The sequence below is a fragment of the Pseudoduganella rivuli genome (genome assembly GCF_009674485.1).
Classification (GTDB): domain Bacteria; phylum Pseudomonadota; class Gammaproteobacteria; order Burkholderiales; family Burkholderiaceae_D; genus Rugamonas; species Rugamonas rivuli_B.
On sequence record NZ_WKJJ01000010.1, the window covers coordinates 1 to 230,686 of the forward strand.

A 230,686-nucleotide genomic window follows, 5' to 3' on the forward strand; every position below is an offset into this window, starting at 1 on the left:
CGCGGCCGCCATTGCCGGCGCGGCGGCCCAGCTGGCGGCCGGCAACAGCGACCTGGCGGCGCGCACGGCGCAGCAGGCCGGCGCGCTGGAAGAAACCGCCTCCGCACTCAAACAACTGGTTTCGACCGTCGGCGAGACCGCGGCCCAGGTGCGCCATGCCGCCACCCTGGCGCAAGGGGCGGTCGGCGCCGCCGGCGATGGCGGCGCGGTGGTGCGGAGGATGACCGAACGCATGGCCCACATCGACGCGTCGTCGCGCCGCATCGGTGAAATCCTGGGCGTGATCGATAGCCTGGCATTCCAGACCAACTTGCTGGCGCTGAACGCCGCGGTGGAAGCGGCCCGCGCCGGCGAGCATGGTCGCGGTTTTGCCGTGGTGGCGGCCGAAGTGCGGCAACTGGCGCAGCGCTCGTCCGCCGCCGCGCGCGACATCCAGGTCTTGATCGACACGTCGGTGAAAGAAGTCGCGCAAGGCACGCGGCTGGCGGGCGACGCCGTGCACGCGATGGACGGCATCATCGGCGGCATCGGCCGGATGGAAGCCATGCTGGCCGATATCGCGCGCGCAAGCGGCGAACAGGCCGCAGGCCTGGGCCAGGTCAGCGCGGCGGTCAGCCAGATGGATGGATTGACCCAGCAAAACGCCGCGCTGGTGGAACAGGCGGCCGGCGCCATGGCTGCGCTCAGCGACCAGGCCGCCGCGCTGGCGCAGGATGCCGCCGTGTTCCGGCTGGCCGATGACGCCGCGCCACCCGATACCACGATGCTGCCAATACCCGCGCCGCGCCGGCCGCGCGCTGCCGCGCCAGACGCTGCCAACGCAGGCACGCCGCTGCGCGGCGCCACCCGGCTCAGCGCCTGACGACGCCTGCCTCCGGCACGCGCGTTTGCACGGTACAGGTTGTCGATACATTTCGACATTTTTACAGCGTTGCAGCGTGCTAATCTCGGATTTTTCTTGCCCTCTTGAAAGATCCGCCATGACGCCGTTGCCCCGCCTTGCCACCGCCCTGACCACCGCCCTGCTGGCGTCCACTGCCGCGCTGGCGGCGCCCGTCACCCTGGTGCAAGCCGGCAAGCTGCTGGACAAGCCGGGCCAGGCGCCGCGCGGCGCGTCCACCGTGGTGATTGAAAACGGCAAGGTCAGCGCCGTGCTGGATGGCCACGTGGGGACCGACCGATACCCGGGAGCGCAAATCGTGGATTTGCGCGCTAGCTTCGTGCTGCCGGGCCTGATCGACAGCCACGTGCACCTGGTGTCGGACCGCGCCGGCGCGGAAGGGGCGCTGGCCAACGTCAACACCAATGCCGCCGCGTGGGCTTATGAAGCGGAACAGAATGCCCGCAAGACGCTGAACGCCGGCTTCACCACGGTGCGCAACCTGGGCGACGGTCCGGACGGCATCACCCTGGCGCTGCGCGACGCCATCAACAAGGGCTGGGTGCAGGGCCCGCGCATCCTCGATGCGGGCATGCCGATTTCCACCACGTCCGGCCACATGGATGGCCGCCTCGGTTACGCCGACTGGGTACAGCATGGCATCACCGAGGACAACCTGTGCGACAGCGCGGAGAGCTGCCGCCGCGCCGTGCGCAAGCAGATCGGCCGTGGCGTGGACGTGATCAAGATCGCCACCACGGGCGGCGTCAACAGCCGCGTGGGCGCGGGTGTGGCGAAACAAATGTTCGACGATGAAGCGAAGGCGCTGGTCGACACGGCGCACCTGTATGGCAAGAAGGTGGCCGTACACGCGCACGGCGAAGGCGGCATCAACCTGGCGCTGGCGGCCGGCGCCGATTCCATCGAACACGGCACCCTGCTCGACGACGAAGGCATCCGGCTGTTCCTGAAATCCGGCGCCTATTACGTGCCGACGCTATCCACCATCAATGGCTACAAGGAGCGCATCGCCGCCAACCCGAACGCGTATGAACCGGACGTGCGCGCCAAGATCGACTGGCGCATCGGCATCACGGGCAAGGCGCTCAAGGTGGCGCATGCCAAAGGCGTGAAAATCGCATTCGGCACCGATGCGGGCGTATCCAAGCATGGCCGCAATGCCGATGAATTCGAGCTGATGGTGCAGTACGGGATGTCGCCGATGGAAGCCATCAAGGCGGCCACGGTCAACGCGGCGGATTTGCTGGGGGTATCAAGCGTGGCGGGTACGCTGGAGGCGGGCAAGGCGGCCGACCTGATTGCGGTGGCGGCTGATCCGCTGAAGGATGTGACGGAACTGAAACGCGTGAAATTCGTGATGGCGGGCGGCCAGGTGGTGAAAGCGGAGCGCTGACAGGGCTGCAATGAAAAAAGCCCGCAGCAAGGCGGGCTTCGTTTCCACTGGCTGCCGGACGCCCATGCTATCTGCATGGTGCGGCCGCATTCAGCAAAATGCTTAGAGCTTAGATCGGGTTGATCTGGGTGGCCTTGTCACCCTTCGGGCCGGTGCCGCGCACGAAATTCACACGCTGGTTTTCCTGCAGGCTCTTGAAGCCATTGGATTGGATGTCCTGGAAGTGCGCGAACAGGTCGGCGCCACCCGCGTCAGGCGTAATAAAGCCGAAGCCTTTGGAATCGTTGAACCATTTAACGGTGCCGGTCTGGGTAGTCATGTGTGTTTTCCTCAAGTTTTAATGGGGCAAAAAGCCCAGGCACACTTCAAATCAAGAAGCGGATGTAACAGAGGAATCAGACAGGAATTGTCCTTGTACAAGGACCAGACAGGAAGGAGGCCAACAATTATTACGTCTTACCGAAGTGCCCACGCAATATACATGGCTTTGCGCCGATTACCTAACGATTTATTCGCGCGCAAAAAATAAGTTGCGGCCGGGAAGGCAAAGCGCGCCACGAAAAGCCGATCTGATTTACGCTGGTGGTTCCACTCGCGGCATTCTCCACCACCCAGGCATGGCGATCCGATGAATATTGCGAAATTTATCCTGAGTCACATGGAGCCCATCCTGACCGAGTGGGAAGCGTTTGCGGCCACGTTTGGCGCTGCGGCGGAAAAAATGTCCACCCTGGAATTACGTGATCATGCGAAGCAGATTCTCGAATTTGTCGCGCTGGAAATCGAGCAAGCAGAGAGTCCCGCGCAACGGGAAGCAAAATCGCACGGACTCGGTCCCCATTCAGACCTGGCTGACAGCGCATCAACGATTCATGGCAAGCTGCGTTTTGAATCCGGTTTCACCCTTCTTCAGCTGATTGCCGAGTATCGTGCGCTGCGGGCCAGCGTGCTGAAATTGTGGGGAGAAACCAATCGCTCGACAACGCCGGATACGGTGGAACAAATCATGCGGTTTAACGAGGCCATCGATCAATCGATTGCGGATGCCGCGGTGGCCTATTTTGACAAAGTCAATGAAACCCGGGATATCTTCCTGGCGATACTGGGACACGACCTTCGCAGTCCGTTAGCGGCCACATCCACAGCGGGTTCTTACCTGACCAGGAGCGGCGCGTTCGACGAGCGGGTGCAACAGATCGGCGTGAGAATCAAACGCAGTGCAGCCACGATGACGGCCATGGTCAATGATTTGCTGAGCCTGGCGAGAACCCAGTTGGGCGATGGCATTCACATCGAACGGCGCGAATGTGACCTGCTGGAAATGTGTCAATGGGCGATCGAAGACGCCAGCGCCGCCCACCCCCGGGCGAATTTTGACCTGCGCGCGTCGGGAGAGCTGATGGGCTTGTTTGATCAGGCCCGCCTCCAGCAACTCTTGACCAACCTTGCGAATAATGCGGCCCAGTATGGCGCTGCGGGAAAACCCATCATGATAGAAATTGAGGGCCAGGAAACGCGCATATTGCTGACCGTCGCGAATCAGGGCGCCGTCATTCCGGAAGAGCTATTGCCGACGCTGTTCGACTCGCTGGTGCAATTACCGGAAAAAAAAGGCGATTCACGGCCCGCCAGCAGTCTGGGGTTAGGCCTGTTCATCGCAAAGAAAATCGCCGTTGCGCATGGCGGGGAGATCAGCGTGGTTTCAAACGACGTCGCCGGCACAGTTTTTACTGTCGAGATACCTCGACAGTAAATGTTGAAAATCCGGCGATGGCCGGCCGGATTTTCCATCACATGCTTTATTTGCGGCCAATACCGATCAGGAAGTTCTGCATTGACGCTTCCGCCACCGACGCCCACAGGTTCTGCTCGTGGCGGAATTTCTTCCACGGTTCGTAAATCTTCTTGAACTTGGCGTTCTTCGCGGCTTCCTCTTCCATCAATTCAGTCGAGAACTTGTACGCCGTGTCCATGATCTCTTTCGAGAACGTGTGCACCTTGGCGCCGTTCTTTTGCAGGCGGGCCAGTGCTTTCGGGTTGCGGGCGTCGTATTCGGCCTGCATGACCGCGTGGCACTCATAGCTGGCCGCCTCGATCGCCGCCTGGTATTCCTTGGGCAGCTTTTCCCACTCCTTGATGTTCACGTAGAACGACAGTTGCGGCCCCGCTTCCCACCAGCCCGGCGCGTAGTAGTGCGGCGCGACCTTGGCCAGGCCCAGTTTTTCATCGTCGTACGGACCGACCCACTCGGCCGCATCGATCGTGCCCTTTTCCAGCGCCGAATACACGTCGCTGGCGGCAATCTGCTGCGGCACGGCGCCCATGCGCTCCATCACGCGGCCCGCGAAGCCGGCAATGCGGATTTTCAGCCCCTTGATGTCGGCCACGCTCTTGATTTCCTTGCGATACCAGCCGCCCATTTGCGTGCCCGTGTTACCGCCAAAGAAATTGATGATGCCATAGCCTTTGTAGAACTCGCGCAACAGTTCGCGGCCGCCGCCCTGGTCGCACCACGACGTTTGCTGGCGCGACGTCAGGCCGAACGGCACGGCGCAATCGAAGCAGAACGTCGGATCCTTGCCGAAGTAGTAATACGCGGGCGTGTGGCCCATTTCCACCGTGCCGGCCTGCACCGCATCCATCACTTGCAGGCCCGGCACCACTTCGCCGGCGGCGAACTGGCGGATCTGGAAGCGGCCGCCCGTCAATTCCGCCACGCGTTTGACAAAGCGCTCGGCGGAGCCATAGATCGTGTCCAGTGTTTTCGGGAAGCTCGACGCCAGGCGCCATGTGATGGCCGGGCCCTGGGCCAGCGCAGGGGCGGCAACGACGGCCGTGGCGGTGGCGCCCACCGTGGCTTGTTTCAGGAAGGAACGACGCTGCATCAAGGTCTCCTGGTTGGATGGTATTGGTAATGAGAAAGCAGTTTATGTCTGAAATGACAAGCTTGCAATCCCAGCGTCTATATGACGCCGATCAAAGCGGTTATCATATCGGCCACGCTTCTTTTTCAACCAGGATTTCCATGCCTATCAAAATCAGCCACCAATTCGATGCTGGCGCCATCGAGGTTCTGCGCGCGGATGACCCGTCCGCGATCGATCTGAACATCCGCAAGGATTCCGCCGCTGACATCATCCAGTGGTTCTATTTCCGCGTACAGGGCGCCAGGGCGACGCCGCTGACGATGAATTTCAAGAATGCCGGCCAAGCCGCTTACCCGGACGGCTGGAAAGATTACCAGGCCGTGGCCAGCTATGACCGCACCAGCTGGTTCCGCGTACCGACCACCTTCGATGGCCAGGTCATGACCATCGAGCATACGCCGGAATTCGACAGCGTGTACTACGCGTACTTCGAGCCGTATTCGTGGGAACGCCACCTGGCGCTGCTGGACAGCGCGCAATTGTCGCCGCATGTGCGCATGGAAGACCTGGGCTCGACGCTGGATGGCCACGACATGAACTTGCTGGTGGTCGGCGAACCGGCTGAAGGCAAAAAGAAAGTGTGGGTCATCGCGCGCCAGCACCCGGGTGAAACCATGGCCGAATGGTTCGTCGAAGGCATGCTCGATGCGCTGCTGGACGACGCCAACCCGCACGGCCGCCAGTTGCTGAAGGAATCCGTGTTTTACGTGGTGCCGAACATGAACCCGGACGGTTCCGTGCGCGGCAACCTGCGCACCAACGCGGCCGGCGCCAACCTGAACCGCGAATGGATGAACCCGACCATGGAGCGCAGCCCGGAAGTGTTCCTGGTGCTGAACAAGATGAAGCAGACCGGCTGCGACCTGTTCCTCGACATCCACGGCGACGAAGGCTTGCCGTACGTGTTCGTGGCGGGTTCCGAATCGCTGGAAACGTTCGGCGACAAGGAACGCGCGGCGCAGCAGCGCTTCGTCGACGACTTCAAGATCGCCAGCCCGGACTTCCAGGACGTGCACGGCTATGGTGTGACGCCGTTCACGCCGGAAACGCTGACCATGGGTTCGCCGCACATCACGCACGCCTTCGGCTGCCTGTCGCTGACCCTGGAAATGCCGTTCAAGGACAACGCCAACGATCCCGACCCTGCTGTCGGCTGGGATGGCGCCCGCAGCGCCCGCCTTGGTGCGGATATCCTGCAAGCTGTATTACAATCGCTGCGCGCCTGATCATTCGGCGCCCATGATCAAGCCCCGCACGGCGGGGCTTTTTTGTGCCTGCAAATGTGTTAAATCCCAGTCCAGACAACAATGAAACCAACCGTCCGCCCTTGTCCAACTTTGCTGCGCCTGCTCGCGGCCGCGCCCGCCCTGCTGGGCGCCGTCCATGCCCACGCGGCAGAGGACCAGCACAAGAAAATAGAAGAAAAAGTCCAGCAAGTGGAAATCAAGGGCGCGGCCACCGCCTATGACGCGCGCCGCAACGATACCGCCACCAAGATCGTCGTGACGCAGGAAGAAATCCTGAAAAACGGCGATACCACGGTGGGCGAAGTGCTCAAGCGCTTGCCCGGCGTGACCGTCGGCGGCGTGCAGGGGCGCGGCGGCGATATCCGCATGCGCGGCCTGGGGGCCGGCTATACGCAAATCCTGCTCAATGGCGAACCGGCGCCGCCGGGCTTTTCGCTGGACTCGATTTCGCCGGACATGATCGAACGCATCGAAGTGATGCGCGCGGCCACGGCCGAATATTCCACGCAAGCGATTGCGGGCGGCATCAACATCGTGCTGAAACGCGCCGTGCAAACAGCCCAGCGCGAACTGAAGGTCGGCCTGCAGGATGACAACGGCAAGATCGGCACCAACACGAATTTCCAGCTGTCGGACAAGAGCGGCATCATGTCGTATGCCATCGGCGGCAATATCACGTACGCCAAATTCGACCGCCCGTCCGAACTGGTGCAGGAAGAATTCGACCTGTCCGGCAAGCGCACGCAGTTGCGCCACGCGGACCAGACCAACCGTGGCACCTTCAAGGCGCTGGGCCTGTCGCCGCGCGTGAACTTCAACCTGGGCCCGGGCGACATCGTCACGTGGCAAAGCTTCATCAATGCCAACCAGGCCCGCTTCAACACCACGGAGCGCTTCACCCAGGTTGAAGGCAACCGGCTGGCGCAATACGTCGGCACCGATGTCGGCGTGCGCACCGATTTCATCATGGCGCGCAGCGACGTCACGTGGATGCGCAAGCTGAATGCCGGCGCCAAGCTGGAAATCAAGGGCGGCGTCAATTACAACAACCGCGACACGGACGCCCCCAGCCTGCAATACGCGCCCGGCATGAAGCCTGCACTGGACCGTCTCGTCACGTCGTCGCAGACGGAAAAAGGGTTCACCACCACCGGCAAGTATTCGACGCCGCTCATTGAACACCACGCGCTGGCGATGGGCTGGGATATGGGCTTCAGCACGCGCGATGAAGACCGCATCCAGCGTGAAACCGCGCTGCTGCCGCCGCCACCACTGCCGCCGCTGCCGGGCATGCCCCAGCCGCGCCCGCCGGAAAACCTGGACCAGGTCTTCAATGCCGATATCAAGCGCCTGGCCATGTATGCGCAGGACGAGTGGCAAGTCACGGACCGCTGGTCGGTTTACATAGGCTTGCGATGGGAAGGCATCCAGACCACCAGCGAAGGGTCCGATTACGCGGCCGTGGACAGCAAGTCCAGCGTCTTCAGTCCCCTGCTCCAGACCTTGTGGAAACTGCCGGACACCAAGAACGACCAGGTGCGCCTGGGCCTGACCCGCACCTACAAGGCGCCCGGCGTCAACCAGTTGATCCCGCGCCGCTTCGCGTCGAACAATAACTCGGAGACGCAGCCGGACCAGTCGGGCAATCCTCAGCTGAAAGCCGAACTGGCCTGGGGCCTGGACCTGGCGTATGAACACTATCTGCCGGCCGGCGGCCTGCTGACAGCCAGCACGTACCTGCGCCGCATCGACAACAGCATCCGCAACCGTGTCGACCTGATCGACGGCCTGTGGATTTCCCGCCCCGTCAATGCCGGCACGGCCAATACGCACGGCATCGAACTGGAAGCCAAGCTGCCATTGCGTTCGCTGTACCCGGCATCGCCGGCCATTGAAATCCGCGCCAACGTGGCGCGCAACTGGTCCCGCCTCGACACGGTGCCAGGCCCGAACAACCGCCTGGACGGGCAGACGCCGGTCAGCGGCACCGTCGGCTTCGATTACAAGATGGACACCTTGCCGGTGACGACGGGGGCCAGCTTCAGCTTCCAGTCGGGCGGCCCGGTGCGGGTGTCGGACAGGCAGTTCGCGTGGTCGGCGCCGAAGCGCACGCTGGACTGGTATGGCGTGATGAAATTCAGCCCGAAAACGCAATTGCGCGTGTCGGTATCGAACCTGCTGCATCAGACCAACGTCCAGCAGAATTCCTTCCTGAACCGCAATGTGCCCAATGTGCCGGACGGGTTGAAAGCGGACACCACGCTGACGCCAACGACGGCGATTGTGCGGGCTTTGGTGGAAATGAAGTTCTGACGTAAAACGGGCCGGTGTACACCGGCCCGTTTTTCTTATTTGCCGCCGCGGACGGTGGAAATCAGGAAGTTCTGCATCGACGATTCCGCCACCGATGCCCACAGGTTCTGCTCCTTGCGGAACTGTTTCCATGGTTCGTAGATCTTCGCGAATTTCGCATTCTTCGCCGCTTCCTCGTTCATCACATCGGTGGCCGCCTTGTAGCTGGCTTCCAGGATGTCTTTCGGGAAGGCGCGCAGTTTGACGCCTTTCTTTTGCAGGCTGGCCAGCGCGGTTGGATTGCGCGCATCATATTCGGCCTGCATCACCACGTGCGCTTCATACGATGCGACTTCGATCGCCGCCTGGTATTCCTTCGGCAGCTTTTCCCATTCCTTCAAGCCCACGTAGAACGAGAACGACGCGCCGGCTTCCCACCAGCCCGGGTAGTAGTAGTACGGGGCGACCTTGTAGAAGCCGAATTTTTCATCGTCGTACGGGCCGACCCATTCCGCCGCGTCGATGGTGCCTTTTTCCAGCGCGGGATAGATGTCGCCGCCCGCCAGCTGTTGCGGCACCAGGCCCAGGCGCTCCAGCACTTTGCCGGCGAAGCCCCCGATCCGCATCTTGGTCCCTTTCAGGTCCGCCACGGATTTGATCTCCTTGCGGAACCAGCCGCCCATCTGCGTGCCCGAGTTACCACCCAGGAAGTTGATGACGCCGTAGCCCTTGAAGAATTCGCGGGTCAGTTCGCGGCCGCCGCCCTGCTCATACCACGCGGTATGCTGGCGCGACGTCAGGCCGAACGGCACGGCGCAATCGAAGGCGAATGTCGGATCTTTACCGAAGTAATAGTACGACGCGCTGTGGCCGCACTCGACGGTGCCCGCCTGGACGGCGTCCAGCACTTGCAGGCCCGGGACGATTTCGCCGCCGGCGAACACGCGGATGTTGAATTTACCGCCCGTCAGCTGGGAGACGCGCTTGACGAAGGTGTCCGCGGCGCCATAAATGGTGTCCAGCGTTTTCGGGAAACTGGACGCCAGGCGCCAGTTAATGGTGGGAAGCGATTGCGCCAGCGCCGGCGTTACAACAGCGCCTGCGGAGGCGCCTACTGCTGCCTTTTTTATAAAGGAACGGCGTTCCATACTGTGGTCTCCTCGGTGGTGTTATTGCCCGAGACAGTGTATGGAAACAACTATAAGGTTGCAATGAAAATATGATGCCGCCGCGCAGCATATCGCAGGCGGCATATATTGCCTAAATATTAATTTCCAGCCACAACCATTTTTTCAATCAGGATCGAGCCGGTCTGCTTGGTGCCCCGCACCAGCACGTCCGCACCGACAGCCACGATATCCTGGAACATGTCCTTCATGTTGCCGGCAATGGTGATTTCTTCGACCGGGTATTGAATCACGCCGTTTTCCACCCAGTAACCGGATGCGCCGCGCGAATAATCGCCCGTCACGTAGTTGGTGCCCTGCCCCATCAATTCCGTCACCAGCAAGCCCGTGCCCATTTTCTTCAGCATGGCCACGAAATCGTCGTTCTTTTTCGTGCGGCTGGACGTCAGCGACAGGTTGTGCGAACCGCCCGCGTTGCCCGTGGTTTTCATGCCCAGCTTGCGGGCCGAATACGTCGACAGGAAATAGCCTTGCAGCACGCCATCCTTGACCACGTCGCGCGCCGTCGTGCGCACGCCCTCTTCATCAAACGGGGCCGAACCGATGGCGCCGATCACGTGCGGGTCTTCGCTGACCTGGATGTGCGACGGGAAAATCGCCTTGCCCAGCGTATCGAGCAGGAACGTGGATTTACGGTACAGCGCGCCACCGGACGTGGCCTGCACCAGCGCGCCCACCAGCCCGGCAGCCAGCGGTGCTTCAAACAGCACCGGGCAGGTGCGGGTATCGAGTTTGCGGGCGTTCAGGCGCGCCAGTGCGCGTTCCGCCGCATACCGGCCGATGGCTTCCGGCTGCGCGAGTTTTTTCGCGTCGCGCACCGAGCTGTACCAGTCGTCGCGCTGCATTTTCGCGCCCTTGCCGGCAATCGGCGCCACGGAAATCGTGTGGCGCGAATAGGGATAACCGCCGATGAAGCCGCGCGAGTTGGCCGCCACGAAATGCGATTGCTGCACGTGCACGCCGGCGCCTTCGCTGTTCGTCACGCGGGGATCGACGGCAAACGCCGCGCTTTCCGCCCGCTGCGCCAGCACGACGGCTTCTTCCGTGCTGATATCCCACGGGTAAAACAGTTGCAGATCCTGCGGGTTCTTTTCCAGCATGTCGTCGTCGGCCAGGCCGGCGCAATCGTCGTCCGCCGTGAAGCGCGCGATGTTGCAGGCCGCTTCCACCGTGGCGCGCAGCGATGCGGGCGAAAAGTCCGACGTGCTGGCATTGCCCCGTTTCTGGCCGATGAACACCGTCACGCCCAGGCCCTTGTCCTTGTTTTGCTCGATGGTTTCGATCTTGCTCTTGCGCACCGAAACGGACAAACCGCTGCCTTCGCTGATCTCCACCGCCGCATCGGTGCCGCCCTTCTCGCGCGCATATTGCAATACATCGCGTGCAAGCTGTTTCAACTGGTCCTGGCTGTGGGTGAAGAAGGAATCGCTCATGAGGTGGCTTTTTTCAGGGGTAACGTGTAAAGGAGGTATCATAGCAGCCGTTTACTGTTTTTACAGGTCAGGTACGCCTGGCCTTTTGTCATTATGCCAAATGCTAATCGGGGCGCCGTCGGTTTCAATTCTTCCGAATTCGAAGAAAAGTACGAGCGTCCGTCCAAAACCGAAATGAAACGCCTGTCCGATGCGCTGCAAGAACTGGGCACGGAACTGGTCAATGCGCCGCGCGACCGCGTCAAACGCGTGCCGATGCCGGAAGACGTCAAGGAAGTGATCCTGGAAACCCAGAACATCAAGGACCACGAAGGCCGCCGCCGCGCGCTGCAATTCGTCGGCAAGAAGATGCGCTCCCTGGACGACGAGGAAATCGCCGTGATCCGCCGCACCATCGAGGGCTGGAAAGGCGCATCCAAGGCCGATACCGCCGCGCTGCACGCGCTGGAACGCCGCCGCGACAAGCTGCTGGCCGACGATAACGCGCTGACCGTGCTGCTGTCCGAGCACCCGGAACTGGACGTGCAGCACTTGCGCGCGCTGATCCGCAATGCCCGCAAGGAGCAGGCGGAGAGCAAGCCGCCGAAGGCGTACCGCGAAATCTTCCAGATCCTGAAAGACCTGGCGGCGAAAAACGCCAAGGCCGCGGCAGCTGACGAAGACGGCGAAGACGAAGGCGAAGAAGATGACGAGTAATACGCCGGCTGCGGTGGAGCCGGAGCTGGTCATTGGTTTAGTGTCGATTTCCGACCGCGCCAGCGGCGGTGTCTACCAGGATCAGGGCATCCCGGCGCTGCAGGACTGGCTGGCCGCGTGCCTCACCACGCCGTTCCGCATCGAGACCCGCCTGATCCCCGACGAGCGTCCGCAAATCGAAGCGACGCTGGTGGAACTGGTGGACAGCGCGCGCTGTCACCTGGTGCTGACCACGGGCGGCACCGGCCCGTCGCGCCGCGACGTGACGCCGGAAGCCACGCTGGCCATCGGCACCAAGGAAATGCCGGGCTTCGGCGAACAGATGCGCCAGGTCAGCCTGGCGTTCGTGCCGACCGCGATCCTGTCGCGCCAGGTCGCCGTGATCCGCGAAATACCGGACCATGCTGCTTTGATCATCAACCTGCCCGGCCAGCCGAAAGCCATCAAGGAAACCCTTGAAGGCTTGAAGGATGCCGACGGCAAGCAACTGGTCGGCGGCGTGTTTGCCGCCGTGCCGTATTGCGTGGACTTGATCGGCGGCCCGTACATGGAAACCAACCCGGCGGTGTGCAAGGCATTCCGCCCGAAATCCGCTATCCGTAATAAGGACAATGCCTGACATGACGACTGTTCTGGACTCGATTGAAATCAACACGTCGGCCAACCCCGAGCTGGCCGTGATCTGGATGCACGGCCTGGGCGACAGCGGCGAAGGCTGGGCGCCGATCGTCAATGAACTGGACCTGGCGGGTTTGCCGGGCATCCGCTTTGTTTTCCCGCACGCGAACATGATGCCGGTCACCATCAATGGCGGCTACACCATGCGTTCGTGGTACGACATCGTGCACACGGACCTGGGCCGCCAGGAAGACGAAAAAGGCTTGCGCGAGTCGCAGGTACTGGTGGAAGCGCTGATCGCCCGCGAAATCGCGCGCGGCATCCCCGCCAGCCGCATCGTGCTGGGCGGCTTTTCGCAAGGCTGCGCCATGACGTTGCAGACCGGCTTGCGCTATCCTGAAAAACTGGCCGGCCTGATGTGCCTGTCCGGCTACGTGCCGATGGCCGACAAGGTCGCGGCCGAACGCAGCGCCGCCAACCAGGACACGCCGATCTTCATGGTGCACGGCACGATGGACCCGGTGATCCCGATCAGCCGCGCCACCGCATCGCGCGACTTGCTGGCCCAACTGGGCTACAAGATCGAGTGGCACGACTACCCGATGCAGCACTCGGCGTGCGCGGAAGAAGTCCAGCACATCTCCGCCTGGCTGAAGAAAGTGTTCAAGTAAGTATTGAAGTAAGCGGCAGATCTGGCGGCATCAAATCAGCTTGTCTGCCGTAATCGGCAAATCCCGCACCCGCTTGCCCGTCGCGTGATACACGGCATTGGCAATCGCCGCCGCCACGCCGGTAATGCCGATCTCACCGATCCCCCGCGCACCCAGCGCATTGATATGGGGGTCCGCCCCGTCGAGCACCGTCACATCGATCGCACCGATATCCGCGTTGACGGGCACGTGGTAATCCGCCAGGTTGGCGTTGACCGCGCGTCCCACGCGCCAGTCCATTTCCGTCTTTTCCGTCAGCGCCATGCCCAGCCCCCACACGATGCCGCCCATCAGCTGGCTATGGCCCGTCTTGCGGTTCAACAGACGCCCCACGTCGTAGACACCGACGATGCGGGGTACGCGCACGGTGCCCAGGTCGGCATCGACGTGCACTTCCACGAACACGGCGCCAAACGAATGCAGCGACACCTGCTTCTTCTCGTCACCCGGTTTCGCTTCGCTGTCCGCCGTCACCGGTGCGCCGCCGTTGCGGGCAATCAGCGCCGCGGCCGGCTCGCGCCGGTCCGGTTGCGACTTGCGCAGCAGCCAGCCGTTTTCCACCAGCACGTCGTCCGCAGCGGCGCCGTGCACAGGCGACATCGCATCGCCGGTTGCCAGCGCCACCAACTTCGCCCGCACTGCGGTGGCGGCGGCCTGCACTGCCGGGGCGACGCTGGCCGCCGTCATCGACCCGCCCGATACCGGCGCCTGCGGCATGGCCGTGTCGCCCAGTTCGAACGTGACCTTGCCCACCGGCCAGCCCAGCGCATCGGCCGCCACCTGCGTCATGATGGTGTACGTGCCCGTGCCCAGGTCATGCGTCCCGCTGCGCACCAGCACGGTGCCATCGGGACGGATCATGGCCGACGCCTTGGCCGGCATCCGGTTGGCGGGATAGGTGGCGGTCGCCATGCCGTAACCGATCAGCGTGCGCCCTTCCCGCATCGAACCCGGCTGTGCCGTGCGGCGCGCCCAGCCAAAGCGTTCTGCCCCCACGCGGTAGCATTCGCGCAGCGCCTTGGATGACCAGGGCAAATCCTTTTCCGGATCGCGCTCGGCGTCATTGCGCAGGCGCAGCGCCACCGGGTCCATCTGCAATGCGATGGCCAGTTCATCCAGCGCGCACTCCAGCGCAAAACTGCCCGGCGCTTCACCCGGCGCCCGCATGTACGTCGGCACGCCGAGATTCAACGTGGCGAGCCGCTGCGTGGTGCGCAGCGCGGTGCTGGCGTACAGCATGCGGGTGGGCGACGTGCACGGTTCCGTGAAGTCGTCGACAAACGACGTATGCGAAATCGTGTCGTGCATCACCGATTGCAGGCCGCCGTCGCGCTGTGCTCCCAGCCGCAAGCGCTGTTCCGTCATCGGCCGCGCGCCGACCGGGCCATACATGTGCGTGCGCTCCAGCGCCAGCTTGACGGGACGCCCGACCTGCCTGGCTGCCATGGCTGCCAGCACCACGTGCGACCACGTGGAACCCTTGCACCCAAAGCCGCCGCCGACGAACGGGCAAATCACGCGCACCTGTTCCGGGGCAATGCCCAGGCTCCTCGCCACTGCCTTGCGCACGCCGGACACGTTTTGCGTCGCGTCGTGCAGGGTCAGGCTGCCGCCGTCCCAGGCGGCAATGGTGGCGTGCGGCTCCATGGGGTTGTGGTTTTCCATCGGCGTCGTGTAGACCGTATCGATGCGGGTGGCGGCGCGCGCCAGTTCGGCTTCCGCATCGCCCCGGGCCGTGTCGGACGGGCGGTCCGGCTGCGGTTTCGGCGTGCGGGGCGCGCGCTTGGCCGCCTGGAAATCCAGCACGGCTGGTTGCGGCGCATAGCGTACCTTGACGCGGCGCGCGGCATCCTGCGCATGCTCCAGCGTGTCGGCCACCACCACGGCAACCGGCTGGCCGTTGTACTGCACCTCGTCGTTTTGCAGCAGACTGAGTTTCGGATTGGGCGGCTGCTCATCCTTGCCGGGCGGTTTCGGTGCCGGCAGTTTCGGCGCATTCCTGTGCGTCATGACCAACAGCACACCCCGCATGGCGCTCGCTTGCGCCGTATCGATGGCGATGATTTTCCCTTTCGGAATCGTGCTCTGCACCAGCACCGCGTACGCCATGCGGGCCAGCGGGTGTTCCGAGGAAAAGCGCGCCGCGCCCGTGACCTTGGCGACGCCGTCGGTGCGGTCCAGCGGTTGTCCTGTGACCGGTGTAGGTGTCGGTGTCATGCGCCCTCCCTGCTTTCCGCCGCGTTGCGCAAGGCGCGCACCACGGCGCGCTGCGCCAGTTCCAGCTTGAACTGGTTATCCGGATACGCGCTGGCGCCGGCCAGCAGGTTGGCGGCCACCTGGCGGCCGACTTCGTCGGTCAACTGCACGCCCGCCAGCAGCGCTTCCGCTTCCGGCACACGCCACGGCTTGTGCGCCACGCCCCCCAGCGCGATACGGGCGGCGCGTATCGTGCCGCCATCCATTTGCAGCAGCACCGCCACCGAGACCAGCGCGAACGCATAGCTGGCGCGGTCGCGCAGCTTCAGGTAGTGACAACGGTTGAAGCGGGGCGGCGGCAATTCCACACCCGTGATCAACTCGCCGGGCTGCAGTGCCGTCTCGACCTGCGGTGTCTTGCCCGGCAAGCGGTGAAAGTCCGCCATGGGAATACGGCGCTCGCCACCCGCTGCGGCCACCACCACCACCGCTTCCAGCGCGGCCAGCGCCACATTCATATCGGACGGATTGACGGCGATGCACGCGTCGCTGGCGCCCAGGATCGCGTGCATGCGGTGCCAGCCGTCACGCGCGCCACAGCCGGAGCCGGGCATGCGCTTGTTGCAGCGGTCGAACGCCGTGTCCGTGAAATACGGGCAGCGTGTGCGCTGCAGCAAGTTGCCGGCCGTTGTGGCCATGTTGCGCAGCTGGGGCGAAGCGCCGGACAGCAAGGCTTGCGTCAGCAGCGGATACCGCTCGCGCACCAGCGGATGGTTGGCCGCGTCGCTGTTGCGGGCCGTGGCGCCGATACGCAATGCGCCGCCCGGCTGTTCATACACCTGGTCCATGCCGGCATGGGTGACATCGACCAATTTCACGGGATGTTCGACGTCGCCCTTCATCAAGTCGAGCAGATTGGTGCCGCCGGCGATAAAGCGCGCCCCCGGCTGGCTGCCCAGTTGCAGCGCATGCGCGATGTCGCGCGCCCGCTCGTAATAGACCGATTGCATGGCGCCTCCTTACGACTGTTTGAGCGCAACGCTGCGCACTGCCGCGACAATATTGGGATAGGCGCCGCAACGGCACAGGTTGCCGCTCATCCGCTCGCGGATTTCGTCATCGGTCCATGCCTGCATCGCCGTGCGCACGTCGGGCGAGACGGCGCTGGCCTCGCCGGCCCGCACTTCGGCCAGCAGCGCCGTGGCGGAACACAGCTGTCCCGGCGTGCAATAGCCGCACTGGAACGCATCGTGTTCGATGAATGCGGCCTGCAACGGCGACAACTCGCCCTGGTACGCCAATCCTTCGACGGTGACGAGCTCGTCGCCCTCGTGCATGACCGCCAGCGACAGGCAACTGTTGATGCGGCGCCCATTGGCCAGCACCGTGCAGGCGCCGCACTGGCCCCGGTCGCAGCCTTTCTTGGTGCCCATCAGGCCCAGCGACTCGCGCAGCGCATCGAGCAAGGTGACGCGCGGCTCCAGCATCAGGTTGTGTTCTTGCCCGTTGACGGACAGCTTGACGGGAATCGCAGGGGCTTCCGGCCCAGCCGGGGCAGGCCTGGGTGCGGCGGCCACCGGTGCAACCTTGCCAGCCGCGACTGCGGCCAGTGCGGATTGCAGGAAGCCGCGCCGTGTCAGGCATGCTTGCTCATCATTATCCATGGCGCCTCCGAAGAATGCGCCAATCTATCCGGACACACGGCAGTGCGTCGGTACGCTGGCGCACGCAGCGCCGCGCACTTTATCCGGGCGGCAAATCCGGCAATGGCGCCACGGCCGACGGCGGCGCCACCGTCCGCGCGCCATTCATGACCATGGCCAGCAACGTGTAATAACCGTTCACGCCCATCAGGTCGACCACGCCCTGCTCGCCAAACCGCGCCACCGCCGCGCCATACGTCGCATCGGACACGCGCTTGCCGCGCTGCAGTTCGACGCAAAAGTCGTGCACCAACGCCTCATCTTCCGTCATCCCATCCGCCATGCCATCCGGCCTGCGCCCGTGCGCAATCGCATCGATCACGCCGGCGGCAATCCCCTCCTGCGCCGCGATCGGCGCATGGATGGCCCACTCGACCTGCTGGTCCCAGTGCCGCGCCGTGACCAAAATCGCCAGTTCCGACAGGCGCGTACCGATCGCGCTGCGGTAGCGCAGGTACTCGCCCATGCGCTGCGCATGCTCCATCAATTCCGGGCTGCGCAACAGCGGAACGAACGGTCCATACAGCGCGCCGCGCGGGCCGTCGATGATGGCTTGCGCCGCCTGCTGTTGTAGCGGCGTCAGTTGATCGGGGGGAATGGGGCCGAGGCGTTCAGTCATCGGCGCATATTCGCACACGATTGGATAAAAATCAAAAGATGGCAAGATCGCGCGGGCTATCGTCCGAATTTCCTACCAACAATAAGAGGACGCACATGAGCCACATTATCCACCGCAGCCTGCGCCGCACGCCGCCCGTCGCCGTCAGCGGCGAAGGCATCATCCTGCGCGACAGCAAGGGCAACAGCTACCTCGACGCCAGCGGCGGCGCCGCCGTGTCGTCGCTCGGTCATGGCCACCCCGACGTCGTCGACGCCATGCATGCGCAAATCGACCGCCTCGCCTATGCGCACACGGCTTTTTTCACCACCGACGTGGCGGAAGAACTGGCGGCGCGCATCGCCTACGACGCGCCCGGCGACCTCGATCACGTGTACCTGGTGTCCGGCGGTTCGGAAGCCATGGAAACCGCACTGAAGCTGGCCCGCCAGTACGTGGTCGAATGCGGTCAGCCACAGCGCCACCTGTTCATTGCGCGCCGCCAGAGTTACCACGGCAATACGCTGGGCGCGCTGGCCCTCGGCGGCAATGCGTTCCGACGCAAGCCGTATGCGCCGCTGCTGATGGACGTCGCGCGCGTGGCGCCCTGCTATGAATACCGCGACCGCGCCGACGGCCAAAGCGTGGCCGATTACACGGCAAGCCTGATCGCTGAACTGGAAGTGGCGATCGTGGCGGCCGGCCCGGAAAACGTCATCGGCTTTTGCGCGGAACCCGTGGTGGGCGCGACGGGCGGCGCGATTCCGCCCACGCCGGGCTACTTCAAGGGCGTGCGGGCGCTGTGCGACAAGTACGGCATTTTATTCATTGCCGATGAAGTCATGTGCGGCATGGGCCGGACTGGCACCCTGTATGCGGTGGAACAGGAAAACGTGCTGCCCGACCTGGTGGCGCTGGGCAAGGGATTGGGCGCCGGCTACCAGCCGATCGGCGCCGTGGTGGCGCGCGATCCCATCGTGCAGCGGCTGCGCAACGGCAGTGGCGTGTTCCAGCATGGGCACACGTACGTCGGCCACCCGGTGGCGGCGGCCGCCGCGCTGGCCGTGCAGCGCGTGATCCAGCGCGACTGTTTACTGGGGGCGGTGACGGTGCGCGGCGCCTCGCTGCGCCGCCTGTTGCGCGACGCCTTCGGCGCGCATCCGCACGTGGGCGATATCCGGGGACGGGGCTTGCTGTGGGCGCTGGAACTGGTGCGCGACCGGGACACGAAAGAACCGTTCGCACCATCGCTGAAACTGCATGAAGCGGTGCGCACGCAGGCGATGGCGTGCGGGTTGATCGTCTATCCGATGGGCGGCACCATCGATGGCGAACGAGGCGACCATATCCTGCTGGCGCCGCCGTTCGTCGCCACCGAGGCGGACCTGGTGGAAATCGTCGCGCGCCTGCAGGAAGCGCTGGAACGTGCGCTGCTCAGCGCCGGCGTTGCGTCACATGCTTACGCCGGCAAACGTGCGGCGTAACTTCGTAGGGCGGTAATCCGCAGGATTGCCGCCGTGCCGGCGCTGCCGTTGCGTTACATGTCGCTGACACGCATGCATGGCGGTTTCCGCCAACGATAGAACCGCACAATCAATACTGCTGGAACGCGATCACGTCCTGCTGCTGCTCGCCCAGGCCGGCAATCCCCAGACGCATGAAGTCGCCCTTCTTCAGGAAGCGCTTCGGCTTGCGGCCATTGCCCACGCCTGGCGGCGTGCCGGTGGCGATCACGTCGCCCGGTTCCAAGGTCATGAATTGCGACAGATAGCTGATGATTTGCGGCACGGAGAAAATCATGTTGTCCGTGCAGCCGGACTGCATGCGCTTGCCGTTGACTTCCAGGTACAGGTCCAGCTTGTCCGGAAAATACACTTCGTCGCGCGTCACCAGCCACGGGCCGACCGGGCCGAACGTGTCGCAGCCCTTGCCCTTGTCCCACTGCGAACCGCGTTCGAACTGGAATTCGCGTTCCGAGATATCGTTGACCACGCAATAGCCGGCAATGTAGTTGTCCGCATCCTTGACGCTGACGTGGCGCGCCCGGGCGCCGATGATGACGCCCAGCTCCACTTCCCAGTCGGTCTTTTTCGAGCCTTTCGGCAGCATGACGGGATCGTCCGGGCCGGACAGGCAGCTGATCGCTTTCATGAACACGATCGGCTCTTCCGGAATCGGCAATTCCATTTCCGCCGCGTGGTCGTAATAGTTCAGGCCAATGCCGATGAACTTGCCGACTTTCGATACCGGCACGCCGAAACGGGGATTGCCACGCACCAGCGGCAAGTCTTCGTGCGGGATCTTGGCCAGCTTGCGCAACACCTTGTCCGACAGCTGTTCCGGACCGATATCATCGATCACGCCGGACAGGTCGCGCAGTTTGCCCTCATCATCAATCAGGCCGGGTTTTTCTTTGCCGGGACGGCCGTAACGAACCAGTTTCATACAATTCCTTCACTTAAGGGCGTCATTGTAACGGATGCCGCGCATCCGCTCCGCGCAGCGCATCAGCGCGGCGCGGTGGCGCCATCCGAACACCAGCAATCCGGGCAATTGCAGCAACACCAGCACGCCAAACGCGGCCTGGTAGGCAATGGCCGGATAGCGCTGCAGCGCGTCCGGTTGCCACAGTCCGACCACCAGGCCAAAGCCCGCCTGTACGCAAAATGCGGCCAGGAAAATGAACAGGTTCAGGCAAGTCGATGCGCGCCCCGTCAGCGCGGGCGGCATCGCTTGCGCCACGATGGCGTAATCGATGCCCGTGATGGTGCCGGTCAGCGTGAACAGCACGGCCAGTTGCGCATAGCCGGGCCGCCAGTCCAGCACGAAACCCAGTTGCACCGCGACGAACAGCGTGATGCCGCAAGCAGCAAGTGACAACGGCGCGATGCCGCGCCTGGCCGCCCACTCGGTGAGCATGCCGGTGGCGATCGCCCCGAACACCACGGCCGCCATCCCCAGGTACAGCAGCCACGCGATGGCCGCCGGCGCAAACCGGCCCACGTCCTGCAGCCAGCGGGCGATCCACAAGCCCTGCACGCCAAAGAAGACGGCATGGGGCAACAGCATCAGGGCGGCCGTCGAGCGGAACACGGGGTGCGTGCAAATGTCGGCAAACATGCGCCGGTTGAACGGTTTCGGCGGCGTGGCGGGCGGCGTCGGCGTCAGCAGCCAGATCAGCAGCGCGATGACGGCGCAGCCTGCGCCCAGCATGACGAACAGCCAGCGCCAGTCCATGTAATGCAATGCCAGCCGCACGGGCAAGGTGGCGCTGGCCGCGCCCAGCCCGCCCACGGCAATCAGGTAGCCCTGCACGGACGGCAGCTTGGCGGGGGAGATCCAGGTCGACACGGCTTTCACGGCGGCCATGAAGCAGCCCGCCAGCCCGATCCCCATGACAGCGCGCGCCGCCACCAGTTGATTGAATTCCCGGCTGCCGGCAAACACCACCGCGCCCAGCGCCGCCACCCACAGCATGGCAAATTGCACGCGGCGGGGACCGAAGCGGTCCAGCGCCATGCCGACCGGCAGTTGCGCCAGCGCGAACGTGAAGAAGTAGGCGCTGGTCAGCAAGCCCAGTTGCGCCGGCGTCAAGGCCAGCGCCGCCACCAGTTGCGGGGCCAGGATCGCGTTCACATTGCGCAGCAGGCTGGACATGAAGTGCCCCAGCGCGAACGGCAGGAACACGAGGCAAAACATCGACGCGGGAGACAGGGTGCCGGGAATGCGCACGCGGCCGACAAAGGCGGGGACGCCGAATTCCAGCCAGTGCGGTTGCGCAACCTGCGCAGCCGGGTGGCTGCCGGCGGCTGCGGGAGAGGCGCAGGCGCCGGCGATGGGCAAGGCGGGCCCCTGGGCGGCGGCCGTGCCGCCGTGGTGGTGGTCGTCCATGGCGCGTTCCTCATGCGGCGTTGCTCTGCACTACCGTATCGTTGGCGCCGCATGCACCGCCCCCATGCGCCGCTTCCCCGCGCACCGCCGCCAGCGGGATCACCTTGCGCGGCATCGGTTCGTCTTCCTCGAAGAAGAAGCGTTCCTTGCCGAAGGCCGGCACCAGGTCGTCCATCCACGTGGCGTTGGGATCGAACTTCGCGTAGAACGGGCGGCGCACCCAGTCAGGATTGCGCGCCTGCAGGAACTGCAAGGCAAACACTTTTTCACCGCCGATGTTGGCCACGCCGTCGATCACCACCTTGCCGGGGAAGGCGCTCATCGACGGTCCACGCACGGTGCGCGACAGGCCGGAGACCATCTGGTACGCCTGCCGGAATATCTCGTGCGCACGCGCCAGCGGCAGCTGGAAGTAATCGCGCGGCCCCGTGTCCCGCTCTACGAACATGTAATACGGGATCGCCCCCAGGCGCACGCCGGTGGTCCACAACTCGGCCCAGCTGCGCGGGTCTTCATTGATGTGGCGGATCAGTGGTCCCTGCATGCGCAACGTGGCGCCGGTGCCGACAATGCGCTTGACGGCTTGCTGCGCCACGTCCTGCCGCAATTCCACCGCGTGGTTGTAATGGCCCATGATGGCCATGTTCTTGCCGCTGGCGACGACGCGCTCGAACAGCCTTAATAAATCGTCCGCATCGCGGTCGCTGACGAAGCGCTGCGGCCAGTACGACACCGACTTGGTGCCGATGCGGATGTTCTGGATGTGCGCCAGCTCCGGCGCCAGCAACGGTTCGATGAATTCCGCCAGCGAGCGGGTATTCATGATCATGGGATCGCCGCCTGTGATCAGCACATCCGTCACATCCGGATGCGTGCGCAGGTACGACACCAGCTGCGTGGTTTCCCGCGCATCGAACTTCATGTCGTCCATGCCGACGAATTGCGGCCAGCGGAAGCAGAACGTGCAATACGCGTGGCAAGTCTGCCCCGCGCTGGGGAAGAACAGTACGGTTTCCTTGTACTTGTGCTGCAAGCCTTTCAACGGCGCGTCATTCACGCGCGGCACGTTGTGCGTCATCTGCCCGGCCGGATGGGGGTTCATGCGCATGCGGATGCCATGCACCAGTTGCGCGATCGCCGTGTCGTCGCGCGTGTCCGCCAGCACCAGGTCGCGCAACTGCGCGTATTCGTGCGCCGGCAGCATGTCGCGGTGGGGGAATACCAGCCGGTAAATGGGATCGTCCGGGATATTGTCCCAGTCGATTAAACGATCCAGGACATATTCGTTGACCCGGAATGGCAGCACATGCGACACCACTTGCACGGCTTCCTGCAACTCGTGCGGAATCCACGCCCACTGGCGGGCCTGGCGGATGGTTTGGCGGGTGAAGGGTTTGAACTTGGCGGATTCGGTTTGCATGGCAGGTTCTCCTGGTGGGTGGGCCGGATTTCATCGTAGGCGGCGCTTCCCATATCGAATTGCCAAACATCAATATCCACATGGAAATTCTCACAGATTCCCACATTGCTTGACGAAAGCTTGGGGCCGCTGTGCACATTTCCACGCAGCACGCACTGCGCTTGCGGAAGCGCAATTTTTCCTACAAGCACGGGGCGTACATTACCTCTGCGCAATTCACACAGGAGCCCACCATGAACCGCTTGCTGACTGCCACCCTGCTGTCCTTCACTGCCTTGCATGTCTACGCCGCCGAACCCAACGAGAAAGACGCCATCGCCATGGCGGAACGGGGCGCCTCCTACATGAAGGCGCACGGCAAGGATGAAATGATGAAAAAGATTTCAGCCAAGGACCCGGACTTCGTGCAGGGTTCGCTGTACGTCGACATGCGCGACTTGCACACGGGCATTGTGCTGGCGCACCCCATCAACCCCTCCATCGTGGGCAAGGATTTGACGGACGTGCCGGATGCCAGCGGCAAGAAATACCGCCGCGAAATCATCGAACTGGCCGCCGCCAAAGGCAAAGGCTGGGTCGACTACATGTACAAGAATCCCGTCACGGGCAAGATCGAACCGAAAACCACCTACATCCTGCGGGTTGGCGACGTGGTGCTGGAAGCCGGCATCTATAAAAAGTGAGGCTCCCATGCTGAACAGACTGCGTATCGCGCCCAAGCTGCTGCTGGCGCCGGCGCTGGCGGTGCTGCTGCTGATGGCGACAGCCGGTGGCGCGTATTACGGCCTGGTGCGCCAGAACGCCACCATGGAAAACCTGGTGCAGGTGCGCGCCGCGCGCCTGCAGGCGGCAGCCGCCATCACAGGCGAAGCACGCTACGCGCACGCCCACATTTACCAGTTGCTGGCATGGATCAATGGCAGCTTTGCGCAGGCGCGGCTCGACGCCCTGTCCGCGCAAATCCGCGCGCGGCATGCGGCCGTCGAACAGCAACTGGCGCAACTGGCGGGCGTCGCGGAACCGGCCGAACTGGCCATCGTCCAGGCATCGGTGCGGGCGCTGGCATCGTACCGCAAGGCCGTGCAGGACACGATGGAAATCGCGGCGGTCGACCAGTCGATCGCAACCAATTCCATGGCCAAAGCCGAGCACCAGTTCGAAGCGCTGAACGGGGAATTGAGCAAGCTGGCCGCGCTGGAGCAATCCCTGAGCACGCAGGCGCATGGACAGGCGCAGGACGAATTTCACGCGCTGGGCGCCGCCATGGCGGGCATGGTGCTGTTGTCGGCCGCGCTGTCGCTGGTCGTCACCTTGTTCCTGCGGCGCGCCATGCTGCACGGTATCCACGGCATCGCGGACGTGGTGCGCAACCTGGCGGCGGGACGGCTGGTGCAAGGCAGGACCGCCGCCGGACGCGATGAAATCGCGGAAACGGGCCGCCTGCTGGACCAGACCATGGACCAGTTGAACGCCACCGTGCGCGCCATCCTCGATGCCGTCAGCGCGATCGATACCGCATCGCGTGAAATTGCCAGCGGCAATATGGACTTATCGAACCGCACCGAGCGCCAGGCCGCGTCGCTGGAAGAAACCGCCAGCGCCATCCACAGCCTGACGCAGGCCGTGCGCAGCAATGCCGACCATGCGCGCGCCGCGTGCGAACTGGCGGCGCGCGCCAGCAGCCTGGCGGGACGGGGCGGCGAGTCCGTCACACAGGCGGTGGCCAGCATGGAATCGATACGGGCCAGCTCGCGCCGCATCGTGGAAATCATCGGCGTCATCGACGGCATCGCGTTCCAGACCAATATCCTCGCGCTGAACGCGGCCGTGGAAGCGGCGCGCGCCGGCGAGGCGGGACGGGGCTTTGCCGTGGTTGCCGCCGAAGTGCGCACGCTGGCGCAGCGCTCCGCCGCCGCCGCCAAGGAAATCAAGGCCCTGATCGGCGCCTCGGTCGCCACCATCGACAGCGGCAGCGCCTGCGTCAATGCGGCCGGCGCCAGCATGGGCGACATCGTTGATTCGGTCCGCCAGGTGAACAGTGTGATTGAACACATCAGCCAGGCCAGCACCCAGCAGGCCCAGGGCATCGAAGAAGTCAACCACGCGGTCTCCCAGATTGACGATGTGACGCAGCAAAATGCGGCGCTGGTGGAGCAGGCGGCCGCGGCGGCGGCCAGCTTGCAGGAACAGGCCGTGAATTTGACGCGGGCCGTGGGCGTGTTTCAATTGGTGGACGATGAGGCGCCGGCCGTGGCGGACGAGCGTCCGGTCCGCGAGCGGCGCGCGCCGGGCAGCCCGATGCGGGCGCTGGGCGGCGGCGTGCAGCGGCAGGTACGGACGGCGTGAGCGGGCGGCCCGCCCGCCTTATTTGAAGGCGCTGTCTGCAACTTTCGTGGAACTCTGCTTTTCGTTCCCGGTCCAAGCAATATCATCCCGGGACTGGAGGCAGATCATGGAAACGCAGGCATTCGCATCGCTGTTGGCGCAACTGGCGTTACTGACTTCACGGCAATGCGCCCAGTTGCAGGTCCGGCTGGGGCAGGCCGACGCCAGGCAGCACGTGGGCAGGCTGCTGGACCAGGCGGCGCAGGAAAAACTGTACTGTCCGCGTTGCGCCGGCACCCGCTGGTACCGGCACGGCCGCGAAAGCGGCCTGCAGCGCTACCGCTGCCGCACGTGCGGCAAAACCTTCAATACGCTGACCGGCACGCCGCTGGCCAGGCTCCACTATAAGGAACGCTGGCTGGCCTACCTCGAAGGCATGTTGGCGTCGCACTCGCTGCGCCATGCCGCCAGCCGCCTCGGCGTGCACCGCAATACCACGTTCCGCTGGCGCCACCGCTTCCTGGCGCTGCCCCGCACCGACCGCGCACCGCTGCTGCATGGCATTGCCGAGGCCGACGAGATGTTCTTGCTGGAGTCGCAGAAGGGATCACGCCACCTGGACCGGCCGCCGCGCCGCCGGGGCGGGCACGCACGCCGGCGCGGGATTTCACACGAGCAGGTGTGCATCCTGGTGGCGCGCGACCGCAATGGCCGCACGCTCGACTTCGTCACCGGGCGCGGCGCGCTCACCCGCACCGCCCTGCACCAGTGCCTGCAGCCGGCGCTCGATCCCGACATCCTGCTGGTGACCGACGCCAACGCGGCTTACCGCGCCTTTGCCCGCGAGAGCGGGATCACCCATGAAGCGGTCAACCTGCGCGCCGGTGTGCGCACGCGCGGCGCGCTGCATGTCCAAAACGTCAACGCCTACCACAGCCGTTTCCGGGCCTGGCTGCACCGTTTCCACGGCGTCGCCACGCGCTACCTGCCGAATTACCTGGGCTGGCGCTGCATCCTTGATGCACATCGCATCGATACCGCGGAATGTCTGCTCAAAGCGGCAATTGGACACTTTCCACGGTTTGCGGGGACATAGCCTATTTGAACGGCCGGCTGACGAAGCGGGAGCCGGCTTCGCCAAACCGCCACGGCACATCGACAGCTTTCGAAATGCCGATGCGCGGACCGATCGCGACGTTCGGTTCCGCGTCCCGCGCTATCAGTTGAAATGGCGGCGCCGCCAGCGACAAGCCGTTATAGGCGCGCGTGACGGCCAGCGCCTGGCACAGTTTTCCCGGGCCGGAACACAGCATGCGGTCATCCATCTGCCTGCGCCGCACGCGCATCGCTTCCAGCCCGTGCAGCGGTTCCAGCGCGCGGATCAGGACACCGGCGCCATGCCCCGCTTCCATGCAGACAAAGTTCAGGCACCAGTGGATGCCGTGCGACAGGTAGACATATGCATGGCCCGGCGGCCCGAACATGGCGCCATTGCGTTCGGTCGGGCCATTGTAGGTATGCGAAGCAGGATCGTCGCGGTCGTAGGCCTCCACTTCCACGATGCGGCCGCCGACGCCATTGACCAGCACTGTCACGCCGATCAACTGCGGCGCAACCAGCGCGGACGGCTGGGAAAAATCGATGTTGGCAAGAATGGAAGACGCTGTCATGGCGTCTATCATAACGAACAATGTGTGACCAAAGCGCCATCATTGCCTGTCACAATTACGTCAATTTCATCGTATTTGCTGGAATTTTCAAATTTAATTTGCACTATAGAAACGCGGATCGGGCGATAATCTGCATTCGCACGTCCGGCAGCCGCTGCCGTAGTAGGCTATAGTTCTTTTAACGGACGAGATACAAATCATCATCAGCTTGCCAACATGACCACAGTAGCAGCCCCAGCCCCGGTAATTGAAACGACGGTGGAAGACGCCTTGCTGCGCTCCATTCGCATCCCGCCGCGTCCCAGCCTGCTGGTGGACCTGCAACAGGAACTGGCGCTGCCGGATCCGTCCCCCCGCAAGATCGCCCGCATTATCGGCAACGACGTCGGCATGTCGGGCGCGCTGCTGAAACTGGCCAATTCACCGTTCTTTGGCGCCGCCCGCAAGGCCAAATCCGTCGAGCAGGCCATCAACTTCCTCGGCATTAATCATTGTGCGGCTTTGCTGACGGGCTTGCTGGCGCGGGAAGCCATTGGCGGCAATGACAGCGCGCTGAATGCCTTCTGGGAAATCTCGGCCCGCCGTGCGCAAGCCGTGGTATTCGCCTCGCGCAAGCTGCGCATCGCGCCGCCCGACATCGCCCACACCTTCGGCCTGTTCTGCGATATCGGCGTGCCGCTGCTGATGGACCGTTTCCCCGACTATAAAGACACGTACGCGCAAGCGCAGCAAGACCCGGTGGGCAAGATCACCGCGCATGAGGATGCGCGCCATGCCACCAACCATGCCGCCATCGGTTGCCTGCTGGCGCGCAACTGGGGCTTGTCTCCCGACGTGTCGTGGGCCATCCTGCACCATCACGATTACGACGTGATGGAAGACGAAGCCACCGATGACGCCGTGCGTTCGCTGGTGGCGCTGTCCGTCATCGCGGAAAAAGGCATCCGCCGCTATCACGGCTATGCCGATTCGCTGGAGTGGGACAAGGGCGGCGAAGCCGCTTGCGCCCACCTGGGCCTGAACGACGATGAAGTCGCCGACTTGCTGGACGAACTGCACGACACTTTCCATATCGAACATTCATAAACACACTACCCAAGCGCCCATGCAAAACAAGAAGCGCCCTGCCCCCCGCAAAAACAATTCGCCCCCCGAAGACCAGGATGATGTGCTGAGCGACGCGCTGTGCGCGCTGGCGTTGGAACTGGCCGAACAGGAAGACGCGGAAACCGAAGGCGCCGAACTGCGCCGCAAACACAACGACTTCGTGCGCCTGGTGCGCAAATACGTGCAGCAGCAAAAGGATGAGCTGCTGTATACGGCCGTCATGCAGGCGCGCGACGAAGACGTGGCCGCGTGGCGCATGCTGCGCGAAACCGTGGAGGAGGCCGCCGGCACCATCCACGTGCGCCGCGACAATGCGCCCGACATGGAAATCAATGCATTCGCGATTCCCGTGTTCGTGCACAGCACGGGCGGCCTGGTGCAAGACCAGGAATTCCAGGACGATGCCGCCTATGACGCGCTGCTGGCGTCGTTTACACAGGCGGGCCTGGAAGCGCCCAAGGCGCGCGTGGTGCTGGTGCGCCATGCCTACGACCTGGGTGAAATGAGCCGCATCCGCTACGGCCACCTGAATGCGATGGTGCGCGAAGCGGCCAGCGCCATGATGGACAAGAAAGTGTCGGCCGCGCCGGCGCTGGACCGCAGCATCGGCGGCTGGCCGAAAAACGACTTCGGTCCGGACGACAGCGCGGTGGAATTGCGCTTCCTGCTGGGCTTTGCGCTGAAGCGCGCGGACGACCCGTTCTATGCCGCGCCGGCCGACGAAGCGGCGCAGGATGACTACTACGCCGCCCGCATGGAACGCTACCGGCAGTGGACCGTCGACATGGCGCCGCTGGTGGCGCGCTGCCTGGCCGGCGAACGTTCCGTGCAGTTGAATTTCCTGTACCAGGACTTGTTCTACGGTGCGCTGGAACAGGGCCGCCTGGAATTCGCGATGCTGGAAATGCTGGCGCAGCTGCGCGCCGTGCTGGACGGCGGCGTGGCGCCCGCCCGCATCGTCATCGCCCCCGCGGAAGCGCGCAACGAGACGGTGCTGCGCGTCGTGCTGTATGGCGCCGATGGCAGCCGCCTGGTCGCATGCGACAAGCCGGTGGACCCGGATTGCGACATCGACGTGGAAGTGGACGACGTGGCCGACGCGCTGTCGACGCTGGGCATTGCGCCTGAAGCAATCGAACTGGCGGCCGGCTATGACAACCTGGGGCGCCCGATGGACGCCCGCCCGCTGGGACACTAGCATCCTGACAACGCCCCGGCACGGCTTTGCTGCGGTGCCGCATAACATCTTTTGACAGCGGCAAAGCAGGGGCAGATACTGGTTTCATCGGAGAGGTGCCCCATGAAACGATATCTTCTGCTGCTGTTGTCCGCCCTGTCGCTGCAACTGTTGACGGGATGCGCCACCACCACGGCGCTGCCTGCGCCCTCCGCCCAGTTATTCAAGGACCAGTTGTTCGGTAAACCGTCGCAGGATACGTCCACGGCGCAAATCTTTGCCGTGACGCCGGAGATGGTCAAATATGCCACCGATATCCTGCGCGGCCACGAAAAGAAAGAGCCGCAGGTGGTCCTGTTCGATGCGCTGTACAAGAAAGACAAGCTGCAACTGGACTACGACGCCACCATGACGCGCAATGCCGCGCAAACCTTCGCGGCGCGCAAAGGCAATTGCCTGTCGCTGGTGATCATGACGGCCGCGCTGGCGCGCGAAATGGGCATGACGACGCAATTCCAGGCCGTCACGGTGGAGGAAACCTGGAGCCGCACCGACAACCTGTATTTTTCCAGCGGCCATGTGAATATCGTGCTGGGCAGGATCCGCAACATGGCGGAAGATTCGCGCAGCTTTGAGCGCAACAAATTCATGGTGATCGACTTCCAGCCGCCGGAAGAAATCGCCAACCTCGTCACGGTGCCGATCGAAGAACGCACGGTCGTGGCCATGTACATGAATAACCGCGCCGCCGAATCGCTGGTGCAGCGCGACCTCGATTCCGCCTATGCGTTCGTGCGCAAGGCCATCGAAGCCGACCCGGGCTTCGTCAATTCGTACAACACGCTGGGCGTGATTTACCAGCACCACGACAACCTGCCGGAAGCGGAAGCGGCGCTACGCTATGCGTATACGATACAGCCGAACAGCACCATCGCCATGTTCAACCTGGCCCAGGTGCTGGATACGCAAGGCAAGAATAAAGAAGCATCGGCGCTGCGCGAACAACTGGCGCGGCTGGAACCCCACCCGCCATTCCATTATTTCAACCTTGGCCAGAAAGCCATGCAGGAAGGCGATTTCCGCCGCGCCCGCAGCCTGTTCGCGCGCGAAGTGGACCGTGCCCCGTATTACCATGAATTCCACTTCTGGCTGGCGGTGGCGGCGTACAAGCTGGGCGACATGAAAACCGCCGACAAGCACATGGAACTGGCGCTGGAAAACAGCACCACCACGCGCGAACACGACCTGTATGCGGCCAAGCTGGACAAGCTGAAAGGGTTGGAGCGTAAACGCAACGTCTACTCCACCAATTGACCATCGGCGCACTGTTCCGGAAAACCACGGACAATTGCCCCTCCCTCCATGTATCCGCTTTGGCATGTCGGGCTCCCGCCGGCCCGTGATCTGGCACGCCCATGACATCCGGCAACTGAATCGCCGGTAATACGCGGCCTCAGGCGGCCTTGGCTATAATCAATCAGGCAAGTCTCTGTCTTTTTTACAGCCAGTCCGTCACTCTTCACCGGAGCCGCCGATGACCGCTATCCTGGGACGTTTGCTACTGTGGCAAAAATTCGCCGTGCTGGGCGTCATCAGCGCCCTGATCGCCATCGTGCCGCTGGCGCTGTTCATCCAGGCATCGATGCGCGTGGTCGATACCGTGGCGCTGGAAGTGGGCGGCTTGCCGCCGATCCGCGCCGCGCTGGCGCTGACGGCCGACCTGCAGCGCCACCGGGGCTTGTCGGCGATCGTGCTCGGCGGCAATGCCGGCGCCGCGGACCAGCGCAGCGCCAAGCGGCGCGACGTCGACCAGGGCGTCGCCGCATTCGACACCACGATCAAGGCGCTGGCGCTACCCGAGATTGGTACGCGCTGGGACCAGGCCAGGTCCGGCTGGACCGAACTGGCGGCCCAGGTCGACCAGGGCGCGCTGAAACCCGCCGACAGCTTCCAGCGCCACACGGCACTGATCGGCCAATTGCTGAAAATCGCCGAATTGCTGGTCGACCATTACAAGCTCAACCTGGACCCGGAAGCCGACAGCTATAACCTGATCTACGCTTCACTGATGCAATCTCCACAATTGACGGAAGCGCTGGCCCGCCTGCGCGGGCGCGGCGCCGGCCTGCTGGCGGCGCATACCTTGACCCAGAACGACCGCGTCGCCATCGCCACCATGCAGGAAAGCGCGACGTACTTTTCCGGGCTGTTTGCCAATTCCATCGGCAAGGCATTCCGTGCCAATCCCGCCCTGCAGGGTGAATTGCAGGGCGTGGTGCAAAGCGCCCGCGACCAGGGCGCGCACGTGCTGGACCTGGCGAAGCAGCAACTGCTGCAGGCCGAGCAGCCCGACTATCCCGCCACCGAATACTTCGCCCAGTTCACCAAAGCCATCGATGCGCAGCAGGCCGCCAGCGGCAAGGCGATGGAAGCGCTCGAGCACTTGCTGGCCGCGCGCAAGGACCGCGTGCAGCGCGCCGAATGGATGACGGTGGCGGCCGTGGCCGCGCTGTTCATACTGGCGGCCTGGCTCAGCTACCTGATCGTGCAAGCCGTGATCCGCCCGTTGCAACAGGCGGTGCAGGCGGCGCGCCGCATCAGCGAAGGCGACCTGACCACCGTGATCGACGTGCAAGGCCGCGATGAATCGGCGCAGTTGCTCAGCGCACTGCACGGCATGAACCATGGCCTGGTACGCATCGTACGCGAGGTGCGCAACGGCACGGCGTCGATTGCCACCGCGTCCCAGCAAATCGCCAGCGGCAACAGCAACTTGTCGGCCCGCACCGAACAGCAGGCCAGCGCGCTGGAAGAGACCGCATCGTCGATGGAACAATTAACGGCCACCGTGCAGCAAAGCGCCAGCCATGCGCAGCAAGCCAACCAACTTGCCGGCGACGCGTCGGCGGTGGCGGCGCGCGGCGGCGGCGCGGTGGGCGAAATGGTCGACACCATGGGCGCCATCAGCCAGGCGGCCAACAAGATCGTCGATATCATCGGCGTCATCGACGGCATCGCCTTCCAGACCAATATCCTGGCGCTCAATGCCGCCGTGGAAGCGGCGCGGGCCGGCGAACAGGGGCGCGGCTTCGCCGTGGTGGCGTCCGAAGTACGGACCCTGGCGCAGCGCTCGGCCAGTGCGGCCCGGGAAATCAAGGGATTGATCACGGAAGCGGTGAGCAGCGTGGAGACCGGCAACCGCCTGGCCGGCAGCACGGGCGGCGCCATGCAGGAAGTGCTGGGCAGTATCGGCCGCGTGACGTCCGTGGTGGCCGAAATCACGCAGGCGAGCGCCGAACAATCGGACGGCATCGCGCAAATCAACCAGGCCATCGTGCAGATGGATGACGTGACCCAGCAAAATGCCGCGCTGGTGGAACAGGCCGCCGCGGCGGCCGCCGCGCTGCAACAACAGTGCGCGGGGCTGCTGGACGTGGTCAGCGTGTTCCGGCTGGCCGACGGTGAGGATGGCTACGCCACCTAACGCGCCTCCTGGCACAGCCAGACGCGCATCAGCGAAAACAGTTTATCCAGGTCGACCGGCTTCGCAATGTAGTCGCTGGCGCCGGCGTCCAGGCACAGTTTCTGGTCGCCCGGCATGGCCTTCGCCGACAGGGCGATGATGGGCAACCCGCGCCACTGCGCCTGCGCGCGGATGCGGCGCATCGCTTCATAGCCATCCATGTTCGGCATCATGATATCCATCAGCACGATGCTGATTTCGGGATGGGCCTGCAATTGCGCCAGCGCTTCGACGCCATCGCCCGCCTCCACCACATTCATGCCCTTGCCGATCAGCGCCGACGACAGTGAAAACACGTTGCGGATATCGTCGTCGACCAGCAGCACGGTGCGTTGCTCGAACATGGCTTCCGTGTCCAGCGCGCGCCGTATCATTTGCTGCTTGTCGGGCGGCAGCGCGCTTTCCACCATGTGCAGGAACAGGCTGACTTCGGCCAGCAAGCGTTCAGGGCTGCGCGCGCCCTTGATGATGATGCTGTCGGCGTAACGCAGCAGCCGGGCCTCGTCCGCTTCCGACATGCTGCGGCCCGAATGCACCACCACCGGCATCGGCCTCGTACCCGGCGCGCGCGGCATCTTGTCCAGCAGATCGTAGCCGGACATGCCGTCCAGCCCCAGGTCCAGCACCATGCAATCGAACGGTCCCTGTTCCAGCAGCCGCAGCGCCTCCTCGCCGCTGTGCGCCAGCACGATCTCCAGCCCGCCGCCGCCCAGCAATTCGGCGATGCTGCGTGCTTCCGCCTCATTGTCTTCCACCACCAGCAAGCGCTTGCCGCTGCGGTCCAGCGTGGACGCCAGCGTGGCGAACATTTGCTCGATCTGTTCCACATCGGCCGGCTTGCCGGTATAACCGATCGCCCCCATGGCCAGCGCCCGGTGCTGCTGGTCCAGGCACGAAATGAAGTGCACCGGGATATGGCGCGTCTTCGGATTGTCTTTCAGCGCCCGCATCACGCCCCAGCCATCGATGTGCGGCAGGCACACGTCCAGCAACAGCGCCTGCGGCACGAAGTGGGTGGCCAGCGCCAGCCCGTCTTCGCCATCGGTCGCCACCAGCGCCCGGAAGCCGTGCGCCCGCACCGCGTCGCGCAGCACGGCGGCGAAGGCTTGGTCATCTTCCACCACCAGTACGGCGCGCTGTCCGGTACCGGACTGGTCGCGGTCATCGTCGATCACCATGGCGGGCAAGGCCGCCCCGCCCGGCTGCGCGGCGGATGGCACGCCGGGCGCGGCGACAGGTGGACTGGACCCGGTTGTTGCCGACGGAGGGACGCCGGCGGGCCCGGACCGGGAGACTGCCGCCGGCGCGCCCTCCTCGCTATCCGCACTGGCGCGCAGCGGCAAATGCAGCGTGAAGGCGCTGCCGCAGCCCGGTGCGCTGCTGACGCTGACGTCGCCGCCCAGCTTGCGCGCCAGCAGCCGCGAAATCGACAGGCCAAGGCCGGAGCCGCCATATTTGCGGCTGGTGGTGCCATCGGCCTGCTGGAACGCGTGGAAAATACGCTCCAGCTGGTCCGGCGCGATGCCGATGCCGCTGTCGCGCACCGTGAACGCCAGGCCATCGTGCCGCGGCGCGATGGTCACCCGCACTTCTCCCGCCTGCGTGAATTTCATGGCGTTGGCCATCAGGTTTTTCAGGATTTGCATGACGCGCTGTTCATCGCTGACGAAGAACGCGGGCATGCCGGGCGCCACGTCGAACGCCAGCGCCAGCCCCTTGTGTTCCGCGACCGGCTGGAACATGGCGCGCAAGGTACCCACGATATCTTCCGCGCGCACGTCGGACAATTGGATGTCCATCTGGCCCGCTTCGATTTTCGACAAGTCGAGGATATCGTTGATCAGGTTGAGCAAGTCTTTGCCGGCATTGTGGATGGTGGCCGCATAGGTGACTTGCTTGTCGTCCAGCCGGCCTTCCTTGTTTTGCTGCAGCAGGCTCGACAAAATCAGCATGCTGTTCAGCGGTGTCCGCAATTCATGCGACATATTGGCCAGGAATTCGGATTTATACGCGCTGACCTGCTCCAGCTGTTCCGCCTTCGCCAGCAGCGCACGCGCCGCCGCTTCGCTTTCCTGGCTCTTTTGCCGGATCACTTCGCGCTGTTGCTGCAGCAATTCGGCCCGTTCTTCCAGTTCTTCATTCGATTGCTGCAACTGTTCCTGCTGGACGCGCAATTCCTCGGTCTGGCCCTGGGTCTGCTCCAGCAATTCATTGACGCGCTGGCGCGCATCGTCCACATCGACGGCGATCGCCAGCGCTTCGGCGGCCTGCGCCAGCCATTCCTGGTGGCGCGGCTCGAAGGGCTGGAACGACGATAATTCCAGCAAGCCTTGCAGGCGGCCGTCATGCAGCAGCGGCAGCGCCAGCACGGCTGCCGGCGCCGCCGCGCCGCTGGCCGATGCCAGCTGCAGGTAGCCGTCCGGCACGCGCTCCAGCACGATGGGGTGGCGCTCCTGCGCCGCCGTGCCGGCCACGCCCTGCCCCAGCGGGATACGGGCCGGCGGGCCTTTCAGCGCATGGGACGCCTGCAGGCTCAGCACGTCCTGGGCGGGATCATAGCGGTACAGCGCACCGCCCACCGCTCCCACGTGGCTGACCACGAAGCCAAGCAGCGGCTGCGCCATCGCCGCCAATGTGCGGTCCCCCCGCAACCGGATGGCGACTTCGGCCAGCCCGCTCTTGTGCCAGTCCTGCAAGCGTTCTTCCTGCTGGTGGCGGCGCAGCGTTTGCGCCATGCGCGCGCAGCCTGCGCCCAGGCGCTGCTGCGATTCGGCCATGCGGTACAGCGCCAGCGCCAGGTCGCCGACTTCGTCGTGGCGGGCCTGGCTGGGCGGCGCATCGAGCACCAGCGCCGGCTGGACTTCGCGCCCCAGGTCGCCGCTGGCGATGGCTTCCACCAGCTCGGCCCGGCCGGCGCTGTCGGCCACCATCGCGCGCAGGCTGTCCAGCACTTGGCGGATCTGCCCGGTCAGCGCCAGGTAGGCGCCCATGGCCAGGTAGGCATACAGCAGCAAGCCTGCCGCGCCCACGGCCGCCACCACCGCCAGGCGCTGCCGCGCCGCCTGCAATTTCGCCTCGATCAGCGCATGCAGCGCCGGCGCCAGCACTTCGTCGCCGCCGGCATAGCACTGGTCGATCAGGGCCGTCATGCGCTGGAAGTATTGCAGCGGCGCCGTTTCCATTTTGGCGCCCAGGATGTCGCGCCGGATCATGTGCAGCGCATCCTGCAGGCTGGCCTCGAAGCGCCGGTCGGCTTGCGCCAGCACGGGCTGCAAGTGCGGCGCATACAGCATGATTTTCCCCAGGTTGATTTGCTGTAGCGCGCGCGTGGTTTGCACATGGCCCAGCAAGCCCGCCATTTCCAGCCGCTCGGTATCGCTGACGGCTGGCCTGGCCAGCATCGCCATGCCATAGGCGCGCGTTTGCCCCAACTGTTCCGCGTACTGCGGCAGTTTGATCAGCGTATCGAGCAGGTAATGGCCACCGAGGTCGCCCAGCAGCGACAGCGCCGTGGCGTCGCTGGCGTCAGTGCTCAGCACCAGCAACGTGCCGATCATTGCGGTATGCCGGTCGGTATTGGCGCGCGCAGCCCACTCCAGTCCATGTTCGCGGATGTCACGCCATTCCATGCTGGCGTCGCGCCAGCGCGTCCCGCTCCGCACTTGCGCCGGGAGCAGCGCGGCCAGCGCGGCAAACGCGCGTTCCACCTCGCCTCCCTTGGCCGCCACCGTGCCGGCCAGTGCCGCATTCCCGCTCAACAATCCGGACGACAGGCCGCGGTGCTGCTGCGCCAGCTGGATCAGGCGGTTGAACTGGCCGATCACGCGTACGCCATGCAACTCCTGGTATGACGCATCGATTTCGCCCTGCAGCCGCTGCAGCAAGTTCAGTTGCAGGAACAGGATGGCCGCCAGGCTGAGACAACCCAGCAGCATGAATTTGCGCGCATAGCGCAAGCGCCGCATCAGCTTGACCGCGGGCTGGAACAGCATACGCATGGGACCTCCAGAGAACGGAATTGCCGCGGCTATGCGTTGTCACCAACGCTGTCCTGAACAACGGCATCGTGACGAAAGGCGTTTCGCCCGCCGTTACAGGGCTTATGCAAAATTTAATGTAAGGATTAAGATTGTTTCGAGCAAGAAAAAATTACCCCAGTTCGCGTGGAAATTGCGCAGCGCCGGGCTTCCACGGCGCGCAACAGGCGCCGATGGCGCACGCCCCCTGGTTTCGTTGTGGAAGCCGCGCAACGATGCGTGCGGAGCGATGGCGAGATTTGGCCTTCGAACCTTCGTACAACGTACATTCGATCCGGCGTTCTTTACAATCGACTGAACATATCCGCATCCGAACGGAGGGAAAGTGGCGACATTATTGAACCGCATGAAAATGTGGCAGCGCTTCGTGCTGCTGGGCGCACTGGGCATACTATTGGTACTGCCGCCATTGATACTGTTCCTCGAAAGCACCAACAAGAATATCGATTTTTCGTTGACCGAACGCAGCGGCATCAAGCCTGGCGACACCACGCTGCACCTGCTGCAACGTATCCAGCAGCACCGCGGTCTCTCTGCCGCCTTTGTGACGACAGGCCAGCTGGCCGAACAGCGCAGCAGCAAGGCCGATGAAGTCAACCGGACCCTGGCCGAAGTGGAAACCCTGCTCAAGGGCGACAACCCCGCCACCAACAAGCTGCTGGCGCAAGTACGCAATGACTGGCAAGCCTTGCACAGCCGCGTGGCGGCGCGCAACCTGACCACGGCGGAGAGCTACAAGGGCCACACCGACCTGTGCGAACTGATGCTGCTGTTGCTGGAAGGCGTGGCGGACCGCTATGGACTCGCATTGGACCCGGATGCGGACAGCTATTACCTGATGCGGGGCGTCCTGTTCGACTTGCCGCAACTGACGGAATCCACCGGCCAGTTGCGCGCCAAGGGCGCCGGCTTCCTGGCGGCCAAACAAATCGACGCCGATGGCCGGGCCGCCATGTACGGCTTGCTGGCCAAGGAACGCTTATCGGTCGACAGCGCCACGCGCTCGTTCCAGAAAAGCTACCAGGGCAATGCCGCGCTCGAACGCAAGCTGGGCGCGAAAGTCGCGAAGGCCGTGCAAATGGCGCAAGAAGCCTCCGACCTGGCGCGCAACAAGGTGGCGACGGCGGCCGTCATCGAGTATCCGTCGCCGGACTACATTGCCTTCACCACCAGCGCCATCGATGCCCAGTTCGAAGCCATCTATGCGGGCATTGCGGAACTGGCCGGACTGGTCGACGAGCGCATAGCCGAGCAGCGCGGCGCACGCAACAAGATGGCGGCGCTGATGGCGGTCATCGCACTGATTACCGCCGTCTCCGGCTGGTACATCACGCGCCACCTGATCCGTCAGCTGGGCGGCGAACCGTCGTATGTGACGGAAGCGTTGCTGCGCGTGGCGAAAGGCGACCTGACCCAGGACATCGTGCTGGCCAAGGGCGATACGTCGAGCATGGCCTATTCCATGAAGCTGATGGTGGACAAGCTGGCTGATACCGTGGGACAGGTGCGGGAAACCGCCGACAGCATGCTGGCGGCCGCGCAGCAAACCTCCGACACGGCGCAATCGCTGTCGCAAAGCGCCAGCCAGCAAGCGGCCGGCGTGGAACAGACGTCGGCGTCGATCGAACAGATGAATGCATCGGTGCAGCAAAACACCAGCAATGCCAAGGTCACGGCGGACATCGCGTCCACCGCGGCCACGTCGGCCGAAGCGGGCGGCAGCGCCGTCAGGCAGACGGTGGAAGCCATGCAGCAAATCGCCAGGAAAATCATCATCATCGATGACATTGCATACCAGACCAACTTGCTGGCGCTGAACGCCGCGATCGAAGCGGCGCGCGCCGGCGAACATGGCAAGGGTTTTGCCGTGGTGGCGGCCGAAGTGCGCAAGCTGGCCGAACGCAGCCAGGTGGCGGCGGCGGAAATCAGTGAAGTGGCGGCCAGCAGCGTGGGCATGGCGGAAAAGGCCGGCGCGCTGTTGAACGACATCGTGCCGGCGATCCGCAAGACGTCGGAACTGATCCAGGAAATCTCCGCCGCGTCGGAAGAGCAAAGCCTGGGTATCGGCCAGATCAACGCGGCCATGGCGCACCTGAGCGACAGCACGCAAACCAATGCCGCGTCGTCGGAAGAACTGGCAGCCACCGCCGAGGAATTGAGCGGCCAGGCGTCGACGCTGCAAGACACCATGGAATTCTTCAGGGTGTGAATGCATGGCGGATGGGCAGGCCATCCGCCATGCAGCGCAACTTAAACGCCGACCGCCTGCTCCAGGTCGTCAAACGCTTGCGCGATATAGCCGCTCAGCGACGCCAGGTTCGGCAACTGGTCGGTGGCGATCAGGCCGAAATGCAGCAAGCCGCCATAGCTGAACAGCGTGATGTTCAGCAGGTTACTTGGCGGCAGCGTGGAAATCGGATGCATTTCCTCCAGCGGCGCCCCCTTCAGGTACATGCGCTGCTTCGGCCCCGGCACATTCGACACCAGCGTATTGCCCATCGGCGGCACCCGCTCCGACAGTTTCAGCATTTCCGCCAGCTGGCCGATCAGCGCCGTCACGATGGTGTACGTTTCAATCGCGGCCGGCGCCACGGAATCCACCATCACACGCACATTACGCAGCGAGAAACCGATATTGCGCAGGCGGACATACGGGTCGTCCGTCGGCGGCGACAGCTCGACCTGCACGATGCCGATCTTGTTGCCGGCCGATTTTTCCCCTTCCTTGCGCAGGTTGACGGGCATCTGGATCACGATCGGCTGCGCCAGTTCCACGCCCTGCTCTTCCAGGTAGCGGCGCAGCGCGCCGTCCAGGCACGTCAGCGCCACGTGGTTCAGGGTCGAACGGGTAGCGGCCTGGATGCGGGCCACGCGCTCCATCGGGATGGTAATGGCCGTGAATTCGCGGCCGGACGTCACCTGCCCCGTCAGCGGCGTATGGCGGCTGGCCATGAAGGGCAGCGAAATCGCATTCTTGGTCAATTTCATGCTTTCCAGCAGCAGCATGGCGGACAGCCTGCCGATGCCGAACAAACGCTGGCTGACACCCTTGGCGCCGCCGATGGCTTTCGACAGCGCGTTTTCCACCATGTCCTGCCCCAGCTTGCGGCGCAGGCGGCCTTCATTGCTGCTGTGGCGAACCGACCAGATCGGGTTCAGTTCATCCTCGTCGGGCGACTCCGACATGCTTTGCGCAAACCAGCGCGTCATCGTCATGCCATCCGCATAGGCGTGGTGCATTTTCTGGTACAGCGCAAAGCGCCCGCCTTCAAGGCCGTCGATGACGTGCATTTCCCACATCGGGCGCGAGCGGTCCAGCACCGGCGTGTGCAGTTCCGCCACGAACTTGTACAAGTCTTCGCGACGGTTGGCGTCTTTCGGCATCTTGTGGAAGAACACATGCTGTTCCATATCGATGTCCGCGCATTCGGCCCAGTGCGGCAGCGCCGTCAGCGAATACGCGAGGATGCGGTTGAACGGCGGCTCCAGGTGCGTGGCCGCCAGGTATTCTTCATACAGTTTTTTTGCAAACGTCGCACGCGCTCCGGACGGACGCTTAAAGATCAGCAAACCGGCGACGTGTTTGGGGCTGGCTTCCGATTCGGTGATCAGGAATCCGAGATCGAGGAGTGAGAGTTGGCTCATGGAAATTACTATAAATGTAATGAAAAACCAGTATCTCGCGCTGCCGGAATGACAGTCAAGGAAGGAATCCTCGGGTTTTACGTGCTGTGCGAAATTGCGACGGATTGCACCCGAAAACCTTCCACTCGCAAGCTTGACTTTCCGGATCGGCTGGCTCACCATATGATTAACAAATTAGTTAATTCAATAATGAGCAAAGAATTAGACAAGACATTCGAAGCGCTGGCTTCGCTGCCGCGCCGCAAGATCATGGCCTTGCTGTCGCATGCGGAACTGACCACGTCGGAGCTGGCGGAACACCTGGGCATCAGCGCCCCCGCCATATCCAGGCACTTGTCGGTGCTGGAGAACGCGGAACTGGTGGCCAGTGAACGCCGCGGGCAATTTGTCCACTACCGCCTGAACGCGGACAGCCTGGTCAACACCTTGTCCGGCTTCCTGTTCGAACTGTGTCCGACCGCCGGTCCATTGAAAAAGACGTCGAAGGCTTTAGCGAAAAAACGCGAATCCACCTAGGAGGCAGTCATGCACAGCGATCGCATCACGCATATCGATGAAGGCAATGTCTTGCGCGGGACGGTGCGCTGGTCTCCCGCCAAATCGCTGTGGATTACCGCAATGGCCATCACGTCCATCGTGGGCGGCTACCTGACCTTTTCCTGGTCCAACCTGCTGCTCTTTACCGGCGCGACGGCGTTCGTGCTGCTGTTTGGCCATACCCTGGGCAGCCACCGCAAACTCATACACGACAGTTACCAATGCCCCAAATGGCTGGAATATGCGCTGGTCTATGCCGGTGTCCAGGTGGGGCTGGCGGGCCCGCTGGGGCTACGCTTGCAGCACGACTTGCGCGACCACGCCCAGCGCCAGCCCGATTGCCATCCCTACTTGCGCCATGGCCAGCCGCTGCTGGCTGACGGCTGGTGGCAACTGCACTGCGAACTGGCGTTGGCGCAGCCGCCTGCCCTGACATTGCCGGACGCTGTCGCGCATGACCGTTTTTACCGTTTCCTCGAGCGCACGTGGATGCTGCAGCAATTGCCGCCCGCGCTGGCGCTGTATGCCTTCGGCGGCTGGCCGTTCGTGGTCTGGGGTGTCTGCGCGGGCATCACCGCCAGCGTGACGGGACACTGGCTGATCGGCTATTTCGCCCATAACCACGGCCCCATGCACAATGAAATCACCGGGGCCGCCGTGCAGGGACACAATGTACGGCTGGCATCGCTGATCACCTTGGGCGAATCGTGGCACAACAATCACCACGCGTTTCCCGGCTCCGCGCGGCTGGGCCTGTATCCGGGCGAATGGGATCCGGGCTGGTGGACGCTGGCGCTGCTGCGTCGCTGCGGGCTGGTGTGGGACATCATCCAGGCGCACGATTTGCCGGCGCGGCCCGAACGCCTGGCGCTGGATGCCGCCGTGTTGAATGCGCCGGAAGCACCCGTGCAATCCCTGCGGCAAACATTGCGCGACTGTTTTGCCATGGCACGCAGGCCCGTCGCATTACAACTCAGCAGCCCTTGCGCCACCTTGCCTGCCTGGGCACTGCGCCGATTAGCAGGCGACAATATTTCCATTCTTGCCACGCCGGGTCAGCGCCGCATGCAATTGCAGGGCGGTGGCGTCACACTGGTTGGCTTGCCCGCGCTTGCCATTGCCATGCTGCAATCCAGGCGCACCGTGGCCGCCAGCGCCGCGCTGGTGCTACTGCCGCTGGCATTGGCGGGCGAGGCGGTACGGGGCCGATTTGCGTAGCGCAAGCGGCGCAACCCGTTGTGCACAGCGCCTTTCTGTCGCATAATTCTGCCCCATGAACGATACTACCCGCCCAGAACTGCCGGACCATCTGTCGATCGATCCGCGCAGCAAATTCCACGTCCCTGCCGTGTTCGAACACGAAGTAGGCATTCATTTCAATGACAAAGAACGCACTGATGTCGAGGAATACTGCATCAGCGAAGGCTGGATCAAAGTGCCGGCCGGCAAAGCACTGGATCGCCGCGGCAATCCGATGCTGATCAAGCTGAAAGGCAAGGTCGACGTGTTCTACAAATAATCCCGCGCATCGCGCAGGACAGGATGGCTGGCGCCGGGCAACCGGGCCAGCCATTTTTCATGGCGTCGTCAACGCGCCGCTTCGTCGAACAGGCGCAGCGCCAGCAAGCCGTGGCCCACCGCCGCGCCGGCGCGCAGGGCTGACGCGATAAACACGGCTTCCGCGATTTCTTCCCGCGTGGCGCCCGCCGCCACGGCATTTTTTGCATGCGCGTCGATGCAGTAAGCACATTGCGTGGTGAGCGCCACCGCAATCGAGATCAGTTCGCGGTATTTGGCGGGAATGACGCCGTCGCTGCGTTCGGCGGCGGATTTCAGGGACAGGAAGGCTTGCGCTTCTTTCGGGGCAAGCTGGATGAGATCTTTGGCAAAGGCAAGATCTTCGGGACGCTGGTAGCCGGACATGATTTCCTTTCTGGTGCGTTGGTTGTGACCGCAGGCACTTGCCTGCGATGACCAAGAGGCACGCAACGCTGGAAAGGATTCGCGGATGCGAAAAAAAAATCAGGCCGGCGGCACTTCCGGCGTCAAGCGGCTTAACGGCGCCCGCGGAATGCGGGCCTGTTATGGGTCGGTGCACCGCGTTTTTCGATGTGGCGGAACGTGATGCGTCCCTTGCTGAGGTCGTATGGAGACAGTTCCAGGCTGACCGCGTCGCCGGCCAGGATGCGGATATGGTTCTTGCGCATTTTTCCGGACGTATAGGCGATCAGCTTGTGACCGTTGTCGCAGTCGATGCGGTAGCGGGAATCGGGTAATACTTCGGAGACGACCCCGTTCATTTCAATCAGTTCTTCTTTAGCCATGCGTGGACTCCGGTGAGGTAAAAGGCAGGCCACGGCAGCAGAGCCAAGCCCGACGGTGATAAAGCGGTGGAGATGGACGCATCGCTGGTGCCAGATGCGCTACGGAGTGAGCACTGGTGCCCATGTGGGAAGAAAAAAAGCCCGCATGCTGCGGGCCTCGTTCAATGTATCAAATTGCTTTAATCGCTGCACCTGCCCATGCTATCTGCATGGTGCGGCGCCCCGGACGCCCATGCTATCTGCATGGTGCCCCTTCGTGTAGACCGACCAACGTATTCGGATGACAACCCGCACTGCATCGTCGCGTGGCGGCGTTACACATGCCGCGCCGCGTGCCTCTGCGGGAACCGGCAAGTCACAAGAACTTCACCGATGAACAGAGTGTAACACGCTTCTTGTGCGACGCACAAAATACTTTCAACTATCTTGCAAGCGGCGCCAGTCCGCCAGCTTCTCCGCAAATGACAGCGCCGCGTACGCGGGTGACGTCGATGGCAGCACGACGGTTCGATAACCCTGTGCGGAAAACTGGGCGGCGAACTTGCCGGAAGTCTGGCCGTTGAAGCCGACGGTCTCCAGCACGGGGCACAGTTCACGCAAGCGCTCGAAGTCATTGGCGGCAGGCTTGCGGATGGCGGAATCCAGGCTGCCCTTGCGCTCGCAAGCCCCCAGCACATCCCACAAGCCGAAGCCATGCGCCAGCAGGCGCGGCAGGCGTTCAACATACGGGAGCGCTGCCAGCTGCTCGCCCGTCAGCGCCGACAGGATCGGCCATAGCGCATTGCGCGGGTGCGCATAATACTGTTGCGCCTTCAGCGACGCCTCCCCCGGGAAGCTGCCGAGGATCAAAATGCGGGTATGGCTATCGATGACCGGGGCCAGGCCGGTCAGGGGAATGGACGAACTCATGGCGGCATTTTAGCCCATGGTTCCAGTGTTAGAATCGGACGAAAGTTCCAAATTACAAGTACATCGGGAGATCCACCGTCATGAGCGAACCACGCCAAATTGACAGGCTGCTGGAACGATACAGCGAAAGCCACCGGCATCCCACAAACGAACTGATCCATTTCGTTTGCGTGCCGGCCATCGTCTTTTCCCTGCTGGGCCTGATCTGGCATGCCAATCCCATGGCGGCGGTGGGCGCCACCTTCCTTGCACTGGCGTATTACGTCACGCTGTCAATTCCGTTTGCCATCGGCATGCTGGTGATGTCGGGCGTCATGCTGGTGGTACTGGCGTCGCTGCAGCCGCCAGTCATCCTGCCCATGGCCGCGACCGTCTTCGTCGTGGCGTGGATCGGCCAGTTTATCGGCCATAAAATCGAAGGCAAGAAGCCGTCGTTTTTCGAGGATATCCGCTTCCTGCTGATCGGCCCCCTGTTTGTGCTGGGTTTCCTGTACCGCCGTCTGAATGTCGCTTACTAACGCGAAGTCGCTGGCAAGTGCTGCCAAATAGTCGACAAGCTGCCCGCCAGCAAGGTCGCGGGAATATGTCTATACTGGTCGGATGTTTTCCTCTCCCGCCCTGTTTTCCGCCGCCTGCCTGATCTGGGGTTCCACTTTCTGGGCCATCACCCTGCAACTGGGTCACGTCGCGCCGGCTGTTTCCATTATTTACCGTTTCGGCCTGGCTGCCACGGTCCTGTTCGGCTGGTGCCTGGTGCGCGGCGACAAGCTGCTGCTGCCGTGGAAGGTGCAGCGCTGGATGATGGCGCAAGGTTTCGCCACGTTTGCCGTCAGTTACCTGTGCACTTACACGTCGGAAGAACATTTGATTTCCGCGCTGGTGGCCGTACTGTTTGCCCTGATGGTGATCTGGACGCCGATTTGCAGCCGCATCATGTTCGGCACGCCGCTGACGTGGCGCACGTGGGGCGCGGCCTTGGTTGCCATCATCGGCGTCACCATGCTGTTCTACGACTCGATCCATGCATCCTGGAAAGAGATCATTGCGGGCGGCGCCGGCCACTTCCTGCTGGGCCTGGCGCTGGCGCTGACGGCCACCATTGCCGGCACGGTCGGCAACATGATGGTGGTGAAGGTGCGGGAACATTCGTCGAACGTCTTGCTGACGATGGCGTGGGCCATGCTGTGGGGCACCTTGTGCGTGACCGTGTTTGCGCTGGCGACCGGCGTGCAATTCACGTTGCCGGCCTCGGCCAGTTACTGGGGCGGCCTGGTGTATTTGTCGCTGGCCGGCTCCGTCATCGCCTTCGCCGCGTATTTCACGCTGATCCACCGCTGGGGTGCGCAAAAGGCCGTGTATATCGGCGTGGTCACGCCGGTGATTTCCGTGCTGCTGTCGATCCAGCTGGAAAATTACCGTCCAGGAATAGTTGAATGGCTGGGTATGGTATTGTGCTTATCCAGCGTGGCCTGGGTGTTGAAATCCCCGGCGCCAGCGGTGAAAAAACCTCAACCAGAAAATAATCCGATCCATGAGCCTGACCATACGTCCAGCCGAACCGCATGATGTGAACGCCATTTTTGGCATGATTTTCGAGCTGGCGGTATTTGAAAAACTCGAACACATTGTCGTTGCCGACGAAGCCAAGCTGCACGAAAGCCTGTTTGGCGCCCATCCCGCCGCCGAAGCGCTGGTCGGCGAGGAAGATGGCGAAGTCGTCACGTTCGCCCTGTTCTTCCATAACTTTTCCACCTTCCTGTGCCAGAAAGGCCTGTACCTGGAAGACTTGTACGTCAAGCAAAATGCGCGCGGCAAGGGCTATGGCAAGCAAATGCTGGTGGCGCTGGCGCAGCTGGCAGTGGAACGCCAGTGCGGCCGCTTCGAATGGTCGGTGCTGGACTGGAATGAAAACGCGATCAACTTCTACCAGGGCATGGGTGCGACCGTCATGCCGGACTGGCGCATTTGCCGCGTGACGGGCGATGCACTGACACAACTGGCGTCCGAATAAAAAAAAAAGCCGCACAGTCATCTGCGCGGCGGAACCCAGTGTCATTTGGGGAGGGGAGAATGGAGCGACGAGTTCAATATAGCCGCGCCCGCTGACCATTTCCCTGACGCTTACAAACTCTTACTCGGTTCAAATTTATCTTACATTTGTTTTCTGGAAAATTTCTCAACGATTTCAAATGCCCCCTGCACCAGCAACGCCAGCGCGGCGGACGGCAACGCGCCGGCCAGCAGCAGCGCGTGGTCGTTCAGCGCCAGCCCCGTGGTAATCCTCTCGCCATAGCCTCCCGCGCCGATCAACGCGGCAATCGTCGCCGTCCCCACGCTGATCACGGCGGCGGTTTTTACGCCGGCCAGCAGCACCGGCAGCGCCAGCGGCAATTCCACGTGTAGTAAACGCTGCCACGGCCGCAGGCCCAGCGCCTGCGCCGCCAGGCGCAAGCCATCCGGCACCTGGCACAGGCCGGCGCACGTATTGCGCACGATGGGCAGCAAGGCGTACACCACCAGCGCCACCAGCGCGGGCGCCGTGCCGATGGAACCCATCAATGGAATCAGCATGGCCAGCAAGGCCAGCGACGGCACGGTTTGCAGCATGCCCGCCAGCGCCATCACCGGCTGCCGTACCTTCGGGACAAACGCCGCCAGCACGCCCAGCGGAATACCCAGCAGGCAGGCCAACGCGACGGATAAAGCCACCAGCATCACGTGCTGGCGCGTCAGCGGCCAGAAGTCGTCCGCCAGCAGGCGGCTCATCACACCCTGACGGTTTGCCATACCGTCCTTGGCCGGAGCGCCCGGGACAACTTGCCCGCCCTGCCCCACCGCGTGCGCCGCCAGCCAATCCCGGGCAATCGCGGAAAAATCCTTGCCATCGATTTCCGCCGCCGCATTCATGGCGATCATGCTGTCGGCCGGAATGCGCCCCTGCAACTGGCGCAGCGCCTGCCACGCTGCGGGGAAGCGTTGCGCCGCGTCGAGCCGGTACAGCAGCACGGCGTCATAACGGGGGAAGTAGGCGCGGTCGTCGTCCAGCACGCGCAAACCGTACTTCACGATCTTGGCATCCGTCGAATAAATATCGATGACATCGACCTGGCGCTGTTGCAGCGCTTCGTAGGCGATGCCGTGATCGAGCCCGTGCGGCTGCTGCGCCAGGCCATAGCGCTGCGCCAGCCCCGGCCAGCCGTCGGACCGGCCAATGAATTCATGCGACAGGCCGAAGCGAAAGCCGCCGTGGCGCGTCAGGTCCCCCACCGTGCGCAGGCTAGCCATATCGCCGCGCACGGCCAGCGCATAGGTATTGTTGAAGCCCAGCGGCACATCGACACCCAGCCCCTGCGTAGCCAGTTCGCGCCGCAACTGGTCCAGCGGCGGCACGTGCTTCTGTTTCAGGATTTCCAGCGCAATGGTGCCGGTATATTCAGGGTAGACATCGATCTCGCCGGCCTTCAGCGCCGCCAGCAGGATGCCGGTATTGCCCAGGCCCTGCCTGTGTTCGGTGCGCGCGTAGGGCGCGGCGGCCTGCGCCAGCAACTCGCCAAGGACATAGGATTCCGTGAAGCGCTTGGAGCCGACGCGCAGCGTCTCGTCGGCCGCCGCAGGCGCGGCCGACGACAGCCACACCAGCAGCGCCGACAGGATGGCGGCGCCGCGCGGCAACTCAGAGACCCGTGCGCAGCATCGGCGCCTTCAGGGCCTGGCTCAGCGTTTCATAGCTTTCCGCCAGGTGCGCCTTGGCTTCCGGCGACAGGGCGCCATTGCCCATCGCGCGCTGTATATCGCGCTGCAATTCCTGCGCATGCAAGCGTTGCAGGCTGCGGCCATCGGCCCGCATGGCGGGCGACGTGCGCACCAGCGCCGCCGTCACGCGCTTCAGGTGCTCGCGCTGCAAATCGCGGCGCATGCCGGAGATATCTTTACCGCCTTTCAATTCGCTCCACACGGCCGATTGCAGTGTCGTGTACAGCTCATCGAGCGACAGCGCCAGTTTCGGGTTGTCGAGTTTTTCCTGCGAATCGCGCAAGCGTGCCGCCACGGCATCCGACAGCAACTGGTCCAGCACGATGGTCTGCAAATACAGCACCACCGTGTTGATGGAGATATCGGTGCGGTAGCTGAACATCATCTGGTTGCCGGACAAGCGGCTCAGCAGCGATGGTGCGAACTTGAAGCTGTCCGCCTTGAACAGGTTATTGGTCAACAACGCCAGCGCTTCACGCTGGCGCATGGCCGGCACCGGCTGGAACGGCGTGCGTCCCGATCCCGCGTGGTCGCGAACGTGGACCACGCCGCCCACGTACTTGACCACCACCGGCACCGAACGCGCAAACTGGTCGATGCCGTAAACGAAACTGCGGCGCAGCGCTTCATAGCTTTCGCCCGGCTTCAGCTGGCGCGCCTGGACCCGGTCCCACAATTCGCGGGAAATGGTCAGCCGCTTTTGCGCATAGGCCATCGGGTCGCTGCCCAGGTCGAACAAATTCACTTCCGGGTCGGACATGCCGTTATAGGCTTCATTGTCCGTGGCGAACGCCAGCAGCGGTTCGTTCGAGCGGCTGGCGATGCGCGCCAGTTCTTCCTTTTCCTGTTCCGGCGCAATCGGCTTATACGCGTATTCAATGGCCCAGTAATCATAGGGTCCCAGCCGGTCCATCACGTAGGCGCCCTGCTCTTCCCCCTTGATGGCCAGGTTGAACGGCGTGTAATCCATGACGGAACCGCTGATGCCATGCTTGTCCGTGAACGCCTTGTCGCGCAGCTGGAACAGGCTGTAGATGGTCGACGAGCGGAAATTGTGGCGCAGCCCAAGCGTGTGCCCCACTTCATGCATGATGACGGACTTCACATAGGCTTGCGCCAGCTCTTCCGCTTTCGGGCTGTCCATGTCGAAATCGCCACGCGCTTCCATCAAGTCCAGCGCGAAACCCATTTCCTGCGCGGATTCCATGCCGTAATCGCAGCGCGATTCGCGCGCCAGGGCGCCCTGCGGCCAGGTGCGCGACGGCAGCGCGGCCGGTTCCGCCCATGGCGGGACGGCGGCGCCGGGTTGTGCAACGTCCTGCGGCGCCGAACCAAATGACGACAAGGCCCCGGTCCAGCGCAAATCTTCGCTGGCCAGGCGGCGCGCGTTGCGGCCGAAGATGTCGGACATGGCGATGTCCGCGTCGAGGATTTCCCCGCTGCGGGGATCGACCTGGCGCGGGCCGATGGCAATGCCCGCGTCCGCGCCGACATACCAGCGCACGGACGCGTGGCGCACGTCCATGGTGTCGAAGCTGTCGTTCGGCCCCTGCTGCCTGACCACGATGGCGTTCTTGAAACCGATGCGTTCAAACGCATCGTTCCACGCCAGGATGCCCTGCTTGACGGACTCACGGTATTTTTCCGGGATATTGCGGTCCAGCCAATACACGATGGGCTGCTTCGGTTCCGACAGCGCCTGCGACGGATCCGCCTTTTCCAGCCGCCAGCGGTTCACCACGTGGGTGTACATCGACGGTTTGACGTCGTCCGTGTAATCGTAGGTGGTGCTGACGAAGTGCCCGATGCGGTCATCGGCCAGGCGGCCGTGCATCGCGTGTTCCGGCAGCGGCGCAAAGCTGTAGTACAGGCCCAGGAACAGGCTGCGCGGGTCCGGCACCGAATACGGCGGCGGCACATAGGTCGGCGTGTACGCCAGCGGCGGCGCCGGCACGCGCGGCACGAAATAATGGGCGTTGACGGCGAAGCCCGTCATGCTGTCATCGCTGCGGATGCCGGTAAAACTGCTGTTGCGCGCATCCATCGCGTATTGCATGCGGAAGGCCGCTTCCAGCTGCGTCGAATACGCCGGGATGTCGCCAAACAACAGGGCATTGGCTTCCACCAGCACGCCTTTCGATTGCGGATGCGCCGCACTGGCGACGGGCGCCACGGCCAGCAAGCTGTCTGAGAAGCCCTGCGACACGGCGGTGCCCAGCGGTGTGCCGGGTTTGGCGCGGAAATCCGTATTCAGCGCAATCAGTTGCACCAGGTTGCCCAGCTTGCGCAGCACCACCACTTCGCTGCGGCCCATCTGGCTGCCGTAGATGCCCCGCTCGCCCACGCCGCGCGTGGTGTTGACGGTCATGAAGAATGGCTTGTCGAAGTGTTCAGGGCGCAGCTCCAGCCACACTTTTTCATCTTTCTGGTACAGATGGAAAAAGCCGGCCAGGTGGTGCGCCCCCTTGATCACGTCCGCAAACGGCTTGGCGGCAGTGGGATCGGCGGCGCGGGCCGCCGCGGCAGCCGCTGCGGCGGCGGCCGCAATGGAGGCGGCCGACGGCGCGGCCGGCGCCACCGGTTGCGGCGTTGCCGGTCCTTCCGGGACAGGCGCGGGTGGCGTGGGAACCGGCGGCGTCGGGACCGGCGGAACCGGCGTATTCTGCCCCGCGGCATGGACACTCAGGGCTAACAGGAGGGCGGCGCTGACGGCCTTCAGGACTGGCTGACGCATGATGACTCTGACGCGGGTGCGGCGGTACGGTGATCTTCATACTGTACACGATCGCACGGGCGCTGCGCGGAATTAGTCCTCTAATTTGCCCCCGAACACCACGCCCTTGCATGGGTTGAAACCAAACGCATAGGACAAGTCCGCCGGCCGCGCGATGTTCCACAGTGCGAAATCGGCGCGCTTGCCCACTTCCAGCGTGCCGATATCGGCCTGGCGGCCCAGCGCGGCGGCGGCATGGACGGTGGCGCCGGCCAGCGCCTCCAGCGGCGTCAGGCGCCACAACGTGCACACCATGTTCAGCGCCAGCAGCAGCGACGCCATCGGCGACGTGCCCGGGTTGTTGTCGGTGGCCACCGCCATCGGCACGCCGGCCGCGCGCAAGGCCGCCACCGGCGGCGGCGTGGTGTCGCGCAGGAAGTAATAGGCGCCGGGCAGCAGCACGGCCACGGTGCCCGCCCTGGCCATGGCGTCGATGCCGTCCTGCGTCAAATGTTCCAGGTGGTCGGCCGACAGGCCGCCAAATTGCGCCACCAGTTGCGCGCCCTGCTGGTCTGACAATTGTTCCGCGTGCAATTTGACCGGCAAGCCGTGGCTGGCCGCCGCCTGGAACACTTTTTCCGTCTGCGCACGGGAAAAACCGATGCGTTCGCAAAATGCATCGACGGCGTCGACCAGCCCCTGATCGGCCAGCGGTGCGATCATGTTGCACACCTCGGTCACGTAATCATCGGCGCGGCCCGCGAATTCCGGCGGCAGCGCATGTGCTCCGAGGAAAGTGGTGGCCACGTTGACCGGCAATTCACGCCCGATGCGGCGCGCCACGCGCAGCATCTTGGCTTCCGACTCCAGCGACAAGCCATAGCCGGACTTGATTTCCAGCGTGGTCACGCCTTCGGCCAGCAATGAACGCACGCGGGGCAGGCTTTGCGCCAGCAATTCTTCGTCCGACGCCAGGCGGGTCGCGCGCACCGTGGACATGATGCCGCCGCCGGCGCGGGCGATATCTTCATAGGTCGCGCCGTTCAACCGCGCTTCGAATTCATCGCTCCGGTTGCCCGCGTGGACGATGTGGCTGTGGCAATCGATCAAGCCCGGCGTCAGCCAGCAGCTGCCACCGTCATGCACTTGCGCGGCCTGGGCGGGATCGGCGTCGGCCGCCTTGCCCAGCCAGGCGATGCGCCCGTCCCTGACCGCGATGGCGCCATCGCGCACTTCGCCATACCCGCCGACCATCGTTGCCAAATGAACGTTCGTTACCAGCAAATCCCACATTGCCATGCTATCCCGCCAAGTTGCTTAACTATTGTTTTCGATGATGTCGACGATGAATACCGTGGCCTGCCCGGCCTCCAGCGTCCACACATCTTCATCGTCCAGTATCACCGCGTCGTAGCGCACCATGGCGATGCGTTCCCTGGAACTGGACAAGTACAGGCTTTCGCCTTCGGCCAGGAACACGATGGTGACGTCGCTGCGCCGTTCCAGCGTGGAAAAGTCGCGCACGGCGCGCCGTTCCAGTTGGTGCCGGCAAGCGTCGCGCCGCGTCATAACGTTGAAGTCGGTCGTGGCGCCGGAAGATACAGTCGCCGCCACCTGGTCTTCGCCGGGGAACGCCACGGTGGGTTCCCGTTCGCTGAGCGCCACCTGGCGCTCGTTGCCCACGTCCAGCACCACGCCGGGACCGCTGACCAGGGTCAGCGTGCGGTCGATGCCGGCAAAGGTGGAAAACGGGCCGCTCTGCGAAATCGTGGCCAGGCTGATGCGCCAGTCGAAGTCGTCAAAGGTGGCGCCCTGCGGGGCAATGGCAATTTCCGTGGTGCTGCCGCCGCCGTTTTTCCACGGCGTGGCATGCAGGCTTGCGTACTGTATCAGCTTGCTCATCAGCGGTACTCCCTCAGCTCGGCCAAGGTCTGCTTGAAGCGCGCGGCGATGGCCTGTTGCGCCACGTGCTGCCGGCCGCGCACCACCCACTGGCCGCCGGCCATTACGTCTTTCACCAGGTTGTCGTTCCCGCTGAACACCAAACTGCCCAGCACTTCCTCGGCGGCGCGCCCGTACAGGTTCGGATGATCCGCATCCAGCACGATCAAATCCGCCCGCTTGCCGGCCGCCAGCGCGCCCACCGCACGCCCCGCCGCCTGCGCCCCGCCCTGCAACGCGCCCTGCCAAAGGAATTCGCCCACATGGCGCTGTCCTTCCGACACGGCGATATTGCGGCGCTGTTCGCGCAAGCGCTGGCCATATTCCAGCCAGCGCAATTCCTCCACCGGGCTTTGCGATACATGGCTGTCGCTGCCCACGCCAAACACCCCGCCCTGCGCCAGGAACGACTCGAACGGGAACAAGCCGTCGCCCAGGTTCGCTTCCGTGGTCGGGCAAATCCCCGCCACCGCGCGGCTGCGGGCAATCGCCGCCACTTCGGCATCGACCAGGTGGGTCGCATGCACCAGGCACCAGCGCGCGTCGACTTCCAGTTCATCATACAGGTATTCGACCGGACGGCGCTTACTGTAAGCAAGCGATTGCTGCACTTCCCCCTGCTGTTCCGCGATGTGGATGTGGACCGGGCGCGAACGTGGCAATGCCGCCACCACTTCGCGGATTTGCGCCACCGATGCCGCGCGCAGCGAATGCGGCGCCACGCCCACTTCCACCTGGCCGCTGCGCAGCGGTTCCAGCGCGCCGATGATAGCGAGAATATCGCCGACATCGGTCTTGAAGCGCTGCTGCTCCGCCTTCAGCGGCGCATCGCCGAAACCGGACCAGCTGTACAGCACGGGCAGCATCGTGATGCCGATGCCCGTGTTGCGCGCCGCGTCGATGACGCTTTCCGCCGTCTGCGCCACGCGCGGGTAAAGCGCGCCGTCCGGCGCGCGGTGCACGTAGTGAAATTCGCAGACCGACGTGTATCCATGGCGCAGGCATTCCGCATACAACTGGGCGGCGATGGCTTCCATCTGGCCTGGCGTGATATTGCGCGCAAAGCGGTACATCAAGTCGCGCCACGTCCAGAAACTGTCTTTCGTATCGCCGGCAATTTCCGTCAGCCCGGACAAGGCGCGCTGGAACGCATGCGAGTGCAGGTTGACCATGCCGGGCAACACATATTCCGCGCTTTCCACGCCGTCCGCCGGCATGGCGTCCGGCGTCACGGCCGACAGGTTGCCGCTGGCGTCCCACTGCAACAGCACGTCGCGCGCCCAGCCGGACGGCAGCAGCGCGTTGTTCGCAAACAGTGCGTTCATTTCGCCCCCACCCAGCCGGCGCAGGCTTGCACCAGTTCCTTCAGCAATGGCTGCACGGTACCCGCCAGGTCTGCGCGGTACGCAAAGGGCGCGGTTTCATCCATGTACGTGGACTGGCACATTTCCAGCTGGATCGCGTGCACGTTATCCGCCGGCTTGCCGTAATGGCGGGTGATGTGGCCGCCCTTGAAGCGGCCATTGACGGCCACCGTATATCCGCCATGGCGGCGCGCGACGGTCGCAATCGCATCCGTCATGCCGATATCGCATGACGCACCGTCTGCGGTACCGAAATTCAGGTCAGGCAGCTTGCCTTCGAAGAAACGGGGCACGTGCGACGCGATGGAATGGGCATCCCACAGCGCCACCTTGCCGTGGAGCGCTTTCAGGCGATCCAGCTCGCTGCGCAACTGGTGATGGTACGGCTGCCAGTACAGCCGCAGGCGGCGCTGCACTTCCGCTTCATCCGGCGTGCCGCCTTCCGGATACAGCGGCTCGCGGCTAAACGTGTCGACCGGGCACAGGCCCGTCGTATCCTGGCCCGGATACAGGTTCGTGTTTTCCGGCGGTCGGTTCAAGTCGATCACGTAGCGCGACCAGCGCGCCGACAGCACGGACACACCCATTTCCTGGAGGAAATCGTACAGCCGCACCAGGTGCCAGTCGGTGTCGGTCCTGACGCTGGCCGCCGGTGCGAACGTGGCCGCGATGTCGTCCGGGATGTCCGTGCCCACGTGGGGCATGGACACCAGCAGCGGAAGCTTGCCTTCCGAAAATTGGAAGTCCATAGTCATGGCAACCTCGCTCCTTACGGATGCAGCGACGCGAACAGGTTCTTGCAGGTGGCGCTCAATTCACCTTTCAGCACCAGTTGCTTGGCCGCTTCGATATCCGGCGCGAAGAAGCGGTCGGCATCGTAGAACGGCACGTGCTGGCGCAATTGCGCGTGCACGTGCTCCAGTTGCGGCGACGTTTTCAGCGGGCGGTGGAAATCGATGCCCTGCGCCGCCGCCAGCAATTCGATGGCGACGATGGCGGCCGTATTTTGCGCCATGTCTTCCAGGCGGCGCGCGGCGAAGGTCGCCATGCTGACGTGGTCTTCCTGGTTGGCCGAGGTCGGGATCGTGTCCACGCTGGCCGGGTGCGCAATCGACTTGTTTTCCGACGCCAGCGCGGCCGCCGTCACGTGGGCGATCATGAAACCGGAATTGACGCCCGGATCGCGCACCAGGAACGGCGGCAGGCCGGACAAGGTGGCGTCGATCAGCAGCGACACGCGGCGCTCGGAAATGCTGCCGATTTCCGCGATGGCCAGCGCCAGCGTATCGGCGGCAAACGCCACCGGTTCGGCGTGGAAGTTACCGCCGGAGACCACCACCGCTTCGCCGTCGTCGTTGGTGAACAGCAGCGGGTTGTCGGTCACGGCGTTGGCTTCGATCAGCAGCGTGCGGCCCGCGTTGGCGATCAAGTCCCAGCACGCGCCCATCACTTGCGGCTGGCAACGCAGGCAGTACGGGTCTTGCACGCGCTCGTCGCCCACCAGGTGCGACGCGCGGATGGCGCTATTGGCCACCAGTTGGCGGTAAATGCCGGCGGCGGCGATCTGGCCCGGCTGGCCGCGCACTTCGTGGATGCGGGCATCGAATGGCGAATCGGACCCCTTGGCGGCGTCCAGCGACAAGGCGCCCGTCACCATGCCCGCTTCCAGCAGGCGCTCGGCCATGAACAGGCCATGCAGCGCCAGCGCGGTGGAAGCCTGGGTGCCGTTGATCAGCGCCAGGCCTTCTTTCGCGGCCAGCACTACCGGCGCGATGCCGGCGGCTTTCAGCGCATCGGCCGCCTGCATCAATTCACCGTTGACGCGCACGTCGCCCACGCCCAGCATGGCCAGCGTCATGTGCGACAGCGGCGCCAGGTCGCCCGACGCGCCGACCGAGCCTTTGGCCGGAATGGCCGGCACGATGCCCGCGTTATACAGCGCGATCAAGGTATCGATGATCAGCGGACGCACGCCCGAGAAGCCGCGCGCCAGGCTGCCGATTTTCATCAGCATGATCAGGCGCACCACGGCGTCCGACATCAGCGCGCCGGTGCCGACCGAGTGCGACAGGATCAGGTTGCGCTGCAATTCTTCCAGCTTGTTGTCGGGAATACGGGTCTTGGCCAGCAAGCCGAAGCCCGTGTTGATGCCATAGGCAGCGTCGCCCTTGGCGACAATGGCTTCCACCACGGCGGCCGATGCCTTGATGACAGGATACGCTTCGGCCGACAGCGCGACCGGCGCATGCCCGGACCATGCGGCGCGCAATTCCGTCAGCGCGATCTTGCCCGGGTTCAGGGTCCAGCTGGTGTTGTTGTTGGTAGCAGTCATGGTGATTCCTTACTTGATCATGGGCAGGTTCAGTTTATTACGCTTGGCGCATTCGATGGCGGACTCGTAACCGGCGTCCGCATGGCGCATCACGCCCGAACCGCAATCGTTAACCAGCACGCGGGCCAGGCGCTTGGCAGCGGCATCGGTGCCGTCGGCCACGATCACCACGCCGGAGTGCTGGGAATAGCCCATGCCCACGCCGCCGCCATGGTGCAGCGATACCCACGTGGCGCCGCCCGCCGTGTTCAGCATGGCGTTCAGCAGCGGCCAGTCGGACACCGCGTCAGTGCCGTCTTTCATGGCTTCCGTTTCGCGGTTCGGGCTGGCCACGGAACCGGTGTCCAGGTGGTCGCGGCCGATCACGATGGGCGCCTTCAGTTCGCCGTTGCGCACCATTTCATTGAAGGCCAGGCCGGCGATGTGGCGCTCGCCCAGGCCCAGCCAGCAGATACGCGCCGGCAAGCCCTGGAACGCGATGCGGTCGCGCGCCATGTCCAGCCAGCGGTGCACATGGGCGTGGTGCGGGAACAGTTCCTTGATTTTCGCGTCGGTCTTGTAGATGTCTTCCGGGTCGCCGGACAACGCCACCCAGCGGAACGGGCCGCGGCCTTCGCAGAATTGCGGGCGGATGTAGGCGGGAACGAAGCCCGGGAAATCAAACGCGTTTTCCACACCCTGATCGAACGCCACCTGGCGGATGTTGTTGCCATAGTCGACCACCTTGGCGCCCAGTTGCTGGAACTCCAGCATGGCTTGCACGTGCGCCGCGCACGAATCGGCGGCGGCGGCCTTCAGGCGCTCGTGGCGCTCCGGGTCTTGCTGCGCGGCCTTCCAGTCGGCCACGCTCCAGCCGCGCGGCAGGTAGCCGTTGATCAGGTCGTGGGCGGACGTCTGGTCCGTCACCATGTCCGGCACCAGGCCGCCCGCCTTGGCGCGCTTGACCAGTTCCGGCAGGATTTCCGCGGCATTGCCGAGCAGGCCGATGGAAATCGCTTCCTTGCGTTCCGTGTGGTATTTCACCAGTTCCAGCGCTTCATCGATGGAAGCGGCCTGCTTGTCGAGGTAGCGGGTGCGCAGGCGGAAGTCGATCGACGTTTGCTGGCATTCGATGTTCAGCGACACGGCGCCGGCGAACGTCGCGGCCAGGGGCTGGGCGCCGCCCATGCCGCCCAGGCCTGCCGTCAGGATCCAGCGGCCCGCCATGTCGCCGCCGAAGTGCTGGCGGCCCGCTTCCGCGAAGGTTTCATAGGTGCCCTGCACGATGCCCTGGGTGCCGATGTAAATCCACGAACCGGCCGTCATCTGGCCGTACATGAACAAGCCCTTGCGGTCCAGTTCATTGAAATGCTCCCAGTTGCCCCATTTCGGCACCAGGTTCGAGTTGGCCAGCAGCACGCGCGGCGCATCCTCATGGGTCTGGAACACGCCGACCGGCTTGCCGGACTGGATCAGCAGCGTCTGGTCCGCTTCGAGTTCTTTCAGCGAAGCGAGGATCTGGTCAAAGCATTCCCAGTTGCGGGCCGCGCGGCCGATACCGCCGTACACCACCAGGTGCTGCGGGTTTTCCGCCACTTCCTTGTCCAGGTTGTTCTGCAGCATGCGGTAGGCCGCTTCCGCGCCCCAGGTCTTGCAAACGCGCTCGGGGCCGCGCGGCGCGCGGATGTCGCGGGTGGCGTCGAAACGCGGATCGTTGGCGAGGGAAGTGCTCATGTCGTCTCCTGGTGAACTGGTTGAAGCGGACAGGCGGTACAGGCGTGCGGGGTCCGCGGATGTTTCAAGGATAAGTTGTCTATACAACTAAGTCAAATGGTTTCTACAGTGCGTGCGCCGCCGCACCGTCCGGGCCGGGGGATTGGCTTAGCGTGGTCGGTCACAGGAGGTGCCTGCCATGACAAATTTGAAACCCGCCGCCGAGCTGGCGGCCGCCAACGCCAAACCCTATCCCAACGACAGCCCCGAATACCGCCGCGCGCGCGTCGCGCTGCTGGCCGAGGAAATCGAATTGCGCCGCCATATCGAGCGCGTGGCGGAACAGCGCCGCGCGTTGCCGCCCGGCGGCGAAGCGCGCGCCTATCATTTCCGGGATGAAAATGGGAACACGGTCACCCTGGCCGACCTGTTTGGCCGGCACGACACGCTGTGCACGTATTTCTGGATGTATGGCCCGCAGCGCGAACGGCCCTGCCCCATGTGCACGGCGCTGATCGGCGCACTCGATACGCCGGCGCGCGACCTTTCGCAGCGCATTGCGATGGCCGTCATCGGCCGCTCGCCGGTCGAGCGGCAACTGGCGTTTGCACGCGAGCGGGGCTGGCGCAACCTGAAGTTTTACGCCACCGTGGGCGATGATTTCGCCCGCGATGTGCACGGACTGGCGCCGGACGGCAACGAATGGCCGGCGCTGGACATCTGGACGCGGCAGGATGGCGTGGTGCGCCATTTCTGGGGCGGGGAACTGGGCGGCACGGAAGACCCCGGGCAGGATGCGCGCGGCGCGCCCGACCCGACGCCGCTGTGGAATATCCTCGACCTGACGCCTGGCGGACGGGGGACCGACTGGTATCCGAAGCTCGATTACCCGGATAGCCGCCAGGGCTGAATTAGGGCTTGGAGTACACCTGCCTGCCCGCCACCCACGTCTGCAACACCTGGATCTTGCCGATGTTCGCCGCAGGCACCTTGAACAAGTCCGCATCGGTGACGATAAAGTCCGCCCACTTGCCCTTCTCCAGCGACCCGATGGCTTTTTCCTGGTGCGCGGCGTAAGCCGCATCGAGCGTGAAGCAGCGGAAAGCCTGCTGCAACGTCATCGCCTCGTTCCTGTACCAGCCGCCGGTCGGCACGCCGGCGTTGTCCTGGCGCGTCACGGCCGCATGCAAGCCTTCGAACGGATTCGGCGATTCGATCGGGAAGTCCGAGCCGCACGCAATTGTTGAGCCTTGTTTCAGGAACGTCCGCCACGCATAGGCGCCCTTGATGCGCTGTGGACCGACACGCTGTTCCGCCATGTTCTGGTCGGACGTCGCATGGGTCGGCTGCATCGATGGGATGATGTTCAGCGCCTTGAACCTCGGGATATCGGCAGGCGCCACCACTTGCGCATGTTCGATGCGATGCCGCGCGCGCGCCGCCTGCGGGTAGCGCTTCAACAACGCCGCATAGCCATCGAGGATTTGCCGGTTGCCCGCGTCGCCGATCGCATGCACGTTGACCTGGTAGCCCGCCTTCATCGCCTTTTCCATCTTGGCGCGCATGTCCGCATCGTTGTAGAACAGCAGGCCGTGCGTGTGCGGCGCATCGCTGTAGGGCGCGATCAGCGCGGCGCCACGGCTGCCCAGTGCACCATCCGAATACAGCTTGACGGCAGCCAGCGCATACAGGTCGTTCGCATACGATGTCACGGGACCGCCCTGCGACAACTGGTCAAAGTCCGCCGTGGTGTCGCCGATCATCGCGTACACGCGCGCGGTCAGTTTTCCATTGTCCGCGTAACTGCGCATCAGGCGGTCCTCAGGCACGCCGATGCCGGCGTCGTGCACGCTGGTCAGGCCCACTTTCGCCAGTTCCGCCAGCGCGCCATCGAGCGAAGCGCGCGCTTCCGCTTCAGTGGGTTTCGGGATGGCCGCGCGCACCAGTTCCATGGCCGCGTCGACCAGGATGCCGGTGGCGTTGCCCTGCGCATCGCGCTCGATCTTGCCGCCTGCGGGATCCTTGGTGTCGTTCGTGATGCCGGCCAGTTGCAGCGCCCTGGTGTTGGCCCATACGGCGTGCCCGTCGACGCGCGTCATCACGGCGGGGCGTTCCGGTATCACGCTGTCCAGTTCCTGCGCGGTCGGGAAGCGGCCCAGTTTCCAGATTTCCTGGTTCCAGCCATTGCCCAGCACCCAGGCGCGCTGCGGATGGGCTTTGCTGAAATCCGCCACGGCTGTCAGGGCCGCGTCCAGCGATGGTGTGCCATACAGCAGCACGGCGGTGGAAATCTCGCCCAGCCCGAACACGTGGCCATGCGCATCGATCAATCCCGGCAACACGGTCTTGCCCTGCATATCGATGCGCTTTGCATTGGGCGCGCTTTTCGCCACCGCCCTGGCGCTGCCGACCGCAAGGATGCGGCCCGCATCGTCATAGGCAAGGGACGTAAAGCGCACCAGTTGGCCGGTGCTGTTGAGCGTGTAGCCGTTGGCGTTATCGATCAGGGTGGCGGCGTGGGCCGGCAGGGTGACTGCCATGGCCAGGGCAAGCGGGGTCAATCGCATGAAGTCTCCGGGTAGGATTCAAAAGCAAGATTGCAGAGTGTAGCGAAAATCCCGCAAGTCATGGAGCTTGCGTGTAGGGAAATCCTGAATCCAGCCACCTGAGAAATCACATTCCTCCGTACCGCTATCAATCGAAACAACCATTTCGATCACACCTCAATATTGAGTGAAAACAGGAATAATTTTGCGCAGAACGCAAATTATCATTATCCGTGTTGTTGAGCTCGTATAGGTGTGGGAAGCAGGATGCTACCTACGAATGAAGTCCGAAACACAATGCAGAGAGATCGCTAGATGAAAACAATGAAGATCCGCAGTTCCGGGGTGCGTGAGCATGGCCAACTGAAAATGACCCTGATGGCCGGCGCCTTGCTGCTGGCGCTCAGTCCGGCCCATGGCCAGCAAGCAGCGGAGGAGGAAGCCACGAACAAGGTGGTGCTGGTGGGTTCCCGCTCCACCGCCAAGACCGCGCTCGATACCGCCGCACCGGTCGGCCTGATCAACGTCAAAGACATGCAAAACGCCGGTCCGCTGGAACTGGGCAAATTGCTGCAAACGCTGGACCCGTCCTTCAATTTTTCCTCCACCTTTATCAGTGACGGCACCGACAGCATCCGCCCCGCCACCTTGCGCTCGCTGGGCCCGGACCAGTTGCTGGTGCTGGTGAACGGCAAACGGCGCCACCAGCAGGCGCTGCTCAACGTCCAGCAAACCATCGGCCGCGGCTCGGCCGGCACCGACATCAACGCCATTCCCCTGTCGGCCATCCACCACATCGAAGTGCTGCGCGACGGCGCCGCCGCCCAGTATGGCTCGGACGCCATTGCCGGCGTGATTAACATCGTGCTCAAGTCGCAAACTGCCGAAACCCAGTTTTCCGGCGAAGTCGGCCAAACCTCGGAAGGCGATGGCCGGGTCGTCTCGGGCAGCTTGAACCACGGCTGGAGCATCGGCGACGGCGGCTATATCAACGTATCGCTGGAAGCGCGCAAGCGCGGCGAGACCAACCGCGCCGGCCTCGACACGCTGCGCGTGAACCCGCCACGCGTGACCCAGCACATCGGCGACTCCAACACCAAGGATGGCTACCTGTGGTGGAACGCGGCGCTGCCGCTCGACCAGAACAGCGAACTGTACGCCTTCGGCGGCCTGTCCAAGCGCCGCGGCGATTCGTTCGGCTTCTTCCGTTCGGCCGGCGACGGACGCACCGTGCCGGCGCTGTATCCGAACGGCTTCCTGCCCAACATCGTCACCGACATCAAGGATGGCTCCTTTGCCGCCGGCTACCGGCGCGACCTGGCCGGCGACTGGAAATTCGACCTGTCGATCAACCATGGCGCCAGCCAGTTCGATTACAACGAAAAGAACACCGTCAACATCAGCTACTGGTACGAACCCAAGCCGGGCGGCGGCATCTATGCGGCATCGCCGCTGGAAGCGCACACGGGACGGCTGAAATTCGACCAGACCACCGTCAATGCCGACCTGCGCGGTCCGGTCACGCTGGGCGGCGCGAAATTCGCCTTCGCCACCGGCTTTGAATACCGTACCGACAATTACCGCATCGACGCGGGCGATCCGGTGTCGTACCAGTATGGCCGGACCAACAATCCCGCCGTCGTGATCCTGGACCAGAACGGCGGCCGTGCCGCCGCCGGCACCCAGGGCTTCCCCGGCTATACCCCGGCCACGGCCGTCAACGACGGCCGCCACAACATCGCGCTGTACGTGGATGCGGAACACAACCTGACGCAGCAATTGATGGTGGCGGCCGCCATGCGCCATGAACGCTATTCGGACTTTGGCAGCACCACCACCGGCAAGCTGTCGCTGCGCTACGATCCGATGCCGACACTGGGCCTGCGCGGCAGCTTCTCGACCGGTTTCCGCGCCCCCAGCGTACAGCAAGAGTTCTACAGTTCCGTCTCCACCAACCTGGACGGCGCCGGCAACCTGACGGAAACGCTGACGGCGCGCCAGGGCAGCGCGGTCACCCAGGCCTTCGGCATCGCCCCGCTCAAGCAGGAAACGTCCCGCAGCGGCAGCATGGGCCTGGTGCTGCGTCCGGCCAAGAACATGTCCATCACGACCGACTTGTACCGGGTCGACATCAAGGACCGCATCGTGTTTTCCAGCGAAATCACGCCGGAAGCGGCCGCCGGCTGCAACGCCACGCTGAGCAATTGCCCGATCCGCAGGATCCTGGCGCCGCTCGCCGTGGGCCAGGCGCAATTCTTCACCAATGCGGTCGACACCAGCACCACGGGCGTGGACATCGTGGCCGAGCACAGCAGCAAATTACCGGTGGGCAACCTGGTGCTGTCCGGCCAGCTGGGTTTTAACCGCACCAAGGTCACGTCGCGCCATTCGCAATCGCCGGTGCTGTCCGGCAACCAGCTGTTCGATGACATGCAAGTGCTGCTGATCGAGCACGGCCAGCCGCGCCAGCACCACGTGCTGGCCGCCGACCTGAATACGGGCGCGTGGAACCTCAACGCGCGCGCCAATTACTTCGGTGCGGTGAAAGCCGGCTACTTCACCAATCCGTATGTGCAGACGTGGGAACCGCGCTGGGTGGTCGACAGCTCGCTGCGCTACAACTTCAGCAAGAAGACCAGCGTGGCGTTCGGCGTGAACAACCTGTTCAATGTCTATCCGACCGAATGGGATAAAACCAAGGCCGCGCCCTTCCCGCAACTGGGCTTTACGCACTGCTGGGAAACCTGCCCGATCGGCATCAACGGCCGTTCGATGTACGTCCGTTACGACACGGCGTTCTGACAGGTAGCAGAAGGGGCCGCGCAAGCGCGGCCCGCACATTCCCGGGACGGCCGCGCCACGGCCGTCCCACCCCAGCCGGTTGGAGAATCGCAATGAGCCTGTTCCGCACTAAAAACCTCGACCACATGGTGGCGCAAAGCCGCGCCGCCGGTGGCCTGCACAAAGTACTGGGTCCGCTGGACCTGGTGTTGATGGGTATCGGCGCCATTGTCGGCACCGGCATTTTTGTCTTGACCGGCACCGGCGCGCTGACCGCCGGCCCGGCGCTTACGCTGTCGTTCGTCATCGCGGCGCTGGCCTGCGGCTTTGCCGCGCTGTGCTACGCAGAATTCGCCTCCACCGTCCCGGTGGCGGGCTCGATTTATACCTATTGCTACGCCACCATGGGAGAGCTGGTGGCGTGGATGATAGGCTGGGACTTGCTGCTCGAATACGGCCTGGCGACATCGGCCGTGTCGGTCGGCTGGTCCGGCTATTTCCAATCCCTGATGGCGGGTTTCGGGCTGCACTTGCCGGCCGCGCTGACGGCCGCCCCCGGCGCCCTACCCGGCGTGCAAACCTGGTTCAACTTACCGGCGCTGCTGGTCATGCTGTTATTGACGGCCATGCTGTCCTGGGGCGTACGCGAGTCGGCGCGCGTCAACAGCGTGATGGTGGCCGTCAAGATCGGCGTGGTGCTGCTGTTCATCGCGGTCGGCGCACGCCATGTGCAGCCCGCCAACTGGCAACCGTTCATGCCCTTCGGCATGCAGGGCACGATGGGCGCGGCGGCGCTGGTGTTTTTTGCCTTTATCGGTTTTGACGCGGTCACGTCGGCGGCCGAGGAAGTCAAGCGGCCCGAGCGCGACCTGCCGATCGGCATCATCGGTTCGCTGGCGGTGTGCACCGTGCTGTACGTGGTGGTGTCGGCCGTCATGACGGGCATCGTGCCGTTCCGCCAATTCGCCGGCGTGGACCATCCGGTGTCGCTGGCATTGCAGTTCGCACGCGAAAACTGGGTGGCGGGTTTCGTCGACCTCGGCGCCATCCTGGGGATGACCACCGTGATCCTGGTCATGACGTATGGCCAGACCCGCGTCATCTTCGCCATGTCGCGCGACGGCTTGCTGCCCCGGCGCCTGTCCGCGCTGCATCCCCGCTATGGCACGCCGTTTGTCGCGACATGGGCGGTGGGGCTGGTGTTCGGACTGGTCGCCGCCGTCATCCCGCTGGGCGTGCTGGCGGAATTGATCAACATCGGCACCTTGGCGGCATTTTGCCTGGTGTCGGTCGCCGTGCTGGTGCTGCGCCGGCGCCGTCCGGACTTGCCGCGCGCGTTCCGTTGCCCCGGCGTGCCCTGGATCCCCCTGATGGCGATCCTGTTTTGCATCGCCCTGATGACATTCCTGAGCGCCACCACGTGGATTGCCTTCGGCGTCTGGCTGGTGCTGGGACTGGCGGTGTACTTCGGCTATTCGCGCCGCCGTTCCAAGCTGCATCCGGCGGTGTGATCACCCGCCGCAGGCGTATGTTCCACCGTCAAAACGTACCTTGCAGCGACAATGACAGCAATTTGGAGTCGCCAAAGAAAGGATAGCTGTAATGCGACTTGTCCTTGCTGATGTCGTACTGCGCCTTGAGGGCCATGTTCTTGCGGAAGTCCCAGCGCAGTGACGCGTATTTCGTACTGCGCGCTTCAATCGGCTCGGCCACCGTCGTATAGCGTGAATACGTCAGCATCGGCGTGAATGCGCCCATCTGGTAGCCGACGCCGAACAGCGCGTATTTGTACACGCCGTTCAAGCCCTTGCCGGGGTCGACCTGTTCATAGCGGTCCACCTCGGTGCGCACCAGCCAATCCTGGTAATCCATATTGGCGGAAATACCCTTGATACGGGTGCGCTGGCGGTCAATCAGCATGACGGGGCCAGTCGCACCATCTTGCCACAGCGAGTCCTTGTACGTCATGAACATGCCGCGCACGTCGAAGATGCCGTTGTTGGCCGACACCGACAAACCCGTGATGTTCTTCCATTTTTCATGCGTGGGCGTGGTGTAGTAGATCAACGTGTCGTACGCATCGTTCTTTTGTTCGTAGCCGCCGGCCCAGCCATGCACGGTGGCGGCCCAACCGGATTCACCCAGTTGCATGCGATAGCTGGCATTGCCGCCCACGTAAGCGTAAATCGGCCAGCCATACACGTCGGGCGCCGGGCGCACCCATGGATAGGCGTAACCGATGTACAGGTAATCGCTGTAGTAGTACAAGGGAATTCGGAATTTGCCGGCCTGGAAGGTCCAGGCCGAATCGGCGTGCGGTTGCCACGTCGCATAGGCCCAGTCGACCGTTGGCGTTGAGTGGCGGTTGGGGTTGCGCGCCCGCATCACCAGCTGAGCCGTGGCCGACAGGGTCGGGCTGAACTCCTTCCGGATCTGGACACCCAGCAGCGATTCCTGGTCGAATTGCCAGCCCTCACCCTTTTCATAGACGGCGGCATATTCCCATGCCTGCATTGAGCACGGGCATTTCCATTCCTGGTATTGCCACGGCGCGCTGCTGCCCTGCGCCGATCCGCTCAGCACTTTGGCGGCGGTAATGCTGTAAAAGCCCGTCAGACGCAAGCTGCCGTCCTCACTCAAATTCATGGCGCCGGCACTGCCGGCAACCAGCATGGCCGCCAGGGCCCACAGGTGTTTTTTCATCAGTGTCTCCGTTATTCGGACCAGCAATCAGGGGATGGTGGCAATGACTTTGACGGTGTCATCCACGGCCGCCTTCTCGATATACCCGATGGCATTGACGTTCTCGCTGACGGTCTTCTTGACCTCGGCACTGGACTTGCACTCTTTCGGCGCCTTGATTTTGCCTGTAAACAACAATTTTGACCAAATCGCTTCGACCTGGGCCGGCGACTTTTCCAGCACCTTCTTGTAAAACTCGGCGCGGATGGCAGAATTTTCAGGTTGTTCCACAGGGGCGAATTGCACGGAACCGCCCAGGAAAAATTGCGCCGCCTGCGATGGGAACATGCGGGTCGCGGGGTTTTGCGGGTTGACTATGATGACCAGCTCGGCCGAGGCCGGCGCTGCCAGGACGGACAGCAGCACGGCCGGGACAAGCCGCTTCGACAGGCGTCTCATCTGTTCTCCCTATGATTGATAGCAATCCGGTGAGCCCAGTCTATCAAGACTCGCTGCATGCGCCGTAAAAAGTCGTGACGCACGCGACACAATGTGTTGTATCGTTCCCTCAAAACAACACACTAATCTCCGTCATGCAAGATGATCCCCAGCGTATGGCGTGCACCGGCGCGCAAGCGCGACACGCCATGCCGCATATTGACGCGGTACACGCCGCGCGTGCCGTTCACGGGCCGGTGGTGGACCGGGAAAATCACCATGCCGCCCTGCCCCAGCGGCACCACTTCCGCCCGCGATTGCATGCGGGGCCGCTGTTCCGTCAGCACGAATTCGCCGCCCGCAAAGTCCGTGCCCGGCGCGGACAGCAGCACGGCGGCCTGCAACGGAAACACGTGCTCGCCATACAGATCCTGGTGCAGGCAGTTGTAATCGCCCGCCTGGTATTGCAGCAGCAGCGGCGTGGGCCGCAACTGCCCCGCCGCATGGCAGCGGGTCAGGAAGTCCGCATGCGCCAAAGGGAAGCGGACGTCCAGACCCATGGCGTCGTGCCAGCGGTTGGCGATCCGCGCCAGCGGTGCATACAGCGCCGCGCGCAGCCTGGCGATGGGCGCCGGCAACGGATAGGCAAAGTACTGGTACTCGCCCTTGCCGAAACCGTGCCCCTCCATCACCACGCGGCTGCGGAAAAGTTCCGGCTTGGCATAGGCGGCGGCCAGCCGCGTGCATTCTTCCACGCTGAAGAAGCCGGGCACGACCGCGCAGCCCCACGCATCGAGGTCCGCGCCGATGCCATCCCAATCCAGTGCGGCGCAACGTTCCGCCATGCCGCCCCAGGCGGCTGCAGGATTGGGAGGCACATTCCGCACGGCATTCACTTGGCGCCCTCGCGCTCCAGCAATACCTGCTTGCGTTCCACGCCCCAGCGATAGCCGGACAGCGAACCATCGGTGCGCACCACGCGGTGGCAGGGAATTGCAATGGCAATCGCATTGGCGGCGCACGCGCTGGCCACCGCGCGGGCGCCGTTGGGCGCGCCCACCAATTCCGCCAGTTCCGTATAACTAACGGTCCGTCCCACGGGAATATTGCGCAACACTTGCCACACGCGCTGCTGGAACGCCGTGCCCCGCACGTCGAGCGGCAAGTCCAGGCCGATTTCCGGCGCTTCCACCATGCCGATCACGGCGGCCACCACTTGCTCGTAACCGGCTTCGGCGCCGATCAATTCCGCTTTCGGGAAGCGGTCCTGCAAGTCGCGCGCCAGTGCATCCGGGTCGTCGCCGATCAGGATCGCGCAGATGCCCTTGTCCGTGCTGGCCACGAGGATGGCGCCCAGCGAACACTGGGCAATGGCAAAGCGGATGGTCTCGCCATGGCCGCCCTTGCGGTACGTGCTGGGCTGCATGCCCAGCGCGCCATTCGACTGCGCATAAAAGCGCCCGCTGGAATTGAAACCCGCCGCGTAAATCGCATCGGTGACGTTGTTGCCATCGGCCAGCTGCGCCTGCATGCGGCGCTGGCGCACGCCCGCCGCATAAGCCTTCGGCGTCAACCCTGTCTGCGCCTTGAAGATGCGGTGGAAGTGGAAGCGGCTGACGCCGGACGCTTCGGCCAGGCTGGCCAGATCCGGTTCGGTTTCGGCTTCCTCGATCAGGCGGCACATTTGCGCCACCAGCGCCGCGTGGCGCTCGGCCAGCGGCGGCTGGTCCGGCTTGCAGCGCAGGCACGGGCGGAATCCCGCCTGTTCCGCTTCCTGCCGCGTTCCGTGAAAACTGATATTGGCGCGCTTGGCGTGGCGCGACGGACACGAGGGCCGGCAATACACGCCCGTGGTACGCACCGCGTAATAAAACTCGCCATCCGCCGCCGTATCGCGCTGCTGGATGGCGGCCCACCGTTCTTCGTCATTGACAAACATGTTGCACTCCCTGAGATTCAAAGTATGCCCCATGTTAGGCAGCGCCAGCCACCGCCACACTCCGCCCCTTGCTTTTGAATTTCCGGCATATACAACAGCAATGCATTGATGCGGCGCAGCAATGTTAGAATCCTGTCTTGCCCGCGCCGGCACAAGGCGCTGCCACGGAGACCAGGCTTTGGAACAGTTAGCAACAGACAATACCCCCATCTTCCAGCGCATCAAGGATTATTTGCTGGCCCAGATCGCCGCCGGCCTATGGAAGGAAGGCGACGTCATTCCTTCCGAACAGGCGCTGGTCAAACAATTCGGCGTATCCCGTATGACCGTCAACCGCGCGGTGCGCGAATTGACAGCGGAACAAGTGCTGACGCGGCGCCAGGGTTCCGGCACTTTCGTTGCCGCGCAGAAATTTCAAGCGACGTTGCTGGAAATCCGCAGCATTGCCGACGAAGTGCGGGCACGGGGCCACGCGCACCGCAGCAGCCTGCAATTGCTGGAACAAACCAAGGCCGGCGAACTGCTGGCCAAGCAGTTTGAGTTGCCATCTGGAACTATTTTATTTCACTCGGTGATCGTGCACTTTGAAAGCGGCGTCCCGATCCAGGTGGAAGACCGCTGGGTCAACCCGGCGTGTGCGCCCGACTACATGAGCCAGGACTTCGCGGCGATTACGCCGAATGAATACCTGGTGGCGGCCGCGCCGCTGGCCGGCGCCGTCTACAGTGTGGAAGCGCTGAGCCCGCCGCGCGACATCGCCGAGATGCTGGCCATCGATACGCGCCAGCCCTGCCTGGTGCTGAAGCGGCAAACCCGCTCGGCGGGCCAGGTTGCGTCGATCGCCACGATGTGGCATCCGGGCCACCGCTACCAGTTTACCGGCAGCTTTGCCTGAGGTTGCAGTGCGGTTTTCAGCGCGGACGCCATTCACTACCATCCTGAAAGTCCGATACTCCCCATAGAGTTTGCCGTCAGTAAATTCCGACACCGGGCTTGAGCTTCGATGCTATAGTTGATCGACATGAACGGGCTCGCTCCCGTTCCGACCAATCGAAAGGGAAGCTCCTTGCAGCACCGCCGTTCACTGTTCCTGCCGCGCCTGCGCCGCATCGCGGCCGCAGCAGCGCTTGCCTGCGCGGCAATGCCGGCCTGGGCAGTGGAGCACGTCACGCTGCAGCTGAAATGGCGCCACCAGTTCCAGTTCGCCGGCTATTACGCCGCACAAGACAAGGGGTATTACCGCGACGCGGGCCTGGAAGTGACATTACTTGAAGGCAAGCCTGACATCGATACCGTCCGCCCCGTGGTGGAAGGCCAGGCCCAGTATGGCGTCGGCAACAGTTCCTTGCTGCTGAAGCGGGCCGCAGGCGATCCTGTCGTGGTACTGGCGTCGATTTTCCAGCATTCGCCGGCCGTCCTGATTGCCCGTCGCGGCGACAAGGGGGAAGCGCTGAACCTGGCCGGCAAGCGCATCATGTTGTCACCCAGCAATGAGGAATTGCAGGCGTACCTGAACAATTTCGGCGTCACCAAGGACAAATACCAGCGCGTCCACCACAGCTACAACCTGGACGATCTCATCAGCGGCAAGGTCGACGCGATGTCGGCTTACCTGACGTCCGCGCCCTACGTGCTGGACCGCGGCAACCTGAAATACGACATCCTGTCGCCCCGCACCGCCGGCATCGATTTTTATGGCGACAACCTGTTCACCACGGAAAGCGAACTGCGCGAACATCCGCAGCGGGCAGCCGCCATGCGCGCCGCCACGTTGAAGGGATGGCAATATGCGATGGAACATCCCGGTGAAATTGCCGACCTGATCCGTGCGCGCTATCCGAGCAGCAATACGCGCGAACACTTGATGTACGAAGCGCAGCAGACCATTCCATTGCTGGAACAGCGCCTGATCGAGCTGGGCTACAGCAATCCGGAGCGGTGGCAAGCCATTGCGGCCACGTACGCCCAACTGGGCATGATGCCGGCCAACACCAGCCTGGACGGTTTCTTGTACCAGCCGCTGCCGGATTACCGCGCATGGCAATTCGGCGTCACGCTGGCGGTCATGGTGTTGTTGTTTGGCGGCATCGCATGGTGGCGTATCCACCGCATGCAACTGGCGCTCAATGAGGCCACCGAGCGCGCCGTCAAGGCGGAGCGCCTGACCACGTTTGCACTGGAAGGCTCCGGCGAAGGCGTGTGGGACTGGCAACCGGTGGCCGATATCCTGACCCTGTCGCCCCGCTATTGCGAAATCCTCGGCTACCAACCGCAGGAATTCAAGCCCACCGTGCAGCAATTGCTCGACATGGTGCACCCGGATGACCGCAGCCGCGTCGACCAGGAATTCATGGTGCAGGCCGAGCGTCCCACTGACGGCAAGATCGGCTTGTCGTGCGAATTCCGCATCCGCTGCAAGGACGGCAGCTGGAAATGGGTGCTGGGCCGGGGCATGGTCGTGACGCGCGGCGCCGATGGCCGCGCACTGCGCATGACCGGCACGCTGGGCGACATCAGCGACCGCGCGGCGGCCGAAGAAGCACGCGTGGCGGCGATCCTGGATGCGGCGCCGTCGGCCATGCTGGTGGCGGACCGCAATGGCATCGTGCGCCAGGCCAATCACGTCAGCGCGGAGTGCTTCGGCTACGACAGCATGGCGGGATTGTCGCTGGACTTGCTGGTGCCGGATACCATGCGCAGCACGCCGGGCCGTCCGCGCGAACTGATGTCGCGCCCAGGCTTGCCGGGCCGCGTGCTGACCGCACACCGCAGCAACGGCAACCAGTTCCCGGCCATGGTGCACATCGCGCCGATCCAGCTGGCTGGCCAGGGCTTGTCGATTGTCTCGCTGCGCGACGTCACGCAACGCCAGCGTGCCGAGGAAGCCATGCAGGCATCCACGGAACGCTACCGCCAGATCGTGCAGACGGCGGCCGAAGGCATCTGGATGACCGATGCCCAGGACCGCACCACCTTCGTCAATCCCACCATGGCCCGCATGCTGGGCTATGAAGTGGAAGAAATGATCGACTTGCCGATGGCGTCCTTCATGGATGACGACGGCCAGGCGTTGCTGCGCCAGCACCAGCGCCGCCGCCCGTCCGGCCAGGCCGAACAGGGCGATGTGCGTTTCTTCCGGAAAGACCACTCGACCTTGTGGGGCTTGCTGTCGACCACGCAGGTCAACGATGAAACGGGCGCCTACGCCGGCATGCTGGCCATGATCACGGACATCACGGACCGCCGCCTGGCCGACCTGGCGCTGCGCAATTCAAGCCGCCGCATGGCGTCCGTGTTCAATGCCGTCACCAATGGACTGGTGGTCTTGAATGGCGACGGGCTGATCCTCGAAAGCAATGCCGCCGCCACGCGCATGCTGGGCGCGGCCGCCCAGCCCGGTGCGGGATTGTGGCCGGGTGTGCATGAAGACGGCAGCATCTTTGCGCGCGACGAACACCCTGTCTACCTGGCGCTGGTATCGGGCCGCTCCGTACGTGACGTGGTGATGGGCGTGCACCAGCCCGACGGTACGCAATGCTGGCTGTCCGTCAATGCCGAGCCGATGAAGGATGAACTGGGCGACACGCCGATGGCGGTGGTGGGACTGACCGACATCAGCTACCGCAAGCGCAGTGAGGATGCGCTGCGCCAGGGCGAACAGCGGCTGCAGGAAATCATCAAGATCATGCCGATCGGCTTGTACATCAAGTCGCCGGACGGCCGGTTCCAGTTGATGAACCCCGCGTGCGAAGCGCAATTCGGCTTCCGCTTCCATGAATTGAACAGCGGCGACGACTCGCCGTTCCATTCGCCGGACGTGGTGGCCATGATCCGAGCGCGCGACCGCGACACGTTTGCCGGCGGCGTGCTGGTCGATTACGAAGAAACCGTGTGGAATCCGACCTTGCGCGAACAGCGCCACCTGCGTACGTTCAAGAAGCCCGTGCTGGACGACCAGGGCCAGCCCGCCTACCTGATCTGCATGTCGATCGACATCACGGACAGCAAGCGCGCCGAGCGCGAGTTGCGCGAATTGAACGAACACTTGGAAGAACGGGTGGCGCGCCGCACGGAACAGCTGGACCAGGCCAAGCAACTGGCCGAGGAAGCCAGCCAGGCCAAGGGCCAGTTCCTCGCCAACATGAGCCACGAAATCCGCACGCCGATGAACGGTGTGATCGGCATGGCCTACCTGGCGCTGAAAACCGACCTCGATCCGCGCCAGCGCGACTACCTGGAAAAGATCCGTTTCGCCGGCGAGCATTTGCTCGGCATCATTGACGACATCCTCGACATTTCCAAGATCGAAGCGGGCAAGCTGGAAATCGAGCACGTGGATTTCGCACTCGACCACGTGATCCAGACCTTGACCACGGTGGTGGCGCCGAAAGCCGCCGGCAAAGGCTTGAACCTGGTATTCGATATCGACCCGAAACTGCCGCCCGTGTTGCGCGGCGATCCGCTGCGGCTGGGCCAGGTCCTGATCAATTACACCAACAACGCCATCAAGTTCAGCGACCAGGGCAACATCGTCGTCAAGGTGATCAACGTGCTGTCGGACACCAGCCAATGCCAGGTGCGCTTCGAAGTGCGCGACCACGGCATCGGCTTGTCCGAGCAGGAAATCTCCAAATTGTTCCAGTCGTTCCAGCAAGCCGATACGTCCACCACGCGCGAGCATGGCGGCACGGGGCTGGGATTGGCCATCTGCAAGCAACTGGCGCAATTGATGGGCGGCGAAGTGGGCGTGACCAGTACGCCGGGCGAAGGCAGCACGTTCTGGTTCACGGCGCTGCTGGGCGTGTCGAGCCGCGCGGTGCCGGAAATTATCAGTTCCGTCAGCGATGCGGCGGCCGAACTGGTCGCCAGCGCCCGCACGGCGGCCGTCATGCAATCGCTGAAGCATGCCCGCATCCTGCTGGTGGAAGACAATACGTTCAACCAGCAAATCGCGCTGGAAATGCTGGAGGAAGCGGGCACCTCCGTCTGCCTGGCCAACAATGGCGAGGAAGCGCTGGAATTGCTGCGCCAGGCCAGCTTCGACTGCGTCCTGATGGATGTGCAAATGCCGCTGATGGACGGGCTGGAAGCGACCCGCCGCATCCGCGCCGATCCCCGGCTGGCGGACTTGCGCGTGCTGGCCATGACCGCCACCGCCACCAGCGAAGACCGGGTGCGCTGCCTCGATGCCGGCATGGATGACTTCATTTCCAAGCCGATCCAGCCCGCGCTGATGTACCAGACCATTGCCAACTGGCTGCCCGCGCAGCGCGTCGATGAAGCCGAAGCACGGGCCGCGCAGCGCCTCGGCGGCAGTTACAAGCCGACGCTGTCGGGCGACCCGGCCATTATCGATTTGTCCGTGCTGGCGCAGTTGCTGGGCTACCACCCGCAAAAGATCCGCAAGTTTGCGTTCAAGTTCCTGCACACCACCAAGGATGGCTTCGACGAAATCGATGCCTGCATGAAGGCAGGCAACCTGGACCGCGTGCGCGAACTGGGCCACCGCATCAAGTCGGCCGCCCGCACGGTTGGCGCGCTAGGCATGGCCGATCTGTGCGAAGATCTGGAGCACTTGCCCCACGAAGAAGCCGGCGCCATCCAGGCCCGCAACCTGATGGCCCGCTTGTGGCCGCTGCTGGACCTGGTCACGGAACAAATCATGACCAACACGACTTTTGCCAACGACGATTAATACTGATACCCGATCGATGCCACACTTGAACGACCGCGCCTCTGCCGCCGATCCCCTGCGCGTATTGCTGCTTGACGACGACCCATTCCAGCTGTCACTGCTGGAAGACATGTTGGAAGACCTGGGTGATTTCAATGTCGCCACCGCCAACCACTCGAAAGCCGCACTGGCGATGCTGCAAACGAACCCGCCCGATTTGATGGTGTGCGACTTGTCGATGCCGGACATGGATGGCATCGAATTCCTGCGCCACGTGGCGGAACACGGCTATACGGGCACCGTGGTGCTGTTGTCCGGCATGGAAAGCGGCGTCCTGAAAGCCGCGGAACGGCTGGCCATGGCGCAGGGCTTGACGATCCTGGGCGCCTGCGCCAAGCCGGTGGCGCTGGTGGAATTGAGCGACCTGGTCAACCTGGCCCGCATGCACCGCCGCCCCCGCCGCAGCGCATAAGTTTGTGGCAAGCTTGATATTAATCAATTTCCACGCGACAATTTGCGCAAAATCCGCACAGGCGGCAAAAATGCGTTATTATTTGAGCCATTCCCCGCCTGCTATCCGCTTGTCCACCACTTCCAGTCTGCCTTCCAAACCGTTGCACACTGTTGAATTCCTGGATACGGTCACCATTTGCAGCCTGTCATCCAGGCAGCCCCAGGACGGCATCCAGAAACAAATGGCATAATCATCCAGGCGACATTCCCATAACGTGAGAACAACATGAGCGAAAACATCAAACACATCACCGACGCATCCTTCGAAGCCGACGTACTGAAATCCGACCGCCCTGTGCTGGTCGACTTCTGGGCTGAATGGTGCGGTCCTTGCAAGAGCATTGCCCCGATCCTGGAAGAAGTGGCCAAGGAATACGATGGCAAGCTGACCATCGCCAAACTGGATGTGGATTCGAACCAGGCCGTGCCGGCCAAGTTCGGTATTCGCGGCATCCCGACCCTGATTCTGTTCAAGAACGGTGTCGCCGCTGCCCAGAAAGTCGGCGCAATGGCCAAGGGCCAGCTGACGTCTTTCATCGACAGCAATATTTGAGTAATATTGTGTAAAATACGGCGGCGTTGCGCCCGCAGCGCTGTCCTAGATTGCAGGGAAGCGGACCATACCGTTTCCCGTTTTGATCAACCCCACGCAGTTCCCTCCCCTACCTTTACTTTCCCGTCACGGGACACTCAGACAATATGCATCTATCTGAACTGAAGGCCTTACACGTCTCCCAGCTGTTGGAGATGGCGATCGGCCTGGATATCGACAACGCGGCGCGCTTGCGCAAACAGGAATTGATGTTTGCAATCCTGAAAAAGCGCGCGAAAGCCGGCGAACAGATTTTCGGCGACGGCGCCCTGGAAGTGTTGCCAGATGGCTTCGGCTTCCTGCGCTCGCCAGACGCCAGCTACATGGCATCGACTGACGACATTTATATTTCTCCGTCGCAGATCCGACGCTTCAACCTGCACACCGGCGATTCCATCGAAGGTGAAGTGCGCACGCCGAAAGACGGCGAGCGCTATTTCGCCCTGGTCAAGGTAGACAAGGTCAACGGCGAATCGCCGGAAGCCTCGAAACACCGCATCCTGTTTGAGAACCTGACGCCGCTGCACCCGAACGAGCCGCTGCGCCTGGAACGCGAAATGAACGGCGCGGAAAACATCACGGGCCGTATCATCGACCTGATCGCGCCGATCGGAAAAGGCCAGCGCGGCTTGCTGGTGGCGTCGCCGAAATCCGGTAAATCCGTGATGCTGCAGCACATTGCGCACGCCATCACGGCCAACCATCCGGATGTCACGCTGATCGTGCTGCTGATCGACGAACGTCCCGAGGAAGTCACGGAGATGCAACGCTCGGTGCGCGGTGAAGTGGTGGCATCGACCTTCGACGAACCGGCCACCCGCCACGTGCAGGTTGCGGAAATGGTGCTGGAAAAAGCCAAGCGCCTGGTGGAAATGAAGAAAGACGTGGTGATCCTGCTGGACTCGATCACCCGCCTGGCCCGCGCCTACAACACCGTCATCCCTGCCTCCGGCAAGGTGCTGACCGGTGGTGTCGACGCCAACGCGCTGCAGCGTCCGAAGCGCTTCTTCGGCGCCGCCCGTAACATCGAGGAAGGCGGTTCGCTGACCATCATCGCCACCGCGCTGATCGAAACCGGTTCGCGCATGGACGACGTGATTTACGAAGAATTCAAGGGTACCGGCAACATGGAGGTGCACCTGGAGCGCCGCCTGGCCGAGAAACGTACTTATCCGTCGATCAACCTGAACAAATCGGGCACGCGCCGCGAAGAGTTGCTGATCAAGGCCGACCAGCTGCAAAAGATCTGGATCCTGCGCAAGCTGCTGTACTCGATGGACGAGATCGAAGCGATGGAATTCATCCTCGACAAGATGAAGGCGACCAAGACCAACGTCGAGTTCTTCGACTTGATGCGCCGCGGCGGTTAAGCCTTTACGGGGGGCGTTTACGCTCCCCGGCAACCGTTGTATAATCGCAGGTTGTTTTTAACCCCAGGCAAGTGGGCGGCAATCGGGTCGAGATGCAGTAGTGACCGCCGAAGTGCTGTTTGGCTACCTACACTTAGAGAGAAGCACATGAAAGTCGATACCCATCCAGAATACCGCGAAATCCTGTTCCACGACGTGTCCTGCGATTTCAAATTCATCACCCGTTCGACCATCCAGACCCGTGAGACCATCACCCACGAAGGTAAAGAATACCCACTGGTGAAGATCGAGGTTTCGTCGGAATCGCACCCGTTCTACACCGGCCAGCACAAGATCGTCGACACCGCCGGTCGCGTGGAAAAATTCCGCCAGAAGTTCGGCAAAGTCGGTTCGAAAACCGCCGTTGCAGCAGGCTAATCAGCCTCGCAGCACGAAAAAAGGCAGCCTCGGCTGCCTTTTTTTTCACCCGCCATGCGTCACTGCGTCATACTCTTGTTTCTTCCTTAAGCCTTAGTTCCCGATGAAGCCAGTCCGTCTTCCCGCCGCCGCCACTCTTGCGCTGCCCCGCTGGGCGCTGTTCGCCCTGGGCATGCTGTATATCCTGCCGGGCCTGATCGGCCGCGAACCGTGGAAGAATGACGATGCCGCCAGTTTTGGCGTGATGTGGACGATGGCGCACGGCACGTGGCAAGATTGGCTGTGGCCCAACATTGCCGGCCTGTCCATCCCCGATGAAGGCCCGCTGGCGTTCTGGTTCGGCGCGCTGTGCATCAAGCTGTTCGGCTGGCTGCTGGGCGACGTGCTGGCAGCCCGCGTGGCCACCGTGGGCGTGTTCCTGCTGGGCACCCTGTCGCTGTGGTACGTGACGTTTGCGCTGGGCCGCCGCCAGGATGCCCAGCCATTGAAGCTGGCCTTTGGCGGCCAACCGGACCCCGATTCCTTTGGCCGCACGCTGGCCGACGCCGCCGTCCTGATTTACCTGGGTTGCCTGGGCTTGATGGTGCACAGCCACATGACCACGTCCGAGCCGCTGCAGGTATCGCTGCTGGCGCTGACCTTGTACCGCTCCGTGCGCTACATGGAATTGCCGTCGCTGCGCAACGCGGCGCTGATCGGCATGGCGCTGGGCCTGATGGCGCTGGCGCGTGGCTGGGTCGCTCCCGCCTTCTTTACGCTGGCGCTGCTGCTGTGCGGCGCTTTCCTGGAAAAACCGCTGGGCCGCACGATGCGCGACCTGGCCCTGGCCATCGCTGTCGCCGCGCTGCTGATCGCGCCGTGGGCCATCGCCTCGTCCATGGCGCAGCCGTATGGCGCGTCGCCGCTGCCGGGCTGGATGCAGTGGAATTATGCGCAACTGGCGCTGCTGTCCGGTAATTCCGTGCGCTATTTCTTCCGCGTGGGCATGTGGTTCTTCTGGCCGGCGTGGCCGTTTGCGGGCTGGGCCATTTATGCGTGGCGGCGCCAGAAGCGCGTGCTGCACATCGTGGTGCCGGTGACGTTCGTCAGCATGGCCGCGCTGCTGGCGCTGTTCCATCCCGCGCCCGAGCAAGGCCAGTTGCTGCTGTTGCTGCCGCCGCTGGCCATCATGGCGGCCTTTGGCTTGCTGACCATGAAACGGGGCGCCATCAACGCCATCGACTGGTTCTCCGTCATGGTGCTGACCCTGTGCGCCGCCACGTTGTGGCTGTTCTGGAACGCCAAGCTGAACGGCTGGCCCGCCAAGGCGTCGCATAACGCGCTGAAGCTGGTGCCGGGCTTCGTGCCGCAATTCGACACCATGGCCGTGCTGGTGGCCGTTTTGGCCACGACAGGCTGGTTCGTGCTGGTGCACTGGCGCCTGTCGCGCCGCCCGTCCGTGCTGTGGCGCGCTGTCGTGCTGTCGTCCGGCGGCGTGATCCTGGTCTGGATCCTGCTGATGACGCTGTTCCTGCCGGACATGAACTACAGCAAGAGCTACGCCACCGTGGCGCGCCAGGCGGCGTCCAGTTTGCCGGCCGATACCGATTGCATCGAATCCAATGCCGGTCCCGCGCAACGCGCGTCGTTCGCTTATTTCGGCCACTTGCCGTTTGTCGGCGTCAAGGGCGGGCGCTGCAACGTCTTGCTGCTGCAGGATAATTTGCGTGTGCCGGATGAGCAGGAAATCGTGCCGGCCTACCGCGCGCCGCACTGGACCCTGCTGTGGGAAGGTCGCCGCATTTCCGACCGCCAGGAACGGTTCCGCCTGTACCGTCGCGGCGCGCCGGAATAAGCACGGCCACACGATTCGTCTTGGCAACTTTCCCAGGGGCCATGCTATGCTGTTCTCACAATGAAAGCCTACCAGCGATTTTCCTGCGTGGCGTTGCTGACCGCGGCGCCCGCCGTGATGGCGGCCCCTCAGACGCCGCCGGAACCGCTGTTCATCGTCGCCGAACATTCACCGCCCGCCAGCATGAAGGAAGGCGAGGAAATCACCGGCCGCGAGACGGAAAAAATCCGCGACATGCTGGGCCGCTCCGCCATCGCTTACAAGATCGACATCCTGCCGTGGAAGCGCGCGTTCACCATGGCGCAGCAGCAAAAGAACACGTGCGTGTACTCGACGTCACGCACGCCGGAGCGGGAAAAACAATTCAAGTGGATCGGCCCCACCGACGAAGCGGAATGGGTGTTTGTCGGCCGCGCCGACCATAAATTCCAGCTGCGCACGCTGGACGACGCCCGCTCGCTGCGCATCGGCACCTATAACGGCGACGCCCGCGACGAATTCCTGCGGGCGCGCGGCTTCAACGTGGAACCGGCGCCCAACGATGCGTCCAACCCCAAGAAACTGTTGTTGAACCGGATCGACCTGTGGGCCGTGGGCTTGCGGGCCGGCGCCTCCGTGCCGGCCGAGCTGGCCGGTGAAAAAGGGGAAATCGTTCCCTTGCTGACATTCCACCGCGTGAAAGTATATTTGGCATGCAATCCCAGCGTGCCGGACGCGCTGGTTGAACGCATGAATACGACGCTGGACACCATGCGCCGCGATGGCACGTTTGCCAAACTGGAGCGCAAATACGCCGAGTTGGAAAAGCGCAAATAAAAGCCAACGGGCAATTCTTGTCATTCTGAAAAAATCTTTTGCAATCAAGGCATTGCAGCTTTTTCCACTGTGTTGCGGCGCACATTTTTTTCTCGTTCCCCATGCCCCCAAATGAGGCAAACGCCGCTATAGTCGCGTGTATATTCCATTGCCTCCCGGCATAGTCGCTGGCCACGCCCCGCTCCGCGCGCCAGCCGGACAAGCCGCGTCCCACAGCGCCCCAACGTCGCGCTGCGGCGTGGTCCCGTTTGTCACTGCTTTATTACTGCCATGTTCAATTTATATAAATTACAGCTCGCGCTGAAAAACACCTGGGTCCGTATTGCTTTGCTGGCCGGCATTGCGCTGGCCGTTGCGCTGGCGGTATGGAGCACGGATGTACCGCAAGACACCAGCCCGATCCAGCGCACGCAGGATATTTCCCGCATCACGGCGCTGGCGGCGCAAAAAGACTTGCTGGAATACCTGGTGGTGGCAAAACCGTTGTCGGAAGCGCCCCGCTATATTTATAAATTCAAGGACGCGCCTGTGCTGCACGTGGTCAAGGTGCCCAGCACGTCGCACCTGAGCCTGGAGCGAGAAGTGTTGCTGCGCAACGGCATTCCGTATGCGATTGCCCAGGATGCATGGCTGGCGTCGCACAAGGCTGTGCTGCAGGACGAAGGCGGCGCCATGGCGGGGGCCAGCGACTTCCTGCGCCGCCATGCATTCGACATCCTGGTGGTGGTGCTGTTGCTGTTCGTGTTGAAATTCGGCTTGCCCGGCATGAGCCCGAGCGCCACCGTGCTGTCGCCAGACCAGCTCAAAGGCAGCCTGGACGACCTGATCGGCATGGAGGACATCAAGCAGGAAGTACTGCACCTGGAAGACATGATCCGCAACCGCCGCGTGTACAAGTCGCACAACATTGACAAGCCGTTCAATGTGATGCTGACGGGCCCTGCGGGCACGGGTAAGACCAAGCTGGCCGGCTACCTGGCCAAGCGCCTCAATATTCCACTGATCCAGGCCTCCGGTTCCGCGCTGGAATCGGGTTATATCGGCGGCGGCTCCAAGGCGCTGAACGCGTTGTACCGCAAGGCTTGCGCGCGCGGCAACTGCATCATTTTCCTCGACGAAGCCCAGGCCCTGTTCATGCCCCGCGGCCGTGGCGAAAAGAAATGGGAAGACGATACGGCCAATACCCTGCTGGGCTTGCTCGATGGCGTGAAGAGCGAAGAAGGCGCCGGCGTGATCTGGGTAGTGGCGTCCAACTTCGACGACAACAATTCTCAGATGGATGAAGCGATGCTGCGCCGCTTTTCCGTGAAGATCAATTTCCGCCTGCCAAACAAGAGCGAGCGGAGCGCGCTGGTCGAATCGTTCCTGAAACGCAAGCAGGAAGGCTGCGTCAACTGGGACGACATGAACCTGGACCAAGTGGCGGAAATCACGGCCAACCTCAGCCCGGCCCTGCTGGAAACCGTGGTGGAACGGGCCAGCATGATTTCGATCCAGGAAGGCAAAGTCATCGATACCGACATGATGTTCCGCGCGTTCGAGCGCGCCACCATCGGCTTGACGGACCGCGCCACCACGGCGGAAAAAGACCGTCAGCGCGAACGCATCGCCTTGCACGAACTGGGCCACTTCTTCATGCAAATCGATCCGTACCTGCGCGCCGGCATGGCGTTGTCGGAAATCAAGGAAAAGTCGCACTTGCTGAAGATCAGCACGGAATCCGTGTCGAAGCTGGGCGCGCTGGGCTATGTGCTGTCGGCGGGCGACGACATGTCACTGCGCACGCTGGAAGAACTGGAACGCGACGTGATCCAGCTGTATGGCGGCGTGGCGGCGGAGGAATTGTTTTACGGCGCGCGCGGTATTTCCGTGGGCAGCCAGAACGATATCCAGAAGGCCACGTCGATGCTGGACACCATGGTCAACCGCTTGTCGATGTATTCGCGCTCGAAACTGGACTATAGCCAGTTCAAGCAGGACGCCAGCGGCGAACACACGCTGTTGCAAGTGGAAACCAAGGCCGACGAACTGTACAGCTACACCTTGCGCGCCATCGGCGATTACCGCGCCGCGATGGACGCCATCAAGGATGTGCTGCTGGAACGCTATGTGCTGTCGAAAGACGATATCTTCGCGCTGCTGGCGCAGCGCGAAGATATCCAGCCTGCGCTGAGCGCTTAACGTTTCGCCATCACGATGTCGCCAGCGGTCTGCTTGCCTTTGGCGGCGAGTTTTTCGTAATCGCGGATCGACACCGTATCGCCGTCATCACGGAACTGGATGCGGACGCCGTTGGCGGTCATGAAGACGCCCGGCGCCTGCGGCAGCATTTTCATGCGCGGCTCGCGGTCCAGTTGCACGTAATAATTGCCGATATGCTGCGTGAAACTGACGCGACGGCCATCTTCCAGCATGAACGGCTTTGCATAGTCATCGAACTCGCTGTTGCCCAGCTCATAGGTGCTGGTGACGGCGGCTGGCGCGGCATCTTTCTGTTCGCCGGCGCCTTGCGGTGCGGCCGATGCCGTCCCCATCAAAACTGCGCTGAAGATCACTGCGTGGATTGCGTTTTTCATAAATTTTCCTGGTATAGACGTCATGTGGGGGCGCGCACTGCGACAGGCAGGCGCGCGACTGCACCGCCGCGTACTGCGGCACAGTCATTTGTGTATTGTTAAAGGATGGGCCGCCCGGGGCTGCCCGTCAGCGGCTCGCGATATAGACGCGATCAGGCGAAACCGGCACCAGCCCTGTGTAGGGGATGCGGTCCAGGTGGGTCACGGCGATTGTGTCGCCTTCATCCATGAATTCAACTTTTGCTCCCAGCGCGGTAGTGAATTTACCGGGCGCCTGGGGCAACAGTTCAACGGGTGCTTCGTTATACATCTGCGTAAAGTACTGGCGGCGCCGCTGGAAAAAATGAATCACGATGCCGTTGTCGAGCAGGTACGGGCGGGCATAACTGTCAAATTCCTGCGGCGCCAGCCGGTAGGCCGGTTCTGCAGTCGCCCTGCTAATCTGTACCTGCGGTGTGGCGCCAGTTTCTGTAGCCTGCTGTGCCAGCGCGGTGCACCAGCACCCTGCCAGCAAGGCTGCAGCCATCGCGCCGATGGCCGTAGGTTTCATGCTTGCCTCCATTGATCAGCACACAGCAATGTCGCACCGGTAATGGGGCGACTTCTTCATACTAGCAGTCGGTTGCGCTAACAACAGAGCTGCCTCGGCTGATAATTTCTATGCAGGTTTGAGACCCCATAGCCTGCCAACACAGGCTATCCGGCGCAGTACCACGCAGTGTGGGAAAGAGGTGGGCTGAAGGCGACAGCGCAAAGCGCTGCGTTGAGCGAGTGGATCATGTACTTCTCCTGAAGGGTGGGCCTGGTTGTCCCCGGCACCTTCTGTAATGTGCGGGGACAAGGTCACGATAGCAAAGCGTCACAAGGCTTGCGCAAGACGCGCGACAAACGGCGTTTTTTGTGGGACAGAATGCAAGCAGAACGGACGAACTGCATGAGAAAAATCAAGTGATACAGCCTGTATTCGCGCGGCGAAAAAGCCGTAATATCCACGCCCTGGACTGACAAGCCCACGGGCCGGGGGTAAGATATGCCGATGCTGATCCGTACTTATCACCCCGGCGAAGAAGCGCAATTGCATGCGATTTTTCACGCCGCCGTCCATGGCCTGGCGCGCTGCGATTACTCGGCCGAGCAATTGCACGCATGGGCGCCGCAAGAGTATGACTGCGCGCTGTGGTCGCAGCGGATGCGCGCCAACCAGACGCTGGTGGCGGAACTCGATGGCCGTCCCGTGGCGTTTACGGACTTGCAGCCATCCGGTTACATCGACATGTTTTTTGTCGATCCGGCGTACGCGCGGCGCGGCGTGGGCAGCGCGCTGCTGCGCCATATCATGGCCATGGCAGGCACGCGCGCCATCGGCGTACTGCGCTCCGACGTCAGCCTGACGGCCGAACCGTTCTTTGCCCGCCACGGCTTCCTGGTCGAGACGCGCAACCGCGTGCAGGTGCGGGGCGTCACGCTGGATAACGCGACCATGAGCCGGATGCTGGCGCCGTTTTGAAAAGTACGCAGCCTGATCGGGCGGTAACATTCAAACTGAAGTGCCACATTTTTAGGGCCGGCCAGTGAACTGGTCACCGGAAAAACCAGCGGCCACGCAGCCGCCTACCCAACCGTCACGACCACCACCAGGTAATGCCAAGCTGAATACCCAGCGCATTGCCCATCTTGGTCGAACGCCGGTCAGCATCGAGGCCTGCCACGCCACGGTGTATGGTCAAAGCTACCATTTACTCTTGCACCCAACAGGCAGGAAGTGTTCCTCTGATTTTTCGGGATTTACTAAATCGTACGATCCCGTAATACCCCGCACGCTCTCATCCTATCTCGATCTGTCATCCAATCGGGAACAAAAAACCGCAACGATGGTCTAAGAAATTAGTAACCGTTATAGCGAACCCGCGCTGCTTCGTACAAGGTAGCAGCCGTTAGTAAACCTGCTTTTTCGAGGAGAGCCTCATGCTCCACGTGAACCGCACTATTTACATGCCAACCGACTTGCTACAGGCGTTCAGCAAGCACACCGGTCTTTCCTGGAGCAGTATTGAAATCGAAGGTGCGGTCTGCGACGCGATGGCGGAGGCGATGAAGCCCCGGTCTGAACAGGCGCCAGCGCCGCAGGCTGCCATGGTCGGAGGCTATCAGTGGAAGCAGCTATTCCTGCCAGTGGGTACGATGCTGCGCGCCAGTTTTGGACGCGACCCTTACTACGCTGTGGTGGATGGCAATGAGATCAAGTATGGGGAATTCAGCCTCTCGCCGTCGGCCTTCGCTAACCTGCAAGGCAGCGGCAACCGCAATGCGTGGAAAGCCGTCTGGCTGCGCTTTCCCGGGTTCCGTGACTGGGTCCGCGCCGATGAATGCCGGGCAATGCGGCAGGCTGCGACAGCGCGGATGTTCGAACCGTCCGAGCCATTCGAGCCATCCGATCCAGATCCTCAGCCCGCCCACAATGCCGGGGACTACCAGCGGGAATATACGGAGAATAAGCCTTCTGGAAGCGATGCCGTACCGCTGTCCAATTTCAGCGGACCCGGCACGCACGGCGCATAACCATACAGAACCTTGCCCGGATTACCGATGATGACTGACCGCTATGGCCCCTGTCAGACCTTCATCGGCAAAATCACCATCTGCAACCCTTCCAGGTGCAAGCGGCGCTGCACGGCCAGCGCCGCCTGGTTGTGCAGCAAACGGCTCATCCAGTTGTCGCTGGCAAAAATCAGCTTGCTGGTGAAGAAAATCGCGTTCGGGAATTCATTGCTGATCTCTTCGCACATGCGCGTGATTTCATCGACCGCGTCGGTGCCGAAGCCCAGGTACGACGACGACGCCATATTGTGGCTGTGGCAAAAGTCGACGAAATATTCCAGCGTGCTTTCCGCGTCGTGCCGCATCTGTTCCAGCGCGCCTTCGCCGCCGTACGCGTGCGAATCCACAGTACGGGCATTGACGAAGATAAAGTTCCTGAAGTGGCCGGGGAACATGCGCTGCACCCACAGCAGCGCGTGCAAGCCGCCGCCTTTCGACGAGCCGACGATGAACACGGCGGTCTGGTTGTCCGGGTCCGGTTCCACCGCGTCCGCGTTGGGGCCAAACGGCTGGCTGGCAAACACTTCGTCGACCGAATGGATGGCGCGCTTGGTTTCGCGGTAGTGGTTGCGCACCCAGACGCAGAGCGCGGCAATGCCGCCAATGATGACGGCAGCGGCCCAGCCGCCATCCATGAATTTTTCCACCAGCAGCACGCCGAGAATGCCCGCGCAAATCGTGAAGCCCACGGACGACAGCAGCAGGCGCGCCACCCATTTGCCGCCCGCGTCGCGGTTTCTCACCCAGTACAGGCACAGCCCGAACAGCGAAATGGCAAACGTCAGGAACACGGAAACCGAATACAGCACCACCAGCAACGTCACGCTGCCTTCGGTCCAGAACAGGATGGCCAGCGCCGCCACGCCCATCACGAGGATGCCGTTTTGCGTCACGAGGCGGGTCGACAGGTAGCGGAATTTGTGCGGCACCCACGAATCGCCCGCCATGTTCGACAGCACGGACGGGCCGCCCAGGAAACCGGTATTGGCTGCGACGAACAGCAGGCCGGCTTCGAATGCCAGCACCACGGCCAGCATCACCTGGTTGGCCACCGGCGAATCGGGATTGCCGTGGCTGATGATGCTGGCAAAGGTCGAGGCATTGAGCGTCTGGCCTTCGGTTGGCCGCGCATCCCACAGCAGGTACAGCATGATGATACCGCCCGCCGTGAATGCCAGCGACAGCGCCATGTACAGCATGGTCATCTTGCCGGTGCGCTCACGCGGCTCGGCCAGCAGGTTGACGTTGTTCGATACCGCTTCCAGGCCCGTATAGGTACCGCCGCCCTGCGAGTACGCCAGCAACAGCATGCTGGCGACGCCGGTCCAGCCAATGCTGCCGGCCAGGCTGACGGTTTCATTGACGGTGCCCGGCACCAGTCCCGGCAGGTTTTCCGCGTGCGCGTAGATGCCGTACACGATCAGGATCAGGTGCGTGATGACGAAGCCAATAAAGATCGGCAGCAGGATCTGGATCGCTTCCTTCAAGCCCCGCAGGTTCATCACGATCAGCAAGCCGATAAAGAAGGCTTCGGCCCATAATTTATAAGGCTGGAACCCGAGCGGCAGGAACGACGCCAGCGCATCGACGCCGGACGCGATGGAAATCGCGATGGTCAGCACATAGTCGAGCACCAGCGCGCAGCCGGAAATCAAACCCAGGTACGGTCCCACCAGCTTGGTGGCGACACGGTAGCCGCCGCCGCCCGTGGGGAACAGTTCGATCACCTGGTTGTAGGCCAGTGCAATGATGAAGACGGTGACGGCCGTGGCGATCGCCATGTACAGGCCGAGATGCGTGTGCGCACCCAGCGCCTTGAACGTTTCTTCGGGACCATACGCGGACGACGACAGCCCGTCGGCGCCCAGTCCCACCCAGGCCAGGAACGCCACCAGGGCCATCGAGTGGCGCGTTTCGCTTTTCATGGGGTCCAGGGCTTTGCCCAGGATGATTTCGCGGATCTTCTTATACTTCATGCGGATTGACGGCGTTCGGCAGGGGTAGCAATGATGACACAAATGCTAGTGACGGGCATCAATCCAAAATGCGCATTGCGCAATATTCGCGTACAGGCCATTACATTTTTGCCGCGAGTGCACTATAATGTGGCTCTTGCACGTACATACCTGCCTCGGTGGTGGAATTGGTAGACGCAGCGGACTCAAAATCCGCCGCCGCAAGGCGTGCCGGTTCGATTCCGGCCCGGGGCACCAAACACTTGCATCACACTCAAAACCCGCATTTCCTTCTGGTATGCGGGTTTTTTGTTACCTACGCTAATGACCGCACCCTACCCTCCGCTGGAACCCTACCGCCACGGCATGCTGCCGGTCGACGCGCTGCACACGATTTACTGGGAAGAATCCGGCAATCCCGATGGCGTTCCCGTGCTGGTGCTGCATGGCGGACCGGGTGCGGGCAGTTCGCCCCTGTGGCGGCAATTTTTCGATCCCGGCCATTACCGCATCGTGCAATTCGACCAGCGCGGCGCCGGCCGCTCGACGCCGGCCGGCGAATACCGCGCCAACACCACGCCGCTGCTGGTGGGCGATGTGGAAAAACTGCGCGAATTGCTGGGCATACAACAATGGCTGCTGTTTGGCGGATCGTGGGGCGCCACGCTGGCGCTGGCGTATGGCGAAGCGCATCCGGCCCACTGCCTCGGCTTTATCCTGCGCAGCCCGTTCCTCTGCACGCGCGAGGAAATCGCGTGGTTCTTCGAAGGCGCCCGCCTGTTCCACCCGGAAGCTTATGCGGAACTCGTGGGCGCGCTGCCGACGGAGGAACGGGGCGATTTGCTGGCGGCCTACGCGCGCCGCCTGCTGAGCAACGATGCGGCGCAATACCTGCCGGCCGCGCGGCGCTGGAGCCATTTTGAAATCCGGCGCGCATCGCTGCACGGCGTGCCGCCGGAAGGCTTGCCGCAATCCGATGCGCTCGATACCTGCCTGGCCCGCCTGGAAGTCCACTACTTCCGCCATGGCGGCTTTTTCGAAGACAACCAGCTGCTGCGCGACCTGCACCGCGTCGCTCACCTGCCCGCCATCATCATCCAGGGCCGGCATGACGTGCTGTGCCTGCCGCTGACAGCATTCCGCCTGGCCGGCGCCTGGCGCGGCTCTGTATTACGCATCATCGAAGCCGGCAGCCACACGGCATTCGAACCCGGGATGCAGCAAGCCTTGCTGGCGGCGGTAGAGTGCTTCAAACGGGATGGCGGTTTCAAAGCGTGGTAACGCTACATAGCAGCGGAGTGACGATAACGCTTTTCTATAGTGTGCGGATCAAGCGGAGCCAAACCATTCGACAGCAGCGCGAATTACGCTGCCTCGTTTTGCCTCGCACACACGCATGTCTCACGCCCGGAGAGCCCCTCTCCACGCGAATATTTGCGCAATTCTTCAACGAAGGGCGAGGCAATACGAGGCATTAGGAGTACGAACGAGGCATCCGCAAAGGGAGTGGAGTCCCACCTCCGCTACAGCCTGCGCTTACTTCTGCTCCAGCCCAGCTACCGCATTCCCAAGTTGCCTGGCACGCAGATAATTGAATTCAGCCACACACGCCAGCCGATAAATTTCATGCGTGTCTCCTGCCGCCCCGCCCCCCAGCGACGAGGCGAATGCGCATTGGCCATCGCGGCCTCGTTGGAATGCAAGGGTCGCAGTGAGTAGCCGTGACTTGGCCAGATTGACGTACTTCTTGTCCTCGTCCCACTTTGCCAACGCAGTCCTCAACCTATCCTCGGCTGCGATGAGAGCTTGCTCGCTTGCCGCCGCATGCTTCGCCAGGCATTCCCGCATCCCGGCCTGCGAGTACGCGCTGCACTCGTCACGCAACGATATCTCGTCGATAGGGCAAGGCGCGGCGCGTGACATAGAGGACAACGCCAGGATGAACGCCGGCGCGATAACTTTCATTGCTCGCATACTGCCTCCACCCTGCCGCGCATAACCTCCAGGGCGAAATCAAGCTTGCTGGCATAGTTTGGATCGCCGCCACCGTTATACCGTTTGGCAATAGTATCGGTGGAAAACCTGCGCCATCCGGCGATGACACGCTGTGAGCGCCGTTGTCTGTGGAATGCCCTCCCTCCGTGTTCGGGCTCGCTATCCGCCACGTGCCGGTATTCGAAGTTCGCCATGCGCATCAGCAGATAACCTATGCCGGCCCTGATATTGTGATTTGGGATGGTTCGCGCCGATCCGCTTGTCAGCCGCTTTTTCCACGTAGACGGCAAAATCAAATCCCCTCCTTCATTGCCTGACAACAGCGCTGCCAGCCCCGGATCACCAGCGACACCGATTTGCATCGGCTTTCTGGCCCACTCCCGATGCTCCGCGCCAGTTTCAGTCCACACCATCGCTTTAACCAGACGCCAGTCCAGCTCTGTGTAGCCCGGCGTATCCGCCAAATGTCGGTTGAATTCATTGACCGCGCTCCTGATCTCACAATCCCAGGAATCCCACTTCGCGTCACGCGCCGCCTTGCTGATGCCGTCCTGCCATTTTTGAAATCCCGTCTTCTGCGTTGCCATACCTGCCTCCATGTCGACAAAAACCCCGCTTCAATTGAAGCAGTCAACATGATTGCCCGTGGCCAACACCCTAAGCTTGGCCATGCTCAAACCAACGCAAAGCCAGGCCCGCAAACCTGGAAATTGCCGGTTCCACCGCCGATTCCTCTACAATGAGCGCCATTTCCGCCTTACGCGTACGTCAATGGTCTTCAGTTCCGTCACCTTCCTGTTTTACTTCCTGCCCGCCTTCCTGCTGCTGTACTACGTGCTGCCGTGGAAAAACAGCGTGCTGCTGGTTGCCAGCCTGCTGTTTTATGCGTGGGGCGAGCCCCGTTTCGTGCCGCTGCTGATGGCGTCCGCGCTGCTCAATTACGGCTTCGGCGTGGCGATTGCACGCGCGGGCGAGCGGCGCAAGCTGGTGCTGGGACTGGGCGTGACGGCCAACCTGGGCATGCTGGGCTATTACAAATATGCGGGCTTTTTCACGTCGATTGCAGGACAACTGACGGGCAATGATTTCGCCATCCCCGCCATCGTGCTGCCACTGGGGATTTCCTTCTTTGTCTTCCAGGGGATTTCCTACCTGGTCGACGTGTACCGGGGCGACGTCGATCCGCAAAAGAGTTTCTGGAACTTCGCCATGTACAAGGCCATGTTCCCGCAACTGATCGCGGGACCGATCGTGCGCTACCGCCAGATCGCGGCCGACGTCGACCACCGCGAAGTGACCGCGCAGCGCCTGTGGCAGGGCGTGCGCCAGTTCATGCTGGGCCTGGCGCAGAAAGTACTGGTGGCGAACACGGTGGCGCAGGCGGCCGACGCGCTGTGGCAGGCCGGTCCCGCCAACCTGTCGACCGCCGGCGCGTGGCTGGCCGTGGCGTGCTACACGATCCAGATCCTGTATGACTTCGCCGGTTATTCCAATATGGCGCTGGGCATCGGCCACATGATCGGTTTTACGTATCCGCCCAACTTCAACCGCCCTTACAGCGCCGTGTCCGTGACGGATTTCTGGCGGCGCTGGCACATCAGCCTGTCCAGCTGGTTCCGCGATTACCTGTACATCCCGCTGGGCGGCAACCGCCACGGCGCGCTGCGCACCTACGTCAACCTGGCGCTGGTATTCCTGCTGTGCGGCCTGTGGCACGGCGCGGCCTGGACCTTCGTGCTGTGGGGCGCCTGGCATGGTGCGCTGCTGGTGCTGGAACGCGGGTTCCTGGGCGCCTGGCTGGAGCGCCTGCCGCGCTCCGTGGCGCAGGCGTGGACCCTGCTGATGGTGATGCTGGGCTGGGTCTTGTTCCGCGCGCCGGACGTGCCCACCGCGCTGCAGATGCTGCACACGATGTTCATCCCCACCGCCGGCGGCGAACAGGTGCACCAGTGGCGCATCGACGTGGGCGCCGTGCAATGGACGGCGCTGGTGATTGGCGCCTTGCTGGCAGCCTGGCGCCTGCCGGATGCCACAGCGCCCGCCCAGCCGGCGCGCTGGAAACTGGCCGTGCAATTGCCGCTGGCGCTGGCCGCGTTCGTGCTGTGCAGCGCCAGCCTGGCGTCCGGCACTTATAACCCGTTCATTTATTTCCGATTCTGATGCAGTCCGTCCAACACAACAAAGCGCTGTCGGCGCTGGCAAAAGCGCTGCTGGTGCTGCTGCTGGCGACGCCCGCCATCGCCACCCTGAGCAGCAAGCAGCGCGAAGGGGAAAACCGCCGCATGGCGGAGCCGCCGCATCGCCCGACGTCCGTCGAAGAGGCATTGAAATACAGCGCATCGTTCGATGCGTGGGCCAATGACAACTTCAGCCTGCGCGCCGCGCTGGTGCGCCTCAATACCAAGGTGCGCTACAAGCTGTTTGGCCAGTATCCGACCGGCCAGGTGGTGCAGGGCCAGGAAGGCCGCACTTTCCTGACCACGTCGCACCCGGCCGCTCCCGCCTATGCCATGGTGTTTTCCGCGTGCGGCTACCAGACCGAGGTGACCGACCTTCTCGACGCGCACATCAAGCGTTTGCTGTCGCTGTCGCGCGAACACGGTATCGAAGCGAACTTGCTGGTGGTGCCTTCGTCGCCGGCCGTGCACGTCGACCAGTTGCCGCAGTGGGCCAGCGCGCTGTGCCACACGGCCACGCCGCCCATGCAGCGCTGGCTGGCGCAACCCGGCATCCCTGACGCCGTACGGCAGCACGTCGCCTACCCGTTGCAGCAAATGCGTGACGCCTCGCGCGAAACCGACCTGTTCCCCCGCACGTTCTTCCACTGGGGCGGCGCCGGTCCCCGCCTGACGGCCGAATGGACGCTGCGCCAGTTTTACGGTGTGCAGCCGTCCGAAGCCACGCCCTATGTCAGCCGCAAGGAGTGGCTGCCATCCGACATCGGCCACCTGTTCCCGGGCATCAAGCGGCCCAGCGAAGTGGACGTGATGGACATGGCCGCGTCGCATATCGACTTCTGCTACGGCGCCGCCTGTTTCGACAAGCCGCCGGCGATCCTGAAAGACTTCGAAGTGATCCGGCTGCGCAACCACAACGCGCCGCGCAAGCGCCTGGTGCTGATCACGGATTCCTTCGGCCCGCCTGCGGCGCCATGGTTTGCCCGCTATTACCAGGAAATCGTGCTGTTCAATGCCAACACGCTGTACCTGGTCAAGCAGGAAGCGGACATGGAACAGATCCGGCAATTCGTGTTTGCCGATGCCGCCAGGTCGGATGTCATCGTGCTGTACCACGACGCCACCGTGCACGCGGCCCGCATCAAGCAGGATTTCTCCAGGCTGTTACCGGGGTTCTGACAAAACGGCAACAACTTCGATATTTCCGTAAGGAAATGTGGTAGTGTATAAGTCCGATGGATACTCAAGCTCCTGCCATGCTGGCCGGTTTCGCCATAGCCTGCGCCTGCGCGGTTTTCGCGATGGCGGCCTATGGCTTGCTGCGCTACCGCCGCCTGTATTACCAACTGCGCCAGCGCGAAGGATGGATGCGCGCCCTGCTGACCACTACGGTCGACGGCGTCATCACGGTCGACGCCCATGGCGTCATCGTCGATTTCAACCGCTCGGCCGAGCGCATTTTCGGCTGGCCGCGCGCGGACATCATTGGTCGCAACGTGGCGGTGCTGATGGCGGACCCGGCCTCGTCCGAACGGGAAGGCTTGCTGTACCACCTGAAACGGGGCGATATCGGTTCCCTCAAGAGCGACCTCGAATCGATGGGCGTGCGCCGCGACGGCAGCCACGTGCCGATCCGCCGTGCGCTGGGCCACTCGCACAACCGTGGCCAGGATCTGTTCGTGCTGTTCATCACCGACATCAGCGAACGCCTGGCCATGACACAGGCGCTGCGCGAAAGCGAACAGCAATTCCGCTCGCTGATCAGCCATATTCCCGGCGTCTCCTTCCGCTGCCTGGCCCAACCGGGCTTCCCGCTGGTCTTCCTCAGCGATGGCGTGGAACTGGTGGCGGGCTATCCGGCGCGCGATTTCATGGGGGACCAGCCACGGCGCACGCTGACGGAACTGGTCGTCGCGGCCGATGCCCCACGCATGGCGATCGCGCTGGCGCACAGCATCGCCACCGAACAACCTTACCTGATCGAATACGCGTTGCAGCACGCGGACGGCAGCAAGCGCTGGATCTGGGAACATGGCGCCGTGGTGCGCGATGCCGGCGGCGCCGTGCGCTGGATCGATGGCGTGATGCTCGACATCACCGAGCGGCGCAGCATGGAACAGGAATTGCGCAGCGCGAAAGACAAGGCGGAACAGGCCGCCGCCGCGCGCGCCGCCTTCGTGGCCAACATGAGCCACGAAATCCGCACGCCGATGAATTCCATCCTGGGCTTTACCGACGTCTTGCTGGACAGCCCATTGCAGCCGGAACAGCGGCGCCACCTGGACACCATCCGCAACGCGGGCCGCTCGCTGCTGCGCCTGCTCAATGAAGTGCTGGACACGGCCAAGCTGGACAAGGGCGCCGTGGAACTGGAGCTGGCCGATTACAGCCTGCTGGCGCTGATCGATGAACTGGCGTCGACCGCCAGCGCCGCAGCACAGGCGAAAGGGTTGGCGCTGGAGATGCACTATGCGCCGGAGTTGCCGCGGCACGTGCATGGCGATGCGCTGCGCATGCGGCAAGTGTTGGGCAACCTGCTGGACAATGCATTGAAATTCACGGCGTCCGGCAGCGTCGCACTGCATGCGGGCGTGACGGACGGCCAGTTGCACCTGCAGGTACGCGATACCGGCATCGGCATCGCGGCGGAACGGCTGTCCGCCATTTTCGAACCGTTCACGCAGGCCGACGCGTCGATGACACGCCGTTATGGCGGCACCGGGCTGGGTACCACCATCAGCAAGCAACTGGTGGAATTGATGGGCGGGCAAATCCGCGTCGACAGTGTGCCGGGAGTGGGCACCTGTTTCCACGTGCTGTTGCCGCTGGCGCCGGCCAAGGGCGATGCGGCGGTTTCCACGGCGCGCTCCGGCTGCGGCCCGTGCGAATTGCCGCCGCTGCGCGTGCTGGCGGCCGACGACGTGGCGCAAAACCTGGAATTGCTGCGGGTATTGATGGAAAAACGGGGGCACGTGGTCACCACGGTGGCGGACGGCGCCGCCTGCGTGCAACTGGCAGCGCAGCGGGCCTTTGACGTGATCCTGATGGATGTGCAGATGCCGGTACTCGATGGTCTCGACGCCACGCGGGCGATCCGCGCCGCCGAAGCGGCGCTGGGCCGTGCCCGCACGCCCGTCATTGCCATGACGGCCAGCGTGCTGGAAGCGCACCGCCAGGCCAGCGTGGCGGCGGGCATGGATGGCTTTGCGTCGAAGCCGGTGGAGTGGAACGCGCTGTCCCATGAAATCGCACGGGTTCTGGCGACGCAGGATCTTCCCGCCGCAGCGCCCGCCGGCGCCATGGCGCCCCCGCCGGCCCCGGGCAGTGCGTTGCCTATCCTGGAGCACGCGGCAGGCGTGGCGCGCTGGGATGGCGACCTGACGGCGTGGCGCACGGCGCTGGGCCGCTGGGCCGCCGAATACCGCGATCTCGCGCGCCAGTTGCATGCGCTCGATGAAACCGGCGAGCATGGGGCCATTGCGGCGCTGGCGCACCGGGCGCGGGGCGTCGCCGCCAACCTGGGCTTCACGGCGCTGGCGCGCTTGCTGGGCCAGGCCGAACAGGCCGCCACGCGCGATGACGGCGCCGCCGCCGTCGCCCTGCATTCCGCGCTGGCGCAACTGGGTCCGGCGCTGGCCGACGCGCTCGACGCGGTGCGCGCCGAATGCAACGATGCGGATACCGTAACGCCGCCATCCACGGCGTTCGTTGCGGAGGAAGCGGCAGCGGCGGCCGCCGCGCTGGCGCACGGGCTGCGCCGCGGCGCACTGGAAGATGCCGCGCTGGCGCGGCTGCATCGCGCACTGCATGGCCATGTCCCGCCTGCGGCGCTGGACGCGCTGCACGCGGCGCTGGACGATTTCGATTTTTCCCTGGCACAGGCCCGGCTCGACGCCATGATGGCCGCCATCGCGCACGAACAAGCAGAGGTGCCGGCATGAATTCCCCACAGCAGCCGCTGATCCTGGCGGTCGACGATGAAGCCAATAACCTGCAATTGTTGCGCCATATCCTGCAAGACCATTACCGCCTGCTGTTTGCCAAGGATGGGGCGCGGGCGCTGGAACTGGCGCGACTGGAATCGCCGGACCTGATCCTGCTCGACGTGATGATGCCCGGCATGAGCGGCCACGACACGTGCCGCGCGTTGAAGGCCGATCCCGCCACCTGCGCGATTCCCGTGATCTTCGCCACTGCGCTCAGCGATCCGGAAGACGAAGTGGCGGGGTTTGACGCGGGCGCCGTCGATTACATTGCCAAACCGTTGAGCCCGCCCATTGTGCGGGCCCGCGTGCGCACGCATTTATCGCTGGTGCGCGCCGATGAATTGCGCGAGACCCGGCTGCAGATCGTGCAGCGCCTTGGCCTGGCGGCGGAATACAAGGATAACGAGACCGGCTTGCACGTGATCCGCATGAGCCATTACGCGCGCGTGCTGGGCCTGGCCGCCGGCCTGTCGGAAGCGGCGGCGGAAGACTTGCTGCACGCGGCGCCGATGCACGATGTCGGCAAGATCGGCATCCCGGACCGCATCCTGCAAAAGCCGGCCGCGCTGGACAAGGATGAATGGGCCGTGATGCAGTCGCATGCCGCCATCGGCGCGCACATCATCGGCGAACATCCGCACGGCATGCTGGCATTGGCCCGCAACATCGCGCTGACGCACCATGAAAAATGGGATGGTTCAGGCTATCCGCAAGGTTTGCGGGGACCGGATATTCCGCTGGAAGGCCGCATCGTGGCGATTGCCGACGTGTTCGACGCACTGACGTCGGCGCGGCCGTACAAGGCGGCATGGCCGGTGGAAGAAGCTGCCGACTACCTGCGCCAGCAAAAGGGACGTCACTTCGACCCGGAACTGGTCGACCTGTTCCTGGAGCGGCTGCCGGAAGTGCTGGCGATCAGGGAGAAATGGGCGGAGCAATAACCTGCCCGATGCCTTTGCCGGCCGCCAGTTTCAGTTCGCGGTACAGCTGCACATAGTTGTGCGCCATCTTTTCCGCCGTGAACAGGTCCCAGTAACGCTGTTCCGCGCGCGCACCCATTTCAGCCGCCAGTTGCGGGTTGTCCCACAGCGTGCGCATCGCCGCGCGGAATGCCAGCGGGTCGCTGGGAGGCACCACCAGGCCGGTGTCGCCATCGATGTTGATGTACGTGGTCCCGGTGCCGATCTCGCTGGAAATCATCGGCTTGCCATACATCGCCCCTTCCAGCAATGAAATGCCGAAGGCTTCCGAGCGGAGGTGCGACGGGAAGGCCAGCGCGTAGCACTGTTCCAGCAGCGCGACCTTGTCTTCCTCTTCCAGCGCGCCGACGAACATCACGTTCTTCAAGCCCAGCCGCTGTGCATGGTCTTTCAACTCCTGCTCGATCGGGCCGGCGCCCACGATCACCACCGGATATTCCGTGCCCGCCACGGCATCCAGCAGGATGTGCAAGCCCTTGTAATAGCGCAGCACGCCGACGAAAAGAAAGAACCGCTCGCCACAGCGCTCACGCCAGCGGGCCTTGATTTCATCGCTTGGGCGGGGATAAATCGCCTTGTCCAGGCCGATCGGAATCGCGCACGTCTTGTCCTTGTAGCGCGTCAGCACGGGCGACGACGCCAAATAATTGGGCGACGTGGCGACAATCGCGCTGACGCTTTTCAGGAAGCGGCGCTTGAGCGGCGTGTACACCTTCATCAGGGCTTTCTGGCGCACGATGTCCGAATGGTAGGTGACCACGCTGGGCTTGTTGACGCGCGCCATGAAGTGGGCCATGTCGGCGAACGGCCAGGGGAAGTGATAGTGGATCACGTCCGCTTCGCGCGCCAGCTGCGCCAGTTTGCGGATGGCCGGCAGCGACATCGCATTGGAGGCGATTTCAAAGTTCAGCGCAGCGCGATGCACCATGTGGCCTTCGAATTCCAGCTGCGCGGGGCCGCCATGGCGGGTCAGCGTCAGCACGTCATTGCTGACACCCAGGCGCCCGGTGCCCACGCAAATCTGGCGAATCACCTGCTCGATGCCGCCCCACGAGTCGGGATAATAAGTCTTGCAGAAATGGAGTACGCGCATAGGACAGGCAACCGTCAGGAAAGCAATTGGTGGTAAACCGCCGCCGTCTTGCGCGCGCAATCGGCCCACGTCAAGTCCAGCGCGCGCGCCTTGCCCGCGGCGACATAACGCGCCCGCAGCGCATCGTCGCGCGCCAGTTCCAGCATGGCGGCGCCAATTTCCGCGACCGACAGCGGATCCACTTCCAAGGCAGCCCCCAGGGTCACTTCCGGCAAGGACGTGGTGTTCGACGTGATCACCGGCACACCCGAGGCGAATGCTTCCGCCACCGGGATGCCGAATCCCTCATACAGGGATGGGAAGACGAACACGCCCGCTCCCGCATACACGTGGCGCAGCTGGTCATGGCTGGTCAGGTTGTCCAGCCAGATCACGTTTTCGCCATTTTGCTGTGCCGCGCGGATTTGCGCCTGCAGCGACTCGCTGCGCCAGCCCGGCTGCCCGACGATCACCAGCTGGCGCCGGGCGCGCAGCACGGGAGGCAGCGCCAGGTAGGCTTCCAGCACGCGCCCCATGTTCTTGCGCGGCTGCAGCGTGCCCACCGTCAGGTAATACCCCGGCTGCAAGCCATGCAGCGCCAGCGTGGCCTGCACGTCGGCCGGATCGGGCGCTTCCAGCCATTCCTCATCCATACCGCATGGCACCACGCTGATGTGGCGCTCGTCGACGCCAAAGCACTCGATCAGTTCGCGGATGGCGAAATGCGTATGCGCGATCACGTGGTTGGCCTTGCGGGCGGCTTTTGCCTGCAGCCAGTTCTTCACATTGCGCAGGCGCGGGCTGCACCATTCGGGGTGCTTGATCGTCAGCGCGTCATGCAAGGTGGCGACCACCATGCAATCCATGCGCACGATGCGGTAATCCGTTGCGTGGTACAAGTCGACGTCCGGCATTTTCAGTCTCACGGCGCCCGGCAGCATCAGGTCGCGCAAGGTCGCCAGCGCAAATGCGGCAGGCAGGCGCGCGCCCTCTTTCAGCGGCGTGCCGCCCGGTGCAAACGAATACGGCTGCACGGCGCAGCCCTGGCCCGGCAGACGGCGCAACAGCGCCCGGCTATAGACGCCGATGCCGTCCAGCCGGCCGCCAGTCAGCGCCGGTTCGATCGTCGTGGTGGAAATCCCGATCCGCAAGGTATCAAGCCTCGTACATCCAGCGCAGCGTCTGGGCCAAAGGCAGTGGCGCGATGGCGCCAACCACACTTGCCAGGCGGGTATTGTCCCCGACCAGGCGCACCACTTCATTGGCGCGCACAAACGCGGGATTGACGCGCACGTCGATGTCATAGCCGGCGATGCGGTTCATCATGGCCAGCGCCTCGCCCAGCGAATACGCGGTGCGCGAGCAGATATTGAAGGCCTGGCCGGCGGCGGCCGGCGCGTGGGCCAGCAAAGCGCGGTAGCTGGCGGCCACCATGCGCACATCGGAAAAGTCGCGCCACACGTGCAGGTTGCCCAGCTCGATGGCGGGCGCCTTGCGGCGGAAGTGCGCAACGATTTTCGGCAGCAGGAAGTTTTCATGCTGGCCCACGCCCGTGTAGTTGAACGGGCGCGTGATAATGATGGGCAGCTTGTCCATCCACAGCTTCGCCATGTATTCCATGGCCAGCTTGGAGACGGCGTAATCGTTGGCCGGCGCAGGCGGCGTCTGCTCGTCCAGCATCGGCAAGTCCGCGTTGCCATAGATATTGGCGCTGGAGGCCAGCAGCACGGCGGACGGCTTTTTGGCCTGGGCCGCCAGCGCTTCCAGCAGGTTGCGCGTGCCCATGACATTCACGTTGTAGAACTGGCTGATGTCGGCATGGGCGACAAAGGCAATTGCCGCCAGATGCACCACGACGTCCGGCTGCACTTGCGCCACCGCCGCCGCCACGGCGGCGCGGTCGGTCAGGTCGACCGCCAGCAAATCCTCGCCTGCGCCATGGCCGGGCATCGTGGTGCCGACCACGCGATAACCCGCTGCGCGCAATTCGTCGGCCACGTAGCGGCCCGTAAACCCCGCCAGGCCGGTCACCAGCGCGGTCTTGCCTTCGCCTTCGCGGCGCGGCGACAGCAATTGCAGCGTTGCGTCCATCAGAACGAGAAGCCGGCTTGGTTACGGCGCAGGTCTGCTTCCACCATCATCTGGCACAGTTCTTCCAGCGTGGTTTTCGGCTCCCAGCCCAGCTCCGCTTTGGCCTTGGCCGGATCGCCGATCAGCAACTCCACTTCGGCCGGACGATAGAACTTTGGCGACACGCGCACCAGCACTTTGCCGGTGTGCGCATCGTGGCCGGTTTCATTGTCGGCGCTGCCCTGCCATTCGATCGCGATACCGACCGCCTTGAACGCCATCGTCACGAAATCGCGCACGGTCTCTGTGCGGTTGGTGGCCAGCACGTAGGTGCCTGGCTGGTCGGCTTGCAGGATGCGCCACATGCCTTCCACGTATTCCTTGGCAAAGCCCCAGTCGCGCTTGGCGTCCAGGTTGCCCAGTTCCATGACTTCCAGTTTGCCCAGCTTGATCTTCGCCACGGAGTCGGTGATCTTGCGGGTCACGAATTCACGGCCGCGCAGCGGCGATTCGTGGTTGAACAAAATGCCGGACGAACCGAAGATGCCGTACGACTCGCGGTAGTTCACCGTCATCCAATGCGCATACAGCTTGGCCACGCCGTACGGGCTGCGCGGGTAGAACGGGGTGTCTTCCTTCTGCGGGATGGCTTGCACCTTGCCGAACATTTCGGAAGTCGATGCCTGGTAAAAGCGGATCTTCGGATTGACGATGCGGATCGCTTCCAGCAGGTTGACCACGCCGACACCGGTGATTTCCGCCGTGGTGACCGGCTGCTCGAACGACACGCCGACAAAGCTTTGCGCCGCCAGGTTATAGACTTCATCGAAACCGCCATTTTGCAGCAGGCGGATCGACGACGACAGGTCCGTCAAGTCGTATTCGACCAGTTTCAGGCTCGGGTGGTTTTGAATGCCCAGTTCTTCAATACGCCAGAAATTGACCGAGCTGGTGCGGCGATAGGTGCCGGTCACTTCGTAACCTTTACTCAACAGCAGTTCAGCGAGGTAAGCGCCGTCCTGGCCGGTGATGCCCGTAATGAGTGCTTTTTTGGTCTTTTGCATGGTATTGAATTAATGACAAACTGGGATAGCCGGATATTGTAACAGAGACCCCAACGCGTCCTGTTAGCACGCCTGACGCATTACAGAAATTACATATTGTTACAGGGAAAGAAAAAAACCCGGCACAGCGGCCGGGTTTTTTTGCAGCGCACCAGCACGTTACGCACCGTGCGCTGGCGGCAACGCCTTACGCCGCGCCGTTTTTACGCTGCGCCACAGCATCCACCACGCACAGCGCCGTCATGTTGACGATACGGCGCACGGTCGCGGACGGAGTCAGGATGTGCACCGGCGCCGCGCAGCCCAGCAGGATAGGACCGATGGCGATGCCGTTGCCGGCCGCGGTCTTCACCAGGTTGTAGGCAATGTTGGCGGCGTCGATGTTCGGCATCACCAGCAGGTTGGCGTCTTGCTGCAGGTACGAATCCGGCATGATCTTCTTGCGCAGTTTCGAATCCAGCGCGGTGTCGCCATGCATTTCGCCGTCGACTTCCAGGTCCGGCGCCTGTTCGCGCACCAGGCTCAGCGCCTTGCGCATTTTTTGCGCGGACTCGCTGTTGGACGAACCGAAGTTCGAATGCGACAGCAACGCGGCGCGCGGCACCATGCCGAAGCGGCGCATTTCCTCAGCCGCCATCACCGTCATTTCCGCCAGTTGCTCCGCCGTCGGGTTTTCATTGACGTGGGTGTCCAGCATGACCAGCTGGCGTTCCGGCAGCACCAGCACGTTCATCGCCGCGTAGACGTTGGCGCCCGGCTTCTTGCCCAGCACCTGGTCGATGTACTTCAAGTGCAGGTCGGTGGTGCCGAAGGTGCCGCAAATCATGCCGTCCGCATCGCCTTTCTTGATCATCATGGCGCCGATCAGCGAATGGCGGCGGCGCATTTCCAGGCGCGCGTATTCCGGCGTGACGCCCTTGCGGTTGGTCAGCTGGTGGTACGACTGCCAGTAATCGCGGTATCGCTCGTCGTAGTCCGGGTTGATGACGTCGTAATCGACGCCCTGGCGCAGGCGCAGGCCGAATTTCTGTACGCGCGATTCCAGCACGGCCGGACGGCCCACCAGGATCGGACGGGCCAGGCGTTCGTCGACCACCACTTGCACGGCGCGCAGCACGCGCTCTTCTTCGCCTTCCGCGTACACGATGCGTTTCAGCTCGGCCGGGGTCTGCTTGGCCACCGCGAACACCGGCTTCATGAAGGTGCCGGAGCGGTAGACGAATTGCTGCAGGTGGTCGGCGTAAGCGTCCAGGTCCTTGATCGGACGGGTCGCGACGCCGGAATCGAATGCCGCTTGCGCCACGGCCGGTGCGATCTTGGTCAGCAGGCGCGGATCGAACGGCATCGGGATCAGGTATTCCGGACCGAACGACAGGTTCTGGATGCCGTACGTGGTGGCCACGATGTCCGACTGTTCGGCATGCGCCAGGTCGGCAATCGCGTGCACCACGGCGATTTCCATTTCACGGGTGATCGTGGTGGCGCCGCAATCGAGCGCGCCACGGAAGATGTATGGGAAGCACAGCACGTTGTTGACCTGGTTCGGATAGTCCGAACGGCCGGTGCAGATGATGGCGTCGCCGCGCACGGCCTTCACGTCTTCCGGCAGGATTTCCGGATTCGGGTTGGCCAGCGCCAGGATGATCGGGTTCGGCGCCATTTGCTTGACCATGTCCTGCTTCAGCACGCCGCCGGCGGACAAGCCCAGGAAAATGTCGGCGCCGGCAATGCACTCGGCCAGCGTACGGGCGCTGGTTTCGCGCGCGAAGCGTTCCTTGTCCGGGTCCATCAGTTCGGTGCGGCCTTTGTAGACCACGCCCGCCAGGTCGGTCACCGTGATGTTTTCAATCGGGAAGCCCAGGTCGACCACCAGGTCCAGGCACGCCAGCGCCGCGGCGCCCGCGCCGGACACCACCAGCTTGCATTCCTTGATGTTCTTGCCGACAACCTTGATGCCGTTCAGGATGGCCGCGCCCACGATGATCGCGGTGCCGTGCTGGTCGTCATGGAAGACCGGGATCTTCATGCGGTCGCGCAACTGACGCTCAATATAGAAGCACTCCGGCGCCTTGATGTCTTCCAGGTTCACGCCGCCGAACGTCGGTTCCAGCGAGGCGATGATGTCGCACAGCTTGTCTGGATCCATTTCATTGATTTCGATGTCGAAAACATCGATGCCGGCGAACTTTTTGAATAGCACCCCCTTGCCTTCCATCACAGGCTTCGCCGCCAGCGGGCCGATATTGCCCAGGCCGAGCACAGCCGTACCATTGGTAATCACTGCTACCAGGTTGCCGCGGGAAGTGTACTTGTAGGAATTAGCGGGATCGACAACGATCTCTTCGCAAGGGGCTGCTACGCCGGGGGAGTAGGCCAGCGCAAGGTCGCGCTGATTGGTGAGTTGCTTGGTGGGGGTGACGCTGATCTTACCGGGTTTGGGACATTCGTGATACTCAAGTGCGGCTTGTCGCAATTGCTGACGAATTTCCTCTTTCTTATCAGATGACGAGTCCATGCTGATGTGGCCTTCCTATTTGTCTATCGGAAAGGCCAAATTCTAGCAGAGCACTACTTCTAATTCCCTAGGTATTTTCACGAACTCCGGGCGAAAAACTATTGACTTAAAGGTTATAATAGATTTTTTATATGATCCTGCATTCCTTAAGATAGTAAACACATATTTAATGCATTCTTATCGCGAATATTGCATTAATAAAATAAGTTGTTTCATATAGTTCGTCTGGAAAACAACGGGGATTTCACCGCGTTGTTCTTGCTGGACACTAAGTGGCGCCGGGACTAGACTGACATCATTGCCTTATTAGAAAGGGACACGATGAGCTACCAGTTCTGGCACCGCTGCTTCCGTTTCTCCCGCGTCGTTTTCCCCCTGACTTTCATCCTCCTGCTGTTCGCGCAACAAGGCACCGATACGGCCGCCATGCTGGCCGCCACGTCCGTCGCGTCGGCCATGCTGTGGCATTACAGCGCCCGCCGTCAACGTCTGCCCAACGTCAACTACGCGCCGCTGCAACGGGACGACGAACACCATGCGTAACGCCCCTGTGGCGGGCGTCGCTTTCAGCGCCACCCTGGCCGCCATCCTTGCGCTGGCGGTGCTGCCACTGGCCGGCGCCGCGTTCGTGGCCGTGCTGGCGGTGGCGGTCGTGGCATTGTTGGTCACCGTCTGGGCGTTGACCCGGCGCGATCACGGCTATGGCCGCGGTGGCGGCGGTTATGCGGAAAACCGCGGCACCCAGGACGACGACATGCCGCCGTATTACGCCAGCACCTTGTTCGACAATACGTCGGGCAGTACCCCGTTCAGCCCGGACGACGGCCAGCGCAGTTGCCGCTTTGACGCTTCCTCCGACAGCTCAATCGGTTACAGCGACAGCGGCAGTTCCGGCAGCGATTGCGGCGGCAGTTCCAGCGACAGTGGCGGCGGCAGTAGCAGCGACTAGTACGGCACCTAAGCAGCGGCGGCGTTTCGGTACAATGCCGCCATGCTCTCCGAATTCGACCTCATCACAGAATATTTCAACCGCCCCCGCCCCGGCGCCGCCGTGCTCGGGATCGGCGACGATTGCGCATTGCTGGCGCCCACGCCCGGCATGCAGACGGCCATTTCGTCCGACATGCTGGTCGAAGGCCGCCATTTCTTTGCCGGCGAAGACCCGCAGCGCCTGGGCCACAAGTGCCTGGCCGTCAACCTGTCCGACCTGGCGGCCATGGGAGCGAAGCCGGTGGCCTTTACGTTGGCGCTGGCGCTGCCATCGGCCGACCGCGCGTGGCTGCAAGGCTTTTCGCAGGGCTTGTTTGCGCTGGCCGATGCCCACGGCTGCGAGCTGATCGGCGGCGATACCACCAAGGGTCCTTTAAATATCTGCATCACCATCTTTGGCGAAGTGACGCCGGGCCAGGCGCTGCGGCGCGATGCGGCGCAACCGGGCGACGATATCTGGATTTCCGGCGCATTGGGCGATGCGCGCCTGGCGCTGGCCGGCTATAACAACGAACTGGCCTTGTCGGCGCAAGAGCAGGATGCCGCCGGCGCCCGCATGCACCTGCCCACGCCGCGTGTGGCGCTGGGCATGCTGCTGGCGTCGCAGCGCCTGGCCCGCGCGGCGCTCGATATTTCCGATGGCCTGGTGGGCGACCTGGGCCACATACTGAAAAAATCCGGCGTGGGCGCCACGCTGGACGTCGATGCGCTGCCTTGCGGTCCCGTGCTGGCCACCAAGGACCTCGACCTGCGGCGGCGCTTCATGGCGGCGGGGGGCGACGATTACGAATTGTGCTTTACGGCGCCCGTGTCGTCGCGCGCGGCGATCATCGCGGCGGGCGCGCAGTGCGGCACCGCCGTGACACGCGTCGGTGTAATTGAAACGGCGCCCGGGTTGCGGCTGGTCGATGGCAATGGCGTGGCGCTGGCGTTGCGGCTGCAAGGATTTGACCACTTTGCCGGCACGGCGGCCTCGTAGAGTCCGCCCTACTCCAGCGCCGTATGATCCTGGTCCGGGTCGCCCGCGCGGCGCCCCATGCCATGCATCAGCCAGTAATGGTGGAACGCCAGCCGGATATTGTCGCGCAGCTGCGTGTCGTCCCACGGCTTGGTATAAAAACGGTAAATCGCGCCCCGGTTGATGGAGTCCAGCACGGCTTCCACGCCGGTATAGCCGGACAGGATGATGCGTATCGTGTCCGGATACATTTCCTTGACCTTGCTGAGGAATTCCGTGCCGCTCATGATCGGCATGCGCTGGTCGCACAGGATCACTTGCACCGGGTAGAGCGCCAGCAGCTCGAACCCTTCCGCCGGAGACACGGCGGTCAGGATGCGGTAGCCATCGCGCCGGAACAGCCGGTGCAGCGATGACAGCACGTTGACGTCGTCGTCGACGATCAGCAGGGTTTGCGGCGGTTCCGCCGACTGGTTCGGGTCCGGCGGCAAGCCTTTGCCTGCCGCCACCAGTTGCCCCAGTTCGTCGGCCGGCAGCGGGCGGCTGAAGAAGTAGCCCTGGATTTCATCGCAGCGGTTGCGCCGCAGGTATTCCAGCTGCGCGCGCGCCTCCACCCCTTCGGCAATCACGCGCAATTTCAGGCTGTGCGCCATGCTGATGATGGCCACGGCGATGGCGGCATCATTCGGGTTGGTGGTGATATCGCGCACGAATGCAATGTCGATTTTCAGCTTGTCGATGGGGAAGCGCTGCAGGTACGCGAGGCTGGAATAGCCGGTGCCGAAATCGTCGATCGCGCACTTGACGCCCAGTTCCTTCAGCCGCGTCAGCACGCCGATGGTGCGCTCCGCATTCGACATCAGCGCGGTTTCCGTCAATTCCAGTTCCAGCAACTCCGCCGGCACCTTGTGACGCTCCAGCGCAGCCCGGACTTCCTCTTCGAGGTCGCCTTCGATGAACTGGCGGCTCGACACATTGACCGCCACGTGCACCGGTCCCGTCATGGAACGGTTCCAGGCGGCGATCTGGCGGCAGGCGGCATCGATGATCCATGCGCCGGCGCGGATGATCAGGCCCGTGTCTTCCAGCACCGCCACGAACTCGGACGGATACACCAGCCCGACGCCGGGGCGCTGCCAGCGGATCAGCGCTTCCACGCCGCTGATGCGGCCCGTGTTCAGGTTGATCTTGGGCTGGTAATGCAGCACGAATTCTTCCTCGTCCAGCGCGCGGCGCAACGCCATTTCCAGGTCCAGCCGCGCCAGCACCTGCACATTCATGCCGGCCGTGAAGAAGCGGTAGCCGTCGCGGCCCGCCTGCTTGGCGCGCTCCATCGCGGTATCGGCATATTTGACGAGGGTTTCCGGATCCGTCGCATCGTCCGGATACATGGCAATGCCGATCGAAGCGGTCAGCGCGGCAGCATGGCCGTGCAGGTCGAACGGCGCGCGCAGCGCTTCGCGCACTTCATTGGCGACCGCCACGGCGTCCTGCTGGTCGCGCGTCATGGTCAGGATCAGCGCAAATTCGTCGCCGCCCAGCCGGCCCACGGTATCGCGGATCCGCACGCACTGCACCAGGCGGCTGCTGAACTGGCGCAGCAATTCGTCGCCCGCACCCGATCCCAGGGTATCGTTGACGCCCTTGAAGCGGTCCAGCGCGATGAACAGCACGACGATGCGCCACTCCTTGTCGTGCGCCAGTTCGATGGCTTCCTGCAGCGTCTGGAAAAACAGCGTGCGGTTCGGCAGCCCGGTCAAGGTGTCGTAATGCGCGAGGTGGCGTAGCCGTTCTTCCGCCAGGCGCCGCTCGGAAATATCGCGCGCCACGCAAATCAAGGTGCTGCTGCCGCCATCCTCCGTATGGATTTGCCAGTACAGTTCCACCGGCACCGCCGTCAAATCATGGCGCGTCAAGTCCTGTTCAAACAGCGCGGGCGCGCGCGCGCCTTCGCCTGCGGCATCCCGCGCCTGGTCACAACGCTGCGCAAGCTCGTCGCGCGTGCCCAGGCCGATGCGGGCCAGCACGGGGGCTGCGGCGGATATCGACGCGCCATCCGGCGCCAGCAACTGTTCGCGCCGGAAGCCCAGCATGCGGCAGGCGCCGTCATTGACGTCGACCAGCGCCAGCGTGGCCGAATCGATCAGGAATATCGCATCGGCCGTGGCGTCCATCGCGCTACGGAAGCGCTGCAAGTCCGCCGTACGTTCCCGGACGGTCTGTTCCAGCAGCGCGTTATAGTTTTTTGCCTGGCGGTGCATCAGCCGCACTTCCAGCATGCTGCGGATGCGCGTCAATACTTCGATCGGATCGAACGGCTTGCTGACGAAGTCGCGCGCTCCCGCTTCCAGCGCCGCCAGCTTGTGGTCCGGCTGCGCCGTCACCACCAGCACCGGCAGGTAGGCATCCGTTTCCAGTGGCTTCAACGCCTCCATCACGGCAAAGCCATCCATGCCGGGCATTTGCAAGTCCAGGATGATCAGGTCATAGCGGTGCTGTTCGTGCCACGGCGCCACCACGCGCGGGTCGGTGGTGGAACTGACGGCCGTGTAGCCCGATGAAGTCAGCAGGTATTCCAGCAACTGGACATTGACCGCCTGATCATCAACTATCAATATGCTGGCGTTCAAGATGTCCGCTGGCGTAATCATGTTCCGACCTTGGTTGCCTTTCTTTCCGCCAGGTGCGCGATCGTGCTGTTGATGGCGTCGGTAAATTCATCAATGTTGATGGGTTTGATGAGGTAACGGAAGAATCCTGCCGCAATTCCTTTTTCGACGTCGCGCGGCATGGCATTGGCGGTCAGCGCGATCACCGGGATGTGGCTGGTGCGGGGGTCGGCTTTCAGCAACTTCAGAGCATCGATGCCGTTCACACCCGGCAAATTGATATCCATGAGGATGATGTCCGGCTGGTGTACGCGCGCCAGCTCGATGCCCAGGTGGCCATCGGGCGCCGACACCAGGTGCAAGTCGGGACGGAAGCTGATGATTTCCTGGACCAGCTTCAGGTTGGCCGGGTTGTCCTCGACATACAGTAAGGTGGTGGGGCGCGACTGCGTGGGCGCGTCGGCCGGCATCGCGTCGGCAATCGCCTGGCCCGCATCGGGCAACAGGCGCAGCGGCTCGGCCGCCCGCAGTTCGATCCAGAACATGCTGCCCACGCCCTGGCTGCTGGATACGCCGATCACGCCGCCCATCAACTCGACCAGCCGCTTGGTCACCACCAGGCCGATGCCGGTGCCTTCTTCCGCCCCGGTTTCCTGGCCCAGCCGGTTAAACGGCTGGAACAGCTGGGCGATCTGTTCCGGCTTCAAGCCCATGCCCGTGTCCTGCACGGACAAACGCGCCATGTCGGGCGCCTGCATCGAACAGTCGACCACCACGGCGCCGCCTTCGCGGTTGTACTTGATGGCGTTCGACAAAAGGTTCAGCAGGATTTGCTTCAGGCGTGTGCGGTCGGCCGCCACATTGATTTCGCAGCGGGGCGGGAACAGCAGGCGGATGCCGCGGTTGCCCGCCAGCGGCGCCGTCATGGTCTGGCATTCCTGCAGGATCTCGCCCAGGTCGACCGGCTCCATCGACAACGCCACGGCGCCCGATTCGATCTTGGCCAGGTCGAGGATTTCATTGATCAGGGTAAGCAGGTGCCGGCCCGATTTCAAAATATGGTTGGCAAATTCCTTTTTCTGCGCCAGGGTCGACGGCAGCTTGTCCGACGTGAGGATTTGCGCGAAACCGAGGATGGCGTTCAGCGGCGTGCGCAATTCATGGCTCATCGACGACAGGAACGCGGACTTGGCCTGGTTGGCGCTCTTGGCTTCTTCCATCGCCATCGCCAGTTCGCCATTGATGGCTTCGAGCTGCAACGTGCGCTCATGCACGCGCTCTTCCAGCGCTTCGTTCAGGCGCATGATTTCATGCTGGGCCTGGGCCCGCTGTTCCGCTTCGCGCGCCAGTTCCAGGTTGGACGATTCCAGCTCCTTGGCCCGCGCTTCGATTTCGCTCAGCATGGTGTTGAACGACTCCACCAGTTGCGCCACCTCGTCTTCGCTGGTGGGGGCCGCGCGGCGCGAATAGTCGCCGGTGGCGATCACGTCGCGCGCCACGTCGCGGATATCGAGGATGGGACGGGTGATGATGAAGTCCGTGCGGCTCATGATCAGGTAAGCGATCGCCATCGCCGGCAACATCACCAGCAACGCGATGGTGGCGTAATCGCCGATGCGGCCCACCATTTCATATTCGGCCCGCAGGTACACGGTGCCCAATGTTTCGCCATTGTCGACGATGCGGCGGAACAGCGTCAGCTTGCCATCCTCATAGTGCACCCCCTCTTCCTGAACGCCGGTGGGAAAATGCTCGTCCTGGCCCGGCGCCACGTAGCTGGCGAACAGTTTGCCTTTGGCGTTGAAGATGGCGCCCGCATTGACTTTCGGCCGCAGGCGCAGCAGCGCCAGCGTTTCCTTGGCCAGGCGCTGGTCGTCAAACGCCAGCGCGGCGGTGGACATGTGGCCGATCAATTCCGCCTGCGTGGCCATGTCGGACGTCACGCTCTGGTGGTACGCCCGCAAGTCATAGACCACGATGGTGGCCAGCGACACCAGCAGCGCCACCAGCGTGGACAGCATCACCACGCCCAGCAATTTTTGCCGCAAAGAGCGCAATGCAATCATGACGCCCCCGGATGAACGCGGTAAGCGGCCGACAGCATGCGCGCGCTGATGCGGATGCGCGCCGTTGCGGCGGGCTTCAGCGCGACTTCAAAACGCAGGCGATCGTCGGCCACGACGAAATTGATGATGCTGCCGTGCGCATACGCTTCCTCCGTATCGGACACGGTCAGCAACGGCTGGTTGCGGCTGGCGTTCATCACGTCGGCCAGCGCGGTTTTGTCCAGGGCACCGAGAAACAGGATGTGCACGCTGCCGGGTGCTTCCCCCTTCTTCAGCTTGCGCACCACCAGCGGACGTCCATTGGCGGTATGTCCCGCCACGGTACGCTCCAGTTGTTCGGCCAGCGCATCGGCCGCCATGACGCCGATGACGACAGGGCTGTCCGGCCGCACGAAACTGCCTTCCGGCCATTCGACAAAGCCGGCAAATTTATACAGGTAAGCGGCCTTGATCTGGCGCTCGACGGGCGTGGGAGATTCTGCATAGGCAAACGCGGGCACGCATACCAGCGCCAGCAACAGGCGCCAACAATAAAACAGGTAACGCGGGGGCAAATATGCCATGGATGCTCGGCCCAGGAAAAGGCAATCGGAATGTGCCCGGCAATGACGTGCCGCATCGTCTATTGTATCGCTCTGTCAGAGTTGTGTGCATCTGATCAGAAAGCTCTGCACATACCAGAGAGCAACATCCGGCTTGCAACCTGCACGTATCAAGGGTGCAGGCTAGAATGAGCGCGGTCCCATCATCCAACATACAGGGAGAACGCAGTGAACAAGGCAACGGAAGCGCTGGCGATCAGCGTCGGCGCGGCGCTACAGCGCAAAGGCTGGATGCTGGCCACGGCGGAATCCTGCACGGGGGGCGGCGTGGCGCAGGCGGTCACGGACATCGCCGGATCGTCGGCCTGGTTCGACCGTGGTTTCGTCACTTATTCCAATGACGCGAAAGCCGCCATGCTGGGCGTCCCGCCCGGCCTGATCGCGCAGCATGGCGCGGTCAGCGAAGAAGTCGCGGCGGCGATGGCGGCCGGCGCGCAGGCCAACAGCGGCGCGCAGGCGGCGCTGTCGACCACCGGCATCGCCGGACCGGGGGGCGCGGTGCCGGGCAAGCCGGTCGGCACCGTGTGGTTTGGCTGGTCGGTCGGCGGCGTGGTGCAGACCGAACGCAGGGTGTTCGACGGCGACCGCCAGGCCGTGCGCGAACAGGCGGTCGCGCACGCGCTGCAGGGTTTGTTGCGCAGGCTGGCGTGACGGCGCGCCTTTGGCCTGCGCGCTGGGGCTGGCTGGCGGCGCTGTGGTGCGCGGCGTGGCCGGCGCGCGCCGTTGTCCATGACGAAGGTCCCGTACGCGCCACCGTGTTTGCGGCCGGCGACATTGCCGATTGCCGCTACAGCCGCCCGCCCTATTCCGGCGCCGCGCGGACCGCCGCGCTGATCAACGCGGGCCCGGCCGACGCCACCGTGCTGTCGCTGGGCGACCACGTGTATCCCGTCGCCACGCCGGCCGCGCTACGGGGATGCTATGACGCCACGTGGGGAGCGTTCCGCGAGCGCACGCGGCCCGTGCCGGGCAACCATGACTTTGCCGGGGGCCGGGCCGACGCGTATTACCAGTACTTCGGCGCGCAGGCCGGGCCGCCCCGGCGCGGCTATTACAGTTTCGAACTGGGCGGCTGGCGCCTGTATGCGCTGAACAGTCATTTGAAAGGCGCCGAGCACGCGGTGCAGTTACAGTGGCTGAAAGAGGAACTGGCGCAGCATCCGGCCCGCTGCACGCTGGCGTACTGGCACGTGCCGCTCCACAGTTCCGGCGGCCATGCGGCCGATACCCACATGCGCGACGCGTGGCGCTTGCTGCAGGCAGCGGGGGCGGAACTGGTGCTGTCCGGCCACGACCACGATTACGAACGCTTCGAACCAATGGATGCGGATGGCCGAATCGACTTGCCGCGCGGCCTGCGCCAGTTCGTGATCGGCACCGGCGGCGCCTACCTGACGCCCTTCCTGTGGCCGCAAACGGGCAGCGCCATGCGGCTCAACGCCAGCCATGGCGTGCTGAAGCTGGAATTGCTGGACGGCGGCTACCGCTGGCAGTTCCTGCCCGCCGACCCCGACGGCCCCGCCCCGGACTACCCCGGCCCGCCACAGCAAGACAGCGGCAGCGCCCGCTGCCATTGATGCTGCTTGCCGCGACATATCAAAGTCGATATCGTGCGCCCGACTGCAAGCTCATGCTAGGGCGCCTGCTTCTTGAGCCGATCGACAAACCATCGTCCGGCAGGGCCCGGGGGATGCGCCATCAAATGCACCGCATGCATGGAGAATCCCTGCCCGACATTGGGTTGCATTTCCAGCTCCAGGCGAACCAGCTTTCCGGTACGCAGGTCTTCTTCGACCATATGCAAGGGCATGTATCCCCATCCCAAGCCGGCCCGCAAAAACGCATGCTTAGCTCCCATATCGGCCAGCCGCCAGGTCTTAGCCGACATGACGCCGAAATTGCGCCCGGCAGTCAACGCCGACCGATCCGACAGGACCAGCTGCACGTATTCACCTGCAACTGAACGCAGTACGGGCCCTGGCATCGCCGCCAGCGCGTGGGTGGGAGCCACTACAGCGACCGCGGCGACGCTGACAAGGAATTCGGATGCGCATCCGGCAGGTATTTCGGGGAGAGAGCCGATGATCGCTACCCTGCAGTCGCCGGCCAACAGTGGCTGCAATACCGCCCCCAGCGCCTCGACATAAAGACGTAATGGCGTCGCCGGGAATGCCTGGTGAAATGCCTGGACCGCGGAGGTCAGCTCCGCGATCGGAAACATGACGTCCACCGCCACGGCCAGCTCAGGTTCCAACCCCTCCGACAGCGTGCGTGCCTTTGCTTTAAAGGCGTCCATGCCCGCCACGGCGAGCCGGGCTTGTTCAAGCAAGGCACGCCCGGCTTCCGTTAACCGGGGAAAGCGCCCCGTACGTTCAAACAGCGGGAACCCCACTTGTAGTTCCAGGTTCGCCAGCGTCGCACTGACGACGGATTGCGCTCGCCTCAACTTGCGCCCGGCTGCGGAAAAACTGCCCTCATCAGCTGCCGCGATAAACGTGCGCAACTGGTCCATCGACATGCCATCAAGCATCCATCGCCTCTTTGGATATATAGCATCTAATTATATAGGCTATTCGGATGGATCGCTAACCAATATGCTTCCTCCATCCACTCAAACATTGGAGCGAACATGAAACACATTGCAACTCAACGCCAGGTCGCCTACCGCAGCAAGGGAAACACGCGCGGCGGTGTAGTCCGGCTGGTTAGCCCTGGCGACATCGGACAACTGATCAAGCCTTTCGTCTTCCTGGATCTGTTTCATCTGGAAGCGGCCGGCGGCAAGATGGGCATGCACCCGCACTCCGGCATTGCCACCGTCACCGTCGTGATGGATGGCGCACTGGAATATCGCGAAACAACGGGTAACCAAGGCGAACTGCCGACCGGCGGTGTCGAATGGATGAGCGCTGGCGGCGGTGTCTGGCACGAAGGCGGGGCCGCACCAGGCAAGCACGTAACCGGTTTTCAACTTTGGCTTGCGTTGCCGGCAGAAGATGAAAACGGCCCGGCAAACAGCCAATATGTGGCGCCGGAACAAGTGCCAAGCTTCGGTCCGGCACGCGTGATTATCGGTCGCTACGGCGATGTGCGCAGTCCCATCCGTCCCCGTGCCCCCATCAACTACCTGCACGTCAAACTCCGCGACGGTGAGCGCTGGACTTACGAAACACCTGCAGGCCATGACGTTGCCTGGGCGGCGGTCGCCACGGGCGCTTTGCAAACCGCTGACAGCCTGGTGCAAAACGAAATTGCGATCTTCAACGAGGGCACTGGCGCCATCGACTTCATCGCAAAAGGGCCGACCGAGTTCGTTCTGGGTTCTGCGGCGAAGCATCCTCACGAATTAGTCACCGGCTACTACTCCGTCCATACCAGTGCCGCGGCACTCGCGCAGGGCGAACATGAAATCCGTCGTATCGGGGCTCAGCTCCGCGCAGCAAACCTGATGTAACCACAGCAGTCCCTAACTACTACCACTTGAAAGGAAACACCATGAAAACCGCAAACACCAGCATTGCCCCGGCCATTGGCCGCATCCTGCTGGCAACGATCTTTATTTTTAGCGGTATCGGCAAGCTACTCGCGCCTGCTGCGACCATCGGCTACATCGCTTCGTCCGGTCTGCCTGCCGCACCGTTAGCGCTTGCCGGCGCAATTGCACTTGAGCTGGGCGGTGGCTTGATGCTCGCCATCGGCATCCGAACCCGCCTGGTTGCAGCGCTGCTGGCAGCGTTCTCCATCGTCACGGGCCTGGCGTTCCATCACGCGATCGGCGACCAGAACCAGCTGATTCACCTGCTGAAAAACATCGCAATGGCGGGCGGTCTGCTGCAAGTCGTGGCCTTCGGCGCCGGCGCCTTCAGCTTCGACAACCGCGCCCGTCCTGTCGCAAACGGCAAGCTGGCGTAACTCGCACAACCCTCATAAGGAGAGCAACATGAAAACGAATACCGTAGGCATCATCGGCGCCGGCGCGATCGGCCAGGCATTTGCGCAGCAACTGGTCAAAGCAGGCATCAATGTCATTCTCAGCAATAGCCGCGGCCCTGAAACGCTGGCGCCGGTAGTCGACAGCCTGGGAAGCAAAGCCACCGCCGGCACGGTACAGCAGGCAGCGCAAGCCGACATTGTATTTGTCAGCACCAACTGGTCCCGCACCCAGGACGCACTCAAGGACATTCCATGGGATAACCGCATCTTGATCGACGCGACCAATCCCGTGCTTTTGCCGGGCTACAAACTGGCCGAGTTGGGTGGCAAAAATTCCAGCCAGGTTCTCAGCACCTGGGCGCCCGGTGCGCGTGTGGTCAAGGCCTTCAACACCCTTCTCGCCGCAGTCCTGGCACAGGATCCCGCGCAATCCGGCGGGCGGCGCGTCGTCTTCGTCTCAGGCGACGACGCCGATGCAAAGGCCGAGGTGATCGCATTGACAGACTTGCTGGGCTTTGCCAGCATCGATCTGGGCAGCCTGGAAGTTGGAGGCTATTTGCAACAGTTCCCAGGCGGCCCGCTGCCAGCGGTTAATCTCGTCAAGCTAGGATGATCTGAAGTGCAGACCGGGCTCGAAGCCCGGTCTTTTTTTACTTGATGCACATCGCATCAATATCGCGGAATGCCAGTGCACGCCTGATCTTATTTTAGGGTAACATATGAATACCTATTCACATGTTGAATTTATGACAGCCTCCCCTGTTTCCGATGCCTCGGTGGCGCAATTGGCGGATTTGTTTCATTTGCTGGGCGACCCGACCCGCTTGCGCATCGTGCTGGCGTGCCTGAAGGAGCCGATTGCCGTGGGCGATATTGCCGCGTCGCTGCAATTGTCCGGCTCGCTGGTGTCGCACCACTTGCGCCTGCTGCGCGCGGCGCGCATCGTCAAATCGGAACGCCAGGGCAAGCAAGTCTTTTATTCCGCCGCCGATGCGCACATCAGCGGCGTCCTCCACGATATGCTCGAACACATCGCCGAACCGGACTGACACCATGGGCCACGACCACCACCACGCACACAGCCACGACCATGGCCACGATCACAGCCATGACCACAAAGGCTGCGGCCACGACCATGGACACCACCACGGGCACGGACATCATCACCATCACCACGGCGATCCGAACAGCCAGGGCCGCGCCTTCGCGATCGCCATTGCGCTGAACGCCATCTTTGTCGCGGTGGAGTTCACCTATGGCTTCCTGGCCAATTCCACCGCACTGATGGCCGATGCGGGCCACAACCTGTCCGACGTGCTGGGGCTGGCGCTAGCGTGGGGCGCGGCCATCCTCGGCAGGCTGGCCCCGAATGCACGCTATACCTATGGCTTGCGCAGCAGTTCCATGCTGGCGGCGCTGTTCAACGCCATGCTGCTGATGGCCGCATGCGGCGCCATCATGTGGGAAGCCGTGCTGCAATTGATGCATCCGACACCGGTGGCGGGCGCCACCGTGTCCGTGGTGGCCGCGATCGGCATTGCCGTCAATGGGTTCTCCGCGTGGCTGTTCATGTCCGGCAGCAAGGACGATATCAATATCCGCGGCGCTTACCTGCACCTGGCGGCGGATGCGGCGATTTCACTGGGCGTGCTGTTGTCCGGCCTGGCCGTGATGGCGACCGGCTGGACATGGCTGGACCCGGCCGTCAGCCTGGCCATCGTCGCCATCATCATGGTGAGCACGTGGTCGCTGCTGAAAGAGTCGCTGAAGATGGTGATGGCAGCCGTGCCGGACTCCGTCGATGCGGGCGCCATCGAGCAATTCCTGCGCGAACGGGATGGGGTGCAAGAGGTCCATGATTTGCACATCTGGGCCATGAGTACGACGGAAACCGCACTCACGGCCCACCTGGTGATGCCTGGCGGTTATCCGGGCGACCAGGCCATCGATGACATTACAGCGCGGCTGAAGGCGGAATTCTCCATCCATCACTGCACGTTACAGGTGGAACAGGGCACGACCGACCACGCGTGCTGCCTGCAGACACATCACGCTCATTAACCGGGCGGGTCAGCCAGGCCCGCATACAGCGCCGTGCTCAGGTAACGCTCGCCAAACGACGGGATGATCGTCACGATCAGCTTGCCTGCGTTTTCCGGGCGCCGGGCCACCTGCATGGCGGCCCACAGCGCGGCGCCGGATGAAATCCCCACCATCAGCCCTTCCAGCGACGCGGCCAGGCGCGCGGTTTCAAACGCGTCGTCGTTTTTCACGCAAATCACTTCGTCATAGACGCGCGTATTCAGCACCGCCGGCACAAAGCCGGCGCCGATGCCCTGGATCGGGTGTGGCCCCTTGGTCCCTTTCGACAGCATGGGCGACGCTTCCGGTTCCACGGCGATGCACTGGAATTCCGGCTTGCGCGCCTTGATGACTTCCCCCACGCCGGTAATCGTCCCACCCGTGCCGACACCGGCCACGAGGATGTCGGCGCGGCCTTCGGTATCGCGCCAGATTTCCTCGGCCGTCGTGCGGCGGTGCACGTCCGGATTGGCCGGGTTGTTAAACTGTTGCAGCATCAGGTAGCGCGGATCCGCTTCCGCCAGTTCTTCCGCCTTGCGGATCGCCCCCAGCATGCCTTCGCTGCCCGGCGTCAAAATCAGCTGGGCGCCATACGCGCGCAGCAGCATGCGCCGTTCGCGGCTCATGGTGTCCGGCATCACCAGCGTGCAGCGGTAGCCGCGCGCGGCGCACACCATGGCCAGCGCAATCCCGGTATTGCCGCTGGTGGGTTCGATGATGACGGAATCGGGACGAATTTGTCCGGCGGCCTCCGCCGCTTCGATCATGGACAAGCCGATGCGGTCCTTGACACTGTGGGCGGGGCTGTAGAATTCGAGCTTGGCCAGGATTTGCGCGGGGGCGCCGGCGGCCAACCGGTTGATGCGAACGAGCGGCGTATTGCCGATCAGTTCAGTGACGTCGTTGGCTATTTTCATAGACGGACTCCTAACGGGTGGCAGGAGTCCCTAGTCTACGCTTGTTTATCTACAATTGTTTATTTGACTTGAACCAGTTCAACGTCGAAGATCAGCGCGGAATTGGCGGGAATGTCGTTGCCCATCGCGCGCGAGCCGTACGCCAGTTCGGCGGGAATGATCAGCGTACGCTTGCCGCCCACCTTCATGCCCTGCACGCCCTGGTCCCAGCCCTTGATGACCATGCCCCGGCCCACGGTGAATTCCAGCGGTTCGCGGCCCACCGACGAATCGAACTTCTTGCCGCGTTGGTTCTTGGCCAGCGGACGGTACAGCCAGCCCGTGTAATTCACGCGCACGGTGCTGCCCGCCATGGCTTCCTTGCCGGTCCCGACTTTATGGTCCGTGATGATCAACTGGTCCGCCGCCGGGCCTGGCTGGGCGGAACCGGCCACGACGGGCGCATTGGCGGCTGCCGGCGCGGCTTCGGCCTGGGCCACGGGTTGCTCGGTCGGGGTTTGTGGCGCCTGGGCAAAAGCCTGGGTAGCGGCTGCCGCAGCGAAAACGAATGCAAACAAACTACGGGTCATAATGTCAGCGTTCCTTCAAATTAGGGTACATAAGGTGCGCGAATGATATCAAATGACTCACCCGCTGCCGTCAAACGCAAGCTTTTTTTCGCATTGTGGCCCGATCCTGCCACACGTGCCGCCCTGGCCTCGCTATTGCCGCTGGTGCAGGGCCGCCACATCCCGCCGGCCAAGCTGCACCTGACGCTGGCCTTCCTGGGCCAGCAGGAGGAATCGCGCCTGCCCATCCTGCTGGAGATCCTGCGGTGCTTGCCGGTGCCCGCCATGCGCCTGCAAATCGACTGCCTCGGTTATTTCGCCCGGCCCCATATTGCCTGGGCCGGCATGGCGCAGCCGCCGGAGGCGCTGCTGGACATGCAGGCGCAATTGATGGCGGCATTGACGGCGGCCGGCTTCGATCCGGCCACCCACGGCGCGTTCAAGCCCCACATCACGCTGGCGCGCGAGGCAAAGCAGGCGCCGGCGGAGACGGCTTTTGCGCCCGTATCGTGGAACGTGGCGCAAGTGGCGCTGGTGGAATCGGTCATGGCGACCGGCGACTATGTGCCGATCGCCTTCAATCCGTAGGAATCGTCGGGCCGCCCTGCCCGGTTTCAGCCGGTGGCGCCTGCGGCACCGCAGCCGGCGGCGCCACCTGCGCCGCCAGCTTGCGCAGCAAATGCCCGGCCGCCACCATGCCGAACGTGGCCGTCACCACCATCGATGAACCGAAGCCCGCGCAATTGAGTCCCGTGATGCCCGCGCCACGGTCATCGCCGTCGACCGAGCACACTTCGCCCGTCTCGGGATATTGCAGCGGCTCCATGGAAAACACGGCATCCACGTTGAACTTGTTTTTCATGCCGCGCGGGAACCCGTAATCGCTGCGCAAGCGGCGGCGCACTTTCTTCAGCAGCGGTTCCTGCTCCGTCTTGGACAAATCGCGCACTTCGATCTTGGTCGGATCGGTCTGGCCGCCCGCGCTGCCGATGATAATCAGCGGGATTTCTTTCTGGCGGCAATATGCGATCAGCGCCGTCTTGGCCTTGGCGCTGTCGATCGCATCGATCACGTAATCGTAGTTGTGCGCACCGATCATCTCGTCGAGGTTGTCCGGCGTGACGAAATCCTCGACTTGCGTGACACGGCAATACGGGTTGATTTGCGTAATGCGCTCGGCCAGCGCATGGATTTTCGCCTGGCCGATGGTGCCGGTCAGCGCCTGGATCTGGCGGTTGATATTCGATTCGGCCACGTTATCGAGGTCGATCAAGGTCAGGCGGCCGATGGCGCTGCGCGCCAGCGCTTCCACGATCCACGACCCGACGCCGCCGACGCCCACCACGCACACATGGGCGTCGCGGAAACGTTGCAGGGCCGCCTGGCCATACAGGCGGCCTATCCCGCCAAAACGGCGGTCGAAATCAATGTCTTCTGGGTTGGTTAATGCGTTCATCCCGACATTTTAACGGACGCATGCATGGACTATCTTTTAGAATCCGTTTATTACTGTTCCTTGCCATCCACTGCCACGCGAACCACACCACCATGACCACACCCTTGTTCGATACCGCCCCCGATTTCAGCCAGCCCATCGCCGTGCTCAAGCACTGCCACGACCGCATCCGCAAGCAGCTGGCGACCCTGCAAAAGCTGCTGGCGCACCTGCCCGCCCATGGCGCCGATACCGAAGCCCGCCAGGCGGCCCAGGCCGTGCTGAAGTATTTCAGCAACGCGGCGCACCTGCACCACATGGATGAAGAAGAAAACCTGTTACCGATGCTGCAAGCCACCGCGCAAGGCGGCGACGCCACGCTGCTGCACGAACTGGCGCCGCGCATCCTTGCTCAGCACCAGCAAATGGATGGCGATTGGCTTACAATAAAAGCACAGCTTGACAAAATTGCCACAGGAACAGACAGCGCATTGTCCGAAGCGGACGTGCGGCAATTTGTCGATGCCTATACGGCGCACATGGAAGTGGAAGAACAAAACATTGCGCCAATGGCGAAACGCTTGTTCAGCGCGGAACAAATGCGCATCCTGGGCGACGCCATGCAACGGCGGCGCGGCATCCAGCCGGCAACGGCGGTGGGCGGCGTCGATATCGCGGACTTGCGCCTCGATTACGGCCGCGCCAGTCTCGATGAAAGCGACGTGCTGGACCACCCGGTGGACCAGTTCGCCAAGTGGTTCGATGAAGCAATGAAGGCGGAAGTATTCGAAGCCAATACGATGAGCGTGGCAACGGTGGGCCACAACGGCAAACCCAGTTCGCGCATCGTGCTGATCAAGCAATACGATCACCGGGGCTTCACGTGGTACACCAATTACGACAGCCAGAAGGGTCGGCAACTGGCGGAAAACCCGAACGCGGCGCTGCTGTTTTTCTGGCGCGAGCTGGAACGCCAGGTGCGCATCGAAGGTCGCGTGGAAAAAACATCGACAGAGGACAGCGACAAGTATTTCTACAGCCGTCCCGTCAAAAGCCAGCTGGCGGCGGTCGCTTCGCAGCAAAGCGAACCGATTGCCAGCCGGGCGCAAATGGAGACGAATTTCGCGGCCGTGGAAGCGGCCAGCGGCGATCATCCGCAACGTCCGCCTCATTGGGGTGGCTACCGGCTGATCCCGGAGCGCGTGGAATTCTGGCAAGGCCGCGCCTCCCGCTTCCATGACCGCATCGTATTCACGTTGCAGCCGGACGGCAGCTGGACCAAGCAGCGGATTCAACCCTGATCCGCGCCAGCCCTTCCGGCGCCATGACGGAGGGGTGCCGTGTTCTTGCAATCCGTATTTCAATCCCGCATCCAGGCCTGGATGGCGCAAGTGCGGCGGCAAATGGCGCTGCCGCTGCGCATCGAATTGTGGAATGGCCAGCAACTGGATTTTTCCACCGAGGCGCCGCGCGTGACGATCCGCGTGCCGCAGCCATCGGCTGCCCGCTACCTGCTGACGCCGTCGCTGGCCAATCTGGGTTCCGCTTACGTGGAAGGCGCCATCGAAGTGCGGGGCGCGGCGCGCGACATGATTGCCGTCGTCAACGCGCTGGCCCGCACCACCCTGGCGCAGCCGGGCCGCGCCGCCAGCGTGGTGCGCAATTTCGTCCACAGCAAAACCCGCGATGCGGAAGCGATCCGCTACCACTACGACGTCTCCAACGAGTTTTACGCGCAATTCCTCGATCCCGCCATGGTGTACTCGTGCGCTTATTTCGAACGGGGCGATGAAGACCTGGCCACTGCGCAACAGCAGAAAATCGACCATATCCTCACCAAGATCCGCCTGCGGCCGGGCCAGACCCTGCTCGACATCGGCTGTGGCTGGGGCGCGCTGGCGATCCGCGCGGCGCAGCAGTATGGTGCGCGCTGCGTCGGCATCACGCTGTCGGAAAACCAGTATGCGCTGGCGCGGCAGCGGGTCGAACAGGCGGGGCTGGCGCACCTGGTGGAAATCCGCCTGCAGGATTACCGCGACGTGCGCGGCACGTTCGACCGCATCACCAGCGTCGGCATGTTTGAACATGTCGGCAAACGCCATTTGGCGGAATATTTCTCCGCCATGGCGCACCTGCTGGCCGAAGATGGCGTGGCCATGAACCACGGCATCACCAGCACGGACCACGACAACCGCGAAACGCCGTACGGCGGCGGCGAATTCATCGACAAATACGTGTTCCCGCAAGGTGAACTGGTGCACGTGGGCGAAGTATTGAAGGCCATGCAGCAGGGCGGGCTGGAAGCGTACGACATGGAAAACCTGCGCCGCCATTACGCCCGCACCTGTGCGATCTGGACCGACAATGCGGAAGCGCACGCGGACCGCATGCGCGCGCTGGGCGGCGACAAGCGCTACCGCATCTGGCACGTGTACCTGGCGGGATGCAGCTATGCGTTCGACCAGGACTGGATCAGCCTGTACCAGATCGTCTGCGGCAAGGCGGGACGGCATCCACAGGCGTTGCCGTGGTCGCGGCGGTACATGTATCAGCAGGCGTCCAGCCTGGACGAGAGTTCGCGGTAAACTTCCGCCAGCGCCAGTTCCAGCACATCGCTGCCCTCGCTGCCCGACGACAGCCGCTCGGCCGCCGCGATCGCCCGCTGCGCGCCGAAGTTCACCAGCACGCCTTTCAGGCTATGGATGGCGCGGGACGAGCGCTCATGCTCGCCCGCCGCCCGCGCATCGAGCACGTCGCGCCACAGTTGCGGGCCATCCTGCACGAACAGTGCAGCCAGTTCACGCAGTAAATCCTCGTCCCCGTCCAGCCGCAGCAGCGCAGCCTCCCAGTCCAGCACCGGCGCAGCCGGCTGCGCCACATACGGCGCCAGCGCCTGCCGCAAGCGGGCCAGGTCGATGGGTTTCGACAGGTAATCGTCCATGCCCGCTTCCAGGCAATGTTCGCGGTCGCCCGCCATGGCGCGCGCCGTCATGGCAATGATGGGAACGTGGCGCTTGCCGCCATGTTCCCACTGGCGGATATGGCGCGTGGCCGCCAGGCCGTCCAGCACCGGCATTTGCACATCCATCAGCACCACGTCATAGGCGGTACGGGTCGCCTCTTCCAGCGCGGCGACGCCGTTGTCGACCAGCGTGGCGCGGTGGCCCAGCTTTTCCAGCAGGCGCAGTGCGAGTCGCTGGTTGACCGGATTGTCTTCCGCCAGCAGCACGCGCAGGCTGCCGGGCGGCGCGGGTGTGTCCGCCTGCGCGCCGCCCGGCCCCGTCCCCCCCGCCGGCGCAGGCTGGCCCGCCACGTCGCCGCCCACGGCGGAATCCAGGTCGGCCGCCTGTACGCTGGCGGCTCGCAGCGGCGCCACCACCGCCAGGCCCGTATGCCGCAACGGCACCGTGAACGAAAACCGGCTGCGCCGGCCCGGCTCGCTGCTGACGTGCAATTCCCCGTGCATCAGGATCACCAGGCGGCGGCATATCGTCAGTCCCAGCCCGGTGCCGCCAAACTGGCGCGTGGTGGAGCCATCGACTTGTGCGAACGGTTCAAAGATCAATTGCTGCTTGGCCAACGGGATGCCGATGCCGGTGTCGCTCACCGTAAAACAGATGGCGCACTGTTCATCGCCATCCTGTTCCAGCGCCAACGCCACTTCGACATGGCCGCTGGCCGTGAACTTGATGGCGTTGCCGATCAAATTGATCAACACCTGGCGCAGCCGTCCCGGGTCGCCCCGCACATTGCGCGGCAGCGACGCGGGCAGCACGCAGCGCAGCTCCAGCCCTTTCTGGCGCGCCCGCAGCGCCATCACGCGCACCGCGTCGTCGACCATTTGCCGCAACTCGAACGGCACTTCCTCGATATCGAGCTTGCCCGCCTCCACCTTGGAAAAATCCAGGATGCCATCCACGATATTCATCAGCGCTTCGGCCGACGCCTTCACCAGCGCCAGGTCGGCGCGCTGCTCCGGGCTCAGGTCCGACTCCAGCACCAGCTCCGTCATGCCGATGATGCCATTCATCGGCGTGCGGATTTCGTGACTCATGTTGGCCAGGAATTCGCTTTTCGCGCGGCTGGCCGCCTCCGCGGACTCCACGGCGCGCTGCATCGCTTCGCGCGCGGCGCGCTGTTCGCTGATGTCGATGAAATAGCCCAGCATGTATTCATTGCCGCCGCTGCTGATGACACTGCGCGACACCATCACGTCGCGCGGCGGGTCAAAGCCCATCAGGCGCCGTTCGCTGTGCACGATCTGGCCCTGCCACGCCAGCGCATCTTCGCGCCGCGTCGCTTCGGCCCAGCGCGGCGAAGCGATATGTTCGATGGTGCGGCCCAGGATTTCCTCGCGCGTACGCTGCGTGTACTCCTCGAAGCGCTTGTTGAAGCGCAGGTAGTGGCCGGCGCGGTCCTTGAGGAAAATCGGGATCGGCAACTGGTCGAGGATTTGTTCCGTTAATTGCTGGTTATGCACGGCATCGTCTTCGCGGTGCAACTGCAAGTCCTGCAGCAAGGCGGCCAGGCGGCGCGCTTCTTCGCGGCCGCTGCGCGTGCCCAGCCCGTGGCGCGCCGCTTCCTGGTGCAGCAACAGGTTTTCCGCGCGCACCAGCGCCAGCTCCGCCTCCACTTCGCGCAGCCGCGGTTCCAGTCCGGGATCGGCCCGCTCGCCCTCCTGCAACAGCGCCACCAGGCCGTTCGCCAGCGACGTTTCGCCGATGGCCCGCAGCGACGCCAGGCGGTGCGCCATTTCTTCGTCATTGACGGCGCCCAGCGCGCGCCGTATCAGTTTCAGCAGGCGGAAATACTGCATGTCAGGCGCCGCCGGCGGCGTGTTCAGGATCTTCGTAGCGGGCGCGGATCGCCTGCACATCGTCCCAGCGCGCCAGCAAGGCTTCCACGCAGCGGGGATCGAAGTGGCTGCCGCTGTTGTCGAGCAGGTACTGGCGCGCCGCCTCCATGGTCCATGGGCGCTTGTACGGGCGGCGGCTGGTCAGCGCATCGAATACGTCGGCCACGGCGACGATGCGGCCCGCCAGTGGAATCGCGTCGCCCTGCAAGCGGTGCGGATAGCCGGCGCCGTCGTAGCGCTCGTGGTGCGTCAGCGCGATGGCGGCGGCCAGTTGCAGCATGCGCGCCTGGCTGCTTTTCAGGATGTCATAGCCGATTTGCGCGTGCTGGCGCATGACCGCCATTTCCTCGTCATTCAGGCGGCCCGGCTTCAGCAGGATCTGGTCGGGCGTGCCGACCTTGCCCACGTCGTGCATGGGCGCGGCATTGAAGATGTCTTCCTGCTCTTGCGGCGGCAATCCCAGCTGGTCGGCGATCAGGCGCGAATAATGGGCCATGCGCAGGATGTGGGCGCCCGTTTCCGGGTCGCGGTATTCCGATGCGCGCGCCAGCAGCATGATGGTTTCCTGTTCGCGGTCGCGCAATTCCACCGTGGCCTTGGCCACTTCGTCGGCCAGCCAGCTGGCGCGGTGCTGCAAGCCCACCGTGGCGCGCCGCAATTGCAGCATGTTGCGGGTGCGGGCCAGGAATTCGACCTTGTCGATCGGCTTGATCAGGAAATCGCTGGCGCCGTTTTCCAGCGCCCGGTGCCGCACTTCGACATCCATGCTGGCCGTCACCATCAGCACGGGCGGACGTTCGCGCGGATCCCCCTGCAAGCGGGCGATCAATTCCAGCCCGTTCATATCGGGCATCATGTAATCGATGATCAGCAAATCCCACGGGTGGCTGTTGCACCATTCCAGCGCCGGCTGCGCGGCCTGGAATGTCACGGTCTGCACGTCATCGAGCTTGCCGATCAGACGCGACATCAAAACCAGGTTGATGTGCGTGTCGTCGACGATTACGACGTTCATGTGTGGTTATTTGAGCCGGCTGCTGTGCATCTTACGGAACTTGGCGACTTTCGGCTCCACCACGAAAGCGCAATAACCCTGCAGCGGGTGCTGGGCAAAGTAATTCTGGTGATAGTCTTCCGCGCGGTAATACGGCTGCGGCGCCGACAATTCCGTGACGATCGGGGCATCCCACACCGCCGCCATTTCCGCCATCACCTGGCGCGCCGTGGCTTCCTGTTCCGGCGACTGGTAATAAATGACGGAGCGGTACTGGGTGCCGACATCGTTGCCCTGGCGGTTCAGGGTGGTGGGATCGTGGATCGTAAAGAAGATTTCCAGGATGTCGCGGTAGGTGATGACGGCCGGATCGAAGGCCAGTTTCACCACTTCGGCGTGGCCGGTGCCGCCGGTGCAAACCTGTTCATACGTGGGATTTGCCTGCTGCCCGCCCGTATAACCCGATTCCACGGCTGTGACGCCCCGCACCTCCAGGTATACCGCCTCAATACACCAAAAGCAGCCGCCCCCAAGGACAGCGGTTTCCGTGGTCATACAGCCCCCTGTGCAGAGATCACTTTCATAAAGGCTACTGTAACGCAAATGGGGCCAGACTGCATCCCTGCGTTCTTTGGCATAATGGCGGAAAGATACAGGCATTCCTATGAATATAAGCTCCCCCCGCGCCGAGTCGCGCGAATTCGATTCCCTGCATTTCCGGCAGGCGCTGTCGCAATTCGCCACCGGCGTCACAGTCATCACCACGCGCCTCGAAGACGGCAGTTTTCGCGGCTTGACGGCCAGTTCCTTCAATTCCGTATCGCTGGACCCGCCGCTGGTGCTGTGGAGCCTGGGAACGTCCGCCAACAGCCTGCCGATTTTCAGCGGCAATTCGCATTACGTCATCAATGTACTGAATGCGGAACAGGCTCACCTGGCGAAGCTGTTTTCGCGCCGCTCGGACGACCCGTGGGATGGCGTGGAATTTGAATTGTCGCGCACCGGCATGCCGATCCTGAAGGACGCCATCGCGTGGTTCGAATGCCACAACCGCAGCCGCTACCCGGAAGGCGACCACGTGATCTTTGTCGGCGAAGTCGAAGATTGCGCTTTTACGCCCCAATCCCCCCTCATCTTCCATGGCGGACAGTTCGGCAAGCTGAAATAGCCGGGCCGGCGTGTCAAAAACGGAAATTGGTGTCGCCATTTCAAAAGCAGCGCACCAGGCACCGTTCTAGAATGGCGGGATCATCCACCATAACGAGAGACCACTACGATGAGCCAAGCCCGCGCGCAATTCCACTGGGATGATCCCCTGTTGTTGAATAGCCAGCTGAGCGACGACGAGCGCATGGTGCGCGACGCCGCCGCGGCGTATTGCCAGGACAAACTGGCGCCCCGCATCCTGGAAGCCTTCCGCCACGAGCGCATGGATACCAGTATCTTCCGCGAAATGGGCGAACTGGGCCTGCTGGGCCCGACGATTCCGGAACAATATGGCGGTCCCGGCCTGAACTATGTCAGCTATGGCCTGATCGCGCGCGAAGTGGAGCGCGTCGATTCCGGCTACCGCTCGATGATGAGCGTGCAATCGTCGCTGGTCATGGTGCCGATCCATGAATTCGGCACGGAAGCGCAAAAACAGAAATACCTGCCGAAACTGGCCACCGGCGAATGGATCGGCTGCTTCGGCCTGACCGAACCCAACCACGGTTCCGACCCGGGTTCGATGGTGACCCGCGCCCGCAAGGTGGCGGGCGGCTACGAGCTGACCGGCTCGAAAATGTGGATCACCAATTCCCCGGTGGCGGACGTGTTCGTCGTGTGGGCCAAGGATGACGAAGGCGCGATCCGCGGCTTTATCCTGGATAAAGGCATGAAAGGCTTGAGCGCCCCTGCCATCCACGGCAAATTCGGCCTGCGCGCCTCGGTCACGGGCGAAATCGTCATGGATAGCGTGTTCTGCCCTGAAGAAAACGCATTCCCGGACGTGCGCGGCCTGAAAGGCCCGTTCACCTGCCTGAACTCGGCCCGCTACGGCATCGCGTGGGGCGCCATCGGTGCCGCCGAAGATTGCTGGCACACGGCGCGCCAGTACACGCTGGACCGCAGCCAGTTCGGCCGTCCGCTGGCCGCCAACCAGTTGGTGCAAAAGAAACTGGCCGACATGCAGACGGAAATCACGCTGGCACTGCAAGGCTGCCTGCGCCTGGGCCGCATGAAGGATGAAGGCACGGCTGCCGTGGAAATCACGTCGATCATGAAGCGCAATTCCTGCGGCAAGTCGCTGGACATCGCCCGCACTGCCCGCGATATGCTGGGTGGCAACGGCATCTCCGACGAATTCGGCATCGTGCGCCACATGGTGAACCTGGAAGTGGTCAACACGTACGAAGGCACGCACGACATCCACGCCCTGATCCTGGGCCGCGCCATCACGGGCATCCAGGCCTTCCAGTAATCCCGGACGCCTGAAATAAAACGCCGCAAGGGGCAACCCTGCGGCGTTTTTTCTACAGCAAAATCTACTCGACATTTCGGGGCCTGGCCCCAAAAGCACTATCGTTCTTGTTTCCGGTCCCGTCAAACCCGGGACCGGGATGGCTTATCACTTCCAGTTGAAGTGGTGGCCGATCGAGATGGCGACGGCGGTCGGGTCCAGGGCGGCAACCTGGGTCTGGCCCGTCGAATAGCTGACCGAGGTCTTCAGCTTGGTCTTGATCACGCACACGTCAACGAACCAGTCTTGTTTGAACGAAACGGTCGTGCCCAGCTTGTAGCTGAGCGCCACTTTGTCTTTCATCGCGAACGTGACGGGTTTGCCACCCGGGTCCAATACTGCCGTCAACTGGCCGGACCCCGTTTCATTGCGGAACATCGCATAGGTAATGCCCAGCCCCGCGTAAGGGCGGATCATGCTGTTCGGCTGGAATAAATGGTAGTTGATGAACGCCGTCGGCGGCAGCACTTCCGAGGTCGCCATCTTGCCCGCGCCTTCCAGTGCGCCGTCGCCATAAATCTTGTGCTTGTACGGCACGCCCAGATCCAGTTCGGCCGAAATGTTATCGGTCAGCATGCGGCTGAAGGTGACGATAGGCTGCATGTCGTCGCCAATATCGGCCTTACTGTTTGGCAATGCCGGTGCCGTGACAGCCCCACTCTTTACATCCGGCATGAGGTTGTTCAAGCCAACCTTGACCGTCCACTGGCCAGCCGACTGCGCCGATGCAGCGGACGCGGCGCCCAGCGCCGCAGCCAGCGCCAGTAATTTCACTGCGCTATTGATTTGTTTTTTCATTGTGTCTCCAGTATCCGATTGGTGCCGCGCGGCTTACAGCCAGCCCTTGACGATCATTTTTTCCGAAACGAAGCGCGCCAGCAGCCAGTAGTTAAACGGCGTCGGCAACGTCTCATCCGCGAAGGAATAGCGGCCCACATCGCCTGGTTTCAGGTTGTTGAGGTTGCAGGTCAGCGCAATGCCCAGCGGGTTTTTCGCCGGGCTCAGATCGCATGCCGTGTCCTTGACGTTGGTCAAGCCGTATGGCGCAGGATTGGTGGACTGATCGCGGCTGGACGTGAAGACGTCGACCAGCAATACCGTGTCGATACCCGACAAGCCTTTATCCAGTTCGTCATTGAACGCTTTGACCATGGCCACGATCAACGCCTGGTTGGCGCTGGACTGCGCCAGGCCCGATGGCGTGGTGGAGACGTCCGGCAAGTTATTCACGGCCACATATTTGGCGCCGTTCGACAACAATTGGTTCTTGACGATGGCAACCAGTTCCTTGGCAGCGGTGGCCATGGCCACCACTTGCTCCGCCGAATGCGCGGCAGCGTAATCGTTACCCGCCTTGGTGCCGGCCGCCGTCGCGTCGGCCTGGGCCTTGACCACCATCGGGCCATACACGGCCGGCGACGCCACCGCGGTATTGCCCGCCTTGACGGCTGCCGTTACCGCCGCAGCCACCACCGATGCGTCGGTCTTGCCGGGATTGGCCGACTCCGCCGCCATCGCCAGGCCGATCGCTTGCGCCGCCGTTTGCGGGTTGGTGGTGCCGGCAGCCAGTTGGCTGATCAGGCTGTTGGCAAAGGCGGTGGTGCCGGCCGAAGTGCCCGCGGCCGTTGCGGCAGCCGACAGTGCGCCCAGGTTAAACACCAGGTCACTGGCGCCCGCCATCACGAAGACGATTTCATCCCCCTTGAATTTGCCGCCAACGGCAGCCAGGTGGTTTTTCACTTGCTGGGCAACGGGCACCGTCAGCAAGCCCAGTGCGCTGCCTGTCAATTTATTGCCGGGGCCGACCGGATTGGAGACACGGGCGCCGCCCTGTCCATAACCGTAGCAACCCGCGTACGTGGTGACCGGCACTTTGAAGCCCTTGGCGGCATCGCCGTCCAGGCCCGTCATCGCGGCGCATGGCGCCGGCAAGCCAAATTGGGCAGCCATGTGTTCGAGCCAGATCTTGCCGGAGAATTCAGGGCCGGTGCCCGAGGTGCCATTGATGATGTATTTGCCGCCACCGAGCGCCTTGACGCCACCGACCGCATAGGTGCCGACGTCATTCAAGCTGTCGCCGAAGGAGACTTGCGATGCGAATTTGACTTTGAGGGTTTGATCACCGGCGCTGGGCTTGCCGCTGTTGCCGCTGCAACCGGCCAGAACGGCCGCCATGGCCATGACTGCGAACGCAATTTTCGTTTGTCGCATTGTGTCTCCTTTTGAGAATTATTCTACTAATCGAACGTACGTGCTATTAGGCAATCCGCGTAATATGCCAGCCGCTCCCGTCCTTGTATAGGGCAATTTTGTAAATTACCTAACTAACCGAGGGCGTATTCTAACGACTGGTTTACGTACACGGAAGCAATTCCGGACATGCAGACAAAACCACTCCAAATCCACGCCCGGGGGGATATGCAAATTGCTGCTTACCGGGCACGGAAGAAGTCCCGTGCCGCGCGCAGGCAAAACGGTGCAACCAATCCCGCGTGGTACGCGTCCCTGACCGCGGCATCACCGGAACCGCCGGTGACAGCGGCGTTGATCCTGACCGCGCTCTTGGCGGCCAGGAATCCCAGTTTGACCTGGGCGTAGTCATCGCCCAGGCCAGGTGTACTGTCGACATTGACCACGTGCAGCGCGGCGCCGGTCTTGTGGGCGCGGTAATAGTCACCGGCCGCCGTGGTGTTGTAAAACGGGACGACCGGATCGCTATCACCGCCGCACAGCAGCAGCGGCGCGGTCGGCCCATAGCTGCGCAAATCATTACGCAGCAGCCATTTGCGCAACGGTTGCACGGGCGCGCAGGCCAATGGCGCTTCCGCCGTGGCGTTGCACGGATTGTTGCGCATGTCGGCCGTGACGCTGTCGCGGTAAGCGGTGCGCACCAGGTTGTTATCGCCGAAGAATGATTCAAAGCCGGCCGTTTGCGGCACGGAATTGCCGGCAAACAGGGCCTTTTCAGGCAGGCGGCCGGACGACGCCAGTTCGCCCAGCGATTGCGTGCCCGGCAACAGGGTCTCAATGCCGTTGGCATAGCGGCTTTCATACATGTCCACCGAGCTCGCGTAGACACCCGCATTGGCGCGCTGGGCGGCCGTCGTCAGCATCGGCAGGAAGGCGGTGGCGCCCGTCGTCGGAGCGCCGCCAAACATGGTTTCGCCAAACTTCAGCAGCGCGTACGGGCCGGACAAACCGGCCGCCCCCGCCACGGAAAACTCCGTCGGATAGCGCAATTGCATGGCGCGCTGCGTCGCCACCGCCACGTGGCCGCCCTGCGAATAGCCGGTGACGTACAGTTTCGATGCGCCCAGTACTTGCGCATACGCCTTGCGCGCCGCACGCAGCCCGTCGATCATGTCGGCCGCCTGCTGTTCCGCATCGAGGTAAGCGTGGTACGGCAGCGACGAGCCGGCATAACCGGCGTAATTCGGCGCCACCACGATAAAGCCCTGCGCGGCAAAAATGCCCGCCACCAGGCGCGCTTCGGTGCCCGCCAGGTTGGCCATGTCATACGATTTCAAGGGCGACGTGCCGTGCGCATACAGCAGCACGGGACGGGAACCGGTGCAGGCGGGATCCGTGCCCGACGGCAGGTAGACGGCCGCCGACGCTTCCGTGGCTTCATAGGCGGAACCCACGGTGTTGTAGCGCACCGTCTGTACCGACACGGCGCACACCGGCGTACTGGTGATGCCGCTGGCGCCGTATTGGGCGCTGTCCAGCATTTGCTTGAATTGCTGCGGCTCCAGCGTGTTGACGGCGACACCATTGACCATGATCGGGACGGCGGCCGGGCTGCCGACGAGCGAACCGCGCTGCGGCGCCGGCGGTTCCGGCAAGATCACGACGCCGCCGCTGCTGGGTGTATTGTTACTGCCACCGCTGCCGCCACCGCAGGCCGTCAGCGCCAACGTGGCTAGCAACGTGAATGTGTACCGCATGTACTGCTCCCGATTAGACAATCGGGTCAGAATAGCAGACTAGGGGCTTGCAGAATTGAAAAAGTCGCGCGCAGTCATCAGGCAAAAGCTGGCGGCCAGCCGACTGTGGTAACGGTCAGACACCGCCTTGCCAGGATCATTACCCTTCTTGGCAGCATCCTGCGCCAGCACTTGCAATTCGTGGGCAAAACCCTGCTTTTGCGCGAGATAAGCGTCTTGCGGCTGGATGGTTTCCAGGTCGACCAGCACGGCACGCGCGCCATGGCCGTTGAAATACGCGGCGGCGCTTTCCGCGTTGGAAAACGGCACCACGGGATCGCGTGCGCCGCCGCACAGCAGCAGCGGGGTTTGTGGCACGTAACTGCGCAAGTCGTTTTTCACCATCCATTTGCGCAAGCCGTGTTCCGGCGCACAGGCCAGCGGTTCGGCCGCATCGCTGCGGCAGGGGTGCGCCGCCATGTCCTGCAGATACGCGTTGCGGTAACTGGTACGCACCAGGTTGCGGTCGGCAAAGAACGCGGATGCATCGGCTGCCTGGGGCTGCGAATCGTGGGCGAACAGCGCGCCTTTCGGCAACTTTCCCTTGTTGACCAGGTCGTCCAGTTTGATTTTGGTGGGCAACAGCGATTCGATGCCTTCCGCATAACGGGCTTCATATAAATCCTCCGGCGCCGCATACAGCGCGGCGCCTGCGCGCTGGCCGGACGTGGTCAGCAGCGGCAGGTACGACGTCACGCCCGTGCTGGGCCGGCCGCTGAAGATGTCGTCCGCCATCTGCGCCAATGCATAAGGGCCGGACAGCCCGGCCGCCGCCGTCACCTTGAATTCGTCGGCGTGGTATTGCTGGATCGCGCGCTGCGTGGCCAGCGCCACGAAGCCCCCTTGCGAATACCCCGTCAAAAACAGCCGCTGCGAGACCTCCAAGCCCAGCACGCCATACGCGGCGCGGGCGGCGCGCAGCGCGTCGACCATGTCGGCCGATTGCTGGTCCGCGTTCAGGTAGGGGTGATACGGCAGCGACGACACGCCATACCCGGCGTAGTCCGGCGCCACCACGACATAACCCTGCGCGACAAACATGGCGGCCACCAGCCGCGCTTCGCCATTCAGGCGCGCCATGCTGAAGGTTTTGTCCAGCACCGTGCCGTGCGCATACAGCATGACGGGACGGGGGCCGTTGCAGGCCGGATCCTTGCCGGACGGCGCCATGATGACGGCGCCCGCATCCGTCGGCTCGCCCTGCCCGCCCACGGTCTGGTAACGCAAGCTGTGGATGGAAATCGTGCAGCGGGGTTCGCCCGTGATTTTCAGCAAGCCGTCGCGCCGCTTCAGCACGGAGCGCAGCATCGAGGGCTCCAGCTTGTCGATGGTGTCGGTCACGACGTCGATCGGCACCAAGGTGGGGCCGGCCAGCAACGCGCCGCGCGCGGGCGCCTGGCGCGCCAGTTGGGCCACCACCGTGCCTGCCGCGGCCGATGCGCTGCCGCCCGTCATGGCGGGCGCATAGGCGGGCGCGGTAATGATGGCGGCGGGGGCATCGGAAAGATCGGACGGGCGCTCAGCGGCGCCGGCGGCCATTGCTGCATTGGCAAGGACAAATGCACACAAGCGTAAGACCATGGCTGGCCTCCCTATTCTTGTTATGCGCGCCGGCCGGAAACCGGCGTGGCCCCCTGTTCAAGGGTGCCACTCAACAATACCAGAATACACGCAATTTGCGCGGGCGCGCAGTGTGCGTGAGCGCACACTGCGGTGGATTTACCGTCAGCCTTGCAACAGCCTGCCGACCAGGCCTGTCGCGCCAAAGGCGGCGCGGCGCAGCCGGTCGTTCACGCCCAGCCACGCATCGGTTTGCGGCGGCGCTTCCACCAGGATCAGTTGCGCATCGCTCTGGTCCATGGCGCGCAGCGCCGCATACAGGCCGTAGGCATAGCCGGGGGCGTCGGACGGCATGTGCTGGTGCGCGGCGAACGCACCGGCCGGCAGCGCGCCGTTATCGCAATAATGGATAACCGCCGCCTTGTGGCCCCTGGCGGCCAGCCGCGCCAGCACGTCCGGCAGTTGCCCGGCGTCGACCAGCGCCACCGGCGCCTTCGGCGCATAGTGCGATTCCAGCGTGCCGGAAGCGCGGGGCGCGCTCTGGTCCGGCAAGTTCGGCATCACGCCGATCACGTCGCAGATATCCTGCGCGCCGATATGGCCGGGACGCAGCAGCACGGGGCCGTGCGTGGCCAGCCGCGACAAGTCGAGGATGGTCGATTCGATGCCGACCTGGCTGGAACCGCCATCGAGCACGGCCACGCGCAGGCTGCGCGCGGTGTCGAATACTTTCGCGTCAGGATCGTCCATGCGCGCCGTGATCATGGCCGCCACCGCGTGCGCGGCGGTTTCCGCCATGCCGGCCGCATCCAGCACGTCCGGGCCGAATTCATCGCGCACGTGCTGCGCGGTGGTCGGGCTGACATTGCCGAACTTGTTGGCCGACGGCGCCGCCACGCCACCCTTGCCGCCTTTGAAGGCCGACAGCAGGGCAATCGCGACCGGGTGCGAGGGGCAGCGCAAACCCACCGTATCCTGGCCGCCGGACACGGCGTCGGGAATGCGCGGATGGCGCTTCAGGATCAGCGTCAGCGGGCCGGGCCAGAAGGCGTCGACCAGCCGGCGCGCCACCTCGGGGATATCCGTGACCCAGTAATCGAGGTCGGCGCCAGGCGCCACGTGCACGATCACCGGATGGTCATTGGGACGGCCTTTGGCGGCATAAATACGCGCCACGGCAGCGGGATTTTCCGCGTCCGCACCGAGGCCGTACACGGTCTCGGTGGGGAACGCCACCAGGCCGCCGGATTCGAGAATCGCGGCAGCCTGGCCCAGCACTTTGTGGTCGATGTCGCTCACTGCATGACTCACGCAGGAATGCCCAGGATAGCGCAGGCGGCGTGCAACTGGCGCTGCGCATCGGCCAGGGTGGCGCCGATGAACGTGATGTGGCCCATCTTGCGGCCACGGCGCGGATCTTCCTTGCCATACAGGTGCAGGCAGGCGCCCGGCAAGCCCAGCACCTTGTCCCAGGCTGGCATGCGGGGGATATCGCTGCCGTCTTCGAACCACACGTCGCCGAGGATGTTGAGCATCACGGCCGGCGAATGCTGGCGCACGTCGCCCAGCGGCAAACGCGCCATGGCGCGCACCTGCTGTGCGAACTGGCTGGTCACGCATGCATCGATCGTGTAATGGCCGCTGTTGTGGGGACGCGGCGCCATTTCATTGACCACCAGCGTGCCGTCCGTCAGCACGAAGAATTCGATGCACAGCACGCCGACGTAACCCAGTTCGGCCACGATGGCGGTGGCCGCATCCTGCGCCGCCTTGGCGCATTGCGCGGACACGTTCGGGCCCGGCACCGTGGTGGTGAACAGGATGCCGTCGCGGTGCACGTTTTCCGCGATCGGATACACGACCGATGCGCCATCGGCGCCGCGCGCCGTCAGCACCGACACTTCATAGGCCAGCGGCAGCATTTTCTCCAGCAGGCAGGTGACCTTGCCCATGGCTTCAAATGCATTGCGCACGTCGTCGCGCGATTTCACGCGCACCTGGCCCTTGCCGTCGTAACCCATGCGCACGGTTTTCAGAATACCGGGCAGCAAGTCGTCGCTGATCGCATCGATATCGTCCTGCGACGCGATCACCTTGTGCGGCGCCGGCATCACGCCGGATTTCGGCGCGCAGCCGACAAAGAAACGTTTCTCGGCAATCCGGTCCTGCGCCACCGACACGCCATGGGCGTTCGGCGCGACAAACACGGTTTGCGCGAGGCGCGACAGCGAGTCGGCCGGCACGTTTTCAAATTCGGTGGTGACGGCCACGCATTGTTTGGCCAGTTCGTCGAGGCCGCTGGCGTCGCTGTAACCGGCGTTGACCAAACGCTGCGCAACCTGCCCGGCCGGGCAATCGGCGGCAGGTTCCAGCACGGCCACCTGGTAACCCATGCTTTGCGCGGCTTGCGCAAACATGCGGCCCAGCTGGCCGCCGCCCATCACACCCAGCCAGCTGGGTGGGTTGTTTACCGTATCACTCATTCATTCACCGGCAACGTCATCGCTTGCGCGGCAGCGGTCTGCGTCGCGCGGAATTCCAGCAGCTTGGCGGCCAGCGCATCGTCCGTGGTGGCGATGATGGCGACGGCCGTCAGCGCCGCGTTGGCGGCGCCCGCTTCGCCGATGGCGAAGGTCGACACCGGCACGCCTTTCGGCATTTGCACGATCGACAACAGCGAATCTTCGCCGCGCAGGTATTTCGACGGCACCGGCACGCCCAGCACCGGCACGATGGTCATGGCGGCCACCATGCCTGGCAAGTGGGCGGCGCCGCCGGCGCCGGCGATGATGGCGCGCAGGCCGCGCTCGCGGGCGCTTTTCGCGTACGCATACATTTCGTCCGGCATGCGGTGCGCGGAAATCACTTGCGCTTCAAACGGGACGCCGAACTGCTTGAGGATGTTGGTGGCATTTTGCATCACATCCCAGTCCGACGACGAGCCCATGATGACGCCGACCAGCGGCTTGTTTTGGTCGCTCATGCTCATACCTTCAGCTTTTCGCCGGTCAGGCGTTCGATGGCTTCAAAGTACTTGGCCTGGGTCTTGTTGATCACGTCGGCCGGCAGCGCCGGCGCCGGTGCGGTCTTGCCCCAGTCGGTCAGCGTTTCCAGGTAATCGCGCACGAATTGCTTGTCGAACGATGGCGGCGACATGCCTGGCGCATACGAATCGGCGGGCCAGAAGCGCGACGAATCGGCCGTCAGCACTTCATCCATCAGGTGCATCACGCCGTTTTCATCGAGGCCGAATTCGAACTTGGTGTCGGCAATGATGATGCCCTTGGTGGCGGCGTATTCCGAAGCCGCCTTGTACAGCGCGATCGAGACGTCGCGCATTTTCGCGGCCAGCTCGGCGCCGATACGGCTTTCCATTTCAGCAAAGCTGATGTTTTCATCATGCTCGCCCAGGTCCGCCTTGGCAGCCGGGGTGAACAGGGGCTCAGGCAGCTTCTCGGCCTGTTGCAGGCCTTCCGGCAGCTTGATGCCGCAGATGCTGCCCGTGGCCTGGTAATCCTTCCAGCCCGAACCGATGATGTAGCCGCGCACCACGGCTTCCACCATGATCGGCTTCAGGCGCTTGGCCACCACGGCGCGGCCCTTTACCTGCTCCACTTCGTCCGCCGCCACCACCGACTCCGGCGCCACGCCGGTCAGGTGGTTCGGTACGATATGGCCCAGTTTCTCGAACCAGAAATCGCTCATCTGGTTCAGCACCATGCCCTTGCCGGGAATCGGTTCGTTCATGACGACGTCGAAAGCGGACAGGCGGTCGGTGGTGACGATCAGGATCTTGTCGTCGCCTACGGCGTAGTTGTCACGGACTTTGCCGTGACCCAGCAATGGCAGGGACTTGATGGAGGATTGGTAAAGGCTGTTCATAGCGGAGGGGATTTGTAGATATGCAAAACCGGCGCAGCCGAAAAGCCCGCCGGTTGGAAAGAATCAGGCTGTGGAACGGGCTTGTGGTGAGCCCGTCCAAACAGAATTTTACTTCACAATCTGGGCCAGCGAGCCGGCCTTGTAACGCTCTGCCATTTTTTCCAGCGGCAGCGGCTTGATCTTGCCAGCCTGGCCTTCGCAGCCGAATGCCAGCAGGCGGGCCTTGACGATTTCTTCAGCGGCGGCACGGGCCGGCTTCAGGTAATCGCGCGGGTCGAATTTCGATGGGTTTTCGAACATGAATTTACGGATCGCAGCGGTCATCGCCAGGCGGATGTCGGTGTCGATGTTGATCTTGCGAACGCCGTGACGGATGCCTTCCTGGATTTCTTCGACTGGCACGCCATAGGTCTCTTTCATGTCACCGCCGAATTCGCGGATGATGGCCAGCAGTTCCTGCGGCACCGACGACGAACCGTGCATCACCAGGTGGGTGTTCGGGATACGTGCGTGGATTTCCTTGATGCGGTCGATTGCCAGGATGTCTCCGGTTGGCTTGCGGGTGAACTTGTAGGCGCCGTGCGAGGTGCCGATGGCGATCGCCAGCGCGTCGCACTGGGTCTTTTCCACGAAGTCGGCAGCCTGGGCCACGTCGGTCAGCAGTTGTTCGCGGGTCATGGTGCCGTCGGCGCCGTGGCCGTCTTCCTTGTCGCCCTTCATGGTTTCCAGCGAACCCAGCACGCCCAGTTCCGCTTCCACCGTCACGCCGATGGCATGCGAGAACTTCACCACTTCACGGGACACGTCGACGTTGTATTCGTACGAAGCCACCGATTTGCCGTCCGCTTCCAGCGAACCGTCCATCATCACGGACGTGAAGCCCGAGCGGATCGCAGCCATGCAGACTGCCGGCGACTGGCCGTGGTCCTGGTGCATGACGACAGGGATGTGCGGGTAAGCTTCCACCGCGGCGTCGATCAGGTGGCGCAGGAACGCTTCACCGGCGTATTTGCGGGCGCCGGCCGACGCTTGCATGATCACCGGGCTGTTCAGCGCATCGGCTGCCGCCATGATGGCTTGCACTTGTTCCAGGTTGTTGACGTTAAAGGCTGGGATGCCATAGCCGTTTTCTGCGGCATGGTCCAGCAGCTGGCGCATGGATACGAGGGACATGGTAAGACTCCAATAACAATAATAAAAAAGAAATTCTTAGCTGAATTCACCGACCTTCACGATCTTCAGGGCATTGGTGCCCCCCACCTGGCCCATGGGTTCACCCCATGTGACGACGATCATGTCGCCCTTGCGGACGATGCCATACTCCACCAGCAGCTCTTCTGCTTCGCGCAGCACGACCGCGCTGTCGGTGCCCTGCTGCAACTGGTAAGCGCGCACGTTGCGGTACAGCGACGCCTTGCGCGCCGTGGTCACGCTCGGCGTCAGCGCGAAAATCGGGGTATCGATGCTGTGACGGCTCATCCACAGTGCGGTCGAGCCGGATTCCGTCAGCGCCACGATGGCTTTCACGCGCAAGTGGTGCGCCGTGAACAGGGCGCCGTACGCGATCGACTGGTCGATCCGGGTAAACGTCACGTTGAGGAAGTCGGCGTCGAGCTTGTTGTACTCGGACTGTTCCGCTTCCACGCAAATGGCCGCCATCATTTCGACGGTTTCAATCGGGTATTTGCCGGCCGCCGTTTCCGCGGACGCCATCACGGCATCCGTGCCATCGAGCACGGCATTGGCCACGTCCGACACTTCGGCGCGGGTCGGCACCGCATTGACGATCATCGACTCCATCATCTGGGTCGCCGTGATCGCCAGCTTGTTGGCTTCGCGCGCCATCTTGATCATGCGCTTTTGCAGCGCCGGCACGGCGGCGTTGCCCACTTCCACGGCGAGGTCGCCGCGCGCCACCATGATGCCGTCCGATGCGCCCAGGATTTCAGCCAGCGCGGGAATCGCTTCCGCGCGCTCGATCTTGGCGATCATCATCGGTTTGTGGCGGTACGGTTCGCCGGCGATATTGGCCAGTTGGCGCGCCATCGCCATGTCGGTGGCGTTTTTCGGGAACGAGATGGCCAGGTAATCGGCCTGGAAGCTCATCGCGGTCTTGATGTCTTCCATGTCCTTGGCCGTCAGCGCCGGCGCCGTCAGGCCGCCGCCCTGGCGGTTGATGCCTTTATTGTTCGACAGTTCGCCGCCGATTTTCACGGTGGTGTGGATTTCGCTGCCCACCACGCGCACCACGGTCAGCACGATCAAGCCATCGTTCAGCAGCAGGGTGTCGCCCGGATGCACGTCGGACGGCAGCGCCTTGTAGTCGAGGCCGACCTTTTCCTGGTTGCCCAGCTCGCCGTTTTCACCCCATTTCGCGTCCAGGATGAACGCATCGCCATTGGCCAGTTCGATCTTGCCGTTTTCGAATTTGCCGATGCGGATCTTTGGTCCCTGCATGTCCGCCATGATCGCCACTTCGCGCCCGCATTCGGCGGCGGCGCGGCGCACCAGCGTCGCGCGGTCGATATGGTCTTGCGCTTTACCGTGCGAGAAATTCAGGCGCACGACATCGACGCCGGCCCGGATCATTTTGCACAAGACATCGAAGTCGGTGGAAGCTGGGCCGATGGTGGCGACGATTTTAGTACCGCGGGACATAGGATAGAGCTCCTTGTTGGACGTAGGGCGGGTTTTACAAACCCGCCGTGCATGCGTTACGGTGACGCGGTGGCGGGTTTGTAAAACCCGCCCTACGGAATCCAGCGTTACTTGGTGTAGCGCTGGGTCAGGATTTCCACGGCTGGCAGAATCTTGCCTTCCAGGAACTCCAGGAAAGCGCCGCCACCGGTAGAGATATAACCAATTTTATCGGCAATGTCATATTTTGCAATCGCCGCCAGCGTATCACCGCCACCGGCGATCGAATATGCTTTGGAGTCGGCAATCGCCAGCGCCAGCGTCTTCGTACCTTCGCCGAACTGGTCGAATTCAAACACGCCGACCGGGCCATTCCACACCACGGTGCCGGCTGCGGCGATTTTCTCCGCCAGCAGTTTGGCCGTTTGCGGGCCGATATCCAGAATCATGTCGTCATCCGCCACGTCCGCCACGGCTTTCACGGTGGCGACGGCGGTCGGCGCGAATTCCTTGGCGCACACGACGTCCACAGGAATCGGCACTTCCGCGCCGCGCTTGGCCATGATCTCGATGATGGCTTTGGCTTCATCCAGCAAGTCGTTTTCCACCAGCGACTTGCCAATGTTCAGGCCGGAAGCCTTCATGAAGGTGTTGGCAATGCCGCCGCCGACGATCAGGCCGTCGACTTTTTCCGACAGCGCTTTCAGGATCGACAGCTTGGACGAGACTTTGGAACCGGCCACGATGGCCAGCAGCGGACGGGCTGGCGCGCCCAGCGCCTTGCCCAGCGCATCCAGTTCGGCGGCCAGCAGCGGGCCGGCGGCCGCGACTGGCGCGAATTTCGCGATGCCGTGCGTCGAGGCTTCCGCGCGGTGCGCGGTGCCGAACGCGTCGTTGACGTACACGTCGCACAGCTTGGCCATTTTCTGGGCCAGTTCATCCGAATTCTTCTTTTCGCCCTTGTTGACGCGGACGTTTTCCAGCAAGACCACCTGGCCGTTTTGCAGGTTGTCCAGGCCGGCGCCCTCCACCCAGTTCTGCTTCAGTTCCACCGGCTGGCCCAGCAGCTCGGACAGGCGCTTGGCGACCGGCGCCAGGCTGTCTTCCGCCTTGAACTCGCCTTCGGTCGGGCGGCCCAGGTGCGACGTCACCATGACTTTGGCGCCCGCATCCAGCGCGGCGCGGATGGCCGGTACGGAAGCGCGAACGCGGGTGTCTTCGGTGATGTTGCCGGCGTCATCTTGCGGCACGTTCAGATCGGCGCGGATGAAAACGCGTTTTCCTTGCAGTTGTGGGAGCAGGTCTTGCAGGCGGGTGAAATTCAGGACAGCTTGCATGGCTAGGCTAGGGCAAAATGTTGGAAAGCCGCTATTCTACCGCAATGCAGCACCTGATTCGTTTAAAAAACGTGCAACAGCCTGAGCGCTGTGAAGAACGCCATACCGAAAATGATGGTTTCCAGCATGTTGCGCCGTAGTATATAAAACACAACAGAAACCAGCGCCGACACGAGTTTCGGGTTGCTGTATTCGAAATGCACGTGCCCCGCCGGGTCGAGCAGCAAATCCGGCGCGACGATGGCGGCCAGCGCGCATGCCGGTGCATAGCGCAGCACCTCATGGACCCGTTTCGGGATCGTGATATGGTGGCCCACCAGCCAGAACGACGCGCGGGTGGCGCCCGTGGCCACGGCCAGCGCCACGATGGTCAGCCAGATTTCCCAGTCAGCCACGCAGCTTTCCTTTCAACTTATCCGATAACTCTTCCGCCGCCATGGCGGACACCATGCCCACCAGCACCGCCGCCAGCAAACCCAGCTTATAGGGCAGCGCATGACCCCACACAGCCACGGTCCCCGCCACCAGCACGCCCACCAGCGCGGGCCGGTTGGCGATCAGCGGCACCAGGATGCACATGATGGCCAGGGTGCCGGCAAAGCCCAGTCCCCACTCGGCCGGCACGGCGCTGCCGGCAAAAATGCCGGCAATCGAACCGATTTGCCATGCCGCCCAGTTTGGGTACATCAAGCCTTTCAAGTATGACAACTTGCCGCGCTGCGGTTCTTCGGAAGGATAGCGCTGCAGGAACAAGGCCGACGTCATGTCGCCGGACGCGTAGCCCAGCAGGAAACGTTGACGTAACGGCAAATGCTGGAAATGCGGGGCCAGCAGGACGGAAAAAATCACGAAGCGCAGGTTGACGGCAATCGCCGTGCAAAACACCACCCACACCGGGGCGCCGGAAGCGATCAGCGGCAGCGCCGCCAGTTGCGCGGAACCGGCAAACGCCAGGAAAGTCATCCCCAGGGCCTGGGCCACCGTCAGTCCGCTCTTGACCATGGCCACGCCCACGACCAATCCCCAGGCGCCGATGCCGAACAGGGTCGGCATGCCATCTTTCAGCCCGTCGCGCCAGGCGGCTTCATCGTGGGAATCAATAACAGGAGGGTGCGGCGGCGGCTCGCGGTGTGGTTCGTTCATGTCGGAAGTGCCGGAATCAGCCGCTATTCTACCGATGATTTTTGCTCGCTGCCCGAATCCGTTAGAATCTGTGCTTTATCAGTTACCGCTTCCGGAGATAGCCAAGATGACCAACGCCACCACTCAAGCCGTCGAACTCGAAGGCAAGGACTTGCCGGCCCACTGCCCGAACCCAGCCATGCCGCTGTGGTCGTCGCACCCGCGCGTGTTCCTCGACTTCAACCACGACGGCGAAGCCAAGTGCCCGTACTGCGGCACCGCTTACCGCCTGAAGCCGGGCACGGTGGTTCCGCATCACTAATCCTTCCCTACATCGCCCGGAGCGCACCATGCCTACCAGGAAAAAGCAGTTGAACGGCAGCGCCGCTGAAGTCGAAGCTGCTTTTTACGATGCGATGAACCGGGCCGATGTCGATGCGCTGATGGCGCTGTGGGCCGATGACGATGAAATCGCCTGCATCCATCCGGGCGGCCCCCGCCTCGTGGGCCACCGCGCCATCCGCGAATCGTGGTCGCTCATCCTGGAACACGGCGGCCTGCACATCATGCCGTCCGTGCTGCATGAAACGCACAACCTGATGTGCTCCATCCACTCGGTGGTGGAAGGCGTGACGGCCGCCAGCGGCGAACCGGCGCACCTGGTCGCCAGCAACGTCTATATTAAAACGCCGAAGGGCTGGCGCATCGTCCTGCACCATGTGTCCGTTGCCCCCGGCCCCGTACCGGTTGAAAATCCCGCGCAAATGCTGCATTGATGCCCGCATGAAGTACACCGCCCCACTCTGGCTCCCCAGCGGCCACCTGCAAACCATTTATCCGGCCACCTGTATCCGCAAACCGGACGTCAGGTTCCGGCGCGAACGCTGGTCCGCCCCGGACGGCGATTTTATCGATGTGGATTTTGTCGATGGCGACGCGGGCAAACCGTTTGTCGTGTTGTTCCACGGGCTGGAAGGGTCGTCGGACAGCCATTACGCGCGGGCGCTGATGGCGGAATTGCAGGCGCGGCGCTGGTCGGGCGCGGTGCCGCATTTCCGTGGCTGCTCGGGAGAACCCAACCTGGCGCCCCGCTTTTACCATTCCGGCGACGCGCAGGAAGTCGACTGGATCGTGCGCCGCCTGCACACCCATGCGCGGGACCGGGCCTGTTCACGCTTTTACGCCACCGGCGTGTCGCTGGGCGGCAATGCCTTGCTGCGCTGGCTGGGCGAATCGCAGGGCCAGGCCGGCTTTGTCGATGCGGCAGCGGCCGTGTCGGCCCCGCTGGATCTGGCGCGCGGCGGCGATGCGTTGTCGCGCGGCTTCAACCGCGTCTACACCCGCATGTTCCTGAACACCCTGAAGCCGAAGTGCGTGGCCAAGCTGAAGCAATTCCCCGGCCTGTATGACTTGCAAGCATTGCAGGCGGCCAACGATTTATACGCTTTCGATAACGTGGTAACCGCGCCGCTGCACGGTTACCGCGATACCGACGATTACTGGCACCGCGCCAGCGCCAAACACGTGCTGATGGATATCACCGTGCCGACGCTGGTACTCAACGCCCTGAACGATCCCTTCCTGCCCGGTATACATTTGCCGCGCCAGGCCGCACCGTGCGTCACGCTGGACTATCCTGAACAGGGTGGCCACGTGGGCTTCGCCGCCGGCGGCGTGCCCGGCAGTCTCGCGTGGTTGCCGCAGCGTTTGCTGCATTTCCTGGAAAACCCGGCCGCCAGCCGCGCCGGAGCGGCGGCACAACACTGCGAGGCATAACATGGACGAGATCGTCAAACAGGCGCTGGCGAAATGGCCCAATGTGCCCCATTGCTACGGCTGGCTGAACCTCGATGCGCGGGGCAACTGGCGGATGCGCGATGAACGCGCCCAGCATTTGAACTTGCCGGGCGATAAGCTGACCAATGCAGCGTTGGTGGGCTTCATTGTCCGCAATTACGACCGCGACGAGCGTGGCTGCTGGTATTTCCAGAATGGGCCGCAGCGCGTCTATGTCAACCTGGAAGCGGCGCCTTTTGTCTGCCGCACGGATCCGGTCCACGGCTATGTCTTGCATACGGGCGCACCGCTGGCGACGATCGATGAGGCGTGGCTGACGGAAGACGGCCACCTGGTGCTGCGCAGCGGCGACGTGGTAGCGCAACTGGATGACCGCGATATGGCGCAGGCCATGGCGCAATTTGTGCCGGAAGGCGATGACGCCCTGGCCGCGTGGATGGATGGGGCAGATCTGGCGCTGCAATTGAAAACCACACAAGGTTCACTGCCACTGCAACGCCTGGCCAGCGCCGACATGCCGGGCAAGTTCCAATACCAGCAAACGCCAAACCCATAGGGCGGATGCCACGCAGCCGCCATGCCGGCATCACGGCTCCTTGTACTTGTCCCCCATTGCTTCCTTGCGCCGCTGCTTGAATTCCCGCTCGCGCGCATCGATCTGCGACTGGTCATAAAACGACGCGTCGGCCGACTTGCGCGCCAGCCCCAACTGGTCGATGGCGGCCAGCATGCCGCCTTGCAGCATGTACGATTCCGCCAGCGCCATATGCTGCAACGCCATCTTGCCCTGCTTCGCATACGCTTCCGCCAGTAAATCAAACCCTTCCGGTTCTTCGCGGTATTGCTGCACCTGGTCGCGCAGGAAGCGGGCCGCCTCTTCCAGCTTGCCGGACAAGATCATGGCCTTCGCGTACTGGTGCACGATGCCGCGCGACAGCGGGTATTTCTGGTGCGCGCTTTCCGACTCGGCCAACGCCGCGCCAATGACCTGTGTATTGCTTTCCTGCGCCAGCTTGATGTCCAACGACAGGCTGGTAAACACTGTGGGCGCCGCATCCTGTCGCGCCACGCTGAGCGCACCGGCCGGCGGCGGCGCGTTGACCGTCGCGAGTGCCTTGTCGAGCCAGCTTTGCGCGGCGACGAAATCGCCCTTCTTCAACATGGCAAACGCCAGCCCATACTGCCCGGCAGTCTTTTGCTGCCGGTTATCCTGCAACAGCAAATCCTGGAAATAGCGGATCGATTCCGCCAGCCCCTGCGAACTTTCATCCTGCAGCACACGGGCGCGGGCGCGGACCAGGTGGAACGCCAGGCTGTCGGCCCGCTGCCGGTAAGGCTGTTCGCGGATGCGGGCCTGGATATCGGCAATACGCTCCGTCGTCAGCGGGTGCGACAACAGGTAAGCGGGCACGTTGTCGCTGTAATTGCGGGTCGCCGTTTGCATGCGCTGGAAAAACGCCACCATGCCGCTGGTGTCATAGCCCGCTTCGCCCATGATCTGGAAACCCACGCGGTCCGCTTCCCGTTCCGCATCGCGGCCGAAATTCAACTGGCGCTGGATGGCCAGGCCCTGCCCGCCCATCATGACGCCCATTGCCGCATCCGGACTGGATTTCATGGCCAGCGCGGCCAGGATCATGGCTGCCAGAGGAATCAGCGCATCGGTCTTTTGCTGGCCCAGTTGGCGCGCGATATGGCGCTGCGCCACGTGGCCGATTTCATGTCCCAGCACGGACGCCAGTTCCGATTCATTTTGCGCGGCCAGCAACAGCGCGGAGTGCACGCCGATAAATCCGCCCGGCAATGCAAAGGCATTGAGCTGGTTATCGCGCACGGCAAAGAAGCCATAATTAAAACTGGCTTCGCCGCGCGCACCGGGATGCGCCGCCACCAGCTTGTTACCCAACTCGTTCAGGTATTCCAGGATTGGTTCATCGTCGAGGTAATCCTTGTTGCTGCGGATCTCGTACATGATTTGCTCGCCCAGCTTGCGTTCCATCAAGGGCGACAATTCCTGCCGTTCCGTATCGCCCAGGTTGGGCAGATTGATCGGCTTCGATGGCGTCACTTGCGCGCCGCCTTGTGGCGCGGCCAACAAGGTAGATAACGCGAGGGGGACTATCAGGCGGGATGAAAAACGTTTGAGATTCACGATGCTATGATACCTGTCAACACCAGCTAGGAATCTCACTATACATGAACACCACCAGCAATGACGAGAACGCAGGCCTGACCCACTTTGACGCCACCGGACAAGCGCATATGGTCGATGTCGGCGCCAAGCAGGAAACCCACCGGATCGCGGTTGCCAGCGGCAACATCAAGATGAAGCCGGAAACCCTGGCCATTATCGTATCGGGTTCGGCCAAGAAAGGCGACGTACTGGGCATTGCCCGCATTGCCGCCATCATGGCGTCCAAGCGCACCAGCGATTTGATTCCCCTGTGCCATCCACTGGCGCTGACCAAGGTTGCCGTGGACTTCGACGTGGACGAGCCCAACGCCACCGTCCACTGCCGCGCACAAGTGGAAACCTACGGCAAGACCGGGGTGGAGATGGAAGCGCTGACCGCCGTGCAGGTGGGATTGCTGACGATTTATGACATGTGCAAGGCCGTGGACCGGGGCATGGTGATGGGCAATATCCGCGTCATGGAAAAGCATGGCGGCAAGTCGGGCGACTGGAGTGTGACCAGTTAATTCGCATACATAACCCGCGCACAATCATGCCTAATTTGCAACCTGCGGTATATAATTGCCGCCCGGACATGGTTACAGCAAAGGACAGGCATGACCAGCAGTACAGCGGCAGCGGAGGCGCGCACGCAGGACGTTGAGTTCGAGCAAATGAACCTGCAAGTGGGCGGACGGATCCAGTTGATCACGCACCGCACGCTGAAGCCGATCCAGCATTTTTCCACGGTCATTGGCTGGATCAAGGATGAATACATGATCGTCAAGGTGCCGCTGGAAAACGGCGCCCCGGTGTCGCTGGCCGAAGGCGACAAGCTGACAATCCGTGTCTTTTCCGGCGTCAACGTCTGTGCTTTCTCCACCGTCGTGCTGCGCGTCTTCGACCGCCCGCTACTGTATGCCCATGTCGCCTTCCCCACGCACATCCAGGGCACCAGCCTGCGCACAGCCATGCGCGTGAAGGTCGACATTCCGGCCCAGCTGGCTTGCGCGGGCGGCGTCAAAGCCAATGTCTACCTCGTCAATCTCAGTGTATCCGGCGCGCTGCTCGAATCGGAATCGCCGCTGCCGTCAGGTAACGAGAAAGTTGGTTTGTCATTCACGCTGCTGGCGCCGCCGGATAACCGGCAAGTGCTGGTCAACACCTATGCGCATGTGCGCAACACCAATGCCATCAAACCCGCTACGCAGGAACGGCCGCCAATGCACACGTATGGCGTGCAATTTTCCGGACTGGATCCGAGCCACTATACGTTGCTGCAAAACCTGACGTATGAAGCGTTGATTGCGGACCGGCAAAAGATTGTTTGATGTCCAAAAACAAAAAACCCGGTTGCTTTCGCAACCGGGTTTTTGAAGATCATTCAAGCCTGATTAGATCTTAGGCAGGAACTTGGAATCGACAGTGCCAGTGATTGCCGTGGTGCATTGTGCGCCATCAACGCAGGTCAGTGTGTAGACGATGTTTTTGGTATCCACGCCGGAATTACCGGTGCCTTGCATCACGACGGTCACCGTGCCGGTGGTGGCGCTAGTGCCGGAAGCAGTTACCGACGTCACATACTTGCTGGTGATCGCGGTAGCAGCTGGCAGACCCAAGGTCGCATTCGTGGCGCCATTCAAGCTCCCTTCGCTAAACGCTTGTGCGAGTGCATTACGTGCTGGTGCAGAGAGGCCATTTGCTTCGCTGACTTTCGATTTTGCGGTGTAATCGCTGTACGCAGGAATCGCCACGGCAGCCAGGATACCGATAATGGCAACCACGATCATCAGTTCGATCAGGGTGAAGCCGGCTTGTGCTTGCTTCTTGATTTGTTTAATGGATTTCATTTTGACTCTCCTCAGGCGGTGATTGGTACAGGTTGTTTGGTGCCACGGTTGAGTAAGAGCAAGTGGTGTGCCAGCCTGTTTTTGCCGTTGAGAACACTGATTTACGACAATTTCTGTCAATCGGCGCCTTGCGGTTGACGATTTTTGTCAATCGCTGAGCAGAATTTGTCAGCCCGCATGGTCAAAAATTGGCAACTGACGGATTTTGTCAGTTCAATCTTGTCGAAATGCCATTTGGGTGCCACTGAGGTCAATGATATCGCCGCTTTTCAGGCGGACCGGCTGCTTGCCCAGCAAAGCGCCATTGACCTGAGTAGGCGCGTCGCCCTCCACCTGGGCAATCGAATACGCGTCCACGCCACGGGAAATCACCACCACTTGCACCGTAGGACGACCCAATGTCGTCAAAGGCTTAGTGAGTGCCAACTGTTTACCTGCATTCGCGCCATTCAATACTTCGACCCGGGCCGGCGGTATGCCGGCCTGCGGCAGCGGTACGGTCGCGTCTGAGGGCGCGGCCGATTGCGGCCGCACGCCATCGGCCAGGTAGTCGATCTGGTATTTGGCCAGCTTGATGGCATCGCCATGCTGCAGGAAGTGTTTGCCGATGCGCTGGCCGTTGACGAAGGTGCCGTTGGTGCTGCGCAGATCTTCCAGGAAAGAATCATCGAGGATGGTCGTGATGACGGCATGTTCGCCGCTGACGGCCGGATGGCTGAGCACGATGTCGTTATGGCTGCGGCGGCCGATGGTCATTCGTTCTTTGGTTAACGCAATTTCCTGTTCAACCACGCCATCCAGCGCAATGATGATCTTCCCCAAGCCGCTGCCTCCATCGGAAATAAAAAGGGGAGCTTGACGCTCCCCCTTATTATTCACCAAAAGCTTGAATTACAGCATTGCTTTCAGCAGACGCGCCATTTCGGACGGGTTCTTGGTGACGGTAATGCCGCAGGCTTCCATGATTTCCAGCTTGGCTTCCGCGGTATCGGCGCCGCCGGAGATCAGCGCGCCGGCGTGGCCCATGCGTTTGCCCGGAGGCGCGGTCACACCAGCGATGAAGCCAACCACTGGCTTCTTCATGTTGTCCTTGATCCAACGTGCCGCATTGGCTTCGTCCGGACCACCGATTTCACCGATCATGATCACAGCGTCGGTGTCTGGATCTTCGTTGAACATGCGCATCACGTCGATGTGCTTCAGGCCGTTGATCGGGTCACCGCCGATACCAACTGCCGACGACTGGCCCAGGCCCAGTGCGGTCAGCTGACCCACTGCTTCATAGGTCAGCGTGCCCGAACGGGACACCACGCCGATACGGCCTTTCTTGTGGATGTGGCCAGGCATAATGCCGATCTTGATTTCGTCAGGGGTGATCAGGCCTGGGCAGTTCGGGCCCAGCAGCAGGGTTTTCGAACCGGCTTTGGCCATGCGGTCTTTGACTTCCATCATGTCGCGGACTGGAATGCCTTCGGTGATGCAGATGGCCAGGTCCAGTTCGGCTTCAACGGCTTCCCAGATCGCAGCGGCGGCGCCTGCTGGCGGCACGTAGATCACGGAAACGGTCGCGCCGGTTTCCGATTTGGCTTCTTTCACGGAAGCATAGATTGGAATGCCTTCGAAGTCTTCGCCGGCTTTCTTCGGGTTCACGCCAGCAACGAAGGCGTTTTTGCCGTTCGCGTAGTCGCGGCACATGCGGGTGTGGAACTGGCCGGTCTTGCCGGTGATGCCCTGGGTGATGACTTTGGTGTCTTTGTTGATCAGAATAGACATGTTGGTTCCCTTAATTATTTACCTGCTGCAGCGGCGACAACGCCTTTTGCTGCATCTTCCATGGTGTCGGCGGAGATGATCGGCAGACCGGAGTCAGCCAGCATTTTCTTGCCCAGATCTTCGTTGGTGCCCTTCATGCGCACGACCAGCGGCACTTGCAGGGAAACGGCTTTCGATGCGGTGATCACGCCTTCGGCGATCACGTCGCAACGCATAATGCCGCCGAAGATGTTCACCAGGATGGCTTTCAGGCCAGGGTTCTTCAGCATGATCTTGAACGCTTCGGTGACTTTCTCGGCCGTAGCGCCACCGCCCACGTCGAGGAAGTTGGCAGGTTCGCCGCCGAACAGCTTGATGGTGTCCATGGTTGCCATGGCCAGGCCGGCGCCATTCACCAGGCAGCCGATGTTGCCGTCCAGGGAGATGTAAGCCAGGTCGAACTTCGATGCTTCGACTTCCGCTGGATCTTCTTCGTCCAGGTCGCGGTAAGCAACGATTTCAGGATGACGGAACAGCGCGTTGGAGTCGAAGTTGAACTTCGCGTCCAGGGCGATGACTTTGCCCGAACCAGTCAGGATCAGCGGGTTGATTTCAGCCAGCGATGCGTCGGTTTCCCAGTACGCTTTGTACAGGCCCTGCAGGTTGGCGCGCGCGTCGGCGATCGATTCGGCAGGCACGCCGATTTTCGCAGCAACAGCGTCGGCATCCGCGTCGGTCAGGCCGACAGCTGGATCGATCACGACATTGTGGATCAGTTCAGGGTGCTTTTCAGCGACTTCTTCAATGTCCATGCCGCCTTCGGAGGAAGCCATCAGGACCACGCGCTGGGTAACGCGGTCGGTCACCAGCGATACGTACAGTTCTTTCTTGATGTCCGCGCCTTCTTCGATCAGCAGGCGGCGTACTTTCTGGCCTTCAGGACCGGTCTGGTGCGTGACCAGCTGCATGCCCATGATCTGGTCCGAGTACTCTTTCACTTGTTCCAGCGACTTGGCAACTTTCACGCCGCCGCCTTTACCACGGCCGCCAGCATGGATCTGCGCCTTGACTACCCACACCGGGCCGCCCAGGGTTTCAGCAGCTTTCACTGCCTCTTCCACGGACATGCACGGGATACCGCGCGGAACCGTCACTCCGAATTTTCGGAGGATCTCTTTGCCTTGATACTCATGGATTTTCATGCTGGCTTCCCTTCTGATTGGTACTGATATAAATGGTTAAATTGCGTGGTTACTATCGGGGGCTTCTTCTGCGTGCGCCTGTTCAGCCGGTTTTGCCACCCAGCGCGGGTAGAAGCGGGCAACCGCCCCGCCATCGGTGCGCAAGGCATGGCATTTATCGAGCTGAAACGGCTTGTTATGCGGCACGTCGGCGCTGGCCCCATCATGCGTGGGCCAGACATCGTTGGCGAAAGCCTGGACTGCCGCCGTTGGCAAGACCTGGGCCAGTTCCGTAATGTGGGTACAACCAGCGATGCCGTTCAAGCGCTGCTTGAGTTCATGCCGGAAACCTTTTAACAAGTTCAGTCCCACCAGCGCCTGGTAAGCAGGGGCGATGGTGTCGCAAAAACCCGGGTACGGAACGGAGGCGGAATCGGCTTCGGCTGCAACGATATTCAGTTGACGGTCCACGGTGATGCGCAGCCATAAATCATGCAATGGCTGGCCAGCGGGACGCAGGCCGGAAGCGAGCAGGGTGTCGTTTTCTTTGATGTCGGTAATATGGGCGTCGAGGTCCCAAAGGCCATCCTCGCGCGCATACGCCTGGATGTCTATGGCACGCGTGTGCCGTAGCGCACGTCGAGAGACTGGAGTTGACAAGGACATAATACCGATGCCGCTTTAGCGGCAGAAATTAAAAGCAGCCATGTACTTTTAAGCATCAAAAAGCACGTTGCCGCAGCTTCTACGGACAACCACCGCCCCCGCGGTGCTGCAAAAACCGTCAAAGTGTAGCACACGATTGCGCGAGTTGCGATGTGCCTTATATCAACTAGCAGGCAAACAAGCACTACTTAGTAATTATTTATGGCAGTGTGGTTGCAAGTGTTTTAACGCTGCGATGGTTACTGGCCCTCACTCGTCGTCGTCCGGGCTGCCCTTCAATGCTTCACGCACCGCCTTTTGCGAAAAGCCGCGCTGGATCAAAAACCGCATTTGTTTGGCTTTTTGCTGCGCATCTTCCGCCACCACGCCGAACTTGCGGCGCCACACGTCGATGCAGCGGGCCGTTTCATCTTCCGCCAGCCCCGCTTTTAATTCCTGCAGCGCTTCACCATGGATGCCGTGGCTTTGCAATTCCGCCACGATGCGGCTGGCGCCATAGCGGGCGGAGCGGCGGTGAATCAGTGACTCGGAAAAGCGTTCCTGCGACAGCCAGTTATTCTTTTCCAGGAAATCCAGCAACGCTTCCACATCGTCGCCCTCTTCCGCATGGCGGGCCAGCTTGCGGCCCAGCTCGAGCCGGCTGTGCTCGCGCGTGGACAGCAGGCGCAGCGCACGGGCTTTCAGGCTGGGTTTGGGCATGGGCATGGCGGACTCCGGAAATGACAAAGGCGGATTATGCGCTTGCGCGCTAATCCGCCTCTCAAGAATTACTTAATGAACAGCTTAGTCGACAGCTTTCAGCTTCGGCGCCGGTGCAACGGCTTCATCGTCAGCGGATGGCGGCAATTCACGCACGCCCAGTACGGTACGGACCTTGTTCTCGATTTCACGCGCCAGGGCTGGGCGTTCTTTCAGGAAGATACGGGCATTGTCCTTGCCCTGGCCGATACGCTCGCCGTTGTAGCTGTACCAGGAACCGGATTTTTCCACGATCTTGTGTTCGGCGCCCAGGTCCAGGATTTCGCCTTCGCGCGACGTGCCTTCTCCATACAGGATGTCGAAGTGTGCTTCGCGGAACGGTGGCGACACCTTGTTCTTGACGACTTTGACCTTGGTTTCGTTACCGATCACTTCATCGCCGGACTTGATGGAACCGGTGCGGCGGATATCCAGGCGTACCGAAGCGTAGAACTTCAGCGCATTACCGCCGGTCGTGGTTTCCGGGCTGCCGAACATCACACCGATCTTCATACGGATCTGGTTAATAAATACCACCAGCGTATTGGTACGGTTGATGGAACCGGTCAGCTTGCGCAGCGCCTGCGACATCAAACGTGCCTGCAAGCCCGGCAGCGAATCGCCCATGTCGCCTTCGATCTCGGCGCGTGGCGTCAGCGCGGCGACGGAGTCGACCACCACCATGTCCACACTGCCGGAGCGCACCAGCGCATCGCAGATTTCCAGCGCCTGTTCACCCGTGTCCGGCTGCGAAATCAGCAGCTCGCTCAGGTTCACGCCCAGCTTTTGCGCATACACCACGTCCAGCGCGTGTTCCGCGTCGATGAACGCACAGGTGCCGCCCAGCTTTTGCATTTCTGCAATAGTCTGCAGGGTCAGCGTGGTTTTACCGGACGATTCCGGACCGTAGATTTCCACCACACGGCCGCGTGGCAAGCCGCCAACGCCCAGGGCGATATCCAGGCCCAGCGAACCGGTCGACACGGTTTGCACTTCTTCGATCGGCACACTGGAATCCATGCGCATCACGGAGCCCTTGCCGAATTGCTTTTCAATTTGCGCCAGCGCCGCGGCCAGCGCCTTGGCTTTGTCCGCTGCGGATACTGCGGCTTTCTTGTCGTCCATGATGGTCTCTCAGCTTAGGGTGATCAATGCGTGATTGCGTACAGGTGATACTGTATAAAAATCCAGTGGTTTTTGCAAGCGCTGTTTTCACCGGTCCGTGCAAACAACGTAAAAGCTGGCAATGTTAAGCAAACTCTTACAAAATACCAACTCCCGCAGCTGATTCGAATCAACCATGCGTATTTTACTTGCCGAGGACGACAGCGTCCTGGCCGACGGTCTCACCCGCTCGCTGCGCCAGTCCGGCTATGCGATCGATTGCGTCAAGAATGGCCAGGAAGCCGATACCGCCCTGTCGACCCAGGAATTCGATTTACTGATCCTGGACCTGGGCTTGCCCAAGATGCCGGGGCTGGAAGTGCTGCGCCGGCTGCGCGCGCGCGGTTCGCTGCTGCCGGTGCTGATCCTGACGGCGGCCGATTCGATCGAGCAGCGCGTCAATGGCCTGGACCTCGGGGCCGACGATTATATGGCCAAGCCGTTCGCGCTGTCCGAACTGGAAGCGCGCGTGCGGGCGCTGACGCGGCGCGGCCAGGGCGGCGGCTCCACCGTCATCAAGCACGGCCCGCTGACCTACGACCAGGTCGGCCGCAGCGCCTATATCAATGACCAGATGCTGGATTTGTCCGCGCGCGAACTGGGGCTGCTGGAAATCCTGCTGGCCCGCACCGGGCGCCTGGTGTCGAAGGAACAACTGGTCGACCACCTGTGCGAGTGGGGCGAGGAAGTGTCGAACAACGCGATTGAAGTGTATGTGCACCGCCTGCGCAAGAAGATCGAGGTCGGCGGCGTACGCATCGCCACGGTGCGGGGACTGGGCTATTGCCTGGAAAAGTTCAGCGACGCCCCGCGCCCTGAATCCAAATAAAGCACCCGGTGAGCAGCGGCCCCGCTCTCGATGACGGCCAGTCCGACTGGCAGGGGGACCGCCACGACGGCAGCGCGGAAATCCAGCATTCGCTGTTTGGCGAAATCCTGGACTGGATGCTGGCGCCGCTGCTGCTGCTGTGGCCCATGAGTATCGCCATCACCTACCTGGTGGCGAAGTCCATCGCCAATCAACCGTTCGACCACGCGCTGGAAGACAGCGTCACCGTGCTGGCCCAGCAAATCCGCGAAGTCGACGGCCGCATCGTGCCCCGCACCGGCGGCTCCGCGCGCGATTTGCTGCGGGCCGACGACGTCGATACCGTGTATTACCAGATCGTCGCGCCCAGCGGCGAAGTGCAGGATGGCGACCGCGAACTGCCGCAGCCGCCCGAAGACGACCGCGACCGCCCGGGCGCCGTGCACTTCAGGAATGGCAACATGCACGGCACCCAGGTGCGTATCGCGTATTCGTTCGTGGTGCTGGAAGACCGGGGCGCGGAAGAAACCCGCCTGGCCTTGGTGCAGGTGGCGGAAACGCTGGAAAAGCGCGCCAAGCTGGCCAATGAAATCATCAAGGGCGTGATCCTGCCGCAATTCATCGTGCTGCCCATCGTGCTGGCGTTGGTCTGGTTTGCGCTGTCGCGGGGCCTGTCGCCGCTGGCGCAATTGCAGGAACGCATCCGCGCCCGCAACCCGGACGATCTGAGTCCCATCGATGCACGCCAGGTGCCGGAAGAAATCACCCCGCTGGTGGGATCGCTGAACGACATGCTGGAACGGCTGTCGCTGTCGATCGACATGCAAAAGCGCTTTATCGCCGATGCCGCGCACCAGATGAAAACCCCGCTGGCCGGGATGCGCATGCAGTCGGAACTGGCGCTGCGCCAGACCGACCAGGGCGAAATCCACCGCTCGCTGGAACAGTTGGCGAAAAGTTCGGAAGCGGCGACGCGCCTGGTGAACCAGTTGCTGGCGCTGGCGCGGGCGGAAAACCAGCCACAGGCCGGCGCCGCGCTGCTGCCGCTGGATTTGGCGGAACTGGCCCGCAGCGCCGTGCGCGACTGGGTTCCCGCCTCGTTCAACCACCGCATCGATCTTGGCTATGAGGGGCCGGACGACGGCGTCACGATTGCCGGCAATCCCACCATGCTGCGGGAAATGCTGTCCAACCTGATCGACAATGCGCTGCGCTATACGCCGCCAGGCGGCGCCGTCACGGTGCGCGTGCTGGGCGCCGGCGGCATGGCCGTGGTGGAAGTGGAAGACACGGGCCCCGGCATTCCGGAAACGGAACGGGGACACGTGTTCGAGCGCTTTTACCGCATCCTGGGCAACGCGGCGGAAGGCAGCGGCCTGGGGCTGGCCATCGTGCGCGAAATCGCGCAGCAGCATGACGCCACGGTGGAACTCACGTCGAACCCGCGCAGCACGGCGCCGAAAATGCCCGGCTGCCTGTTCCGCCTGACCTTCCCCCTGTACAGCCCTCCCCCTCCACCGGAAGCCATGGAATATGATGCTTGAGGAACGCCGGCGCGCATTGCGCCACGAGCACTGGCGGCAAACCCGCGACATCACGGCGGCATTGCTGCTGCTGTGGGTTGCCACCATCTTCAGCGCCGTCTTCTTCGCGCGCGAGTTGAGCGGCATGGCGCTGTTCGGCTGGCCGCTGTCGTTTTACCTGGCCGCCCAGGGGGCCTTGCTGGTCTTCCTGTCCATCATCGGCGGCTATGCATGGCGCATGCGCGTGCTGGACCGGCGCTACCAGGACCAGGTCAGATGAAACGCACGTTCTTCCAGCGCCTGTCGCGCTACTACCTGTTATTCACCGGTGGCTTTGGCTGCTTCCTGGTGGCGCTGGCCATGCTGGAAAAAGAAGGCATGCCGCGCGTGTGGATCGGCTACCTGTTCATGCTGGCCACCATCACCTTGTACGCGTTCATTGGGCTGGTCAGCCGCACGTCGAACGTGTCGGAATACTATGTCGCGGGACGCCGCGTGCCCGCCCTGTTCAATGGCATGGCGACGGCGGCCGACTGGATTTCCGCCGCCAGTTTCATCAGCCTGGCCGGCACGCTGTACCTGCACGGCTTCGACGGCCTGGCGTACATCATGGGCTGGACCGGCGGCTACTGCCTGGTGGCGCTGCTGATCGCGCCCTACCTGCGCAAGTTCAGCCAGTACACGATTCCAGACTTCCTTGCGGCCCGCTATGGCGGACCGCATCATGGCCGCATCGTGCGCATGATGGCGGTGGCCGCCACCATCATCGTGTCGTTCACCTACGTGGTGGCGCAAATCTATGCGGTGGGGCTGATCGCGTCCCGTTTCACGGGTGTGGACTTTTCAGTCGGTATTTTCCTGGGGCTGGCCAGTATCCTCGTGTGCTCGTTCCTCGGCGGCATGCGCGCCATCACGTGGACCCAGGTGGCGCAATACATCATCATCCTCGTCGCGTTCCTGATTCCCGCCATCTGGCTGTCCGCCAAGCATGGCGGCAATCCGGTGCCGCAAGTGGCATACGGCAAACTGTTGCCGAAGTTGACGGCCCGCGAGCAGGCGCTGCAACACGATCCGAAAGAACAGGAAGTGCGCCGCATATACCAGGAGCGCGCCGCGGCCTACGCGGAAAAAGTCGCCGGCTTGCCCGGCACGTGGGATGCGGGCCGCTTCGAAGCGCAGCGCCAGCTCGATGCGGTCAAGCAGCGCAACGGCACCCTGCTGGAAATCCGCCTGGCGGAAAAAGCGCTGCTGGCCTATCCGAAGACTGTGGAAGAAGCGCAGGAAGCGTGGGATGCGGCGCGCCGCTATTATGAACAGCGCGCCACGCCCCCCGCGCCGCACGCGGAACCGTTTGCGGCGGCCACCGCGCAGGCGTCGGACGTCAAACGCAACAACTTCCTCGCACTGGTATTTTGCCTGATGGTGGGCACCGCCGCGCTGCCGCACATCCTGATGCGCTCCTACACCACGCCGTCGGTGCATGAAACGCGGGTGTCCGTGTTCTGGACGCTGTTCTTCATCCTGCTGATTTACCTGACCATCCCCGCGCTGGCCGTGATGGTGAAATATGACGTGTATACCGCCATGGTGGGCAGCAAGTTTTCCCAACTGCCGACGTGGGTGTCGTACTGGGCCAACGTGGACCGCGTGCATCCGCTGATCAGCATTGCCGACATCAACCGCGACGGCATCGTGCAACTGGCGGAAATCGCCATCGATGGCGACGTGCTGGTGCTGGCCACGCCGGAAATCGCCGGCTTGCCCTACGTGATCTCCGGCCTGGTGGCCGCCGGCGGCCTGGCCGCCGCTTTGTCCACGGCCGATGGACTGCTGCTGGCCATCTCCAACGCCCTGTCGCACGACATCTATTATCAGACCGTCGATCCGCACGCTTCCACGCAAAAGCGCGTGACGATTTCCAAGCTGCTGTTGCTGGCGGTGGCCTTCATTGCCGCCTATGCCGCATCGACCAAACCGGCCGACATCCTGTCGCTGGTATCGGCCGCGTTTTCACTGGCCGGCTCCACGCTGTTCCCGGCGCTGGTGCTGGGCGTGTTCTGGCAGCGCGCCACGCGCCAGGGCGCCGTGGCCGGCATGGCGATCGGTTTCCTCGTGTGCGTGTATTACATGCTGCACACCAATCCGATTTTGGGTGGCAGCGCGGCCGGGCAATGGTTCCAGATCGCGCCCGTGTCGGCGGGGATTTTCGGCGTGCCGGCCGGGGCGCTGGCAATGATCGTCGTGAGCTGGCTGACACCGCCGCCGGGCAAGGATGTGCTGGCGCTGGTCGACTACATCCGCACGCCGGAAGCTTGAGAAACGCTAGAGGGAGTTGTCAGGCAGGCTAGTCAAATTGGCAGCACGATGTTATTCTAAAGAAATTATCTTCTTTGTAACGTACGTCGTGCCGCTCCCATCCCTTCGCCTGACTGCCCTCGCAGTTGCCACCGCCTTATCCCTGTCCATCCCATGCCACGCGGCCGCCGCGCCGCTGGCGCCGGCCGCAGCTTCTGCCGCCATTCCCGCTGCGGATTTCTTCAACAACCCGGATTTCAGCGCGGCCCGGCTGTCGCCCAGCGGCCGCTACCTGGCCGCCAAGCGCGTCGCGGAAAATGGCCGCGAGCAGCTGGCCGTGGTGGACCTGGTCAACACGTCGGCCAAATCCGTCGCCAACTTCAAGGACACGGACATCGGTTACTTTGCGTGGATCAGCGATCAGCGCCTGCTGTTCGACACCACCGACAAGCAAATCGGCCAGGGCGCCCGCCGCTATGGTCCCGGCCTGTATGCGGTAAACAGCGACGGCCAGCAATTCCGCCAGCTGGCGCGGCACAACAATCCCTTCGTCCGCAATGGCGGCGACGACAACATGCTGCCATGGCATACCTTCATGCTGCATGCCGACGGCGCGCAAAATTCCGACCAGGTGTATGTCGCCAACATCAACATCAATGCCCCCGGCGATTTCGACCACGTGGAATTGCTGAAGCTGAACACGAAGACCACGCGCCATACCACGGTCGAGGGTCCCGGCGACACGCGCGACTGGCTGCTGGACGCGAAAGGCGAGCCACGGCTTGCCATCACCCATGAAGCGGGCCAGCAAATCCTGCACTACCTGGACCCGAAAACCGGGGCCTGGCGCAAGGTGGCGTCCAACCCCATGTTCACGGGCGGCAAAGGCGCCTTCCAGCCGCTGGCCTTCGGCAGCGACGGCACGCTGTACGTCAGCACCAGCACCGGCAACGGCATCGCCGCCGTCCATACGATGGACCTGGAAACCGGCGCCATCAGCCCGAAACCGCTGATCAGCCTGGACGGCTACGATTTCAGCGGCAAGCTGATTTTCAACAACGGTAAATTGCTGGGCGTACGCTTCCTGGCCGACGGCGAGGGCACGCAATGGTTCGACGCCGCCATGCAGGGCGCGCAAAAGGAAATCGACGCCAAGCTGCCCCGCACCGTCAACATCGTGACGCCGCCGACCCACGCGGAAACGCCGTACTTGCTGGTGGAAGCGTATTCGGACCGCCAGCCGCGCGCGTACTTCATTTACGACACGGAAAAGAAGACGCTGAACCTGGCGGGCCATAGCCACCCGAACATCAAGTTATCGCAAATGGGCACGCAAGACTTGCAGCACTATGCGGCGCGCGACGGCATGAAGATTCCCGCCTGGCTGACCACGCCGGCCGGCGCCGGCAAGAATTTGCCGATGGTGGTGCTGGTGCATGGCGGCCCGTATTCGCGTGGCACGGCCTGGGGCTGGAAACCGGAAAGCCAGTTCCTCGCGTCGCGCGGCTACGCGGTGCTGGAACCGGAATTCCGCGGCAGCACCGGGTTCGGTTACCAGCATTTCCACGCCGGCTGGAAACAGTGGGGCTTGAAAATGCAGGACGATATTGCCGATGGCGTGAAATGGGCCATTGCGCAAGGCATCGCCGATCCGAAACGGATCTGCATTGCCGGCGCCAGCTATGGCGGCTATGCCGCCATGATGGGCCTGGTGAACGATCCTGGCCTGTTCCAGTGCGGCATCAACTGGGTCGGCGTCACCGACATCAACCTGCTGTTTACGGGCCACTGGCGCTTCACATCCGACTTGCCGCCCATGTGGAAAAAATACGGCATGCCGGAATTGATCGGCGACCCGGTCAAGGATGCCGAGCAATTCAAGGCCACGTCGCCGCTGCAGCAAGCGGCGCGCATCACGCAACCATTGCTGCTGGCCTATGGCGGCGCCGACATGCGCGTGCCGATCATCCACGGCACCAGGTTCCGCGACGCGCTGAAAGCCACCAACAAGCAAGTCGAGTGGATCGAATATGAAGAGGAAGGCCACGGCTGGGCCTTGCCAAAAAACCGCATCGATTTCTGGACCCGCGTGGAACGCTTCCTCGACAAACAAATCGGCGCTGGCGCTGCCGCCAGCACAGCCAGCGCAGCTACGACTAAACCAACCCCATCCGCACCATGAACCATATCGTCATGCGGCCGATCGCCGCCTTCCTGATTGCCTTGCCACTGGCCGCCGCCTCACAGGCGCCGGCCAGCCAGCCTGCACAACCAGTGCAACAGGCTGCCGCGCAAGCCGTGCCATCGCTGGCCGACTTCTTCAACAATGCCGAGTTCAGCGGCGCGAAACTGTCGCCCAGCGGCCGCTACCTGGCCGCCAAGCTGGCGGCCCCCAATGGCCGCGAACGGCTGGCCGTGGTGGACCTGGCCACCCACGCTGCAACGTCAGTCGCGTACTTCAATGATGTCGACGTCGGCGCCTTCACGTGGGTCAACGACGAACGGTTGCTGTTCAACACCACCGACAAGCAACTGGGCCAGGGCGACCGCCGCTACGGCCCCGGCCTGTATGCGGTGAACCGCGATGGCGAGAAATTCCGCCAGTTGGCGAACCGCACCGGCAACTTTATCTCGGCGCCCACCGTCGCCCGGCAATTGTTGCCATGGCATACCTTCATGCTGGGCCAGGATGGCGCGCAAAATTCCGAATTTGTCTATGTCAGCAGCAGTGTCTACAACCGGCCCGGCGACTGGGAAGCGGAAAACCTGCTGCGCCTGAACACGCTGACGGGCCACCACGCCACCGTGCAACGTCCCGGCGATACCGATAGCTGGCTGCTCGATGAAAAAGGCGAGCCGCGCATCGCCACGACATCGAAAAAAGGCAAAAGCACCGTGCACTTGCGCGATCCGCAGACGGGCGAATGGCGCGTGCTGGTGGAATTCGACACGTTCATAGGCGGAAAAGGCGCCTTCCGGCCGCTGGCTTTCGGCCCGGATGGCGTATTGTACGTGGTGGCGCACCGTGGCCGCGACAAGGCTGCCGTGTTCACGTTTGACCTGGCCACCGCCAAGCTCAGCGACAAGCCCGTGATCGAACTGGATGGCTATGACTTCAGCGGCAAGCTGATCTTCAGCGATACCAAGCTGATCGGCGTACGCTACACGACCGATGCCAGGGGCACGATGTGGCTCGACGATGCGATGAAAGCCGTGCAGGCGGAAGTCGACGCCAAGCTGCCCAACACCGTCAACCTGGTGACGCCGCCGAAGCGCCCGGAAACCCGGAACGTCCTGGTGGAATCGTATTCCGACCTGCAACCGGCCGTGACGTTCATTTATGACCGCGAAACCAAAGCGCTGGCCCTGGTAGGTGCGTCGCACCCGAAAATCCAGCCCGCGCAGATGGCGCCGCAGGATGCCGTCAGCTATACGGCGCGCGACGGTTTGCGCATTCCCGCCTGGCTGACCACACCCAAGGGCCAGGGCAAAAACCTGCCGATGGTGGTGCTGGTGCACGGCGGCCCCTATGTCCGTGGCGGCGAATGGGGCTGGAATCCGCAAGCCCAGTTCCTCGCATCGCGCGGCTACCTGGTGCTGGAGCCGGAATTCCGGGGCAGCACCGGTTTCGGCGACAAGCACTTCCGCGCCGGCTGGAAGCAGTGGGGCCTGAAAATGCAGGACGACGTGGCCGACGGCGTCAAATGGGCCATCGACAAGGGCATGGCCGATCCCAAGCGGATCTGCATCGCCGGCGCCAGCTATGGCGGCTATGCCACGCTGATGGGACTGGTGAACAACCCGGAACTGTTCAAGTGCGGTATCGACTGGGTCGGCGTGACCGACATCAGCCTGCTCGCCAATGGCCACTGGAGCTATACGTCCGATCTGTCCGACATGTGGAAACAATACGGTTTCCCGGTGCTGATCGGCGACGTGGAAAAGGATGCGGAACAGTTGAAAGCCACGTCGCCCCTGCAGCAGGCCGCCCGCATCACGCAGCCGCTGCTGCTGGCCTATGGCCGCGCCGACCAGCGCGTACCGCTCTACCATGGCAACAAGTTCCGCGACGCCGTGACGGTCCATAACAAGCAGGTCGAATGGGTGGTCTATGAAGAAGAAGGCCACGGCTGGGCCTTGCCGAAAAACCGCATTGATTTCTGGGGCCGTGTGGAGAAATTCCTGGACAAGAATATCGGTGCAGGCAGCATCGGCAACACCAGCAATGCCGGCAGCACGGGCAATACAGGCAAATAAGGAAAGCAACATGTTGAAACGCAGTTTACTGGCCATGGCATGCGCCGCCCTGCTGGCCACGCCCGTCACGGCCCCATTGGCCGCCACCATCGCGCCGCCCGCCACGGAAGCCTTTTTCAGCAACCCGCAATTTTCCGCAGCCAAGCTGTCGCCGAGCGGCCGCTACCTGGCCGTACGATCCGGCTCGCCCGGCAAACGGCAAGGCTTGTTCGTCATTAACCTGGCGGAGAGCATCTCCACGCCCGTGGCCCATTACAGCAACATCGATATCGATTACTTTGAATGGGTCAACGATAACCGCCTGGTGTACGACACCCGCGACGACTCGCTGGCGCCGGGCGACCTGAAATTTGCGCCCGGCATGTATGCCGTCAACCGCGATGGCAGCGGCACATTGCAGCTGGCGGACCGCGGTTACGATGCCGAATCCAGTACCGGCACCCACATCAAGCGCCAGTTGCTGCCGTCAAATACCTATCTGCTTGAGCAGGATGGCGCCCAAAAAGACGACTACATCTATGCAAAACAGTCGCGCCGCACGTCCGGCGGCGAGTTCCAGTCCTGGTCGCTGCTGCGCGTCAATACGGTAACGGGGCGTTCGCAAGGCGTCGCCGTGCCGGCATACACGGATTCGATCTTGCTGGACGCCAGCGGTGAACCGCGCGTCGCCACGGCGCAGGATCGCGACCTCAAGTCGGTGCACTACCGCGATCCCGCCAGCGGCGAATGGCGCAAGCTGGCCGAATTCCCCGCGTATGGCAAATCGCCCGGTTCATTCGAGCCCATTGGTGTGGCCGGCGACGGCACGCTGTACGTCGCCACCGGCGCCCAGGTCGGACATCGCGTGGTGCGCAGCTTTGACGTCAAGACTGGCAAGCTGGGCGACAAGCCCGTGATCGACCTCACCGACTACGATTTCACCGGCCGCTTCGTCAGCGGCAACGGCAAGCTGCTGGGCGTGCACATGCTGACCGATGCGCGCAGCACGCACTGGTGGGACAAGGACATGGCGGCCTTGCAAGACACCATCGACAAGCTGCTGCCCGGCACCGTCAATGAAATCTCGGTGGCGAACCGCCCGGAAACGCCATGGGTGGTCGTGAAATCGTGGTCGGACCGCCAGCCGGTGGTGTTCGTGCTGTATAACCGCGACACCCAAAAAATCTCCAAGCTCGGTGAGGCCCACCCCGCCATCAATCCGCTGGCGATGGGCGAGCGCAGCATGATTCGCTACAAGGCGCGCGACGGCATGTCCATCCCCGCCTGGCTGACGTTGCCGCCCGGCGGCAAGAAGACCAACCTGCCGCTGGTGGTGCTGGTGCATGGCGGCCCGTTCGTGCGGGGCGGCGAATGGAACTGGGACGACGAAGCGCAATTCCTCGCCACGCGCGGCTATGCCGTGCTGCAACCGGAGTTCCGTGGCAGCGCGGGCTTCGGCGCCCGCCACACGATGGCGGGATGGAAGCAGTGGGGCCTGGCCATGCAGGATGACCTGGCCGACGGCGCCCGTGCGCTGGCGGCGCAAGGCATTGCCGATGGCGGGCGCGTCTGCATTGCCGGGGCCAGCTACGGCGGCTATGCCGCGCTGATGGGCGTCATCAAGGACGGCGACCTGTTCAAGTGCGCCATCGACTGGGCCGGTGTCACCGACATCAACCTGCTGTACACCGGCACGTGGCGCATCATCGGCGACCTGTCGGAAGACTGGAAACAGTACGGCATGCCGCAACTGGTGGGCGACCAGGTCAAGGATGCCGACCAGTTGCAAGCGACGTCGCCGCTGGTGCAGGCCGCCCGCGTCAAGCGTCCCGTGCTGCTGGCTTACGGCACCCACGACCGCCGCGTTCCCATCGTGCACGGCGAACGCTTCTACAAAGCCGTCAAAGCCCACAACCCGGACGTGGAATGGGTCACGTACGACGGCGAGGGCCATGGCTGGTCGTTGCCGGAAAACCGTGTCGATTTCTGGAACCGCGTCGAGAAATTCCTCGACAAGCATATCGGAACGGCAAGCAAATAGGAGTAACCTGACGGCTGGCCAACTTCATTGAAGGAGCATCCATGTCGTCTGGAAAAATACTGGTGGCACAGGGAGGCGGGCCCAGCGCCGTCATCAACCAGTCGCTGGTGGGGGTGGTGCTGGAAGCGCGGCGCCATCGCCACGTGACCCGCGTCTATGGCGCACTGCACGGTGTGCGCGGCATCATCAATGAAGACTTCGTCGACCTGACCCAGGAAACCAGCCATAACCTGGAACTGGTGGCCGCCACGCCGTCGTCGGCGCTGGGTTCCACCCGCGACAAACCGGACGAAAAATATTGCGCGCAAATCTTTGAAGTATTGCGCGCACATGAAATCGAACACTTCTTTTACATCGGCGGCAACGATTCGTCCGACACCGTGCGCATCGTCAGCCAGCAGGCGCAGGCCGCCGGCTATCCGCTGCGCTGCATCCACATTCCGAAGACCATCGACAATGACCTGGTCGGCAACGACCACACGCCGGGCTTCCCGTCCGCCGCCCGCTTTGTCGCGCAAGCGTTTGCCGGCGCCAACCTCGATAACGCGTCGCTGCCCGGCGTCTATGTCGGCGTCGTCATGGGCCGCCACGCGGGCTTTTTAACGGCCGCCTCCGCGCTGGGCAAGAAATTCCCCGACGACGGGCCGCACCTGATTTACATGCCGGAGCGGGTATTCGAACTGGAACCCTTCCTGGCCGACGTCAAAGCCACGTATGACAGGCACGGGCGCTGCGTGATCGCCGTCTCCGAAGGCATCCACGACGCGTCCGGTGAACCGATTGCCACCTTGCTGGCGAAGGAAGTGGAACGCGATGCGCACGGCAACGTGCAATTGTCCGGCACCGGGGCGCTGGCGGATTTGCTGTGCGACGAAATCAAGGACAAGCTGGGCATCAAGCGCGTGCGCGGCGATACCTTCGGCTACCTGCAACGCTCGTTCATCGGCTGCGTGTCGGACGTCGACCAGCGCGAAGCGCGCGAGGTGGGTGAAAAGGCCGTGCAATTTGCCATGTGGGGCGACCGCGATGGCTCCGTCGCCATCAAGCGCACCGGCTTTTATTCGGTCGACTATGAATTGCTGCCGTTGGAAGCCGTGGCGGGCAAGACGCGCACCATGGACGATGCCTTCATCACGCCGGAAGGAACCGATGTGACCGATGCGTTCCGCCTCTACTTGCGGCCGTTACTGGGGTCCGGCATGCCGGATGCATACCGGCTGCGGCCGGCGCCGGTGGCGAAAATCCTGAAGCCGTAGGACTGCCCCGCTGCGGGCTTCCCGGCCCGCCGCCGATTATCCCTGCTGCTTCACCATTGCCTGCAGCCGGTACTTCTCGATCAAGCCTTCCTTCTTCATATCCGCCAGCACCTGGCCCAGCTTCACGGCCAGGTCGGCATGGCGCTTGTGCAGGTGCGCATACACGTCGGCGCTGTCCATCAACGCCACCTTGCGAATCGCCGTATTACGGAATTCGTCGGCGGCCAGCGCGGCATCGGCCACCGTTTCCACTTCGACAAACACATCGCTGCGGCCCACCTGCAGCTTGCGTAATCCCAGCAGCGTACTGTTGACGACCGTCAGCCGGTCGGCCGACACCACCAGTGGCAATTGCACGCTCGGCAGGGCCACGCCGCTGCGGTACTCGACGCGCAAATCGGCCGGCTTCAGCGCCTCCCATCCGTTTGCCAGGGCCATCGGCCGCGCCGCATAGGCGCAAAAACGGATGGCAAAGTGCGGTACCGGCACCTTCACCAGTTCCGGGTGCAGCTGGCTGTATTCGGCGACGCGATTGATTTCGCCATCGGCCTCGCCACTGTCGGACACCAGGCTGGAACGCTTGGCGGGATAGGGCCGGTAATCGAGCCGGTAGCCGAGGCGGCCCAGCGCTTCCGTGTAAATCAGCGTGAGCCAGGGGCCGTAGGTGGTGTGGATTTCAATTGCGCCTGTCAACACCAGCATGGGGCGCGGGTCAGCCTGCGCCGATGCTTGCCAAACGCCGCACACCAGGCTCGCTGCAATGCATGCCGCCATGCGGACGCGGATCCGGCCCATATACTCTCCCCTGTCAAAAAAGAAAAAGCGGACGACGCCACTGGCATAGTCCGCTTTCTGTATCACTGGCGCGTCTGTTGAGATCGGCGCCTGGTCACCATCACACCACGATGGTCTGGTGCTCGCCATCCTGGCGTGCACGGATCTTGCCGATGCGGTACACGGTTTCACCGGCCGCTTTCAGCTGGGCTTCGGCCGCATCCGCGTTTTCAGCGGAAACGATGACGGTCATGCCGATGCCGCAGTTGAACACGCGGTGCATTTCCGCGTCCGCCACGCCGCCGTGCTGTTGCAGCCACTGGAACAGCGGTGGCAGGGTCCACGATTTGCCATCCAGTTCGCAGGTCAGGTGGTCTTGCAGCACGCGTGGAATGTTTTCCACCAGGCCGCCGCCCGTGATGTGCACCAGGCCTTTGACTTCCATGGACGCCATCAGCGCCAGCAGCGGTTTCACGTAGATGCGGGTTGGCTCCATCAGCACGTCGGCCAGTTTGCGGCCGTGGAAGTCGCCTTCCAGGTCTGGTTTTGCCACTTCGATAATCTTGCGTACCAGCGAATAACCGTTCGAGTGCGCGCCCGACGAGGCCAGGCCCAGCACCACGTCGCCCGGGGCGATCTTGGTGCCGTCGATGATTTTCGACTTTTCCACCACGCCGACCGCGAAACCGGCCAGGTCGTATTCGCCGGCCGGGTACATGCTTGGCATTTCAGCGGTTTCGCCGCCGATCAGCGCCGCGCCGGCCTGTTCGCAACCCTGGGCGATGCCTTTGACCACGGCAGTTGCCTGTGGAACATCCAGCTTGCCGCAAGCGAAATAGTCGAGGAAGAACAGCGGCTCGGCGCCCTGCACCAGGATGTCGTTGACGCTCATGGCCACCAGGTCGATGCCGACGGTGTCGTGGCGGTTCAGTTCAAACGCCAGTTTCAGCTTGGTGCCGACGCCGTCCGTACCGGACACCAGTACCGGTTCCTGGTATTTCTTGCTGATCTCGAACATGGCGCCAAAGCCGCCAATGCCGGCCATCACGCCTTCGCGCATGGTGCGCTTGGCAAACGGCTTGATGGCATCGACTAAGGCGTCGCCCGCGTCGATATCGACGCCGGCGTCACGGTAGGACAGGGAAACATTAGAAGTTTGGCTCATGGTGTATTTCGCAGCGGAGGCGGTAAAATAGAAGGCGGTGGCCGCTGCCAACGCTTTTGGCATTAGTAGCGGCAAGACCGCTATTCTATCAAAATGCCTGCTCAACGCCTGTGCAATCACCCATTTTTAGCCAAAAATCCCCTTCCCCATGCCTTTTCCCCTCTCGGTAGAACAAAAGCAGACGGCGTTCTGGGTGGCGGTTTGGGTGGCATTCTGGCTGCTTTTGCTGGCGCTCGGGCCGATTTTGACGCCGTTCCTGGCCGCCGCCATCATTGCCTATGCACTCAATCCCGGCGTCGACCGGCTGGAGCGGTTGCGGCTGGGCCGCATCGGCGTGCCGCGCGCGCTGGCCGTGGTGGTCGTGGTGGTGCTGTTCCTGGCCGCCATCACCACGCTGGGACTGATCGTGGTGCCGGTGCTGCAGCGTGAAATCCCCCTGTTGCAGGCGCAAATTCCCGCCTTCATGGCCAAGGCCAATGACACGCTGGGCCCGCGCTTGCGTGAAATGGGCGTCCATGTACCGATGGACAGCGCCGGCATCAAGGAATTGGTCTCCCAGCAACTGGCCTCGTCCGGCGATGAAATCTGGCGCTCGCTGCTGACGTGGGGCCGCGCCGGCGGCAGCGCCGTGCTGGGCTGGCTGTTCATCGCGATGCTGGTGCCGGTGCTGCTGTTTTACCTGCTGCTGGACTGGCATCAGGTCATTGCCCGCATTGCCGACTGCGTGCCGCGCCGCTACGTGGGCCGCACCATCGCCATGGCGGAGGAAGTCGACACCCTGCTGGCGCAATACCTGCGCGGCCAGTTGCTGGTGATGCTCGTGCTGGCCGTGTATTACTCGGTGTCGCTGATGATTGCCGGGTTCGACGTGGCGCTGCCGGTCGGCATCCTGACCGGCCTGCTGGTTTTCATCCCCTACCTGGGCTTTGGCCTGGGCCTGGTATTGGCGCTGATTGCCGCCGTGCTGCAATTTACCGACTGGAGCGGCGTGATCGCGGTGGCCGTCATCTATGGCGCCGGCCAGGTCATCGAAGGCTTTTTCCTGACGCCGCGCCTGGTGGGCGAGCGCATCGGCCTCAACCCGCTGGCCGTGATTTTCGCGTTGCTGGCGTTCGGCCAGCTGTTCGGCTTTGTCGGCGTGCTGCTGGCGCTGCCCGCTTCGGCGGTACTGATGGTGGCTTTCAAGCACTTGCGCCGCCACTACCTGTCCAGCAGCTTTTATAATGCGTAGTGTGATGACGAAGACGACGCAAGGGCATAGGCAATGAAACAACTGGTGCTGGATCTAGGCGCCGAGCCGGTGCTCACCCTCGATTCCTTCGAAGTGGGACAAAACGCGGAACTGGCCGCGCTGATGCGGCAATTCGAAAACCGCACGTCGCGCGAGCATTTCGCCTATATCTGGGGCGATATGGGCGCCGGCAAGAGCCACTTGCTGCGGGCGCTGGGGGCGGCCGACCGCGCCCGCTATATCTCGCCGTTTTCCATTGAATCGGAATTCGTCTACTCGCCCGACGTGGACCTGTACCTGCTGGACGACTGTGAAAAGCTGTCGCCGCTGGCGCAGATCGACGCGTTCGCCCTGTTTAATGAAATCCGCGCCAACAACGCTTTCATGGTGTGCAGCGGGGCCGTCGCGCCGGCCGTGCTGCCCGTCCGGGAAGATTTGCGCACCCGCATGGGCTGGGGTCTGATTTACCGCCTGCACAGCCTGACGGACGATGAAAAGATTGCCGCTTTGACCACGGCGGCGGCGGCCCGGGGATTGACGCTGTCGGCCGGCGTGTTACCCTATTTGCTTTCCCATTACCGGCGTGACATGAGTTCACTGTCCGAAATGCTGGATGCGCTGGACCGCTATTCCCTCGAAACCCAACGCCCGATTACCCTGCCGCTGCTGCGCGAGTGGCTGCAGGAACAAGCTCAAAAATGATGAAACTGGCCCTGTTTGACCTCGACCACACCCTGCTGCCGATCGATTCCGATTTCGAATGGGGACAATTCCTGTGCCGTATCGGCGCCGTCGACGCGGCGGAATTCGCCCGCCGCAACGAGGAATTTTTCGCCCAATACCAGGCCGGCACGCTGGACCCGGTCGAATACCTGGAATTCTCGCTGGGCACGCTGGCCGGCTTCCCCCGCGCCAGGCTCGATGAAATGCAGGCGCAATTCATGCGCGAAGTGATCACGCCGGCAATCCGTCCCGCCGCCAGGGCGCTGCTGCAAAAGCACCTGGAAGCGGGTGACCTGGTGGCCATCGTGACCGCCACCAACCACTTCGTCACCAAGCCGATCGCCGACGCGCTGGGCGTGGAACACCTGATCGCCGCCATGCCGGAAGTGGCCAGCGATGGCGCCATCACCGGCAAGCTGCTGGGTACGCCGACGCAGGGCGCCGGCAAAGTCACCCACACCAAAGCATGGCTGGAAAAGCTGGGCAAGCGCCTGGAAGACTTTGAAAGCTCGCACTTCTACAGCGATTCGCACAACGATATTCCGCTGATGTCAGTGGTGACCCATCCGGTTGCCTGCAACCCGAACGCCGCCCTGACCAGCCACGCCGCCGCTCAAGGCTGGCCTACTATCCAACTGTTCAATGATTAAGAAACTGATCCGCAAAATCCTGGGCGTCAAAGGCAAGGAAGCACCCAGCGGCCCCGTGATCCTGGGGCCGCAACAGCATGGCATCGACCCGAGACTGCTGTCGAATAACGCCGTGCGCGTCACCAGCACCTTGCAGGAAGCGGGCTATCAGGCCTTCGTTGTCGGTGGCGCCGTGCGCGACCTGCTGCTGGGCGTGAAGCCCAAGGATTTCGACATCGCCACCAACGCCACGCCGGAACAGGTGAAACGCCTGTTCCGCCGCGCGTTCATCATCGGCAAGCGCTTCCAGATCGTGCACGTGATGTTCGGCCAGGACTTGCTGGAGGTGACCACCTTCCGCGGCCCCGCGGTCGACAATGCGCCGAAAGACGAGCATGGCCGCGTGCTGCGCGATAACACCTTCGGCACCCAGGCGGAAGACGCGGAACGCCGCGACTTCACCATCAACGCCATGTATTACAACCCGGCCACGCAGGAAGTGCTGGATTACCACGGCGGCATCGAAGACATCAGGGCGAAAACCCTGCGCATCATCGGCGTACCGGAAGCCCGCTACCGCGAAGACCCGGTGCGCATGCTGCGCGTGGTGCGCTTTGCCGCCAAGCTGCAATTCGCGATCGAACAGCATACCGCCGCGCCGATCCGCGTGATGGCGCCGCTGATCAACAACGTGCCGGCCGCCCGCGTGTTCGATGAAATGCTCAAGCTGCTCATGTCCGGCCATGCGCTGGCCTGCCTGCAGCAATTGCGCAAGGAAGGCTTGCACCATGGCTTGCTGCCGCTGCTGGACGTGGTGCTGGAACAGCCGCTGGGCTTCAAGTTCGTGACGCTGGCGCTCGATTCCACCGACCGCCGCATCCATGCCGGCAAGACCGTCTCGCCGGGCTTCCTGTTTGCGTCGCTGCTGTGGCACCAGGTGCTGGAAAAGTGGAATGCCTACCTGGCGGCCGGCGAATTCGCCATCCCCGCGCTGCACCAGGCGGCCGACGACGTGCTGGATTCGCAAACGGAAAAACTGGCCCTGCAGCGCAAGATCGGTTCCGACATGCGCGACATCTGGTCGATGCAGCCGCGCTTCGAGCGCCGCACCGGCAAGAATCCGTACAAGCTGCTGGAACACACGCGCTTCCGCGCCGGCTATGACTTCCTGCTGCTGCGCTGCGCCTCGGGCGAAATCGACACGGAACTGGGCCAGTGGTGGACCGCGTTCTACGAAGGCGACGAGACCGCACGCGAAACACTGATCGCCGGCCTGCAATCGCAGTCGCAAGGTGGTGGCGGCGCCAAGCGCAAACGTCCGCCGCGCCGCGCGCCCCGCAACCGCGAAGGCGGTAATGGCGGTGGTGGTGGTGGCGACAGCGCGCCGGCGCCGGCCCATTCCGATGGCGAGTGACCGCGTGACGCGCATTGCATCAATTACGGCCTACATCGGTATCGGCGCCAACCTGGGCGATGCGCGCGCCAATGTGCTCGACGCGGTCGCGCGCCTGAAACGCGCGCCCGGCTGCACCGTCACCTCGGTGTCCAGCCTGTACCGCACGGCGCCCATCGATTCGTCCGGCGACGATTACGTCAATGCCGTGGCGTCCATCGACACCACGCTCGACGCCCACGCACTGCTGCACACCCTGCACGACATCGAACAGGCCCATGGCCGCGAACGCCCGTACCGCAACGCGCCCCGCACGCTGGACCTGGATTTGCTGTTATACGGGCAAGAACAGATCGCCTCGCCTACACTGACCGTGCCCCATCCGCGCATGTGCGACCGCGCATTCGTGCTCATGCCGCTGCTGGAAATCGCCCCCGGCGTCATGATCCCGGGCCGGGCACCGGCGCGCTGCTTTGAATCCGCTGTCCAAGACCAGGTAATCAGAAAGGAAACCACATGACCACCTTGCGCCAACCATCGCAGCGCCGTCTGCGCAACACCAACAACCGCCAGCGCAAGAAACTGCACCTGGGCGACTATAAACAGCTGCGCGGCGACGTCTCGATCCGCTTCAAGCAGGTGCTGGAAAGCGCTGCATTCGAAGCGTGGCTGTCCGACTGGATCGAGTGGGTGGAAAGCAACCACCTGTATGTCGCGTGCTTCGGCGGCGCGCAACCGTTTGCCGCCACCGACGGCATGCTGATCGGCGAAAAATCGCTGACGCAGGAACAGCTGGACGCCGCCGTGGCATGGCTGAAAGCCCGCCCGGAAGTGGCGGAAGTCACGCAGGCCGCGCTGCGCGATGCGACTTATGACGAGTTCAAGTCGGTCGAATAATCCCCTTTCTTTGCCGGGTGTGTCTGAAAAGGAGACGATTGTCTCCTTTTTCGATACATCCTCCAGATACCTCCCCATGAACATCCCCGTCCTCCTGCAAACCGCCGGCCTGCTGATCCTGTCCAACATTTTCATGACCGTGGCCTGGTATGGCCATTTGAAAAGCCTGAACACCAAGGCGTGGTATATCGCCGCCATCGTCAGCTGGGGCATCGCGCTGTTTGAATACCTGCTGCAAGTACCCGCCAACCGCATCGGCTACACGCAGTTCAGCCTGGCCCAGCTGAAGATCATGCAGGAAGCCATTACGCTGGCCGTGTTCGTGCCGTTTGCCATGATTTACATGGGCCAGCCATTCAAGCTGGACTACATTTGGGCCGGCCTGTGCCTGATCGGCGCCGTGTATTTCATCTTCCGCAGCTAATTTCCTCAAAGAAACTTCGAGACCCTGTTCGGAAAAGAATGATCGTTCAGAGTTAGAATACGCGGTCCGCAGCGTATCGCCGCGATAATTATTCGAGGAACACCATGTCTGGTTATTTGCAAGGAAATGAAATGGCCGCCAGCACCCCTGCCCCGGCCGCAAACACCACGCCTGCTCCGGCAAAACCGGTCGCCAGCAAAGCCGTGACGGTGCCAGCGCTGAATGCGCGCCGCGCCGCCGGCGACAAGATCGCCATGATGACGTGCTATGACGCCAGCTTCGCTTCGCTGATGGACAACTGCGGCGTGGAAGTGCTGCTGATTGGCGACTCGCTGGGCATGGTCTGCAATGGCCTCGATTCCACCCTGCCCGTCACGCTGGACGAAATCGCTTACCACACGCGCGCGGTCGCACGCGGCAACAAATCGGCGCTGGTATTGGCCGATATGCCGTTCGGCACCTACGCCACCAAAGAAGACGCCTTCACCAATGCCGTCAAACTGATGCAGGCCGGCGCGCACATGGTGAAAATCGAAGGCGGCGCCTGGCTGGCCGATACCGTGCGCTTCCTGACGGAGCGCTCGATTCCCGTCTGCGCCCACCTGGGCCTGACGCCGCAATCCGTGCACCAGTTGGGCGGCTACAAGGTGCAGGGCAAGACCACGGAAAGCGCGGACTTGCTGAAGTCCGACGCGTTGAAATTGCAGGCCGCGGGCGCCGCGATGGTGGTGCTGGAAGCCATTCCGAGTTCGCTGGGCAAGGAAGTCACGGAATTGCTGTCGATGCCGACCATCGGCATTGGCGCGGGTCCGGATTGCTCCGGCCAGGTGCTGGTCATGCACGATGCGCTGGGCGTGTTCCCGGGCCGCAAAGCGCGCTTCGTGCGCAACTTCATGGAAGGCCAGGCCAGCATCGGCGCCGCGGTCACCGCGTATGTGACGGCAGTGAAGGATGGCAGCTTCCCGGCGGTGGAACACTGCTTCTGATGCAAACATGGCGGCTCGCACGGCGAACCGCCCTACGCATTTCAGGATCCCGGCCCGGGCAAGTCCGCCGGGTTGCCTGCTTATCCGACCTGGATCCAGGTCGTCTTCAATTCCGTGTACTTGTCGAACGCATGCAGCGACTTGTCGCGGCCATTGCCTGACTGCTTGTAGCCGCCAAACGGCACCGTGATGTCGTCGCCGTCATACTGGTTTACGTGCACGGTGCCGGCCCGCAGCGCACGGGACACCTGGATCGCCTTGCCCAGGTTTGCAGTCCACACGGCCGCATGCAAGCCATATGGCGTCGCATTGGCCTGGCGCACGGCGTCATGCACGTCGGTGAACGTCAGCACGGACAGCACCGGCCCGAAGATTTCTTCCTGCGCGATGCGCATGTCCTGCTTCACCTGGTCGAACAAGGTCGGCGCCACGTAATAGCCCCCTGTCTCGAGACGTACGCGTTCACCGCCCGCCAGCAGGCGCGCCCCTTCCGCCTTTCCCGATTCGATATAGCCCAGCACCGTGTTCATCTGAAGGTCATCGACCAGCGCCCCCATTTCAGTGGCCGGATCGAGCGGGTCGCCCGGCATGTGCGCGGGGATCAGCTGCAATGCCTTCTCGATAAATTGATCGCGGATGCTTTCTTCGATAAACAGGCGCGATGGCGCATTGCAGCTTTCACCCTGGTTGAAGTAAATCGAACCGATGGCGGCGGATACCGCCGCATCGAGGTCCGGACAATCTGCGCACACGATATTGGCGGACTTGCCGCCCAATTCCGTCCACGCCCGCTTCAGGTTCGACTGCCCCGCCATTTGCATGATCAGCTTGCCCGTGCGGGTGGAGCCCGTAAAGCCGATGGTATCGACGTCCATGTGCAAGGCCAGCGCGCTGCCCGCCTCGTTGCCATAGCCCGGCACCACGTTGAACACGCCGGGCGGAATGCCGGCTTCCAGCGCCAGTTCGGCCAGCCGCATCGACGTCAGCGGCGCTTTTTCCGACGGCTTCAGCACCACGCTGTTGCCCGCCGCCAGCGCCGGACCGATCTTCCATGCCGCCATCAGCATCGGATAATTCCACGGAATGATGGCGCCCACCACGCCGACCGGTTCGCGCGTCACCAGCGCCAGCGAATTGCTGGCCGTGGGGGCGATTTCATCGTAAATCTTGTCGATCGCTTCGCCATACCAGCGTACGCAATTGGCGGCCAGCGCCACGTCCACGCTCTGGCTGTATTTGATCGGCTTGCCCATGTCGAGCGTTTCCAGCAGCGCCAGTTCTTCCTGGTGCTGCACCATCAGGTCGGCAAAGCGGATCAGCGTGCGCTTGCGCTGCGCCGGCGCGACGTTGGCCCAGCGCCCGTCTTCAAAGGCGGCGCGGGCGGCCGCCACTGCCGCATCCACGTCCGCATCGCCGCAGCGCGCCACGTCGGCCAGTTTGCGGCCATCGATGGGCGACACTTTATCGAAGCGCTGTTCGTTGCGCGACCAGACGCGCTGGCCGCCGATGAAGGCGCGGCCGTCGATGTTCAGGGTTGCGGCGCGGTCGTGCCACGTGGCGCCGGTTGTATGGTTTGCCATGTTCTCTCCTTGCGATTCACAGCCAGCCGCGCTGTTTGACTTCGGCCAGCGTCAAGTCCAGCGCGTGGCGGATCAATCCCGCCATTTCATCGATCTGCGCATGCGTCATCACCAATGGCGGCGCGATGATCATGCGGTCGCCCACGGCGCGCATGATGACGCCGTTGTTGAACATGTGCGCGCGGCACACCATGCCCACCGCCAGCGCAGGATCGAACGCCACCTGGTAATGCACGTTTTCCGCCTTGCGCTTCACCAGGTTCAGGCCCGCCACGAAGCCGCAGGTTTCCGCCACGCCCACCAGCGGGTGGTCGGCCAGCGCGGTGAATTGCTGCTTCAGGTAGGCGCCCGTTTCCCCTGCCACCCTGCCCACCAGGTTTTCCGATTCGATGATACGCAGGTTTTCCAGCGCCGCCGCGCACGCGACGGGGTGGCCGGAATACGTGAAGCCGTGATTGAATTCCCCGCCCTGCCTGATCAGTACATCGGCCACGCGGTCCGACACCAGCACACCGCCCAGCGGGATGTAACCGGACGTGACGCCCTTGGCAAACGTGATCAGGTCGGGCTTGTACGGTTCCGACGCGAACCAGCGTCCCAGCCGGCCAAAGCCGGTAATCACTTCATCGGCAATCAGCAAGATGCCATATTTGTCGCAAATGCGGCGGATTTCAGGCCAGTAGGTATCGGGCGGAATCACCACGCCGCCCGCGCCCTGCACCGGTTCGGCAATGAAGGCCGCGACCTTGTCCGCTCCCACGTCGAGGATTTTCTCTTCCAGCCACGACGCGGCCTTGACGCCGAATTCATCGCGCGTCATGCCGACGCCGGATTCGCAGTAGTTCGGCTGGCCGATGTGGACGATGCCGGGAATCGGCAAGCCGCCCTGCTCGTGCATGCCGCTCATGCCGCCCAGCGACGCGCCCGCCATGGTGCTGCCGTGGTACGCATTGTTGCGGCTGATGATGACATGGCGGTCCGGGTAGCCCAGCAAATCCCAGTAGCGGCGCACCATGCGCACATTGGTGTCGTTGGCTTCCGAACCGGAACCCGTGAAAAACACGTGCTGGAATCCGGGCGGCGCCAGTTGCGACAAGCGGTGCGCCAGGTTGATGGCCGGCACCGTGGTGGTGTTGAAGAAGCTGTTATAGAACGGCAGCGTATCGATTTGCTCGCTGATGGCTTTCGTCATCGTCGGGCGGCCATAACCGATCGCCACGCACCACAGGCCGGACATGCCGTCCAGCACCTTGTTGCCTTCGGAATCCCACAGGTAAATCCCTTCGCCGCGCACCATCACGCGCACGCCTTTTTCTCCCAGCGCCTTGTGGTCGGTGAACGGGTGCAGATAGTGCGCATGGTCGAGTTCGCGCAAGGTATGGGTATCGTGCATCGTCATGGCGTCCTCCTTATACATGCAGCAGCAGGTGCTCGCGCTCCCACGGGCTGATCACAGTCATGAATTCCTGGTACTCCAGGTCCTTGATGGCGGCATAGACGTCGATGAAGCGGTCGCCCAGCACGTGCCGCAACTTGTCTTCGCGCCGCAGTGCCGCCAGTGCCTCGGACAGGCTTTGCGGCAATTCATAGCGCTGCTCATAGGCGCTGCCGGTCGTGACGGCATTCGGTTCCAGCTGTTCCGTCATGCCGAGATAACCGCACGCCAGGGTGACGGCCAGCGCCAGGTAGGGATTGGCATCGGCGCCGATGATGCGGTTTTCCACGCGCCGGTCCTGCACGCCGGATTCCGGCACGCGGAAGCCCACGGTGCGGTTGTCCACGCCCCACTGGATGTTGATGGGTGCGGCCGTGTGCCGCACCAGGCGGCGGTACGAATTCACGTACGGCGCGACAATCGCCAGCGCCGGCGGCATGTAGCGTTGCAGGCCACCGATGTAATGCTTGAACAGCGTCGACGGCGAACCGTCGTCATTGCTGAAAATGTTCTTGCCTGTATTCGCATCGACCACGCTCTGGTGCACGTGCATGGCCGATCCCGGTTCGCCCGCCATCGGCTTGGCCATGAACGTCGCATACATGTCGTGCTTCAGCGCCGCCTCGCGCAACGTGCGCTTGAAGAAGAACACCTTGTCCGCCAGGCTCAGTGGTTCGCCGTGCAGGAAGTTGATTTCCATCTGGCCCGCGCCGATTTCGTGGATCAGCGTATCCACGTCCAGTCCCATCAGGTCGCAGTAATCGTAGATATCTTCGAACAGCGGGTCGAATTCATTGACGGCGTCGATGCTGTACACCTGGCGGCTGGTTTCCGCCCTGCCGCTGCGGCCGATCGGCGCCTTCAGCGGCAAGTCCGGGTCAGCGTTTTTCGCCGTCAGGTAAAACTCCAGTTCCGGCGCCACCACGGGCTTCCAGCCTTTATCGGCATACAGTTTCAGCACGCGCCGCAGCACGGTGCGGGGCGCGAAGTCCACCAGCTTGCCGTCGGCAAAATAACAGTCATGGATCACTTGCGCCGTGGGATCGTTCGCCCACGGCACCATCGTGATGGTGGTGGGATCGGCCCGCAACACCATGTCGCGGTCCGTCGAAGAAATGGCGCGGTCGTAGGCATCGTCTTCGGTCGGGTAATTGCCCGTCACAGTCATGCCCAGCACGGCTTCGGGTATGCGCATGCCGCGGTCTTGCGTGAATTTCCCGCGCGGCAGGATCTTGCCGCGCGCAACGCCCGTCAAGTCGGGCACCAAACATTCGATTTCCGTGACCCGGTTTTCATTGAGCCACGCATCCATATCGGTATAGGTAAAGTTTTCTCGTATCGTCATCATGTTCTCTCAAAGTGAAGGCCCCGGCCACCATGGCCGGGACGGCATGGGCTGAGAGAGGCACTAAGGGATACGGTCGCGCTGTGCGCGGCAGGCATCGCCAAAGGCGGTGAACAGCCGCATCGAGACAGGGTTATCGGCGACTTGCCATTCCGGGTGCCATTGCACGGCCAGCGCGAACGGCGCACCGGCGACAGAGAACGCTTCCACCAGTCCATCGCCGGCCACGGCTTCCACCTGCAAGCCTGGCGCCAGTCGGGCGATGCCCTGCCCGTGCAGCGAATTGACCATGATGTCGCGCACGTCCAGCAACCGTTCCAGCAGCCCTCCGGCCTGCAATGCGACCTTGTGGGCCGGCGCGTACTGCTGCTCCAGCGGCGCGTCCTTGTTTTCGCGGTGATCGTTCATGCCCGGCACGTCATGCACGGCCTGGTGCAGGGTGCCGCCCAGCGCCACGTTGACTTCCTGGAAGCCACGGCAAATCGCCAGCAGCGGCAAGCCGCGCTGCAGCGCCGCGCGGATCAGTGGCAGCGTGGTGGCGTCGCGGGCGCGGTCTTGCGGCAGCGCGGGATCGCGCACGTCCTGCCCATACAGGCTGGCATGCACATTCGACGGCGATCCGGTCAGCATGACGCCATCCGCCATGTCCAGCAGCGCGGCGATGTTGGTCATGAAGTCGCTCTGACAGGAGTGACGGTTATCCGATGTGCCCCAGGCGGGTTGGCGGGCATCGCCCGCTAATCCGCCCAGCGCCGGCACGATGACCGGCGTGCAGGCGGCGCCCTTCGCCACCGCATCGACGTACTTGTGCTGCGCGGCGTAATACGGGTGCGGGCCAATCTGGTGGCTGCAGGAGGGAACGAGGACGATGGGATGCCGCATGGGATGGCCGATCTGATGTTAATTATTAACCAAGCTGGTTCCATCATATGCCTGTTTTGGTATGATGACGAGCGCCACTTTTTACAAATCGATAGAACCACTTTCATGACCCCCGTCTCGGAAATGCTGGCCGCCACGCTGGCGCAAGCGGATTTTCATCCGCGCCTGCCACGGCAGCGCCGCCTGTACGAAGCCGCCAAGGCAGCGATTTACCTGCAGCGCCTGGCGGCCGGCAGCAAGCTGCCGTCCAGCCGCGACCTCGCCGGCGACCTCGGTATTGCGCGCAATACCGTGATTGCCGCTTTCGAGCAACTGGCGGCCGAAGGCTACGTGTTCAGCGTAGCAGGAAGCGGCACTTACGTCGCGGATTTGCAGGCAATGGCGCGCAGGCAACGCGGCGAGCGTGGCGCGCGCCGCACAGCCGTTGCAGTCGATACCGCGGCGGCCATCCGGGACACCCCGCGCCCGTTCGAGGCCGCTGCGCTGTCGCGCCGCGGCGCCGAACTGACGCAATTTGCCGCCGGCACGCGCTATGAAATCCAGCCGTTCGCGCCGGGCGATCCGGATTTTTCATCGTTTCCCGTCAAGCAGTGGCAACGCCTGCAAAACCGCGTCTGGCGCGAGGGCCGCGCCGACTTGCTCGACTATGGCCAATCCGGCGGCTACCTGCCGCTGCGCCAGGCGGTCACGGAATACCTGCGCCTGTCGCGTTCCGTCAGCGTGTCGGTGGAGCAGGTGCTGATCACATCCGGCACCCAGCAATCGCTGGACCTGTGCGCGCAATTGCTGGCCGACGCGGGCGATACCGCGTGGGTGGAAGACCCGTGCTACTGGGGCGCACGCCGCGTATTCCAGGCGCGCGATTTGCACCTGCATCCGGTCACCGTCGATGAAGATGGCATGGCGCTCGATGCGGACGACCTGGCCACCGTCCCGCGCCTGATTTACGTGACGCCATCGCACCAGTATCCGACGGGCGCCGTCATGAGCCTGGCCCGGCGCCGCGCGTTGCTGGAAGCGGCCGCCCGCAGGAAGGCGTGGATCCTGGAAGACGATTACGACAGCGAGTTCCGCTACAGCGGCCGCCCCCTCGCCTCGCTGCAGGGGCTCGACGGCGGCAACCGCGTGGTCTACATGGGTACGTTTTCCAAGGTGCTGTACCCGGGCATCAAGGTGGGCTACCTGGTGGCGCCGCCTTCGCTGGTGGCGCCCTTCCAGAGCGCGTTGTACGACTTGCAGCGCCCCGGCCAGATGATGGTGCAAGCCACGCTGGCGGACTTCATCGCGCTGGGCCATTTCACCACGCACGTGCGCAAACTGCGGCACATCTATGGCGCGCGGCGCGAACTGCTGCGCCGCACCTTGTTAAAGCACCTGGGCAAGCGCGCCGGCGGACTGGCGACCATCAGCAGCCAGGAATCCGGCCTGCACCTGGTGGTGGAATTGCCCGACCGGATTGACGATGTCGCGCTGCACGCGCTGGCGCGGGAAGCCGGTTTGTCCGTGAATGCCCTGTCGACGTATTACCTGGCGCCGCCCGTGCGCAAGGGGCTGCTGGTGGGCTATGCCTACGTGACGGAGGAAAAGATCGAACGGTATGGCAAGGTGCTGGCGTCCGTGATCCGGAAGGCGCTGGGCTGAACCACTTTGCCAAGTGGCACCACCGACTATTCGCCAGTGGACCTGTTGGCGGTGGCGGAACGGCGCTAGTATCGCCGGACCAATCCCCCTGAAAGGTCCATCATGAACCAGGTCGAACTGCAAGCCCGCAAGGTCATCCAATACATTTGCGTGGGAGGCAGCTGATATGTCCAGCCACGAATTCGCATACCGCTCCAGCGGCACTTACCTGAACGCCCCCCGGCTTGCCGATCCCTCCGCCGCCGGCACGCCGTTTGCCATTGCCGGCGTCACCTTTGACGGCGCCGTCACCAACCGGCCCGGCGCCCGCTTCGGCCCGCAAGCCATCCGCCTGGCCTCGCAAATGCTGTGCGAAGCCATTCACCCGTTTTTCGATACGACGCCGCACGGTTTATTGTCCGATGCGGGCGACGTGCCCTTGCCCAATACCAGCCTGGAAGCCATGCGCGCCGCGCTCATGCCGCAAGCCGTGGAATTGTTCGGCAGCCGCCACATGGTATGGCTGGGCGGAGACCACAGCATCACGCTGCCGTTGCTGCGCGCGTTGAAACAGGTGCATGGCCGTCCGGTGGCGCTGGTCCACTTCGATGCGCATTGCGACACGTGGGTCGACCATTTCGGCGAGCCGTCCGGCCATGGCACCTGGGTGTATGAAGCGTTCCAGGAAGGGCTGGTGATCCCGCAGGCGGCGATCCAGATCGGCATCCGCTCCACCGGCGAGCGGGATGCGCGCGAATACGTGAATGACATGGGTGGCCGCGTATTCACCGGCCGCGAATTGCGGGGGCTGGCCAGTCCCGCGCAGCTGGCGCCCGTGCTCGATGAAATCCGCGCCCGCATGGCGCAGGCGGGCAATCCTCCCGTCTACCTGTCGCTCGATATCGACTGCCTCGATCCGGCCTTTGCACCGGGCACCGGCACGCCGGAACCGGGCGGTCTGACGACGCCGCAAGTGCTGACGATCCTGGAAGAACTGGCGGACTTGAACTGGTGCGGCATGGATTGCGTGGAAGTGTCGCCGCCGTATGACCATGCGCAGCTGACGGCACAGGCGGCATCCATGTTTGTGTGGACGTATCTGTGCGGATTGATCGCGCAGCGCAGCAGCCAGAAGAAAGAACACCGCCCCTTCATCACACGTGCAGCAGCAAGTGTTCCCGCTCCCAAGGGCTGATGACCGTCATGAATTCCTGGTACTCGAGGTCCTTGATGGCGGCATACACGTCGATGAACCGGTCGCCCAGCACGAAACGCAACTTGTCTTCGCGCCGCAGCGCGGACAACGCTTCCGACAGGCTTTGCGGCAATTCATAGCGCAATTCATAGGCGCTGCCGGTGGTGGCCTGGGTCGGTTCCAGCTGTTCCGTCATGCCCAGGTAACCGCACGCCAGGGTGACGGCCAGCGCCAGGTAGGGATTCGCATCGGCGCCGATGATGCGGTTTTCCACGCGCCGGTCCTGCACGCCGGACTCCGGCACGCGGAAGCCCACGGTGCGGTTGTCCACGCCCCACTGGATGTTGATGGGTGCGGCCGTGTGCCGCACCAGGCGGCGGTACGAATTCACGTACGGCGCGACAATCGCCAGCGCCGGCGGCATGTAGCGTTGCAGGCCGCCGATGTAATGCTTGAACAGTTGTGATGGCGAACCGTCGTCGTTACTGAAAATATTCTTGCCGGTCTTGATGTCCGTGACACTCTGGTGCACGTGCATGGCCGATCCCGGCTCGCCCGCCATCGGCTTGGCCATGAACGTCGCATACATGTCGTGCTTCAGCGCCGCTTCGCGCAACGTGCGCTTGAAGAAGAACACCTTGTCCGCCAGGCTCAGTGGTTCGCCGTGCAGGAAATTGATTTCCATCTGGCCCGCGCCGATTTCGTGGATCAGGGTATCCACGTCCAGCCCCATCAGGTCGCAATAATCGTAGATATCTTCGAACAGCGGGTCAAATTCATTGACGGCGTCGATGCTGTACACCTGGCGGCTGGTTTCCGCCCTGCCGCTGCGGCCGATCGGCGCCTTCAGCGGCAAGTCCGGATCGGCGTTTTTCGCCGTCAGGTAAAACTCCAGTTCCGGCGCCACCACCGGTTGCCATCCTTTGTCGGCATACAGTTTCAGCACGCGCCGCAGCACGGTGCGGGGCGCGAAGTCCACCAGCGCGCCATCGGCGAAATAACAGTCGTGGATTACTTGCGCGGTCGGATCCGCCGCCCACGGCACCATCGTGATGGTGGTGGGATCGGCCCGTAAAATCATGTCGCGGTCCGTATTGGAAATGGCGCGGTCATACGCCACGTCATCGGTCGGATAATTTCCCGTGACCGTCATGCCCAGTACCGCCTCGGGTATGCGCATGCCGCGTTCCTGTGTGAATTTCACGCGGGGCAGGATCTTGCCCCGTGCAACGCCGGTCAGGTCGGGCACCAGGCATTCGATTTCCGTGACCCGGTTTTCGTTGAGCCACAAATCCATGTCGGTGTACGTGAAGTTTTCCCGGATAGCCATAACAACCTCTCTTGATGTCTTGATCGGACGCGGCCAATGAACAGGGGAACTGCGGGCCGCGCAGCCAGTGTGTGCAGACTCAGAGCGGCGTACCTAAGGGATGCGTTCCTGGTAGCTGTGGCAGGCAAGGCCGAAGGCATGGAACAGTTTCATCGACACGGCATTGCCGGTGACGTGCCATTCCGGATGCCATTGCACGGCCAGCGCGAAGGCGGCGGCATCGCGCACGGTGTACGCTTCGACCAGGCCGTCGTCCGCCACCGCTTCCACCGTTAAACCTGGCGCCAGCTGGTCGACGCCCTGGCCATGCAGTGAATTGACCATGATCTCGCGCGCATCAAGTAATCCCGCCAGCAAGCCGTTTTCCGCCAGCAGCACGCGGTGAGCGGGGCCATACTGGACGTCAAGCGGATCGCCGGGGCGGTCGCGATGGTCCATCATGCCGGGCACGTCGTGCACCGCTTGGTGCAAGGTGCCGCCCAGCGCAACGTTGATTTCCTGAAAGCCGCGGCAAATACCGAGCAGGGGAATGCCCCGCTCGATGGCGGCGCGTAAGAGTGGCAAGGTGGTGGCGTCGCGCGCGGGGTCCAGCGGCAATGACGGGTCATGCACCGGCTGGCCATACAGCGCCGCGTCGACATTGGATGTGGCGCCGGTCAGCATCACGCCATCGGCCACGGACAGCACCGCATCGAGATCGGCCTGCCCGCCCAGCGCCGGCACAATCAGCGGCATGCACCCGGCCCCTTGTACAACGGCATCGATGTACTTGGTGTGTACGGTATGCGAGGGATGGTCTCCTTTGCTACGCGTGCAGGCTGGAACAATGACGATGGGGCGGCGCATGGCGTCAGTCTCTTGGCAGAGGCCTCTGTTGAGCGATAAGCCAATTTATCACATTTCCTGTTTTAATCAGGTGACAAACGGCTTAGTTGCAATAATGCAACCAAACTCACGACGACGCGCCGCGCACTACTCCGGGTTTATGCCGGCATTTCCGCGCTGATTTCCGCCCGCGTTTCAATCAGGATTTTCTTCAGTTCCGGCACGCACGAACCGCAATTGCCGCCCGCCTTCACGCACGCCGTCACTTCCGGCACGGTCTTCAAATCCTTGTCGCGGATGGCCGAGCAAATCGTGTTGCGGCCCACGCCAAAGCACGAGCACACGGTCGGTCCCGCGTCGACGCCCTTTTTCATCGGGCGGCCGATCAGCAGCCCGGCGCGGTCGAGATCGGACAATTGCTCTTCCGCGAACAGGCCGGCCAGCCAGCCGCGCGCCGGCAAGTCCAGCCGCGGCGACAGGAACACGCACTGTTCGATGCGGTCGTTCACCACGTGCACGGCGCGGTACATGCGCTCGCTCTTGTCCGCATATTCGAGCCAGTCCGCATCGGGATCGGTCACGCCCAGCAATTCGCGCGCCCAGGCCGTGAAATCGTCGATGTTCTGGCGGCCGGCCATTTCATAGCGGGCGAATGCCTTGCCCTGGATACGGGTCCAGTGCGCCACCGATTCCAGGTCCAGCTCCGTGCGCGACAGCACGAAAGCATGCCAGTTCACGCGGAATTGCTCGATGCGCACCGGCGTGTGCTTGAATTCCGGTTCGCCGGACACCGGGTCCACCACCGGATTGACCAGCGCGCCGACGCGCGCATCGGACGACGTCTGGTTGTTCCAGTGGATCGGCACGAACACGCTGCCCCGCGCAATGCCGCCGCCGTGCTGCACGCGCGCCACCATCGCGCCCCACTTGCTGGTCAGGCGCGCCAGTTCGCCTTCGCGCACGCCATAGATCAGCGCATCCTGCGGGTGCATGTCGATAAACGATTCCGGGATATGGTCGGCCAGCTTGGCGGAACGCCCGGTGCGGGTCATCGTGTGCCACTGGTCGCGCACGCGGCCCGTGTTCAAGGTCAGCGGGAAATCCTCTTCCGGCAGGTTGGCGGGCAGGCGCGGCGCGGTCGGGATAAAGCGCGCCTTGCGGTCCGGGTGCGAGAACAGCCCGTCGGCGAAGATACGCTTGGCGCCCTCCCGCTCACCGGCCAGCAACGGCCACTGCACCGGCGCCATCGCGTCGTAGGCTTGCGTCCCCTGTCCCGCCAGGCCGGCCAGGTTGAATTTGCGCGGCAGGTCGGCTTCGTCATTGCGCCAGGCCGACAGGCGCGCGTGTTCGTCGAACACGTCATACGCGCTGGAGAATTCAAAGCCCGTGTAGCCCAGGCGCTGCGCGAATTGCGAAATGATCAGCCAGTCCGCGCGCGCTTCGCCCGGCGCCGGCAGGAACGCGCGCTGGCGCGAAATGCGGCGCTCGGAATTGGTCACGGTGCCGTCTTTTTCGCCCCAGCCCAGCGCCGGCAACAGCACGTCGGCAAAGGCATTGGTATCGGTGCGCTCGATGATGTCGGACGACACCACCAGTTCGCACTTGGCCAGCGCGCGGCGCACCTGGTCCGCATCCGGCAGGCTGACCACGGGATTGGTCGCCATCACCCACACGGCTTTGACCTTGCCCTCTTCGATGGCGCGGAACAGGTCCACGGCTTTCAGGCCGCCCTTGTCGGCCATGCGCGGCGAATCCCAGAACGTGCGCACCGCATTGCGGTGTTCGGCGTTTTCCAGGTCCATGTGCGCGGCCAGCATGTTGGCCAGGCCGCCCACTTCGCGGCCGCCCATGGCGTTCGGCTGGCCGGTGATCGAGAACGGGCCCATGCCCTCCTTGCCGATACGGCCGCCGATCAGGTGGCAATTGATGATGGCGTTGGCTTTGTCAGTGCCGGCCGACGACTGGTTCACGCCCATCGAATAGCCGGTGATGACCTTGGCGTTGGCGGCAAACGCTTCATAGAATTCCGTCAGCGCTTCCACACTGACGCGGCAGGTCTTCGCCACCTTGGCGATGTCGCCGCATTCGGCGTCGGCCTGGGCCAGCGCCGCATCGAAACCATTGGTGTGTTCCGCGATGAAGGCGGGATCGACGGCGCCGATTTGATTCAGGTAGCTCAGCAAGCCGTTGAACAGCCACACGTCGGTGCCCGGCTTCACCGGCAAGTGCAAGTCCGCCAGTTCGCACGTGGCCGTGCGGCGCGGATCGATCACCACCAGCTTCATGTCCGGACGCTTTTCCTTGGCTTTGGCGATGCGCTGGAACAGGATCGGGTGGCACCATGCGGCGTTGGAACCCACCAGCACGATCATGTCCGCCAGTTCCAGGTCTTCATAGCTGGAAGGCACCACGTCTTCGCCGAAGGCGCGCTTGTAGCCCGCCACGGCGGACGACATGCACAGGCGCGAATTGGTGTCGATGTTGGCGCTGCCGACATAACCCTTCATCAACTTGTTGGCGACGTAATAATCTTCCGTCAGCAACTGGCCCGACACATACAGCGCCACGGCATCCGGGCCGTGTTCATCGATGATGGCTTGCCATTTATCGGCAACCTGTCCCAGTGCGTCATCCCACGACACGCGGCGCAATTCGTCCGAACCGCGCTGCGGGCGCACCATCGGGTACAGCAGGCGGCCTTCCAGGCTGATGGTGTCGCCCAGCGCGGAACCTTTGACGCACAGGCGTCCCGCGTTGGCAGGATGCGCCGTATCGCCGGCGATCTCGAAACCGCCGTCAGCCTTGGGCGTCGCCTTCACGCCGCAGCCGACGCCACAGTAAGCACAGGTGGTTTGTACGGAGAGGGGGACGGAGGACAGGTTCACGATCATTCTCACTTATTTCAAATTTACTTCAGTGGCTGCTCTTGGCGGCTTCCTTCGGAAACCGCCCTACGGTCCTTTGTTCGCCATGGTCCGTAGGGCGGCTTTTACAAAGCCGCCAGCGGTCACGCGGCGCTTAACTCTTCACCGAACAACAGCGTTTGCCGCATGCGCGTGATATCGGCCTTCTTCTGGATCAGGTCGAAGTACCACGGGCCATCCTTGACGTCGCCATACAGCACGGCGCCAATGATGCAACCTTCCTTCAGCACGAGGCGCTTGTAGACACCCTTGCGCGGGTCGCGCAGCACCAGGTCTTCGCTGCCTTCGCCGCCGATAAAGTCGCCCACCGAATACAAGTCTACACCCGTCACTTTCAGGCGGGTCGGCGACGCTTGCTGCACGTAGCGGCGGTGGCCGGCGCCGGCCAGGTGCGCGCCGCAAACGCGCGCCTGGTCCCAGATCGGCGCCACCAGGCCAAAGGTGGCGCTGCGGTGCTGCACGCACTCGCCCACCGCGTACACGCGGGGATCGTAGGTTTGCAGCGTATCGTCGACCACGATGGCGCGGTCGCAATGCAGGCCGGCCGCCTTGGCCAGTTCAATATTCGGCCGCACGCCGGCCGTCATCACCACCAGGTCGGCCGGAATCTCGGAACCATCCTTGAAGCGCACGCCTGTCACGCGGTCCGGACCGGTAATCTCGGCGGTTTGCGCATTGAGCAGGAAACGCAGGCCGCGCGCTTCCAGCGCTTTTTGCAGCAGCGCCGCGGCAGGCTTGTCCAGCTGCTGGTTCATCAGGCTGTCCGTCACATGCACCACCGTCACTTCCATACCCTGGCGCATCAGGCCATTGGCCGCTTCCAGGCCCAGCAAGCCGCCGCCGATCACCACCGCGTGGCGGTGGTTACGCGCCGCGTCCAGCATGGTTTCCACGTCCTGGATGTCACGGAAGGCAATCACGCCCGGCAACTGGTGGCCTGGAACAGGAATAATGAACGGCTTGGAGCCGGTCGCCAGCAGCAGGCGGTCGTAGCGCACTTCCTTGCCCGATTGCGCGCGCACGATGCGGCGCGAACGGTCGATGTGCACCACCGGGTCGCCCGCGTGCAGCGTGATGTTGTGACGGTCGTACCATTCACGCGTATTGAGCATGATGTCGTCGACCGTCTTTTCGCCGGCCAGCACCGGCGACAGCAGGATGCGGTTGTAATTGCCGTAAGGCTCCGCGCCAAACACCGTGATGTCGTACAGGTCCGGCGCGAGCTTGTACAGCTCCTCGACGGTGCGCATGCCAGCCATGCCATTGCCGATCACTACCAGCGCGGGTTTCATGATTACGCCCCTACCAGCACTTTGCCGTTTTCAATGCGCGCCGGGTACGTCGCGATCGAATGTTCCGGTGCTTCCAGGCATTCGCCCGTTTGCAGGTCGAAGTGATGCTTGTAGATCGGCGACGCCACCACGATGCGCTCGCCCAGGTTGCCCACCAGGCCGCGCGACAGCACGGATGCATTGGAGTTCGGGTCGAAATTGGACACGGCGTACACGCGCGGCTCGCTGGCGTTCAGGTGGAACACCGCCACCGCCTCGCCGTTCAGCAAGGCGCACACGCCGGTGTTCGGCACGATGTCGTCCAGGTCGCACACGGTGGTCCAGTTGGCGGTCATATTGTCTCGATGCATGATGTTCTCCTGCGGTGTGAGTTAAGCGGCTTTGATCGGGATGACGCGGGCCTTGCGCTCTTCCAGCGTGGCGGGGCGGATCTGGCCGCGCTCTTCCATGAAGACCACGTTCGGATCGGCCTTGTCGCTGTTGACGAAGGTGCGGAAGCGCTTGCGGGTTTCCGGATCTTCCACGGCCAGCTTCCATTCGCACGCATAGGTGTCGACCACGTTCTGCATGTCCGCTTCCAGTTCCGCCGCGATGCCCAGCTTGTCGTTGATGACGACTTCCTTCAGGTAATCCAGGCCGCCTTCCATGTTGTCGCGCCACACGCTGGTGCGCTGCAGACGGTCCGCGGTGCGGGTGTAGAACATCAGGAAGCGGTCGATGTACTTGATCAAAGTCGGCTTGTCCAGGTCGGACGCGATCAGTTCCGCGTGGCGTGGCTTCATGCCGCCATTGCCGCACACGTACAGGTTCCAGCCTTTTTCCGTCGCGATCACGCCCACGTCCTTGCCCTGGGCTTCCGCGCATTCGCGGGTGCAGCCGGAGACGGCGAACTTGATCTTGTGCGGCGAACGCAAGCCTTTATAACGGTGTTCCAGTTCGATCGCCAGGCCGACGGAATCGTCGACGCCGTAGCGGCACCAGGTCGAACCCACGCACGATTTCACGGTGCGCAGCGACTTGCCGTAGGCGTGACCGGTTTCGAAACCGGCGGCGATCAATTCTTCCCAGATCGACGGCAATTGTTCGACGCGGGCGCCAAACAGGTCGACGCGCTGGCCGCCCGTGATCTTGGTGTACAGGCCGTACTTCTTGGCCACCATGCCGACCGCGATCAGGCCGTCGGCCGTCACTTCGCCGCCCGGCATGCGCGGCACCACGGAATACGTGCCGTCTTTCTGGATATTGCCCAGGAAGTAATCGTTCGAATCCTGCAGGCTGGCGTGCTCTTTCTTCAGCACGAAATCGTTCCAGCACGACGCCAGGATCGATGCGGCCAGCGGTTTGCAGATGTCGCAACCGAGGCCTTTGCCGTGCTGCGCCAGCAACTGGTCGAACGTGCGGATATTGCCCACTTTGATCAGGTGGAACAGTTCCTGGCGCGAATACGCGAAGTGTTCGCACACATGGTTGTTGACGTCCATGCCGAGTTTTTTCATCTCGGCCTTCATCACTTGCGTCACCAGCGGCACGCAACCGCCGCAGGCGGTGCCGGCCTTGGTGCAGGTTTTCAGCGCGCCGATCGACGTGCAGCCGCCAGCCACCGCTTCGCAGATCGCGCCTTTCGACACGTCGTTGCACGAGCAGATTTGCGCGGCATCCGGCAGCGCATCGACGCCCAGGCCCGGTTTGGCCTTGCCGTCGGATTGCGGCAGGATCAGGAATTCCGGCGATTCCGGCAATTCCATCTTGTTCAGCATCATTTGCAGCAAGGTGCCGTATTCGGCTGCATCGCCCACCAGCACGCCACCCAGCAGGTAGCGGCCGCAGCTCGACACGACGATTTTTTTGTACACCTGCTTGCGTTCATCCATGAACTGGTACGAACGCGCCCCCTCTTCCTTCCCATGCGGGTCGCCGATCGATGCCACATCGACGCCCATCAATTTCAATTTGGTGCTCATGTCGGCGCCGTTGAATTCGGCCGCCTCGCCCAGCATGTGCTTCACCGCCACGCGCGCCATTTCATAGCCCGGCGCCACCAGGCCGAAGATCAGGCCGCCCCACAGTGCGCATTCGCCGACGGCGTAAATGTCGCGGTCCGACGTCAGGCAATTGTTGTCGATGACGATGCCGCCGCGCGGGCCGATTTCCAGGCCGCACTCCTTGGCCAGCATGTCGCGTGGACGGATACCGGCCGAGAACACCACCATGTCCGCATCCAGGTGCGAGCCGTCAAAGAATTCCAGGCGATGCGTACCGTTTTCGCCGTTGACGATGGCGGTCGTGTTTTTCGCCGTGTGCACGGTCACGCCCAGCGCTTCGATCTTCGAACGCAGCACGCGGGCGCCGCCATCGTCGACCTGCACCGCCATCAGGCGCGGCGCGAATTCCACCACGTGGGTTTCCAGGTTCATGTCGCGCAGCGCCTTGGCGCACTCCAGGCCCAGCAAGCCGCCGCCGATCACCACGCCGGTTTTCGAACGGGCGCCGCATTCGGCCATGGCTTCCAGGTCTTCAATGGTGCGGTACACGAAGCAATCCTTGCGTTCCTTGCCTGGCAGCGGCGGCACGAAAGGATAGGAACCGGTGGCCATCACCAGCTTGTCGTAAGAGAGAACATCACCGTCATTGGTCGTCACGGTCTTGGCGGCCGGGTCGATCGCGGTAGCCCGCGTATTCAGGCGCAGCACCATGTCGTCGCGGTCGAAGAAACCTTCCTTCACCAGCGACAGGTCATCCGCGCTTTTCCCGGCAAAGAATTCCGACAGGTGTACGCGGTCGTACGCCGGACGGGGTTCTTCGCACAACACCGTCACTTGCACGTTAGTGCCAGGCGCCTTGTGCGTCGCCAGGCTTTCCAGGAACTTGTGGCCTACCATGCCGTGGCCGATGACGATGATTTTCATTTTTACGACTCCTTGAGTTTTTAGGCCGCTGCGAGAGCGGTTTCTTCGACTTTTTCAGCGCTGAAGCGCGCTGCGATGGCGCACAGTGCCGAAGCGGCCACCAGTACGCCAAGAATGCTGAGGGTTTGCTGCGTGTCGCCGGTGCCCTTCATCAGGAAGCCCGCAGCCACCGCGCCAACGTTGCCACCCGCGCCGATGATGCCGGCCACGCCGCCCAGGGCGCGCTTGTCGACGAACGGCACCAGCGCGTAGGTCGAACCGCAAGCCATGTGGGTGAACAGGCCGAAGAGCAGCATGGCGATGACGGCCATGGTGACGCTGTCCGCTTTCGCGAACCACAGCAGGCCGATGCCTTCGCCGATCATCATGATGAACAGCACGGTGACGCGGCTGTTCAGGGTGCCGCGCAGGGCGGCCTTGTCCGAGATATAGCCGCCCAGTGCACGGGCAAACAGCGCCAGCAGGCCGAAGCTGCCGGCTGCCATGCCGGCCTGGCCGACGGACAGCTTGAAGTGGTCGACGTAGTAGGTGGCGGCGATGTTGTGGATGAAGATTTCCACGCCGAAGCAGGCGCCGTAGGTGATGAACAGCAGCCACACGCGGTAGTTGGCGGCAGCCAGTTTGAAGCTGTCCCAGCCGCCTTTTTTGCCGCCTTCGATGGCCACGCCGGCAGCGCGCAGGTCGCTGTAGTTACCTTCAGGGCAGTCTTGCGTGAATTTGTAGTACACCACGGCCATGATCAGCATCAGCACGCCCGGTACGATCAGGGCGGCGCGCCAGCCCATCGATTCATGCACACCCAGCATCACCATGGCGGCGACCAGCAGCGGCATGGCCGCCTGTGCCGCACCACCGCCGGCGTTGCCCCAGCCGGCCGACGCCGCGTTGGCGGTGCCGACGACTTTTGGCGCAAACATCACGGACGTGTGGTACTGCGTGATCACGAAGCTCGCGCCCACTGCGCCGATCAGCAAACGGAAGAACAGGAAGCTCTCATAGGTTTGCGCAGCGGCCACGCCCAGCACCGGGATCGAACCCAGTACCAGCAAGCCGGTGTAGGCCTTGCGCGGGCCATAGCGGTCGCACAGCGGGCCGATGATCAGGCGCACGACGATGGTGATGGCGACTGCCGCGATATTGATGTTGGCGATTTGCGCCTGGGTCAGTCCGAATTCGCCTTTGATGATCGGCATTAGCGGGGCACAGGCGAACCACGCGAAGAAGCAGACGAAGAACGCCATCCACGTCAGGTGGAACGCCCGCATTGGCGCCGAGGAGAATGAGAACAGGTTGATGCTGGTAGCTTTGCTGGCCATTTTTTTATCCCGAAATAAAAACGGCGTCCGCTCAGCACTGATCTTTACCAGTCTGGGCGGACGCCGTTGTCCTGCTGTTCCTCCGTTGGACCAGCGAAATGTTTGGGAGGGTCGCCTTTGACCCTATGCCTTACCTATTGCAAGAGGTGTGCCAGGTGTTTAGCTGCCCAAATCCCGGGGTTTACTTGTTACCTATGAAAGAAAAATGCGCCAAATGCCCCAAAACCGCATATTGCGGTGCAACAGCGCACGCTTATGGTGCACCGGGGTGGTGCGTAAGATGTTCGGGAGGAATCGTTGAAGAATTGGTTGGCGGACCGGACGGCCCGCCGGGAAAACAATCAGGCGGCGTGACGGGTTTCTTGCGTGGCAACGGCTTCACCCGGCCACGCATCGGCGCAGCGCACCACGTCGCCCACCACGATGACGGCCGGGCTGCCGATGCCGCTGGCGGCCAATGCGTCCGGCAACGCACCGAGCGTCGTGATCAACTGGCGCTGCGCATGGCGGGTGGCCGATTGCACCACCGCCACCGGCGTGGCGGGCGATGCACCGCCCGCCAGCAAGCCGGCCTGGATTTGCGCGCAGCGCGCCACGCCCATATAGATCACCAGGGTCAGCCGGCTTTGCGCCAACGCGCCCCAGTTGGGCTCCGATTGCGCATCCTTGCCATGGCCCGTGACGAATACGGCGCCCTGGCTCCAGTCGCGGTGCGTCAGCGGGATGCCGATCGAGGCGGCGCCCGCCAGCCCGCTGGTTATGCCCGGCACCACGTCGACGGCAATGCCCTGCGCCAGCAAGTGCGCGCGCTCTTCGCCGCCGCGCCCGAACATATACGGGTCGCCGCCCTTCAGGCGCACCACGTGGTGTCCGGCCCGTGCTTCCGCAATCATCAGGCGCTCGATGAATTCCTGCGGCGTCTGCGCGCAGCCGCCCCGTTTGCCCACGTACACGACGCGCGCCGTGGCTGGCGCCAGCGCCATGATGGCGTCGCTGACCAGGTCATCGACCAGCAGCACGTCCGCGGCTTCAATGGCTTTGACTGCCTTCACCGTCAGCAGATCCGGATCGCCCGGGCCCGCGCCCACCAATGTCACTTTGCTCATGTTGCCCTCCTTATGCGCTGGCCGTGGCCAGTGCGGTCTTCACCATATCGTCGATCTCACCCGTGATGTTGGACATCACGCCCGCCACCACGGCAAATTCCTTGCCGGCCTGTCCGGCCCGCGCCGCCACCACGCGCGCATTGAACGACACCATGCGTGCCTGCTTGGCAATGGTTTCAATGTCGGTGATCACGGAGCGCAACTGGTTTTTCATTTTCAGCGCATGGCGTTTCGACTGCTCTTCATAGATCGCCGTCACCTGGTTCAGCAGCGCCAGCAGCGGCGTGGTGTTTTCCACCAACTGGGCCAGCAAGCCTTGCGTGCTGCGCATGCCGTTTTCCGCCGCGTTCAGCGTACGCTCGGCCAACTCGATGAATTCACGGATCTGGCGGTCGCCGCCCGTGCGGCCGAAGTAGGCTTCTTCCAGCGCCGGGCAAAAAATGCCCGGCAGGGTGTCGCTGCCATCGACCAGCACCTGGTGCGCATCGCGGAACAGTTTCAGCGCTTCGCGCGCCACCGTCACAGCCCCTTCCTGGCCCTGCCCCGCCAGCACCGCATACAGCACCAGCCGTTGCGACGTGAACCGGCGGCGGCCGGACAGGTTGATCAATGCGCCAAACACTTCACCCGACAGCTTGGGCGCTTCTTTATTGACAGCCAATGCGGCCGATCCAGTGTGTGCCATGCATGCACCTCATGAGTTTTTACTGCCTGATGCCAAACGACGCCGCATAGCGGACCGGGTCGCGCCCGTCCCACACTTTGCCGTCCATCAGGATTGAACTTCGCAATTCGCCTTGCGGCACCGGTGTCTCCGTCCATTCGGCCGCCTCTTTATACAGGCTGGTCTGATGAACTGCGCTGGCCACGTCGTGGTAATCGGGGTCGGATTTCAGCAAGCCCCAGCGGCGCTGCTGCGTCATGAACCACATGCCGTCCGACAGATAAGGGAAATTGACGGCGCCTTCCTGGTGGAAGCGCAACGCGTGCGCATCTTCCCAGCTGTTGCCCATGCCGTCCTGGTAATGGCCGAGAATGCGCTGGCTGATCGCATCCTTGCCGGTATTCACGTATGCCGCGCCGGAAATGATTTCCGCCATCGCCATGCGGTTGGCCGCGGACGCATCGATCCAGCGGCTGGCTTCCAGCACGGCGGCAATCATGGCGCGGCAGGTATTCGGGTGGCGGCGGACAAACTCGCCCGATGCGGCCAGCACTTTTTCCGGATGTTCCGGCCAGATGTGCTGGCTGGTGGCCGCCGTGACGCCCACGCCATCCATGACCGCCTGGTGATTCCACGGCTCGCCCGCGCAAAAGCCATCCATATAGCCGGCCGCCAGGTACGGCACCATTTGCGCCGGCGGCACCGTGATGGCGCGCACGTCGCGCAGCGGATCCACACCATGCGCCGCCAGCCAGTAATACAGCCACATGGCGTGGGTACCGGTGGGGAAGGTTTGCGCAAACGTATAGGTGCGAGGCTCGCGCGCCATCAGCGCGGCCAGGGTGGCGCCGTCGGTGGCGCCCTGCTCCGCCAGGCGGCGCGACAGCGTGATGGCCTGTCCATTGCGGTTCAGGTTCATCAGCACCGCCATATCGCGCGCCGGGCTGCCGATGCCCAGTTGCGTGCCATACACCATGCCGTACAGCGCATGGGCCGCGTCCAGGTCGCCCGTCAGCAGCTTGTCGCGCACGCTGGCCCACGACGATTCCTTGCTGGGCACAATCTTGATGCCATACTTTTCATCGAAGCCCAGCACGGCGGCCATGACGATCGAGGCGCAGTCGGTCAACGGGTTGAAACCGATCTTGACCACCTGTTTTTCCGGACTTGCCTTGTTCACCATCGTCATCGCTCCATTGCGCTCGTTGCAAATAAAAAAAGCGTCCCTACGGCACGAAACCATTCGTACTGTCGAGACGCCATTGTCTGTGTGGCGTCAGCCGCCGTTGGCTGTGTCCACACTTTTTTATTTGCAAGGAGCGTGCCAGAGGAAACACGCGGAGGAAGGGGAACAACTACTTGCCGTGACGCACCATCGTGGTGCGAAAACAGCCCCAAAGTGCTGCAACGCACCAAGTCAGCCCAACATCAGCCCAACAAGTCTTCCACATCGAGGATGCGCTGGGCGATTTCCGCCAGGCGCAAATTCTTGTTCATCGCCATGGTGCGCAGCTTTTGATACGCCTTGTCTTCCGTGATGCCGTGGCGCGCCATCAACAAGCCCTTGGCCCGCTCCACCACTTTGCGCTCGGCCAGCTTCATGCGGGTGTCGTCCAGTTCCGCCAGCAGCTTTTGCTCCTGGGCGAAGCGGGCCAGCGCCACATTCAGTACCGGCTTGATGCGCTCCGGCTGCAAGCCCGCCACGATATAGGCGGAAACCCCGGCCGCCATGGCCGCTTCCATGCTGGACTCCGTCTCGTCTTCCGTGAACATGACGATGGGGCGGCGCTCGTCGCGCGTGGCGATGACGATATGTTCCAGCACGTCGCGCGCGTCGGATTCCGCGTCGACGATGATCATATCGGGCTGGATTTCTGCAATCCGTTCGGGCAAATGAAAATCGGCCGGCAGCGAAGCGACCAATTGATATCCGGCCTTTTTCAAGCCCGCCTGAACGGCATGGGCCCGCAACGAGGCGTCACTCTCGTCGGGCGGATGTACTAAAACGATGCGTAATTTGCGGCTCATGCTTCATCATTAAGCAAAAAATGCGCCATGAAAGAGCAAAATCTTGCTGTAATACGTTGATTATCAAATTTACATCTTGATTTTCCTATTGTAACATTGCTGGTTACGCCGTCTTTTTCCAGTCCCATGCCTGCCAATTCAGCCCCCATCTTTTCTTCCAGCCGCACCGGCGAACTGGTACTCGCGTCCATGAGCGGCAAACCAGCCGAAGCCATCACCGTCATGCCCGATGGCAGCCTGCTGGTCTTGCGCAATGCGGAGTTATCCCGCTTCCTGCCCGACGGTACACTGGACACCAGCTTTCAGCAAGACGGCACCAAGGTCTTGAAATTCGGCGCCATCCCGGCAATGGGTTCGCAAGACCTGGACCAAGTCATCATGCTGGGCAGTGGCAAACTGCTGCTCACCGGCTCCGCCATCGGCCCCGATGCGGCGCATTTCGGCAATACCAGCGTGCTGGTGGCGCGTCTGAACGCGGATGGCAGCATCGATACCTCGTTTGGCGGAGGCAAGGGTGTCACCCTGGCGAACTTGAATCCCAATGCCACCACGACGGTGGCAGGTTCTGCCATGGCCATCGATGGCAGCATTACCGTGGTGGCTGACACCTACGTCCAGCTCCCGGACGGCACGCATGCGCCGAACCAGATCGGACTGGTGCGCTTCCTGGCCAACGGCGCCCTCGATACCAGCTTCGGCAAGAAAGGGTTGCTGCTCGACGCTGCCAGCGGCTTGCAGGCCACCGACATGGCCATGCAGGCGGACGGCAAGATCGTCGTTTCCGCGACCCGCGTGACGGAGGAGGGCCAGTCCCAGTTCACCCTGCTGCGCTTCAATGCCGACGGCAGCCGCGATACCACGTTTGGCAAAAATGGCGAAGCAGCAGCCAGCTATCCGTCGCAGTACAACGGACAAAGCGCCGCCGCCAGCATAGCGCTGCAACCGGACGGCAAAATCATCGTGGCCGGCGCCGGCCCCGTCACGCTGAACGGTTACACCACCAGCGGCATGGCCGTGGTGCGCTACAAAGCGGACGGCACGCTGGACACCAGCTTCAGCGACGATGGCATGTATGCCCGCTACGCCACGCCGACGCCCGGGAAAGCGCAAGAGTGGATTTCCACGAACGCCACCTCGGTCGCGATTACTGAAGACGGCGCCATCATTGTCAGCGGCCGCACCTGGGCCAGCAGCGCCGGCGCCAGCCGCATCGATGAAGAATTTGTCGTCATAAAGTTGCATGCGGATGGCACGCCCGATACCACATTCGGCAATGCCGGCGTGGCGTTGTCCACCTTGCAGCCGTACGGCGGCGGCGCCAGCGCCATGGCGCTGGGCGCCGACGGTTCGATTATCCTGTCCGGCGGCGCGGTACCCGCCAATGGCGGCCTGACGTTGCCAACGCTGGTCAAGTTCACACCCGACGGACAGGCTGCGACGAATTTCGGCAGCGACGCCGGCCAGGCCAACAACAGCGCAAGCTGGGTGCAAGGCTATGCGCCGCAAGCGATCGCACCACTGCTGACCATCAGCGACGCAGATCTGAATACGGCGGCGCGCCGCTACGCGGGCGCCAGTATCACGCTGGAGCGCCGCGAAGGCGCCAGCGCGGACGACCAGTTCGTCGCCACCGGCACGCTGAGTTTCCGCAATGGCGCTGCCTACGTCGGCAGTGCCAACATCGGCACCGTCGACAACAGCCGCGGCGCCCTGCACATCGTTTTCAACAGTAGTGCAACGCAGGCGCTGGTCAACACGGCACTGCAATCAGTGGCGTACCAGAACAGCGGTACGATCCAGGAGGGCAAGACCGTCGACTTGCTGTGGACGTTCAGCGATGGCCAGCAGATTCCTGAAACAGCCCATGCCGCCAGCACCCTGACCTTGCACACCAATACCACGCCATACTGGATCGCGGCATTGCTCAACCAAAGCAGCAGCGCAGTCGATCTGAAAGCCGCGCTGGAAACCGCGCTGGGCAAGGCGCACGGACTCAACCTGGTGTTCGACGGCAGCACGCCCTATACCGCCACCGAACAGGCGGCCATCCGCGACCTGATCGGCGGAGCGTCCGCTGTAGCCAACCTGCCCCTGACGTCTGGCGGGGCAAAGCTGGCCATCCACGCAATGGGCCGTATCGCGCCCGGTAACAGCGGCGCCAGCCTGCTCGACAGCGACGGCGCGGACCTGTGGCTGGGCGCCATCGGCAACAGCGCCGGCAAGCCCGCGGTCGGCGCCAGCGCGCTGCTGCACGAACTAGGGCATGCGCTGGGTTTGAAAGACACGCAAGGCGGCGATGCCGCCCTGCCCATGCGGGATGAACGCAGTGGCGTCAGCGTCATGTCGCCCAGCGGCGCGGCCACGCTGGGCGCGCTCGATATCGCGGCATTGCAATACCTGTATGGCGTCAATCCCGCCACGCGCAGCAAGGACGATACGTACCAGCTCACCGCCAGCGCCAGCAATTTCCTCTGGGATGGCGCGGGCAACGACACCATCAGCGCCGCCGGCCTGTCCGACGGCATCACCCTGCACTTGCAGCCCGGCTATTGGGATTACATCGGCAAACAGGGTTCCGGTATTACGGCGCCAGGCCAGATCACCATTAACTATGGGACGGCCATCGAAAACGCCACCGGCGGCAACGGCGCCGACAACATCACTGGCACCGACGGCGCCAACGTCCTCAATGGCGGCAAGGGCGACGATATCCTCGCGGGCCTGGGCGGCAACGATACCCTGGTTGGCGGCGATGGCACCGATACGGCGGTCTACCAGGGTATGCGCGCCAGCTATACCGTGAAAAGCACGGCGACCGGTTATGTCGTGACCGCCAACAGCGGCAATGAAGGTACCGATACGCTAACCAGCATCGAGCGCCTGCAGTTTTCCGATGGCGTCGTCGCGCTCAATAGCCTGCCTACAGGCCAGGTCACGATCACGGGCACTCCCGTGCGCAGCCAGGTACTGACAGCCAATAACACGCTGGCCGACGCGGATGGCCTGGGTGCGCTGAGTTACCAGTGGCTGGCCGACGGCAAGGCGATTTCCGGCGCAACCGGCAAGACTTACCAGTTGACTGCCAATGAAGTGGGCAAGGCCATGACGGTCATGATCAGCTATGTCGATGGCAGCGGCACTGCGGAGTCCATAGCCAGTGCGCCGAGCAAGACTGTCACGGTACCGGCCACGCCTACCACGCCTACGGTGCCATCCGGATCGACAGGCACGGTGTCCATCAATGGAAAGGTCATGCAAAACCAGACGCTGACCGCAGCCCTGAGCCTGTCCGGCGCCGATATGCCGGACAAGATTGCTTACCAGTGGTATGCCGATGGCGTTGCCGTCAACGGCGCCACCGGCAGCGCGGTGCTGTTGACGGAAGCAACTGTGGGCAAGCGCATGACCGTCACGGCCAGCTACACCAACAGCCAGGGCAGCAAAGACACCATCACCAGCTCGGCCAGCGCGGCGGTTGACAACGTCAACGATGCGCCGGCCGGCATGCTGTCGATTATCGGTTCGCCCGGCACGAGTGGCACGCTGGGCGTCTCGAACGGGTTAACCGATGCCGACGGGCTTGGCCAGTTCAGCTACCGCTGGTTCGCCAATGGCAACTCGATCGACGGCGCCACCGACGTGCAATTGCCGTTGACCGCGGCCTTGAAAGACAAAACCATCACCGTCACGGCCAGCTACGTCGACGGCCATGGCACAGCGGAATCCGTCACCAGTGCGGCACTGCTCAATGCGGCGCCCAACCAGCCTGGCCTGTTGTCTGTTGCCTGGTCCGGCAACGCGCTGGCCGCCGCCATCACCGACGCCGATGGCGTGCGCAACGCGAGCCTGCTATGGCAAGCCAGTGTTGATGGCATGAACTGGGGCGGCGTCGCCGGCAGCTTCACCAGCGATGGCGTAGCGACCGTCATGACGCCGCTGGACGCGCTGGGCAAGCAGATTCGCATCACCGCGACCTACCAGGATTTGGCAGGCCACGACAAACAAATGGTGGCGCTGGTCGCACCCAATACGGGCGCGACATTGGTCGGCGCCAATGCCCGGGACACGCTGCTGGGCGGCGACGGCAACGACGTTTTGTCAGGCGGTGGCGGTGGCGATGTCATCGATGGTGGCGCGGGCATCGATACAGCCCGGTACGCCAGCGCCATCGCAGACTATGTCATTACCCGCAATGGCGCCGGCAACAACGCGGCCCTGCGCGTCGCGGATACCAAAGGCCAGGCCGACACATTATCCAATGTGGAACGGCTGCAGTTCAGCGACGCCGCCCTGGCGTTCGATGTCAATGGCGTGGCCGGCCAGGCATATCGGCTCTACCAGGCAGCCTACAACCGCGCGCCGGACAAAGTGGGACTGGGTTACTGGATCTCGGTCATGGACAAGGGTGCCGGTCTGAAAGATGTGGCGGCAGCATTTACAGCGGCGCAAGAATTCCAACAGCTGGCAGGCGAACATCCGACCAGCAGCCAAGCCATCACCGGCTTTTACAACAACGTGCTGCACCGCGCCCCCGATACACCCGGCCTCAATTACTGGACCGACATACTGGAGAGCAAGGTCGCATCGCTGTCCGATGTGCTGATGTTCTTCAGCGAAAGCCCTGAAAATGTCGCGGCATTGGTGGGTGTCACCGCCAATGGCATTGCCTACACGCCTTATGGCGGTTAAACGACCGGCATGCGGTAGTCAGAAGACAGCGACAATTCCAGCGCCGTGCGCAGCGCGTGCACCAGTGCCGCCATGGCCTCTTCGCGCGTCTCCTGGTCCGGCACGCGCAGGATGAACGCGGGGTGATAGGTCGCCACCACCTGGTAAGCGCCATGCCGCACGGGCGCCTCCATGAACGCCTTGAGCGTGGCGCGCCTATCTTCCAGCACGGATTTCAGCGCGGTGCTGCCCAGCGCCACCACCACGGCCGGCCTGATTTTCGCCAGTTCCGCTTCCAGCCAGTAATGACAGGCCGCGACTTCCTTCTGCGCCGGCGTCTTGTGCAGGCGGCGCTTGCCGCGCGGCTCCCACTTGAAATGCTTGACGGCGTTGGTGACATAGACGTCGTTGCGGTCGAGGCCGGCCTGTTCCAGCGCACGCTCGAGCAGGCTGCCGGCGGGGCCGACAAATGGCTTACCCTGCAGGTCTTCCTGGTCGCCCGGCTGCTCGCCGACCAGCATGATGCGCGACCGTTTTTTTCCTTCGCCGGGGACGCCCTGGGTGGCGTTGGCATACAGGGGACAACGGCGGCACTCGTCGAGGTGCGCGGGTTCCTGGTCAGGGTCAACGGGGATGCCTGACGCAGGCACAGGCGCCGCGTCGGCTGACGTCTTCAGGGAAGGGGGATGTTTGGCCATATGCCCATTCTACGGAGGCATATACCGGGCGGCGCACGGGTGCGCCGCGGGGCAGCCGGCCGTCGCCGCGTCGCGGCAACGGGCCGGCTGGTTGCGATGGATTACTGATCCAGCTCGGCGTACAGCGCCAGGCGCTTTTGCTGCGCCGGCGCCAGCTGGTCCAGGCTGGACACGGCCAGCTGGTCGCGCAGGTGGCCGTCTTGCAAGCCATACACCCAGCCATGCACGGTCAGTTCCTGGCCACGGGCCCAGGCATCCTGCACGATGGTGGTCGAGCACACGTTGACCACCTGCTCCATGGCGTTCAGTTCGACCAGGCGGTCGGCGCGCGCGCCCTCGGGCAGCACGGCGCCCAGGTAGCGCTCATGTTTCTGGTGCACGTCCTGCACGTGGCGCAGCCAGTTGTCGGCCAGGCCCACGCGGGTATTGGTCATGGCGGCATGTACGCCCTTGCAGCCATAGTGGCCCACGATGATCACGTGCTTGACCTTCATCTGTTCAATGGCAAATTGCAGGACCGACAGGCAGTTCAAGTCCGTGTGCACCACCACATTGGCGATGTTACGGTGCACGAACACTTTGCCTGGTGGTAGGCCCAGCAGTTCATTTGCAGGAACGCGGCTGTCCGAGCAGCCGATCCACAGGTATTCCGGCGTCACCTGGGTCAGGTCTTTGAAATAATTCGGGTCGTGCTGAACCTTCAAGTGCGCCCAGGCGCGATTATTCTCCAGCAGGTTGGCCAGTGGGGAAGTCGTGTTGTTGTCGCTCATCATGTCCTCTCATGTACGCGCAAAAAACCGCCTGTTGCCGGCAAAGCAACAGGCGGTCCGGGGAATTTGGCGCTATGGTACCGCAATCGGGACGACAAGACATCGTCCCGTGGTGATCCCGGTTATTCGAAGAAATCCTTCACCTTGTCGCGCCACGTTTTACTTTGTGGCGAATGCTTGGCGCCGCCTTCCGTGGTGGACTTCTCGAACTCGCGCAGCAAGTCTTTCTGCTTGTCCGTCAGCTTGACCGGCGTTTCCACCGCCACGTGACAGAACAGGTCGCCCGGGTAGCCGGAACGCACGCCCTTGATGCCTTTGCCTTTCAGGCGGAAGGTCTTGCCCGACTGGGTCCCTTCAGGAATCGTGAACGCGACTTTGCCCGACAGGGTCGGCACTTCGATTTCACCGCCCAATGCCGCGCGCGCAAACGAGATCGGCATTTCGCAATGCAGGTCGTCGCCTTCGCGCTGGAACACCGCGTGCTGCTTGATGTGGATTTCCACATACAGGTCGCCCGGCGGGCCGCCATTGGTGCCCGGTTCGCCATTGCCGGACGAACGGATACGCATGCCGTTGTCGATACCGACAGGGATCTTCACTTCCAGCGTCTTGTTGCGCTTGATACGGCCCGCGCCGCCGCAAGGCGAGCAAGGGTCCGTAATGATCTTGCCCGTGCCGTGGCATTTCGGGCAAGTCTGCTGGATGCTGAAGAAACCCTGCTGCATGCGCACCTGGCCGTGGCCGCCGCACGTCGAGCACGTCACAGGCGACGTGCCCGGCTTGGCGCCGGAACCGTGGCAGGTATCGCACTTGTCCCACGATGGAACGCGGATGGTGGTATCGAAACCGTTGGCCGCCTGCTCCAGGGTGATTTCCAGGTTGTAGCGCAAGTCGGCGCCACGGTACACCTGCGGACCGGAACTGCGGCCACCGCGGCCGCCGCCAAAGATATCGCCAAAGATGTCGCCAAACGCGTCGCCGAAGCCGCCCGCGCCAAAGCCGCCGCCACCGCCGCCGCCCATGTTCGGGTCCACGCCGGCATGGCCGTAGCGGTCATAAGCCTCGCGCTTTTCCGGATTGGTCAGCATCTCGTAGGCCTCTTTGACCTCCTTGAACTTCTCTTCCGATTCCTTGCTGTCCGGATTGCGGTCCGGATGGTATTTCATCGCCAGTTTGCGATAGGCTTTCTTGATCTCGTCTTCGGACGCATTCTTTGCGACCCCGAGGATCTCGTAAAAATCACGCTTTGCCATGTTGTAGGCACCTAACTTCTGATGTACTGATTACGCGAAAAAGCCGAGCCGGCCTTAAAAGGAACTCGGCTCGGCGTTCGTGCCTGCGTGAACGGGCCGAAAGACCCGTTGACGCACTCTGATTACTTGCTGTCCTTGACTTCTTTGAAGTCGGCGTCGACCACGTCGTCATCTTTCTTCGCTTCGCCGCCTTGCGCGCCGGCCTGCTGTGCGCCAGCTTCGGCGCCGCCGGCAGCAGCTTGCTGTGCCTGCATGTCAGCGTACATCTTTTCGCCCAGCTTTTGCGAAGCGGTCGACAGCGCAGCCACTTTGGCGTCGATGTCAGCCTTGTCGCCCGACTTGATCGAACCTTCCAGGTCAGCGATGGCAGCTTCGATCTTTTCCTTCTCGCCACCTTCCAGCTTGTCGCCGTATTCGGTCAGCGATTTGCGGGTCGAGTGGACCAGCGCGTCAGCCTGGTTGCGGGACTCAGCCAGTTCCTTCAGCTTCTTGTCTTCTTCCGCGTTCAGTTCGGCGTCCTTCACCATCTTCTGGATTTCTTCTTCCGACAGGCCCGAATTGGCCTTGATGGTGATCTTGTTTTCCTTGCCGGTGGCCTTGTCTTTCGCGCCCACGTGCAGGATGCCGTTGGCGTCGATGTCGAAGGTCACTTCGATCTGTGGCGTACCGCGTGCTGCCGGCGGGATGCCTTCCAGGTTGAATTCGCCCAGGCCCTTGTTGCCGGCGGCGATTTCACGTTCGCCCTGGTAGACCTTGATGGTCACGGCAGGCTGGTTGTCGTCGGCGGTCGAGAACACTTGCGAGAACTTGGTAGGAATCGTGGTGTTCTTGTGAATCATCTTGGTCATCACGCCACCCAGGGTTTCGATACCCAGCGACAGCGGCGTCACGTCCAGCAGCAGCAAGTCCTTGCGGTCGCCGGCCAGCACGGAACCCTGGATCGCGGCGCCCACGGCAACCGCTTCGTCCGGGTTCACGTCCTTGCGTGGATCCTTGCCGAAGAACTCTTTGACTTTTTCCTGCACCTTCGGCATACGGGTCATACCGCCGACCAGGATGATGTCGTCGATGTCGGCCACTTTCACGCCTGCATCCTTGATCGCGGTGCGGCATGGTTCGATGGTGGCGTTGATCAGTTCTTCCACCAGCGATTCCAGCTTGGCGCGGGTGATCTTCAGGTTCAAGTGGACTGGCGCGCCGTTCGCCATGGCGATGTACGGCTCGTTGATTTCAGTCTGCTGCGACGACGACAGTTCGATCTTCGCGCGCTCGGCCGATGCCTTGATACGCTGCAGGGCGATTGGATCTTTTTTCAGGTCCAGGCCGTTGATCTTCTTGAATTCGTCGATGATGTAGTCGATCACGCGCTGGTCGAAGTCTTCGCCGCCCAGGAAGGTGTCGCCGTTGGTCGACAGCACTTCGAACTGCTTTTCGCCATCCACGTCGGCGATTTCAATGATCGACACGTCGAACGTACCGCCGCCCAAGTCATACACGGCGATCTTGCGGTCGCCCTTGTCGGTCTTGTCCAGGCCGAATGCCAGCGCAGCCGCGGTTGGTTCGTTGATGATACGTTTGACTTCCAGGCCCGCGATACGGCCGGCGTCCTTGGTCGCCTGGCGCTGCGAGTCGTTGAAGTACGCAGGCACGGTGATCACCGCCTCAGTGACTTCTTCACCCAGGTAGTCTTCCGCGGTTTTCTTCATCTTGCGCAGCACTTCCGCCGAGATTTGCGGAGGAGCCAGTTTCTTGTCGCGCACGCCGATCCACGCATCGCCATTGTCGGCTTTGGTGATTTCGTACGGCATCAGCGCGATGTCTTTCTGTACTTCTTTTTCTTCAAACTTGCGGCCGATCAGACGCTTGACAGCAAACAGCGTGTTTTTCGGGTTGGTGACCGCCTGGCGTTTTGCCGGCGCGCCAACCAGGATTTCGCCGTCTTCTTGGTAAGCAATGATCGAAGGCGTGGTACGCGCGCCTTCCGCGTTTTCAATGACTTTTGGCTGACCGTTTTCCATGATGGAAACGCAAGAGTTGGTCGTGCCGAGGTCGATACCGATGATTTTGCCCATGATTTATTTTCCTTGTAAGCGAAGTTTCTGTTGAACCGTATATTGGGAATTGCTGTGCAGTTTCAAGCGGCCAAGGCTTTATTTGCCTTGCGCGGCGGTGACAATGGCCGGACGCAGCAGGCGGTCGGCAATCATGTAGCCTTTTTGCAACACCGTCACGACGGTATTCGCTTCCTGTTCGGCCGGAACGACCGATACGGCTTGGTGTTTGTTCGGATCCAGCTTTTCACCCTGGGCCGGCTGGATTTCCAGCAGGCGGTTGCGCTCGAACGCGGAGCTCAGCTGTTTCAGCGTCATTTCGACGCCTTCCTTCAGCGATTCCAGCGATGGATTTTCCACCTTCAGCGCCATTTCCAGGCTGTCTTTCACCGGCAACATGGCTTCGGCAAAACTTTCAACAGCGAATTTGTGTGCCTTGGCCACGTCTTCCTGGGCACGACGGCGGATGTTCTCGCCTTCCGCCTTGGCGCGCATGAAGGCCTCATGCATTTCAGCCAGGCGCGCTTCGGTGCTGGCCAGTTGCTCTTCCAGCGATGGGGTGGCGGTTGCCTGGGCTTCGGCGGGAGTCGAATCTGCCGGCGCCTGGTCCACCTCTGGATTAGGGACCGTTTGATTTTCCTGATCTTGCATCTAAAAGACTCCTACAAATCGTGTTTGTTTGACATTACAGCTTGCAGCACGGGCACCAAGTGGGGCTATAACCTTGCATTTCAAGGGGTCTTTTCCCCCTTCCTTCCGCGCGATGTGTCTGATGTAACCAACTCGTTACACATTAAAAACATCGAGAGATGGTTATTACCGCCACAGCCGCTAAGATGAAATCAAGGAGGTCGTTATGAAATTGTCATTCATCGCAGCATCGATCCTTGCCTACACCCTCTTGGCGGTTGCGTGGTTGTGCTACACGGAACTGATTCCCTGACCTTTGCAGGCCCTGCAAACTGGATATTTTAACAGGCTGGCACTCACCGGCGGCAAGTGCTAATAATTGCAGGGCGAATTGCGGGGCGGCTCCGGTCAGTTTTCCGCGCCGAGTTTGAGGGCGGCGACGCGGGCCTTGTCCAGGTCTTTTTTGGCAACGTCATGCTGCGCGCCCGTGATCATCGTGGGCCAGCCAATCATTTGATGCTCGGCCAGTTCCGCCAATGCGGCAATCCACGCGGGCGATTCGTTCAGGCACGGGATGTAGTGGAATTCCTTGCCGCCCGCCGTCAGGAAGTCATGCCGCACTTCCATCGCGATTTCTTCCAGGGTTTCCAGGCAATCGCTGGTAAAGCCGGGGCAAATCACGTCAACGCGGCGCACGCCCTGTTTCGCCAGGGCCTGCACGGTGGGTGCGGTATACGGTTGCAGCCATTCGGCCTTGCCGAAACGGGACTGGAACGTGACGATGTAATCGTCTTCCTTCAGCTTGAGCTTGGTGGCCAGCAGGCGCGCCGTCTTGTGGCACTCGCAGTGGTATGGGTCGCCCAGCAGCAAGGTCCGCTTGGGCACGCCATGGAAACTCATGACGAGTTTCTCGCCACGGCCATTGGCTTCCCAGTGCGCCAGCACCGACTTTTTCAGGGCATCGATATAGCCGTCGTCATCGTGGTAATCGCGCACCAGGCGCAAGTCCGGCACGTTGCGCACGGTTTTGAAATGGTCGAACACGGCGTCATAAATCGATCCCGTGGTGGTGCCGGAATATTGCGGATACGCGGGCAGCACGACGATGCGGGTGCAGCCATCCCTTTTCAGCCGCGCCAGCACATCGGGCAACGATGGCGAACCGTAGCGCATCGCCATCGCCACCGTCACATCGCGGTGGCCCCGCTCACCCAGCGCGCCGCGCAACAGCAGCGCCTGCTTTTGCGTATGGATCTTCAGCGGCGAACCCTCGTCCGTCCAGATCGACGCATATTTTTTTGCCGACTGGCCGGAGCGGAATGGCAGGATGATCAAGTGCAGGATCCACCACCAGATGGCGCGGGGAATTTCCACCACGCGCGGATCGGACAGGAATTGCTTCAGGTAGCGCCGCACGGCGGAGCGGGTCGGCTCGTCCGGCGTGCCCAGGTTGACAAGCACCACGGCGCTGGATGAGCCGGTGCCGTGCGTGTGAGGGGGTTCTTTTTGGAAGGCCATGAATCTGCAATGACGAATATGAACGGTCATTATAGATTCATTACCACCTCCCAGTTATTTGCCGGCCATTTATAAGGCCAACAGCTCCTGCGCATGCTTGCGCGTGGTGGCCGTGATTTCCAGCCCGCCCAGCATGCGCGCCACTTCTTCCACGCGGGCCCGGTGATCCAGCACATCGATACGGGACGCGGTCTTGCCGGTGTCCGTCAAGCCCTTCGCCACCTGGAAATGCTGGTTGGCCTGGCTGGCCACTTGCGGCAAGTGCGTCACGCACAGCACCTGGCGCGCCTGGCCCAGGCGCTTCAGCAAGCGCCCGACCACTTCCGCCACGCCGCCGCCAATGCCGCTGTCGACTTCGTCGAAGATCAGGGTCGGCACCGTCGTCGCATGCGACGTGATGACGGAAATCGCCAGCGAGATACGGGCCAGCTCGCCGCCGGACGCGACTTTCGCCAGCGGGCGCAACGACACGCCCGCATGGCCCGCCACCAGGAATTCCACCTGTTCGATCCCGACGGCGGACGGCTCGCACGGGCGCAGCGCAATGGCGAACACGCCGCCCGTCATGTTCAATTCCTGCATGGCCGCCGTGACGGCAATGCCCAGCCGGTGTATCGCGCGCTCGCGCATGGCGGACAGCGCTTCGGCCGCTTCCATGTAGGCCGCCTTGAGTTTCTGTTCCTGCTGGCGCAAGCCATCGAGGTCCGACGCGTCGGCCAGCTGGCGCAGCTTGTTGGCCAGGTTCGCATGTTCCTGCGGCAGCTCTTCCGGCGCCACGCGGAACTTGCGCGATGCCGAATGCAGCGCTTCCAGGCGCGCATCGACCTGGCGCAAGCGTTCCGGGTCCAGTTCCACCTTGTCCAGGTACGTGTTCAGCGCATACACGGATTCCTGCAACTGGATGCGGGCCGATTCAATCAATTCCACCGTCGGCTGCAATTCCGCATCGATGGCGGCCAGCTTGCCCAGCTTTTGCTGCAGCGAGGACAGTTGCGACACGATCGGATGGTCATCCGATTCGGACAGCGCCGCCAGGGTTTCCTGCGCACCTTCGAGCAGGCTGGCCGCATGCGACAGGCGGCTGTGCTCGTGCGACACTTCCTGCCATTCGTCAGCCTTGGGCGCCAGCTTGTCCAGTTCCGTCACTTGCCATTCCAGGCGTTCCCGCTCGTACGCCAGGTTGGCGGCATTGGCTTCGTATTCGTGCAATTGCCTGGCCAGCGCGCGCCACGCGCGGTAGGAGGCGCCGACCGTTTGCAGCTGGCCCGCCATGTCCACACCTTCTTCGGCGCTATTGAGCTTGGCATAGTTATCCAGCAATTCGCGCTGCGCTTCCGCTTTCAGCAGCGACTGGTGCGCGTGCTGGCCATGGATGTCCACCAGCAAGTCGCCCAGCTCGCGCAACTGCGCCGCCGTGGCGGCCACGCCATTGATATACGCCTTGGTGCGGCCCGCATTGTCGATCACGCGGCGCAGCAAGGCCCCGCCTTCTTCGGCCGCGAATTCATTGGCGGCCAGCCACGCGGCCGCCGCTTCCGTCACGGCGAAGTCCGCCGTGATGTCGGCCTTGGCCGCGCCTTCGCGCACCATGCTGGCATCGCCCCGCCCGCCCAGCGTCAGGGACAGCGCATCGATCAGGATGGACTTACCGGCGCCCGTTTCGCCTGTGAAGACAGTGAAGCCGGCGGAGAATTCCAGTTCGATGGTGTCGACGATGACGAAATCGCGGATGGACAGAGTACGAAGCATAGGCAGCGGTAATGAAGTTGAGGGGATCAGGCCAGTTTGCCTTCGCCTGACGGGTATTCGTTCCAGTGCAGTTTTTCGCGCAGCGTATTGTAGTAACTCCACCCTTCCGGATGCAGGAACGTGATCGAGTGCGGCGAGCGCTGGATGATGATGCGGTCGTGCGCCTGCAGGCTGGCAAAGGTTTGCATGTCGAAGTTCACCGTGATGTCGCGGCCGCGCATGATTTCCACCACGATTTCACTGGAGTCCGGCAAGACGATGGGCCGGTTCGACAGCGCGTGCGGCGCAATCGGCACCATGACGATGCCGCCCAGGGTCGGATGCAGCAGCGGTCCGCCGGCCGACAGCGCATAGGCGGTGGAACCGGTGGGCGTCGAAATGATCAGGCCGTCCGAACGCTGGTTGTACATGAACTGGCCATCGACATCGACACGCAATTCGGCCATCCCGGCGCCGGCGCCGCGCGACACCACGACATCGTTGAAGGCGCGGCCCACATAGATATCCTGTCCATCGCGCACCACTCTTCCTTCCACCATGGTGCGGCGCTCGGCCTGGTAATGGCCCTTCAGCATTTGTTCCAGCACCGGCAGCATGCCGTCCAGCGGGATATCCGTCATGAAACCGAGACGGCCCTGGTTAATACCGATCAGCGGCACGTCGAACGGCGCCAGGCGGCGCGCCATGCCCAGCATGGTGCCATCGCCGCCCATGACGATGGCGGCATTCGCATGTTCGCCGATCTGCGCCGCCGTCATCGACGGGATGCCCGGCATCGCCAGGTGCGCCGCCGTTTCTTCTTCGAACACGACGTGGTGCCCGGCATCCCGCAAAAAACTCAGCAAGCTACCGACAGCCTCTTCAATGCCCGCCGTATTCTGGCGGACCACCAGGGCGATTGTTTTAAACAGAACTTGCGTAGCTGGCATAAATCTCTCGGTTTTGAGTAGGCGGCGATACAGGGCAACAACACTGGGGTGGCTTCTACCAGCGCTGGGGTGGCAACACCCGGCAGAGTAACCCATAATGCAACCTTCTGCCATGTACACAATACTGTACATACAAACAGTATAATTTGTGCAGCATCAGACTGCAAGCACACTCAACAGGGAGAGAACGATGGCGAAAGTGCTGGGCGTGGGCGGTATTTTCTTCAAGTCGCGCAATCCGCAAGCGCTGATGACGTGGTATCAGGAGCATCTGGGCTTCTCCACCGAATCGACGGATTACGCGACGTTTTTCCCGGCCACCATGCCGGATGGCGGCGGTACGGTCTTCAGTCCGTTCAAGGACACCACCGGCTACTTTGCGCCGTCGAAACGCGACTTCATGTTCAACCTGATCGTCGATGACCTCGACGCGGCGCTGGAGCAGGTGAAAAAAGGCGGCGCCGAACTGGTGGGCGATCCGCAATCGTTCGATTACGGCCGGTTCGGCTGGTTCATGGATCCGGACGGCAACAAGGTCGAGTTGTGGCAGCCGGCGGCCAAGGCTGAATAAGAAAATGGGGCTGGCGCCCCATTTTTTTCAGTGGGCGGTAGCCACGCCCGCCCCCATCGCCACGCCGATGGCCACCGCCAGCGAAATGCCGTGCGCCAGCATCAGCAGCGACCAGCGGAAAAACGTGGCCCAGCGGCTGCCGCCGTAGACGCGCCGCATCGCCCAAGGCAGATAACCCACCAGCCAGCAGATTTCAAGGAAGCCCAGGAAATAGCCATCGGGCGTGAACTTGATCGCGGCAAACAGCACGAAGGCGAATGCGCTGGTGTGCAAGGCGAACAGCAAGTGTTCGCCGTAGCGCCGCCCGGAACCGAGGTACAGGAATTTCAGGTACAGCGCGAACAGCGGCATCAGCGCAAACATGGCGTACGGCCCGTATTTGAAGAAGCCCTCCGACATCACCTTGCCCCGCCCTTCGGTATCGAGCGTATTGAAGTAATCCACCTGCTTCATCAGGCCCGGCGCTTTTTCGCGCAGCTTGTCCGGTAACTCGATCTGGTTGCCGTTGGCGTCGACGGTCTTGCCATTCTTGATGATGTCGTTGCGGATCCCGTCCGCCTCCTTGGCAATGTCGTTCTTCAACTCTTCCTGCTGCGCGGCGACGATCGCCTTGTCGGCCACCTTCACCGGTTCCACATTGGTGAATTTCAGCAGCGCGAAAAAGATGATCGACAGCGACAGGTACAGCCGCAGCGGCTCCACGTAACGCTTGCGGCGGCCCCGCATGTATTCCAGAGTCAGCAGGCCGGGCCGGAACATCAGCCGCGTGAACGTCCCCCACAAGCGTCCTTCCAGCGCCACGTAATGGCCGATGAATTCATGGGCGAATTCCGCGAAGCTGGCCGCGTGCAGGTGCGTTTCCTGGCCACAGTGCTGGCAATAGTTGCCGCCGCCGGTGGGTGCGTCGCAGTTGGGGCAAATCGCCGGGATGTCGTGGTGATGGGCGACGTCATTCTTCATTGTTGGTCCTGTGCAGGTTCTTCAGCGTGGAAATGTTACCTGACTTCATGCTGATATTGCACTGTTTCAAAAAAGTTCAAACGGGCGACTGCACACACTTGCACGGACTATGATGGGCCGCGAAGCGACGACAGGAGAACCCATCATGGTGACGGAAGCCAAGGACCGCCAGGTCAATACCGCACTGCCGGCCAAGAGCGACGACGGTAAACGCTTGCCGCATGAGCGCGACGAATCGCCGGACGGTCAGCCGCCGAAACCCCGCAGCGTGATCCAGCAGGCGGCCAGCGACCTTGAGCAAGGGCTGGTCGACACCGATATGCACGGAGTGCGCGGTGTGGAAAAAGTGCAACCGAAGACGCCCGGCGAGGCGCAGCCGCAACCCGGCAGCAAGCGCGACTAACCAACTGAATGCACGACGGGAGCCAACGATGAAGCCAGCAGTACCGTTCGCCGCCATGCCGTTTGCCTTGCTTGCGGCGCTCAGCATCGATGCAGGGGCCCAGCAGGCGGGTTATCCGCCCGGCTTCGGTCCTTCTCCCGCATTGCCGCAACCGGAACAATCGCTGATCCCGACCGTCAACGTGGCGCCCGTCGAACGCTTCAAGGACAACGAAACGCCCGTTGCCGCGCCAGGCTTCACGGTGCGCGCCTATGCGCGCAACCTGGACCATCCCCGCTGGGCTTACGTGTTGCCGAACGGCGATGTGCTGGTGGTGGAAACCAATGCGCCGCCCAAGCCGGAGGACGGCAAGGGCATCAAGGGCGCCATCATGAAGTCGCAAATGAAAAAGGCCGGCGCCGTCACGGAATCGGCCAACCGCATTACCCTGCTGCGCGATATCGATGCGAACGGCATGGCAAAAACCCGCTCGGTATTCCTGCAAGGATTGCATTCGCCGTTTGGCGTGGCGCTGGTGGGCAACGACTTATACGTGGCCAATACCGATGCCGTGCTGAAGTTCCCGTATCAGCCGGGGCAAACGTCGATCACGGCGCGCGGCGCGAAAGTCATGGATTTGCCCGGCGGGACACTGAACCATCACTGGACCAAGAACATCATCGCCAGCCAGGATGGCAAGACGCTGTATGCCACCGTGGGCTCCAACAGCAACGTGGCGGAAAACGGCATGGAGCGCGAAGAAGGCCGCGCCGCCATCTGGCAACTGGACCTGGCCACCAGCAAGGCGACGCTGTTCGCGACAGGCTTGCGCAATCCGAACGGCATGGCGTGGCAACCGCAATCGAAAGCATTGTGGACAGTCGTCAATGAACGCGATGAACTGGGTAACGACCTGGTGCCCGATTACCTGACGTCCGTGAAACAGGGCGGCTTTTACGGCTGGCCCTACAGCTATTTCGGCCAGCACGTCGATACCCGCGTGAAGGAACAGAAACCGGACCTGGTGGCCAGGGCCATCGCGCCGGACTATGCGCTGGGCGGCCATACCGCGTCGCTGGGCCTGGCTTTTTATGAGGGGAACCTGTTCCCCGCAACCTACCGTGGCGGCGCATTCATCGGCCAGCACGGTTCCTGGAACCGCAAGCCCCACAGCGGCTACAAGGTGGTCTTCGTGCCGTTTGCCAATGGCCAGCCATCGGGGCCGCCGCAAGACTTCCTGAGCGGATTCCTCAGCGCCGAAGGCAAGGCCCGTGGCCGGCCCGTCGGCGTCGCAGTAGACAAGGCGGGCGCATTGCTGGTGGTGGACGACGTTGCCAACGTCGTCTGGCGCGTCACGCCGAAGGGAAGTTGAACCATCGGCATCGGGCGAACTGATACCACACTTTCGCCGGTATGGCCCGGCCGGCTTTCATGGAGATCGTTATGAGCTACTTGGACAGAGATAAATTCGGCATTTACCGCGACCGCGACGACAACGATGGTCCGGGGCCGCGCCTGATGGGCGCCGACACCCTGCTGGGTGAAGACGTCTATAACCGCCAGGATGAAGACCTGGGCGACATCAAGGAAATCATGCTGGACATGCAGAGCGGCCGCATCTCGTACGCCGTGCTGTCGTTCGGCGGCCTGCTGGGCATGGGCGACAAGCTGTTTGCCGTGCCATGGCAAGCGCTGGAACTGGATACGACCAATAAACGCTTCATCCTCGACGTCAGCAAGGAGCGCCTGGAAAACGCGCCGGGCTTCGACAAGGACCGCTGGCCGGACATGGCCAGCAGCGAATTCACGTCGCAAATCCACGGCTTCTACGGCACGCATCCGGAAGCGGGCTACCGCACCGCCACCGGCAGCGTGATGGGACAAGGGACCAACACCATGCAAAGCAGCCCGTCAACGTCCGCCACGTACAGCACCGGCCAGGGCAACATCAGCCGCGGCTCGGGCTTGTCGAGCCAGAGCGCGACGGATGACGCGAAGGATTTACACCTGCGCGATAAGGACACCGGCAAGTATTAACCCGTAGGGCGGCTTCCGCTGCGCGGAAACCGCCCTGCTTTTTATGCGCGCTTCATCATGACGAACTGGCTCTTTGCGTGCATCTGCGGGCGCAGCGCATCGAGTTCCTGCTGCGCCTTTTCCAGGTTGGCCAGTTTCACGTGGCCAAAGCCCCGCACTTTTTCCGGCACGGACGCCAGCTTCAACGCCACCGGCTTGTTCTCTGCCGTCAGCCCGTTCGCCAGCTCTTCCACCAGCGCCATCACCTGGTCACGCCACGCGCGTTCGGTGCGGCGTTCTTCCGTGTAGCCGAATACATCGAGCGCGGTGCCGCGCAAGCCTTTCAGCTTGGCCAGCATGCCCATGGCCGGCAGCATCCAGGCGCCGAACGTCCGTTTGGCCGGGATGTCCGTACCCGGTTTATTTTTCGGCAGCAGCGGCGGCGCCATGTGGAATTGCAGCTTGAAGTCGCCGTCGAACTGGTCGGCGATTTGCGCGCGGAATACCGGATCCGCATGCAGCCGCGCCACTTCGTATTCATCCTTGTACGCCATGGCCTTGTACAGGCTGCGCGCCACGGCTTTCGACAGCGCCAGCTTCGAACCTTCGCCTTCCAGCGTCCGTTCTTTTTGCTCGACCAGGCGCACCAGCGCCACGTAACGGTCCGCATACCGGCTGTCCTGGTAATCCGTCAGCAGCTTCACACGCAGGGCGATGATCTCTTCCAGCGACTTCGGCTGAGCAAACTGGATCACCTGCTGCGGCTGCGCCAGGCGGTCCACCGCACCCATATCGGCAGCGGCCAGGCGGCCCAGCATGAACGCGCGTTTATTGAGGTCGATCGCCACGCCATTCAATTCAATGGCGCGCATCATGGCAGGCATGCCGACCGGCACCAGGCCCCGCTGCCATGCATAGCCCAGCATGACGATGTTGGCCGTGATTTGTTCGCCCAGCGCGCGCAGCGCCAGGTCGGCCGGGTTGATGCCGAACACGTTGTCGTCGCCGGCGCCATGGCGCAGCTTGGCCAGCAAGCCATGCTTGTCGATGTCGGCATCCGGATTGCGCGTGAATTCCGCCGTCGGCGTTTCACGCTCGTTGGCCACCACTTGCGTGTGGCCGCGGCGCATCACGGACAACGCCTCCGGCATGGCCGCCACCACCAGGTCGCATGCCAGCAAGGCGTCGGCCTGCTGCAAGTCGATGCGCACCTGGTTCAGCAGTGCGGGCGATGCGGCCACGCGCACGTGCGACATCACGGCGCCGCCCTTTTGCGCAAAGCCCATGAAGTCCAGCGCGGAAGCGCCCTTGCCTTCCAGGTGGGCCGCCATCGTGATCAGCGCGCCCAGCGTCACCACGCCGGTGCCGCCGATTCCGGCCACCAGCATTTCAAACGGTTTCGCAAAAGCGTAAGCGGGCGGCAACGGATGCGGCGCCAGCATGTCTTCCAGCTGTTGCAGCGACACTTGCGCGGCGGCGGGCTTTTTCAATGCACCGCCCAGCACCGACACGAACGACGGGCAGAAACCTTCCACGCACGAGTAATCCTTGTTGCACGACGATTGCTCGATCTGGCGCTTGCGGCCCAGGTCGGTTTCCAGCGGCAGGATCGACAGGCAGTTCGACTGCGTGCCGCAATCGCCGCACCCTTCGCAGACGGCGGAATTGATCATCATGCGGCGGGCCGGATCCGGGAACACGGTTTTACCAGGCTTGTTCTGCTTGCGGCGGCGGCGCTTTTCAGCGGCGCAGGTCTGGTCGTAAATCAGCACCGTCACGCCTTGCGTATCGCGCAATTCGCGCTGCACCACGTCCAGCTCTTCGCGCGGACGCACCGGCACGCCGGCCGGTAACGTGACATCCGCGTAGCGCGCCACGTCGTCCGTCACCACCACGACTTTGCTGGCGCCTTCCGACACCACCTGCTGCGCGATTTGCGGTACCGACAAGCCGCCGTCGACCGGCTGGCCGCCCGTCATCGCCACGGCGTCGTTGTACAGGATCTTGTAAGTGATATTGGTTTTCGCCGCGATCGCCTGGCGCACGGCCAGGTAGCCGGAGTGGTAATACGTGCCGTCACCGAGGTTCTGGAACACGTGCGGCGCCTTCACGAAACGGGAAGCCGCCACCCACGTCACGCCTTCGCCGCCCATCTGCGTCAGGTTGAACGTGTCGCGCTCCATCCACGTCGCCATGAAGTGGCAGCCGATGCCGGCCAGCGCGCGGGAACCTTCCGGCAATTTGGTCGACGTGTTGTGCGGGCAGCCCGAGCAGAAATACGGCGTGCGCTTGACGGCGTCCGCGCTGTTCGACAACAGGTCGGCGGCGCAGAACGATGGCAGCTGGCGCTCCAGGCCCAGTTGCGGCAGCAATGGCGCCAGCCAGCGGATCAGCGCCGGCGCGATGCGCGACGGGCGCAATTCGCCCAGCGCGGACAGCAGCGGCTCGCCCTGCGCATCGGTCTTGCCGAGGATGACGGGACGGCTGGCGGCCGGCATGTTGTACAGCAAGCCTTTCAGCTGGTCTTCGATCACCGGGCCTTTTTCTTCGACCACAAGGATTTGCTCCAGGCCTTCCGCGAACGAGAACAAACGGCTGCGTTCCAGCGGATACGTCATGCCCGGCTTGTACAGGCGGATGCCCAGCTGTTCCAGCAAATCAAACGAGACGCCCATACGCTGCAGCGCTTCCATCAAATCGAGGTAAGCCTTGCCGGCGCTGATGATGCCCAGCTTCGCTTGCGGCGCTTTCACCACCAGCTTATCGATGGAATTGACCTTGGCAAAGGCTTGCACCGCATCCAGCTTGGCCGCCAGGCGCTGCTCCAGCGCCAGCGACGGCAAGTCCGGCCAGCGGTAGTGCAAGCCGCCCGGCGGGTACAGGTAATCGGTGGGAACGTTGTAATCGTTCGGCGGCGGCAATTCCACCACGGCGCCGCCTTCGACGGTTTCCGAAATCGCCTTGAAGCCGACCCAGTTGCCGGAAAAACGCGACAGTGCCCAGCCATACAAGCCGAATTCAAAGTATTCCTCGATATTGGCGGGATTGACCACCGGCATTTGCCAGGCCATCAGCGCCTGTTCGCTCTGGTGCGGCATCGACGACGACACGCAGCCATGGTCGTCGCCCAGCACCACCAGCACGCCGCCGTGCGGCGACGAACCATAGACGTTGCCGTGCTTGAGCGCATCGCCGGAGCGGTCGACGCCGGGGCCTTTGCCGTACCACATGGCAAACACGCCTTCGACGGTACGGGTCGGGTCGGATTCCACCTGCTGCGAACCCAGTACGGCGGTGGCGCCCAGGTCTTCATTGATGGCAGGCAGGAATTCAATCGATGCTTCTTTCAGCAGCGGCGCGATGCGCCATGCTTCCTGGTCGACCGCGCCCAGCGGCGAACCGCGATAGCCGGAAATGAAGCCGGCCGTATGCAAGCCATGGCGTTCGTCGAGCCGTTTTTGCATGATCATCATGCGCAACAGCGCCTGCGTGCCGGTGATGAAAATACGGCCCGTTTCACGGCGCATATTGTCGTCGAGACGGTAATCCGGGTCGGCCAGGCCATCCGGTCCCGGTACCTGTTTTACGTCCCCCACATCGTTCATCGACCCCATTTTTCTCTTCCTCCAAAGCTTGTATAGGCAGGCTGATCGCCTGTAACATTGATGCAGAGATAGTAGGAGCAGGGGGGCGGAATAATTTTTCTGCTTTACATCAGAAACAGCTCAAAAAAGTACAGCATTTTTATTTTTAGGCTTTCATGGAAAATTCCACTTTCGATGCGGCTTCGCTGAAAATTCTTAGCGAATTGCAACAAAATAGCCGCATTTCGACCAACGAACTTGCTGAAAAAGTGGGCATGTCGGCGACCCCTTGCTGGCGCCGCCAAAAGGAGCTGGAAGAGAAAGGTGTGATCACGCGTTACGCCGCCATCGTCGACCGGCGCAAGGTGGAGTTATCGCAATGTTGCATGTTGCACATTTCGCTGACGCGGCATGACGCCACCGTGGTGGCGGGCTTTGAAAACGCCATGCAACTGCGGCCGGAAGTGATGGAGTGCTATGAAGTGACGGGCAATTCCGATTACATGGTCAAGCTGGTGGTCAGGGACATGAATGCGTACCACGACTTCCTGCACAACGTGCTGCTGAAGTTGCCAGGCGTGTCGCAAGTCAATACCAGTGTCGCGCTGCGCGAAGTCAAATACGAAACAGCGCTGCCGCTGGCTTGAATCAGCCGTTTTGAATCAGCGGTTAAGCACTCATCTCCGGGTCACTGACGCCATGGCGCCCCGATTCCAGGCGGCCCGCAAAACGCCGCATCCATTCCCCCGCCTGTACCGCGTAGTCATACCAGTCATGCTGGCCATCGAGCGCCAGCAAGATGCGCGCGCTCTCGCCCGGCGCCAGTGTGCGCCACTGCACCGGCGCTTCGCCGTAGGCCAGTTTGCGCAAGGCGACGTCACGCGGCGCCGCGCCATCGTTGCGCAACGTGACGCGCAAGGCGCCGTTGAATGGCGCCAGTTCCAGCGCCAGCGCGGCATCCGCCGCATCGAGCGTCCCTTGCAGGCGGCGGTGGAAGCCGTTCGGTCCCAGCACCCATAAATCGTAGCGGCCCTGGTCCGCCGCTGCGGGAGTCCACAGGTCGTCGAGCGATTTGCCCGCTTCCACCGTGTAGCGACGCGGGATGCGTTCCAGGTGCAACTGGTCATAGACGTGGAACACGGCGCCGGCCTGGCCGCTGTTGATGAAGCGCAGCGACACTTGCTGGCGTTCTGCCAGCACGCCGCATTCGACCTCCAGCCGGTACGGCAAGGCGCGCGACGGCCGCACGCCGCGCGGCTGGCGCGGTGCGCTCTGGCCGGTTTCCCGCGGCACGTCGATGCCTGCCAGCGCGCGCTGTTCCCGGCGCCACGCATCGGCCCACTGCCTGCCGCGCGGCACCAGCGGTGGCGGCGACGCATCGGGATGGGCGAAGTCGAAGCAACTGGTCAGGTCGCCGCACACGGCGCGCCGCCACGGGCTGATGTTCGGTTCGCGCACGCCAAAGCGCACTTCCAGGAAGCGCAGGATGGACGTGTGGTCGAACACTTGCGAATTGACCCAGCCGCCCTTGCTCCACGGCGAAATCACCAGCATCGGCACGCGCGGGCCCAGGCCGTAGAGGCGCTTGTCCAGGTGGCATTCATCGTCGCAATCGGCGGTCGATGCCCCCGCTCGGCTGCCGTCGCGATTGAACGCGGGGGCGGCCGGCGGCGGCACGTGGTCGAAGAAGGCATCGTTTTCGTCATACATTTGCAGGAATACCGTCTTGCTCCACACGGCCGGATCGGCCAGCAGTGCTTCCAGCACCTGCTGCGTATACATGCCGCCCTGTACCGGCGTCGATGGCCCAGGGTGTTCGCAATACAGGCGCGGCGCGACGATCCAGCTCACCTGCGGCAGGCGGCCGGCCACCACGTCGTCGCGCAAGCCTTGCAGGCTGGCGTCCCACAGCGTGCTGGTCAACCCTTTTTCGTACAGCGGCCCGGCCTTGCTGTCGTACTGTTCCCGGAACGTGCGAAACACGGCCAGCATGTTGCAGTCGTAGTTGTCCTTCATGTCCTGGTACACCTTCCAGCTGATGCCGGCCTGCTCCAGGCGCTCCGCGTAAGTGGTCCAGCGAAAGCCCGCTTCGGGCCGGCCCAACCCTTCCATGCGGTTGTCGATGGCGGGGCCGCCATCCCGCCCCTGCGGGTCATTGGTGCCGGTCAGCATGTACAGGCGGTTGGGATTGGTGCCGCCCTGCAGTGAGCAGTGATACGCGTCGCACAGCGTGAAGGCGTCGGCCAGCGCGAACTGGAACGGCAATTCCTGGCGCGTGTAATATGCCATCGACGCGTCGGTCTTGGAACGGGGCCAGAAATTCATGCGGCCGTCGTCCCACGCCGCCTGTGCGTCCGGCCACGTGTGCGGCAAATCCAGCGCACACTGCGCATTGCCCGCTGCCTGGTCGAGGTGGTACGGCATCACGATGCGGCGGCCATTGCTCTGTTCCCACACGCTGTTGCGGCCCTTGATGGGAATCGTGAAGCGGTCGCCAAAGCCGCGCACCCCGGGCAAGCTGCCAAAATAATGGTCGAACGAACGGTTTTCCTGCATCAGGATCACCACGTGCTGCACATCCATCACGGTGCCGGTGGCGCTGTGCGCAGGCACCGCCAGCGCCTGGCGCAACAGCGGCGGCATGGCGCCGGTCAGTCCGGTGGCCAGCACCTGGCGCAGAAAACGGCGGCGTTTAACGGTCACTGCATTCTCCTCGCAACGGCAATAGGTTAACGTTATCACAATGGCGCGCGGATGCAACTGTTTTTTATGCGCGACCGCCGCCTGCACGGATTGCGGGCAGCGCCTACAATCGTTGTTTTACCCTCAAGGCAACCACACCATGCGAATCCTGCACACCATGCTGCGCGTCGGCGACTTGCAGCGCTCGATCGACTTTTATACCAACGTCCTCGGCATGAAACTGCTGCGCACCAGCGATAATCCCGAATACAAATACACGCTGGCCTTCCTCGGCTATGGCAGCAATCCGGACCACGCTGAACTGGAGCTGACGTATAACTATGGCGTGGACAAGTACGAGATGGGCACGGCCTACGGCCACATCGCCATCTCCGCCGACAACATCGTTGCCGCATGCGACGCCGTCAAGGCCAACGGCGGCAACGTGACGCGCGAACCTGGCCCCGTCAAGGGCGGCACCTCGGTGATTGCATTCGTGGCGGACCCGGACGGCTACAAGATCGAGCTGATCGAACGCAGCTCCGACGGGGCGGGCGCGGGATTGCGCTGATTAAATAAAAAAGCCGGGATCAACCCGGCTTTTTGCTGTGGCGGCCGCGCCGCTCAGTTTTGCAGCAGCGCGTTGATCGGCGCCAGGTCGGCTTCCTTCAGCGAACCGGCCGCCGACTTCAGGCGCAGGCCATTCATCAGCGTGTCGTAACGGGCGCGGGACAGGTCGCGCTGGGTCGAGTACAGCTGGCGCTGCGCATTCAGCACGTCGATGTTGATCCGCACGCCCACCTGGTAACCCAGCTTGTTCGATTCCAGCGCGGATTTGCTCGACACTTCCGCCGCTTCCAGCGCGCGCACCTGCGCCAGGCCGCTGTTCACGCCCAGATAAGCCGTGCGTGCCCCCTGCGCGGCGGCGCGGCGGGTGGCTTCCAGGTCGTTGCGCGCCTTGTCTTCCAGCGCGATCGATTCACGCACCTTGCTGGTGATGGCAAAGCCGCTGAAGATCGGCACGCTCCAGGTCACGCCGATCGCATTGGCCTTGTTGATGCCAACGCCGGTGGTGCTGTCGCGGCCTTTGCTGGCCGTCAGGTCCAGCGTCGGCAGGTGGCCGGCGCGGGTACGGTTGATTTCACGCTTGGCGATTTCCACGTTCAGTTGGGCGCCCACCACCGCATAGTTTTGCTGTTCGGCCGACGACACCCATGGCTCCATCGCGGCCGGTTCCGGCGCCGCGATCTTCACGCCCGGACGCAACGATGCCAGCGAACCGGCCGGTTTGCCGATAATTTGCAGCAGCGCGGCGCGTTTGACTTCCAGGTCGCTTTGCGCGGCGAATTCCTGCGCCACCACCAGGTCGTACGCCGCTTGCGCTTCATGCGTGTCGGTGATGGTCTGCGTGCCCACTTCGAAGTTGCGCTTGGCCGATGCCAGCTGCTCCGTGGTCGCGGTCTTCTGCGCCTGGATCGACGTCAGCGCATCCTGTGCGGTCAGCACGTCGAAATACGCTTGCGATACACGCACGATCAAATCCTGCTGCGCCTGGGCGAACGTGGCCTCGGCCGCGGCCTGGGCCAGTTTGCTCTGCTGGTACGTTTCCCAGCGGTCCCAGCGGAACAGCGGCTGCGTCAGCTGCAACGCATACCGGTTGTTCGAGTTGTCCAGCGTATGGTCCGGGTTCAGCGGGTTCTTGGTATCGAAGTCGCCCGTGGTCTTGGTGCTGCTGCCGCCCAGGCCGATGGTCGGCAACAACTGAGAACGCCCCTGCGTCGTCCGCTCCTGACCTGCTGCCAGCGCAGCGCGCGCGCTGGCATACGTGGCGTCGTTGGCGAGCGCCTGCTGGTATACCTGGAGGAGGTCAGCCGCCTGTGCGTTCATCGTCAACATTGCGCTGCCGATCAGCATGGCGAGTAAGGGTTTCTGCATTGCGTTCTCCGTGGGAGTCATCGGTTATGGAATAACAACTTAATATTTTGGCATGGTGCTGTCCACTTGCACAGCCCACGCGTGTACGCCGCCGGTCAGGTTGATGACCTTGCCAAAGCCGTTGTGTTCCAGGAACGCCGCCACCTGCATGCTGCGCGCACCGTGATGGCAGATGCATACGATGGCCGCCTCTTCATCGAGATCGTCGATGCGGGCCGGGATCGTGTTCATCGGCATCAGGGTCGAGCCTGCAATGTGGCAGGTTTCGTATTCCCAGTTTTCACGCACGTCCAGCAAAAACGGGCTGGGACGCGCTTCATCGGCCAGCCAGTCGGCCAGTTCGGGTGCGGTAATCTGCTGCATGGCCTGGCGCCTCTCAGAAGGTGAAGTGCGACGGCGTGACAGCCAATTGCAGCGGCTTCACATTGGTTTCAAATACTTTGACGGTGTCGTAGCCCGCTTCACCGGTGCGGGTAATCACGTGGCCCGACATCACCGGCGCTTCGCCGATGATCGCGAAAATGCGGCCGCCCACTTTTACCTGCTTCAGCAGCGCTTCCGGCAGCACTGGCACCGACCCGGACAGCACGATCACATCGAATGGTGCGCCGTTGGTCCAGCCCTGGGCGCCATTGCCCTGCTCTACCGTCACGTTGGTGATGCCGTTGGCGGCCAGGTTCGCTTCGGCCTGGGCTTTCAATTCCGGCGAAATTTCAACGGTGGTCACATGGCGGCCGCGGTGCGCCAGCAAGGCAGCCATGTAACCGCTGCCGGTGCCGATTTCCAGCACGTTTTCATGCTTTTTCAGTTGCAATTCCTGCAGGATGCGCGCTTCCAGCTTCGGGGTGAACATGAATTCGCCGCCGCCCAGAGGGATTTCGGTATCGACGAAAGCCAGGTTCTTGTATGCAGCCGGGACGAATTTCTCACGCTTGACGACTTGCAGCGCATCCAAGACGTCCGTATCCAGGACGTCCCAGGGACGGATTTGCTGTTCGATCATGTTGAAGCGGGCTTGTTCGATATTCATCTTTAGACTCGTGAAAGATTAACTAATTGGTGCCTGATACCGCCGGTGCCAGGCGCCACTGATTGAGATAATCCGCCATTTTATCGTTGAACTGCACTGGACGGCATATTAACTATATCGGCGATGACGGGCAGGAAATTGCGACAGTCTGCAGTTTGGCGGGGTTGAATGCACAAATTTGATCCAAATCTGCTTATTTATTGTGCAAATCGGTGGCGGGCGCGGTGGGCATGCAGTAGGGAGTCCCCTCGGGCGCAGAGGCGGGGCGCAGTCCGCGCAGGGTGAGATCGATGAAGGCGCCCAGGTAAGCGTACGGGTCGATATTGGCCCCCGCGCACAACTGGGGCGACTGCGACCACATCATCAGCATCAGCACGGGCGCCGTCAGCACCGGCATCAGCACGGCCGGGTCGACGGGGCGGAATTCGCCCCGGGCCACGCCCCGCGCCAGGATATTGCTGATCAGCGCATTGCCCCGCGCGATGACTTCTTCGTTATAAAACTGCATCAACTCCGGGAAATTCGCCGCTTCCGCCACCATCAGCTTGGTGATGCCGGACGCGCGCGTGGCGCCCACCTTGTCCCACCAGCGCATCAGCAACGTGCGCAGCAAGTCGGCGCTGTGGCCGTCGACGGCGGCAAAATCCGTTTCCGCTTCGCCGATCGGCTGCACGATGGCGTCGCGCACCACGGCCTTGAACAATTCTTCCTTGTTGGCGAAATACAGATATAACGTGCCCTTCGACACGCCGGCGCTGCGCGCCACGTCTTCCAGGCGCGTGGCCGCATAGCCGCGGCTGACGAACAGGTCCAGCGCAGCGGCCAGCAATTCCTGCGGGCGCGCATCCTTGCGCCGCTCCCAGCGCGGCTTGGATTCTGTCGGATCTGGCATGTTGGCGGACGGCGCCTGTGGCGGCACATTAATTACTTACTCAAAGGTCATTAATGGTAGTCCGCTGATGGGGTAGCGTCAAGGCGGGGCCGCTGGCACGGGGGAATCACATCGTCGCGGGCGGTTGCTGTGAAACCAGCATCGATGCCGCCAGCAAGGCGCCCAGCAGTATGGCAGTTTCGATTTGCAAAACCAGCCTGACCGCCCGTACGCCATCCATGGAGCGGCCCGCGCCCGGCAGTCCGACGAACTTGTTGTAGCCGCCCAGCGCGATGGCCAGCAAGACCAGTCCCACCTTGGCCAACAGGATCGCGCCATAGTCGGTGCGCACCAGGAGTTCGGCGCTTCCGACCCGGTGCCAGGCACTGAAGATGCCAGTGCCGGCAATCGCCGCCACGGCCCCCATCGCGCAATGGGACATGCGCGCGAGATACCGGTTGACGGCGGCATGGCCCGATGCCACGGCGTGCGTTGGCGACAGGACCAGCCTGCCGGAAACAAAGACTGCGCCGGCCCATACGCCGACGGCGGCGTAATGCACTGCTTCCGCCGCGTAGACGGCCGACAGCAGGCCGGCCTCGCCCGCGTGCCCCATGAAGGCGCGCGTCATCGCAAATACCATGAGCGCGCCCATGGTCAGGACATCGCCGGCCCGGCCGCTGCCGCCCAGGAGCCGCACGACGGCCACCAGCAGCATGGCCACCACGGCCGCGCCACCCGCGCGCCCGTGGTCGGTACCCGACAGCATCGCCCACAGCATCGTGTGCGCCTGCCCGAGCGGCAATCCGCTCATCACTGCGGTGGCGGCCCACAAGCCAGCAAGGCAGCCAAGCAGGGCCAGTCCCGCCGCCGCAAGATCCAGTCTGGCCATGGCAGCCTGCAAGGGACCGGCAGGCGCGCCCCCGCCGCGCAGCCAGGAGCGTGCCAGGACAGATCCGGCCAGCCAGGCGAAGGCCGCGTTGAGCAACAACGCCGAGCCGGCCTGCAACAGCGAAACAGGATCCACTTACTTCACCGTGAATTTGAACTCGCCAGTCCTGCGGTGCCCGTCATGTCCGGCCACCGCCCATTTGACGCTGTAGTCACCCGCCGTGAGCGCGGGAACTTCGACGTGCATGACCGCCGGATTGGCGCTATCCGGTTTGGCTTTGCCGGTGGTAACAGCGCCGCCGTCGCCGCGCGTCACCGTAATCGAGCTGAAGGCTTCCTCGATTTTTTCATTGAAGGTCAGCGTGATGTCCCTGGGCGCCGCCGCCAGGACGGCGCCGGCCTGTGGCGCGGAACTTTTCAGGACCGCGTGCGCGGACGCCAGCGGGGCAACCAGGACAGCGCCGGCCAACGCGGCGGCGGCCGCCAGTGTATGCAATGCTTTCATGTGATGTCCTTTCCGGCTTATTTGGCCAGTTCGAGCGTGGTCACCGTCAGCGCGCCGTCGACCTTTTCTATGGCGACCCGCACCTTGTCGCCTTCCCTGGCTTTATCCAGCATGGCGGGGTCCTTGACGCGGAATACCATGGTCATGGCGGGCATGTTCAGGTTGGTCAACTCACCATGCTTGATGGTGAGCTTCCTCGCATCCTTGTCGACCTTCTTGATTTCACCGTCGGCCAGCGCCGGTTGCGCCACGGCCGCGTGCTCTTCGTGCGCGGCAGCATGGGTTGCGATGCCGCCGAAGGCGATGCAGGCGGCGAAGATGGCTTTGTACAGGTTGTTCACGATGTGTTCCCTTCTTTGTCAAAACAATGAATGCTGATAACAGGCGCGCGAGCGCCATGCACAGCAGGTATAGATTTCATGACGGAATGGCGCGCAACCGCGGCTGCGCACCACGAACATTGTCAGGAATGACAGGGAGGGCGTTCCAGCGTGGGAGGGAAAAACGTGGTCATGGCAGGATCTTTGCCGGCATCGGCAAATCCCGCAACGGGTTGAACCGGCGCCTGCTGGAGTGCAGCGGGTGGCGCGCTGGCACCCACGCAGCAACTGGCGCAACTGCTGCATTTGCCATGGGCATCGGCAAGCGCGGGCTTGGACTGATGCGCGTCGTCCCGGGGGCTAACCTGCGCCGCATGCTCGTGGCATTCCTGGCCCTGGCTGACCGTCTGCATTGCCGCCATCTTCATGCCGCACGATCGCATGGCCGCAGCGCTCCCCTGCAGAGGGAGCACTGCGATCAGCAGCCACAGTACGTAACGGAAGAATGGTTTCATTAATTGCATGGCAAGACAGCGCCGGAGTTGGCGCCGAGCCCCTCAATATAAACGTTCCCACGGGGGGAAGGTCAAGGGAAATCCAGCTTGTACAAAGTTCTTCTGGAATGGCTTGCCCGGCCGGCGCGGCGCTGCTTTAATCCGTGCCGTGGAAAACAATTATTCAACCAGGAGAATCATCCATGCGCCACGCACTTTCCTTATTTGCGCTCTCAATCGCATGCCTGCCAGCATGGGCGGCCACGCCGGCCGAAACAGTGGCCGAGTTTCACCAGGCCTTAAAAAGCGGCGACAAGACCAGGGCCGCAGCCCTGCTGAAGCCGGAAATTCAGATCTTCGAGTCGGGCTATGTGGAGCGCTCGCGTGACGAGTATGTCGGCCATCATCTCGGCTCGGACATGGAATTTGCCAAGGTGACGGACAGCAAAGTATTGCGCCACAGCGAGCGTATCGACGGCACCCTGGCGGTGGTCATGCAGGAAACGGAAACGACGGGCAATTTCAAAGGCAAGCCGGTGCACCTGTTTGGCACGGAAACCGCTGTCCTTGAAAAGCAGGGCGATGGCTGGATCGTCACGCATATTCACTGGTCGTCGCGCAAGGCAGCCAAGTAAGGGCAAACGGTCGATCCAGGTTTTGACCTGGATCAAAGTATTCCTGGTCACGGAAAGACTACAGTGTGGTATGCCAGCGCGTCTACTGTGGGAGCGTCGCCATGAACAGCAAAGATGGTATGCATCTGCAGCATCGGGTTCGATCCGCCCCACCAGGAAGCGGCAACCCGTCCGGAAATCCGGCGGTCCCGGATCATGCCGCACCATCCTCGGCCCTGTACACCTGCCCCATGCACCCGGAGGTACGCCAGGATCGTCCCGGGACTTGTCCGAAATGCGGCATGGCATTGGAGCCGGTGACTCCGCAGCTGACTGACGATGAGAATCCGGAGCTGAGGGACTTCACCCGCCGCTTTTGGTGGACGCTGCCACTGACCATGATCGTGGTTTTGCTGGCGATGCTTGGGCACCAGGTCCATGTGCTGGCGGCGAACACGCAGAGCTGGGTTGAATTCATTCTTGCGACGCCCGTTGTCCTGTGGTCCGGGTGGCCGTTTTTCGTACGCGGCGCGCGCTCCATCCTTGATCGCAGCCCGAATATGTGGACACTGATCAGCCTGGGTACCGGCGCCGCTTATCTCTACAGCGTCGTGGCGACGGTCGCGCCACAATTGTTTCCAGCCTCGTTCATGTCGATGGGCCGCATTGGCGTGTATTACGAAGCCGCCGCCGTGATCATTTCGCTGACACTGTTGGGCCAGATGATGGAGTTGAAAGCCCGCTCGCGGACGTCTGCCGCCATCAAATCGTTGCTGGGACTGGCGCCCAGGACGGCACGCCGCATCAGTCCCGACGGTGCGGATCAGGACGTTGCGATCAGCGACGTGCAGGTCGGGGATTTGCTGCGCATACGCCCGGGCGAAAAAGTGCCGGTCGATGGCGTGGTGGTGGAAGGGAGCAGCGCGATCGATGAATCCATGTTGACCGGTGAACCGTTACCCGTCACCAAACGCGTCGGCGACAAGGTCATTGGCGCTACGCTCAACAGCAACGGTGCGCTGGTGATGCGTTCGGAGCGCGTCGGCGCACAAACGATGCTGGCGCAAATCGTGGAAATGGTGGCGGCCGCGCAGCGTTCGAAGGCGCCCATGCAACGCATGGCCGATGTCGTCGCGGGATATTTTGTTGTCGGCGTGGTGGCGGTCGCCGCGCTGGCCTTCTTCCTGTGGGGCATTTTCGGTCCGCAACCCGCCTGGGGTTTTGGCTTGCTCAGTGCCGTTTCGGTGCTGATCATTGCCTGCCCATGTGCCCTCGGGCTGGCCACGCCCATGTCGATCATGGTGGCCACCGGCAAGGGCGCGACACATGGCGTTCTGTTCCGCGATGCCGCGGCGATCGAAAGGTTACGGGAAGTCGACACGATCATCGTTGACAAGACTGGCACCTTGACCGAGGGGAAGCCAACGTTCGACCGCGTGGTGCCGGTCGCCGGCCACACTGAGCAGGAGGTCTTGCAGATGGCGGCCAGCATCGACCAGGGGAGTGAACATCCACTGGCCGATGCAATTGTCCGTGCCGCCCGCGAGCGCCAGGTGGCGCTCGATAAACCGGATACGTTTGAATCGGCAAGCGGCATCGGGGTGCGCGGTACGGTGGCAGGCAAGGCAATCGCGCTGGGCAATACCGCCCTGATGGCGCAACTTGGCATTGATGTTCAGCCACTGCGCTCCAGCGCGGAGTTGTTGCGTGCGGAGGGGGCGAGTGTCATGCACCTGGCAATTGATGGCGCCCTTGCAGGGCTGCTGGCGGTATCCGACCCGATCAAGGCAAGTACTGTGGAGGCGATGGAACAGCTCAATGCGGCCGGGATCCAGCTCGTCATGGCGACGGGCGACGGCGTTACCACGGCCAGGGCCGTGGGACGCCGGCTTGGCATTAGCGAGGTACATGGTGAAGTCACGCCGGCCGACAAGCTTGCGCTGGTCGAGAAGCTGCAGCGGGAGGGTCGCATCGTGGCCATGGCTGGCGACGGGATCAATGACGCGCCGGCGTTGGCCAGGGCCGACGTCGGCATCGCGATGGGAACCGGCACCGATGTCGCCATGAACAGTGCGCAAGTGACGCTGGTCAAAGGCGACCTGCGCGGCATAGCGATCGCTCGCCGGATCTCGGACGCGACAGTACGTAACATGAAACAAAACCTGCTGCTTGCCCTGCTCTACAACGCCTTGGGCATTCCGATCGCGGCCGGCGCGCTCTATCCGCTGACTGGCTGGCTGCTGTCCCCGATGCTGGCCGCGCTGGCCATGAGCCTCAGTTCCGTATCCGTGATCAGCAATGCCTTGCGTCTTAAATGAGGAAAGCCTGATTTCCCCGGCGGTGTCCGGGCCAACGCTGGCCTACGCCGGATTCAGCGTTTTCTGCCAATAGCCCACATCGAGCCAGCGCTCGAACTTGAACCCGACTTCGCGGAACTGCGCGACTTTTTCAAACCCCAGCTTCTCATGCAAGGCGACGCTGCCGGCGTTCGGCAGCGCGATGCCGCCGATCGCCAGGTGATAGCCCTGGTCGCGCAAGCGCTCCAGCAACGCGGTGTACAGCACCGTGCCGACGCCCTTGCCGGCCGCTTCCGGCGCCAGGTAGACCGAGCTTTCCACGGAATAGCGATAGGCATGGCGCACCCGCCACTTGGTGGCGTACGCGTAGCCCACGACCACGTGGTCCTGCTCCACCACCAGCCAGGGCAAGCCGCCGCCCTGGACGTCGGCGATACGCTGCGCCATGTCGGCATCCGTCACCGGCGCCTCTTCGAACGTGATGGTGGTGTTGGCAATGAATGGGTTGTAAATGGCCGCAATGGCTTTCGCATCGTCGGCGATGGCTTCACGAATCTGCATGTCCGCTCCCGTTGGTGTTGGCAGCATGATAACTGCTGCCACCGGTATGGATCAGATTTTTTTGACCAGCTTGTCGATGATCTTCATCTGCCGCTCATTGCGCTCGCTGTAGCGGTCCGTGAGGTAATCGGTCCTACCCCGCAGCAGCAAGGTCATCTTGAACAATTCCTCCATCACGTCCACCACGCGGTCGTAATAGCCCGACGGCCGCATGCGCCCCGCTTCGTCGAATTCCTTGTACGCCATCGGTACCGACGACTGGTTCGGAATGGTGAACATCCGCATCCAGCGGCCCAGCAAGCGCATGGTATTGACCACGTTGAACGATTGCGAACCGCCGCACACCTGCATCACCGCCAGCGTACGGCCCTGGCTCGGGCGGATGGCGCCCTGCTCCAGCGGAATCCAGTCGATCTGGTTTTTCATCACGGCCGTAATCGCGCCATGGCGCTCCGGACTGCACCACACCTGGCCCTCGGACCACAGGCACAGCTCGCGCAATTCGACCACCTTCGGGTGGGTTTCCGGCACGCTGCCCACCATCGGCAATGCCATCGGATCGAAGATCTTCACGTCCGCGCCGAAATGTTCGAGGATGCGCGCCGCTTCATAGGTCAGGAAACGGCTGAACGAACGTTCGCGCAGCGAACCATACAACAACAGGATGCGCGGCGGGTGCGACAGGTCGCCTTG

General features: G+C 62.9%; 200 protein-coding genes and 1 tRNA gene (1 of these 201 cut by a window edge). 91 read left to right on the forward strand and 110 right to left on the reverse strand.

From position 1 onward, the window contains the following. A partial coding sequence (locus tag GJ700_RS16515) for a methyl-accepting chemotaxis protein (protein WP_229507051.1) occupies positions 1 to 862 on the forward strand: 862 nt, incomplete at its 5' end. 118 nt (positions 863 to 980) lie between these two features. Next, positions 981 to 2,294 (forward strand): metal-dependent hydrolase family protein, encoded by a 1,314-nt coding sequence (locus tag GJ700_RS16520; RefSeq protein WP_154375796.1) that lies wholly within the window; start codon positions 981 to 983, stop codon positions 2,292 to 2,294. A 109-nt stretch (positions 2,295 to 2,403) separates the two neighbouring features. On the opposite strand, the gene GJ700_RS16525 is transcribed toward GJ700_RS16520, so the two are convergent. Beyond that, a complete protein-coding gene (locus GJ700_RS16525) occupies positions 2,404 to 2,613 on the reverse strand; it encodes a cold-shock protein (RefSeq protein ID WP_154375798.1) in 210 nt (69 codons plus the stop codon). Between the two features lie 309 nt (positions 2,614 to 2,922). On the opposite strand from GJ700_RS16525, the gene GJ700_RS16530 reads away from it, so the two are divergent. Continuing rightward, on the forward strand, positions 2,923 to 4,047 hold the full coding sequence (locus GJ700_RS16530; protein WP_154375800.1) for a sensor histidine kinase: 1,125 nt from the start codon (positions 2,923 to 2,925) through the stop codon (positions 4,045 to 4,047). A gap of 46 nt (positions 4,048 to 4,093) precedes the next feature. Here the strand turns inward: GJ700_RS16530 and GJ700_RS16535 are convergent, their stop codons facing one another. Further along, positions 4,094 to 5,179, reverse strand: coding sequence for a TRAP transporter substrate-binding protein (locus GJ700_RS16535; protein WP_154375802.1), 1,086 nt, complete (start codon positions 5,177 to 5,179; stop codon positions 4,094 to 4,096). 140 nt (positions 5,180 to 5,319) lie between these two features. On the opposite strand from GJ700_RS16535, the gene GJ700_RS16540 reads away from it, so the two are divergent. Together GJ700_RS16540 and GJ700_RS16545 are read left to right on the forward strand one after the other, a co-directional pair. After that, positions 5,320 to 6,447, forward strand: coding sequence for a M14 family metallopeptidase (locus tag GJ700_RS16540; RefSeq protein ID WP_154375804.1), 1,128 nt, complete (start codon positions 5,320 to 5,322; stop codon positions 6,445 to 6,447). 81 nt (positions 6,448 to 6,528) lie between these two features. Then, the gene (locus GJ700_RS16545) at positions 6,529 to 8,781 is read left to right on the forward strand and encodes a TonB-dependent receptor plug domain-containing protein (protein WP_154375806.1); all 2,253 of its coding nucleotides are present in this window, start codon (positions 6,529 to 6,531) and stop codon (positions 8,779 to 8,781) included. A 35-nt stretch (positions 8,782 to 8,816) separates the two neighbouring features. Here the strand turns inward: GJ700_RS16545 and GJ700_RS16550 are convergent, their stop codons facing one another. Together GJ700_RS16550 and pmbA are read right to left on the reverse strand one after the other, a co-directional pair. After that, positions 8,817 to 9,908, reverse strand: a complete 1,092-nt coding sequence (locus GJ700_RS16550; RefSeq protein ID WP_154375808.1) for a TRAP transporter substrate-binding protein — start codon at positions 9,906 to 9,908, stop codon at positions 8,817 to 8,819. Between the two features lie 119 nt (positions 9,909 to 10,027). Then, positions 10,028 to 11,380: a metalloprotease PmbA gene (gene pmbA / locus GJ700_RS16555; RefSeq protein ID WP_154375810.1), complete on the reverse strand. Its 1,353-nt coding sequence runs from the start codon at positions 11,378 to 11,380 to the stop codon at positions 10,028 to 10,030. Between the two features lie 93 nt (positions 11,381 to 11,473). Between pmbA and yjgA the strand changes: the two genes are divergently transcribed. From yjgA to GJ700_RS16570, 3 genes are read left to right on the forward strand one after another with little or no spacing between them, the layout of a single operon-like run. Then, positions 11,474 to 12,076, forward strand: a complete 603-nt coding sequence (gene yjgA, locus GJ700_RS16560) for a ribosome biogenesis factor YjgA (RefSeq protein ID WP_154375812.1) — start codon at positions 11,474 to 11,476, stop codon at positions 12,074 to 12,076. Beyond that, a complete protein-coding gene (mog, locus tag GJ700_RS16565) occupies positions 12,066 to 12,695 on the forward strand; it encodes a molybdopterin adenylyltransferase (RefSeq protein ID WP_154375814.1) in 630 nt (209 codons plus the stop codon). The genes yjgA and mog overlap by 11 nt, the downstream gene beginning before the upstream one ends. Before the next feature lies 1 nt (position 12,696). Continuing rightward, on the forward strand, positions 12,697 to 13,365 hold the full coding sequence (locus GJ700_RS16570; protein WP_154375816.1) for an alpha/beta hydrolase: 669 nt from the start codon (positions 12,697 to 12,699) through the stop codon (positions 13,363 to 13,365). 30 nt (positions 13,366 to 13,395) lie between these two features. Here the strand turns inward: GJ700_RS16570 and GJ700_RS16575 are convergent, their stop codons facing one another. The 4 genes from GJ700_RS16575 to GJ700_RS16590 all read right to left on the reverse strand — a co-directional run bounded on the left by GJ700_RS16575 (position 13,396) and on the right by GJ700_RS16590 (position 17,922). Next, positions 13,396 to 15,621 carry a xanthine dehydrogenase family protein molybdopterin-binding subunit gene (locus tag GJ700_RS16575; protein WP_154375818.1) on the reverse strand — a complete coding sequence of 742 codons (2,226 nt, stop codon included), beginning with the start codon at positions 15,619 to 15,621 and terminating at the stop codon, positions 13,396 to 13,398. Further along, a complete protein-coding gene (locus GJ700_RS16580) occupies positions 15,618 to 16,610 on the reverse strand; it encodes an FAD binding domain-containing protein (RefSeq protein WP_154375820.1) in 993 nt (330 codons plus the stop codon). The genes GJ700_RS16575 and GJ700_RS16580 overlap by 4 nt, the downstream gene beginning before the upstream one ends. Before the next feature lie 9 nt (positions 16,611 to 16,619). Further along, positions 16,620 to 17,264, reverse strand: a complete 645-nt coding sequence (locus GJ700_RS16585; protein ID WP_154375822.1) for a 2Fe-2S iron-sulfur cluster-binding protein — start codon at positions 17,262 to 17,264, stop codon at positions 16,620 to 16,622. 79 nt (positions 17,265 to 17,343) lie between these two features. Beyond that, complete coding sequence (locus GJ700_RS16590; protein ID WP_154375824.1) at positions 17,344 to 17,922, reverse strand: carboxymuconolactone decarboxylase family protein; 579 nt, start codon at positions 17,920 to 17,922, stop codon at positions 17,344 to 17,346. 95 nt (positions 17,923 to 18,017) lie between these two features. Here GJ700_RS16590 and GJ700_RS16595 point away from each other — a divergent pair, with 95 nt between their 5' ends. Continuing rightward, positions 18,018 to 19,385 carry an aspartate aminotransferase family protein gene (locus GJ700_RS16595; protein ID WP_154375826.1) on the forward strand — a complete coding sequence of 456 codons (1,368 nt, stop codon included), beginning with the start codon at positions 18,018 to 18,020 and terminating at the stop codon, positions 19,383 to 19,385. A gap of 109 nt (positions 19,386 to 19,494) precedes the next feature. Here the strand turns inward: GJ700_RS16595 and GJ700_RS16600 are convergent, their stop codons facing one another. The 3 genes from GJ700_RS16600 to GJ700_RS16610 all read right to left on the reverse strand — a co-directional run bounded on the left by GJ700_RS16600 (position 19,495) and on the right by GJ700_RS16610 (position 23,212). Then, on the reverse strand, positions 19,495 to 20,346 hold the full coding sequence (locus GJ700_RS16600; protein ID WP_154375828.1) for a fumarylacetoacetate hydrolase family protein: 852 nt from the start codon (positions 20,344 to 20,346) through the stop codon (positions 19,495 to 19,497). Between the two features lie 9 nt (positions 20,347 to 20,355). Next, entirely contained in the window at positions 20,356 to 21,600 is a 1,245-nt protein-coding gene (locus GJ700_RS16605) for an MFS transporter (protein ID WP_371868012.1), read from the reverse strand. Between the two features lie 202 nt (positions 21,601 to 21,802). Beyond that, complete coding sequence (locus tag GJ700_RS16610) at positions 21,803 to 23,212, reverse strand: KamA family radical SAM protein (RefSeq protein WP_154375830.1); 1,410 nt, start codon at positions 23,210 to 23,212, stop codon at positions 21,803 to 21,805. Positions 23,213 to 23,445: 233 nt separating this feature from the next. Here GJ700_RS16610 and GJ700_RS16615 point away from each other — a divergent pair, with 233 nt between their 5' ends. The 3 genes from GJ700_RS16615 (at position 23,446) to GJ700_RS16625 (ending at position 26,633) form a co-directional block, all read left to right on the forward strand. Beyond that, the gene (locus tag GJ700_RS16615) at positions 23,446 to 23,895 is read left to right on the forward strand and encodes a cache domain-containing protein (protein ID WP_154375832.1); all 450 of its coding nucleotides are present in this window, start codon (positions 23,446 to 23,448) and stop codon (positions 23,893 to 23,895) included. Between the two features lie 7 nt (positions 23,896 to 23,902). Then, positions 23,903 to 25,558 (forward strand): methyl-accepting chemotaxis protein, encoded by a 1,656-nt coding sequence (locus tag GJ700_RS16620; protein ID WP_154375834.1) that lies wholly within the window; start codon positions 23,903 to 23,905, stop codon positions 25,556 to 25,558. A gap of 106 nt (positions 25,559 to 25,664) precedes the next feature. Next, the gene (locus GJ700_RS16625) at positions 25,665 to 26,633 is read left to right on the forward strand and encodes an IS1595 family transposase (RefSeq protein ID WP_154375836.1); all 969 of its coding nucleotides are present in this window, start codon (positions 25,665 to 25,667) and stop codon (positions 26,631 to 26,633) included. A gap of 1 nt (position 26,634) precedes the next feature. Here the strand turns inward: GJ700_RS16625 and GJ700_RS16630 are convergent, their stop codons facing one another. Further along, a complete protein-coding gene (locus GJ700_RS16630; RefSeq protein WP_154375838.1) occupies positions 26,635 to 27,207 on the reverse strand; it encodes a DNA-3-methyladenine glycosylase in 573 nt (190 codons plus the stop codon). A 216-nt stretch (positions 27,208 to 27,423) separates the two neighbouring features. Here GJ700_RS16630 and GJ700_RS16635 point away from each other — a divergent pair, with 216 nt between their 5' ends. From GJ700_RS16635 to GJ700_RS36120, 4 genes are all read left to right on the forward strand, one after another. Then, positions 27,424 to 28,293, forward strand: a complete 870-nt coding sequence (locus GJ700_RS16635; RefSeq protein WP_154375839.1) for an HDOD domain-containing protein — start codon at positions 27,424 to 27,426, stop codon at positions 28,291 to 28,293. Between the two features lie 19 nt (positions 28,294 to 28,312). After that, complete coding sequence (locus GJ700_RS16640; protein ID WP_154375841.1) at positions 28,313 to 29,512, forward strand: hypothetical protein; 1,200 nt, start codon at positions 28,313 to 28,315, stop codon at positions 29,510 to 29,512. Positions 29,513 to 29,614: 102 nt separating this feature from the next. Then, positions 29,615 to 30,805, forward strand: coding sequence for a tetratricopeptide repeat protein (locus GJ700_RS16645; RefSeq protein WP_154375843.1), 1,191 nt, complete (start codon positions 29,615 to 29,617; stop codon positions 30,803 to 30,805). A gap of 220 nt (positions 30,806 to 31,025) precedes the next feature. Further along, complete coding sequence (locus GJ700_RS36120) at positions 31,026 to 32,975, forward strand: methyl-accepting chemotaxis protein (protein ID WP_154375845.1); 1,950 nt, start codon at positions 31,026 to 31,028, stop codon at positions 32,973 to 32,975. On the opposite strand, the gene GJ700_RS16655 is transcribed toward GJ700_RS36120, so the two are convergent. Continuing rightward, on the reverse strand, positions 32,972 to 37,012 hold the full coding sequence (locus GJ700_RS16655) for a response regulator (protein WP_154375847.1): 4,041 nt from the start codon (positions 37,010 to 37,012) through the stop codon (positions 32,972 to 32,974). The two genes, GJ700_RS36120 and GJ700_RS16655, sit on opposite strands and share 4 nt — an antisense overlap. Before the next feature lie 364 nt (positions 37,013 to 37,376). Here GJ700_RS16655 and GJ700_RS35510 point away from each other — a divergent pair, with 364 nt between their 5' ends. Then, positions 37,377 to 39,260, forward strand: coding sequence for a methyl-accepting chemotaxis protein (locus GJ700_RS35510; protein ID WP_371867992.1), 1,884 nt, complete (start codon positions 37,377 to 37,379; stop codon positions 39,258 to 39,260). Between the two features lie 41 nt (positions 39,261 to 39,301). Here GJ700_RS35510 and GJ700_RS16665 read toward each other — a convergent pair whose 3' ends face one another. Further along, entirely contained in the window at positions 39,302 to 40,696 is a 1,395-nt protein-coding gene (locus tag GJ700_RS16665) for a wax ester/triacylglycerol synthase family O-acyltransferase (protein WP_154375849.1), read from the reverse strand. 189 nt (positions 40,697 to 40,885) lie between these two features. Between GJ700_RS16665 and GJ700_RS16670 the strand changes: the two genes are divergently transcribed. From GJ700_RS16670 to GJ700_RS16680, 3 genes are read left to right on the forward strand one after another with little or no spacing between them, the layout of a single operon-like run. After that, complete coding sequence (locus GJ700_RS16670) at positions 40,886 to 41,212, forward strand: ArsR/SmtB family transcription factor (RefSeq protein ID WP_154375851.1); 327 nt, start codon at positions 40,886 to 40,888, stop codon at positions 41,210 to 41,212. A gap of 9 nt (positions 41,213 to 41,221) precedes the next feature. Continuing rightward, complete coding sequence (locus tag GJ700_RS16675; protein ID WP_154375853.1) at positions 41,222 to 42,451, forward strand: acyl-CoA desaturase; 1,230 nt, start codon at positions 41,222 to 41,224, stop codon at positions 42,449 to 42,451. A 55-nt stretch (positions 42,452 to 42,506) separates the two neighbouring features. Continuing rightward, positions 42,507 to 42,752 (forward strand): DUF3297 family protein, encoded by a 246-nt coding sequence (locus GJ700_RS16680; RefSeq protein WP_154375855.1) that lies wholly within the window; start codon positions 42,507 to 42,509, stop codon positions 42,750 to 42,752. Positions 42,753 to 42,820: 68 nt separating this feature from the next. Here the strand turns inward: GJ700_RS16680 and GJ700_RS16685 are convergent, their stop codons facing one another. The 3 genes from GJ700_RS16685 to GJ700_RS16695 all read right to left on the reverse strand — a co-directional run bounded on the left by GJ700_RS16685 (position 42,821) and on the right by GJ700_RS16695 (position 44,466). Further along, positions 42,821 to 43,156 carry a carboxymuconolactone decarboxylase family protein gene (locus GJ700_RS16685; protein ID WP_154375857.1) on the reverse strand — a complete coding sequence of 112 codons (336 nt, stop codon included), beginning with the start codon at positions 43,154 to 43,156 and terminating at the stop codon, positions 42,821 to 42,823. A gap of 131 nt (positions 43,157 to 43,287) precedes the next feature. Then, on the reverse strand, positions 43,288 to 43,557 hold the full coding sequence (gene infA, locus GJ700_RS16690) for a translation initiation factor IF-1 (protein ID WP_154375859.1): 270 nt from the start codon (positions 43,555 to 43,557) through the stop codon (positions 43,288 to 43,290). Between the two features lie 417 nt (positions 43,558 to 43,974). Further along, positions 43,975 to 44,466 (reverse strand): DNA-deoxyinosine glycosylase, encoded by a 492-nt coding sequence (locus GJ700_RS16695; protein ID WP_154375861.1) that lies wholly within the window; start codon positions 44,464 to 44,466, stop codon positions 43,975 to 43,977. 80 nt (positions 44,467 to 44,546) lie between these two features. On the opposite strand from GJ700_RS16695, the gene GJ700_RS16700 reads away from it, so the two are divergent. The 3 genes from GJ700_RS16700 (at position 44,547) to GJ700_RS16710 (ending at position 46,477) form a co-directional block, all read left to right on the forward strand. Then, positions 44,547 to 44,984 carry an Mpo1 family 2-hydroxy fatty acid dioxygenase gene (locus GJ700_RS16700; protein WP_154375863.1) on the forward strand — a complete coding sequence of 146 codons (438 nt, stop codon included), beginning with the start codon at positions 44,547 to 44,549 and terminating at the stop codon, positions 44,982 to 44,984. Positions 44,985 to 45,066: 82 nt separating this feature from the next. Further along, a complete protein-coding gene (locus tag GJ700_RS16705; RefSeq protein WP_154375865.1) occupies positions 45,067 to 46,032 on the forward strand; it encodes a DMT family transporter in 966 nt (321 codons plus the stop codon). Beyond that, on the forward strand, positions 45,998 to 46,477 hold the full coding sequence (locus GJ700_RS16710; protein ID WP_154375867.1) for a GNAT family N-acetyltransferase: 480 nt from the start codon (positions 45,998 to 46,000) through the stop codon (positions 46,475 to 46,477). The genes GJ700_RS16705 and GJ700_RS16710 overlap by 35 nt, the downstream gene beginning before the upstream one ends. A 140-nt stretch (positions 46,478 to 46,617) precedes the next feature. On the opposite strand, the gene GJ700_RS16715 is transcribed toward GJ700_RS16710, so the two are convergent. From GJ700_RS16715 to hutU, 8 genes are all read right to left on the reverse strand, one after another. Beyond that, on the reverse strand, positions 46,618 to 48,138 hold the full coding sequence (locus GJ700_RS16715) for an ABC transporter permease/substrate-binding protein (RefSeq protein ID WP_229507053.1): 1,521 nt from the start codon (positions 48,136 to 48,138) through the stop codon (positions 46,618 to 46,620). A 1-nt stretch (position 48,139) separates the two neighbouring features. Then, positions 48,140 to 50,953, reverse strand: a complete 2,814-nt coding sequence (locus GJ700_RS16720) for a zinc-dependent metalloprotease (RefSeq protein ID WP_154375869.1) — start codon at positions 50,951 to 50,953, stop codon at positions 48,140 to 48,142. A 72-nt stretch (positions 50,954 to 51,025) separates the two neighbouring features. Continuing rightward, a complete protein-coding gene (gene hutI / locus GJ700_RS16725; RefSeq protein ID WP_154376251.1) occupies positions 51,026 to 52,225 on the reverse strand; it encodes an imidazolonepropionase in 1,200 nt (399 codons plus the stop codon). A 24-nt stretch (positions 52,226 to 52,249) separates the two neighbouring features. Beyond that, on the reverse strand, positions 52,250 to 52,834 hold the full coding sequence (locus tag GJ700_RS16730; protein WP_154375871.1) for a HutD/Ves family protein: 585 nt from the start codon (positions 52,832 to 52,834) through the stop codon (positions 52,250 to 52,252). Beyond that, complete coding sequence (locus GJ700_RS16735) at positions 52,834 to 54,198, reverse strand: formimidoylglutamate deiminase (protein WP_154375873.1); 1,365 nt, start codon at positions 54,196 to 54,198, stop codon at positions 52,834 to 52,836. Before GJ700_RS16735 ends, GJ700_RS16730 begins: the two co-directional genes overlap by 1 nt. After that, positions 54,195 to 54,986 (reverse strand): N-formylglutamate deformylase, encoded by a 792-nt coding sequence (gene hutG, locus GJ700_RS16740; protein ID WP_154376252.1) that lies wholly within the window; start codon positions 54,984 to 54,986, stop codon positions 54,195 to 54,197. Before hutG ends, GJ700_RS16735 begins: the two co-directional genes overlap by 4 nt. A 20-nt stretch (positions 54,987 to 55,006) precedes the next feature. Further along, positions 55,007 to 56,569, reverse strand: coding sequence for a histidine ammonia-lyase (hutH, locus tag GJ700_RS16745; RefSeq protein WP_154375875.1), 1,563 nt, complete (start codon positions 56,567 to 56,569; stop codon positions 55,007 to 55,009). A 9-nt stretch (positions 56,570 to 56,578) separates the two neighbouring features. After that, positions 56,579 to 58,282: a urocanate hydratase gene (gene hutU, locus GJ700_RS16750; RefSeq protein ID WP_154375877.1), complete on the reverse strand. Its 1,704-nt coding sequence runs from the start codon at positions 58,280 to 58,282 to the stop codon at positions 56,579 to 56,581. Between the two features lie 178 nt (positions 58,283 to 58,460). On the opposite strand from hutU, the gene GJ700_RS16755 reads away from it, so the two are divergent. Next, positions 58,461 to 59,171: a DUF899 family protein gene (locus tag GJ700_RS16755; RefSeq protein ID WP_154375879.1), complete on the forward strand. Its 711-nt coding sequence runs from the start codon at positions 58,461 to 58,463 to the stop codon at positions 59,169 to 59,171. 1 nt (position 59,172) lies between these two features. On the opposite strand, the gene GJ700_RS16760 is transcribed toward GJ700_RS16755, so the two are convergent. Further along, a complete protein-coding gene (locus GJ700_RS16760) occupies positions 59,173 to 60,828 on the reverse strand; it encodes an amidohydrolase (RefSeq protein WP_154375881.1) in 1,656 nt (551 codons plus the stop codon). A gap of 294 nt (positions 60,829 to 61,122) precedes the next feature. Between GJ700_RS16760 and GJ700_RS16765 the strand changes: the two genes are divergently transcribed. Next, on the forward strand, positions 61,123 to 63,609 hold the full coding sequence (locus GJ700_RS16765; protein WP_229507054.1) for a TonB-dependent receptor plug domain-containing protein: 2,487 nt from the start codon (positions 61,123 to 61,125) through the stop codon (positions 63,607 to 63,609). 92 nt (positions 63,610 to 63,701) lie between these two features. Continuing rightward, a complete protein-coding gene (gene bcaP / locus GJ700_RS16770) occupies positions 63,702 to 65,099 on the forward strand; it encodes a branched-chain amino acid transporter BcaP (protein ID WP_154375883.1) in 1,398 nt (465 codons plus the stop codon). Positions 65,100 to 65,127: 28 nt separating this feature from the next. Here bcaP and GJ700_RS16775 read toward each other — a convergent pair whose 3' ends face one another. The 4 genes from GJ700_RS16775 to ada all read right to left on the reverse strand — a co-directional run bounded on the left by GJ700_RS16775 (position 65,128) and on the right by ada (position 68,647). Then, on the reverse strand, positions 65,128 to 66,291 hold the full coding sequence (locus GJ700_RS16775; protein ID WP_154375885.1) for a hypothetical protein: 1,164 nt from the start codon (positions 66,289 to 66,291) through the stop codon (positions 65,128 to 65,130). A 27-nt stretch (positions 66,292 to 66,318) separates the two neighbouring features. Continuing rightward, the gene (locus GJ700_RS16780) at positions 66,319 to 66,729 is read right to left on the reverse strand and encodes a type 2 periplasmic-binding domain-containing protein (protein ID WP_154375887.1); all 411 of its coding nucleotides are present in this window, start codon (positions 66,727 to 66,729) and stop codon (positions 66,319 to 66,321) included. Between the two features lie 122 nt (positions 66,730 to 66,851). After that, positions 66,852 to 67,553 carry a 2OG-Fe(II) oxygenase gene (locus tag GJ700_RS16785; protein ID WP_154376256.1) on the reverse strand — a complete coding sequence of 234 codons (702 nt, stop codon included), beginning with the start codon at positions 67,551 to 67,553 and terminating at the stop codon, positions 66,852 to 66,854. 47 nt (positions 67,554 to 67,600) lie between these two features. Beyond that, entirely contained in the window at positions 67,601 to 68,647 is a 1,047-nt protein-coding gene (gene ada, locus GJ700_RS16790; protein ID WP_229507055.1) for a bifunctional DNA-binding transcriptional regulator/O6-methylguanine-DNA methyltransferase Ada, read from the reverse strand. A 178-nt stretch (positions 68,648 to 68,825) separates the two neighbouring features. Here ada and hutC point away from each other — a divergent pair, with 178 nt between their 5' ends. From hutC to GJ700_RS16835, 9 genes are all read left to right on the forward strand, one after another. Next, a complete protein-coding gene (gene hutC / locus GJ700_RS16795) occupies positions 68,826 to 69,542 on the forward strand; it encodes a histidine utilization transcriptional repressor HutC (RefSeq protein WP_229507056.1) in 717 nt (238 codons plus the stop codon). Between the two features lie 171 nt (positions 69,543 to 69,713). Continuing rightward, positions 69,714 to 74,342 (forward strand): PAS domain S-box protein, encoded by a 4,629-nt coding sequence (locus tag GJ700_RS16800; protein ID WP_229507057.1) that lies wholly within the window; start codon positions 69,714 to 69,716, stop codon positions 74,340 to 74,342. Between the two features lie 16 nt (positions 74,343 to 74,358). Next, positions 74,359 to 74,793 carry a response regulator gene (locus GJ700_RS16805; protein WP_154375895.1) on the forward strand — a complete coding sequence of 145 codons (435 nt, stop codon included), beginning with the start codon at positions 74,359 to 74,361 and terminating at the stop codon, positions 74,791 to 74,793. Between the two features lie 267 nt (positions 74,794 to 75,060). Further along, positions 75,061 to 75,387: a thioredoxin TrxA gene (trxA, locus tag GJ700_RS16810; RefSeq protein ID WP_154375897.1), complete on the forward strand. Its 327-nt coding sequence runs from the start codon at positions 75,061 to 75,063 to the stop codon at positions 75,385 to 75,387. A 146-nt stretch (positions 75,388 to 75,533) separates the two neighbouring features. Next, the gene (rho, locus tag GJ700_RS16815; RefSeq protein WP_154375899.1) at positions 75,534 to 76,796 is read left to right on the forward strand and encodes a transcription termination factor Rho; all 1,263 of its coding nucleotides are present in this window, start codon (positions 75,534 to 75,536) and stop codon (positions 76,794 to 76,796) included. Positions 76,797 to 76,943: 147 nt separating this feature from the next. Next, positions 76,944 to 77,213, forward strand: coding sequence for a type B 50S ribosomal protein L31 (locus GJ700_RS16820; protein WP_154375901.1), 270 nt, complete (start codon positions 76,944 to 76,946; stop codon positions 77,211 to 77,213). A 103-nt stretch (positions 77,214 to 77,316) separates the two neighbouring features. Beyond that, entirely contained in the window at positions 77,317 to 79,047 is a 1,731-nt protein-coding gene (locus tag GJ700_RS16825) for an ArnT family glycosyltransferase (protein ID WP_154375903.1), read from the forward strand. A 60-nt stretch (positions 79,048 to 79,107) separates the two neighbouring features. Further along, a complete protein-coding gene (locus GJ700_RS16830; protein ID WP_229507058.1) occupies positions 79,108 to 79,863 on the forward strand; it encodes a substrate-binding periplasmic protein in 756 nt (251 codons plus the stop codon). A 270-nt stretch (positions 79,864 to 80,133) separates the two neighbouring features. Beyond that, the gene (locus GJ700_RS16835) at positions 80,134 to 82,044 is read left to right on the forward strand and encodes an AAA family ATPase (RefSeq protein ID WP_154375905.1); all 1,911 of its coding nucleotides are present in this window, start codon (positions 80,134 to 80,136) and stop codon (positions 82,042 to 82,044) included. Here the strand turns inward: GJ700_RS16835 and GJ700_RS16840 are convergent. Together GJ700_RS16840 and GJ700_RS16845 are read right to left on the reverse strand one after the other, a co-directional pair. Beyond that, positions 82,041 to 82,439, reverse strand: coding sequence for a hypothetical protein (locus tag GJ700_RS16840; protein WP_154375907.1), 399 nt, complete (start codon positions 82,437 to 82,439; stop codon positions 82,041 to 82,043). The genes GJ700_RS16835 and GJ700_RS16840 overlap by 4 nt on opposite strands. 127 nt (positions 82,440 to 82,566) lie before the next feature. Then, the gene (locus tag GJ700_RS16845; protein WP_154375909.1) at positions 82,567 to 82,989 is read right to left on the reverse strand and encodes a hypothetical protein; all 423 of its coding nucleotides are present in this window, start codon (positions 82,987 to 82,989) and stop codon (positions 82,567 to 82,569) included. Positions 82,990 to 83,475: 486 nt separating this feature from the next. Here GJ700_RS16845 and GJ700_RS16850 point away from each other — a divergent pair, with 486 nt between their 5' ends. Both GJ700_RS16850 and GJ700_RS16855 read left to right on the forward strand, forming a co-directional pair. Then, positions 83,476 to 83,946: a GNAT family N-acetyltransferase gene (locus GJ700_RS16850; RefSeq protein ID WP_154375911.1), complete on the forward strand. Its 471-nt coding sequence runs from the start codon at positions 83,476 to 83,478 to the stop codon at positions 83,944 to 83,946. 458 nt (positions 83,947 to 84,404) lie between these two features. Then, positions 84,405 to 84,998: a hypothetical protein gene (locus tag GJ700_RS16855; protein ID WP_154375913.1), complete on the forward strand. Its 594-nt coding sequence runs from the start codon at positions 84,405 to 84,407 to the stop codon at positions 84,996 to 84,998. Positions 84,999 to 85,051: 53 nt separating this feature from the next. On the opposite strand, the gene GJ700_RS16860 is transcribed toward GJ700_RS16855, so the two are convergent. After that, positions 85,052 to 87,013, reverse strand: coding sequence for an APC family permease (locus tag GJ700_RS16860; protein WP_154375915.1), 1,962 nt, complete (start codon positions 87,011 to 87,013; stop codon positions 85,052 to 85,054). Positions 87,014 to 87,165: 152 nt separating this feature from the next. Here GJ700_RS16860 and GJ700_RS16865 point away from each other — a divergent pair. Further along, positions 87,166 to 87,250: transfer RNA gene (locus GJ700_RS16865), tRNA-Leu, on the forward strand. A gap of 66 nt (positions 87,251 to 87,316) precedes the next feature. Further along, positions 87,317 to 88,273, forward strand: a complete 957-nt coding sequence (gene pip / locus GJ700_RS16870; RefSeq protein ID WP_154375917.1) for a prolyl aminopeptidase — start codon at positions 87,317 to 87,319, stop codon at positions 88,271 to 88,273. Between the two features lie 255 nt (positions 88,274 to 88,528). On the opposite strand, the gene GJ700_RS16875 is transcribed toward pip, so the two are convergent. Together GJ700_RS16875 and GJ700_RS16880 are read right to left on the reverse strand one after the other, a co-directional pair. Beyond that, complete coding sequence (locus GJ700_RS16875; RefSeq protein ID WP_229507059.1) at positions 88,529 to 88,966, reverse strand: lysozyme inhibitor LprI family protein; 438 nt, start codon at positions 88,964 to 88,966, stop codon at positions 88,529 to 88,531. Then, complete coding sequence (locus tag GJ700_RS16880) at positions 88,954 to 89,574, reverse strand: peptidoglycan-binding protein (protein ID WP_154375919.1); 621 nt, start codon at positions 89,572 to 89,574, stop codon at positions 88,954 to 88,956. The genes GJ700_RS16875 and GJ700_RS16880 overlap by 13 nt, the downstream gene beginning before the upstream one ends. Before the next feature lie 184 nt (positions 89,575 to 89,758). On the opposite strand from GJ700_RS16880, the gene GJ700_RS16885 reads away from it, so the two are divergent. The 4 genes from GJ700_RS16885 to GJ700_RS16900 are packed head-to-tail and all read left to right on the forward strand — an operon-like array spanning position 89,759 to position 96,091. Then, complete coding sequence (locus GJ700_RS16885; protein ID WP_154375921.1) at positions 89,759 to 91,147, forward strand: MBOAT family O-acyltransferase; 1,389 nt, start codon at positions 89,759 to 89,761, stop codon at positions 91,145 to 91,147. Beyond that, positions 91,147 to 92,343, forward strand: a complete 1,197-nt coding sequence (locus tag GJ700_RS16890) for an alginate O-acetyltransferase AlgX-related protein (protein WP_154375923.1) — start codon at positions 91,147 to 91,149, stop codon at positions 92,341 to 92,343. The genes GJ700_RS16885 and GJ700_RS16890 overlap by 1 nt, the downstream gene beginning before the upstream one ends. Before the next feature lie 56 nt (positions 92,344 to 92,399). Then, positions 92,400 to 95,105, forward strand: coding sequence for an ATP-binding protein (locus GJ700_RS16895; protein WP_154375925.1), 2,706 nt, complete (start codon positions 92,400 to 92,402; stop codon positions 95,103 to 95,105). Then, positions 95,102 to 96,091 carry a response regulator gene (locus tag GJ700_RS16900; protein ID WP_154375927.1) on the forward strand — a complete coding sequence of 330 codons (990 nt, stop codon included), beginning with the start codon at positions 95,102 to 95,104 and terminating at the stop codon, positions 96,089 to 96,091. The genes GJ700_RS16895 and GJ700_RS16900 overlap by 4 nt, the downstream gene beginning before the upstream one ends. Here the strand turns inward: GJ700_RS16900 and GJ700_RS16905 are convergent. From GJ700_RS16905 to GJ700_RS16925, 5 genes are all read right to left on the reverse strand, one after another. Further along, positions 96,066 to 97,223, reverse strand: a complete 1,158-nt coding sequence (locus GJ700_RS16905) for a glycosyltransferase family 4 protein (RefSeq protein WP_154375929.1) — start codon at positions 97,221 to 97,223, stop codon at positions 96,066 to 96,068. The two genes, GJ700_RS16900 and GJ700_RS16905, sit on opposite strands and share 26 nt — an antisense overlap. Positions 97,224 to 97,237: 14 nt before the next feature. After that, entirely contained in the window at positions 97,238 to 98,353 is a 1,116-nt protein-coding gene (locus GJ700_RS16910; RefSeq protein WP_229507060.1) for a glycosyltransferase family 4 protein, read from the reverse strand. Positions 98,354 to 98,357: 4 nt separating this feature from the next. Next, positions 98,358 to 99,293, reverse strand: a complete 936-nt coding sequence (locus GJ700_RS16915; RefSeq protein WP_154375933.1) for an NAD-dependent epimerase/dehydratase family protein — start codon at positions 99,291 to 99,293, stop codon at positions 98,358 to 98,360. Beyond that, on the reverse strand, positions 99,293 to 100,336 hold the full coding sequence (gene gmd, locus GJ700_RS16920) for a GDP-mannose 4,6-dehydratase (RefSeq protein WP_154375935.1): 1,044 nt from the start codon (positions 100,334 to 100,336) through the stop codon (positions 99,293 to 99,295). Before gmd ends, GJ700_RS16915 begins: the two co-directional genes overlap by 1 nt. A 187-nt stretch (positions 100,337 to 100,523) precedes the next feature. Further along, positions 100,524 to 102,851, reverse strand: a complete 2,328-nt coding sequence (locus GJ700_RS16925; protein WP_154375937.1) for an NADP-dependent malic enzyme — start codon at positions 102,849 to 102,851, stop codon at positions 100,524 to 100,526. A 321-nt stretch (positions 102,852 to 103,172) separates the two neighbouring features. Here GJ700_RS16925 and GJ700_RS16930 point away from each other — a divergent pair, with 321 nt between their 5' ends. From GJ700_RS16930 to thiL, 3 genes are read left to right on the forward strand one after another with little or no spacing between them, the layout of a single operon-like run. Further along, complete coding sequence (locus tag GJ700_RS16930; protein ID WP_154375939.1) at positions 103,173 to 103,394, forward strand: hypothetical protein; 222 nt, start codon at positions 103,173 to 103,175, stop codon at positions 103,392 to 103,394. Next, positions 103,387 to 103,800 (forward strand): hypothetical protein, encoded by a 414-nt coding sequence (locus GJ700_RS16935; RefSeq protein WP_154375941.1) that lies wholly within the window; start codon positions 103,387 to 103,389, stop codon positions 103,798 to 103,800. The genes GJ700_RS16930 and GJ700_RS16935 overlap by 8 nt, the downstream gene beginning before the upstream one ends. Positions 103,801 to 103,842: 42 nt before the next feature. After that, complete coding sequence (thiL, locus tag GJ700_RS16940; RefSeq protein ID WP_154375943.1) at positions 103,843 to 104,820, forward strand: thiamine-phosphate kinase; 978 nt, start codon at positions 103,843 to 103,845, stop codon at positions 104,818 to 104,820. A gap of 8 nt (positions 104,821 to 104,828) precedes the next feature. Here thiL and GJ700_RS16945 read toward each other — a convergent pair whose 3' ends face one another. The 3 genes from GJ700_RS16945 to GJ700_RS16955 are packed head-to-tail and all read right to left on the reverse strand — an operon-like array spanning position 104,829 to position 110,037. Continuing rightward, complete coding sequence (locus tag GJ700_RS16945; protein WP_154375945.1) at positions 104,829 to 107,450, reverse strand: EAL domain-containing protein; 2,622 nt, start codon at positions 107,448 to 107,450, stop codon at positions 104,829 to 104,831. Further along, a complete protein-coding gene (locus GJ700_RS16950) occupies positions 107,447 to 109,474 on the reverse strand; it encodes a sensor histidine kinase, YfiR-like protein-associated (RefSeq protein WP_154375947.1) in 2,028 nt (675 codons plus the stop codon). Before GJ700_RS16950 ends, GJ700_RS16945 begins: the two co-directional genes overlap by 4 nt. Continuing rightward, positions 109,471 to 110,037 carry a TOL_0243 family YfiR-like periplasmic protein gene (locus tag GJ700_RS16955; RefSeq protein WP_154375948.1) on the reverse strand — a complete coding sequence of 189 codons (567 nt, stop codon included), beginning with the start codon at positions 110,035 to 110,037 and terminating at the stop codon, positions 109,471 to 109,473. Before GJ700_RS16955 ends, GJ700_RS16950 begins: the two co-directional genes overlap by 4 nt. Positions 110,038 to 110,244: 207 nt before the next feature. Here GJ700_RS16955 and GJ700_RS16960 point away from each other — a divergent pair, with 207 nt between their 5' ends. Together GJ700_RS16960 and GJ700_RS16965 are read left to right on the forward strand one after the other, a co-directional pair. Next, positions 110,245 to 110,727 carry a CinA family protein gene (locus GJ700_RS16960; protein ID WP_371867994.1) on the forward strand — a complete coding sequence of 161 codons (483 nt, stop codon included), beginning with the start codon at positions 110,245 to 110,247 and terminating at the stop codon, positions 110,725 to 110,727. Next, positions 110,724 to 111,653: a metallophosphoesterase family protein gene (locus GJ700_RS16965; protein ID WP_195763918.1), complete on the forward strand. Its 930-nt coding sequence runs from the start codon at positions 110,724 to 110,726 to the stop codon at positions 111,651 to 111,653. The genes GJ700_RS16960 and GJ700_RS16965 overlap by 4 nt, the downstream gene beginning before the upstream one ends. Positions 111,654 to 111,709: 56 nt before the next feature. Here the strand turns inward: GJ700_RS16965 and GJ700_RS16970 are convergent, their stop codons facing one another. Next, entirely contained in the window at positions 111,710 to 112,606 is an 897-nt protein-coding gene (locus GJ700_RS16970) for a LysR family transcriptional regulator (protein WP_154375951.1), read from the reverse strand. Between the two features lie 99 nt (positions 112,607 to 112,705). Here GJ700_RS16970 and GJ700_RS16975 point away from each other — a divergent pair, with 99 nt between their 5' ends. The 5 genes from GJ700_RS16975 (at position 112,706) to GJ700_RS16995 (ending at position 116,070) form a co-directional block, all read left to right on the forward strand. Beyond that, positions 112,706 to 113,530: a pirin family protein gene (locus tag GJ700_RS16975; RefSeq protein ID WP_154375954.1), complete on the forward strand. Its 825-nt coding sequence runs from the start codon at positions 112,706 to 112,708 to the stop codon at positions 113,528 to 113,530. 41 nt (positions 113,531 to 113,571) lie between these two features. Continuing rightward, positions 113,572 to 113,988 (forward strand): DoxX family protein, encoded by a 417-nt coding sequence (locus tag GJ700_RS16980; protein WP_154375956.1) that lies wholly within the window; start codon positions 113,572 to 113,574, stop codon positions 113,986 to 113,988. A 28-nt stretch (positions 113,989 to 114,016) separates the two neighbouring features. Next, positions 114,017 to 114,622, forward strand: a complete 606-nt coding sequence (locus GJ700_RS16985) for an NADPH-dependent F420 reductase (protein WP_229507061.1) — start codon at positions 114,017 to 114,019, stop codon at positions 114,620 to 114,622. A gap of 133 nt (positions 114,623 to 114,755) precedes the next feature. Next, positions 114,756 to 115,058: an ArsR/SmtB family transcription factor gene (locus tag GJ700_RS16990; RefSeq protein WP_154375960.1), complete on the forward strand. Its 303-nt coding sequence runs from the start codon at positions 114,756 to 114,758 to the stop codon at positions 115,056 to 115,058. A gap of 4 nt (positions 115,059 to 115,062) precedes the next feature. Continuing rightward, positions 115,063 to 116,070, forward strand: coding sequence for a cation diffusion facilitator family transporter (locus GJ700_RS16995; protein WP_154375962.1), 1,008 nt, complete (start codon positions 115,063 to 115,065; stop codon positions 116,068 to 116,070). Here the strand turns inward: GJ700_RS16995 and cysK are convergent. Then, positions 116,067 to 117,008, reverse strand: a complete 942-nt coding sequence (cysK, locus tag GJ700_RS17000; RefSeq protein WP_154375964.1) for a cysteine synthase A — start codon at positions 117,006 to 117,008, stop codon at positions 116,067 to 116,069. The two genes, GJ700_RS16995 and cysK, sit on opposite strands and share 4 nt — an antisense overlap. Positions 117,009 to 117,067: 59 nt before the next feature. Beyond that, positions 117,068 to 117,577: an FKBP-type peptidyl-prolyl cis-trans isomerase gene (locus tag GJ700_RS17005; protein WP_154375966.1), complete on the reverse strand. Its 510-nt coding sequence runs from the start codon at positions 117,575 to 117,577 to the stop codon at positions 117,068 to 117,070. A 42-nt stretch (positions 117,578 to 117,619) separates the two neighbouring features. Between GJ700_RS17005 and thpR the strand changes: the two genes are divergently transcribed. After that, positions 117,620 to 118,144 (forward strand): RNA 2',3'-cyclic phosphodiesterase, encoded by a 525-nt coding sequence (gene thpR, locus GJ700_RS17010; protein WP_154375968.1) that lies wholly within the window; start codon positions 117,620 to 117,622, stop codon positions 118,142 to 118,144. Here thpR and tcdA read toward each other — a convergent pair. Continuing rightward, positions 118,134 to 119,012, reverse strand: coding sequence for a tRNA cyclic N6-threonylcarbamoyladenosine(37) synthase TcdA (tcdA, locus tag GJ700_RS17015; protein ID WP_154375970.1), 879 nt, complete (start codon positions 119,010 to 119,012; stop codon positions 118,134 to 118,136). The two genes, thpR and tcdA, sit on opposite strands and share 11 nt — an antisense overlap. A 92-nt stretch (positions 119,013 to 119,104) precedes the next feature. Here tcdA and pdxH point away from each other — a divergent pair, with 92 nt between their 5' ends. Continuing rightward, positions 119,105 to 120,292, forward strand: coding sequence for a pyridoxamine 5'-phosphate oxidase (gene pdxH, locus GJ700_RS17020; RefSeq protein ID WP_154375972.1), 1,188 nt, complete (start codon positions 119,105 to 119,107; stop codon positions 120,290 to 120,292). A gap of 81 nt (positions 120,293 to 120,373) precedes the next feature. Beyond that, positions 120,374 to 121,576, forward strand: a complete 1,203-nt coding sequence (locus GJ700_RS17025; protein ID WP_154376264.1) for a class I SAM-dependent methyltransferase — start codon at positions 120,374 to 120,376, stop codon at positions 121,574 to 121,576. On the opposite strand, the gene GJ700_RS17030 is transcribed toward GJ700_RS17025, so the two are convergent. Genes GJ700_RS17030 through msrA form a run of 3 tightly spaced genes read right to left on the reverse strand, consistent with a single transcriptional unit; the run spans position 121,540 to position 125,395 of the window. Further along, entirely contained in the window at positions 121,540 to 123,807 is a 2,268-nt protein-coding gene (locus GJ700_RS17030; RefSeq protein WP_154375974.1) for an ATP-binding protein, read from the reverse strand. The two genes, GJ700_RS17025 and GJ700_RS17030, sit on opposite strands and share 37 nt — an antisense overlap. Before the next feature lies 1 nt (position 123,808). Beyond that, entirely contained in the window at positions 123,809 to 124,861 is a 1,053-nt protein-coding gene (locus GJ700_RS17035; RefSeq protein WP_154375976.1) for an HD domain-containing phosphohydrolase, read from the reverse strand. Between the two features lie 6 nt (positions 124,862 to 124,867). Continuing rightward, on the reverse strand, positions 124,868 to 125,395 hold the full coding sequence (gene msrA / locus GJ700_RS17040) for a peptide-methionine (S)-S-oxide reductase MsrA (RefSeq protein ID WP_154375978.1): 528 nt from the start codon (positions 125,393 to 125,395) through the stop codon (positions 124,868 to 124,870). Positions 125,396 to 125,504: 109 nt separating this feature from the next. On the opposite strand from msrA, the gene GJ700_RS17045 reads away from it, so the two are divergent. Continuing rightward, on the forward strand, positions 125,505 to 126,008 hold the full coding sequence (locus GJ700_RS17045; protein ID WP_154375980.1) for a flavin reductase family protein: 504 nt from the start codon (positions 125,505 to 125,507) through the stop codon (positions 126,006 to 126,008). Positions 126,009 to 126,116: 108 nt separating this feature from the next. Beyond that, on the forward strand, positions 126,117 to 127,301 hold the full coding sequence (locus GJ700_RS17050) for an acyl-CoA dehydrogenase (RefSeq protein ID WP_154375982.1): 1,185 nt from the start codon (positions 126,117 to 126,119) through the stop codon (positions 127,299 to 127,301). 147 nt (positions 127,302 to 127,448) lie between these two features. Here GJ700_RS17050 and GJ700_RS17055 read toward each other — a convergent pair whose 3' ends face one another. The 13 genes from GJ700_RS17055 to GJ700_RS17115 form a co-directional block, all read right to left on the reverse strand. Beyond that, positions 127,449 to 128,138, reverse strand: a complete 690-nt coding sequence (locus GJ700_RS17055) for an OmpW/AlkL family protein (RefSeq protein ID WP_154375984.1) — start codon at positions 128,136 to 128,138, stop codon at positions 127,449 to 127,451. Between the two features lie 33 nt (positions 128,139 to 128,171). After that, the gene (locus tag GJ700_RS17060; RefSeq protein WP_154375986.1) at positions 128,172 to 129,551 is read right to left on the reverse strand and encodes an SGNH/GDSL hydrolase family protein; all 1,380 of its coding nucleotides are present in this window, start codon (positions 129,549 to 129,551) and stop codon (positions 128,172 to 128,174) included. Between the two features lie 221 nt (positions 129,552 to 129,772). Further along, positions 129,773 to 131,287, reverse strand: a complete 1,515-nt coding sequence (locus GJ700_RS17065) for an alpha/beta hydrolase family protein (protein WP_154375988.1) — start codon at positions 131,285 to 131,287, stop codon at positions 129,773 to 129,775. Between the two features lie 39 nt (positions 131,288 to 131,326). Beyond that, positions 131,327 to 132,907: an alpha/beta hydrolase family protein gene (locus GJ700_RS17070; protein ID WP_154375990.1), complete on the reverse strand. Its 1,581-nt coding sequence runs from the start codon at positions 132,905 to 132,907 to the stop codon at positions 131,327 to 131,329. A gap of 144 nt (positions 132,908 to 133,051) precedes the next feature. After that, entirely contained in the window at positions 133,052 to 134,185 is a 1,134-nt protein-coding gene (locus GJ700_RS17075; RefSeq protein ID WP_371867996.1) for an L-threonylcarbamoyladenylate synthase, read from the reverse strand. Between the two features lie 8 nt (positions 134,186 to 134,193). After that, positions 134,194 to 135,369 (reverse strand): 5-(carboxyamino)imidazole ribonucleotide synthase, encoded by a 1,176-nt coding sequence (locus tag GJ700_RS17080; protein WP_154375992.1) that lies wholly within the window; start codon positions 135,367 to 135,369, stop codon positions 134,194 to 134,196. Further along, positions 135,366 to 135,869 (reverse strand): 5-(carboxyamino)imidazole ribonucleotide mutase, encoded by a 504-nt coding sequence (gene purE / locus GJ700_RS17085; RefSeq protein WP_154375994.1) that lies wholly within the window; start codon positions 135,867 to 135,869, stop codon positions 135,366 to 135,368. Before purE ends, GJ700_RS17080 begins: the two co-directional genes overlap by 4 nt. Positions 135,870 to 135,871: 2 nt before the next feature. Continuing rightward, positions 135,872 to 136,768, reverse strand: a complete 897-nt coding sequence (locus GJ700_RS17090; RefSeq protein WP_154375996.1) for a phosphoribosylaminoimidazolesuccinocarboxamide synthase — start codon at positions 136,766 to 136,768, stop codon at positions 135,872 to 135,874. Between the two features lie 108 nt (positions 136,769 to 136,876). Beyond that, on the reverse strand, positions 136,877 to 137,941 hold the full coding sequence (fba, locus tag GJ700_RS17095) for a class II fructose-bisphosphate aldolase (protein WP_154375999.1): 1,065 nt from the start codon (positions 137,939 to 137,941) through the stop codon (positions 136,877 to 136,879). A 36-nt stretch (positions 137,942 to 137,977) separates the two neighbouring features. Next, on the reverse strand, positions 137,978 to 139,426 hold the full coding sequence (gene pyk, locus GJ700_RS17100) for a pyruvate kinase (RefSeq protein WP_154376001.1): 1,449 nt from the start codon (positions 139,424 to 139,426) through the stop codon (positions 137,978 to 137,980). Positions 139,427 to 139,533: 107 nt separating this feature from the next. Next, positions 139,534 to 140,742, reverse strand: coding sequence for a phosphoglycerate kinase (locus GJ700_RS17105; RefSeq protein WP_308700688.1), 1,209 nt, complete (start codon positions 140,740 to 140,742; stop codon positions 139,534 to 139,536). Positions 140,743 to 140,804: 62 nt separating this feature from the next. Next, the gene (locus GJ700_RS17110; RefSeq protein WP_371867997.1) at positions 140,805 to 141,137 is read right to left on the reverse strand and encodes an AzlD domain-containing protein; all 333 of its coding nucleotides are present in this window, start codon (positions 141,135 to 141,137) and stop codon (positions 140,805 to 140,807) included. Then, positions 141,130 to 141,885 carry an AzlC family ABC transporter permease gene (locus GJ700_RS17115; RefSeq protein ID WP_154376003.1) on the reverse strand — a complete coding sequence of 252 codons (756 nt, stop codon included), beginning with the start codon at positions 141,883 to 141,885 and terminating at the stop codon, positions 141,130 to 141,132. The genes GJ700_RS17110 and GJ700_RS17115 overlap by 8 nt, the downstream gene beginning before the upstream one ends. Before the next feature lie 106 nt (positions 141,886 to 141,991). Here GJ700_RS17115 and GJ700_RS17120 point away from each other — a divergent pair, with 106 nt between their 5' ends. The 4 genes from GJ700_RS17120 to GJ700_RS17135 are packed head-to-tail and all read left to right on the forward strand — an operon-like array spanning position 141,992 to position 144,217. Then, a complete protein-coding gene (locus tag GJ700_RS17120) occupies positions 141,992 to 142,186 on the forward strand; it encodes a zinc-finger domain-containing protein (RefSeq protein ID WP_154376005.1) in 195 nt (64 codons plus the stop codon). Between the two features lie 28 nt (positions 142,187 to 142,214). Further along, on the forward strand, positions 142,215 to 142,640 hold the full coding sequence (locus tag GJ700_RS17125; protein ID WP_154376007.1) for a YybH family protein: 426 nt from the start codon (positions 142,215 to 142,217) through the stop codon (positions 142,638 to 142,640). 7 nt (positions 142,641 to 142,647) lie between these two features. Further along, positions 142,648 to 143,640: a YheT family hydrolase gene (locus GJ700_RS17130; RefSeq protein WP_154376009.1), complete on the forward strand. Its 993-nt coding sequence runs from the start codon at positions 142,648 to 142,650 to the stop codon at positions 143,638 to 143,640. 1 nt (position 143,641) lies between these two features. Beyond that, complete coding sequence (locus GJ700_RS17135; protein WP_154376011.1) at positions 143,642 to 144,217, forward strand: DUF2946 family protein; 576 nt, start codon at positions 143,642 to 143,644, stop codon at positions 144,215 to 144,217. A 30-nt stretch (positions 144,218 to 144,247) separates the two neighbouring features. Here GJ700_RS17135 and GJ700_RS17140 read toward each other — a convergent pair whose 3' ends face one another. Next, a complete protein-coding gene (locus GJ700_RS17140) occupies positions 144,248 to 145,783 on the reverse strand; it encodes a M48 family metalloprotease (RefSeq protein WP_371868014.1) in 1,536 nt (511 codons plus the stop codon). 74 nt (positions 145,784 to 145,857) lie between these two features. Between GJ700_RS17140 and moaC the strand changes: the two genes are divergently transcribed. Next, positions 145,858 to 146,361: a cyclic pyranopterin monophosphate synthase MoaC gene (gene moaC, locus GJ700_RS17145; protein ID WP_154376013.1), complete on the forward strand. Its 504-nt coding sequence runs from the start codon at positions 145,858 to 145,860 to the stop codon at positions 146,359 to 146,361. Positions 146,362 to 146,451: 90 nt separating this feature from the next. Further along, a complete protein-coding gene (locus GJ700_RS17150; RefSeq protein WP_154376015.1) occupies positions 146,452 to 147,165 on the forward strand; it encodes a flagellar brake protein in 714 nt (237 codons plus the stop codon). 63 nt (positions 147,166 to 147,228) lie between these two features. Here GJ700_RS17150 and GJ700_RS35515 read toward each other — a convergent pair whose 3' ends face one another. The 7 genes from GJ700_RS35515 to recA form a co-directional block, all read right to left on the reverse strand. Further along, the gene (locus GJ700_RS35515) at positions 147,229 to 147,684 is read right to left on the reverse strand and encodes a pilin (RefSeq protein ID WP_154376017.1); all 456 of its coding nucleotides are present in this window, start codon (positions 147,682 to 147,684) and stop codon (positions 147,229 to 147,231) included. A gap of 213 nt (positions 147,685 to 147,897) precedes the next feature. After that, positions 147,898 to 148,506, reverse strand: a complete 609-nt coding sequence (locus tag GJ700_RS17160) for an FHA domain-containing protein (RefSeq protein WP_154376019.1) — start codon at positions 148,504 to 148,506, stop codon at positions 147,898 to 147,900. A gap of 69 nt (positions 148,507 to 148,575) precedes the next feature. Next, a complete protein-coding gene (gene sucD / locus GJ700_RS17165) occupies positions 148,576 to 149,457 on the reverse strand; it encodes a succinate--CoA ligase subunit alpha (protein ID WP_154376021.1) in 882 nt (293 codons plus the stop codon). A gap of 14 nt (positions 149,458 to 149,471) precedes the next feature. Beyond that, the gene (gene sucC, locus GJ700_RS17170) at positions 149,472 to 150,638 is read right to left on the reverse strand and encodes an ADP-forming succinate--CoA ligase subunit beta (RefSeq protein ID WP_154376023.1); all 1,167 of its coding nucleotides are present in this window, start codon (positions 150,636 to 150,638) and stop codon (positions 149,472 to 149,474) included. 36 nt (positions 150,639 to 150,674) lie between these two features. After that, entirely contained in the window at positions 150,675 to 151,283 is a 609-nt protein-coding gene (locus GJ700_RS17175; RefSeq protein ID WP_154376025.1) for a DUF2889 domain-containing protein, read from the reverse strand. Positions 151,284 to 151,532: 249 nt separating this feature from the next. Further along, positions 151,533 to 151,988 carry a recombination regulator RecX gene (recX, locus tag GJ700_RS17180; protein ID WP_154376027.1) on the reverse strand — a complete coding sequence of 152 codons (456 nt, stop codon included), beginning with the start codon at positions 151,986 to 151,988 and terminating at the stop codon, positions 151,533 to 151,535. 78 nt (positions 151,989 to 152,066) lie between these two features. Next, positions 152,067 to 153,146: a recombinase RecA gene (gene recA / locus GJ700_RS17185; protein ID WP_154376028.1), complete on the reverse strand. Its 1,080-nt coding sequence runs from the start codon at positions 153,144 to 153,146 to the stop codon at positions 152,067 to 152,069. A gap of 175 nt (positions 153,147 to 153,321) precedes the next feature. Between recA and GJ700_RS17190 the strand changes: the two genes are divergently transcribed. From GJ700_RS17190 to GJ700_RS17225, 8 genes are all read left to right on the forward strand, one after another. Beyond that, the gene (locus GJ700_RS17190; protein WP_154376030.1) at positions 153,322 to 154,014 is read left to right on the forward strand and encodes a response regulator; all 693 of its coding nucleotides are present in this window, start codon (positions 153,322 to 153,324) and stop codon (positions 154,012 to 154,014) included. Between the two features lie 8 nt (positions 154,015 to 154,022). Next, positions 154,023 to 155,537, forward strand: a complete 1,515-nt coding sequence (locus GJ700_RS17195) for a sensor histidine kinase (protein ID WP_371867998.1) — start codon at positions 154,023 to 154,025, stop codon at positions 155,535 to 155,537. Next, on the forward strand, positions 155,527 to 155,796 hold the full coding sequence (locus GJ700_RS17200; RefSeq protein WP_371867999.1) for a DUF4212 domain-containing protein: 270 nt from the start codon (positions 155,527 to 155,529) through the stop codon (positions 155,794 to 155,796). The genes GJ700_RS17195 and GJ700_RS17200 overlap by 11 nt, the downstream gene beginning before the upstream one ends. After that, the gene (locus GJ700_RS17205; protein WP_154376032.1) at positions 155,793 to 157,832 is read left to right on the forward strand and encodes a sodium:solute symporter family protein; all 2,040 of its coding nucleotides are present in this window, start codon (positions 155,793 to 155,795) and stop codon (positions 157,830 to 157,832) included. Before GJ700_RS17200 ends, GJ700_RS17205 begins: the two co-directional genes overlap by 4 nt. Before the next feature lie 88 nt (positions 157,833 to 157,920). After that, a complete protein-coding gene (locus tag GJ700_RS17210) occupies positions 157,921 to 159,993 on the forward strand; it encodes a S9 family peptidase (RefSeq protein WP_371868000.1) in 2,073 nt (690 codons plus the stop codon). Continuing rightward, positions 159,990 to 162,068: a prolyl oligopeptidase family serine peptidase gene (locus GJ700_RS17215; protein WP_154376034.1), complete on the forward strand. Its 2,079-nt coding sequence runs from the start codon at positions 159,990 to 159,992 to the stop codon at positions 162,066 to 162,068. Before GJ700_RS17210 ends, GJ700_RS17215 begins: the two co-directional genes overlap by 4 nt. Positions 162,069 to 162,078: 10 nt before the next feature. After that, positions 162,079 to 164,088, forward strand: coding sequence for an alpha/beta hydrolase family protein (locus GJ700_RS17220; protein ID WP_154376035.1), 2,010 nt, complete (start codon positions 162,079 to 162,081; stop codon positions 164,086 to 164,088). Between the two features lie 41 nt (positions 164,089 to 164,129). Next, entirely contained in the window at positions 164,130 to 165,344 is a 1,215-nt protein-coding gene (locus GJ700_RS17225; RefSeq protein WP_154376038.1) for a 6-phosphofructokinase, read from the forward strand. Positions 165,345 to 165,380: 36 nt separating this feature from the next. On the opposite strand, the gene GJ700_RS17230 is transcribed toward GJ700_RS17225, so the two are convergent. Further along, a complete protein-coding gene (locus GJ700_RS17230) occupies positions 165,381 to 166,139 on the reverse strand; it encodes a type 2 periplasmic-binding domain-containing protein (RefSeq protein ID WP_154376040.1) in 759 nt (252 codons plus the stop codon). Positions 166,140 to 166,239: 100 nt separating this feature from the next. Then, positions 166,240 to 167,283 carry a phosphoribosylformylglycinamidine cyclo-ligase gene (gene purM / locus GJ700_RS17235; protein WP_154376042.1) on the reverse strand — a complete coding sequence of 348 codons (1,044 nt, stop codon included), beginning with the start codon at positions 167,281 to 167,283 and terminating at the stop codon, positions 166,240 to 166,242. A gap of 148 nt (positions 167,284 to 167,431) precedes the next feature. Here purM and GJ700_RS17240 point away from each other — a divergent pair, with 148 nt between their 5' ends. The 8 genes from GJ700_RS17240 (at position 167,432) to panB (ending at position 173,566) form a co-directional block, all read left to right on the forward strand. Continuing rightward, complete coding sequence (locus GJ700_RS17240; RefSeq protein ID WP_154376044.1) at positions 167,432 to 168,514, forward strand: AI-2E family transporter; 1,083 nt, start codon at positions 167,432 to 167,434, stop codon at positions 168,512 to 168,514. Between the two features lie 33 nt (positions 168,515 to 168,547). Continuing rightward, complete coding sequence (gene hda / locus GJ700_RS17245; RefSeq protein WP_154376046.1) at positions 168,548 to 169,216, forward strand: DnaA regulatory inactivator Hda; 669 nt, start codon at positions 168,548 to 168,550, stop codon at positions 169,214 to 169,216. After that, positions 169,216 to 169,887: a histidinol-phosphatase gene (locus GJ700_RS17250; protein ID WP_154376281.1), complete on the forward strand. Its 672-nt coding sequence runs from the start codon at positions 169,216 to 169,218 to the stop codon at positions 169,885 to 169,887. Before hda ends, GJ700_RS17250 begins: the two co-directional genes overlap by 1 nt. Next, positions 169,880 to 171,280: a polynucleotide adenylyltransferase PcnB gene (pcnB, locus tag GJ700_RS17255; RefSeq protein WP_154376048.1), complete on the forward strand. Its 1,401-nt coding sequence runs from the start codon at positions 169,880 to 169,882 to the stop codon at positions 171,278 to 171,280. The genes GJ700_RS17250 and pcnB overlap by 8 nt, the downstream gene beginning before the upstream one ends. Beyond that, on the forward strand, positions 171,270 to 171,779 hold the full coding sequence (gene folK / locus GJ700_RS17260; RefSeq protein ID WP_154376050.1) for a 2-amino-4-hydroxy-6-hydroxymethyldihydropteridine diphosphokinase: 510 nt from the start codon (positions 171,270 to 171,272) through the stop codon (positions 171,777 to 171,779). Before pcnB ends, folK begins: the two co-directional genes overlap by 11 nt. Beyond that, entirely contained in the window at positions 171,776 to 172,156 is a 381-nt protein-coding gene (locus tag GJ700_RS17265) for a 50S ribosome-binding protein YggL (protein ID WP_154376052.1), read from the forward strand. Before folK ends, GJ700_RS17265 begins: the two co-directional genes overlap by 4 nt. A gap of 76 nt (positions 172,157 to 172,232) precedes the next feature. Further along, on the forward strand, positions 172,233 to 172,580 hold the full coding sequence (locus tag GJ700_RS17270) for a DMT family protein (RefSeq protein ID WP_154376054.1): 348 nt from the start codon (positions 172,233 to 172,235) through the stop codon (positions 172,578 to 172,580). Positions 172,581 to 172,684: 104 nt separating this feature from the next. Next, positions 172,685 to 173,566, forward strand: coding sequence for a 3-methyl-2-oxobutanoate hydroxymethyltransferase (gene panB / locus GJ700_RS17275; RefSeq protein WP_195763919.1), 882 nt, complete (start codon positions 172,685 to 172,687; stop codon positions 173,564 to 173,566). An 80-nt stretch (positions 173,567 to 173,646) separates the two neighbouring features. On the opposite strand, the gene GJ700_RS17280 is transcribed toward panB, so the two are convergent. The 4 genes from GJ700_RS17280 to GJ700_RS17295 all read right to left on the reverse strand — a co-directional run bounded on the left by GJ700_RS17280 (position 173,647) and on the right by GJ700_RS17295 (position 178,808). Then, on the reverse strand, positions 173,647 to 175,146 hold the full coding sequence (locus tag GJ700_RS17280; protein ID WP_154376058.1) for an aldehyde dehydrogenase: 1,500 nt from the start codon (positions 175,144 to 175,146) through the stop codon (positions 173,647 to 173,649). 16 nt (positions 175,147 to 175,162) lie between these two features. Beyond that, positions 175,163 to 176,545: an aspartate aminotransferase family protein gene (locus GJ700_RS17285; protein WP_229507062.1), complete on the reverse strand. Its 1,383-nt coding sequence runs from the start codon at positions 176,543 to 176,545 to the stop codon at positions 175,163 to 175,165. Positions 176,546 to 176,555: 10 nt separating this feature from the next. Next, positions 176,556 to 177,926 (reverse strand): glutamine synthetase family protein, encoded by a 1,371-nt coding sequence (locus tag GJ700_RS17290; protein ID WP_154376283.1) that lies wholly within the window; start codon positions 177,924 to 177,926, stop codon positions 176,556 to 176,558. 63 nt (positions 177,927 to 177,989) lie between these two features. Continuing rightward, positions 177,990 to 178,808, reverse strand: a complete 819-nt coding sequence (locus tag GJ700_RS17295) for a gamma-glutamyl-gamma-aminobutyrate hydrolase family protein (protein ID WP_154376062.1) — start codon at positions 178,806 to 178,808, stop codon at positions 177,990 to 177,992. Between the two features lie 105 nt (positions 178,809 to 178,913). Between GJ700_RS17295 and pdxR the strand changes: the two genes are divergently transcribed. After that, positions 178,914 to 180,449: a MocR-like pyridoxine biosynthesis transcription factor PdxR gene (pdxR, locus tag GJ700_RS17300; RefSeq protein ID WP_154376064.1), complete on the forward strand. Its 1,536-nt coding sequence runs from the start codon at positions 178,914 to 178,916 to the stop codon at positions 180,447 to 180,449. A 166-nt stretch (positions 180,450 to 180,615) separates the two neighbouring features. Beyond that, positions 180,616 to 181,623: an agmatinase gene (gene speB, locus GJ700_RS17305; protein WP_154376066.1), complete on the forward strand. Its 1,008-nt coding sequence runs from the start codon at positions 180,616 to 180,618 to the stop codon at positions 181,621 to 181,623. Here the strand turns inward: speB and GJ700_RS17310 are convergent. From GJ700_RS17310 to GJ700_RS17365, 12 genes are all read right to left on the reverse strand, one after another. Continuing rightward, positions 181,583 to 182,953 (reverse strand): glutamine synthetase family protein, encoded by a 1,371-nt coding sequence (locus GJ700_RS17310; RefSeq protein ID WP_154376068.1) that lies wholly within the window; start codon positions 182,951 to 182,953, stop codon positions 181,583 to 181,585. The two genes, speB and GJ700_RS17310, sit on opposite strands and share 41 nt — an antisense overlap. 93 nt (positions 182,954 to 183,046) lie before the next feature. Beyond that, a complete protein-coding gene (locus GJ700_RS17315) occupies positions 183,047 to 183,799 on the reverse strand; it encodes a gamma-glutamyl-gamma-aminobutyrate hydrolase family protein (RefSeq protein ID WP_154376070.1) in 753 nt (250 codons plus the stop codon). Positions 183,800 to 183,936: 137 nt separating this feature from the next. Further along, complete coding sequence (locus tag GJ700_RS17320) at positions 183,937 to 186,663, reverse strand: molybdopterin-dependent oxidoreductase (RefSeq protein ID WP_371868001.1); 2,727 nt, start codon at positions 186,661 to 186,663, stop codon at positions 183,937 to 183,939. A gap of 122 nt (positions 186,664 to 186,785) precedes the next feature. Beyond that, entirely contained in the window at positions 186,786 to 187,994 is a 1,209-nt protein-coding gene (locus GJ700_RS17325; RefSeq protein WP_154376073.1) for an NAD(P)/FAD-dependent oxidoreductase, read from the reverse strand. 2 nt (positions 187,995 to 187,996) lie between these two features. Then, positions 187,997 to 188,344, reverse strand: coding sequence for a nitrite reductase small subunit NirD (gene nirD / locus GJ700_RS17330; protein ID WP_154376075.1), 348 nt, complete (start codon positions 188,342 to 188,344; stop codon positions 187,997 to 187,999). Positions 188,345 to 188,365: 21 nt separating this feature from the next. Next, on the reverse strand, positions 188,366 to 190,900 hold the full coding sequence (gene nirB / locus GJ700_RS17335; RefSeq protein ID WP_154376077.1) for a nitrite reductase large subunit NirB: 2,535 nt from the start codon (positions 190,898 to 190,900) through the stop codon (positions 188,366 to 188,368). Between the two features lie 20 nt (positions 190,901 to 190,920). Then, positions 190,921 to 192,216, reverse strand: coding sequence for an MFS transporter (locus GJ700_RS17340; protein ID WP_154376079.1), 1,296 nt, complete (start codon positions 192,214 to 192,216; stop codon positions 190,921 to 190,923). 341 nt (positions 192,217 to 192,557) lie between these two features. Beyond that, positions 192,558 to 193,322 carry a uroporphyrinogen-III C-methyltransferase gene (cobA, locus tag GJ700_RS17345; RefSeq protein ID WP_154376081.1) on the reverse strand — a complete coding sequence of 255 codons (765 nt, stop codon included), beginning with the start codon at positions 193,320 to 193,322 and terminating at the stop codon, positions 192,558 to 192,560. Positions 193,323 to 193,332: 10 nt separating this feature from the next. After that, positions 193,333 to 194,007, reverse strand: coding sequence for a methyl-accepting chemotaxis protein (locus GJ700_RS17350; protein WP_154376083.1), 675 nt, complete (start codon positions 194,005 to 194,007; stop codon positions 193,333 to 193,335). 19 nt (positions 194,008 to 194,026) lie between these two features. Further along, the gene (locus GJ700_RS17355) at positions 194,027 to 195,169 is read right to left on the reverse strand and encodes a CmpA/NrtA family ABC transporter substrate-binding protein (RefSeq protein ID WP_229507063.1); all 1,143 of its coding nucleotides are present in this window, start codon (positions 195,167 to 195,169) and stop codon (positions 194,027 to 194,029) included. A gap of 245 nt (positions 195,170 to 195,414) precedes the next feature. Beyond that, positions 195,415 to 196,014: an ANTAR domain-containing response regulator gene (locus tag GJ700_RS17360; protein ID WP_154376087.1), complete on the reverse strand. Its 600-nt coding sequence runs from the start codon at positions 196,012 to 196,014 to the stop codon at positions 195,415 to 195,417. Then, a complete protein-coding gene (locus GJ700_RS17365; protein ID WP_195763920.1) occupies positions 196,011 to 196,205 on the reverse strand; it encodes a hypothetical protein in 195 nt (64 codons plus the stop codon). The genes GJ700_RS17360 and GJ700_RS17365 overlap by 4 nt, the downstream gene beginning before the upstream one ends. Here GJ700_RS17365 and GJ700_RS17370 point away from each other — a divergent pair. Next, positions 196,204 to 200,703: a DUF4214 domain-containing protein gene (locus tag GJ700_RS17370; RefSeq protein WP_195763921.1), complete on the forward strand. Its 4,500-nt coding sequence runs from the start codon at positions 196,204 to 196,206 to the stop codon at positions 200,701 to 200,703. The two genes, GJ700_RS17365 and GJ700_RS17370, sit on opposite strands and share 2 nt — an antisense overlap. On the opposite strand, the gene GJ700_RS17375 is transcribed toward GJ700_RS17370, so the two are convergent. The 8 genes from GJ700_RS17375 to GJ700_RS17410 all read right to left on the reverse strand — a co-directional run bounded on the left by GJ700_RS17375 (position 200,700) and on the right by GJ700_RS17410 (position 210,280). After that, a complete protein-coding gene (locus GJ700_RS17375) occupies positions 200,700 to 201,380 on the reverse strand; it encodes a UdgX family uracil-DNA binding protein (protein WP_154376093.1) in 681 nt (226 codons plus the stop codon). The genes GJ700_RS17370 and GJ700_RS17375 overlap by 4 nt on opposite strands. Before the next feature lie 101 nt (positions 201,381 to 201,481). After that, on the reverse strand, positions 201,482 to 202,153 hold the full coding sequence (can, locus tag GJ700_RS17380; RefSeq protein ID WP_371868002.1) for a carbonate dehydratase: 672 nt from the start codon (positions 202,151 to 202,153) through the stop codon (positions 201,482 to 201,484). Between the two features lie 119 nt (positions 202,154 to 202,272). Beyond that, complete coding sequence (gene dnaJ / locus GJ700_RS17385; RefSeq protein ID WP_154376095.1) at positions 202,273 to 203,403, reverse strand: molecular chaperone DnaJ; 1,131 nt, start codon at positions 203,401 to 203,403, stop codon at positions 202,273 to 202,275. 122 nt (positions 203,404 to 203,525) lie between these two features. Then, the gene (gene dnaK / locus GJ700_RS17390) at positions 203,526 to 205,475 is read right to left on the reverse strand and encodes a molecular chaperone DnaK (protein ID WP_154376097.1); all 1,950 of its coding nucleotides are present in this window, start codon (positions 205,473 to 205,475) and stop codon (positions 203,526 to 203,528) included. A gap of 78 nt (positions 205,476 to 205,553) precedes the next feature. Next, entirely contained in the window at positions 205,554 to 206,105 is a 552-nt protein-coding gene (gene grpE, locus GJ700_RS17395) for a nucleotide exchange factor GrpE (protein ID WP_154376099.1), read from the reverse strand. 387 nt (positions 206,106 to 206,492) lie between these two features. Next, positions 206,493 to 207,602, reverse strand: a complete 1,110-nt coding sequence (gene hemH, locus GJ700_RS17400) for a ferrochelatase (protein WP_154376101.1) — start codon at positions 207,600 to 207,602, stop codon at positions 206,493 to 206,495. 69 nt (positions 207,603 to 207,671) lie between these two features. Then, the gene (gene recN / locus GJ700_RS17405) at positions 207,672 to 209,351 is read right to left on the reverse strand and encodes a DNA repair protein RecN (protein WP_154376103.1); all 1,680 of its coding nucleotides are present in this window, start codon (positions 209,349 to 209,351) and stop codon (positions 207,672 to 207,674) included. Between the two features lie 26 nt (positions 209,352 to 209,377). Further along, positions 209,378 to 210,280, reverse strand: coding sequence for an NAD kinase (locus GJ700_RS17410; protein WP_154376105.1), 903 nt, complete (start codon positions 210,278 to 210,280; stop codon positions 209,378 to 209,380). A 190-nt stretch (positions 210,281 to 210,470) separates the two neighbouring features. Between GJ700_RS17410 and GJ700_RS17415 the strand changes: the two genes are divergently transcribed. Further along, positions 210,471 to 210,851 carry a VOC family protein gene (locus GJ700_RS17415; RefSeq protein WP_154376107.1) on the forward strand — a complete coding sequence of 127 codons (381 nt, stop codon included), beginning with the start codon at positions 210,471 to 210,473 and terminating at the stop codon, positions 210,849 to 210,851. Positions 210,852 to 210,878: 27 nt separating this feature from the next. Here the strand turns inward: GJ700_RS17415 and GJ700_RS17420 are convergent, their stop codons facing one another. Next, positions 210,879 to 211,811, reverse strand: coding sequence for a DUF3667 domain-containing protein (locus tag GJ700_RS17420; RefSeq protein ID WP_154376109.1), 933 nt, complete (start codon positions 211,809 to 211,811; stop codon positions 210,879 to 210,881). Between the two features lie 109 nt (positions 211,812 to 211,920). Between GJ700_RS17420 and GJ700_RS17425 the strand changes: the two genes are divergently transcribed. From GJ700_RS17425 to GJ700_RS17435, 3 genes are all read left to right on the forward strand, one after another. Next, positions 211,921 to 212,214: a hypothetical protein gene (locus GJ700_RS17425; protein WP_229507064.1), complete on the forward strand. Its 294-nt coding sequence runs from the start codon at positions 211,921 to 211,923 to the stop codon at positions 212,212 to 212,214. A 28-nt stretch (positions 212,215 to 212,242) separates the two neighbouring features. Further along, complete coding sequence (locus GJ700_RS17430) at positions 212,243 to 213,565, forward strand: PQQ-dependent sugar dehydrogenase (protein ID WP_154376111.1); 1,323 nt, start codon at positions 212,243 to 212,245, stop codon at positions 213,563 to 213,565. 71 nt (positions 213,566 to 213,636) lie between these two features. Then, the gene (locus GJ700_RS17435; protein ID WP_154376113.1) at positions 213,637 to 214,230 is read left to right on the forward strand and encodes a PRC-barrel domain-containing protein; all 594 of its coding nucleotides are present in this window, start codon (positions 213,637 to 213,639) and stop codon (positions 214,228 to 214,230) included. 41 nt (positions 214,231 to 214,271) lie between these two features. Here the strand turns inward: GJ700_RS17435 and GJ700_RS17440 are convergent, their stop codons facing one another. Continuing rightward, the gene (locus GJ700_RS17440; protein WP_154376289.1) at positions 214,272 to 217,814 is read right to left on the reverse strand and encodes an indolepyruvate ferredoxin oxidoreductase family protein; all 3,543 of its coding nucleotides are present in this window, start codon (positions 217,812 to 217,814) and stop codon (positions 214,272 to 214,274) included. A gap of 155 nt (positions 217,815 to 217,969) precedes the next feature. On the opposite strand from GJ700_RS17440, the gene GJ700_RS17445 reads away from it, so the two are divergent. Continuing rightward, complete coding sequence (locus tag GJ700_RS17445) at positions 217,970 to 218,440, forward strand: Lrp/AsnC family transcriptional regulator (protein ID WP_154376115.1); 471 nt, start codon at positions 217,970 to 217,972, stop codon at positions 218,438 to 218,440. 22 nt (positions 218,441 to 218,462) lie between these two features. Here the strand turns inward: GJ700_RS17445 and GJ700_RS17450 are convergent, their stop codons facing one another. After that, entirely contained in the window at positions 218,463 to 220,496 is a 2,034-nt protein-coding gene (locus GJ700_RS17450; protein WP_371868003.1) for a phosphocholine-specific phospholipase C, read from the reverse strand. Between the two features lie 139 nt (positions 220,497 to 220,635). Between GJ700_RS17450 and gloA the strand changes: the two genes are divergently transcribed. Continuing rightward, entirely contained in the window at positions 220,636 to 221,046 is a 411-nt protein-coding gene (gloA, locus tag GJ700_RS17455) for a lactoylglutathione lyase (RefSeq protein WP_154376119.1), read from the forward strand. Between the two features lie 53 nt (positions 221,047 to 221,099). Here the strand turns inward: gloA and GJ700_RS17460 are convergent, their stop codons facing one another. The 8 genes from GJ700_RS17460 to GJ700_RS17495 form a co-directional block, all read right to left on the reverse strand. After that, positions 221,100 to 222,410: a TolC family outer membrane protein gene (locus tag GJ700_RS17460; RefSeq protein WP_154376121.1), complete on the reverse strand. Its 1,311-nt coding sequence runs from the start codon at positions 222,408 to 222,410 to the stop codon at positions 221,100 to 221,102. 39 nt (positions 222,411 to 222,449) lie between these two features. After that, on the reverse strand, positions 222,450 to 222,773 hold the full coding sequence (locus GJ700_RS17465; protein ID WP_154376123.1) for a rhodanese-like domain-containing protein: 324 nt from the start codon (positions 222,771 to 222,773) through the stop codon (positions 222,450 to 222,452). Between the two features lie 13 nt (positions 222,774 to 222,786). Beyond that, complete coding sequence (locus GJ700_RS17470) at positions 222,787 to 223,440, reverse strand: protein-L-isoaspartate O-methyltransferase family protein (protein ID WP_154376125.1); 654 nt, start codon at positions 223,438 to 223,440, stop codon at positions 222,787 to 222,789. A 193-nt stretch (positions 223,441 to 223,633) separates the two neighbouring features. Then, positions 223,634 to 224,332, reverse strand: coding sequence for a TetR/AcrR family transcriptional regulator (locus tag GJ700_RS17475; RefSeq protein ID WP_154376127.1), 699 nt, complete (start codon positions 224,330 to 224,332; stop codon positions 223,634 to 223,636). A 106-nt stretch (positions 224,333 to 224,438) separates the two neighbouring features. Beyond that, positions 224,439 to 225,338, reverse strand: a complete 900-nt coding sequence (locus tag GJ700_RS17480) for a CopD family protein (RefSeq protein WP_371868004.1) — start codon at positions 225,336 to 225,338, stop codon at positions 224,439 to 224,441. Further along, on the reverse strand, positions 225,339 to 225,707 hold the full coding sequence (gene copC / locus GJ700_RS17485) for a copper homeostasis periplasmic binding protein CopC (protein WP_154376129.1): 369 nt from the start codon (positions 225,705 to 225,707) through the stop codon (positions 225,339 to 225,341). Between the two features lie 17 nt (positions 225,708 to 225,724). Next, the gene (locus GJ700_RS17490) at positions 225,725 to 226,048 is read right to left on the reverse strand and encodes a copper-binding protein (protein ID WP_371868005.1); all 324 of its coding nucleotides are present in this window, start codon (positions 226,046 to 226,048) and stop codon (positions 225,725 to 225,727) included. A 122-nt stretch (positions 226,049 to 226,170) separates the two neighbouring features. Beyond that, positions 226,171 to 226,542 (reverse strand): hypothetical protein, encoded by a 372-nt coding sequence (locus GJ700_RS17495; protein WP_154376131.1) that lies wholly within the window; start codon positions 226,540 to 226,542, stop codon positions 226,171 to 226,173. 182 nt (positions 226,543 to 226,724) lie between these two features. Between GJ700_RS17495 and GJ700_RS17500 the strand changes: the two genes are divergently transcribed. Beyond that, complete coding sequence (locus tag GJ700_RS17500; RefSeq protein ID WP_154376133.1) at positions 226,725 to 227,156, forward strand: YybH family protein; 432 nt, start codon at positions 226,725 to 226,727, stop codon at positions 227,154 to 227,156. Positions 227,157 to 227,386: 230 nt separating this feature from the next. Beyond that, positions 227,387 to 229,453, forward strand: a complete 2,067-nt coding sequence (locus GJ700_RS17505; RefSeq protein WP_229507076.1) for a copper-transporting P-type ATPase — start codon at positions 227,387 to 227,389, stop codon at positions 229,451 to 229,453. A 42-nt stretch (positions 229,454 to 229,495) separates the two neighbouring features. Here GJ700_RS17505 and GJ700_RS17510 read toward each other — a convergent pair whose 3' ends face one another. Both GJ700_RS17510 and arsH read right to left on the reverse strand, forming a co-directional pair. Then, entirely contained in the window at positions 229,496 to 229,993 is a 498-nt protein-coding gene (locus tag GJ700_RS17510; protein WP_154376137.1) for an arsinothricin resistance N-acetyltransferase ArsN1 family B, read from the reverse strand. A gap of 51 nt (positions 229,994 to 230,044) precedes the next feature. After that, positions 230,045 to 230,686: the 3' portion of an arsenical resistance protein ArsH gene (gene arsH / locus GJ700_RS17515; RefSeq protein ID WP_154376139.1), read on the reverse strand. The gene runs 72 nt beyond the window's last position; only the last 642 of its 714 coding nucleotides appear in the window; its start codon lies off the right edge, out of view; it ends in the stop codon at positions 230,045 to 230,047.

What these genes read in the sequence shown, in the direction of transcription:
- GJ700_RS17175 (WP_154376025.1), bottom strand. Translation starts at nt 151,283, where the DNA reads ATGTCCTTGTCAACTCCAGTCTCTCGACGTGCGCTACGGCACACGCGT.
- GJ700_RS17440 (WP_154376289.1), bottom strand. Translation starts at nt 217,814, where the DNA reads ATGAACGATGTGGGGGACGTAAAACAGGTACCGGGACCGGATGGCCTG.
- GJ700_RS16930 (WP_154375939.1), top strand. Translation starts at nt 103,173, where the DNA reads ATGAGCTACCAGTTCTGGCACCGCTGCTTCCGTTTCTCCCGCGTCGTT.
- GJ700_RS17435 (WP_154376113.1), top strand. Translation starts at nt 213,637, where the DNA reads ATGAGCTACTTGGACAGAGATAAATTCGGCATTTACCGCGACCGCGAC.
- GJ700_RS17080 (WP_154375992.1), bottom strand. Translation starts at nt 135,369, where the DNA reads ATGAGTGATACGGTAAACAACCCACCCAGCTGGCTGGGTGTGATGGGC.
- GJ700_RS17035 (WP_154375976.1), bottom strand. Translation starts at nt 124,861, where the DNA reads ATGAACGTCGTAATCGTCGACGACACGCACATCAACCTGGTTTTGATG.
- GJ700_RS16705 (WP_154375865.1), top strand. Translation starts at nt 45,067, where the DNA reads ATGTTTTCCTCTCCCGCCCTGTTTTCCGCCGCCTGCCTGATCTGGGGT.
- moaC (WP_154376013.1), top strand. Translation starts at nt 145,858, where the DNA reads ATGAACACCACCAGCAATGACGAGAACGCAGGCCTGACCCACTTTGAC.
- hutG (WP_154376252.1), bottom strand. Translation starts at nt 54,986, where the DNA reads ATGGACTTCCAATTTTCGGAAGGCAAGCTTCCGCTGCTGGTGTCCATG.
- GJ700_RS16775 (WP_154375885.1), bottom strand. Translation starts at nt 66,291, where the DNA reads ATGAAAAAACACCTGTGGGCCCTGGCGGCCATGCTGGTTGCCGGCAGT.
- GJ700_RS16520 (WP_154375796.1), top strand. Translation starts at nt 981, where the DNA reads ATGACGCCGTTGCCCCGCCTTGCCACCGCCCTGACCACCGCCCTGCTG.
- GJ700_RS16905 (WP_154375929.1), bottom strand. Translation starts at nt 97,223, where the DNA reads ATGCGCGTACTCCATTTCTGCAAGACTTATTATCCCGACTCGTGGGGC.
- GJ700_RS17215 (WP_154376034.1), top strand. Translation starts at nt 159,990, where the DNA reads ATGAACCATATCGTCATGCGGCCGATCGCCGCCTTCCTGATTGCCTTG.
- pcnB (WP_154376048.1), top strand. Translation starts at nt 169,880, where the DNA reads ATGATTAAGAAACTGATCCGCAAAATCCTGGGCGTCAAAGGCAAGGAA.
- GJ700_RS16675 (WP_154375853.1), top strand. Translation starts at nt 41,222, where the DNA reads ATGCACAGCGATCGCATCACGCATATCGATGAAGGCAATGTCTTGCGC.
- ada (WP_229507055.1), bottom strand. Translation starts at nt 68,647, where the DNA reads ATGTTTGTCAATGACGAAGAACGGTGGGCCGCCATCCAGCAGCGCGAT.
- GJ700_RS17315 (WP_154376070.1), bottom strand. Translation starts at nt 183,799, where the DNA reads ATGCGCCGCCCCATCGTCATTGTTCCAGCCTGCACGCGTAGCAAAGGA.
- GJ700_RS17050 (WP_154375982.1), top strand. Translation starts at nt 126,117, where the DNA reads ATGAGCCAAGCCCGCGCGCAATTCCACTGGGATGATCCCCTGTTGTTG.
- GJ700_RS16830 (WP_229507058.1), top strand. Translation starts at nt 79,108, where the DNA reads ATGAAAGCCTACCAGCGATTTTCCTGCGTGGCGTTGCTGACCGCGGCG.
- GJ700_RS17355 (WP_229507063.1), bottom strand. Translation starts at nt 195,169, where the DNA reads ATGGTGAACAAGGCAAGTCCGGAAAAACAGGTGGTCAAGATCGGTTTC.
- hutI (WP_154376251.1), bottom strand. Translation starts at nt 52,225, where the DNA reads ATGTGGGATTTGCTGGTAACGAACGTTCATTTGGCAACGATGGTCGGC.
- GJ700_RS16850 (WP_154375911.1), top strand. Translation starts at nt 83,476, where the DNA reads ATGCTGATCCGTACTTATCACCCCGGCGAAGAAGCGCAATTGCATGCG.
- recN (WP_154376103.1), bottom strand. Translation starts at nt 209,351, where the DNA reads ATGCTTCGTACTCTGTCCATCCGCGATTTCGTCATCGTCGACACCATC.
- GJ700_RS17005 (WP_154375966.1), bottom strand. Translation starts at nt 117,577, where the DNA reads ATGACCCGTAGTTTGTTTGCATTCGTTTTCGCTGCGGCAGCCGCTACC.
- GJ700_RS17225 (WP_154376038.1), top strand. Translation starts at nt 164,130, where the DNA reads ATGTCGTCTGGAAAAATACTGGTGGCACAGGGAGGCGGGCCCAGCGCC.
- GJ700_RS17200 (WP_371867999.1), top strand. Translation starts at nt 155,527, where the DNA reads ATGATGCTTGAGGAACGCCGGCGCGCATTGCGCCACGAGCACTGGCGG.
- sucC (WP_154376023.1), bottom strand. Translation starts at nt 150,638, where the DNA reads ATGAAAATCCATGAGTATCAAGGCAAAGAGATCCTCCGAAAATTCGGA.
- GJ700_RS16825 (WP_154375903.1), top strand. Translation starts at nt 77,317, where the DNA reads ATGAAGCCAGTCCGTCTTCCCGCCGCCGCCACTCTTGCGCTGCCCCGC.
- GJ700_RS16955 (WP_154375948.1), bottom strand. Translation starts at nt 110,037, where the DNA reads ATGGCATATTTGCCCCCGCGTTACCTGTTTTATTGTTGGCGCCTGTTG.
- GJ700_RS17060 (WP_154375986.1), bottom strand. Translation starts at nt 129,551, where the DNA reads ATGCGACAAACGAAAATTGCGTTCGCAGTCATGGCCATGGCGGCCGTT.
- copC (WP_154376129.1), bottom strand. Translation starts at nt 225,707, where the DNA reads ATGAAAGCATTGCATACACTGGCGGCCGCCGCCGCGTTGGCCGGCGCT.
- GJ700_RS17045 (WP_154375980.1), top strand. Translation starts at nt 125,505, where the DNA reads ATGAATATAAGCTCCCCCCGCGCCGAGTCGCGCGAATTCGATTCCCTG.
- GJ700_RS17375 (WP_154376093.1), bottom strand. Translation starts at nt 201,380, where the DNA reads ATGGCCAAACATCCCCCTTCCCTGAAGACGTCAGCCGACGCGGCGCCT.
- GJ700_RS17150 (WP_154376015.1), top strand. Translation starts at nt 146,452, where the DNA reads ATGACCAGCAGTACAGCGGCAGCGGAGGCGCGCACGCAGGACGTTGAG.
- pip (WP_154375917.1), top strand. Translation starts at nt 87,317, where the DNA reads ATGACCGCACCCTACCCTCCGCTGGAACCCTACCGCCACGGCATGCTG.
- GJ700_RS16735 (WP_154375873.1), bottom strand. Translation starts at nt 54,198, where the DNA reads ATGAACGCACTGTTTGCGAACAACGCGCTGCTGCCGTCCGGCTGGGCG.
- GJ700_RS17340 (WP_154376079.1), bottom strand. Translation starts at nt 192,216, where the DNA reads ATGGCCAGCAAAGCTACCAGCATCAACCTGTTCTCATTCTCCTCGGCG.
- GJ700_RS17290 (WP_154376283.1), bottom strand. Translation starts at nt 177,926, where the DNA reads ATGACGATACGAGAAAACTTTACCTATACCGATATGGATGCGTGGCTC.
- GJ700_RS17055 (WP_154375984.1), bottom strand. Translation starts at nt 128,138, where the DNA reads ATGAAAAAACAAATCAATAGCGCAGTGAAATTACTGGCGCTGGCTGCG.
- bcaP (WP_154375883.1), top strand. Translation starts at nt 63,702, where the DNA reads ATGAGCCTGTTCCGCACTAAAAACCTCGACCACATGGTGGCGCAAAGC.
- hutH (WP_154375875.1), bottom strand. Translation starts at nt 56,569, where the DNA reads ATGACTGCTACCAACAACAACACCAGCTGGACCCTGAACCCGGGCAAG.
- pdxR (WP_154376064.1), top strand. Translation starts at nt 178,914, where the DNA reads ATGACCCCCGTCTCGGAAATGCTGGCCGCCACGCTGGCGCAAGCGGAT.
- purM (WP_154376042.1), bottom strand. Translation starts at nt 167,283, where the DNA reads ATGAGCCAAACTTCTAATGTTTCCCTGTCCTACCGTGACGCCGGCGTC.
- GJ700_RS16710 (WP_154375867.1), top strand. Translation starts at nt 45,998, where the DNA reads ATGAGCCTGACCATACGTCCAGCCGAACCGCATGATGTGAACGCCATT.
- GJ700_RS16695 (WP_154375861.1), bottom strand. Translation starts at nt 44,466, where the DNA reads ATGAGTTCGTCCATTCCCCTGACCGGCCTGGCCCCGGTCATCGATAGC.
- GJ700_RS17265 (WP_154376052.1), top strand. Translation starts at nt 171,776, where the DNA reads ATGACCACCTTGCGCCAACCATCGCAGCGCCGTCTGCGCAACACCAAC.
- fba (WP_154375999.1), bottom strand. Translation starts at nt 137,941, where the DNA reads ATGTCCCTCGTATCCATGCGCCAGCTGCTGGACCATGCCGCAGAAAAC.
- GJ700_RS16655 (WP_154375847.1), bottom strand. Translation starts at nt 37,012, where the DNA reads ATGCGTATGCTGTTCCAGCCCGCGGTCAAGCTGATGCGGCGCTTGCGC.
- GJ700_RS16525 (WP_154375798.1), bottom strand. Translation starts at nt 2,613, where the DNA reads ATGACTACCCAGACCGGCACCGTTAAATGGTTCAACGATTCCAAAGGC.
- GJ700_RS17420 (WP_154376109.1), bottom strand. Translation starts at nt 211,811, where the DNA reads ATGAAGAATGACGTCGCCCATCACCACGACATCCCGGCGATTTGCCCC.
- trxA (WP_154375897.1), top strand. Translation starts at nt 75,061, where the DNA reads ATGAGCGAAAACATCAAACACATCACCGACGCATCCTTCGAAGCCGAC.
- GJ700_RS17250 (WP_154376281.1), top strand. Translation starts at nt 169,216, where the DNA reads ATGAAACTGGCCCTGTTTGACCTCGACCACACCCTGCTGCCGATCGAT.
- GJ700_RS16550 (WP_154375808.1), bottom strand. Translation starts at nt 9,908, where the DNA reads ATGGAACGCCGTTCCTTTATAAAAAAGGCAGCAGTAGGCGCCTCCGCA.
- pyk (WP_154376001.1), bottom strand. Translation starts at nt 139,426, where the DNA reads ATGTCCCGCGGTACTAAAATCGTCGCCACCATCGGCCCAGCTTCCACC.
- GJ700_RS16885 (WP_154375921.1), top strand. Translation starts at nt 89,759, where the DNA reads ATGGTCTTCAGTTCCGTCACCTTCCTGTTTTACTTCCTGCCCGCCTTC.
- GJ700_RS17270 (WP_154376054.1), top strand. Translation starts at nt 172,233, where the DNA reads ATGAACATCCCCGTCCTCCTGCAAACCGCCGGCCTGCTGATCCTGTCC.
- GJ700_RS16935 (WP_154375941.1), top strand. Translation starts at nt 103,387, where the DNA reads ATGCGTAACGCCCCTGTGGCGGGCGTCGCTTTCAGCGCCACCCTGGCC.
- thiL (WP_154375943.1), top strand. Translation starts at nt 103,843, where the DNA reads ATGCTCTCCGAATTCGACCTCATCACAGAATATTTCAACCGCCCCCGC.
- GJ700_RS17325 (WP_154376073.1), bottom strand. Translation starts at nt 187,994, where the DNA reads ATGAAACCCGCGCTGGTAGTGATCGGCAATGGCATGGCTGGCATGCGC.
- GJ700_RS16785 (WP_154376256.1), bottom strand. Translation starts at nt 67,553, where the DNA reads ATGGCGGAACGTTGCGCCGCACTGGATTGGGATGGCATCGGCGCGGAC.
- GJ700_RS16840 (WP_154375907.1), bottom strand. Translation starts at nt 82,439, where the DNA reads ATGAAAAACGCAATCCACGCAGTGATCTTCAGCGCAGTTTTGATGGGG.
- GJ700_RS16615 (WP_154375832.1), top strand. Translation starts at nt 23,446, where the DNA reads ATGAACCGCTTGCTGACTGCCACCCTGCTGTCCTTCACTGCCTTGCAT.
- GJ700_RS16925 (WP_154375937.1), bottom strand. Translation starts at nt 102,851, where the DNA reads ATGGACTCGTCATCTGATAAGAAAGAGGAAATTCGTCAGCAATTGCGA.
- GJ700_RS16595 (WP_154375826.1), top strand. Translation starts at nt 18,018, where the DNA reads ATGAGCCACATTATCCACCGCAGCCTGCGCCGCACGCCGCCCGTCGCC.
- grpE (WP_154376099.1), bottom strand. Translation starts at nt 206,105, where the DNA reads ATGCAAGATCAGGAAAATCAAACGGTCCCTAATCCAGAGGTGGACCAG.
- GJ700_RS16600 (WP_154375828.1), bottom strand. Translation starts at nt 20,346, where the DNA reads ATGAAACTGGTTCGTTACGGCCGTCCCGGCAAAGAAAAACCCGGCCTG.
- GJ700_RS17125 (WP_154376007.1), top strand. Translation starts at nt 142,215, where the DNA reads ATGCCTACCAGGAAAAAGCAGTTGAACGGCAGCGCCGCTGAAGTCGAA.
- GJ700_RS35515 (WP_154376017.1), bottom strand. Translation starts at nt 147,684, where the DNA reads ATGAAATCCATTAAACAAATCAAGAAGCAAGCACAAGCCGGCTTCACC.
- GJ700_RS17350 (WP_154376083.1), bottom strand. Translation starts at nt 194,007, where the DNA reads ATGGCACACACTGGATCGGCCGCATTGGCTGTCAATAAAGAAGCGCCC.
- pdxH (WP_154375972.1), top strand. Translation starts at nt 119,105, where the DNA reads ATGACCACACCCTTGTTCGATACCGCCCCCGATTTCAGCCAGCCCATC.
- GJ700_RS16990 (WP_154375960.1), top strand. Translation starts at nt 114,756, where the DNA reads ATGACAGCCTCCCCTGTTTCCGATGCCTCGGTGGCGCAATTGGCGGAT.
- GJ700_RS17370 (WP_195763921.1), top strand. Translation starts at nt 196,204, where the DNA reads ATGAGCGGCAAACCAGCCGAAGCCATCACCGTCATGCCCGATGGCAGC.
- GJ700_RS17105 (WP_308700688.1), bottom strand. Translation starts at nt 140,742, where the DNA reads ATGCAAGCTGTCCTGAATTTCACCCGCCTGCAAGACCTGCTCCCACAA.
- GJ700_RS16620 (WP_154375834.1), top strand. Translation starts at nt 23,903, where the DNA reads ATGCTGAACAGACTGCGTATCGCGCCCAAGCTGCTGCTGGCGCCGGCG.
- GJ700_RS36120 (WP_154375845.1), top strand. Translation starts at nt 31,026, where the DNA reads ATGACCGCTATCCTGGGACGTTTGCTACTGTGGCAAAAATTCGCCGTG.
- GJ700_RS17285 (WP_229507062.1), bottom strand. Translation starts at nt 176,545, where the DNA reads ATGACGATGCACGATACCCATACCTTGCGCGAACTCGACCATGCGCAC.
- GJ700_RS17115 (WP_154376003.1), bottom strand. Translation starts at nt 141,885, where the DNA reads ATGAACGAACCACACCGCGAGCCGCCGCCGCACCCTCCTGTTATTGAT.
- GJ700_RS17310 (WP_154376068.1), bottom strand. Translation starts at nt 182,953, where the DNA reads ATGGCTATCCGGGAAAACTTCACGTACACCGACATGGATTTGTGGCTC.
- GJ700_RS16535 (WP_154375802.1), bottom strand. Translation starts at nt 5,179, where the DNA reads ATGCAGCGTCGTTCCTTCCTGAAACAAGCCACGGTGGGCGCCACCGCC.
- GJ700_RS16645 (WP_154375843.1), top strand. Translation starts at nt 29,615, where the DNA reads ATGAAACGATATCTTCTGCTGCTGTTGTCCGCCCTGTCGCTGCAACTG.
- gloA (WP_154376119.1), top strand. Translation starts at nt 220,636, where the DNA reads ATGCGAATCCTGCACACCATGCTGCGCGTCGGCGACTTGCAGCGCTCG.
- yjgA (WP_154375812.1), top strand. Translation starts at nt 11,474, where the DNA reads ATGCCAAATGCTAATCGGGGCGCCGTCGGTTTCAATTCTTCCGAATTC.
- GJ700_RS16685 (WP_154375857.1), bottom strand. Translation starts at nt 43,156, where the DNA reads ATGTCCGGCTACCAGCGTCCCGAAGATCTTGCCTTTGCCAAAGATCTC.
- GJ700_RS16665 (WP_154375849.1), bottom strand. Translation starts at nt 40,696, where the DNA reads ATGAGCCAACTCTCACTCCTCGATCTCGGATTCCTGATCACCGAATCG.
- GJ700_RS16835 (WP_154375905.1), top strand. Translation starts at nt 80,134, where the DNA reads ATGTTCAATTTATATAAATTACAGCTCGCGCTGAAAAACACCTGGGTC.
- GJ700_RS17470 (WP_154376125.1), bottom strand. Translation starts at nt 223,440, where the DNA reads ATGAATATCGAACAAGCCCGCTTCAACATGATCGAACAGCAAATCCGT.
- dnaK (WP_154376097.1), bottom strand. Translation starts at nt 205,475, where the DNA reads ATGGGCAAAATCATCGGTATCGACCTCGGCACGACCAACTCTTGCGTT.
- hda (WP_154376046.1), top strand. Translation starts at nt 168,548, where the DNA reads ATGAAACAACTGGTGCTGGATCTAGGCGCCGAGCCGGTGCTCACCCTC.
- GJ700_RS16820 (WP_154375901.1), top strand. Translation starts at nt 76,944, where the DNA reads ATGAAAGTCGATACCCATCCAGAATACCGCGAAATCCTGTTCCACGAC.
- GJ700_RS16980 (WP_154375956.1), top strand. Translation starts at nt 113,572, where the DNA reads ATGAAAACCGCAAACACCAGCATTGCCCCGGCCATTGGCCGCATCCTG.
- GJ700_RS16580 (WP_154375820.1), bottom strand. Translation starts at nt 16,610, where the DNA reads ATGCAATCGGTCTATTACGAGCGGGCGCGCGACATCGCGCATGCGCTG.
- GJ700_RS17410 (WP_154376105.1), bottom strand. Translation starts at nt 210,280, where the DNA reads ATGCCAGCTACGCAAGTTCTGTTTAAAACAATCGCCCTGGTGGTCCGC.
- GJ700_RS16625 (WP_154375836.1), top strand. Translation starts at nt 25,665, where the DNA reads ATGGAAACGCAGGCATTCGCATCGCTGTTGGCGCAACTGGCGTTACTG.
- GJ700_RS17240 (WP_154376044.1), top strand. Translation starts at nt 167,432, where the DNA reads ATGCCTTTTCCCCTCTCGGTAGAACAAAAGCAGACGGCGTTCTGGGTG.
- GJ700_RS16765 (WP_229507054.1), top strand. Translation starts at nt 61,123, where the DNA reads ATGAAAACAATGAAGATCCGCAGTTCCGGGGTGCGTGAGCATGGCCAA.
- panB (WP_195763919.1), top strand. Translation starts at nt 172,685, where the DNA reads ATGTCTGGTTATTTGCAAGGAAATGAAATGGCCGCCAGCACCCCTGCC.
- GJ700_RS17230 (WP_154376040.1), bottom strand. Translation starts at nt 166,139, where the DNA reads ATGGGCCGGATCCGCGTCCGCATGGCGGCATGCATTGCAGCGAGCCTG.
- GJ700_RS16570 (WP_154375816.1), top strand. Translation starts at nt 12,697, where the DNA reads ATGACGACTGTTCTGGACTCGATTGAAATCAACACGTCGGCCAACCCC.
- GJ700_RS17500 (WP_154376133.1), top strand. Translation starts at nt 226,725, where the DNA reads ATGCGCCACGCACTTTCCTTATTTGCGCTCTCAATCGCATGCCTGCCA.
- GJ700_RS17130 (WP_154376009.1), top strand. Translation starts at nt 142,648, where the DNA reads ATGAAGTACACCGCCCCACTCTGGCTCCCCAGCGGCCACCTGCAAACC.
- GJ700_RS17205 (WP_154376032.1), top strand. Translation starts at nt 155,793, where the DNA reads ATGAAACGCACGTTCTTCCAGCGCCTGTCGCGCTACTACCTGTTATTC.
- nirB (WP_154376077.1), bottom strand. Translation starts at nt 190,900, where the DNA reads ATGAAAATCATCGTCATCGGCCACGGCATGGTAGGCCACAAGTTCCTG.
- nirD (WP_154376075.1), bottom strand. Translation starts at nt 188,344, where the DNA reads ATGCATCGAGACAATATGACCGCCAACTGGACCACCGTGTGCGACCTG.
- cysK (WP_154375964.1), bottom strand. Translation starts at nt 117,008, where the DNA reads ATGAAAATAGCCAACGACGTCACTGAACTGATCGGCAATACGCCGCTC.
- GJ700_RS16590 (WP_154375824.1), bottom strand. Translation starts at nt 17,922, where the DNA reads ATGACTGAACGCCTCGGCCCCATTCCCCCCGATCAACTGACGCCGCTA.
- infA (WP_154375859.1), bottom strand. Translation starts at nt 43,557, where the DNA reads ATGGCTAAAGAAGAACTGATTGAAATGAACGGGGTCGTCTCCGAAGTA.
- GJ700_RS17190 (WP_154376030.1), top strand. Translation starts at nt 153,322, where the DNA reads ATGCGTATTTTACTTGCCGAGGACGACAGCGTCCTGGCCGACGGTCTC.
- recA (WP_154376028.1), bottom strand. Translation starts at nt 153,146, where the DNA reads ATGGACGACAAGAAAGCCGCAGTATCCGCAGCGGACAAAGCCAAGGCG.
- thpR (WP_154375968.1), top strand. Translation starts at nt 117,620, where the DNA reads ATGATATCAAATGACTCACCCGCTGCCGTCAAACGCAAGCTTTTTTTC.
- purE (WP_154375994.1), bottom strand. Translation starts at nt 135,869, where the DNA reads ATGAGCGACCAAAACAAGCCGCTGGTCGGCGTCATCATGGGCTCGTCG.
- GJ700_RS17495 (WP_154376131.1), bottom strand. Translation starts at nt 226,542, where the DNA reads ATGAAACCATTCTTCCGTTACGTACTGTGGCTGCTGATCGCAGTGCTC.
- GJ700_RS17445 (WP_154376115.1), top strand. Translation starts at nt 217,970, where the DNA reads ATGGAAAATTCCACTTTCGATGCGGCTTCGCTGAAAATTCTTAGCGAA.
- GJ700_RS16760 (WP_154375881.1), bottom strand. Translation starts at nt 60,828, where the DNA reads ATGCGATTGACCCCGCTTGCCCTGGCCATGGCAGTCACCCTGCCGGCC.
- GJ700_RS17030 (WP_154375974.1), bottom strand. Translation starts at nt 123,807, where the DNA reads ATGCAGTATTTCCGCCTGCTGAAACTGATACGGCGCGCGCTGGGCGCC.
- GJ700_RS16700 (WP_154375863.1), top strand. Translation starts at nt 44,547, where the DNA reads ATGAGCGAACCACGCCAAATTGACAGGCTGCTGGAACGATACAGCGAA.
- GJ700_RS16900 (WP_154375927.1), top strand. Translation starts at nt 95,102, where the DNA reads ATGAATTCCCCACAGCAGCCGCTGATCCTGGCGGTCGACGATGAAGCC.
- GJ700_RS16530 (WP_154375800.1), top strand. Translation starts at nt 2,923, where the DNA reads ATGAATATTGCGAAATTTATCCTGAGTCACATGGAGCCCATCCTGACC.
- GJ700_RS17415 (WP_154376107.1), top strand. Translation starts at nt 210,471, where the DNA reads ATGGCGAAAGTGCTGGGCGTGGGCGGTATTTTCTTCAAGTCGCGCAAT.
- GJ700_RS16755 (WP_154375879.1), top strand. Translation starts at nt 58,461, where the DNA reads ATGACAAATTTGAAACCCGCCGCCGAGCTGGCGGCCGCCAACGCCAAA.
- GJ700_RS17120 (WP_154376005.1), top strand. Translation starts at nt 141,992, where the DNA reads ATGACCAACGCCACCACTCAAGCCGTCGAACTCGAAGGCAAGGACTTG.
- GJ700_RS17475 (WP_154376127.1), bottom strand. Translation starts at nt 224,332, where the DNA reads ATGCCAGATCCGACAGAATCCAAGCCGCGCTGGGAGCGGCGCAAGGAT.
- GJ700_RS16720 (WP_154375869.1), bottom strand. Translation starts at nt 50,953, where the DNA reads ATGCGTCAGCCAGTCCTGAAGGCCGTCAGCGCCGCCCTCCTGTTAGCC.
- GJ700_RS16805 (WP_154375895.1), top strand. Translation starts at nt 74,359, where the DNA reads ATGCCACACTTGAACGACCGCGCCTCTGCCGCCGATCCCCTGCGCGTA.
- GJ700_RS16945 (WP_154375945.1), bottom strand. Translation starts at nt 107,450, where the DNA reads ATGATTACGCCAGCGGACATCTTGAACGCCAGCATATTGATAGTTGAT.
- recX (WP_154376027.1), bottom strand. Translation starts at nt 151,988, where the DNA reads ATGCCCATGCCCAAACCCAGCCTGAAAGCCCGTGCGCTGCGCCTGCTG.
- GJ700_RS17365 (WP_195763920.1), bottom strand. Translation starts at nt 196,205, where the DNA reads ATGGACGCGAGTACCAGTTCGCCGGTGCGGCTGGAAGAAAAGATGGGG.
- GJ700_RS16640 (WP_154375841.1), top strand. Translation starts at nt 28,313, where the DNA reads ATGCAAAACAAGAAGCGCCCTGCCCCCCGCAAAAACAATTCGCCCCCC.
- hemH (WP_154376101.1), bottom strand. Translation starts at nt 207,602, where the DNA reads ATGGCCTTCCAAAAAGAACCCCCTCACACGCACGGCACCGGCTCATCC.
- cobA (WP_154376081.1), bottom strand. Translation starts at nt 193,322, where the DNA reads ATGAGCAAAGTGACATTGGTGGGCGCGGGCCCGGGCGATCCGGATCTG.
- gmd (WP_154375935.1), bottom strand. Translation starts at nt 100,336, where the DNA reads ATGCAAAAGACCAAAAAAGCACTCATTACGGGCATCACCGGCCAGGAC.
- GJ700_RS16890 (WP_154375923.1), top strand. Translation starts at nt 91,147, where the DNA reads ATGCAGTCCGTCCAACACAACAAAGCGCTGTCGGCGCTGGCAAAAGCG.
- GJ700_RS16605 (WP_371868012.1), bottom strand. Translation starts at nt 21,600, where the DNA reads ATGTTTTGCCTCGTGTTCCTGCCGTTCGCGCTGGGGCACTTCATGTCC.
- GJ700_RS17505 (WP_229507076.1), top strand. Translation starts at nt 227,387, where the DNA reads ATGCACCCGGAGGTACGCCAGGATCGTCCCGGGACTTGTCCGAAATGC.
- GJ700_RS16610 (WP_154375830.1), bottom strand. Translation starts at nt 23,212, where the DNA reads ATGCAAACCGAATCCGCCAAGTTCAAACCCTTCACCCGCCAAACCATC.
- GJ700_RS16985 (WP_229507061.1), top strand. Translation starts at nt 114,017, where the DNA reads ATGAAAACGAATACCGTAGGCATCATCGGCGCCGGCGCGATCGGCCAG.
- GJ700_RS16780 (WP_154375887.1), bottom strand. Translation starts at nt 66,729, where the DNA reads ATGAGACGCCTGTCGAAGCGGCTTGTCCCGGCCGTGCTGCTGTCCGTC.
- can (WP_371868002.1), bottom strand. Translation starts at nt 202,153, where the DNA reads ATGATGAGCGACAACAACACGACTTCCCCACTGGCCAACCTGCTGGAG.
- GJ700_RS17065 (WP_154375988.1), bottom strand. Translation starts at nt 131,287, where the DNA reads ATGCGGTACACATTCACGTTGCTAGCCACGTTGGCGCTGACGGCCTGC.
- GJ700_RS16860 (WP_154375915.1), bottom strand. Translation starts at nt 87,013, where the DNA reads ATGAAGTATAAGAAGATCCGCGAAATCATCCTGGGCAAAGCCCTGGAC.
- GJ700_RS16950 (WP_154375947.1), bottom strand. Translation starts at nt 109,474, where the DNA reads ATGATTGCATTGCGCTCTTTGCGGCAAAAATTGCTGGGCGTGGTGATG.
- GJ700_RS16880 (WP_154375919.1), bottom strand. Translation starts at nt 89,574, where the DNA reads ATGGCAACGCAGAAGACGGGATTTCAAAAATGGCAGGACGGCATCAGC.
- GJ700_RS17510 (WP_154376137.1), bottom strand. Translation starts at nt 229,993, where the DNA reads ATGCAGATTCGTGAAGCCATCGCCGACGATGCGAAAGCCATTGCGGCC.
- GJ700_RS17090 (WP_154375996.1), bottom strand. Translation starts at nt 136,768, where the DNA reads ATGAACAGCCTTTACCAATCCTCCATCAAGTCCCTGCCATTGCTGGGT.
- GJ700_RS17430 (WP_154376111.1), top strand. Translation starts at nt 212,243, where the DNA reads ATGAAGCCAGCAGTACCGTTCGCCGCCATGCCGTTTGCCTTGCTTGCG.
- GJ700_RS16970 (WP_154375951.1), bottom strand. Translation starts at nt 112,606, where the DNA reads ATGCTTGATGGCATGTCGATGGACCAGTTGCGCACGTTTATCGCGGCA.
- GJ700_RS16915 (WP_154375933.1), bottom strand. Translation starts at nt 99,293, where the DNA reads ATGGACGCAACGCTGCAATTGCTGTCGCCGCGCCGCGAAGGCGAAGGC.
- GJ700_RS17295 (WP_154376062.1), bottom strand. Translation starts at nt 178,808, where the DNA reads ATGCGGCATCCCATCGTCCTCGTTCCCTCCTGCAGCCACCAGATTGGC.
- GJ700_RS16585 (WP_154375822.1), bottom strand. Translation starts at nt 17,264, where the DNA reads ATGGATAATGATGAGCAAGCATGCCTGACACGGCGCGGCTTCCTGCAA.
- GJ700_RS17135 (WP_154376011.1), top strand. Translation starts at nt 143,642, where the DNA reads ATGGACGAGATCGTCAAACAGGCGCTGGCGAAATGGCCCAATGTGCCC.
- GJ700_RS16875 (WP_229507059.1), bottom strand. Translation starts at nt 88,966, where the DNA reads ATGCGAGCAATGAAAGTTATCGCGCCGGCGTTCATCCTGGCGTTGTCC.
- GJ700_RS16995 (WP_154375962.1), top strand. Translation starts at nt 115,063, where the DNA reads ATGGGCCACGACCACCACCACGCACACAGCCACGACCATGGCCACGAT.
- GJ700_RS16635 (WP_154375839.1), top strand. Translation starts at nt 27,424, where the DNA reads ATGACCACAGTAGCAGCCCCAGCCCCGGTAATTGAAACGACGGTGGAA.
- GJ700_RS16895 (WP_154375925.1), top strand. Translation starts at nt 92,400, where the DNA reads ATGGATACTCAAGCTCCTGCCATGCTGGCCGGTTTCGCCATAGCCTGC.
- GJ700_RS17220 (WP_154376035.1), top strand. Translation starts at nt 162,079, where the DNA reads ATGTTGAAACGCAGTTTACTGGCCATGGCATGCGCCGCCCTGCTGGCC.
- GJ700_RS16630 (WP_154375838.1), bottom strand. Translation starts at nt 27,207, where the DNA reads ATGACAGCGTCTTCCATTCTTGCCAACATCGATTTTTCCCAGCCGTCC.
- GJ700_RS17025 (WP_154376264.1), top strand. Translation starts at nt 120,374, where the DNA reads ATGGCGCAAGTGCGGCGGCAAATGGCGCTGCCGCTGCGCATCGAATTG.
- GJ700_RS17425 (WP_229507064.1), top strand. Translation starts at nt 211,921, where the DNA reads ATGATGGGCCGCGAAGCGACGACAGGAGAACCCATCATGGTGACGGAA.
- hutU (WP_154375877.1), bottom strand. Translation starts at nt 58,282, where the DNA reads ATGAGCACTTCCCTCGCCAACGATCCGCGTTTCGACGCCACCCGCGAC.
- GJ700_RS17460 (WP_154376121.1), bottom strand. Translation starts at nt 222,410, where the DNA reads ATGCAGAAACCCTTACTCGCCATGCTGATCGGCAGCGCAATGTTGACG.
- GJ700_RS16545 (WP_154375806.1), top strand. Translation starts at nt 6,529, where the DNA reads ATGAAACCAACCGTCCGCCCTTGTCCAACTTTGCTGCGCCTGCTCGCG.
- speB (WP_154376066.1), top strand. Translation starts at nt 180,616, where the DNA reads ATGTCCAGCCACGAATTCGCATACCGCTCCAGCGGCACTTACCTGAAC.
- GJ700_RS17360 (WP_154376087.1), bottom strand. Translation starts at nt 196,014, where the DNA reads ATGAGCCGCAAATTACGCATCGTTTTAGTACATCCGCCCGACGAGAGT.
- GJ700_RS16575 (WP_154375818.1), bottom strand. Translation starts at nt 15,621, where the DNA reads ATGACACCGACACCTACACCGGTCACAGGACAACCGCTGGACCGCACC.
- tcdA (WP_154375970.1), bottom strand. Translation starts at nt 119,012, where the DNA reads ATGAACGCATTAACCAACCCAGAAGACATTGATTTCGACCGCCGTTTT.
- folK (WP_154376050.1), top strand. Translation starts at nt 171,270, where the DNA reads ATGGCGAGTGACCGCGTGACGCGCATTGCATCAATTACGGCCTACATC.
- dnaJ (WP_154376095.1), bottom strand. Translation starts at nt 203,403, where the DNA reads ATGGCAAAGCGTGATTTTTACGAGATCCTCGGGGTCGCAAAGAATGCG.
- GJ700_RS16730 (WP_154375871.1), bottom strand. Translation starts at nt 52,834, where the DNA reads ATGAGCAAGCTGATACAGTACGCAAGCCTGCATGCCACGCCGTGGAAA.
- GJ700_RS16670 (WP_154375851.1), top strand. Translation starts at nt 40,886, where the DNA reads ATGAGCAAAGAATTAGACAAGACATTCGAAGCGCTGGCTTCGCTGCCG.
- GJ700_RS17070 (WP_154375990.1), bottom strand. Translation starts at nt 132,907, where the DNA reads ATGGTCTTACGCTTGTGTGCATTTGTCCTTGCCAATGCAGCAATGGCC.
- msrA (WP_154375978.1), bottom strand. Translation starts at nt 125,395, where the DNA reads ATGACCACGGAAACCGCTGTCCTTGGGGGCGGCTGCTTTTGGTGTATT.
- sucD (WP_154376021.1), bottom strand. Translation starts at nt 149,457, where the DNA reads ATGTCTATTCTGATCAACAAAGACACCAAAGTCATCACCCAGGGCATC.
- GJ700_RS17280 (WP_154376058.1), bottom strand. Translation starts at nt 175,146, where the DNA reads ATGGCAAACCATACAACCGGCGCCACGTGGCACGACCGCGCCGCAACC.
- GJ700_RS17465 (WP_154376123.1), bottom strand. Translation starts at nt 222,773, where the DNA reads ATGCAGCAGATTACCGCACCCGAACTGGCCGACTGGCTGGCCGATGAA.
- GJ700_RS16680 (WP_154375855.1), top strand. Translation starts at nt 42,507, where the DNA reads ATGAACGATACTACCCGCCCAGAACTGCCGGACCATCTGTCGATCGAT.
- pmbA (WP_154375810.1), bottom strand. Translation starts at nt 11,380, where the DNA reads ATGAGCGATTCCTTCTTCACCCACAGCCAGGACCAGTTGAAACAGCTT.
- GJ700_RS16855 (WP_154375913.1), top strand. Translation starts at nt 84,405, where the DNA reads ATGCTCCACGTGAACCGCACTATTTACATGCCAACCGACTTGCTACAG.
- GJ700_RS16975 (WP_154375954.1), top strand. Translation starts at nt 112,706, where the DNA reads ATGAAACACATTGCAACTCAACGCCAGGTCGCCTACCGCAGCAAGGGA.
- rho (WP_154375899.1), top strand. Translation starts at nt 75,534, where the DNA reads ATGCATCTATCTGAACTGAAGGCCTTACACGTCTCCCAGCTGTTGGAG.
- mog (WP_154375814.1), top strand. Translation starts at nt 12,066, where the DNA reads ATGACGAGTAATACGCCGGCTGCGGTGGAGCCGGAGCTGGTCATTGGT.
- GJ700_RS16845 (WP_154375909.1), bottom strand. Translation starts at nt 82,989, where the DNA reads ATGAAACCTACGGCCATCGGCGCGATGGCTGCAGCCTTGCTGGCAGGG.
- GJ700_RS16540 (WP_154375804.1), top strand. Translation starts at nt 5,320, where the DNA reads ATGCCTATCAAAATCAGCCACCAATTCGATGCTGGCGCCATCGAGGTT.